Source organism: Emticicia sp. W12TSBA100-4, from assembly GCF_040253585.1.
Taxonomy (GTDB): Bacteria; Bacteroidota; Bacteroidia; order Cytophagales; family Spirosomataceae; genus Emticicia.
Map to the genome: position 1 here is coordinate 1 of NZ_JBELAU010000011.1, position 230,686 is coordinate 230,686.

A 230,686-nucleotide genomic window follows, 5' to 3' on the forward strand; every position below is an offset into this window, starting at 1 on the left:
TCGTTTTTTTTATTCTGGATAAATTATCGTGAAAGTATATAACAGTTCCTTGATATATTCTAATGTCTTTATACTTTTCTGGGTCTGCTCTCAATAAAAAAGAGGTACACAAATTGAATCTTTCATTAGGCTTTAAACCATCATGATTATGACCTGGTATTATAACTCTTCCGTCATTATCAATAAATCCAATACACTGTTCCTTCTGGCAAGTAAAACTATGCAATTCTCCATAATCACCTTTTTCATTGAAATTTTCCTTAATCTCATCATATTTACAAGGCAGAACTTCTTCCAAATTATGGTTCAATAATCCGTATAAACCCATGCGTTTAACTTTTAGTAGGCTTTTTGAAAATTGCTCAATTTTATCATTCATACAAGGCAAGACTTCCTCAAATTTAAAATTTATTAACCCCAATTTTTTATTTAAGCAAACTAAGATAAAATTTTCTGTTAGCTGTTTTATAGTTTCGTATGTGGGTGGTAGAGCCCAAAAAACATTTGTTTCAATTGTATATATTACCCCCCATTTACCATCATGTTGTTTACAATAAAAATCTAAATCATGACCTAAATATGGAGATGGCGTAATTGGATACCCAAAATCGTTTAATAGTATCCACTTTTTACCATCTTGTATAGTTAATTTTTCTCTGTAATTTCGGTTGTTATCTAAAAGATAAGGTATTCGTTTAACGCCATATTTATTAATTGGAATAATCTCATTTCCTTGATTATAAATATGTATCCATTTATCAATTTTGTAAACTCGTGAAGTACCATATCTATTAAACGGTGTTGCCTTTTCAAAAATAAAAGGGATTTTTATTCTCCCAAGCGTATCTATAAATCCATACTTCCCACCTTTTCTCACCAATGCTAATCCTTCGCTAAAACTCGGCAATATTACCTCACAATCTTGCCTCATAGATTTAGTAAAGTCATAAATACAGGGTATTATTTCAAGTCCTGTACTGGCACAGATAAACCCAACCTTTCCTCTTCTAACGACCGAAATTCTCAATTCTTCACAAAGACTTCCCATATCAATATAATCATATTCATAAGGTAGTGGTTTTACAAAAGCTTCATCATTATATTTAAAAAATATTTCATTCTTTCCATTAGTTTCTAAAATCATGTATTTATCTTGAAAATAAAAACATATTGAATCATATTCACATGGAACAAGGCCAGTAAAAGTGTTATCAGAATTATTTACAAGCGTTCCGTATTTCCCATTTAATTCAACAATTGCATATTTTTCCTGCATGTGCCAATTTATTGAATCATAAATAATAGGAATTATCTCAAAATTATCTTCATTTATATATCCAATTTTCTTACCTTTTTTGACTTTAGCCATCCCATTTTTAAAAGTATCAACATAATCAAAAATAAAAGGGATAACAACATTCTTATCAGAGGTACAATAACCCCATTTTTTGCCATTTGTATAGGGAATTAACATTTTTTTGTAGAAAAATTGTTGAAATAAACAGCTTTAGCGGTTTCTAAGGGTCTTCAACTTTTTCGGGGGACAGCGACCACCTTTTAGCAATGAATGCTTGCTTTATTCCAAATAGTTACTAAATTTATTTCTGTTTGGTTGGTTTTCAAAATCAACTTGGGACTGCGTTCCTGCGTTGCTTGCCGTCATTCGTGTGTCCCAACAGCCGCAGTAAGAAAAGGTAAGTAATTGTAAATCAATTAATTAACTCAAAACCCAACCATCTCAATGCTTTTGGTTGGAACGTTTTAAAAAATGGATATTAATGCAATTATTGTACTCGTTTTATTTATAAGCATTTTTACCACATTCCTTGTAAAAGCATATTTCCATTTACAGTTAATTAAAATTTTAAAGCAAATAGATATTCACATTTTAGAGTTACTTTTAAACCCGTTCTCAAATATCTTTATCAAATTTGAAGTCTTCATACCTATTTTTATTCGACAAAATCCTAAAAATATTAAAGCTCAAAAATATTATAATTACTCAAAATGGCTTACAATCCTATTTTGGATATTGGTGTTTTTGACAGCGATTTTTATTGGTTATGTTAATAGAGGTAAAAGTGCTTACGAAATAGTTTAACAGTTTTTTAGGTACTTGCAACAGGACAAAAGCGAAACTCAAAGTGTTCATTCTCCGCAAAATATCAAACGCATAGTCATTTTCGACATTTCCAATGCGTGGTATTTGCTCAAATTTCGTTCCGAAAAATAAATTCTTTTGCTTTTCAACGGGGTCGCCCGTGCGATTCTTTTTTCAGAACTTGGTATGCAGATTTGGTTTGGGGACAATTAGGCAGAGCAGTTTCTACGCTTTTTTCGATCTTAGCTCTCAAATTTGGCTGGGCGACATCAAATTGGAGCGGTTGCAAAGTTGGTTTGTCTCCAACAATCTTAAAGATAGACGAAAGCCTTGAAAATAAAGCCCGATGTAATCGAAGGTATATCGGGCTTTTGTCTATCTTGTGTTGGCCGACAACGGGGCATGCCAAGCAATTTATTAGGGCAAAAAGTAGATGTGTTTATTCTCCCCTTTCAACTATTTTTTGCTTAAAACATGGCTTTCTTTGGTGTTTTGATACAATTGAGCAATAAATACCCCTACCCAGACCTTGGGATTAATTTTTGCCAAATGTCTTTTGATTGACACAGTTTTTTGCCATAACAAATTCCGAAAGAATAAAAAAATGTAGCCCAGTTAATGAGCTACATTCTGTCGTTTATACACAGAGTCTATTGCTAATTAGTTGGTCTCCACCAGAGCAAACTACCTCTTCGACTCGGGCTGGGAACATAATACCTTTTACTAACTTTTCCACCAACTATATTTGAGTACATTACACATAAAAAGGGTTCTTTCTGATTGAGAAAGAACCCTTTTTTATTTCCCTATTTTAAAGATTACTTCTTTCTAACACTCACCGCAATTCTACGGTTTTGTGAGCGACCTTCTTCTGTATCATTGCTTGCAACTGGATGTTGTTCGCCATAACCTTCCGACTCTAAACGAGCATCAGCAATGCCTAATCCAACCAAAGCCGCTTTTACAGCTGCTGCACGCTCGCTTGAAAGTTTCAAGTTTGCTGCATCGTCTCCAGTATTATCGGTATAACCACCTACTTTGATATTCACATTTGAGAATGCTTTCAAGATTTCAGCGATATTTTTTACTTCATTCATTGAAGTTGAGTCAATTACATTACTTCCTGAAGCAAAATTTAAAGCTTTGAAATTGAACCAGTTGTCTTTTCCAGCTTCTGTATCTGACTCAATAAATTTAATTACTTGGTCTTCAATTCCACCTTCCAAGAAATTAAGGTTTGCACCAGTTGATAATACTTTATTGATGCTTACTGGCAAAGTTGCTTCAACCATTAGAGCGGCTTCTTCGCTTGCCGTTTCTGATGAAGTCACAGCAATGTAAGGAGCAATTACCAACGAAACGATTGACATCAACTTAATCAAGATATTCATTGATGGCCCAGAAGTATCTTTGAATGGGTCACCTACTGTGTCTCCCGTTACTGACGCTTTGTGTGGCTCAGATTTTTTGTAATATGTTTGACCATCAATCACAACGCCTTTTTCAAAAGATTTCTTAGCATTATCCCATGCACCACCAGCATTTGATTGGAAAATTCCCATCAAAACACCTGATACTGTTACACCTGCTAACAAACCACCTAAGATTTCTGCCGAAGATGAATCTTCAAATACACCTTTAAATCCGAAACCAACCAATACTGGCGTAATCAAGGCAATTGCACCTGGCAAAATCATTTGTTTGATAGATGCTTCTGTCGAAATGGCAACACATTTTTCGTACTCAGGTTCAGTTTTATATTCCATGATTCCTGGAATTTCACTGAACTGACGACGCACTTCGTTTACCATTTCCATCGCAGCCTTACCAACAGCCGAAATACACAAAGCCGAGAAAATAAATGGAATCATTCCACCCACAAATAAACCTGCTAAAACTGGAGCTTTGTAAATATCAATTGCTTTGATACCAGCAATACCCACAAAAGCGGCAAATAAAGCCAATGAAGTCAAGGCTGCTGAAGCAATCGCAAAACCCTTACCAGTTGCTGCGGTCGTGTTACCTACTGCATCTAAATTATCTGTACGTTCACGAACTTCTGGAGGTAATTGAGACATTTCAGCAATACCACCTGCGTTATCCGCAATCGGACCAAAAGCATCAATTGCCAATTGCATCGCAGTTGTGGCCATCATACCAGCCGCCGCAATCGAAACACCATAAAGACCAGCAAAATAATATGACATGATTATACCAGCTGCCAAAGTCAAGATTGGAAGAACGGTTGATTCCATACCAACTGCCAAACCACCAATGATATTCGTAGCGTGGCCAGTACCTGACTTTTCGATGATTGAAAGTACTGGGCGTTTACCCATCGCTGTGTAATATTCCGTGATGATTGACATCAAAGCACCAACTATTAAACCTACTACGATTGACATAAATACACCATTCGATGTGAATTCATGGCCACGCAATGAAAGTGTTTCTGGTAAAATATTTTTTACTAAAAAATAAGAAGCAATGAAAGTGATGATAATTGAAGCCCAGTTTCCGATATTCAAAGCTGCTTGCACCGAAGAAGTTTCAGATTTGATACGAACAAAGAATGTTGAAATCAAAGAAGCTAATAAACCAACACCTGCAATCAACATCGGAAGTAATACTGGAGAGAAACCTCCGTAATTATCAGTTACATTAATTTCTTGACCAAGCACCATAGTTGCCAAAATTGTAGCTACATAAGAACCAAACAAGTCAGCACCCATACCAGCCACATCGCCCACATTATCACCTACGTTATCAGCAATGGTTGCAGGGTTACGAACGTCGTCTTCTGGAATTCCTGCCTCAACTTTACCAACAAGGTCAGCACCAACGTCGGCCGCTTTTGTGTAAATACCACCACCTACACGAGCAAAAAGGGCAATTGATTCAGCACCCAATGAAAAACCTGCCAACACTTCAATGGCAATTCTCATTTCTTCTGAAGTCAAACTTTTTCCGTCAGCAAAATACTTATAGAAAAATATGAATAGTAAACTTAAACCTAAAACTGCTAAACCAGCAACTCCCATTCCCATTACAGAACCACCAGTAAATGACACTTGAAGTGCTTTTGATAAAGAAGTACGAGCCGCTTGTGCCGTACGAACATTAGCTTTGGTTGCAATTTTCATCCCGATATAACCTGCCACAGCCGAGAACACCGCTCCAATAATAAAGGCAATAGAAATAATCCAAGATGAATTTGGTGAAGACGACCCTAACCATGCCAAAAGAATAGCCGTTGGAATAGCAAAGTACGCCAAAATTTTCCATTCTGCTTTCAAGAATGCAATCGCTCCATCGGCAATATAGCCTGAGAGTTTTTGCATATTGGCATCGCCAGCAGCTTGGTTCGAGACCCAACTGAATCGCCAAGCTGTGTAGAGCAAGCCAATTACGCCGCATAATGGAACAAGGTAAACAATCATAGAATCCATAAGTAATTGTATTTGAGTTTAGTGATAACTGTAGTTTTAATTTTCGCAAATTTAAGGTAATTGAGTTGTTAAAAAAAGCCAAAACACAATTTTAGTATTTTTTTGATAAAAAACATTAATTTATCGGTTTTAATATGACGAAAAGCAGAATATTTATGTCAAATGGTCGAATAATAAAGCTTAATCATAAATGCTATCAAGATTTTCTTTTTGGTTTCGAGGTTTCTTTACTAATTTCGGCAGATTAATAAAGTTTCAACAACCGTAATTCTAAACTATTGACTCATAAATTTTATTCAATGAAAAAAATATCAGTTTTTCTTATTTCCCTGTTTTCATTTTCGGTTTTTGCACAGACGAAACAAATGAATACGGGCGAAATCCTTCAAGCAATCAAACGATTAAATGTTGTTGGTAATGTACTATATGTTGCGGCTCACCCCGACGACGAAAATACCTTATTTATCACTTGGCTTTCCAAGGAAAAAATGGTGCGTGCTGGTTACATTGCCATGACTCGTGGCGATGGTGGCCAAAACTTAGTTGGCTCTGAGCAAGGTGAATACGTTGGTTTATTGCGTACGCACGAACTTCTTGGAGCAAGAAGCATCGATGGTGGCGAACAATATTTCACTCGTGCCAATGACTTCGGTTTTACAAAAACCACTGATGAGGCACTTGCAACTTGGGGTAAAGACCAGATTTTGGCTGATTTAGTTTGGCGAATTCGTAATTTTCAACCAGATGTAATTGTCAATCGATTTCCGCCCGATGCTCGTGCGGGGCATGGGCATCATTCAGCATCAGCGGTTTTATCCGAAGAAGCCTTCAAAGCAGCTGCTGATCCAAATCGTTTTCCTGAACAATTAAAATTTGTAAAGACGTGGCAAGCAAAACGTTTGGTTTGGAATTCATTTTCCCCAAATTTTCAGAATAACCAACCAGAAGGTAGCTTTATTAAAATCCCACTTGGAGATTATAATCCACTACTCGGAAAATCTTACACTGAAATTTCGGCCGAAGCTCGTTCTATGCACAAAAGTCAAGGTTTTGGTTCAGCAAAAACTAAAAATCAACGTTCTGATTATGCTCTTCATAAAGCAGGTGAAGAAGCAAAAAATGATTTATTTGATGGAATAGATATTTCATGGAAAAGAATCAATGGCGGTGAGAAAATAGAAAAAATGGTGAATGATGTTTATAACAATTTCAAAGCACAAAATCCATCTGCATCTGTTCCAGCCTTGATTGAAGTTTATATAGCAATTAGTGGCTTAGAAGATAATGTTTGGACAAGCTATAAAAAGAAAGAAGTTCAAGAATTGATTTTAGCTTGTACTGGACTTTGGTTTGAAGCAAATCCGACCGACTATTCGGTTTCACCGAATGATAAAATCAAAGTAAATGTAAATGTAGTAAGCAGAAGTAACTCAAATATTACACTCGAAAAACTAACTTTCAAAGGTGCTAACAAAGATACGACCATCAATAAAAAACTGGTTTATAATGATGGTTTAAATATCAATACCGAATTACAAATCCCTTCTAATCAGCCTATTACCCAGCCATACTGGTTGGTTGAGCGTAAAGAAAATGGTTTTTATAAAGTAAACGACCAACTTTTACGTGGTTTACCAATGAAACCAGCTGATTTGGTTTGTGAATACAGCTTTAATATCGAAGGGAAAACTTTTACATTCCAAACACCTTTGACTTACAAATTTGTTGAACCATCAGATGGAGAAATTTATCGTTATTTTGAAGTCCGTCCAGAAGTAACAGCTACCATCGCCGAAAAAGTGTATTCATTTGGCGATAATAGTCCAAAAGATGTAGTTGTAACCTTAAAATCAGGCAAAAAAGGTGTAACTGGGTCAGTTAAATTAGATCTCCCAAACACTTGGAAAGTTGAACCAGCTACTATCAATTTTGAATTAAAAGAAAAATACGAAGAGAAAAAAGTAACTTTTAAAGTATTCCCGTCATCAACTGCCTCCGAAATTACGCTTAGAGCAATTGCTCAAACAGCATCTGGTTCGTATGATAGAGGCATTGCCAGTATCGAATACAAACACGTGCCAACGCTTACTCTTTTCCCTTTTGCTGAAGCAAAAGCACTTCGGATTGATTTGAAGAAAAAAGGCAATAAAATTGGCTATATTGCTGGTGCGGGCGATGAAGTGCCAGCAGCTTTACAACAAATCGGTTATCAAGTAACGATGCTAACACCTGTTGAATTAGCGAAAGATTTAAGCCAATTCGATGCCATCATTGTTGGAGTAAGAGCCTACAACACCGAAGAACATTTAAAATATTTCCAAGAGAAACTCATGGAATATGTAAATAATGGCGGAAATATAGTTACCCAATATCAAACAAACGCTTTTTACGGAGTATCAAAAGTAAAAGAAATTGGGCCATATCCAATGGGAATCGGGCGTGGTAGAGTAACTGATGAAATAGCTCCAATGAAAATCTTAAAACCACAACATCCATTATTAAATTCACCAAACAAAATCTCAGCAAAAGACTTTGAAGGCTGGATTCAAGAGCGTGGTTTATACTTTGCCGATAAATGGAGCGATAAATACGAAACAATATTTGCCATGAATGATGCCAACGAAACCGAACTCGAAGGCAGTGTTTTATATGCTAAATACGGTAAAGGGAATTTTGTTTTTACTGGATTGGCATTCTTCCGTCAGCTTCCTGCGGGTGTTCCTGGTGCTTATCGACTATTTGCTAATATGATTTCCGTTGGCAAATAAGACTATTGCAAAGATTTGACAATTTCATGAATTACTTTATCGTAAAACTGTTAAATCTTTGCAATAAAACTATCGTATTAGAGGATTTCGATAATACAAAAAAAGGGCTGAATTGAGATTTCAATTCAGCCCTTAAATATTTCTACGAAAATTATTTCTTAGGTTTGGGAGCAAGGAATACAATCATTCTCTTACCTTCAAGTTTTAATTCGCCTTCTGGTTTACCGTAATCTTCCAAACCAGCAATAAAGCGTTTCAATAACTCTACTCCTTGGTCTTTAAATACAATCTGACGGCCAACAAAGTGAACGTAAGCCTTAACTTTTGCATTTTCTTTCAAGAACCCAATTGCGTGCTTTAATTTGAAATCAAAATCATGGTCATCGGTTTGTGGGCCGAATCTAATCTCTTTGATTACTGTTTTAGCCGCTTTGGCTTTTATTTCCTTTTGCTTCTTCTTTTGGTCATACTTAAACTTAGAATAGTCAATAACTCTACATACTGGCGGATTGGCCGTTGGTACAATTTCAACTAAATCTAAACTTTGAGCTTGTGCCATAGCAAGAGCTTGGGCGGTGTCAAAAATACCCTGCTCTACATTATCACCTACTAAACGAACCTGTGGTACACGAATGCGTTGGTTGATTCGGTGTTCGTCTTCCTTCTGTACTGGTTTTCTGAAATTACGATTGAATGGTTGTTGTGCCATTTAACGATTTTAAGGTTACTAAAAATTGATTTTTACGAAAGTACAAACTAATTTGTATAAAACAAATATTAATACTTCAAATATTGCGAAACCGAGACAATTATGCCTTAAACTGCGGTATATTTTTATATATTTCGGTTTTTGCGTAAGCTGTAAACTCTTCGATTGTCATTGAACCTAAATCTCCTTCGCCTTTTCTTCTGACCGAAACCTTACCTTCTTCGGCTTCTTTTTCACCCACAATTAGCATCAGTGGCAATTTATTTACCTCTGCATCACGGATTTTTCGACCAATTTTCTCATCACGATGATCAACATAACCTCTAATATCTTGTTCTTGCAAAGTCAAGAAAACTTCGTTGGCATAGTCTTCGTATTTTTCTGAAATCGGTAAAATAGCTATTTGGTCAGGCGATAACCACAGTGGGAAGTTTCCAGCCGTTGTTTCAATCAAAATCGCAATGAAACGTTCCATTGAGCCAAATGGGGCTCGGTGAATCATCACTGGGCGATGTTTTTGGTTATCCGAACCTACATATTCGAGTTCAAATCTTTGTGGTAACTGATAATCAACCTGAATGGTTCCAAGTTGCCATTTACGCCCCAATGCATCTTTCACCATAAAGTCAAGTTTCGGGCCATAGAAAGCAGCTTCGCCGAGTTCTTCAACAGTTTTAAGGCCTTTTTCAGCAGCCGCACGACGAATTGCATTTTCGGCTTTATCCCATGCTTCATCCGAACCAAAGTATTTAGTTTTATTTTCGGGGTCACGTAATGAAACTTGGGCAGAAAATTCTTCAAAACCCAGTGATTTGAATACATAAAGCACCAAATCAATTACTTTTTTAAATTCATCTTCAACTTGGTCGTCCGTACAGAAAATATGGGCATCATCTTGCGTAAACCCTCTTACACGAGTTAAACCATGTAACTCACCGCTTTGTTCATAACGATAAACAGTTCCGAACTCAGCCAGTCGCAAAGGCAACTCACGATAACTACGAGGTCTGGCACGGAAAATTTCACAGTGGTGAGGGCAGTTCATTGGTTTTAACAAAAACTCCTCTCCTTCTTCAGGCGTTGTGATTGGTTGGAATGAATCTTTTCCGTATTTCTCCCAGTGACCAGAAGTTTGATATAATTGTTTACTTCCAATATGTGGCGTAACTACTTGTTGATAACCAGCTTTTACTTGTGCTTTACGTAAGAAATTTTCAAGTCTTTCACGCAACATCGCACCTTTTGGCAACCACAATGGTAAACCTTTACCCACTTTTTCAGAGAATGTAAACAAGTCAAGTTCTTGACCTAATTTACGATGGTCACGGCGTTTGGCTTCTTCGAGAAGTGTTAAATAATCTTCTAACTCTTTTTGTTTTGGAAATGTTACTCCATAAATACGAGTCAACATTTTATTGTTTTGGTCGCCCTTGAAGTAAGCACCCGCCACATTCATGATTTTTGCAGCTTTGATAAAGCCAGTATTTGGAATGTGCGGCCCACGACATAAATCAGTGAAATTTCCTTGCTTATAGAAAGTAATCGAACCGTCTTCTAAGCCTGAAAGTAAATCTAATTTATATTCGTCTCCTTTTTCTTCAAAATATTTGATTGCATCGGCTTTTGCCATCGGAATTCTGACATAATCATTTTTCTGACGAGCCAATTCCAACATTTTATCTTCAATTTTCTTGAAATCATCGTTTGAGATGCTTTCTCCATTAGTATCTACATCATAGTAGAAACCATTTTCGAGTGGAGGACCAACCCAAAACTTTACTTTTGGATAAAGGGCTTCCAAGGCCTCAGCCATTAAGTGAGCTGAGGAATGCCAAAATGTTGATTTACCGTCGGTATCATTCCACGTCAAAAGTTGCACGGTTGAGTCGGTTTCGATTGGCAAATTGGCATCTTGTACCGTACCATTTACTTTGGCGGCTAATACATTTCTCGCAAGCCCTTCACTGATTGAAAGAGCAACATCGTAACTCGAACTCCCTTTTGGATATTCTCTTACACTTCCGTCGGGTAAAGTAATTTTAATCATAAAATTTGTCAACTATTAAGTGGCAAGCCACATTTATATTCTACTGATTATTGGTTTTGTTATTTCTTAATTTTGTTTTCAAATAATTAAGATTTTTTGACTAAAGGGATAAATTTATTAGCCGTGCTACGCATATCATGGCTTTTTCAATTACAATTTCAAACGTCTCGAAGAATCGGTTTTGATATTCACTTTTTTCTTTGGTGAAATAATATTTACTCGAACTCTTGAAGTATCTAATAACTTTTTGGGCTCTTCTACTACTGGTTTAGCAACTGGAACTGGTGCTTTTTTTACAGGAATTGGAATTGGTTCTTTGTAAACTCCTAACGCTGAATTTATTTGCCCCGAAACTCGATTAAGGGCAATAATTGCTTGGGTATCATTCGGGTCATTCTCAACTTCTGCTTTTAAAAACTCTTCTGCTTTAGTAAATGAACCAAGTTGTTCGAGCGTTAGAGCAATCGAATAATTGATTTTGGGTGTTTCAGGCTTTGCATCAAGTACTTTTTCGTAAAACTCTAATGCCTTCGTATAATTCTTCCAACGGAAATATATAGATGCCGAATAAAGCATAGCATCTATTCGTTTGCCATCCATTTTGACTGCTCTATCATAATATACAAGAGCCGAATCCAAACGACCAAATTTATTATAAACCAACCCCCTATCGACCAAAAACTCTGAATTTTTAGGAAACTGCAAAATTGCTGAATTATTCACCGCCAATGCAGAATCGTATAATCTTCGGTTTTTTAGAACCTCAGTTAGCGACGAATATGCTATTTTGAATGAAGGTTTCATTTCGATTGCCTTATTCATTTTCAAAATTGCATTTACGGTATCACCCTTCCGAGCAGCCAACGTTCCTTGATAAAAGTAAGTTTCACCGTCATAAGGAGCTATTTGCAAAGATTTTGCCAAATATTGTTCTGCATTTTTTAGGTCATTGCGTTGTTGAGATAGATCACCGAGCAAGGTATATAGTTCGGGCGTATCAACATTCAAGATTTCGGCACTTTGGGCAAAAGCATAAGCTTCTCGATATTGCTTCATATCTCGCAAAATCAAGGCTTTTACGTATAAATATTTACCTGTGTTTTGTTTAAGTCTGTCTGCACGATTGATATCATCTAACGCTTTTTGAGTCTCACCCATTTTATTCAAAACTATCGCACGTTTGTAATAGTTCTCTGCCAAACTGGGGTTACTTCTGATGGCATCAGTCAGGGCTTCAAGCGAAGCAGTATTTTGAATACTTTCAGTTTGAAATGGTGTGGGTGGAATCTTTGAACGCTCACGATTATCCTGTCCGCAAGCATACAAGAATACTGAAAGAGAAATAAATAGGTAAAATTTTTGATTATTAGACATCCGATTTTATTCACAATTGGGTAATAGCAATGTTTAATTGCTTAATCGTGAGATATTTTTTACAAAAATCCGAATTTTTTCTCATAATAAAAATAAAAGTTGAGAGTTCTGAGTTGAGAGTTCTGAGTTCTGAGTTTAAAAAAGCATATTTTAAACATAAAGCACTAATAATCAACAACTTTATTAATCACAACCTCCTTTTTACAAATCAACTCGCCAATTTATAACTGGCGAGTTGATTTGTAAATAATAATTATTATTTTTCTACTGCTTTTTTCATTAAATCTAATCCTTGTTGATTAGTGTTATCCATTTCTTTTACAGCCTTAAACGCCTACATAAAAAAGACATCAACTAAACCCGATTGTAATTTGATTATTGTTTAGCTAATTAATTATTCAAAAATACTTATTGCAAACCTCTTGATTTTAACTCTTTTTTTATCTCTTGAACAGAATTATAGTTTATCAATGCAATCGGCATCAACCCCAACGGAACTGCAAGTACACCCCAATGTTGGTCTCCATTGATAATATTAAAAAGGTTTAGTCCTGTTAATCCTACAAGAAAGCCGATTAACATACCAGTTACTAATTTGGTAGTCTTGCTTTTCTTGAGTAATTCTTCGTTTGATAGTTCGGTTAGTTTTTTGGTTTCCATTTTTTTCTTTGGTTTCTTTGATAAATCTTTTTTCTAAACATGATTGTTTTTTTACAAAGGTAAATTTTATAAATCAGCGTCTTTTCATTTCTTCAATTAAGATTCCGACCAAAATTAAAAGGCCAGCAGCAGTTGCCATTCCTGCAAAATAGGTAAAAAGTGCTTTGAAATAACTGAGAATTTTGGTTTTGTCAAAAAAATGGCTAATTACCCAAACAGTATAAAAAAGGCTGATGATAACCGCAAAAACCATTAACTCTAATTTCATTGCAACCGTTAATATGGTAAAAAACGAAAATATCAGCATTTGAACGCCCAGTACGTAGCACATCAAAATCAGAATTTCAAAGAAATTATACTCATACTTCCTGAATAATAACTTGGCGTAAGCCGCAATAAAAATTCCAAAAAATAGGTTTGCATAACCATAATGCCCTTCTACCCATTTAAAAATTGTTCCAATGGCAGTTGGTTTATCTTCTTTAAAATGAATAAAACCAACCTCTACATGAAAAATAGAATTAACAAAAGAGTAAATCAAGGAGGTTATAATAACAAAAATGATTGGCTTAACCAAACGGTTTCTGTCGTCTGTAATAAAATGCTTGATACTTTGGCTTGGTCTTAAAATTAGTTCTTTAAGTGTGTATAATAACCCTCGCTCAAAATGAATTAAATGCTCAATTTCGTGTAGAATATAGTGTCCATCAATTCGATGAAGTTTGGCGGGATGCCCGCATTGGGGGCAGTAATTTTGGATAATTTCTGTGGTACAGTTTTTACAAGTCATGTTTTTTTGACAAATCACTAAACTAATTTTTGTCAATTTATAAACATCAAATTTATTATCAATACTTTTTGTACGTTTTTTCAAAAAAAACACAAAAAATATTGATAATGAGTTGTTTAATTACTTAAATTGAAGAAAAACGATAAAAAACACCAAGTGGGAGTTTCTTCTGAAAAGAATCTTGCAACACCAATTCACCCATTTCGGGGTTTTGAACATTGGCGTAGTTCTGCTTAATAATCGTTTCGGCAATGACCGCCGAAAATCCCATTGAATAAAGATTTAAGATGAAAAAATGATGATTTTCATCAAGAAGTTCGAGGCAGTTTTTCAATAATTCATTCAAACCTTCTTCCAAAACCCATTTTTCACCATCTGGTCCTCGACCATAAGCGGGTGGATCAAGAATAATTCCGTTGTACTTTTTCCCACGCTTTACTTCACGTTTTACAAACTTCAACGCATCTTCAATTACCCAACGAATATCGGACAAACCGCTGGCTTCCATGTTTTCTCTCGACCACGAAATAACTTGTTTTACCGAATCTACGTGCGTAATATCCGCTCCATTAGCTTTTGAAATCAACGAGGCACCACCAGTATATGCAAAAAGATTCAATACTTTTGGCGTTTGCTGAATAGGCGAATCGCCCGTTTTCATCGCTATAAGTTTTTCTTCAATAAATTTCCAATTGGCGGCTTGCTCAGGAAAAATACCGACGTGCTTGAACGACGAAAGCGAAAGTTTGAATTTGAGTTTTGATTTGCCTTGTACATAATCCATGTACCATTTTTCTGGCATTTTCTTGATATTATGCCACTCGCCACGCTCTTCGGGGCTAAGCTGGTCACGTCCTTTTGTTTTCTTAAAAATTGCTGAAGCTTTTCGCTGCCAAACATCATCTGAAAGCGATTTATCCCAAACGGCTTGTGGCTCAGGGCGAGCCAAAATAAAATCACCGAAGCGTTCGAGTTTTTCAAAGTTTCCTGAGTCAATTAACTCGTAGGAACTAATATTTGGGCTAAGTAAATTATACAAGTCAATGCTGGTTTTACACGTACTAAAAAACTATCTAAAACGAAGAATTTAGTACTTTCGATAGATAAATAATTTTCTTAACGTTAGTTTCTGGAATTTGTCGCTGCCCCTTTTTTCTTCTTGATGGTTTCTCTTTTGAAGCAGACATTTCTTTTATGACCTCAAATTTAACACGACTTCCATCAGCAATGAAATAATTTTCGTACCAATTTCTTACACTACGGTATTTTGCAATGTATTGACTGTTTTTGGGATCGTCGTTTTCAGTCGCAAGTTTATGAATATTGGGAGCAGAAGCACTATTAGGCTTTGATACAAGCAAATTGCCTTTTACACAAATAGCTACGGCATTTTGCTTGTTAATAGCCAAAACATCGTCAAGGTCTGATGAAGTTTGCTTGATTTCCATGCGTTGTTGCTTGAGTAAATTTCCACTTAAATCGAAACTCGCTGCAAAACCATTTGAGTAACTGTAGCCCGACAAAACTTGCTTAGTTTTGGTTCGCTGTATCGAATTGTATGGATTCAAATTATAACCTACATAATCTGGATTATCGACACTGACTACCTGATAAGAAGGCTGATAGAAACTCCCTCCAACTAAAATCTGATTTTCACTAAAAACAGTTTGTGAAGGCAATAACGTATAGGCACTCGAAAGTTTTTTGAGTTGTTCATCACTTAAACTTTCGGTTCCAACCAATAATTTACGGTAATCATAAAATTTGGTCAAGATAGTTTTATCATGCTCTATTTTAGAGAAATAAATACCTTTTACGCCATTATTTGATTGGTAAACACCCGTTACAACATTGGTGAGCGAATCAATGACTGTTAGTTTAGCCGTTAAAGGAAAATTACCAGCGTTTGATTGAATGGCGTTTTTGGAAATGAGTTTTCCAAGTGTATCATATTTGGCAAAAACTACGTAGGCATTTTTTATAAACTCACCTTTTTTCTTTTTCTCGTTTGTATAGCCAGGTTCTTTAATAGACCAGAGTGTTTCGATTAAATTTGTCTTTTGATTATATTTGATGTGTTGTAGCTGTGCTTTTCCAGTAAGTTCGGCAGAAATAAATTGTCCTTCACCGGTCTTGAAATCAAAATCATAGAATGCTCCGCCTTTTTCGTTCGTTCCAGCCACCAAAATTCGTTTTTTGATATTTACATAACTTTGGTCTTGAAAATACTCTCGGAGTTCAAAGCCATTATTTTCCGTTTTACCATCATTCAAATCAAAACTAAATAATTGATAATACATCCCTTGATTTTCAGAGAACAAAAACGTAACTTTTTGACTATCAACAAAATATGCAGTAGGTTTTCGCTCCACATCCAACAAAACTTCGGTTTCCCAAAGTTTTTTTAAGTTAGTATCAAATTTAATAAGTAATGCTTTTGTAACATCTTTCTTGACAAACAATAGCAGTCCATCACTACCTAAGGATATTATTTTTTGCCAAGTCGGATTACCACTCACTTCGATCTCAATCGTTTTCAACACACCAGTTGCAGGGTAATTTTGTGCTTTTAAGGAAGCTGAAGTAAAAACTAAAAAGAGAAAAATGTATTTATTCATCAGGTGATGGTTATTGGGGAACTGGTTATTGGAGAACTGGGAATTGGTTACTGGTTACAAACAGCCAGTAACCAATCAACCAGTATCCCATTCACAAGTAACAAATTGCCAAAATTAGAAAGCGATTTTATTGAGGTAAAATACTCTTCGACTACCTTCATTGCGATTTGCAATACGCTGGTAACCCCAAGCTAAATAGTAGTTTTGGTGCCAATATTCGATATCATCGGTGGCAGTATCTCTTACTTTATCTCCTTCTTTTTGTGTATCAATATCGATGGTTTTTATGCCCTCTACAACCTCACTTCCTCGAACAATTTTGGTGGCAAGTTTGCCTTTATTGCTATAAACTAAAGCAATTTCATCACCTTCGTAACGGATTTTAACTTTTTCTTTCAGCTCCATACTTTTTACATTATCGAAGCTGAAACTATTATCCCAAATCAGTTTCCCGTTTAAATCAAATCCTGCCACAACAGCATGAGTATATTTAAACCCATCGAATTGTTGGTTATTGTTACCATAATTTGAATACATCCACGGATTCCATGCCCAAGAGTTTAAACCATAATAACGAGCAAAACGCATGGCGTTTAATGAACTATAGCCAAATCCAAACGGCGAACCAAATGCACTTCCATAAAAAGGAGAACCAAAATTATTATTATTTCTAAACTCAGGATAAAATACCTCTGCTACCAAAATATATTGATTGTCTTTTTTTATAATATCATGCACCAAAACTCGATAGTTGAGTCTTAGGTCATCCCCTTTTCCTTTTTTCTTTTTAATTTTTTTCTCAATTTTCTCTTGCTGTTTTGGTGGCAAAAATTTAAAAAAGTTCTTAAAGTCAGTAAAACTGTGCATTTTCAGGTATTCTGGTGTTTCACCATCTACTTTACTGATATACAAACCTTGCGACATCGGGCCTCCATTTGACTGATAACCTCTAAAGCCGTAGTTTCCAATCATTAGTTGAGTCCCATCGTTGAGCGAAAATAGCTTTCCTGTTAGTAATCCATAATCTTCTTCGGGTTCAATGGTCAGTTGTTCGACAATTTTTCCATTCGGATTGATTCTTTTTACCGCCATATAACTTGAACGGCCTTTCTTTACTGAATAAGACACAACGAGTAAATCGTTAGCCTCATCGTACTCAAGTGATGAAATACTTGCAGTTCCCTTTAAGCCACCAGCCAAAACCCTTGGCTGTGGTTTATTTAGGCCAACACTCATCAAAACAGGTTCTTCTTTGACCATTCCTGCTAAATAAGCAATGTCATTAAAGACTTTAAACTCTGAGACTTCAAATCGGCGAAGGTTTTCAAAGAAAAATTTCTGCATAATACCAATTCCAGTAGAAACCTTTATGATTTGATAAAGGTCAGAATTGTATTTGCTAAAAAGGAAATAAACATCTCTTCCATTGCGATGAAAATCAACCATAGATTGATTCTCTTCGAGTTCTCCATTGGTGGACCAAGTTTGTTGTAATTGGGCATCCAATTTAGTTATATTGAAGGTAAGTTTACCAGTTTTTGTCAAAAGTAAAACTCCATCTTCGCCCAAAGTAATCACTTGAAAACCTTGGTCTTCGCCACGTGTCGGTAATTCTATTCTTTTAACACTTTGAGCATTAGCTTCAAAAAAACTAACGATTGTTATTATTAGAAAACTCAATAAATACTTTTTTCCTTGTTTAATTTCCATATCCTTTTGAAACAATGATGTCAAACTCTTCTTTTTTTAGTTGTTGGACCGAAAGGCGAGACTGACGAATCAACGAAACATCCTGTAAGCGTTCATCGGCTTTTATAGCTTTAAGCGTTACGCTATTGGGTAGTTTTTCGACTGGAGCTAAATCAACGACCACCCAACGAGCATCATCGGTAGTAGGATCTTGATAGGCCTCTTTTACTATCTTTGCAATACCAACAACCTCAACCCCTTCATTTGAATGATAAAACAAAACCAAATCATTGAGTTTCATGGCGGCGAGGTTATTGCGAGCTTGATAGTTTCTTACGCCATCCCATGTGCCTATGCCTTGATTAACGAAATCGTCCCAAGAATATTTGAAAGGTTCTGATTTTACGAGCCAATAATTCATTGATAATTCTTCAGTTTTAGGTATTATTTAAAGTTTAACTTTTAAAGCCACAAAATTAAGCTAAATTCAATATTTTACTAAGAATAGCTGTACATTGATTTTATGCAATTATCATTGTATCATTCATTTGATCTAATAACTCATTGATTTACCACTAAATAAGTAATTTAGAATAATTCTAAATTATTGAATAAAAAAATGTTATTTTGTTTGAAATTCGTTTATGTGTAAAAATATGGCCAAACTATCCACATTTATTCTTTTTATAATTTCTGTAAATCTTTACGCTCAAGTTCCCCAGATTAATTGGCAAAAAAACTATGGTGGGAGCTTTTATGATAAAGCAGAATCTATAATTGAATTAAATGATGGATATATAGTAGCAGGAAATTCTCAATCAAGCAATATAGACTTATCATTTAATTATGGTTCGTATGATTGGTGGATTATCAGAATTGGAAAAACAGGTAATGTAATTTGGAAGAAAACTTTGGGTGGTACAAACTATGATTATTTAAAACAAGTAATCAAAACACCAGACGGACAGATACTTTGTGTTGGAGAAACCCAATCAAACAATGGTGATATCACAAACTTTGTTGGACAAGCAGATTCTTGGGTAGTAAAACTTGACCTTTCAGGTAATATTTTATGGAAAAAAACATTCGGTGGAACAGGAATTGACAGAGCATTCTCAGCTTGTACAACAGAAGATGGTAATATATTGATAGCGAATACAACTGAATCGGGCATGCCGTACGTGACCAATAGTTATGGAATATCTGATATATGGTTACTAAAAATTGATTTACAAGGAAATATTATTTGGCAAAAAAGCTTTGGTGGTAGCGGTGATGATTTTGTAAAATCAATCAAACGTACTTCTGATAATGGCTACATTATTATTGGAAATAGCCTTTCATCGAATGGAATTCTCAATGAAAATAAAGGAGAACTTGATGTATGGGTTTTTAAAACTGACCTAAATGGGCAACTCATTTGGCAAAAGACTTTTGGAGGTACTAAAAGTGATTATGCTAACGCAATAATTGAAGATAAGAATGGCAATTTTCTGATAGTTGGAGAAACATATTCTTTTGATTTTGATGCCTCCGAAAACCATAGTGATGCAATCTCAAGAGACTACTTTGTTATAAAAATCAATAGTCAAGGTCAAAAAATCTGGTCAAGGTGTTATGGTGGAAGTGGAAACGAATATGCAAGAGGTGTTGTTGAAACTTTTGGCAGAGAATATGTGATTGTAGGAGAGTCTTATTCCAATGATGGACAAGCTCCTAATAGTAAGGGAAGTGCAGATTTTTGGCTTATAAAAATCAATCCAACCAATGGAGACCTAATTTGGCAAAAAAAATATGGTAGCGATGGCCACGATGAGCCAAACTCAATGTTATTGACATTTGATAACGACTTTATGGTTGTTGGTAATACTTTTCCGGTAAGCGATTTGGGCGATGTTGGTCAAAAATACGGAGATGATGATATATGGATTATACGCTTTTCAAACAATGAATGTGCGAAAGACATATCAGTTTCAGAAGACATGTTGTGGGGAAATCGTACCTACAATGCTACTGATGTTATTACCACTAATAAAATAATATTGAATACTGAATCTAACATTATTTATTCTGCAGGAAAAAGCATTTTACTCGAAAAAGGTTTTTCAATACAAAATGGAGCAACTTTTCAAGCAAAAATTGAAGGTTGTAAATAAAAAATGGCGAAGAGTTTTCTTCTTCGCCATTCTAATTCATTCCTCCTCCTTAATTTAGTTTATCTCTTTTTTCTTCACAACATTAATAGCTGGAAGTTGATTTTCGAGAACCATCTTATTGAATGCAGGTACATCTTCGTCAATTACTTTTTTGAGTTTATCGGTGGTTTTTTCCATCTTCTTGCTCAAATCATCAAGGGCTTCATAAGAGCCTTTAGTTGGCTTTGCATCGGCACTCGAAACTACGTTAGCAACACCTGCGATTTTATCGTTTAAGCGAATCGGATAAGCCAATAAATCTTGTGTAGCACGAGCTTTATTCTGAACCAATGATTGTTCTAATTCTTCTAAATTTTTAAGCATTGGTTTAGTCAATTTCTGAAACTTCGCAATCAAAGCAGTATCTTTCACACTCTTCATATACTCACTAACAGCTTTCTTGATTTCACGCATTTGATTAATTGATTTATGATTTTCATCTAATTTCTTGTGAATTTTCATTAATAAATCAAATTGTTCTTTCAATTCTGCATCAGTGGCAGGATTTCTTGGATCTTTCTTGATTTCGGCAATTTCTTCTTTTACGATATTTTTACCCAGAATCAATCTCACTTTATAATTTCCAGGCGTAACTTTCGGGCCTGTCAAATTACCAGCCCACATAGGTGAGCGTTCGCCTTGAATTTCGGTTGCATCAGCATAACGCATATTCCAAACGAAACGATTCAGCCCTTCAGATGTTGAAAGTACGCCAGATCTTTGTTGTTTTGTATCTTCATAAAAATCTTTTGATGTTTTAAGTTCTTCCCCTTTTACATCTTTTTTGCTCGAATACGTAATGATGGTATCATTTGCCATGGTCAAGAACTGCAATTTGAGTTCATCTTTCGGTGTTGTTTTTAGAAAATAATTAACCACAACTCCATTGGCGGCATTTTGTCCTTCGTCTTTTGGAGCTCCACGACGGCCACCATCTCCGCCTTGCATACGGTATGAATGACGTGGTTTGAACAAATGAACATCGCTGGCTACTGTATTATCTTTGATTTCGTGAAGTGGAGTCAAATCATCTAAAATCCAGAATGAGCGACCGTGAGTAGCTACAACTAAATCTTTTTCACGCTTATGCACTTGCAAGTCACGAATTGGTGAGATTGGCAAATTGTTATTTATTTGATTCCAAGTTGCTCCATCATCAAACGAAACATAGATTCCACGCTCAGTACCTGCATAAAGCAACCCTTCTTTGTTTGGGTCTTCACGAACTACACGAGTATATTCATCAGCAGGAATTCCGCTTGCAATACTTGTCCAGGTTTTACCATAATCGTTGGTTTTAAACAAATAGGGTTTTCTGTCACCAAACATATAGCGGGTAGCGGCCACATAAGCTTTACCTTTCACGAAATCTGATGTGTGAATTGTAGAAATTAGAGCAAAATCACCCAATTGAGCAGTTGGAATTGTGATGTTTGACCAGTTTTTACCGTTATCTCTTGTTACATGAATATAACCATCATCCGAACCAGCCCAAATATTTCCTTTTTCTAAGTTAGATTCGGCCAATGCAAAAATGGTAGCATAAATTTCAGCACCTGTTTGGTCAAGTGTAATTGGTCCACCAGTTGCACCTGTTGTTTTTGGGTCATTACGAGTAAGGTCAGGGCTGATTGTTTCCCAAGAATGCCCTTCATCGTGCGTTACATGAACATATTGCGAAGTAGCATACAAACGGGTATTGTCATGCGGTGAAAACATGATCGGGTATGTCCACTGAAAACGATATTTTTTCTCTGCCGACGTGTGTCCCATATTATTTTCTGGATACACCATAATGTTTTGCTCTTGGTTATTCTCAACATTTAATCTTGTCATATAACCATCATACGAGCCACCGTAGGTAATTTTAGAGTTTTTAGGGTCAATAGCAATATAACCCGACTCTCCACCAGCAACCGAATACCAGTCACGAATACCAATCGAAAAGCCATCTGTACGACTTGCAATTCTTACCGTAGAATTATCTTGTTGAGAGCCATAAACATTATAAGGGAAATCATTATCAAGATGTACGTGATAAAACTGAGCCGTTGGAATATCAATATCAGAAAACGTAAATCCATCGTTGAAGGTAACTTCTGCCCCACCATCGTCACCAATAATAAAGTTTGCTGGATTTTTAGGATTTATCCAAATATCATGCGTATCTCCATGATGCACTTCAATATTTCTGATTGTTTTGCCTCCATCTGTCGATTTAAAAGCATTTACATTCAAAATAATCACCCCATTTTCATTCTGTGGGTCAGCTTGGAGATTCATGTAATACCACGGGCGTTGCCAAAGGTTCTTATTGTCATTGACAAGTGTCCAATGTTCGCCAGCGTCATAAGATGTATAGAGCCCACCTTTCGCATTTTCAATCATGGCGTAAAGTCGGTTAGAATTAGCTGGCGAAACAGCAATTCCAATTTTACCCAAAAGTCCTTTTGGCATACCAGGTTTTTCGTTTAATGACTGCCAAGTGTCGCCACCATCAACCGATTTATATAGTCCACAACCGACCCCACCGCTACTCATACTGTGTCCGTTACGGTATGCTTGCCACAAAGTCGCATAAATTACCCTCGGATTATTTGGGTCGATTCTGACATGATATGCACCGGTGCTATCATTTTTTGCCAAAATGTGTTCCCAAGTTTTACCCCCGTCTTTACTTCTAAAAACGCCTCTTTCTTTGTTTGGAGCAAAAGGATTTCCTACGGCAGCCACATAAACTAAGTTTTGGTCAGTCGGATGTACCTCAATTGTTGCAATCGCATCAGCTTTTGGAAGCCCAATATGTTTCCAAGTTTTGCCTGCATCGGTCGATTTATACATTCCGTCACCGTAGCTAATATTACTACGCATATCGGCCTCTCCCATTCCCACATACAAAACGTTGGGGTCAGAAGGTGCAACGGCAATTGCCCCAACCGAACTTGACTTAAAAGTGCTATCACCGACATGACTCCAATTTGCACCGCCATCTGTAGTTTTCCAAACACCGCCACCGACTGCACCAAAATAATAAGTCAGTGGTTGGTCGGCATGGCCAGCAACTGCCAGCGAACGACCAGCACGAAATGGTCCAATGTTACGCCAAGTAAGATCACTATATAATTTTTTGTCAACTTTTGAGATATTTGTAAGTGATTGTTGAGGTGGTGGTGGCGTATTTGTTTTTTTCTTTTGTGAAAAAGCTGAAATAGCCAAACCACAACCCAAAAATAGAAGGGAGATTTTCTTCATGTTGATGATTTGTTAAGGTTTGTCCGTAAAAATACGGCCTATGTGATAACAAAACAAAAAAAATAGCGAAATTTGTAATAAAATCACCTTTCCCATTCTATAAAAAATTAAACAGAAAGAATATGAATCTAATAGTTTTTTCGCCAACAGATGACTTTGCCAAATTTGTAGATCAATGGTCTCAGCTCTATGACCCAAACACCAATTGGGAAGCCAACTACTATAAACATATAAAAATTGGCAAACCATTTACGCACAACGATATCATGGAGTTATTTGAATGGCAAAGCCAAGCAGGACTTGGAAAAATAAGAACAGCAGCAATTAAAGAAAAAATCTATCCGCATCTTGATTATATTAACGATATGAAGTTTGAGGAAACGCTTGATTTGACTGTTTTTAACGAAAAATTTGATGATGTGGCAGCCGTTTCAAGGACTTTAATTTTGCACATGATCAAACCTGAAGTTTACCCGATGTTTGACCAAAATGTGCATGTTGCGTACAATTTTATTCATGGAATAGAAATGGGACCAAACGATTATCCAATCAAGGCCGAACCAAGGTTAAAGTTTTATTTCAGACATTTTGTACCTTTCATCACGAAAGTTAAAGGCGATATTCCGATGAAGAAAATTGATGAAGCACTCGATACTTTTGGGCAATTGATTAAGCGAAATCCAAAAATAAAAATATAATTCGCCTTAATAGTTATGCCAATTCGTGGCTTTTTCTGAAATTTGTGCATAAATTATACTTCATGTTTATGACTAACAACCAACTCGAAAGAATTATTGACAATTTAGATACTGTTTTCAGAGGTGATGCTTGGCATGGGCCATCGGTAATGGAGTTTCTGAATTCGATGCCACTGGATATTGTAGATGCTCAAAAGAATTTTTCAAAACATACCATTTGTCAAATTGTATTTCATTTGACAGCTTGGAGAAAATTTGTTTACGAAAAACTCAATGATAATATTCGCTATGATTTGGTTGATGAAATTGAAAATTATGGCAGTGAAACTGATATTACAAAAGAGAATTGGCCAGTTTTGGTTAAAAACTTAAAGTTATCGCAAGATAATTTGATGGAAAAATTATCAGAATTTGATGATAGTTTACTCAATAGACTTGTGCCAGGACAAGACTATGACTTTTATAAATTGCTCACGGGTCTGATTCAACACGACACTTACCATCTGGGCATGATTTGGGTTTTATGGGACTGATTTCATTGAAAGTATATAATTTTCAAGCAATTATAAGCCTCTACTATAAGCTTTCGAGGCATTCTAATTATCAATTTAAACTTAAATAAAACTTTTCACGTTAGGATATTCACAAAAATATCAAACTCTTTGTCAGAAAAGAGCATTTAATTATGGAAGAATTGCAAACAACAGAACTTGAACGCATCAAGACCCTGCTCAACGCCGCTTTTCATGGAGGTGCTTGGCATGGGCCATCGGTTTTAGAAAACCTAAAAGATATTAGACCTAAAACGGCAGGTACTCGTCAGAAAAACATTCATACGATTGCTGAGTTAGTTTATCATATGACCACCTGGAGAATTTTTACTTTGAAAAAAATTCAAGGAGATTTTGAGTTTGAGATCAAAACAGAAAAACAAAACTGGGGAAATATCATAGAAGTGGATGAATTTGAGTGGGAAACATTACAAATGGAACTTACTTTGAGCCATGATGAGTTGATGAGTGCCTTAGAAGAAAAAGATGACAACTTCCTGCTTGAAATAGTACCTGGTGCTGAATATGACTTTTATACTTTGCTTCATGGTATTATTCACCATGATTTATATCATAACGGACAAATTGCAATTCTGAAAAAATCTGCTCCAAAAACAAGCAAGTTCGATGATGATGACGAATTTAGAACTACCAGCTACTTTGAAGATGAGTATTGATAAGTTCATGCTAATAAATAATAAAAATGCTCGAAACTAAAAAGTCGAGCATTTTTATTATAAGAGCTTCAAATTTCATTTTGCAAAGGGAATGACAATGAAAATATAGTATTTTCGGCTTTATTCGATGTCAATTTGATACTTCCACCATGTAATTTAGCAATTTTCTCAACTAACGAAAGTCCAATTCCATAGCCTTTTATGGTTGCTGTATTATTTGAGCGAAAAAATGGCTGAAAAATCATAGAAGAATCAATCTCACTAATTCCTTGACTAATGTTTGAAAAGTCGATTACGATATTATTTTGTTGGAGTCTAATTTTTACTTTGGTTGTCAAATTCGCTGAAAACTTACATCCATTTTCAAGCAAATTAAACAAAGCAATTCTCAATAAATAAGGATTTCCTAAGATACTGAATTCAGTCTCAGCATCAATTACATTTTCAAAACTAACCAAAACGATATATTCTGGTGTATTTTTCTTCAATAAATCTTTTGTTTCCCAGAGCAATTCATCGAGTCTGAGTGAACTAAACAAAAATGAATGGTTTTCTTCGGTCAACCTTGAAAGTTCTAAAAGCGTATGCGAAAGTTTACTTAAATTTTGAATATCTTCCAAGACCGAGTTTAGTGTCTTCTTGTAATCAACCATTTCCCTATCCTTCAACAAAACAACTTCAATTTGTGAGATAATCTTAGACAAAGGATTTTTTAGTTCGTGACTAACATTTGAAATAAAAAATCGTTGCTGTTTAAATGCTTCTTCATTGCGGTTCAGTAATTGATTGAATGTAATTGTCAGAATTCCAATTTCATCATCTTCATTTGTCACCTTTAGTCGCTTATTAAAATCTTGTGGATAAATATCATTTACTTGACTAATAACATCCGAAATAGGCTGCAAAGCTCTACCTGCAAAAAACCACCCTGTGATACCTACTGCAAAAACCAACATTAAATATAATAACAGCATTACTTGGCGTAAATTACTTAAAGTATCATTTCCGAAGAAATCAACTGCGGCTGCAATAATCAATAGATTTCGTTTCGACGATGAATAATTAATTACAATTATATCAAAATCATTTTCTTTAAATTCCTTATCAACACCATTGCGAACCAGCATTTCGCTTGTTAGAGTAAATTCTAATGAATCTTTGCTGCGATAAATTTCTTGATTAAAATTATTAAAAATTAAAATATTTTCTTTGAATAATAAATCACGATTTGATTCATTTATCTTGCGTAGCAAAGAGGCATCAATTTCGCTATTTTCACTTAAAAGCTCGGCTGTTGTAATTGCTTTTGAGCGAAGTCTTGAAAAAAAACGATTAGTTACATATGACTCATAGATATAATAAATGCCAACAAAAGCAGCTAAGGCAATGGTTGAAACCAGTAAAACAAATTGAATTGTAAGCTTCTGTCTAATTTTCATGTATTTTCGGTTTTTATGACGTAGCCCATTCCGTAAATGTTATGTAAAATTTTTACATCAAAATCTTTATCAATCTTCTTTCTCAATAAAGTGATATAAACTTCTACTACATTCGTATTTGACGAAAAATCTAAATCCCAGACTTTTTCTGAAATTTCACCTTTTGAAACCACCCGCCCTTGATTTCTGAGTAAAAACTCTAATAATAAGAACTCTTTAGCGGTTAATTCAATTATCTTCCCACCTCTTTTTACGCTTTTACTATCTAAATCCATTTCCAAATCAGAAAATCGAATTGTATTTGAACCAATATGTACTTGTTGAAATCTTTTTGTCAAGGCCCTTATTCTTGCTAAAAGTTCTTGAAATGCAAATGGTTTAGGAAGGTAATCGTCTGCACCTGCATCAAAACCGACAAGTTTATCTTGCAATTCTCCCAAAGCAGAGAGTATCAAAACAGGTGTTTGATTCCCTTCTCTACGTAATTCTTTACAAACATCAAAACCATTCATTCCAGGCATAATCACATCTGTAATAATTAGATTATATTCGTTTCGACGGCAAAGATGTAAGCCAATTAATCCATCATAACAAAAATCAACATCAAAACCATTTTCTTCAAGCCCTTGTTTAATAGACTGAATTGTCTTAATTTCATCTTCCATCAATAATATTTTCATAGAAATAAAAGTACATTTTTAAAATACTTGAGCTAAAATTCAAATATTTATTAGTTTTTAATTTTTGCTAAAGTGATAGTTAATAATTGAGGGCTTTTTTTGCTAAAGTTATCTTTCGCATTTTACTTCATCAAGTATATATGCAAAAAAATAACCCATTTTATATTGAGTATCATTTAAATAGATCAACCAAAAAGTATTTTAAAACATTATTATACATCAAAAATACTCAATCACAAAAAGCTTTTCACACAGCCCAATTCATCATATTTCTCAACTTTCAATCGCTTTTGAGATTCCCTATTAAAGAACTTATGCCTAAACTTATTCAATTAGAAACATTTTTGTCGGATAAAGGAAGTTTAACAGTTTTGGAGAAAATTCTGCCTGAAGGAATAAAACGCATCTTTTATATCTATAATGTAGAAAACCAAGTCCGTGGTGGCCACCGACACAAATTGACATACAATGCCTTAGTTTGTGTCAGTGGAAGTTGTAAAGTATATAACCATGATGGAGAAAAAGAAGAAATTTTTGATTTAGATTCTCCAGAAAAGTGTCTTTTGGTTGAGCCGAGAGATTGGCATACAATGTATGATTTCTCAAAAAACACAGTTTTATTGGTACTTTCCAATAGGTTTTACGAGAAAGAAGACTACATCTACGAAAAATATCCCAAAATAGGTGTTTAAAATTCCCACCAAACTTTATTTGGATACACACTATCCAGCACAACTGGCTCACCAATCATCGGAGTAGTAAGTTTTATTTCATCACTTGCAGCAGCTTTTAAACGTTTAATTGGCTCATTCCAAGCGTGGTTTGCCAAAGGGAATTTCGCCCAGTGAACTGGCATCAAAACTTTCGCTTTCAAATCTTTGGCAACCAAAAATGTTTCTTCAGGCAAAGTATGTATTTCGTGCCAAAGAACATTATACTGTCCATTTTCAAGCATAGCAATATCAAACGGGCCATATTTTTCACCAATAGTTTTAAAGTGCGTATCATAGCCCGAATCACCGCCTAAAAAGAGTTTATAGCCATGAATATTTAAAACAAACGACGACCAAAGAGATTTTCCACGAGCAAAACCACGTCCAGAAAAATGTCGAGCTGGTGTTGCAGTAACGTCAATATCACTGGCAACTTTCACATTTTCCCACCAATCAAATTCAACAATTTTCTCTGGGTTAACACCCCAATGTTCCAAATGAGCTCCAACACCTAAAGAAGTATAAAACTTCTTAACTTTAGATTGGATTTTTGTAATTGTCTGATAATCAAGATGATCATAATGATCATGCGATAAAAATAACATATCAATCACAGGAAAATCATCCACCTGATATGCGTCTGCTCCCTTGAAAGCTTTCACCATAAAACTAACTGGTGATGCACTCCCACTAAAAACAGGGTCTATCAATATGGTAGTTTCTTTCGATTTGATAAAGTAAGAAGAATGCCCAAACCAAATAATAGTTGGTTTCTCGGCTACTAAACTTATTAAGTTTGTTTTTAACGTTGGAATGGCTTTTGGTGGCTCAACGTTGTCAGGTTTATTGAAATAATCTTGTAATAATTTCCAATAACTTCCATCTTCTGACATTACTGAAGTAAAATTCAAATTCTGAAACACTCCATCTTTATAGTTTGGAGACTTCTGGATTCTTGCAAGCCTTTCACCTGTTGCATCTTTACCAAAAACTGCTGTTTGCATAAATCCCCAAACAACTATTGCCAAAATGGCTACTATTCCAACTATCCAAATAATCATTTTCTTTAAAATTTTCATCTTTTTTGTTTTGTTAGGTATTAACTCAATTCAGCCTTTGAATAGTTCCAAACTACAAAAAAGTATAAATTTCTATTCAAAAAATGCTTTTTATTACTCGTATTTGGCAAATTGCTAAAAATTTTAGATATTCGGGGGTGCAAATTTTCCTAAAAAATAATATGATAGAATTTAGCTTATGCTCGATTCTTAAAAACGTAAATTCCAATGTCGCTCATCAGTAATAACCTTAAATACTTGCGTCGAATCAACGGTTTGACCCAAGAACAATTTGCTCGCCGAATTGGCACCAAAAGAGCCAATGTGGGTGCTTACGAAGAATCAAGAGCCATTCCGCCAGTCGATACGCTCAAGATTATAGCCAATACTTTTGGCATTACAGTTGATGATTTTGTAAAAAAAGACATTCGTAAATTACGAGAAACACCCGACCTAACTTTTGGTTTTGAAGCAAAACCTTTCTACGCAAACGACAAAGAAGAACCCTCGAAAATTTCAGTTGAAATCGACCCTTTTGATATTCCAATTAATAAATTGCCTAATAATGATGTTTTCAATGAAACAAACTTTAGTAAAGTAAGCCCTAAAGAGGATTTTGAGAATTATTCAGCTCCCTCTATTGGCGATTTAATGAAAAAGTTTTTGGGTGATGAACCACCAGTAAGTTTTGAAAAAAATCAAGAGCCTAAGACCGTCGAAAGAGTAGCTCAAAGTGTCAATTTAAAACCGAGTTTCGAGCGAGAACCTTACGTTGCTCCACAACAAGCCCCTCTGCCGTCAAATTCACAACCAGTTAATAATCAACTGATTACTCAAAACATTCAACTGGTTAGACGTTTTCAGTTTAATGAATATTTGGTAAAACACAGCGACTTTCATTTTTTAAAAACACTCTCACTTTTTAATATTCCGACTCTTTCAAACGGAGACTATCGAGCATTTGAAGCAGGTGAAGATTTTGCTTTTGAAGGTGCATTGCTCGTTGGCACTTTGATAAGAAATTGGCATGAAATTGCCGACGGAAAAAACTATATTTTAGTAACAAAATCTCACGGAATAATTTATAGAAGAGTATATAATCAAGTAAAAATCAAAGGAACTCTCCTACTCAGCACCGATAATAATCGTTTTCCAAGCTCAGAAATTTCATTTACTGATGTGATTGAAACTTGGGAAATCAAAGCCTTTGTAAGCCATACTTTACCCGAACCAACCACTCCTTATAGTAAACTTGGAAATTTGGTCGATGAAATGAAATTTGAATTAGAACGTATTAAAAAATAAATGCAAATTACCTCTAAGCAACCCAATATTGGTACAACGATTTTCACGGTAATGTCACAATTGGCGGCTGAAACTGGTGCTTTAAATCTCTCACAAGGTTTCCCGAACTATAATTGTTCGCCAAAACTTATCGAATTAGTCAATCACCACATGAAGCAAGGAATGAACCAATATGCCCCAATGGCGGGAATTATGCCCTTGCGAGAAGCGATTGCTCAAAAAACATTGGATTTATATGGACTTTCTTACAGCCCAAACGATGAAATTACAATCGTATCTGGCTGTACAGAAGCACTTTATGCAGTTATGACTGCTATTATTCATCAAGACGATGAAGTGATAGTTTTTGAACCTGCTTACGATAGTTATGTGCCTTGTGTAGAATTAAACGGTGGAAAAGCGGTTTATGTAACACTCTCACCTGAAAATGATTTTGCGATTGATTGGCAGGCTGTAAAAGCAAAAATTACGGAGCGAACAAAAGCAATTATGCTTACCACACCGCATAATCCGACTGGTAAATGTCTTACTCAGAATGATATTGATTCGCTGGCGGAGATACTTAAAAATACCAATGTTTTTGTAGTTTCGGACGAAGTTTATGAACATATCATCTTTGATGGGCGAAAACACCTCTCGCCTGCCATGCACTCCGATTTAGAAGAACGTACTTTTGTTTGTGGTTCGTTTGGTAAAACTTTTCATACAACTGGTTGGAAATTAGGCTATTGTCTTGCTCCGAAAGCTTTATCGACAGAATTCCGAAAAGCACATCAATGGATTACTTTTTCTTGTCCAACGCCATTTCAATACGCTTTTGCCGATTTCTTGCAAGAACCAGATAATTATCTGTCGGTAACGCAGTTTTATCAAGAAAAACGAGATAAATTTATCAATTGGATAAAAGATTCGAGGTTTGAGTTGATTCCTGCCGAAGGAAGTTTTTTTCAGATGGTTTCGTATAAAAATATTACCGAAGAGTCTGATTACGATTTGGCAGTCAGATGGACAAAAGAAATTGGTGTCGCATCCATACCGATTTCGGTTTTTTATGCCGATAAAATTGATAACAAAATACTCAGATTTTGTTTTGCGAAAGATGACGAAATGCTCGAACGAGCAGCAGAAAGGCTTTGTAGGTTATAAATATTCGGGCAGTCCGCAGTAATATTATTGACTGTGGACTACCAACTATTGACTATTTACATTTTCATAATCTTCAATATCTTATTAGGCTGAATCAACAAAGATTTTCCGACTTCATACCAAAGTTCATCACCTGCATTCAAAAACAGACCTTTGTGCGATGGTTTCTTGCTGTGAGCAAACTCAGCTTCAAATTCACCAGAAAATGTATTTTTTAAAATATAATTAAGTTCGTCCCAAACTAAAACCTTTGTTTCGCTTGAGCCATCAATGATATTTGTGCGAACTAACTGTAATTTTCGCTCAATAAACGAAGCACTTACAAAAACTTCAATATTTTCGCCCGACTGTTTTTTTAGATATGTTAATTTCAGAGGTGCTTCTCTTCCAGCTTTTTCATAAACTGCTTGTTGGAGTTCTTCAATCAAATATTTGAACGCATCGGTATTTTTCGGGTAAAAACTTTTACCTTCAAAATCTACCTGCCAAAAATCTTGATGTGGCTCTAATGACTTGATGTACAATTCATTAGCAGACTTTAAACTTCCAAAAACCACATCCGACCAAACTTTTGGCAATGTGCCTTTCCAAGTAAAATCATCATTTGAAGTGAAGCCTTCATCAAAAAGTTCATCTTCGGTCAAATCTTCTCGGTCGAGGTAAGTCAATTCAAAACTTAACTCTAAATCTTGGTCAAAACTTCCATTTATCTCAATGGCGTGAGCAAATGGTGCTGGAATATTTTCAGCCGTTTGATATTTGAGGGAGAACGTAGGCATTTATAGTTTTAATTTTATCAATTTTTCCCGTTGGGGTTTCTATCATTTTTTCCACAAAAAATACTTCCTTCGGGACTTCAAATTTAGGCAAAATTTCTTTGAAACCTTGCAGAATATCTATCTTAGTTGCATCGTCTTTACTCGGAAAGACGTGATTTACCTCTTTTTCGAGTACAAAAATTAGTCTTTCTCCAAGTTTTTCATCGGGCAGACTAAACACAAAGTTTCGCCCGCTGAGTTTCTGTTCATCGGTCGAAAGCTTTTTCAAAATTCCTTCGGCGGCTTTTTCAACTTTCTCCAACTGAATTTTCACACCTCCACTATTTATCACATTATCAATTCTTCCGTGCAAAACAAAGCTACTGCCATTGATAATTTCGGCTACGTCATTAGTCGTAATCCATTCATTATCAGTAGTTTTCGATTTTATCATCAAACAACTTTCATCATTGAGTTTTACATCAACGCCATCGAGTGTATTAAAAAAATCTTCTTTTTCCGAACCGTTGATTCGTTTGGTAGCTATGTGAGTAATAGTTTCGGTCATGCCATAAGTTACATACACAGGACGATAAATTGTTTGTACTTTTTCAAGAATAGCATCATTGACTGCCGCTCCGCCTATGATGATTGCTTTGGCTGAATTGAGGATTTCGGAAAAAATTGGTTTACTTTCCAACAAAGTTTGAATTTGTAAAGGCACAAATGCAAAGAAATTTTGTCCTCGATTAGATTTTAGAATATACAAATGCTTCTCAATATCTTCAAATGGATTTGATTTTGGTTCGACAACCAACAAGTCCATACCGATTTCAAAGGCACGAACAAGCATCATCATTCCTGCAATATAGTCGATATTTAAGCAACAAAAAGCAGTATCTCCTTCTTCTAAATTAAAGGCTTTGGCAGTCATTTTTACCGATGCCAATATTTGCTTGCGGTGAAGAAGAATTTTCTTTGGTGTACCAGTTGAGCCAGAAGTCTTAATCTCGAAAGTTTCTTGACCCGACTCCCACAATTCTTTGAATTGAAAAACTTTTTTGTAGTATGGATTATTGGGCTGAGTATTGATACACGAGCCATCTCTTTCTAAAAAAATCATATTATAAAATAAAAATCCCTTCTCAATCTGTCAAATTGAGAAGGGTTGAATAAATATTTTGCTTTACAAAATTAAGCAAAAACTCTTAAAGTATTATTAGTTGCATCAAAAGATGTGTTATAACGAGTAAGCGGCGATGTAGCAGGGCTTTTGGTTACTGCTCCAGTTGATGAAAAAGTAGAACCATGATTTGGGCAAAGAAAATCATTGGTAGCAGCACGATAATTGATAGTTGTCTGCTCGTGTGTACATCTTGAATCGACTGCAATCCAACTTCCATTAGTATCGTTCACACGGGCAATAATTACTCTTTGAGCCGTTACTACCACCGCAGTGCCTTTATTTTTTAAGTTTGCATAAGCGGCGTCGTTGATATTAATGGTAAAATCTACTTTACCGCTGTTTCCTGTTGGATTTGGGTCTGGAATTTCACCACCATCTCCGCAAGATTGTAAACAATTCATGAGCATAATTGCTCCAAAACTTAGCCCAACCTGACGCATAAATTCTTTACGGTCAATCGTATTGCGGTTGGATTCTTCATTTAATACTTCTTTGTTTTCAACTTCATTAGCCATTGTTTCCTGCATAGTCTGTTTTTCTTTTATTAACGATGATAATAGATATATGTTTTCAAAAATATCCAAATAAATAAACAAATACAAACTTTCTCTTGTTGCTATTTGTGAGGGTATATTTCTTGAGAAAGAGTAAAGATTGGATAAAAAATATATAAATATTTATTTTTATAGTTTTTTTATCCATTATATTTGCAATACATAGATTTTTTATCAAAACTAACTTCACCATAAGCATAGTTTCTTTCGATTGAAAAGACATTGGGGCGGTGAAAATATAGAAATTAAAACTAAACTTATGCGATGGAACACAATCCGATAGATAAAATAAAAGTTGCTGAAAATCCAGGTTTGCTCGAATATGCTCATACCTCAGGCGGAGCAGTGATTCGCCCAGAAGACATGGGCAAGGTAAAAGGTAAAGCCCAATTGGCGATGCGTCAGCAAACCCACGAACAGATAAACAAGATTTATCGCCAAATGGAATTGCTTGCCCAACAAGCTAAAGAAGTACAAAATAGGATTGAAGTTTCGGAGCGTATCTACGATGCCGTAATGGGTTTCGAGCCAATTATTGGGCATATTTATTATTTATACGAAAAGAAAGATGGTTCTGATATACTTTCAATGGTTGCTCCAAACGAATGGGGAAGAAAATTTCCATTTAACCAATTTCTGGCAAAAGTATTTCTATTGGCCGACCACACTTGGAAAGTTGAGTTCTTTCAGGAGGATGACCGAACAGATACGATTGATTTGGATTAAAAATGTGGGGCGAACCGAGCGACGACCGCATCTTGTTCTCAGTATTACCTACAAATATCATAAAAAAGGGCGAACTCGGAAGTTCGCCCCACAAATAATTTACACACCTTCTGCTTTTGAGGCAGTCTTAGTATTGTCATCACTATGACGGTCAATGAGTTTGCTTATAGGGTCGATACCAGCCTTTTTAGGTTCTTCTTTTACAATGATTGTAAAAATATTTTCCTTTTTGGCAATTTTTCGTTTCTGCAAATAGAGCAACTTATCTTCGCCTTTAGCATCTTTTCCATACACACCAACATCAATCCAATCGTTAATTGAAATTGGTTTTTCATTTCCCGAACTATCCGCTCTAAATTTCTCGCTGATGGTTTTAATCGTCACTTCATAAGTCTTATCTTTTAATTGTTTGTAGCTTACACTTTCGGTTTTATTCTCGAAAAGTGTAATGGTTTCAAACATATCGGTAATCATATATTGCAACGAATCTGGCGTCTGAGCCTTGATGTATTTCAATAAATCATTGCTCGTCGGATAGCGTTTGAATTTAGAATCTGGTCCTGGATATTGCCAATCAGTCAAGAAATTACGCAGGGCAAGATTCACTTTTTCTTCTCCAATATAATCTTGTAGTGCATACATGACCACCGAACCTTTGCGATAATGAATGTAGCCTTGACTTTCAACCAAATTAAGTGGCTGTTCTTTTTTGCGTTCAGCCGAGCGGCCTCGTAAATAAGTGTTTAACTCATATTTCAAAAACTTCTGCATTAATTCTGGTTTTACGGCGTGTTTCATTACCATCAAAGCTGAATATTGAGCTTGCGTTTCTGATAACATCGCATTTCCTTTTACATTTGCTTCTGCCACTTGGTGTCCCCACCATTGATGACCAAGTTCGTGGGCAGTTACATAAAATGGCATATCTAAATCCTCTTCAGGGTCAGAGATTTTCTGAATAAAACCAATTCCCTCCGAAAAAGGCACTGTATTGGCAAAAGATTGAGCAAATTCTGCATATTTTGGAAACTCCATAATTCGCATTTGGCGATACTGATACGGGCTAAAGTTTTTTGAGAAATAATCAAAAGAAGCCTTCATCGACGACATCATTTTATCCAAATTATATTCGTGACCTTTGTTATAATAAATTTCGAGGTTTACACCATTCCATTTATCTTTCTTAACTTCATATCGTGCCGAAACAATGGAATAAAAATTACACATCGGAACATCCATTTTATAATGGAAATACTTGCGATTATTTTCTTCCCAAGATTTTTGCAAATACCCTGGTGCAATAGCCGTTTGGTCTTTCTCTGTTCCAATCACCATTTCAAAACGAATGTAATCGGCATCATCACCAAATAGGCTTTGCGATAAGCCAATTGGGTTATTTTGCTCCATCATACGTTCTTTTTCAGGTAATTTATTCGACCTACGAGAATCATCATCACCAATTTCGTACTGATTTGAGTAGCCTATAGTCGGGAAATATGTATTATTGAAGAATGTACCGTTATAAACTACATCCGTATTTGAGCCACCAGCCACAAAACCATTTGTTTCAAATTTTGTCTTGAAAGACATTTTTACAGAATCTTGTGGTGCAAGCGGTTTGGCCAAAGTATAAATCGTGTAACCAAACTTTTCATATTGGTTATTGGCTTTTGCTCCGCCATCAAATTTCAAATATTCAAGCTTCATTTTGTGTCTGATGTCATTCTGAATGTGTACATCAGCCATTGGTTTTTCGGTTTTATTTTTCAACCAAAAATATCCCTCGGCGATAAAATCTCGGCTGCTCGGATAAATCTCGACTTTTAGATTTACATCAATTATTTTGGGTTGAGGTAAATTCTCAAATTTCTTTAAAGTCTGTTCGTAGGCAACTTGCTTTTTCTCTTGTTCTTCTCTAGACTCGTATTTGTTAATATTATTTGTATTGTAAAACACATAACACCCCGCCCCAATAAACGCCAAGAAAGCAAAAATACCAAACGTAAGAATTGGGCGAGTAAGGCGAAGCTTACCAACTTTAATGCGAGTTTTCAAAAGAGCTTCTGAACCACGAACCGATAGAACAACGGCAACTATAAATAGAAAGACCACCAACATCAACCAATAGAACTTGAGCCATGAAAACGATGTAATGAAATGACCGTATTTATTCATATCAGAGTAGTCTCGGAGGCTTCCGCTGCCAAACATTATCAATGGATGCTGAATACCCGCTGCCCCTAAGAAAAATGTAGCCAAGAAGAAAACAAACATCATCGCAAAACCAATGAACTTGTTATTGGCCATGACTTGCACAAAAAATGAAAGCAATGTATATAGCACCAAGAAAGCGAGTGTACTTGTAAACAAGGTTTTAAAATACAATCCTATCTCAAAATTGAAATATCCGTGTCCTGCTTGAACTAAAATTCCTGCAACAATCAAAATCAAAAGTAAGCCAACGTAAACTATCAACATTCCAATAAATTTGGCCAGTAAATTGACCCAATCTGGCACTGGAGTGGCATCAACAATAAGGTGCATATTAGTTACACGTTCTTTCCAAATTAATTCACCAGAATAGAAAACTGCAATTATCAGAAAATACATATCAAAACCATTGAGTAGCCCCAGCACATTGGCTGTAATTGGGTACGAACTCGTGCCGTACATTTTTTGAAAGTAAAACGAGCTAACCGTCAAATCTACCAAGCCAACAAAAACAATGGCAATGAATGGTACTTCACGAACAATCATTTTGAGATAGAAAACGGCTTGTTTCCAAAGTTGTGAAAGGTTTGTACTGAGACCACTAAATTGCTGAACAACTGGAATTTTCACCAATTCAGGATTAATTTTTTCTTTGATTTCTTTGATTGCTTTTTTCTTGAAAAGACTATTTCTGACCACATTAAAGCTAAACAGAAAGTAAGTTGCGGCTAAAACCAAAAGCCCAAAACCTCCCCATGCTAATCGATTCCAAATTAAAATTCCTTCGAGCGGCACAATCTGAGAATTCTTTTGGGCGGGAGTCCAATACTCAGTAAAAATACTAAATGCACGGACACCAAACGGGTCGAGCATTGCCGAAAGTGTCTTATTATCAATATCTTGTAGTAAAGTATCGGATACTTGGTAAAGCACAAATAGAATTATACCTTGCGTATAAATAACAATCGTTGAACGACTCAATGCCCCTGCTGCGAAGAAAATTGCACCTTGAATAAAGAGATTTGTTACTCCCCAAACCATGAAAGGTTGCAAATAAGCCCAGGCATCAAAGGCAAGCATTGTTTTTTCTTTCCAAGAGGGGTCCCACGGCAAAAACTTCCCGATGGCAAAACCAAACATAAAGGCCAACCAAATAGAGCAGTAAATCAGCACCATCACCAAGAACGAACCGAAAAAACGCCCAAACAAATAATCGAATTTCGACATAGTTGTACTGAACATCAATGATTCGGTTTTATGTTCAAAATCACGGAGTACAGCCACACCCATTATTGCCGAACAAATAAACGTAAAGAAGAACGTCATGATGATGGTCATGAACGCCAAATTGAAAGGAGAATTTTCTTTGATTTGTCCACCAGCCACTCCACCAATCGTAACATATTTGGAGGTAACTGCCGCAAAACACAAGACAAATAATATAGCAAAATAAATATAAGTAGCAGGTCGATTTTTACGGTACGAAAACTCAAACCTAAGTATTTCATTTAGCATAGTTAGTTTTGGGTTAGGCGTTAGCAAAAATTTTCGAGAAATAAACATCTTCTAAATCACCAGCAATTGCTGTAAAGGTCCCATCAGGATTGGTGTCAGAAAGCACATGAATAATTGGATTTCCGCCAATCAGTTTTTCTGAAATCACCTTAAAATTCTGTTTATAATCAGATAATTCGGCCTTATTGATGCGTTTTTGCCAAATTTTTCCAGTAATCTGACTCAAGGCCTCATCAGGGCTTCCTTTGAATAGGACTTCTCCTTTGTTAAAAATTGCCATATCAGAGCATAATTCTTTCACGTCTTCAACAATATGTGTCGAAAGAATTACGACTGTATTTTCACCTAATTCCGACAAAAGATTTAAAAAACGATTTCGCTCGGCGGGGTCAAGGCCAGCAGTTGGTTCATCAACGATGATTAGTTTCGGATTCGCCAATAACGCTTGTGCAATTCCAAATCGTTGTTTCATTCCACCCGAATATCCGCCTAAATTTTTCTTACGGGCATCCCAAAGATTTGTTTTCTGCAATAAAGTTTCAACGACTGCCTTACGCTCACTCGAATTCGTGATACCTTTTAAAACTGCTAAATGATTGAGCAATGTATAAGCATCAACTTTTGGGTAAACGCCAAACTCTTGTGGTAAATATCCGAGTGTTTTTCGCACATCATCTTTTTGTTTCAAAACATCGATATCACCCAGTGTGATTGAACCATTATCTGGCTCTTGCAAAGTTGCGATAGTTCGCATCAACGAAGATTTCCCAGCACCATTTGGCCCTAAAAGCCCAAACATTCCTTGGTTAATGGTTAGATTGACATCCTTGAGTGCATGGACACCATTCGCATACGTTTTGTTTAGATTGGAGATGACTAATTGCATAGGGTTTGTGTTTAAATAGGTTTTATCTGAACTAATTTATATTCAAATTAAAAATTTCGCCCTGCTTTAGCCAACTAAATGTTATGAAAGGAACGAAGTTGGGTTTAAAGTACACATATTTTGTGACGAATTGAAGTAGAAATCAGCAATTAATTGACTATAAATGAAGAAAATAGCCTAAACAAAAAATGGCGAACTGAATTTCAGTTCGCCATTTCTATTAGCAATAAGTAATCTCGATTGATTATTGACCACGCAATGCACGAGGAATTGAGATAAAGGCAACTGGATTGCTCGCAGCCTCCAAAATTTTCACTCCTTCGATTTCTGCAATTGTACCAACTTTCACTGATTTACCTAAATCTAAATCTTTGATATCAATGTTGATATAATCAGGGATGTTCTTAGCTGGTCCTTGAACACGGATTTTTTGCATTTTCTGAACCAATTTACCCCCTTTCTTTTGACCTTCTGATGGGCCATGTAATTTTACTGGTACTGCAACTTTGATAACTTTATCAGGCGTGATTTCTAAGAAATCGGCGTGGATAATGCTGTCAGTAGTTGGGTGGTACTGAGAATCTTGTAAAATACCAGTGTAAATTTTGCCTTCGATGTTGATTGTTACTTCATAAACATCTGGAGTAAACAACAACGGACGGAATAAATACTGTGGTACATAAAAAGATACTTGCTCAGTTCCTCCGTATAATACACACGGAACCATTCCTTGACCACGTAATTCTTGCGATGCAGTACGACCGAGATTCGCTCTGTTATACCCTACAATCTCTGCTTTTTTCATTTTATTTTTTCTCCTTACTCTCAAATCGGAGTTTTTTTAGTGTATATTATACCTTGAGAGTTCAGTTAAAGGTATAATCTTTAGGAATTAAAGCCCTAAAATTTGTTGATTATTTATAAACAAGGTGCTGATTGAGCCATTATCACGAATTCGTCCGATTGCCTTTCCGAAAAGTTCGGCTACCGAAAGAACTTTGATTTTATCGTTTACTTGGCGTAATGGAATCGTATCAGTCACAATCAATTCTGTAAGAACCGAGTTTGAAATATTATCGTTGGCTTTACCCGATAAAACTGGGTGCGTACAAAACGCTCTCACCGATTTTGCTCCTTTCGATAAAATCAATTCGGCAGCTTTGCAAATCGTTCCGCCCGTATCAATCAAGTCATCGACCAAAATAACATCCGAACCTTCAACATCACCAATCAATTGCATCGAAGCAATTTCGTTGGCTTTTTTGCGGTGTTTGTCACAAATCACGATATCGGCATCGAAAAATGAAGCAAACTTACGACAACGAGAAACACCTCCAACGTCAGGAGAAGCAAATTTAAGGTTTGTGAGATTTTGTGCTTTTAAATAAGGAACAAAAACCGATGTGCCTTCAAGATGGTCAACTGGAATATCAAAGAAACCTTGAATCTGACCAGCGTGTAAATCCATTGTCATAACTCGGTCAGCACCTGCGGCTGTGAGCATATTGGCAATTAATTTGGCAGCAATACCAACTCTTGGTTTGTCTTTACGGTCTTGGCGAGCATATCCGAAATATGGAATAACTGCACAAACGTAGTGAGCCGAAGCTCGACGAGCGGCATCAATGAGCATCAAGAGCTCCATGATATTATCGCTCGGTGGAAAAGTAGATTGAACAATGAATACATCACAGCCACGAACGGACTCATCAAAACTCACTGAAATCTCACTGTCGGCAAAACGGTTGATGCTAACACCCCCTAAATCTTTGCCATAAAAATCTGCAACTCGGCTCGCCAAATAATTAGATGACGTACCAGAAAATATCTTAACTTCTGCCATGTTATTGGTTATGTCTCGAAAAGAAAGTGCAAAGGTACGCTTTTTGCTCAAAAAATCACAGACAGGATTGATTATTTTCTGAAATTTTACATAGATTTGCAATATTCATGGATTAAACTGTTGATGCCCATGACCAATAAAAGATTGAAATTAATGCAGTTGTCGTTAGTGGACGAAGTTCCAGAGTTAAACAAAATTTTCTTTTTAGATGTTTTTGCCGAATCTTATTTTGATTCGGGCAGAAAACGTATGCGTTTGAATACGATTAATGGCCAAAGCGTTCCACGAGATTTGAAGGTGAGTTGTCCGTCTAAATTGGTGGCCCATTATCCCGAAGGCACAATTTTCAAATTAGATGCCCGCCTGATTCGTCGTGGCGATGGTAGTCATCCTTATTTTGTGGCGGTCAATCGGAGTAACTTACAAAGAGCTTTAGAGTTTTTTGATTATAATTTGAAAGTGCAAAACGGTTTCGATTACGAATTTCCTAAAAAGAAAGAAAAGAAAGAAAAAAGTTCTAAGAAATAAACTTACTTTTAGAACAGCAATTAACCTTCATCCGATTGAAACCCAGTCAATCAAATAAGATATCCCTTAAAAACCAATTTCGTCGGCTCTTGGCTGGGGGGCTTTTTATTATATTCTTGGTAAATTCAATTGGCTGTTTTATCTACTTTGAAATCAAAAGAAAAAATATCAGGCACGAAATCAAACATAGCATCCTTCATAAACTCCCTGATAACCAACTCGTTAGAATTATCAATAACGAATATAACGACAAAGAAGAATTTGAAATGAATGGCATTATGTATGATGTCATGCGAAAAGAAGTCCATGACGGTCAAGTAATTCTTTGGTGTTTTAAAGATAAGAAAGAGACTGAACTGAATCGTTCTATCGAATCAATGGTTAAGAAAGATGTAGCCAATAGTCCAATCAAAAAAACGCAAAAAATCCTCCTCAATTTTCTTAAAACCCCTCTTAGTATTTTTGAAAAGCCACTGTTCACTTTTCAGTTTAAAATAAATCTGCACATAAAATTCACCTTTAATGCCAAGCTTTTGACAATTTTCTTGTCGGTAGCTTCTCCTCCACCCGATTACTTTTAGCACATAAAGTTTTTATGAAGCACACTTCGATATTCAATTGAAGTGTTTATTTCTCTATTCACAATTTTGTGCAATAGTTATCTGTGTTAAAAAAAATTGACTAATAATGAAATACATATATATATTAATGCTTCTACCTTTTAGGGTATTAGCACAAATCGACTCGACCGAAAAAAACATTTCGCTAAACGAAGTGGTAGTTGCGGGTAGTAAATTTGAAGCTCAAAGAGGAACCCTTCCGAATCAAATTAGTTTAATTTCAAAAAATCAGATTGCCTTTCAGAATACACCCAACACGGGCGATTTACTAATCAATTCGGGTAATGTTTTCGTGCAAAAAAGCCAAGGCGGCGGCGGAAGTCCAGTCTTGAGAGGATTTGAATCGAGCCGAGTTTTGGTTGTGATTGATGGAATCAGAATGAATAATGCCATTTACAGAGCAGGACACTTACAGAATGTTTTACGTATCGACCAAAGTATGCTTGACCGTGCCGAGATTTTGTTTGGGCCAAGTTCGGTAATATATGGTAGCGATGCACTTGGCGGTGTAATGAGCTTTAAGAGTAGAAATCCGACTTTGGATAAAATCTCAGCATCGGCATACACTCGATACTCTTCTGCTTGGAACGAAAAAACGGTTCATGCTGACGTAAACTTAGGTTTTAAAAAGTTTGGTTCGCTTACAAGCATCACTTATTCTGATTTCGGAGATTTGATTCAAGGCGATAAACGTACAGAAAAGTTTCCTGATTTTGGAAAACGATTATTTTATGCCGAACGAATTGACGGAAAAGACACAAAAGTGACCAATACTGACTACAATAAACAAATTGGAAGTGCCTACACTCAGTATGATATTCTGCAGAAATTTATGTATCAGCAGTCAGAAAAAGTGAAGCATACGATTAACTTACAATATTCAAACAGTTCGGATGTACCTCGTTATGACCGCCTTACAGAAGTTTCTGGTACAAATCCAAGGTTTTCGGAGTGGTATTACGGCCCTGAAAAAAGGTTTCTGGCGGCGTATCATTTAGAGCTTTCAGATGCCAAAATTTACGATAAAGGTATGATTACTGCCGCTTTTCAAGATATTGAAGAAAGTCGAATTTCACGAAACTTCAATAATCTAAACAAGAAAAGTCAAATCGAAAATGTAAAAGTTTTTACCTTAAATGCTGATTTCCAAAAAGTTATCAACGCTAATACAGTGCAATACGGAGCAGAATTGGCCTATAATGATGTAAAATCAACGGCGTCAAACCTCAATATCAGTACAAACGTAATTACGCCCGCAAGCACTCGCTATCCGGATGGTAAAAATACGATGCGTTCGTTGGCAGTTTACTTAACCGACCGACTAAACATTTCGCAAAAATTTTATATCAATGGTGGTTTACGATACAATGCCATTAATTTAAATGCAGAATTTAAGGACAAAACTTTCTTCCCGTTTCCTTATGATAAAGTAACTCAAAATCCCAACGCTCTATCGGGGAATTTAGGAGTTGTTGCACGTCCTGTTAATAAAACAAAATTGAGTGCTTTATTTTCGAGCGGCTTTAGAAGCCCCAATATTGATGATATGACAAAAGTTTTTGACTCAAAGGCAGGAACTTTAGTTGTACCAAATCCAACTATTAAGCCTGAATATACGTATAATTACGAAGCATCAGTCAATCAGCAAATTGGTGAAGTATTGACAATCGAAGCTACGTATTTCTACACCCAATTCAAAAATGCAATCGTTACCGCTCCATTTACATTGAACGGACAAAGTACCGTTGATTTTTTAGGTGCAAAAAGTACCGTCTTAGCGAGTCAAAATGTTCGTGAAGCTCAAATAAATGGCTGGAATGTAGCAGTTTATGCTAAATTAACACCTGATTTGATTTTTTCAAGTACTTTGAATAATACTAAAGGTAAAATCAAGGACGATAAGAATACACCACTTGATCACATTCCGCCAATGTTTGGACGAACGGCGATAAAATTCAACAAAAACAAACTCCAAATCGAAGCATTTAGTCTTTATAATGGCTGGAAAAAAAATGCTGATTACAATCCAGAAGGAGAAGATAATGCACAATATGCAACAGCCGATGGTATGCCTTCGTGGTGGACTTTGAATTTGAGAAGTGCTTTTCAGATTAATAAACATTTACAAATTCAGGCTGCATGTGAGAATATTCTTGACAAAAACTACCGCAATTTTGCCTCAGGAATCAGCAATGCTGGGCGTAATTTTATTGTTACTTTGAGAGGAAATATATAAATTTGACAGCGTTTCTACGGAGAATTTACGTCTTAGATAAAACACCCATCTAAACGTAAATTTTCCGTGATTACAGCAACTACAGAAATTTACTTCAACCCATTAACCCGCAAGCCACTATTGAACTCTAATAGTTTGATGGAAGTAGTAGAAGATTGCCTAAAAGGCAAAGAAAGTGCTATGAAGAAGTTCTACGAGCATTTTCACGGCTTTGCTTTGTCGGTCTGTCTAAGTTACTGCGAAAACCGTGACGACGCTTTGGAAATAATGAATGATGGTTTTTTGAAAGTTTTCAAAAGTTTGGATAGGGTTGAGAATATCGAACGCATCAAACCATGGCTCAGACGGATAATGATAAATGTAGCGATTGACCATTTTAGAAAAAATATTAAAAACCAAACCACCCAATTACCCGAAAATATTGTAGAACCAAACTTTGGCGATACCTCAGTTTATGCTAAACTTTCATCAGAAGATATCATGGTAGCGGTGCAAAGTTTACCGACCAATTATCGCTTAGTTTTTAATCTTTATGCCGTAGAAGGCTATTCGCATAAAGAAATCGGAGAAATGCTCAAAATGGCAGAAAGTACATCTCGGGCAAATCTATCATTGGCCAATGGGTTGCTTCGAGAGAAGCTCCGCAAAATGCTTTAAATCATGCAAGACGAACAACAATTTCATCGGTTTGTCAGGGAAAAACTTGAGGGTTTAAGTCCTGAAAAATCACCCGAAGACTGGAAAAAGATGAGACGTAAGTTGCTTATTAGCAAAACTTTACGCTTCCTTTATCCTACTTTTGGGTTGCTGTTGCTTAGTTTGGTTTATATAGTTGTGAGCGAAACGCCAATTATAGAGTTTTACATGAACAGCAAACCTTTATCGCTCGAACTTAAACCTTCTGAACCAGAAGAACAGACAAATATTGCTACTAAATCTACACCAAATACTGCTATTTCTAAACCAACTGAAGAAACAATAGCAAAGGTAAACGATTCCCCAGTTTTCCCAGAATTATACAACGAAACCCAAGAAATCAGTGAGCAAACAGAAAATGAAGTAAAACTCAGTAAAATAACCAACAAAAGATTAGTTTTCAAGAATGGCCTTGCTGACGATTTAGCCGAAAAAGAAATTAGATTTATTTCGGCAAGTGCGGTTTCGATGAGTGATAAAATTTCGAGAGTACGTGAACTCGGCAAAACTTATGAACTAACTTCGTATGATGCTCTCGATAGAAATATTGATAAATGGAAAAACGTGGTGCTTGTCTGCGATATTACCTCAACGATGTTTCCGTACACCACTCAAGTTTTCGATTGGATGAGCGAAAATACTGATAATCAATCAATTAAAGGAATAGTGTTTTTTACTGACTGTGATAGCCTCGGGCGTCAGACTCGTGGTCGCCTTCCTGGAAAGATGTTTGCAGTCAGAAGTAAGGATGAACTCGTACTTTGGGATACTATGTTTGCTGCTATCAACAATACAGAAAACAATAAAGACAAACCCGAAAACAATATTGAAGCATTGCTTTATGCTCAAAAACATTTTCCCGATGCAGATGAATTTGTGATGATTGCAGATAATAGCACGCAAGTAAAAGACATGAGGCAATTATCAAAAGTAAAGAAAAAAGTACACATTATTCTTTGTGGCGAAACTTACGAAAAGAATGTGGCTTTTCAGAGCGATTATATACAAATAGCAAAGAAAACAAAAGGCACGATTCACACACTTGAAGATGATATTGAAAACATTGAGAAAGTCAAAGAAATGAGCGTTGTTAGGGTTGGAAATATTTATTTCCGTTTCCATAAGGGCAAATTTTATACAACCAAGTTTTTGAAGAGACCAAACACCCCCAACCCCTAAAGGAGAGTTTAGAACAGATTAAGATTGCGTAGAATTAGGTGTTTGGGACTTTATTTCCAAATTACCTCCACAACTTCTTCACGAGTCATAACAGTTGTTTGCTTTACTGATGAATTACGTTTGAGAGGAATAAAATTATATTTTGCTTTAACTGATTCTTGCGTAAGTACATGTCTTGCATTTTTCTTATGAAAAACCACCGCAATTTCTCCTAATGGCATCGGAATTTCAACTTGTTTCTCGTTTTCTGCCACTTCAACAACTCTCGGTTCAGCTTCATTTAGCTGTCTTTTTGCCGCTAATTTCAATGCTTTTTTAGCACTTGGAATACCATATCCAATAAAATTATTGCCGTATGGATAAAGACTAGCTGATTTTTCAAGAATTGAACGAATTTCTTTATTCTTTAAAGTTGGGTGTGCTTGCATCATACACGCCACAAAACCTGTTATCACAGGAGCAGCCAGCGATGTTCCAAAAAGTGAAAAACATGAAACATTGGGCTTCATATAAGTCAAAAACTCTGGTCCAATACTGCTATAACCCATTTTCATACCCAGTTCGTTGGTTGCCCCGATGGCAATTACACCATCAACATCGGCTGGAGTCGAGATAATTCTCCACGAACTATCATCACCTTCATTTCCAGCAGAAACCACCAAAACTATACCTTTTTCATCTACTGCCATTTTGGCCGCCCGAGCAATTACACTCGTTTTTCCGTCCATTTGGTCAGGTGTATAACTTTCCTTCGGATTTGAAAAGCCTTTTGCGTAGCCTAATGAAGTATTTATCAATCGTACACCCAGACTATCCATCCATTCCATTGCAGCCATCCAGTTGTCTTCTTCACCTCTAAATTCTTTGTTACCACTATCGGTTCGAGCTAAATAAAAACTGGCGTTTGTAGCGAGTCCAATTTGAAAGTTTTCTTTATAATTTCTACCAGTAATAGCATTCAAAACTTCGGTTCCGTGAAAATCAGAGGCAGATTCTCGTTCTCCAAAATAGTCTTTTTTCTTAGGGTTTACATAATCTTTTACACCTAAAATCTGCTTTCTTTCAAACAAATGTTTGAGGGTTTGAGTATCGTTAGCACCGAAAAACCCTGCATCAATTACACCTATCGTTACACCTTTGGCGGTAAGGCCCGCCTCTAAAAAATGTTCGATCCCAATTTGCTTCATCGCAAAATCAACACGAAGGTCGTCTTCTTGCTGACGTTTAACATCGGTAAGGTTGTGAACCTTGCCGATGTTTTTATTAGTATGCTTTTGTGAATTCATACTTGCAAGCACAGCCCGACTTTCAATAGGTACGATTTCTTTAACAAAACCAAACCTCTTTACTCTTTCTATTTGAGCCTCAGATAAGTTAACTGATACAGCATTTAACCATTTTGATTTGACAAGTGGCCGAATACCTGACTTTTCTAAATCGGCAATGTATTTTCTCGTGAGTGGTAAATCAGAGAATTGACTTTCGCTTAACCCAAGCATTCGTCTATTTTCTTTGCACTTTTCAGAAATTGCAGGCTCCACACTAATATCTTTATCTATAAAAACTACCCAATATTTTGATTCTTGAGCTTCTACTTTAAAAACAGATGCTAAGAGTAAAATAAAAATTGAGAAAATCTGGTTGAATCGAATCATTCGTGTTTGATAATTTATAATTTCGCAAATATTCTAAAAATTCTACATAAAAAACGAAAATGCGTTACGAAAAGATTGATTCGCAACTTTTTATTTCAAATCGTGAAAGATTAAAGAGCCTTCTCAAGCCAAATTCGATGGTAATTGTTCAATCGAATGATGTATTACCAACCAATGCTGACGGCACTTTTGGGTTTCGCCAGAATAACGATATTTTTTACCTTTCGGGTATCGACCAAGAAGAAACAATTTTGATTTTGTTTCCTGATTTTCCAGATGAAAAATTCAGAGAAATTCTACTGGTGAGAGAAACCAGCGAACACATAAAAGTTTGGGAAGGTGAAAAGCTTTCTAAAAAACAAGCAACCGATATTTCGGGCATTGAAAAAGTAGTTTGGACAAGTAGTTTTGAAACAGTTTTACGAAAAATCATCTTTTTGGCCGACCAAGTTTATTTAAATCTGAACGAACACGATGGTGGCGAATGGAGTTTTGAAACCCGTGAAAGAAGATTTATTACTGAATTTAAACATAAATTTCCACTTCATCGAATCGAACGACTTGCTCCTTTGATGCACCAATTACGAGCGATAAAACAGCCAATAGAGATAGATTTGATAAAAAAAGCCATCGAAATTACAGGAAAAAGCTTTGTAAGAATGGCGAAGTTCTTAAAACCCAATGTACTTGAATTTGAATTAGAAGCCGAACTCACACATGATTTTTTGAGGAATCGCTCTCGTGGACATGCCTTTGCTCCTATTTTAGCTTCGGGAGAAAGTGCCTGTGTACTGCACTACGTCACAAATAATAATCAGTGCAGGGATGGTGAGGTAATTTTAATGGATTTTGGAGCAGAATATGCCAATTATAATGCAGATATTACTCGTTGTTTGCCTGTAAATGGCCGTTTCACAGCTCGACAAAAAGAAGTTTACTTGTCAGTTTTAAATGTAATGAAAGCAGCCAAAAAGATGCTCATTGTAGGAAATACAATGGAAAATCTACGCAAAGAAGTTGGTAAAATTATGGAAATTGAATTGATAAAATTGGGCTTACTGAAACAAACTGAAGTTGATAGGCAGAACGAAGATGCTCCGCTTTATAAAAAATATTTTCCTCACGGAATTTCGCATCACTTGGGGCTTGATGTACATGATGTTGGCAATCGCTATGAAGTTTTCAAGGCTGGAATGATTTTCACTTGCGAACCTGGCATTTATATTCCCGAAGAAAAACTCGGTATCAGGCTCGAAAATGATATTTTAATTACTGAGAATGGCAACGAAGACCTAATGGCTAATATTCCAATTGAAATTAATGAGATTGAGGCTTTAATGCTATAAAAATAGCATTAAAAACTTGGATAATACGACAATTTTCGTTTATTTTACGACAAATGTCATAAATTATGTTTTTATTATTTAATCAATCGGTCAAAAATCAATCAGATTTGATAGAATTGGCCAGAACTGGAATTCCGAAAAACTCTGTCGTGAAAATGGCAAAACAGTTATCGTTTTCTGGAAAAGAGCTGGCTATTATCATTAATCTCTCAGAAAGAACGCTTCAACGCTACCCTGATAACAAAAAATTAGAAAAAACGGCTTCAGAAAAAGCAATCCAACTTGCTAAACTATACGAAAGAGGCACTGAAGTTTGGGGCGATTTAGAGCGTTTCAAAGGTTGGATGCGTCATCCAAATCCATTTCTGGGATCAAAAACACCCGTCGAAATCCTTGATACCAATTTTGGGTTTGATATGGTTTTAGATGAAATTGGTAGAATTGAACATGGAATCTTAGCTTAATGGAAGTTTTTAGATTATCTTCCGCAAAATACGCCAACGATTTATCGGGTACTGGTGCGAAGATTCATGGTGGTCGATGGAATCGAAAAGGGGATGCTGTTTTATATACAGCAGGCACGAGAGCCTTGGCACTCGTAGAAGTCTTGGTACATACCACAAACGCTTTCTTGCCGCTTAATTATCGACTGATTACTATTTACATTCCAGATGATTCTATCTTGACAATTCCTGCAAAATCTTTACCCGACGATTGGAACAATATCGAACCAAGCGATTCAACGACTAAAATAAGTGCTTCGTGGTTGAGTGCTGCCGAATATCTCACTTTGCGAGTGCCATCGGTTGTGGTTGAAGGTGAGTATAATTTTCTAATTAATCCTGCTCACCCTGATTTTTCAAAAGTCAAGGTCTTACGTAGTGAAGATTTTAATTTTGATAATAGGTTGATGAAACAAAAATAGTGATTGAATTACATCAAATATAGCAATCCAATCACTAAATCAATGTTTTTAATTTTTTATAAGGAAAAGTACATAAGTCATCAAAAATATAATAATTCTCAAAACCTATACTAAGCTAAAGTAACGAAAAGTGTACCAATCCAATCTTTTTTCAAAGAATCTTACCAAACGGTAGCATTTAATAATCAAAAAAACAATTTTGCTCTTGAACTTCTAAATAATCGTATTCAAAATCGTTTGAATTCTAATTATTGAAAGCATACCTTTGTCGAATAATCTCAAAATCACTAATCAAATGTTGCTGAAAAGTATTCTTAGCCTCTTTTTCATAGTTTTTTCACTCAATATTACATTAGCTCAAAGTGCTGATGAAACAATATTTATGCAGAAAATGAAATTGGCTAAGGGAGAAACGAAGGCACAAACTGCTATCACAATTGCCAAAAGTTTTATTGGAAAACCCTATAAAGCAGGCACACTTGAAGGCAACTCGAAAGAACAATTAGTATGTAATTTGAGAGATTTCGACTGCTCAACGTTTGTTGAAAACGTAATAGCCATGAGTCTCATCAATCATGCAGGCTCACCTACATTTGAAAAATACAAAAATCAACTTACCGAGCTTCGTTATAGAAATGGGATTGTACAAGGCTATGCCTCAAGGCTACACTACTTTAAAGAGTGGATTATTCAAGCCGAGCAAAATGATGTTTTGCAAGATATTACAAGCAAAATTGGGGGGATTAAACAGAAAAAAAGTCTGAATTTTATGACTTCCAACCGGGAGCTATATCCAAATTTAAAAGACGAAACTTCTTTTTTAGCAATAAAAGAATACCAAAAAAAAATTAATGAATTTGACTTTTATTATATCCCAAAGTGGAAATTGGAAAAAGTAGAAAATCAAATTCAAGACGGTGATATAATAGCCATAACTTCAAACGTTGATGGCTTAGATTTTAATCATGAAGGATTTGCAATTCGACAAAATGGTAGAGTTTATTTACTTCATGCCTCTTATGAGCAAAAAAAGGTAATTATTTCTAAAGAACTATTAGTAGATTACCTAAACAGAATCCATAAACATTCAGGTATATCGGTTTTAAGATTATTTTAAACTTATCAATTTACCATCTTTCATAACCACTTTTACTTTTCTTATATCCGCAATTTGTTTAGTTGGGTTCCCCTCAACCACCACAATATCGGCCATTAAACCACTTTTGATTCGTCCAACTTCATAATTCACATGAAAAGCATCGGCATTCACACTCGTTGCCGACTTTAAAGCCTCTGTTGGTTGCATTCCATAGTCAACCATCATTTCAAGCTCACGAGCGTTATCTCCATGAGCAAAAACACCCACATCACCACCAAAACAAATCTTTACTCCTGCTTCTAAAGCCTGTTTGAACGATACTCGTTTTTTCTTAATTCTATCAGGTTCATCATCAACACCTTTTTTCCAACCTCTATATTGGCTAATCGCATCGCCTGCTGCCAATGTTGCACACAAATACACATTCTTTTCAGCCATCAATTTCCAAATTTCAAGCGTGCCATTATCGCCGTGTTCAATTGTTTCAACGCCACCTAAAATTGCACGTCGCATACCTTCAACGGTCGAAGCATGAGCAACCGTTGGTCGGCCAGCACTTTGAGCGGTTGCTACGATCAATTTTATTTCTTCCAACGAAAAAGTTGGAGCTGCTTCGCCACGCAAGCCCCAACGATAATCAGCATAGATTTTAATTAAATCAGCTCCTTTCCCAATCTGATTTCGTGTTTTCTTTATCAAATCATCCACGCCATCAGCTTCTTCTGCCCCTTGTGGGACTTTTATATCAGCTGAAAAACTACGTGGTGCATAACTACCTGTAGCAATCAAAGCTTTTGTGGCAATCAAAAGTCGGGGGCCAAGAATTACTCCGTCGTCAATGGCTTTTTTCAAACCAACATCATCAAACTCTGCTCCTTCAGTGCCTAAGTCACGGGCAGTGGTAAAACCAGCTTTAAGTGTTTTTTCGGCATGAATTACCGCTCTTGCAGTTCGATACGAACGAGATTCTTTCAATACTTGGTCATCCCACGGCACTTCGTTGTAAGGATGCAAAAAAAGATGCGTGTGCCCTTCAATTAACCCTGGTAAAAGTGTACAATTTTTAAGATCAACAATTTTAGTATCTTTTGGTAAGTTTTTTTCGATATTTACCTGACTATCAACAATTTCTATTTTATTAGCTTTGATAATTACGCCATATTTTTCGAAAACTTTTTCACCATCAAAAACCCTATCTGGACGCAGATAGATTAAACTTTGTGCCGAAACTTTAATAAAAGAAGTAATAATCAATAATAATAACGTTTTTCTGAAATACATTTTATGTTAGGATGAAGTGTTTATACAATTTAAAAATGAAGTAAACATTTATTTTCTCTTATACATTCTCAATCCAGCAATACCAATTCCTATAAATAGAAGCCCCATAACGGTAGTTGTTAATGATTTTTCATTGACATATAGTTTCATCATAAAAAGAAATATTCCGCAGAAAATTGCAACATAACTGGCATAGTAAGAAAGTTTATCTTTATTCATTTTTTAGGGTTTTTGAGATTTTGATTTAAATATAATCAAATTTAATTTTCTTTGTAAAAGAATCTCAAAATCTAACTCAAAAGCGTATTTTCAAATATATAACATGATTATTGGAATTGGAGGCGTGAGCCGTTCGGGAAAAAGTACGTTGGCCAATTTATTGGTCACTTATTTCAGAAAAAATGGAAAGAAAGCAATCATTTTTCACCAAGATGATTTTGTATTTCCTGAAACACAAATTCCAAAAATCAAAAACAAAACCGATTGGGAGTCTCCACAATCAATTGATTTTGAGCAATATCAAGAAGTAATCGAACTTTTCAAAACTCGATTTGATGTAGTTATTGCAGAAGGCCTCTTTGCTTTTTATGATGATAAAATCAATCAACTTTATGATAAAAAATTTCATGTAAAAATTTCAAAAAGAACCTTTCTTATTCGTCGAGCAATGGATATCCGTTGGGGCTACGAACCCACTTGGTTTATTGACCACGTATGGCTGTCGTTCTTAAAATACGGTAAGCCGAGAAAGGATTTGAAAGGTATTGTGAATGTAAGTGGAGAAGACGAGTTTGATATGGAAAAAGTAATTAAAAGCCTCAGCTCTGCTCGGTAATCGTAATTAACTTTATACTGCTGCCATAAAATTCTTAATCACTCGGGCGACCCCGTCTTAATTTTCAATTCTAAATTCATTGCCCTATCTTTGCACTTTAAATAAAAAAATTAGCTCCATGACAATCATTGATGGTAAACTTATTTCTGCTCAAGTAAAGCAAGAACTCAAAATAGAAGTCGAAAAACAAAAAGCCGATGGTGGTAAAATTCCACATTTGGCAGCAATTTTAGTTGGCGATAATGGTGCAAGTGAAACATATGTCGCAAGTAAAATCAGGTCTTGCGAAGAAATTGGTTTTAAATCGACGCTGATTCGCCGTGATTCAAGCACAACAGAAGAAGAAGTTCTCGAAATCATTCAACAACTCAACGAAGATGATGATGTTGATGGTTTTATTGTTCAGCTTCCGCTTCCTGCACATATAAACGTAGATAAAGTTATTGAAGCCATTGAGCCACGCAAAGATGTCGATGGCTTTCATCCGATAAATATTGGCCGAATGGCAAAAGGCTTGCCTGCTTACATTTCGGCAACGCCTTTTGGTGTTTTGGAATTAATCAAACGCTATAACATTGAAACTGCTGGTAAGCATTGTGTGGTTGTTGGTAGAAGTCAAATTGTAGGTTTACCGATGAGTATTCTGATGCAACGCAATACTTACCCAGGTAACTGTACGGTATCGTTGGTGCATAGTAAAACCACAAATTTAGCTGAGATTACTCAACAAGCTGATATTTTGGTCGCAGCCCTTGGCAAACCAGAATTTATTACTGCCGATATGGTAAAAGAAGGTGCCGTTGTGATAGATGTTGGTCTTACAAGAGTTGTCGATACTACAAAGAAAAGTGGATTTGCACTCAAAGGAGATGTAAAATTTGATGAGGTTGCTCCTAAATGTAGTTATATCACACCAGTACCTGGTGGTGTTGGCCTTATGACTGTAGCTGCTCTAATGTACAATACACTACTTTCAGCCAGAAAAGAAATTTATAAGTAAAAAACAAGTGGTATGTTTCGGCATACCACTCTTCTATTCTTAATTATGATTAACTATAAATTGATGGGTTATTGCCTTTCCATGAGGCAGAAGCAACTCAACAAAATACACTCCATCATTTAGCTTATCTACATCAAATTCATTATTCACTTCTTTTTCGAGATCTCTCATTTCAAGAACTCTCCCTTGAGAATCTTTCAAAAATATCTTTGTTTTCATTTCAATCATTGTTTCAATATGGATTAGTATGTGTAAAAAATAATTAGGTTATTGTTAAGACGAAGTTTTGACTGAAATCTGTTGCATTGGTTTAACTAATTTTATAAAAAATTATCTAATGGTAATATAACCTACAAATCACCATCTTTTTATTATTGAAATGTAGCTTCCATAATTATCTTTAATCAAATCACCTTGGTCAACCGAGACATTGACATTCAAATCTGCTTTTAGTCTTCTTAAAGGCACATTCGTATTTATAGAATATGAAATCTGGTCAACTGGCTCGATAATTCTCCCCAGCAAACTCGTATTTCCAAAATTTCTGCTAAAAGAAAGTCGATTTGAAAAACTAATTGTGCCAATCTGATTCAATAAAGCTCCATAAAATGCCCAAATTCGATTATTATTCACAAAAACATTACCATTTCCGAGTTGATTTTCATTTCTAATGTTTTGTTCGGGAGTTAAAAATGGGGTTCCAATAGTTCGTCGGTTATACGACCAACCATCAAAATACTGTTGATGATTAAACAAAAAGCTTTCTTCGTTGGGGTGTCGGTCAGGTAAATTCAATAATCGTCCTATTCCTGCCACATATCTACCTTGGTTTTTTGTAAACAAATATTCAAAAACTACTCTTTTGAAAGATGACTTAGGATTAGGCGTAAAGCTTAAACCATAAAGACCATCATCGGTGTTTGTCAGACCAAATAATTGACCATCTTCAAACAAAAATTGGCGATAAAGCATTAATCTACTTTTCTTAAACTTAAATTCAGCGGCAGCATCAACTGAGCCGAGTTGATTTCCAAAATGATTGGTTGTTTCAAAAGCATTGTAGGTATAATATTTATCAGTCTGACGCCAAAGACTTTTAAGCGGCAAAACTACATTCCCATAAACATACCAATCAGCTGGAAATTTTCCATTTAAAAGTCGGTCATCTCCAATTGGAAAAGTATTCTTGGGAGTACCACCCCAAGTTACATTATGCACTATACCACTATAAATATTCAATAATGCAGATGGTTTTCCGATTCTTAAAAAAAGTGATTTTTGATGTAAATAATGACCTTTGGTAAAAGTCTGGTTTCCATACCACCCATGTGAATAAGTCCCTTTAAAACTTAGCCATTTAAAAAACAACTTAGTATAATTTGGCATTCCGATTTGTACTTTTGGAATTGGCATGGCATTTCCTGACCATGAAACCGATCCAGAGGATAAAAGTGTATCTACAATTCCAAAAATTTCTTTTCTACGCCCTGCATAAACTTCAAACTTACCAAGTTTTGTACACAGAAAGCCTTCAGGAAGTAATAACTGAGGTTTTTTACCAAGAATAGTTACGGCTTCAAAACCATAATCAAATTTAAAAAATCTATTGAGTGTATCTTTTTGGGTTTTAATACTTTGACGGCAAAGAAAAGCTGGTAAGTCGCTCGGAATGCTTCCAAACTGATTTGAACTTTGCCAAAAAGGCAACTTATTATTGATTGAAAAATAGCTTCCTATCTCAAATCTATAATCAAACTTTTTAGGTGGATTCTGTTGAGCATTACACACAACAACAAACCCCAGCAAAAGGGTAAATAACTTTTTCATGTTCGCTCAATTTTGTACAGAAAAATGAGCAAATATAATGCCTAAGAAATGTATTTAGGGACGTACGTCGATTAAGGTACACAAAATAACTAATTTGTAAATAAGATGGACTTTACTGAGTTGAAATCCATTGCATTACAAGTCCAGTAAGATAACCACAATATGTGCCAACGGCATTTCCAAGAATTGCCAATAATACACCTATCGGAGCAAGTGAAGGATTAAAAGCGGCTGCAACGACTGAAGCAGAAGCTACTCCCCCAACATTTGCTTGCGAACCAACAGCTGTAAAGAAAAAAGGAGCTTTAACTATATATGACGCAACAATAGTGAAGATTGCGTGAATCAAAATCCAAATTAAACCAACTAAAAACAACATCGGATTATTAAAAGCTTCAAAAATGTGTAGCTGCATACCAATGGTAGCAATCAGAAAATAAAGAAACAATGTACCAATTTTAGAAGCCCCGAATCGCTCAAGGTTACGAGCTTTTGTATTAGATAGAATAAAACCTGAAAGCGATGCAACTGTCACAATCCAAAATGACTTGGAGGCTAAACTGTAAGCCTTCAAATTAGGATAATTGGTTTCGATAAAAGGAGCAACATTATCGGCAACAATATGAGCAAGACCAGTTATTCCAAACCCGACAGCCAATAATAAAAATAATTCTTGGAAGGTTGGATTCTTTTGCTTGGCACTTTCAATTTCTACTCTGTCTTGTATCACTTTAATGATACTTGCATCTGCTTTCATTTTTTTATCAATAATTGCGGCTTTTGCCACGAAATAAAGCAGCAAGCCCAACCATAATTCTGCAAAAAGCACGTCAATCACACTCGTTTGGGCAAAAACAGCAGGTGATGGTTGAAAGATTTCTTTTAAAGCCAGCTGATTGGCATTTCCGCCTGTCCAACTTCCAGCAATCGTAGCCAAGCCTCGCCAAATTTCTTCACCATCTTTTCCTAAGAAAGTTGGGTCTATCATTTTTCCTACCCAAATTCCGACTGGCCCACCCACCATCACACCTACAGCTCCTGCAAAAAAGACAAACAAAGCTTTGCCTCCCAATTGCTTAATAGCCTCAATATCAATACTCAAAGTAAAAAAGACCAAACAAGTAGGCAAAAAGAAGCGAGAAGCAGTTTCGTCGAGTTGCGAATCAGTCGCAGAAATGATATTAAACGAACTCAATAAACCTGGTATAAAAAAGCAAAGCAGTATCGAAGGAACAATTTTATAGAATTTATCAAACGATTTTAGTGTAGTTGAATAAAAAATAATAGCCAACGAAGCCATTAAAATTCCAAGTACTACGGCATCATTTGTAAAAAAGGCTTTTTCTTGAATCATGGTTTAGGTTTGTTTCAGTCAGAAACACAAAGTAAATGATTCTTGATTGGAAATAAAACATTCGTGTTTTATATACACAAAAAAACACGCAAACCTCAATTCGGGATTGCGTGTCGCAATTACACTTCATCAACAAACTAAAAACCAAATAATATTTTTACTAAGCAAAAATACTCAAAAAAAAAGTATGAAAGAAATTTATCAATTAAAATATTCTTTCACACTTTTAAATTGCTTGCTGTAAGAGGGGGAGTCGAACCGCCCACGGTGTAGTTAGCCACAGTACAAATTTGGTGGTCAATCCCAGTCGACTAAGATAGTCCGGCTTTATGCTGCGTTTGTCCTATATTCACCACCCCCGAGACAGGAGGGCATGGCTGCCAATTTCATCACCTTACAGTATAAATCAAAACTCTAAAACTTTGCTGTAATTGTGGTGCTTTGTCTTATTTTGATGTTACAAAGTTAATACAAAAAAGATATACATTGCAAATATTTTATAAAAAATATTTAAACTTTACATATTTCATATTTTTTTATTAATTTTATTAACAAATTCATAATTCAAGTTTTTAAAAATGGAAAAAAATTTAGAAATTGATAAAACAGATTTAAAGATTTTATCCTTGCTTATGCAAGATGCAAAGATGCCCTATACAACAATTGGCGAAAAAATCTTTGTTTCTGGTGGAACTGTTCACGTAAGAATGAACAAAATGGAGCAAATGGGCATTGTAAAAGGTTCTCAACTAATCGTTGACCCAATAAAACTCGGTTGGGACATCAGTGCGTTCTTAGGTATTTATCTTGATAAAAGTGAATTGTATGATACCGTAGCCGACCAATTAGAAAATATTCCAGAAGTAGTGAGCATTAATTACACGACTGGTCAGTATAGTATTTTCGTAAAAATCGTTTGTCGAGATACCCAGCATTTACGAGAAGTGCTACATGATAAAATTCAGAAAGTTGGTGGAATCAATCGCACTGAAACTTTTATTTCTTTGGAAGAAAGGTTTAATAGGCCAATACCTTTGGTTTGATGAGAATGGTATAAAACTTCATTGCCGTCAGTCGAAACTGTCATCAATGAAATAAGAAATTTTCATTTCAAAATTTCTCTAACATCTACAATTTCAAAATATGGGTGTGACTTTAACATATCTCTTAGAATCTGAACATGCCCTCCGCCGATTATTACGAGCAGTTTTCGGTCGTAAGGGCTGACGCTGGACAAAATATTTTGCATAATTTTAGTATTACGATAATATTCTTTGGCAGTAAATTCCGCTCCGTAGCCATTCGTATTAGTATCCATCCAACCAGTTATATTAAAATAATGTAGCGTTGCGATACTTTTCTCAGAATTTAGATTCATTAAATGTTCTTTAATTGGAAGTTTTTTCCATGTCTCATAATTACTCAAATACTCATTAAATGATCTATTTACACTTGGATTTTGCTTGAAATAGGCATCATAAGTTGGTCTGGCACGTTCGAGTTCATGGGCGTAAAAAGTCTGAAGCGTATCAATCTTATTGCGTGCAGTTCGCATTCCTAAAGCTAAATCTGGTTGAACATAATTAATACAAGTCACACCGACAGGATTATTGATTTTTTTTGCCAGTTTAATGCCAATCTGAAAAATCTCATTGAGTTCGCCACTTTTTTCGGCGGGACGAAAACCATTCAAATAATTTCTATAAACAGTGTTCCAATAAGGTTGTGCATCGGGCGTATTCTCAACAAAAATTTTATCAGGTTTATACCTTGCCAAAGCATCGACCACTTCTTGCACTTGTTTTTGGCGTTCGGCTGAAAGCAAATCATCTATTCCACCTTTTACGTAATCAGGTGTTTCACCCATGTGAAAAACACCCAAGAAGGCTACTTGCACCCTCCCACTCTGGGCATTCAAGAAAGTTGAACCACAAATGAAAAATATGATGAATAGAAGATATTTCATAGATGAAATTGAATAAATTAAGGGCACAATTTACAAAATTGTGTTTCATATCTAAACAAAAAGGCTGCCAAATGACAGCCTTTTCTATAATATAAATTTTATTTTAAAATCAACCTACACTACCTTCTAACGAAATTTCGAGTAATTTTTGTGCCTCCACAGCAAACTCCATCGGTAATTGGTTTAAAACTTCTTTTACATAACCATTCACAATCAATGCTACGGCTTGCTCGGTCGGAATTCCTCTCTGGTTACAATAAAATAATTGATCTTCACCGATTTTTGAAGTAGTAGCCTCGTGTTCTACAGATGCCGAAGAATTTTTTACTTCAATATAGGGGAATGTGTGAGCTCCACATCTATCGCCTAAAAGCAGTGAATCGCATTGCGAGAAATTACGAGCATTTTCAGCACGTTTTGAAATATCAACCAATCCACGGTAAGAATTTTGGCTTCTTCCTGCCGAAATACCTTTCGATACAATACGACTCTTAGTATTTTTTCCTAAGTGAATCATTTTTGTACCAGTATCAGCTTGCTGCATGTTGTTTGTCACCGCAACCGAGTAGAATTCTCCAATTGAGTTATCGCCACGCAATACTACTGATGGGTATTTCCAAGTGATGGCCGAACCAGTTTCTACTTGTGTCCACGAAATTTTTGAGTTTTCACCAAAACACAAACCACGTTTCGTAACGAAGTTATAAATCCCACCTTTTCCGTCTTTATCGCCTGGATACCAGTTCTGAACTGTCGAATATTTCACTTCTGCTCTTTCATGGGCAAAAATCTCAACTACAGCAGCGTGTAATTGGTTTTCGTCACGCATAGGAGCTGTACAACCCTCTAAATAACTCACATAGGAACCTTCGTCGGCCACAATTAATGTACGCTCAAACTGCCCAGTTCCTGCCGCATTGATACGGAAGTAAGTTGATAATTCCATTGGGCAACGAACGCCTTTGGGAATATAACAAAACGAACCATCAGAAAAAACTGCCGCATTTAAAGCTGCATAATAATTATCTTTTACTGGCACTACTGAACCTAAATATTTTTTTATAAGCTCAGGATGTTCGTGAATTGCCTCAGAAATTGAGCAGAAAATAATACCCAATTCGCCGAGCTTAGCTTTGAAAGTTGTTGCTACCGAAACTGAGTCAATTACGGCATCTACCGCAACACCCGATAAACGTTCTTGTTCTTTCAATGAAATACCCAAACGCTCGAAAGTACGGCGTAATTCTGGGTCAATCTCATCAAGGCTATTGATAACTTTTTGTTGTTTTGGAGCAGAATAATATTTGATGCTCTGTAAATCAACTGGTTTGTACGAAACATTAGGCCAAGTTGGCTCGGTCATGGTTTGCCAAACTCTGTATGCACTTAATCGGTATTCAAGCATCCACTCTGGCTCATTTTTCTTTGCAGAAAGGAGTCGGATGACATCTTCATTTAAGCCAGCAGGAATTTCGTCAGCTTCAATATCTGTGTAAAATCCGTATTTGTATTCGGATGTGGTTAGTTCTTCTAATAATTCTAAATCTTTGCTCATGCTATTGTTTTGCTTGATTTACTCTATATGATGCAACAAAAATTATGCAGTAAATGTTCGCAAATTTAGACTTAATATAAATAGGATTTTAAATATTCTTTAAGTTTTTATACAATCACTTACTTAACAGGCTCAAAAGTTGCCGAAAATTCATAATTTACATTATTGAGTGTCAAAGTAGTTTTACCCACAAAAATATTTTCGTTTAACTCAACAATATCAAAACTGATGTTATCGAATTGACGACCTTGAAAACTAATTTTATCAACTGTAAACTTGGTTTCATCTGCGTTGAAACCCCAGTTTGCTTTCAAAACTAAATCTGGGTCAGCAGTATTACATTTTGTTGCACCTTCTCTGATTTCGTAAGTTTTTGTAGCCGAAAAAGTAAGGATGTTATCAACCACACAAGTAGGCTGTGAGTTTACTAAATCAATCGTTAGGCCACCGTTTGCAGCAATTGCTTTTGTATTTTTCCAAGATTTTGAACTTGTACCTGCCAAAAATTCAGTTTTCGTTTTTGGCGTAACAGTTGTTTCGCCTTTTTTGCACGAAAAAAGTGTAACAAATGTAAGTGTTAGAGCAATCGAAATGTTTTTAATAGTCATTTTTGTTGTAATTTAATTTGAGTTTTTTAATATTTCTACAATTCTTCGTCCAGTTTTTTCGGATGCCCCTACTTCACCCAGACTTTCTTTTACCTGCTTATATTCAAGCATTTGTTGATTTCTAAATGATTCATTATTAATGATTTTATCTAATTCATTTGATAAATTCTCAATCGTCAAATCATCTTGAATCAATTCTTTCACTACTTCTTTTTGAGCCACTAAATTTACTAACGAAATAAAAGGCACTTTTATGACCAACTTACCTATTTGATATGAAATATTACTTGTTTTATAGCAAACCACTTGCGGAACACCAAAAAGAGCGGTTTCGAGTGTAGCAGTACCAGATGTAACCAAAGCAGCCGTACTGTGCGATAATAAATCGTAGGTTTGGTCAATTACAAGTTTAATATTTTTGTTCAGAAAAGGTTTATAAAAATCTAAAGACAAATTGCCAACTCCTGCAATAACAAACTGATAATCAGTGAATTTACTTTGAGTTGCTACCATCAAATTGAGCATTTTCTCAACTTCCTGTTTTCTACTTCCTGGCAATAAAGCTATGATTTTTTTGTCAGATAAGTTATGTCTAATCAAAAAATCGGTAGAAGGTTTAAACGTGGCAATGGCATCAAAAAGCGGATTTCCGACAAATTCTACTTCAAAATTATATTTTTGAAAGAATTCAACTTCAAACGGAAAAATTACAAAAAGTCGGTCGAGATTTTTTTTCAGACTCCACGCACGGCTCTGATTCCATGCCCAAACTTTTGGAGAAATATAATAGAAAACCTTGTAACCTTCCTTTTTTGCCCATTTGGCAATTCGCATATTGAAACCTGCGTAATCAATCAGTATAATTGCATCAGGTTTAAACTCTTCGATAGTTTTCTTGCATTCTCCAATGAAACCTAAAATTGTTGGCAAGTTTTTTACTACTTCCAAAAAACCCATAAAGGCCAAATCTCGGTAGTGCTTTGTGATTTCTGCCCCAGCTTCTTGCATGTAATCTCCACCCCAAGCCTTTATTACCGCCTGATAATCGGCATTTTTAATAGCTTTTATTAAATTTGAGCCATGTAAATCGCCCGAGCGTTCGCCTGCAATGATGAAGTATTTCATAATTCAATTAAGAATTAAGAATGTAGAATGAAGAATGAATTTTAATTTTCACATAACCTAACAAAGGTATTATGTTTCAAAAATTCTTAATTCCTAATTCCTAATTCTCAATTTATTTCCCATAATATTCCACAAAATGATTAGCGGTTTCTACCAACTTAACACAGTGCAATTGACCGTGACAATAATTTGGAATGATTGGTTGTAGGATTTTCCAAATTTCTACCGCAAAAACTTCTGTACTTGGCAACTTTCCTTTCAAAAACTCAACATCAGTATTCAAGAAAGTATGGTCAACTTTATTCACAATTTCTTGTTTCATGATTTTGCTGAGGTCTTTCAAATCCATCACAAAGCCCGTTTCTTCGTTAATTTCACCTTTAACTGTTACATAAAGTTCCCAGTTATGTCCATGTATATTGGAGCAAAGTCCGAAAACCTCTAAGTTTTTTTCTTTCGACCAATGCGGATTATATAGTTGATGAGCAGCGTTGAAGGTTTCTCTTCTTGTAATAAAAATCATTATTTGTTTAATTTTTTTGCAAAATTACCAACAAAAAAACTTATTTGTTCAAAATACTCGCATTTCTTAAAAAAGTACAATTTAATCAAAGTTTAGTGTATGGATTTATAAGTTACAATGTTATAATTTTGCAAACTATTTCAAAAAAAATAGGATATACACTATGATAATTGTAACAGGTGCAGCTGGTTTTATCGGAAGTTGCTTGATTCAGCGTTTGAATCAGGATAACTTTAATTTCATAATTGCCGTTGATGATTTTTCAAATGAAGAAAAGATGAAAAATTTGGAAGGCAAGAAAATTCAAGAGTTTGTACATCGAGACAATTTCTTTGAATGGTTAGAAAAAAACCAAGCTGAGGTTGAATTCTGTTTTCATATTGGAGCAAGAACCGATACTACCGAATTCGATACTGAAATCTTTGACCGCTTGAATCTCAATTATTCAAAACGTATTTGGAAAAAATGTCATGAGTTTCAAATTCCTTTGGTATATGCTTCATCAGCAGCTACTTATGGAGCAGGTGAATTGGGTTATGACGATAACGAACTCGTCATTCCACAATTAAAGCCTCTAAATCCATACGGTGATTCGAAAAATGACTTCGATAAATGGGCTTTACTACAAAAAAATGCTCCTTTCTTTTGGGCTGGCTTGAAATTCTTTAATGTATATGGCCCGAACGAATTTCACAAAGGACGTATGGCTTCAGTGATTTTCCATTCCTTTAATAATATCAACAAAAACGGCAATATTAAACTTTTCAAATCGCATCGCCCTGACTTCAAAGATGGTGAACAAATGCGTGATTTTATTTACGTAAAAGATTTGGTTGATGTGTGTATTTTCTTGATGCACTCACGCCGAAATTCGGGTATTTATAATTTAGGGACAGGCCAAGCTCGTACTTTCCTCGACCTCGCTAAAGCTACATTTGCGGCTCTCAATCTTGAGCCAAACATCGATTTTATTGATACTCCGATTGATATTCGAGATAAATATCAATATTATACCCAGGCTAATATGAGCAAACTTCGTATGATTGGTTACAAAAAACCATTTACAAGCCTCGAAGATGCGGTGAAGGATTATGTCACAAATTATTTGGTTGGCAAAAAATATCTTTAAAAATCTGCCTTTTTCTTACTAATTTTGCGGTAGAACAGGTTTTCAACCTGTTTGTTTGAGTTAACGTATGTCAATAAAATAATATCAGAATTACGTTTCGGCTTAATTCTTAACTAATATAACACGAACAAAACAGGTTAGAAACCTGTTCTACATGAATGAAAAATATTCGTAATTTTTGCATCATTGCACACATCGACCACGGTAAAAGTACACTTGCCGACCGATTATTACAATTTACAGGAACAGTTTCGGGTAGAGATATGCAAGCCCAAGTGCTTGACGATATGGATTTAGAGCGTGAGCGTGGTATTACCATCAAGAGTCATGCAATCCAGATGAATTATAAGTTTGAAGGCGAAGAATACGTATTGAACTTGATTGACACCCCTGGCCACGTTGACTTTAGTTATGAAGTTTCTCGTTCGATTGCTGCTTGCGAAGGTGCTTTGTTGGTTGTTGATGCAGCCCAAGGCATTGAAGCACAGACAATTAGTAACTTATTTTTGGCATTAGAGCATGACCTTGAAATTATTCCTGTTTTAAACAAGATTGACTTACCAGGTGCAATGCCCGAAGAGGTAAAAGACCAAATTGTTGATTTGATTGGCTGTGACCGTGACTCAATCATTCCGGCGAGTGCCAAAGAAGGTATTGGTATTAATGAAATTTTGGCAGCAATTATTCACCGAATCAAACCACCAGTTGGCGACCCGAAAGCTGAGCTACAAGCATTGATTTTCGACTCTACTTTCAACTCTTTTAGAGGAATTGAGGTAATTTTCCGAGTAAAGAATGGTAGAATCAATAAGGGTGATAAAGTAAAATTTGTGGCAACTGGCAAAGAATATTTTGCGGATGAAGTCGGAATTTTGCGATTAACCAAAGAACCTCGTGATTATGTTGATTGCGGTGACGTAGGTTATATTATTTCGGGTATTAAAGTGGCCAAAGAAGTAAAAGTTGGTGATACGATTACGAATGCACTTAATCCGACGAAAGAAATGATTAAGGGTTTCCAAGAAGTAAAACCAATGGTCTTTGCGGGTATTTACCCAGTCGATACTTCGGAGTTTGAAGATTTACGTGATGCCATGGAAAAACTTCAACTTAATGATGCAGCCTTGATTTGGGAACCAGAAACTTCGGCCGCTTTGGGCTTTGGTTTCCGTTGTGGATTCTTAGGAATGCTTCACATGGAAATCGTACAAGAGCGTCTCGAACGTGAATTTGATATGACGGTTCTAACAACCGTTCCTTCGGTAAAATTCCACGTTGTTAACAAACGAGATGAGATATTGGAGGTTTCGGCACCATCAGAAATGCCTGACCCGAATGTTATTAACTGGATTGAAGAACCATTTATTAATGCTCAAATCATCACGGCATCTGATTACGTTGGGCCAATTATTGGTTTGTGTATGGACAAACGTGGTTTGCTCAAAAATCAAGTTTACCTCACAGCCACTCGTGTTGAATTAACGTTTGAATTGCCACTTTCAGAAGTTGTTTTCGACTTTTTCGATAAATTAAAAACAATTTCTCGTGGTTATGCTTCACTTGACTATCATTTGATTGGCTATCGCGAATCAAACTTGGTTAAATTAGATATTCTATTAAATGGAGAGCCTGTCGATGCACTTTCGGCAATTGTTCACCGTGACAAAGCATACGAATGGGGTAAAAAATTGTGTGAGAAATTACGTGAATTATTGCCACGTCAGCAATTTGATATTGCGATTCAGGCAGCAATTGGTGCAAAAGTAATTTCGAGAGAAACAGTAAAAGCTTTGAGAAAAGATGTAACGGCTAAATGTTATGGTGGTGATATTTCTCGTAAGCGTAAACTCTTAGAAAAGCAAAAGAAAGGAAAGAAACGTATGCGTCAGATTGGAACAGTAGAAGTTCCGCAAGATGCTTTCATGGCGATTTTGAAGATTAATAATTAATATCACAAGTATATTTTGAAAGCCGTAGAAATTTTCAGTTTCTACGGCTTTTGCTTTTTACAGATAAATTCATGCTAAAAAGACAACTTTTATCCAAAATATTTTACCTTTACGAGCATATTCAACAACAAAAACCAAATAAAAATGATACCGCAAAAACTCTCAGAGTCGCTGTCTTTGCCAGCGATTGCAGCACCAATGTTTCTAATTTCGGGGCCTGATTTAGTAGTAGAATGTTGTAAAAATGGTGTAGTTGGTACTTTCCCAGCACTCAATCAACGCTCAACCGAAGGCTTTGAACAATGGTTAGTAGAAATCGAAAATCGACTTGCTGGTTATACACAACCCAACGGAAAGCCCGCTGCTCCGTATGGCGTTAATCTAATTGTCCATCGTTCAAACCCACGCCTTTATGCCGACGTAGAAATGATTGTGAAACATAAAGTGCCTATCGTTATTACCTCACTCGGTGCCGTTTCTGATGTCGTTGATGCAGTTCATAGTTATGGGGGCTTAGTTTTTCACGATGTGATTAGCAAACGACACGCCGAAAAAGCTGCCGAAGCAGGTGTGGATGGACTCATTTTGGTTTGTGCGGGTGCAGGCGGACACGCAGGAACGCTTCACCCAATGGCCTTTGTGAATGAAATACGTAGTTTTTTCAAGAAAACAATCTTACTTTCGGGTTGTATCAGCACAGGTAGAGATATTGCGTCTGCTCTCCAAATTGGTGCTGATTTGGCGTATATGGGAACTCGTTTCATTAATACTACCGAAAGCAAGGCCGATGCTGAATATAAAGAAATGATTATTGAAAGCCATACGGCTGATATTGTTTATACGGCCGCAGTATCAGGTGTAAATGCAAATTTCTTAAAACCAAGTCTCGAAGCTGCTGGATTAACACCCGAACTTTGGAGCAAAGCAGGAAAAATAGATTTCGGAAAAGAGTTAGATGCCGCACAGGCTGAAGCTAAAGCTTGGAAAACTATTTGGTCGGCAGGGCAAGGCGTAACTTCGATACATGATGTGCAAAGTACCCAGAGCTTGATAGACAATTTAAAACAAGAATTTCGTTCTGCAATTGAAGAACAGTCTCAATTATTACAAAAATATTAACCTTAAAACCTGTAAGGTTTAGATTCACTCACAAATGAAAACAGCCGAAGAATTAGTACAACTTTTGAGTCTTGAAAAAATAGAACAAAATATATTTAGAGGAGAAAACTACCAAGCACCGTGGAAACGAGTTTTTGGCGGACAAGTGCTTGCCCAATCGCTCTACGCTGCTTATCAGACAGTTCCCGAAGACCGAGTGCTACACTCAATGCACGGTTATTTTATTCTAACTGGTGATATTTCGATGCCAATTCTCTATGAAGTTGACCGAATTCGTGATGGTGGAAGTTTCACGACCCGCCGTGTGAACGCCATTCAAAACGGAAAAGCAATTTTTAGTATGATTAGTTCGTACCAGAGTTCGCAAGAAGGTATCAATCATCAGATTACGATGCCAAATGTTCCTCCACCCGATACATTGGTTTCTGATTTGGTACTAATTGAAGCATTTAAAGACAAAGCTCCTGATTTTTACAAGAATTTTTCGCATCCACGCCCGCTTGAATTTCGACCAGTTGAACGAATAAATCCGCTTAAACCTCAGAAGCAACAACCATTTCGCCACGTTTGGATAAAAGCAAATGGAGATTTGCCAAACGACTTGCGTTTACACCAAATCATCTTGGCTTACGCTTCCGACTATAATTTATTGGGAACGGCTACTCTCCCCCATTTAGATGCAGTATCTCTCAATGATTTATTTTTGGCAAGCCTCGACCACGCCATGTGGTTTCACGAAGATTTCAGAATCGACCAATGGCTTCTTTATGCACTTGATAGCCCAAGTGCTTCAAATTCAAGAGGTTTTACTCGCGGTAATTTCTTTACAGAAGATGGTAAATTAGTAGCATCGGTTGTGCAAGAAGGATTGATTAGAGTAAAGAAATAATTGATTGAATTTAAATTTCAAGAAATGCAAAGACGAAGATTTATAAAAAATAGTTTATCTGGAATACCTATTCTGTTAACTGCTCCAACAATTTTAAACTGTTCTTGTCAAAATGATACTATTATTCCTACTGACAAAACTGTTATTGTTGTTGGAGCAGGAATTTCAGGACTTGCTGCTGCGAACAAATTACATGAAAAAGGTTTTAAAGTAACAGTACTGGAATCACAAGATAAAATTGGAGGCAGATTAAAAACTAACCGAACTTTAGGAATTGCTTTTGATGAAGGTGCGAGCTGGATTCACGGAATTGATGGGAATCCAATCACCACATTGGCACAGCAAGCAGGAATGACATCTGCATTTACTGATGATAAAAGTATAAAATCTTATGATATTGGTGGAGCTTTAAGAAACCCAAACGTGTACGCTACTGCCGAAGACGAATTTTACACAATTCTAAATTCCTTAAATAAAAAAGGCAATTCTACTCAGAGCTTTGAAACAGTATTCAATAATTTATACCCTACAAAAGCCAAAGACCGCCTTTGGAAGTTTCTACTTTCAACTTATGTAACTTTTGATACTGGAGATTTGGATAAACTTTCTTCACTACTTTATAACGAAGGTGAAGAATATGGAGGCATAGAAAAAATTGCTACTAATGGTTATGATACAATCGCCCAATTTTTGGCAAAAGGCTTAAATATCTTGCTTAATCAAAGGGTTTCAAAAGTAGATTATACTAACACAAAAACCAAAATCACCCACAATGGAGCAGTAACCGAAGCCGATTATGTTCTCATAACTGTTCCGCTCGGTGTTTTGAAAGCTAATACCATTCAATTTTTACCAGTTCTACCTTCACCTAAACAAACTGCCATTCAAAAAATCGGGATGGGTTGTGTGAATAAATTCCTGCTTACTTGGAATACAGCCTTTTGGGATGATGTACAGTATATTACCTACACACCCGAAATTAAAGACAAGTTCAACTATTTTGTAAATCTTAAAAAAGTAAGTCCTGCGGCAAATGCCCTAATGACTTTCGCCTACGCCAACTATGCTCGACAAACCGAAACAATGACTGATGCCCAGGTGATTGACGAAATAATGTCGCATTTAAAAGATATTTACGGCAATAAGATTCCAAATCCAACGAATATGCTCCGAACTAAATGGCAATCCAACGAAAATTCTTTCGGTGCATATTCATACACAGCAATTGGCACAGAAATGCAACATTTCGATGATTTGGCTGAGGAAATTGATAATAAAGTTTTTTTTGCAGGAGAACACACCGAAATTGATTATTTCTCAACCGCTCACGGAGCATATTTAAGTGGTATTCGTGAAGCCGACAAAATTATAGATTTGCAATGATGAACCCAGTAAAAATAACGAGTCAACCAAAAACCAATCAACCAATAACAATTTAACCAGTAACCAACCTCAACTCATTTCACCACAAATACTCTGCTCCATTCTATATTTTACACGCTCTGGCTCAGTTTCTTGGCCTAACAAAAACATTAATTTTGTTATGGCAGCCTCGGTCGTAATATCTGCCCCGCTTACAATTCCGATAGATTGCAATTTACTACTTGTTTGATAATGCCCTTGCAAAACTCGTCCACCATCACACTGCGAAACATTCACAATCACAATTCCTCGTTTGGTAGCTTGATGCAATTCCTCCAAAAACCATTCGTCCGATGGAGCATTTCCTGCCCCATAAGTTTCTAAAACAACACCACGAAGCCCTTCTGTACTCAATAAATTATGTACCATTGTCTGATTAATTCCCGGGAAGAGTTTCAGAATCATTACATGTTCTTCAAGTTTTTCATGCACAATCAATGGCAAATCTGGGCGAAATGGCATGATAAACGGAAAATTAAAATCAATCGTTACGCCTACTTCGGCCAAAGCAGGGTAATTCTCTGAGCGGAAAGCATTAAACTGGCTACTTTCTTTTTTCTTGGCTCTATTTCCTCTTAACAGATACGAATTAAAATAAACCGCCACTTCTGGCACAACTGGCCTTCCATTGATTTCAGCCGAAGCAATTTCTAAGGCCGTAATCAAATTTTCACGTGCATCTGTCCGAGCAATTCCGATTGGTAATTGAGCTCCAGTCAAAATAACAGGTTTCGATAAATTTTCGAGTAAAAAACTCAAAGCCGAGGCAGTATATGCCATTGTATCAGTTCCGTGCAAAATCACAAAAGCGTCATATTGCTCAAAATTATCGCTTACAATTGCCGCCAACTCTATCCACGTTTCGGGTTTAATATTTGATGAATCAATCGGCTTTGGTAAAGTAAGAATCGTCAACTCAAATTCGAGCCTTTTTAGTTCGGGTACATTTACCAAGATTTGGTCAAAATCAAATGGTACAAGTGATTTCGATTTTGTATCGTAAACCATGCCCAAAGTACCGCCTGTGTAAATCATTAGAACAGATGCCGAACGATTTTTTTTGTCTGATGAAGTTAAAATTTTAGAAGTTTTGTAAGTCATTTTAATTTTTTTTCAATAAAAAATGAAGTGTCATTTTAGGCGTTTTTACGAAAAACTATATTTTTTTTCTAAAAACAAGTAAAATCTAAATTCAATTTTCAATAATTAAGTATTTTTTAAGTACTAATACTCAAAAACGAAACCAAATTTTCTATTTTTTAAATTTCAATAATTATATTATTCCAAGAAATACTTACATTTTATTGAACATTTTTTATATTTTTTCGTTATGTTTGATACAGATACAAAATATTATTCGGAAAAATTAAAATTATAAAAGTTATGAATATCCAGCCAACCTTACGTATAGTTAGTGATGATGTCGCAATAATTGATTGCTTAGTTGACCACGGTGAAATGTTTAAATCATTTGACACCAACAAAACTACAACTTTCTTAGTAGATGAAGACCTCCACATTGCTTTTTACTTTGCTGAATCTCAACTCGAAAACAGATTCATGATGTATATCGTTGATAACTTCACCGAAAATCAAGATTGTATGGCATTGGTTCTCAATCATTTGACAGAACAAATAAAAAATAATAACCATACTTACATCATGAAACAAGCCAAAAGTAAAGTTTTGGATATGCTTCACATGACCAATACTTTCAGAGCATTGTTTGGTAAAAATAAAGAAGAACAAACCAACGAAATGTATTATTAAGTAGTCCACGGTCAAAGGTCAACAGTCCAAAGAATTTTCCTTTACCATCGACAGTTGACAATTGACCATCGACTAATTTTTATTCCATTTCATCAAGAAACATTCGATAAGCCCGTTTAAGCTCATCAAAAGCCTTCATAGATTGCTGTTGATGAGCTTTTTCTATACCCAGCTGATAAGTTTGTTCTGCCTTTGTATAATCTTCTAACTCAACATATACTGCTGCTGCATGATAGTAAGTTGGCACATAATCGGGGTGTTCGGTCAATAACTTTTCGAGGTAAAACTTCGCCTTCTGAATATCCTTATTTATGTATTCCATTGCAATGGCATAAACATTAAAAGGCTCATTTGGTTCTTCCTCTAAATACTGAAATAAAATTTTTAGACGTTCTTCTTGCATTGAATATATCTTTAATTTAGATTTGCATAATGTTATGCACGCATACTATTATTTACTTATTTCAATAAATAATACTATCTTTCTAAGTGCATTGATTATCAGATAGTTTCTTAAAAAATGCTTTTAATTTAACCTCTAAAAGCATTAATCCATCAATAAAAATCCCCCTTTAGGGGTTAGGGGTTTCAAAAATTATGAAAATATTAGTTTGTATTTCGAGCGTACCCGATACAACCTCAAAAATCTCCTTCACCGACGGAGACACAAAACTAAACAAAGCTGGCGTAACTTACATCATCGGCCCTTATGATGATTATGCTTTGGCTCGTGCAGTAGAGTTGAAAGAACAATCGGGAGCGACAATTACGGTATTAAATGTAGGTGGTGCTGATGCCGAACCACAAATTAGAAAAGCTCTGGCAATTGGTGCAGATGATGCCATCAGAGTTGATGTTGAGCCAACAGATTCTTTCTTTGTTGCTGAACAAATTGCAGCGGTTGCTAAAGAAGGAAATTATGATTTGATTTTGATGGGACGTGAAACGAGCGATTATAATTCGGGAGTTGTTCACGGAATTGTAGGTGAAATGCTTGGGATTCCATCATTTTCTCCAGTAATGCAACTCGATGTAAACGGAAATGAAGCAAGTATGACTCGTGAGATTGAAGGAGGAAAAGAAAAACTTACTGCTTCTCTCCCACTCGTTTTGGGTTGTCAAGAGCCAATCGCCGAATGGAAAATCCCAAATATGCGTGGAATCATGACTGCTCGCACAAAACCATTGAAGGTTATTCCAGCGGCAGGTGCAGCTCTCACAATTACAGAAAAATATAGTTTGCCAGCTCCGAAAGGTGCGTGCAAGATGATTCCTGCCGAAGAAGCCGAAAAACTCATCGAATTATTAAAAACAGAAGCGAAAGTGCTTTAATAATTACGATTTACGAATTACGATTTACGAATTTTTAATTTTCGTAAGTTTTAATCGTAAATCAAAAATCTTAAATCGTAAATCAAAATGATACTCATATTCACAGAGATTGCCGATGGTGCAATCAAAAAATCATCTCTCGAAGCTATCTATTATGGCTCAAAAGTAGCCGAAATGATGGGTACCAATGCAACAGCACTTGCCATTGGTAGTGCCGACGCAGCCGAACTGGCAAAAGCAGGTAACTTTGGTGCATCTAAAGTTTTGCACGCTGCTGATGCTAAATTAACTAATCCAAACAGCATGGCTTATGCAAGTGTTTTGGCAGAAACTGTAAAAAGTACAGGAGCGAAAGTTGTTGTAGCTGCAAAATCTTCATTTGCTGATGCCGTAACGGCTCGTGCGGCTGGAGCATTGAAAGCCGCAGTTGTGGGAAATGTAACCGAATTACCAAACCTAAGCAATGGTTTCCAAGTTAAAGTAAGTATTTTCACAGGAAAAGCATTTGCTGATGTAAATGTTAACGGTGATGTAAAAATTCTTGCAATAAAGAAAAATGTAGTTGCTCCAGTAGAAAGCGGAAACAGTGCTACGGTAGAAAATATCACACCTGCTCTGGCTGATAATCTTTTTGCGGCGAAAGTAACCGAAACTATCAAAGCAACTGGTATGATTTCTTTACCAGAAGCTGATTTAGTTGTTTCGGGTGGACGTGGTATGAAAGGCCCAGATAGCTGGCAACCATTGCTCGACTTGGCCGATGCTCTTGGTGCGGCAACTGCTTGCTCAAAACCTGTTTCAGATTTAGATTGGAGACCTCACCACGAACACGTCGGACAAACTGGTGTGAAAGTTTCTCCGAATCTTTATATCGCTTGTGGAATTTCGGGAGCAATTCAGCACTTGGCGGGTGTAAACTCTTCAAAAGTATTGGTTGTAATTAATAAAGACCCCGAAGCACCATTCTTCAAAGCTGCCGATTATGGTATAGTTGGCGATGTATTTGAGGTTTTGCCTAAACTGACAAAAGCGGTTTTGGCAGGGAAATAAACTTTAGAAAACATTCTTGAAACTAATTAGCCCAGATTTGGTTTATAAAACTAAGTCTGGGCTAATTGCTTTAGAGACAGCTAAACGAAAAACACAAATTTTTAGAATGAATAAAACCCAAGTTTTATTTATATTTGCACCGTGGAAAAAATAAAACTCGAAATATTAGGATTATCGCCAAGTCAATCTCAGACTGGCTCTTTTGCATTGGTACTATCGGAAGAAGGTGGAAGCCGCCGTTTGCCGATAATCATTGGTATGTTTGAAGCTCAAGCAATTGCAATTGAGATGGAACACATTACACCCAATCGACCAATGACGCACGACTTGTTCAAGTCTTTTGCTCGTGCATTTGATTTTACGGTCGAAGAAATAATTATCTCTGACCTCAGAGAAGGTATTTTCTTTGCAAAAATTGTATGTACAGATGGTATTCGACAAAAAACAGTTGATGCTCGTCCATCAGATGCTATTGCTATTGGATTACGTTTTCAAGTGCCAATTTATACGACCGAGCAAATTTTGAGTGATGCGGGTATTACTACTCACGAAGCTGAACAAGCCGACGAAACTGAAGAGTTGGTAGAATCAGCGACAACTCGCCCACAAAAATCGCCAAAAGATGCTCTAAAAGATTATAGTTTGGAAGAACTAAACAAAATGCTTTCTCAGGCTTTATCTGAAGAAGAATATGAAAAGGCAGCAAAAATCAGAGACGAAATAAGTAAACGTAACTAAGATTTTACACTTAAAAACATAAATGAGCGTTGGTTTTCAAGTAGAAAACCAACGTTTTTGTTTTAAAAGTGAGTACAAATGAATCTTTTTCGATATTGATTTTTGATAAATATCAATTATTTACTATCTTTCAATTATAAACACCTAAACCTTATATAATTAGAACATAGTTTTGAGAATGATAAGAATAATTAAAAATTTTCTCCCAATTCCCAACAATGACCCAAATCCATTCTTTAGATATGTGTCATACATAGATATATTTGGCATCTTCGAACGTGACCCTTTTGGTAATTGGTTAATACTCAAACGTTTTATCATCTTAGTTGCAGGACTTCCTACCTATTGGCGTTTGGCTGTTGCGAATCAATTAAAGGTAGAAGGAGCAGAATACTTAGAAAAACTACCCAATCAAAACGTCTATTTTATATCAAATCATCAAACTTATTTTGCCGATGTAATTGCATTTTATCATATTTTTTGCTCTGTGAAATGGGGTTTTCGTAATAGAGTTTTACCGATTGCCTTATTTGCCCCTCGTGCCCGAACTTTCTATGTTGCTGCCAGCGAAACCATGAAAGAGGGCTTGATTCCAAAAATTTTCAGTTTGGCAGGTGCAATTTTGGTCGAACGATCATGGAGAGCCAAAGGTGAAAATGTAAAACGAACACTCGACACTTCAGCAGGCGATAATGTTGCCAAAGGCTTAAAATTTGGCTGGGTTGTAAGTTTTCCTCAGGGAACAACCAGCCCCTACGCACCTATCCGTAAAGGTACAGCCCACATCATCAAAGATAACAACCCGATTGTTGTACCTGTTGTGATTGATGGTTTTAGACGTGCTTTCAATAAATCAGGACTCAACTACAAAAAACGTAATACTGAGATAAAAGTAAAGTTTAAGGAGCCTATTTATTTCTCGCCTGATGCTACGGTTGAAGAAATTACGGAAGTCGTAAAAAACATTATCGAACAAAATATGCCCGAAAGAATTGCTCGCTGGAAAAACGAAGCGGTCTAAGATTTACTATTCTTCTGTTAAAAATCATTAAATTCTGCGTATTTTATACAACATCCTTTATCTTTGCAGAGGATTTATCATTGAGCTAAACAAAAATGCAGAAAAAAAACAGAAAATTAGGTAGTTATCCGAGTATGCTCATCATTTTAAGCCTTACTGCAGCTTTATTTTTGGTAGCATTTAGTGGATGGATAGCCCTAACTTCCAAGCAACTGGTTTTATATATTAAGCAAAACATTGAGGTTCAAGTTTATTTAGATAAATCGCTTACACAAATTCAGAAAGACTCGGTTAGAAATCTGATTGCACAAAAAAATTATGTGGCTTATTCAGATAATGTTCCACAAATAAAATTTATCTCAAAAGAAAGTACCGCCGAAAAAGTGCTGAAAGAAACTAACGAAGATTTTCGTTCAATTTTGGGAGAGAACCCTTACCGAGACGCTTTTAGTCTAAAATTAAAAGAGGAGTACTTTAAGGAAGAAGAACTGGCAAAAATTAAAGCCGATTTAGAAAATGTTCCGGGAGTTTTTGAGGCTGACTATGCCAAAGACTTTGTAGATAGCATCAACAAAAACGCAAATAAAGCTTACCTTATCATTGCTTCGATTGTTGTTTTGCTTTTGATAGCCATAGTTTTGCTCATTAATAATACAATTAGATTGGCTCTTTATTCGCAGAGATTTATTATCAGAAGTATGCAATTAGTAGGTGCAACTGATTGGTTTATCCAAAAGCCATTCATTGGAAGAGGGATTTTACAAGGTCTTATCGCTGGTGTAATTGCCTCTGGTTTACTGGTAATCGTTGAGCAAATTGCAATTCGTGAAATTGAAAACTTAGGCATCTTACAAAACTTTACCAAGCTTTCAATTCTTTGCGGATTTGTAATTCTATTGGGAGTCTTGATTGGTGTGTTAAGTACTTTCCAGTCGATGTACCGTTATTTACGCACCGATTTAGAAGATTTATATTAAGCAGTTTACTGTCAATAGTTAGCGTCAACAGCGATTCAAAAGACATTAATCAAAAAAATAAAGAATTATATACAATGAAAAATACAACAGACAACATCGCAAACGAGAAAACTGGCAATCAAAATGCTCTTCCGTTTAGCAAAAGTAACTTTACATTGATGATTATCGGTATAGTACTCATTTTTGCAGGTTTCTTTATCATGACACTCGACAAAGAAGAGTTTGGATTCGGATTTTTAGGAATAACCCTCGGGCCAGCTATCGCATTTATTGGTTTTATTTTTCAGTTTTATACAATTTTCAAGAAAAAATAAACTTTCGTCGAAAATATATCTCATAAAAAAACTGATAGTCAAAAAGTTACATTGTTTCAATAACGATGAACTATTTACTATCAGTTTTCGTATTATTTACCTCTTTAATTTTACAATCCATGAATTTTATCGAAGCAATTATCCTTGCTATCATCGAAGGTATTACTGAGTACTTACCTATCAGTTCAACAGGACACATGATCATTGGCTCATCGTTGATGGGCATCAGTGAACTTGATTTTACAAAGGTTTTTGAAGTAAACATACAATTCGGTGCAATTCTTTCAGTAGTAGTTTTATACTGGAAGCGTTTCTTTCAATCTTTTGAATTTTACAAAAAACTATTGGCCGCTTTTATTCCTGCTGCAATTATTGGTTTTATCTTAAATGATTTTATTGACCAATTGCTTGAAAGTGTAGCCGTAGTGGCAATAATGTTAGTTTTAGGTGGAATTATTTTAGTTTTTATTGATAAATATTTTGAAAAAAAAGCTACAAAAGAAAATATTACTTACATAGATGCAGTAAAAATTGGTCTTTTTCAGTGTATTGCCATGATTCCTGGTGTTTCTCGTTCGGCAGCAAGTATTATTGGTGGAATGTTTCAAGGACTTTCACGCAAAGACTCGGCCGAATTTTCATTTTTCCTGGCAGTTCCTACCATGTTTGCAGCTTCAGGTTATAAACTTTTGAAAGCATTTAAAGCAGGAACTTTGACATTTTCGACCAATGAATTACAGCTATTGGCCATCGGAAATATCGTGGCTTTCATTGTAGCAATGGCCGCTATCAAGTTTTTTATTAGTTATTTACAAAAATATGGTTTTAAAGTTTTTGGCTACTACCGCATTGTGGTTGGCTTAATCATTTTAGGACTTTTGGCCGCTGGCTATGATTTAAAAGTTATTTAGTCTATAGACCACTGAGGGAAGTAATTTCTCGCATTTCTATATTTAATTTTAGTTTCGATGGATGAAAGAAATGAGGTAATTTTGATTGATAAACCTTTGAAATGGACATCTTTTGATGTTGTGAATAAGGTTCGCTGGGCAGGGAAATATAAAAAAGTGGGTCACGCAGGTACGCTCGACCCCTTGGCAACTGGTTTGTTGATTCTTTGTACTGGAAAAATGACCAAGCAAATTGATACTTTTCAAGCACAAGAAAAAGAATATACAGGTACTTTAGAACTGGGTAAAACAACTCCTTCGGTTGATTTAGAGACCGAATTTGATGCTGAATATCCCACCAATCATATTACTCAAGAAGCTATTAATCAAGTGGTTAGTCAGCTTTCTGGTGTAATTGAGCAAATCCCTCCTGCACATTCTGCGATAAAAATCAATGGAAAAAGAGCCTACGAATCAGCTCGAAAAGGAGAAGAAGTTGTCATAAAATCTCGACAAGTAGAAATAAAAGAATTTGACATTGATATGACTAATTTTCCCGAAATTTCGTTCAGAATTGTTTGCTCAAAAGGTACCTACATTAGAAGTTTAGTAAGAGATTTTGGAAAATTACTCGATTCAGGGGCATATATGAGCTCGTTACGTAGGACACGAATTGGAGAATTTAAGATTGAAAACTCGCTTACAATTGAGCAGTTTTTAGAAACTGTACCCGAAAGACTTAGTAAACTTGAAAATTTGAACAATCAGTAGTGAAAGTATATTATAATTTATCAGACTTTGAGGCTCTTAAAAATGCCGTAGTTACGAGCGGTACTTTTGATGGCGTGCATTTGGGGCATCAAAAAATTCTTCAAATTTTAAGAGAAACGGCTCAGAAAACTGGCGGAGAATCGGTTGTGCTAACTTTTTGGCCACATCCGAGAGTTGTGGTTTCCAAAGATAGTCAGGATCTAAAACTCCTTTCTACAATTGACGAGAAAATAGAACTACTCGAGAAGCAAGGAGTTGACCACCTTCTAGTGATTCCGTTTACTCGTGAATTTTCAGAATTAAGTTCAGAAGAATATGTAAAAGATATTCTTTTGAAACAAATCGGAACAAAAAAATTGGTAATTGGCTACGACCACCGATTTGGACGAAACCGTGAAGGTGGCTTTGATTACTTAAAGACAAACTCTGAGTTATTTGGCATCGAGATAGAAGAGATTCCTCGTCAAGAAATTGAAAATCTGACGATTAGTTCTACCAAAATTCGTCAATCGCTAATGATTGGTGAAGTTAGTTCGGCTAATGAATTGTTGGGTAGAAAATACAGTTTTACAGGAATTGTAGTAAAAGGTCGGCAGCTTGGCCGAACGATTGGTTTTCCGACTGCTAATGTTCAAGTTTCTCAGTTCTACAAACTTATACCTGCCAATGGGGTTTATGCGGTTAGAACTTTCTTCCGCAATCAATGGCATAATGGTATGATGAACATCGGCACTCGCCCAACAGTTGATGGCGTTGGACGCACGCAAGAAGTTAATATTTTTGACTTTGATGATGATATTTATGGAGAAACCGTTACGGTCGAAATCGTAGATTATATAAGACCAGAACAAAAATTCAATGGATTAGAGGAGTTAAAGGCACAAATATTAGCCGATAAAAAAAAATCGAAGGAAATTTTAAATATTCTTAAATGAAAGTCCAGATTGGAAGTTCATACGTATAAAAATTAATGACATTATTTATAGAAATCATCGGCTGGATTGGTTCAGTGCTAATTGTGGGTTCATATTTTTTGAATATACAAGGCAAACTCGACTCAAAAGATAGCAAATATATTTGGGCAAATTTATTGGGCGGAATCTGCTTTATTATTAATACTTACGCCCACCACGCCTACCCTTCCGTTGCGGTCAATATAGTTTGGGTAATTATTGCTCTCTTCGCTATTTTCAGAAAGAAATAAAACAAAAAAGCCACCCAAAAGGTGGTTTTTTGTCAAACTGCTTTGTACTTATTTTCCATGAAATAATCTTAAAAATATTTTCAATGTAAATATTAGCTTTCGATTAAATCTTAGAAACAATGGTGCAATGACTGTACCAGCAGAAAACAAAAATTATTGTGAGGTAACAAAGTGGAAATCTTTTTTTGAAATTGTATTAAAACAAGAAAGATGAGCGTTTACCCATCTTTCCACAATAATTGTACCAGTTAAAAGTTCTGACGGGGCCGCCCTTGCGGTTTAGAGTTCTGAATTCTGAGTAATTCACAAAGACAAACAACTCAGAATCGCACGGGCGACCCCGTCTAAACTCAGAATTCAGAACTCATTTAAGCGTTTCTTACATAACTTCCCAACCACTTAATTGAGTTTTTATATTTCTTGAAAACCTTCTCTACGTTTTCGTCTTGAAAGAAACCTTCTAATTCAATAAAAAACCAAAAATTAAAATCTTCGTCGCCTTTATACGGTCGGCTTTCAATTTTGGTTAAATTGATTCCTGCTTTCTTGAAATCTTGTAAGAAATTTGCCAAAATTCCTGGCTTATCGGTATCTGGTAGACGAGCAATGATGGTCGTTTTATCATTTTCGCTCTTGGCGTTTACAAAGTTTTTGGCCAAAATATAAAAGCGAGTACGATTCTGACTATTATCTTCAATATTATTGAACAAAATTGGTAAACTAAATAACTTGGCAGCAATTTCTGAACAAATAGCTGCACTTTCAGGGTCTTCGGCCGCCAATTTTGCTGCTTTTGAAGTTGATTCTACCTGAATTTCTTCGGGGTGCGTTTGTTCAAAATATTTATTCAAAAATCCTCTACACTGACGAAAAGCAATATCTTTCGAGTAAATACGCTTGATTTTTGAAGGATTTTCGGCTTCTGTTGCCAATGCAAAATGCACAGGAATTTTCAATTCTGCCGCAACATTTACATTCATTTCATTCAATAAATCAACAGTTTCGTAAACGATACCCTCTTGATTGTTTTCGATTGGAATAACACCAAATTTAGCTCTGCCAGTATCTACTGCCTCAAAAACCGATTTGATTGTAGGTAAAGTCATGTACTCGCTCATAGCACCGAAGCGGCTCTCAGCAGCTTGGTGCGTAAAACTGCCTTCGGGGCCAAGATACGCAACTCTTTCGGGCAATTCGATATTACGAGCAGCCGCAAAAATCTCCAAATAAATGGCTTCGATGGCTTCTTTGTTTAATGGGCCATCATTTTGGGCATTCATGCGGTCAAGAATTTGCTTTTCACGCTCTGGTCGGTAGATGATTGCTTTTGTCGAACGCTTGATTTCTCCTACTTTATGTACGAGTTTCATTCGTTGATTGAGCAATACGAGCAATTGGTCGTCAATTTTATCAATATCTTTTCTAACTTCTTCGAGAGTCACTTTAATAAGAGGTTGGTTTTACAAAATTTTCATTATGGTGCAATTTAGTCAAAAACACTTAATTTACCTTACCTTCAAGTGAGTAGAAATAAAAATAAGACCCAGAAGGTCTTATTTTATACTATTAATCTTGCAATTGAAATTTTACTTGTGGTAAACCCCATTACAAAAACTGCTATACAATCATTGAAGTTCTTCTAAAAGTTTTGCTTCGGTTGGTTCTTCTTTCATATAAACTACTTTTACTTTATCTCCTTTTTTGTGTCTTTGATAACTTACCTGACTGATACTCAATCGCATTGATTGATAATCGCCCAATTTGGCATTGGCAACAGCTTCTTCTGAAATAGCCGCAATTTTATCAACGATATTATCAGATTTTGGCAAAACTTTCACTTTCTCGGCATTTGTAAAGAAAACAACATCCATATAATACCGATAAGTTTTACTTTTTCTCGTTCCTGATACTTGTTCGTATAGTTCAACTACATTGGCATCAGCTCGTTCGCCTTTTTCGAGCAATTCTTTATCTTTGTCTTTTTGTATATAAAAACCAATAACAAAGACCCCAATCATTAAAGCCAAAAGCGAGTAAACAATAATAGTAAGTTTTGTCTTTTTGCTTAGTTCAGCGTATTTCATGGCTTACATTTTCTTGATGTAATAAAATTCTTTTCCTTGTTCGAGCACCGTTAGCGAGTCTTTGTTTTGATTTCTATCGGCTTTCGGGTGTGATTGAATTTCTCCACCTTTTACGGTAAAGCCATATTTCGCAACGACTGTTTTACCATTTTTAGGATTTTTGATATTCACCTCCATTACATAATTCCCATCCTTCATGTCAGCTTTCTTGAACGTCTCTCTATCATTACTACCCGCTTTGAAGGTCATAAACTGGCAACGTGTCCATTTTCCATTAGAGGGTGTAAAATCACCCGAATTAATTGTTTGACCGTAAGTTGCTACCAATGAGCCGTTACGAGTAATTTTGACAAGTCCTTTCATCGGAACTGTGTCATCCCAATTGCTTGCACTTTTAATATCAAGATTTCGTTCGGTCAAATAAACACTTGGTAGCACTTCTCCACTACGCTCATCAAATTGAATTCTTGCCCAGTCTTCCCAGGGACCCTTCAAAAAATACAAATCTTTTACAGGTGCATAAGAATCGGGATTTGTCTTTTTTTCAACTTGGAAAGGGAAAGTATAAAATGGTGTCTTTCCGAGAAAAAAACGAACTTCATAGCTTCCTTCCTTTATATTTACCCAAAAAGGAAAGAAATCGCCACCGTATTCTTCAACCAAAATCATTTTCTTGAACGGTGGAATGTAATCTTCGACCTTAAAAAACTGCTGTCCTTTTAATTCGCCAGTGGCTGCATCAACAATATCGGCTCTAATGGGCGGCCTCATATTTTCATAGCCTTTGCTCGTTGATAGTGACGGACGATAATTAATGTTTTTACCATCTTTTGTCTTGGTTGGCAAAAACGACACATGCAGTGACATTAGTCGAATCTCACCTTTTGTGATGTCGAATCTAAAACGTTCATTATCCAGTAAATCAAACCAAGCAATAGCAGGTGGAAAATTTGCTGTCGAAAAATCAGGTTCAAAAGTGGCATAAATCCGTTCTTCGTAAGCTTTACGGTCAAACTCTGGGCTATTTAGTTTCGTTTTTCGGTCAAGTTCTCCCGACTTTGCTTTTGCATCATCTTTTTGTTTGTAATGAGCATCAAAACTCTCATTTCGTTGCTTGTCTTTGTCGGTTACGTTGGGTACACCACGAGCATTTGTTTCTTTTGTTGGAGTAGCCCGTTCGTTTGAGGGTAATTCTTTTTTTACTTTTTCTTTCAGTTTATCGAACTGAGCGAAAGCTGGTGAAAAAGCCCAAAAACAAAGTACTATACTTAGATTTCTTATATTCATGATGATATTTTCGATTTTGTGTTTGAAAAAATAAAATCCTTTAAATCAAGTCTTCTTCGGCGAGAAACGTGTAATTCCAAATCATTCTTCAGTTTCACAACAGCGTAGTTTTCGTTGGTTTGAGCTATAAATTTGAAATTAACGATATTGGTTTTGCTAATTCTGAAAAAACCATGCTCCGAAAAAGATTCATGCAAACGTTTGAGAGTTTTAGCTAAAGTAATTTTATGACCATTCTCAAAATGCAACTCTGTATAATTGGCATTACCTTTTAACAAAACTACATCGTTTGCAGGAATGTATTTTTTATGGTAAATTCTGACAGTATTCATAAAATATTCAGTTTGTGTGTTAGATTTTACCTAAACTTGACAGAAAACTCGCCCTCAGTAAGTGCATAAACTTTGGTAGAATTATTGGCTTGTTTTACGGTGCATCTGAAAGTTCCTTTCACAACCTCGGTAGTTTTTTCGGTAATTGTTACTTCACCCGTTGCTCCAGTTCGGTCAGAGCGATGCCCTGTTTCGGTTTCGTCAGCATACAATGCAAAGTTGGGATTTTCAGTAATTTGATGCGTTCCAACTCCCTTATTTTTAGCCAACTGAATATACATTGAACTTTTATTACTGAAAACTCCATAGATATTGTATTCATCATCGTCCTGCACAGCATAGGCATTGATTCCAGTAGCTTCTACGAGTTTTCCATCAACTTTTACTCTGAAAAATAAAGCATCGGCATCGTCCTTTTTTGTACAAGAATTAAGCAACATGAATAAACTTAGAATGGCTAATAGTTTGATTTTCATGGTTTTATGCATTTTTAGTTGTTTAGTGTGTATGAATAACGAATGGCTGCTCCTACCAAAGTTAAATTTGTCGATGCGGGCATTGTTACGACAAGTCTGTAAAAAAAGGTATTATTATCAATAATTTCACTAAGCGGAGAAGTCGTAAAAAATCCCATATTAGGGCTTGCAGGAGTGTTAATAAGGTTTCCACTTCCAGCAAAAACATTGGTATATGAGCCACCATTACCTGTATGATTCAGCTTTTGAAGTGCAAAAGATGTCAAGCCCAGACCTGTTGCTGGTGAAACTCCATCGTTATCAATATAGTAGATGGTAAAATCGCTTAGTGCAGCTCCATTGGGCAACGATACATTCGCATGAAACGAACCAGCAGCAGTTGTCATTGAAACTCCTTGCCCGCCCATTGTAGATTCATTTGTAGAAATATGAGATTGAAAAGCAGCTGCTCCTAATTTTAAAACATCTGTACGTATTAAGCTCTCCCAAACGGCAGTTCCATTAGCATCGCTGCTAACTAACACTTTATCAATTCCAGCACCATTACCTTGAAAGCGAATTTTTCCAAGCGTTTGAAGGCCAATTCCAGAAGCGTTAGTATTTTCAAATGAACCCGCTATTGAATTTGCACTACCAGCAAATCCTTTAACGGCAGTACCAAGGTTTCCTGTAATACTCCCTGCTACACCAATGGCATTGGCATTACCAGTAGAAATTCCAAGCACCCCCTGACCTCCATTTGTCGATGTACCTTCTACTCCCGAACCAGTAGTAGTAACTCCTTCAATTCCATTACCCGAAACAGATTGACCAAAAACACCTACTCCCGAACCATTATGCCGACCATATACGCCAAACCCATTGCCATTGGTTGCTTGATTTAAACCATATACTCCATAATTATTCCCTGAAGGAGTCGTACTTGATGTAGATCCCAATACACCCGAAGCTCCTGCCAAAGCAGAACCAGTAATCCCGTTTATACCTGCTGAATTTGCTCCACCCCCAGAATTTGTTACTGCAAAAGGTGATGTAGTTGAAGAACCACTTCCTGCATAAGGTAATGTTAGTGAGCCTCCTCCACCTCCCCCTGCCGACACTTCAATCCAACCACTACCGCTACACACATTGGCTCGGTTGGTGGTTGTCAAGAATACAATTTTACCGTAATCAGCGGCAGCACAAGCGGGTAATGCAGAAACACTCGGAATCTGCAAATTATTAGGATTTATGCTTACTGATTGAGCAACTGACGATAATACAACGAGCGTAAAAACACTCATAAAAATTAATTTTTTCATGGTTTTTGTACTTTTTTAATTGATTTAGAAAGATTAAAGTTGCTCATAACACCAAAATCGGTGCAAGCACAAATACAAAGAGCAAGAATAAATAAATAGGCTAATCTTCGCTTCATTGGGTATTGGTTTGATGCAGCAAAGTTGAAATGAAAAAAAATAAAAAAATTTTACACTTATCAAACGGTAGAGTCTGGCAGTTGGAATGTAGTAATTATTTATCCGTCGGTTTTGCTATATATAATGATATTTCAAGGCCCAAAAATGAGATTTGGAAATATCAAAAAAAGGTTTCTACTTTCGGAAAAAAGCAGCAATTCAGACCTCAAATGAGCAGATTTTTACTATTTATTTTATTGACAATAAGCAGTTTGGCCAAAGCCCAGCAACTCGAAAACTTGATTGAAAAATGTGAAGATTTTCATTTGTCAGGGCAATCCGATTCTTTGAAAAAATACTCAAAGATTGCATTAGAAATTGCTAATAAAAACAACGATGCACAATCAAAAACTCGCTTACAGTATTTTGGTGCTACTGCTTTACTCCGCACTCAGCCTGATAGTGCAATCAAACTTCTGACGAGTCTCAACAAAGAATTTATCAATCGAAACGACACAAAGTTTTTGCCTTATATCAATGCTAGTTTTGGTGCTTACAATCGAAAAATGGGTGATTTCAAGGAGGCTTTAAAGTATCATAACCGAGCCATTGAATATGCCAAACAGCATTATTTGAATACTGACAATAAAAAATTAAATAGAATTATTGCACTTCAACATAACAGTATCGCTGTAATAAATTTTGAGATGTCGGACTATGAACTTTCTAACCAAAATGCGTTGTATGCTTCAAAACTGGCAAATCAATATAATATTCCACAAATAGAATTGGCTTCGACAATTATCTTGGCCAATATACAAATGCACTTTAAACAGTTAGATTTAGCCGAAAAAAGTTTTCTTGAAGCAAAAAATCTATCGATCCAACTCAAGGACAAATACCGTTTGGGGGTTGCTTTGGCAAATTTAGGAATTATTAATTTTCTGCGAGTTGAGGCATCACAAACTAACTCAAAAGCATATATAGCTTCAAAAAAGTATTTCTTCGAGGCACTCGAAATGGCAAAAGAACAAAATGATTTTACAGCTATTTCGGCTCGATACTCAAATTTAGCGAATGTAGAAAATGTGGTAAAACAATATCAAAGTGCTAATATTTTTCTAAAAGAAGCATTAAAATATGCCGATTCATCAAAATCAAAGTTGCTCACAATGCAGGTGACAACTTCTTTGGCACGCAATTATTTGGCATTGAACGATACAAAAATGGCCATCGAATTGGCCAATAAAGGCTTGAAGATGTCGCAGGAAATGAGTAATGAAAAAGAGTTGCCAAACCTCTACGGTATTTTACAAGAAGCCTATACCAAAGAAAAAGATTTTGTAAAAGCTCTTGAATTTCAGAAAGCACAAATGAGTGCAAAAGATAGCTTGTATATCACCTCAACATCTTCCAAAATCACCGAATTACAAACGAAGTATGAAACCGAAAAAAAGCAAAAAGAAATTGAAGTTTTGACCCTCCAAAACCAAGCAAAAGAAGCCGAAATCAAACAAAAAAATTATTTAATTTTGGCCATTACGCTCGGAATTTTGATGCTTTTGGGCAGTTTTTTCTTTTGGAATCGTCAGCGAAAACTCAAAGAAAAACAACAAGCTGCCGAAATGAAACAACGACTTTTGAGAGCTCAACTCAATCCACATTTTTTGTTTAATTGCCTTAATTCCATTCAACGACTTTACATTGATGGGAAAACCTCACAAGCGAATGATTTTATTGCCGATTTTGCCCAATTAATGCGAGATATTCTCGAAAAAACCAGTCGCACTACCATTCCACTCTATGAGGAAATGGATTTTATTGAAGCCTATCTTTCGCTCGAAAAAAGACGTTTAGGTGACAAATTTGAGTACGAAATAATTATGACCGATGAAGTCAAAAATGCCGACTTTTCTGTACCATCATTCATAGTTCAGCCTTTGGTAGAAAATGCACTTTTGCATGGTGTTTTACCTAAAAACCAGAAAGGGAAAATCGAAATTTTAGTCAATCATCTAAACGATGAAAGCTTTTCTATTACCGTAAAAGATGATGGTGTAGGGTTTTATGAATCCATGAAAAAAGCAGGCAAACATACCTCAAAAGGCATGGAACTGATAAAAACAAGACTCGGAAAGAAAGGTAAAATGCTGATTAAAGAAATAAAAAATTTGAATAACGAAATACTGGGTTCGGAAGTTGAACTCGTTTTGAACACGTAAATGCTAAAGGTTATTATCATTGATGACGAAGAAGATGCAAGGTATCTACTTCGTAAGGCATTGGAAGAAAATTTTGCCGACAAAATCAGTATTGTTGGTGAAGCCGATGGATACAAAAAAGGAATGGCACTACTCCAAAGTGTGCCTTGTGACGTAACTTTTTTAGATATAAAAATGCCTGACGGAACAGGTTTTGATATTCTAAACAGTCTCGAAGATTATGATTTTTCGGTAGTTTTTATTACTGCATTTGACAGATTTGCCATTAAAGCCTTTGAGTTTTCGGCAGTAGGATACTTAGTTAAACCTTTCAAAATCAGCGATTTAACAAAAACCATAGAGAGAATTTTAGAACAGAAAGAAAAATCCAGCAAAGATTCATCTGCACCTTTCAAGATTTTACTTGAAAGCTATTCAGAGCAGAAAATTCGTAAAATAGTAGTGCCAAATACGGATGGTTTCACGGTGGTGATGTTGGAAGAAATATTATATATCAACTCAGTCAGAAACTACTCCGAATTTCATTTGGTCAATGATACAAGAGTGCTTACGAGTAAGCCTTTAATTAATTACGATACGCTACTTTCAGAGCAAGGTTTTTTCAGAATTCACCACTCGTACCTCATTAATCTTAGCCACTTAAAGGCCTTCGTTCGCTCGGAAGGCGGAGCTGTAAAGATGATTAACGGAGATTTATTGCCTGTTTCTCGCCAGAAAAAAAGCGAGTTGATGGATAAGTTTTTGTAAAACCAATCTATCAACTCACAAACAAAAATATTATTTTAGCTCTAATATCTCAGCCAAAACCTCATCAATTTCATCTTTTTCAACACGAAGGTTTTCAATGATGAATTTCTGACGCTCAGGTGTATTCTTGCCCATGTAGTAACTCAAAATCTTAGGAATTGAAGATTCTTTTTCGAGAATTACTGGTTCAAGGCGTATATTTTCTCCAATAAAGTTTTCAAATTCATTCGGTGAAATTTCTCCTAAGCCTTTGAAACGTGTAATTTCTGGTTTAGGCGATAATTTTGAGATAGCTTTTTGGCGTTCTTCGTCCGAATAACAATAAATCGTTTCTTTTTTATTTCTTACCCTAAACAATGGTGTTTCAAGAATATACAAATGCCCTTCACGCACTAAATCAGGGAAGAACTGTAAGAAAAATGTGAGCAATAATAGTCTGATGTGCATTCCGTCAACGTCGGCATCAGTAGCAATAATGATTTTATTGTAGCGTAAATCCTCTAAACCATTTTCGATATTGAGGGCGTGTTGAAGTAGGTTGAATTCTTCGTTTTCATAAACGATTTTCTTCGTAAGTCCGAAACTATTCAATGGTTTTCCACGCAAACTGAATACAGCTTGTAGTTCGGGATTTCGAGCCTTTGTAATCGAACCACTTGCCGAATCTCCTTCTGTGATGAACATTACTGTATCAAAACGCTTTTCATTTTTCTCATCATCTAAGTGAAAACGACAATCTCTTAGCTTTTTATTATGCAAATTGGCCTTTTTGGCTCTTTCATTGGCCAATTTTCTAACACCTGCCAATTCTTTTCTTTCACGCTCCGACTGTTCAATACGTTTCTTGATGGCTTCTTTCACCGCCAAATTCATGTGCAGGTAATTATCCAGCTTCTCTTTCAAGAAATCACTAATAAATGTTCTGACAGTAGTTGCGTTAGGTTCGGGCGAAATCGTAGCCGAACCAAGTTTAGTTTTGGTTTGAGATTCAAACACAGGCTCTTGCACACGAATCGAAATTGCACCGATTACTGACTGGCGAATATCTTCAGGAGCATAATCTTTCCCAAAGTGCTCTCTGATTGTACGAACCAAGGCTTCTTTAAAACCTGAAAGGTGCGTTCCACCCTGTGTGGTATTCTGACCATTTACAAATGAATAATATTCTTCACCATACTGATTACCGTGTGAAAGTGCAACCTCTATATCTTCCCCTTTTAAGTGAATAATTGGATAACGCAACGAATCTTCATCGGTTTTTCTTCTCAATAAGTCTAAAAGTCCATTATGAGAAATATACTTTTGCTTGTTGAAAACAATCGTCATACCTGCATTTAAGTAGCAATAATTCCAAATCATTGCCTCTACGTACTGCGGAATATAATGGTAATTTTTAAAAACGGTATTGTCAGGCTCAAAAATTACGAGAGTACCATTCTTTTGGTCAGAATCCAAAATTTCAGATTCTTTAGTCAGCTCTCCTTTATTAAACTCGGCCCATTTGGTTTTTCCTTCACGAAAAGCCTGTACTTTAAAATACGAAGAAAGAGCATTGACAGCTTTCGTACCAACTCCATTCAGACCAACGGCTTTTTGAAAAGCCTTACTATCATACTTGGCACCAGTATTAATCTTTGATACAACATCGACCACTTTTCCGAGTGGTATTCCACGGCCATAATCCCGTACTTCTACTTTTCCTCCGTCGAGTTTTATTTCGATTGATTTACCGTAGCCCATTGCATACTCGTCAATGCAATTATCCATTACTTCTTTAAGCAAAACATAAACTCCATCATCCGCAGCCGAACCATCGCCCAACTTTCCGATATACATTCCTGGACGTAAACGGATGTGTTCTTTCCAATCAAGCGAGCGAATACTGTCTTCGTTATAAGTTGCTTCTTTAATCTCAGCCATTTTTTCTTAGAATATTTTGTAGTTTGGGGTTTTATTATTTACTTTGTATCTCAAAGTTCTTTTTAATACATACTTTATATGAAACAGCAACAAAATAAAAAATCTTGTGTTACTTTGCATAACTTTTTCGTTTGTAAAGATAATAAAAGAGAAAGTCATTCGACAAATAACGTTATTGATATGAAATTAAGCAAGAACAGTTTTTCACAATTTTTTTTCAAATTTACGCTTTTTATACTGATTTTTAGCAAATCATTCGGACAAAATCCAGTTGCCACTCCTACTGGTCCCGCCGCAACTCCCACAAACATCCCGACTAACATACCAACTGGTACACCAACCAATACAGGCAATGCAAACCAAGCAACGCCCAATATGCCACTTCCTGCAAAAAACAGAGTATTGCCAAATAATGACCCAAATGCGGCGAGAAATGTACAAGCTGCTCCAAACGACCAACGGGCAATAAATAAGGAAGATTCACTTAGGATTATTCGTGAAGAAGAGGCTAATCAAGATGCAGCGAAAGCAACTTTAAGAAGAAGAATTTTTGGTTACAATCTTTTTAATACAGTAAAGTTTGACCCAACTCCTGCAATCAATATTGCAACACCAAGCAATTATGTGTTAGGGCCAAATGACCAACTCATTATTGATATATACGGATATTCACAGACGATGTTTAAGCCAATCATTTCAGCAGATGGCTATATTACAATTGAAAAAGTTGGTCTAATTTATTTGGCAGGTTCTACTATTGAACAAGCTAAAGATAAAATAAAAAGCCGTTTATCAAAAATATACATTGGTTTAAATCCATATTCAGGCTTCCCTGCTAATACATTCCTTAATGTATCGCTTGGGAATATCAGAAGTATTAAAGTAACTGTTACGGGTGAAGTAATCGCCCCAGGTACATATACGCTTTCTTCATTATCAACAGTGCAAAACGCACTTTATGCTTGCGGTGGACCTAATGAAGTAGGTACTTACCGTAAAATTAATGTCATCAGAAATAATAGAATAGTAACAACATTTGATATTTATGAACTGTTGATGACTGGTTTTGCAAAAAATAATATTATTCTACAAGACCAAGATATTATTCAAGTATTGCCTTATACTTCAAGAGTAGCTGTTAAAGGCAATACAAAACGTGAAGGTTTATTTGAACTTTTAGAAGATGAGAAAATAAACAAAGTCATTGAATATGCTGGAGGTTTCGCTCCTTATGCATACCGCCATCGTTTGAAAGTTTATCGCAACACTACACGTGAAAGAAAGCTCTTAGATGTAATGGAAAACGAATTCAATACATTTAAAATGCAATCGGGTGACTCAATTGTAATTGAAAGAGTTTTGGAAAGATTTGAAAATATGGTTTCGGTAAATGGTGCCATTTTCAGAGCAGGTGAGTATTCTTTGGAAAGTAGCCCAACACTTACACAATTAATCAAATCTGCCGAGGGTCTGAAAGGAGAAGCTCTTACTGGTAGAATCTCCATTATTCGTACGCGTGATGATATGATTATTGAAAATATATCAGTAAATTATGACGATATAATTAAAGGAAAAGCAGCCGATATTGCCCTCAAACGTGAAGATGTCATTACAATCCCTTCAATTTTTGATTTAACAGAACCAGCTTATGTCAGAATCCAAGGGGCAATCAATAACCCTGTAGGCGAAGATGGAATCGAGATTCCATTTTTAAGAAACATGACAATCGAAGACGTGTTGGTAAAAGTAGGAGGCTTATCTGAATCTGCTTCATTGGCACGTGTCGAAGTAGTTAGAAGAAAAAGAAACGTTGACCCTACTGCAACAAACGCTCAAATTTCAGACACTTATACTTTCACAGTAAATTCAGACCTAAAGGTTGAACAGACAGGAACAAAATTTGTCTTATATCCTTTTGACGAAATTTTTGTTCGTCGCTCACCTAACTATGTTGAACAGACCTTTGTAGAAATTCAGGGAGAAGTAATTTTTCCTGCTACCTACGGTATTAAAAGTAAAACTGAAAAGATCTCTGATTTGATTGAAAGAGCTGGTGGACTAAGCCCACAAGCCTACCTTGAAGGAGCAACGTTAGTTCGTCAAATTCAACTAAGTGAAATCGAAATCACTCAACGTCGTAAAGCTATTAACGAAATCACCAATAGCGTTAGAGGAAATCAAGCAGTAGAAGTAGAAGATGTAAATGCAACAACTGTCTCATCAATTGGTATTGATTTGACAAAAATCATGCAAAACCCAGGCTCTAACGTAGACATGATCTTGCAAGATGGCGATATCATCAGAATTCCAAAGCGTCTCGAAACAGTTCGTGTACAAGGAGAAGTATTATACCCGACCACTGTAAAGTTTTTGGATGACAAAAGTTTCATCAACTATATTTCAAATGCTGGAGGATTTACCAAAAGATCATTAAAAAGTAAATCGTATATACTTTATGCCAATGGTTCAGTAGATAGAACACGTAGATTTTTATTTGTGAACATTTATCCGAAAGTTGCCCCTGGCTCGGAAATAATTATTCCACAAAAAACTACCACAGCACAACAACAAATTGCTCAAGTCCAAGGCTTATTTGCTACTGTTGCTGGTACTATCACAACACTTATTGGAATTTTCACACTCTTACAAATTTCAAAATAATCTTTCGAGATAAAGAAGTTATAAAAATGGCAGACTATCAAACCATACAAGAAGAACAAATAAACACAAAAGATTTACTAAAGAAAGTAATTGGTGTTTTCAAACTTATTGGGAACGAATGGCGATTACTCTTAATAAGTATTGCTCTTGGCACACTCATTAGTATTCTTCTTGATGTAAAAGAATTAAAAGACACAGATTACACAGGAGAGATACAATTTAACTTAGAAGCTGGTGGTGGCCAGCAAATGGGTTTAGGTGGATTAGGCGGCCTCGCTGGTGCTTTTGGCATTGGTGGAGGTGGCACGGGTTCAAACGATTTGTTTAGTGGCGGAAACTTCGGCTTGGTCATCTCATCAAAAACACTTTACGAAAAAGCGTTGATGAAAGAAGTTCTGATAGGTGGAAAGAAAACACTCTTCATAAATTTCTACAAAGATAGTAGTGATATTGCTAAAAAAGAATGGGGAGGCGATCTGCTTCACGAACCTAATTATAAAGCAATTAAATATCGTTTTACACCCAAGTCACCAAATGATTTTACTAAGGACGAGAACATTATGTTGTCAACCATCTACGAAAAACTTGAAGCCCAAACTGTACTTCAACCACTTGATAAGATGGGGTCAATCATGGTTTTATCTGCTACAACAAATAGCGAATATTTAACAAAAGTTTGGTTAGAAACGCTTTTAGAAACCCTTGAAGAATTTTATGGGGAAGTAAGAACGCAAAAGACCCGAAAAATTTATGACATTCAAATGTCAAGATTACGGGAATTAGAAGGAAAGTTAAGTTCAACTGACCGACAATTGGCTAATGCTCAGTTTCAGAATCAGAATGCTGTTGACCCAACTGCACCGATGCGTACTATGCAGTTGAACCGTAGTAATAACTATGTTTCTACTCAATATTATCAACAATTGGCAGCGGTAGAACAAATAAAGATGCAGTTAATCAATCAAACACCACTCTTTACCGTTTTACAACCTGTTCGCTTACCACTTCTACAACGCACTTACACCGTTGGAGGCAATACCAAAACAGGGGCAGTATTAGGCTTTTTCTTATGTTTGGTGTTTATCATTATACGAAAATCATATCAAGAGCTGATTAGCTAATCAGTGTTAATTATATTAAAAGAATAAGTTTTTCCTTCTCTTTTGAAGGTTATTAATAAATGGAAAGAGACGAAGTAGTAATAAAAGCAGGAAAGTCTGCCCTACATTATTGGAGAGAAGTCTGGCGTCAACGAGAATTATTTTGGATTCTTGGTAAACGTGATGTAATGGTTCGCTACAAACAAAGTGTTTTAGGAATAGCTTGGGCTTTGATTAGAACCTTGTTAACGACACTCGTTATGGCATTTGCTTTTGGGAAAATTGCCAAACTTGATCAAGAAACTTCAATTCCCTACATATTAGTAGTAATTCCGGGGGTGGTTATTTGGCTCTTTTTCTCACAATGTTTATTACAAATTAGCAATAGTATCATCGGAAATGGCAACTTAGTGTCTAAGGTATATTTCCCAAGAATTATTATACCATTTAGCTCACTTTTAGTGGGTCTGTTGGATGCTGTAATTGCAATTGCATTCTTTTTTGTTGTATGCCTTTACTACCAGTTTTTACCAAATTGGCATATTATTTTTGCTCCCATCTTTTTACTATTAGCTTATTTGGGGGCTTTCGGAGCTGGACTTTTTGCAGCAACATTAAATGTGAAGTATCGAGATGTTGGGCAAATCATCCCATTCGTTGTGCAATTTGGCTACTTTATTTCACCAGTTGCTTATTCAGTAGAAGAATACAAAACAATGTGGTGGTATCCTATCTATAACCTCAATCCAGTAGCAGGTACAGTTGATGGAATGCGATGGTGTATGCTCGGCGATTTCGCTGAATTCAACTGGCAAAGCTTTATACCAATGCTCATTTTTGTGACGTTATCAGTAGTTTTTTCAGTTTGGTTCTTCAGAAAAAATGAAAATTCATTCGTTGACCATTTGTAAAAATCAAGTCTGGGAATTATTTTTCAAAACATGATTTTTATTAGTTTTTCAAAAACCAATACATAATAAATTTGTAACAATTATCGCAAAGGTCATTTTCCGAATGGCTATTTTGTAAATAATAGATGAAAGCAATTTCGATTGAAAATATTTCAAAAAAGTATATTCTGAGTCATAAAAAGAAGAAGTACCAAAATCTAAAAGAAAGTGTTTCTGGATTTTTTGGCGAACTTTTCACTTCAAAAGACGAAGAAGAAACAAAAGAAGTTTTCTGGGCTTTACGCAATGTTAGTTTTGATATTGAGCAAGGAGACCGTATCGGAATCGTAGGCTCGAATGGTGCAGGAAAATCTACTTTACTCAAAATTTTAAGCCGAATTACCGAACCTACCAGCGGGCAAGTAAAAGTAAATGGCCGAATGGCAAGTTTATTGGAAGTTGGAACTGGTTTTCACCCCGAACTGACTGGCCGTGAGAATATTTTCTTGAACGGTGCTATTTTGGGTATGAAACAGCAAGAAATCAGAAGTCAATTCGATGAAATTGTGAGTTTTGCAGGCATCGAAAAATTCTTAGACACACCCGTAAAACGCTATTCATCAGGAATGTACGTGCGTTTGGGTTTTGCAATTGCTGCTCACCTCGAACCCGAAATCTTAATTGTTGATGAAGTGTTGGCAGTTGGTGATTCCGAATTTCAAAAGAAATGTCTCGGCAAAATGAAAGACGTTTCGAGCAGCGGACGAACCATTTTATTTGTAAGTCATAACGCAACGGCCATTCAAGGACTTTGCAATAAAGCAGCATTCTTACAAAAAGGCAATTTGGTCAAATATGGTGAAGTTGGTGAAGTATTACATGACTATATGACAAGTATTTCAAAATTCCAACTGCAACAAAATTGGGAAACGCCAGAAGAAGCTCCAGGAACTGATCAGGTAAGAATCAAAAATATTGAGGTTGTACCAGAATTTGTCAATGGTAGTAAAAATATTGATGTTCGCACACCATTAAAGGTAAATATTGAGTTTTGGAATATGCTCGAATCAGCACACTTAAATTTGAGTATATTTTTATACAATATGACAGGTGAATGTGTTTTTAATGTAGGTAGCCAAGCAAAAACATTTACAAAAGGCCTAATTAAAGGAATGCTCGAAATTCCTGCTAATTTCTTAAATGATGGGTCTTACTACATTTCAATCATGATTGTAAAAGATACTGCCGACCCGATTTATTTCATGGAAGATGCAATCAGTTTCGACGTAGCCGATTGGCGAGAAGGCACAAACTGGTACGGGAAATGGCCAGGAGCTGTACGTCCAATCAATATTCCGGTCCAAACTTGGAAAGTTGATGGATTGATTTAAAAATTGATAGTTGATAATTTATAATTAAAAAAGTGGCTATAAACGTAACAAAATCTTTTTTACCTCCGATTGAAGAATACCAAGAAATTATCAAAGGTATTTGGGAAAATACATGGCTGACCAATAATGGACCTTTAGTTAGAAAGTTGGAAGGACAACTAAAAGAGTATTTAAACGTTGAAAATCTACTTTTTGTAGGAAATGGAACAATTGCGATTCAGATTGCTCTCAAGGCACTGAACCTGACTGGTGAAATCATCACTACGCCATTTTCCTATTGTGCTACAACCACTTCTATATTGTGGGAAAATCTGCAACCAGTTTTTGTTGATATAGAACCTAAAACATTCAACATCAATGCCGACTTAATTGAAGCAGCCATTACAGAAAAAACATCAGCAATCATGGCTACGCATGTATATGGTCGCCCATGTGATGTTGAGAAAATTGAAGAAATTGCAAAAAAACATAATCTGAAAGTCATTTACGATGGTGCTCACGGATTTGGAGCAATTTATAAAGGAAAATCTGTGCTTTCTTTTGGTGATATTTCAACCTGTAGTTTTCACGCAACCAAGGTATTTCATAGCATCGAAGGAGGTTGCATTGTAACTAATAATACTGAACTAAATAATAAACTGGAGCTTTATCGCAGTTTTGGCCACAAAAACGATGACTATTACACGATGGGCATCAACGGAAAAAACTCAGAGTTTCATGCAGCAATGGGGCTTTGTAACCTTCCAAAAGTAACCGATATAATAAATAATCGTAGAGTAGTTTCAGAAAAATACGACGCTTTATTGAATTGGAAAAAATTGAGTCGTCCAACCAATGATATTGAAGGTTTTGAATATAATTATGCTTACTACCCTGTCATTTTAGAATCAGAAGCAAAACTTTTAGAACTTACTGAGGCTCTAAAAAAAGAGAATATAACTCCAAGAAGATATTTTTACCCATCTCTCAACCAATTGCCTTACTTAGATTTCTATAATCCTTGCCCTATTTCGGAAAACATTGCCCAAAGAGCGTTATCTTTGCCACTTTATTATGATTTGGCTTTAGAAGATGTCGAACGCATTGCAAGCATCATCAACGAAAATCTTTGAGTTACACCTAAATCTGAGTTTCATTTGGTAACTGTTTCTATCATAATTGTCAATTATCGTACGCCTGAATTAATTGTTGAATGTATCAAAACAATTAAGCAATTTACTAACCAAGTAAGCTACGAAGTAATTGTGGTTGATAATGCCTCAAAAGGTGATGACGAAGGTTATATCAAATCTTTCTTTCCAGAAACTATTTGGTTATCAATGAATTACAATGCAGGGTTTGCTCGTGCTAATAATGCAGGAATGCGAATTGCAAAGGGGAAATATCTCCTACTTTTAAACTCTGATACTAAATTATACGAACCTGTAATTGACATTTGTGCCGCCAAACTCGACGCTCGCCCCGATGCCATTGCTGGTGGAGCTTACCAAGTTTATCCAGATTTAAGTCCTCGCACATTTTATCATACATTTACTTTTCGTCGTGATTTTTGGATAGTACCACCAAAACTACGTAATTTTCTAAATTCATTTATTCATCAAACCCAATACCAAGACCCTGAACAGGTAGATTATATTGCGGCGGCTTTTTTGATGGTAAGGAGAGAAGGTTTTGAAAAAACTGGTGGACTTGACGAGGAGTTTTTCTTGTACGGTGAAGATACCGAATGGGGATATAGACTCGGAAAACTCGGAAAATTATTGGTTTTTAAAGGTTGTAATATCATTCATGAAGAATGGGGAAGCAAACCCGAACGCTATGAGGAAGCTCAAAATTATACTTACTTTAATCGTTTCGACCACCAGATTCAACTTTCAAATTTAGTTTGGATTCGCAAACAATTCGGAGCATTGCATTATTTTCTATTAATGCTTCATTATTGGCTTTGGATACCTACATTTTATTTGATGAAAATCGTCTCAAATTTAATTAGCTTGAAAAATCCGTTTTCAGAGCTCAAAAATCAGAAGAAATTCGCCAAAATGATTGGTGTTTTCTCGAAATATTTTTGGAATATTTTGCTAAAAAAGCCAACGTTTTATAAACTTTGATATTGGTGATTTGGTACTGGTTCATTGGTTATTTGTCAAAAAACATCTACCATTTTCCCAATAGCCAGCAATAAATAACAAATTTCCCAGTAACAAATAACGAATTTCCTAATAACCTGTAAACCAATAACCATTATCAAATGAGTAAAAAATTAGTTCTTTTTATCACACCTACTGGCGGACGTACAGGTTCAGAAATGCTATTATGGTATTTACTAAAACGCCTTTCGGGAAAGATAAAAACGGCCATTTATACTCGTCAAAATGGTGAATTATTTGCAAATCATTCAACGGCTGACCAAACTTTTGTGCATACAACCAGACGTGGATTTGTTTATCAAATTTACGAAGGAATCTATTACAAAATCTTCAAAATCACACCCGAAGAAAAGAAATTAATCAATATTCAAAAGCAAATTAAAGCAGACCGTTGGTATCTGAATACCCTAACGATGCCCCAATTTGCCCGACTGGCATCAAAACTTAACGTTCCTTACGACCTGCATGTACACGAATTAGTAAGTATTTATGACGAAATTCGTTACGAAGATTTTAAGTTTCAGTTCGATAATGCCGATCGAATTATATGTTGTTCCTCGATTGTCGAAAAACGAGTGAAGGAAATGGGTTATAAAAATACACTCCTACTCCACTCATTCATTGATACTCAAACAATTACACTAAAAATTGGTGGCGAAACTATTCGTAAGAAACTCAATATTCCAGCCGATGCTTTTGTTTGGGTAATGTCAGGCTCAATGAATCTTCGGAAAGGTTATGATACCGTTTGTGATTTATTTGAGTTTTTACCTGCAAATACCTATATTGCTTGGCTCGGAAGCGTAAAACAAACAGGAGTTTTACATTATATTCGCCAAAGAACTAAGCTCGAAAAGCTAAATTTCATCGAAATTGGCGAAAAATCAGATGAATACTACGATTATCTAAATATTGCTAATGGATTTGTACTAACTGCTAAAGAAGATCCTTTTCCACTCGTTATGATGGAAGCGGCTTATCTCGAAAAACCAATTGTTGGCTATAATTCGGGCGGTATTTCTGAATTTGTACAGGAAGGAATGGGTAAAAGTATTGATAGCTTTAACCCAAAAGATTTGGCAGAAGCCATGATAGAAATTCAAAACAAAACAATGGTTATTGACAAAGAAAAACTAAAAAATAGAGCTTTAACTTTTGATATTCAAAATCAAATTAGCAAGTGGGATTCAATTTTTGATTAATAATATGGATAATTATAACGAAATTTTAGCGGAGCTACAAGAAGCACAAAAAGTACTAAATGATTTTATTAGCTCTGAAGAAAATATTAAAAATATTGAAAAGGTAGCGGATTTAATGGCGAATGCTATCAAGAATGGCAATAAAATTATTTCTTGTGGCAATGGTGGTTCGCATTGCGATGCCATGCATTTTGCTGAAGAACTTTCTGGACGCTACCGAGATAACCGTAAATCATTGGCGGCAATTGCCATTTCTGATCCAAGCCATATTTCTTGCGTAGGAAATGATTATGGCTTTGATTATATTTTTTCAAGATTTATTGAAGGGTTGGGCAATACTGGAGATGTTCTTCTTGGAATTAGCACCAGTGGCAACTCAAAAAATATCATCAACGCTACCCAAGCGGCTCGTGAAAAAGGAATGAAAGTAGTGATTTTTTCTGGGAAAGATGGTGGAAAACTGGCAGGATTGGCCGATGTAGAAATAAGAGTACCTCACTTTGGCTATGCTGACCGCATTCAAGAAATTCATATTAAGGTCATTCACATATTGATTATGCTTATTGAGAAAAAAGTTTTAACCACTGCCAACTAATGAAAATATTATTTGTTAGCCACGATGCAAACAGAGCTGGAGCTCAACTTTTTTTGCTGAACATAATGAGATTTTTAAAGCAAAAAGGTGTAGAAATGCAACTTTTATTGCTTGGTGGTGGAGTTTTGGAAAATGATTTTTTAGAAATTTGTCCCAACCATTTTTGGCCAAATGCTAATCCTCAACAAAAAGGCATTAAAAAAGCACTTTCGAAGCTCGTAAAAAGTCAAAACGAAAAAGATGTAACGCAACAACTTTTAGAAAGACTCAAAAATGCTAATTTTGATTTTATCTATGCCAATACTATTGCCTCGGCACATGTCTTACCAAAACTTACTGAGTATGTTGACGCACCTTTGTTGGCACATATTCATGAATTAGAGTTTTCAATTCAGCTTTATTCGCAAAAAACAGACAGAGATTTTTTGTTTAAACACGCAACAAAAATCATCGCTTGTTCAAAAGCAGTAGCTGAAAATATCATCGACAATCATGGAGTTTCTGCACAAAAAACTGAAGTTATCCATTCTTTTGTTGATAATGAAAGCATTCTAAACAGGATTGAATCAACAGATAATCAATCAATTAAAGCAAAATATAACCTTCCAAAAACGGGTTTCTTAATTGGTGGTTGCGGTAATGCTGAATGGCGTAAAGGTATTGATGTTTTTTTGCAGGTAATCAATCAAATCCTAAATACAAGCAACGAAAATTGTCACTTTGTTTGGATTGGTGTAAAAAAAGAAGGTGACTATTACGAACAAATTTCGTACGATATTGCAAAAATGGGTATCGGTGATAAAATTACCTTTATCGAACAAACACCTGATGCTATAGAATTGATCAATTGCCTTGATATTTTTACAATTGTGTCAAGAGAAGACCCCTTTCCACTCGTGATGCTTGAAGCTGCTTTAGCTCAAAAAACAATGATTGGCTTTGATAAGACTGGGGGTTGCAGTGAGTTTATTGAAGAAGATGCTGGAATAATTATTCCATACTTGAATACTTTTTCGATGGCTTCGAGTATAGTTAAGCTTTTCCTCAATCAATCTTATGCAAAGCAACTTGGACAAAAAGCCAAAGATAAAGTTTTGAATAAATACAGTTTTGAAAATTCAGTTTTAAAAATTGAAAGTTTGCTTGCGGCTCTCTGAGTTTTTTAATGCCTTTTTCTAAAATTCCTTGATTTTTCAGCGAACTGGAAGCGGTCGCCGCCCGATTCGCACCAAAATATATGACACTTGTTTTTACACTTTGTTCGGTCAACTATTTAGCCCAAGCTCACACACTTGGGGACTCTTTGCGTGAGCAAAATCCTGGCTTTGAATATATTATTGGTTTGGTCGATAAACTCGAAACCAAAGATATTGACAAATCAAAACTACCTGATTATCAATTACTTGAAGTTAACAAAATCAATATTCCTGACTTTGAGGGAATGTGCGACCGTTACGATATTACCGAACTAAACACCGCAGTAAAACCCTATTATTTTGATTATTTTCTAAAGAATCGACCAGAAATTACAAATATTGTTTATTTCGACCCCGATATTATTGTTTTTGATAAACTCACACATTTAGAAAATAACTTAGAAAAATATAATATTGTTGTTACTCCACACATCACGACTCCATATTATGACGATAAGTGGCAAAACGAAGAAGATGTTGTAAATACTGGTGTTTTCAACTTTGGTTTTGTGGCAATCAGACGTTCGGAAAGTGCAGAAAAAATGATAAATTGGTGGTGTGCAAAACTTTATAAAGAATGTGTTATCGATCTTTGCAATGGGCTTTTCGTTGACCAACATTGGGCAGAATTCTTCCCTGTTTTCTTCGATAAAGTACTGATTGACAAACATTTAGGCAATAATGTAGCCTATTGGAATTTACACGAAAGAGTTTGTTCAATAATTGAAGGGAAATGGTTTATTAACGAAAAAATCCCTTTACAGTTTTTCCATTATAGCGGATATTTGATCGCTAAACCAAATGAAGTATCCAAGTATCAAAACAGGATTGATTTTGAACATCGCACTGATATTGTTCCGCTCTTTGAATTATACAAAAATCAACTTTTGAATAATAATGAACTTTACTGGAAAAATTTCAAATGTGATTATGTAAAACCCAAAAGGATAAAACGGTATTTACGAGTCAGAAAATACTTAAAAATGCCTCTTGAAAAATTAGCACAAGTATTTGAATCTTGATTATATATGCAAAATTTCATAGCACTTTGGCTGCACAGATTTAAAAAATACACCCATATATTTAAGGTTTACATTCATTTTTTTAGTGATTATTGCAAAATTTTTATCCTAAAAAAACGCTCATCCAAAAATATCACTGCCATTATTCTGACACAGCAGTTTGGCGATATTGTGGCAAGCGAACCACTTCTCCGACAAATCAGAGAAGCTCATCCAAACGATATACTACTTTGGATTATTAAGCCAGTTTTCAAAGAACTATTGGCCTATAATCCCAATATTGATATGATAATTGATGATTTTTGTCCAAATCATCGTCTCTTATTGATAAATTCGGGCATTTTTGATAAAATATATAACCTACAATTTAGAAATAATAGCCATTGTGAAATATGCAATGTTTACGTTGAAAATCCAGTAGCTGACTCAAAAGACATCACGATTCATAATTACTATTTTCAGGGTAATTTATTAAATGTTCAACAAAAAATTGCAGGTTTTCCTGTCACTGACCAACAACCGCAACTTTTTATTTCAAACAAAGAAATCAACAAAATTGAGACCTTATCATTACCACCCAAATTTATCATAGTACATTGTCAGTCAGCACAAAATAGTCGAAATTGGGACAACAAAAAATGGGAAAAATTTATCAATTATTTCATCGAAAATACAGACCTAAATATTATTGAAATTGGATTAACGAGTGACCTAAAAATCGATTCGAAAAAATATATCAATTTATGCGGAAAACTTAGTTTACTCGAAACAGCCGAGGTTATTCGCCGAGCAAAATTGTTTGTTGGAATTGATAGTGGTCCCGCTCATTTAGCGAATGCAGTTGGTACTTTTGGCGTAATTATGATTGGTAAACTCGCAAATTTTATTAATCACATTCCTTACTCGGGAACTTACAAGTCAGGAAAAAATGCAATTATCATTAGAAATGAGACAGGTCCAAGTGCCGATATTACTGTTGAAGAGGTAATCGAGCAAATAAAAACTAATCGTTTATTGTTAAAAGTTTAAATCAAAGATGCTAATATTTACTGTCTGTTCGATTAATCAACTTCCTAATGCGATAGTTTTGGGAGATTCTTTGAAAACTCATAATCCGAACTATGATTTTCAAATTGGTTTGGTGGATAATCAATCTAATATTCCGACAGATTTTCAATCACCCTACCCTATTATTGATGTTAATTTATTGAATATCAAAGGTTTTGAAAAAATGTCTGAGTGCTATACGCACGATGAACTCTTGGCAGATTGCAAGCCTTTTTTTGCCGAATATTTCTTACAAAAAACTGAGAAATTAGTTTTTATTGATTGTACTTCGGTTATTTTTCAATCTATTTCATTTATTTCTGACATTCTTGGGCATTCAAGTATTATACTGACTCCACAATTACTATTTGCCAATGTTCACCCCGATGAAAAGCAAACCTTAAATTCGGGAATCTATCATTCGGGTTTTATAGGTTTCAAGAAAACCAAGGAGACGGTTAAGTTTCTGAAATGGTGGGGCGAAAATACCAGAACTAAAGGCTTTAAGAATATGTGTAAAGGCTTAAATGCTGACCAACTTTGGCTCGAACATGTGCCTGCCATCTATGATGGGGTTCATATTCTGAAAGAGGCGGGCATCAATGTGGGTGATTGGAATTTACCAGAACGCAATATTTCGCAACTAAAATCAGCCTCAAAACTTTACACAATTAATTATCGAGATAGAAATTTCCCGGCTGATTATAAAGAAAAATTGAGTAAATACTCTTATAAAAAACTATCTAAAATTATACCCTCTTATGGTCTGGAAGCTCCCAATAAACAAACTATCGGGAAAACAATTGCCCAAAGAATTCGTTCTGTAAATAATTTGGTGGATCTGATTATTGATAAATTTACTGCATAAATACTTCATTCTGCCAAAAATTAACGAAATAAAGCTTGATTCAACCGTTAAAAATAAATTTTTGACTTAAATTTGCAAAAATTAAAAGCTATCATCACTTATGAGTTATTCAATTGAGAAAACCGAACACTACGCTCTTATCCAATTAAATGAGAGCAAATTCGATAAATCAATTACTGCCGAAATTGAAAAACAGATTGTCGTTTTATATCGTGAAGGATTGACAAATATGATTGTTGACTTCTCGAAAGTTTTAGAAATAGACGAATCGGGTCTTTCACTCCTAAGAAAAGCCACTCGTGTATGTCGTACCGAACAAGGTTTGTTTATTGTTTGCACGAAAGATGACGATATTCTTGACCTAATTGATGGCGAAAAAATACCTGAAATTGTATTGCTCCCAACCACTGATGAAGGAATCGACGCCGTATTTATGAACGATCTGGAAAACGATTTCCGTGAAGAAAACGACGATGAATTCGATTTAGGTGAAGACAATGGTTTTACGGAAGGCAAATTCTAAATATTTTAAGTCCACAGTCAACTGTCAACAGACGACAGAGGCAAGTTTTATTCTAACACTATCGTCCGTTGTCTGTGGACTATCGACCAATATATGAATTTTGATTTTTTAGTTTTAGGTACTGGCTCGGCGACTCCTGTTGTAAATAGACATCCCTCAGCTTTTTTGTTATCAATCGAAAATGAATCTTTTTTGATTGATTGTGGGGAAGGTACACAGTATCGTTTGCTTGAACAAAAAGTCAAATCTTCCAGAATTCGACATATTTTTATCAGTCACCTCCACGGCGACCACTATTTTGGTTTGGTTGGTTTACTTTCAAGCTGGAGTATGAACCAACGCAAAGAAGACCTAACGATTTTTGCCCCACGTGGGCTCGATGAAATTCTAACCACTCAGTTCAAACATTCAGATACACGCCTACACTATAAAATCAATTTCGTAGAAACCGATACAGAAAATGCGTTTCATTTACTCGAAACTAATTTAGTAACAGTTGAAACAATTCCTCTTCATCACCGTATTCCGTGTTGTGGTTTTTTGTTTCGCTCAAAAGCCTGTAAACGAAAGATTGTTGCCGAAAACCTTCCTGCAAACTTCCCTATTCCGTACCTGAAAATGCTCAAAGATGGACTTGATATTTACGATGAATTAAGCGGAATTAGTTATAAAAACGAAGACTATACAATTGCAGGAGGTACATCCAAATCATTTGCTTATTGCTCAGACACTGCCTATAATGAATTAAAAATCAATCAGTTACAAAATATTGATGGTATTTATCACGAAGCAACATTTACTGATTCTGAACTAAAAAGAGCCGAACAAACCAATCATTCTACGGCTCGTCAAGCAGCCATGATTGCTCAAAAAACCAATGCTAAACAATTAATCATTGGGCATTATTCGTCTCGTTATAAATCTCTTGATACGCATATCTCGGAAGCTCAAGAAGTTTTTGAAAATACCTTTTTAGCTGAAGAAGGAAAAACCTACAAAATTTAAAATTGTAGAGCAAGTTTCCAACTTGCTTACTCACCCGACGAACAAGTTAGAAACTTGTTCCACCTCTATTTTTAGACAAATTTTCGATAAAATTGTACTAATACAATAATATTTAAAAATAAATACCCATTAAGTCTATGATTATCATAGACTTAATATATATTTGTAAATTAAAACATATATATAGAATATGCAAAGCTTTCGTACTGAGTTAGAGAATCCTTTAGTCGAGAAAGACATTATAGATTTAGAGCGTAAAATTAGAATGTTTCGTGAAGGTAAAATTCATGAAGAAAAATTTCGCAGCCTAAGACTTGCTCGTGGTGTCTATGGTCAACGCCAACAAGGCGTACAGATGATTAGAATCAAATTACCTTATGGTAAAATGACCCTCAATCAATGGAAAAAAATAGCGGATGTTTCAGATGAATATTCTACTGGAAATCTTCACTTTACAACTCGTCAAGATGTACAAATTCACTTTGTAAGCCTTGACAGAACTCCCGAACTTTGGTCTAAACTTGAAGAAGATAATATCACATTACGTGAGGCTTGCGGAAATACTGTAAGAAATATAACTGGCTCTCCTACTGCGGGCATCGACCCAAATGAGCCTTTTGACATAACCCCTTACGTTCACGCTACTTTTGAATACTTCCTACGCAACCCAGTTTGTCAAGAAATGGGACGTAAATTCAAAATGTCATTCTCAAACACAGATGATGATACTGCTCTCAGCTACATGCACGATTTAGGGTTTATTCCGAAAGTTGTAGATGGCGTTCGTGGCTTTAAAGTAATGCTCGGTGGTGGCTTAGGAGCTCAACCACAATTAGCACATTTGGCTTATGAATTCATCGAAGAAGATGCAATAATTCCTTTTATTGAAGCAGTTTTAAGAGTATTCGACCGTCATGGAGAAAGAAATTCTCGTCATAAAGCACGTTTAAAATTCTTAATTGCAAAAATTGGTTTCGAGGCTTTCATGCAATTAGTGGAAGAAGAGAAACTTTCGCTGAAAGTAAAAACTTTTAAAATCAATACCGAAAAATCTGAATCTGAAGCTGGAATTGACTCAGAACTCAGAACTCAAAACTCAGAACTCTTCAAGAATTGGTTCAAAACCAATGCTTTTGCACAAAAACAAGCTGGTTATTACGGTGTTTTTGTGAGAGTTCCTTTGGGAAATATCTCAAGCACAGTTTCACGTAGCTTAATCGAAAAACTTGCTGGTTTAGTAGCGGATGATGTTCGTGTAACTGTAAATCAAGGTTTATTGCTTCGTTTCGTTAAAGCTGAAAACCTTACCACAGTATTTGAGATTTTGAGTGAACATAACTTAGCTGCACCTGGTGCAAATAGTATAGTAAACATAACGGCCTGCCCTGGTACTGATACCTGCAACTTAGCTATTTCTGATAGCACCAGTATTTCTCTTGAATTAGAAAAGGTAATGAAAGAAGATTTTCCTGAATTAATTGAGGAAAATAACATGCAAATCAAGATTTCGGGCTGTATGAATGCTTGTGGTCAGCACAGCATGGCTCACATTGGTTTTCATGGAAGTTCGTTGAAATCAGCAGGAAAAGTCTTACCAGCCCTACAAGTTTTATTGGGTGGTGGAACAACTGGTAACGGTGGTGGACGTATTGCCGACAAAGTAATCAAAGTACCGAGCAAAAGAGGTCCACAATTGCTACGTACAGTATTAAACGACTACGAAACTAACGGACAAGAAGGCGAATATTTCAATGATTATTATGACCGTCAAGGAGAAAAATATTTTTATACTTTATTGAAACCATTGGCAGATTTGACAACATTGGTTGATACCGATTTTGTTGACTGGGGACGTGACGAAATTTTCCAAACTGAAATCGGAGTTGGCGAGTGTGCAAGTGTAATCATTGACTTAGTTGCGACGCTTTTCTACGAATCAGAAGAAAAAATTGAGTGGGCAAAAGAGGCTTTCAACGAAAATCGTTTTGCAGATGCTATCTATTATGCGTACCAATCACAAGTAAATACAGCCAAAGCTTTATTGCTTGATAAAAATGTAAGTTGCAGCTCGCAACACGCAATTATCAGCGAATTTGACAAACATTTTGCAGACGAATTTGGCGGAAATATTAAAGAGCAAATCTTACAAATCAATAAAAATGAGCCAAGTAAAGATTTTGCGGTCGATTTCATTTCGACTTCGGAAGAATTCTTAAAACAAGCAATCCTTGTTCGTGAAACGCTCAAATCAACACTTGAAATTGCGTAATTTTTAAAATTTATGAAACGAATTGCAATCGCATTAAGCGAAAACATTCAAATGAAATTCATTGCTTATGCCATGATTTTCATGAAGATTTCGCTTCTCGGTATTCTGATTTACAGAATTTCGACTGGAATAAGTGGAATTTCTTTCAATTTTGACACCGTATTATTATACTATATAGGCATAGGATTTTTGGCACAATTAGTTGATGGTGCTTTAGGAATGGCGTACGGTGCTTCGTGTACCTCAATGCTCTTGGGTCTTGGAGTTCCACCTGCGTATGCTACTGCGAGTGTTCACACCGCCGAAGTTTTTACAACTGGGGTTTCGGGCTTGTCGCATATTTATTTTGGAAACATTGATAAAAAACTATTTTTTAGAATCGTTTTGACGGGTGTCGTTGGAGCAATGCTTGGAGCATATCTAATTTCTGATGTTTTTGATGGGAAAATGATAAAACCCTATATTTCTATCTACATGATTGTATTGGGAAGTATCATTATTTCTAAAGCGTTCAAAACTCGCCCTACCGAGCCACAAAACAAAAATTTAGGTTTACTCGGTCTTTTTGGTGGTTTTCTTGATTCAGTTGGCGGTGGTGGCTGGGGGCCTTTGGTTACGTCAAACCTAATCAGCAAAGGAAATGCCCCAAAAGAAGCAATCGGAACTGTAAATACAGCAGAGTTTTTTGTGTCATTTTTTAGTACAGGTGTTTTCATGCTATTCATTGATATTCAGGCATGGCAAGCAATCGCTGGTTTAATTATTGGTGGTGTTTTTGCAGCTCCATTGGGTGCATTTTTGGTAAAATTATTTAAACCAAAAACCATTATGATTTCGGTTGGAGTTTTGGTTGTACTCTTAAATATCTGGAATTTAGCGAAAGCTTGGTTTTAAGTAGCATTAATTATGATAGAAATTTTAGAAAAATATTCTTTAGCAGAAAGTCTTACTTTTTTAGCCGAAAAATACCCTTCAAAAGTAGTTTTCTCAACCTCACTCGGTCAAGAAGACCAAGTGATTACCGATGCTATTTTCAAGAATAACCTCGATATAAAAGTTTTCTCGTTGGATACTGGTCGTCTTTTTCAAGAAACATACGAGTTAATTGACCGAACTCGCTCTCGTTACAAGAAAAATATCGAAGTATATTATCCAAATACCGAAAAAGTTCAGCAACTTGTTACGCAAAAAGGAGCAAACAGTTTTTATGAATCGGTTGAAAATCGTAAAGAATGCTGCTTTATTCGTAAAATTGAGCCATTGAAAAGAGCGTTGGCGGGTGCAGAAGTTTGGATAACAGGTTTACGTGCTGAACAATCGGAAAACCGCAATGATATGAAGATTTGGGAATGGGACGAAGGAAATAAAGTTTGGAAATTCAACCCATTGATTCATTGGACTTACGAAGATGTATTGAAATACATTGCCGAAAACAAAGTACCTGATAATCCACTTCACCGCAAAGGTTTTATCAGTATTGGTTGTCAGCCTTGCACAAGAGCCATCGGCCCTGACGAACACCCAAGAGCTGGCCGTTGGTGGTGGGAAGAATCAAAAAAAGAGTGCGGATTGCATGCTTCCTAAATAATAGCTAAAAAAACTGTATCTTTGTGATCTTAAATGATATACTCATGGGATATAGCAATTTCAAGAAAATAAAAACGGTAGTCAAGAAGTTCAATCTTGACTTGCAAATGGTTCGTCTTTTTAACAATGTACAAGAAACTGAACCATCAGCATGGCTTCTCGAAACTCTTTCAATGGTTGAGTTTATTCCATTAACCAACGAAAAATCAAAAGCTGAACGAATTATTTCTCCAGTTTTAGCCGAAATTGCTAAGAAATACCCCAAACAATTATCATTTTTTTCGGGAGAAAGCATTGATGTAGATTCATCGCAAGATTTGGCTGGAGAATGTGATTTTTTCTTTGCACTCCAACCTCCCAAGCCATACATTGAAGCTCCGATTATTTCGTTAGCTGAAGCTAAAGATGAGGATATGGAATGGGGACTTGCTCAATGTGCGGCACAAATGTATGGAGCAAAACTTTTTAATGAAATAGAAGGCAAAGACATTCCCTTTATTTATGGTTGTGCTACCACAGGAACTGACTGGCAATTTATTCGTTTAGAAAACAATATGTTCTACTTGGATAATAAAATATATACCAATTTAAAAGAAATTTTAGGCGTTTGGCATCATATTATTAATTTATATCTTTAATAAAAGCCAAATTTACAATTAACAAATACTTATTGAATGAGTTCGCTTTCAGAAAAAACAACGGTTTATCAAGCAAATGATAGTTCATTTCCGAGAGAATTGGAAGATGAAGCTATCTATATTTTGCGTGAAGTAGCCTCTCAGTTTGAGAAACCAGCTATTTTATTTTCGGGTGGAAAAGATTCGATTACGGTGGTAAGACTTGCCCAAAAGGCCTTTTACCCAGGAAAAATTCCTTTTGCCCTTCTCCACGTTGATACGGGACATAATTTCCCAGAAACGATTGAATACCGTGACTGGTTGGTAAATAAACTTGGATTAGAACTTCACGTGCGTTACGTGGCAGATTCAATCAAACAAGGAAAAGTGAAAGAAGAAACAGGTAAATATGCCAGCCGAAATGCTTTGCAAACCGTAACGCTTTTAGATGCAATCGAAGAATTTAAGTTTGATGCATGTATTGGTGGTGCAAGACGTGACGAAGAAAAAGCCCGTGCAAAAGAGCGTATTTTTTCTGTTCGTGACGATTTCGGTCAGTGGAATGCAAAAAAACAACGTCCAGAATTGTTCGATATGCTCAATGGCAAAATTGAATTGGGCGAAAACGTGAGAGTTTTCCCAATTTCAAACTGGACTGAGTTGGATGTGTGGAATTATATTAAAGAAGAAGAATTAAGAATTCCATCAATCTATTTTACACACGAGCGTGATGTATTTGAGCGAGATGGTATGATTTGGGCGGATTCTGAATTTATCAACAAGTCAGAAGACGAAGTTCCTTACAAAACTCAAGTACGTTTCCGCACGGTTGGTGATATGACTTGTACGGCTGCGGTTTTATCAACGGCAGACAATTTAGATGATGTAATCGGTGAGATTCTTTCGGCACAAATTTCGGAGCGTGGAGCCAGAATTGACGACAAACGCTCAGAAGCAGCCATGGAAAAACGTAAACAAGCGGGATATTTTTGATAGTTCTGAGTTAGTTTTTCTCAGAAACCTCAACTCAGAACTCAAAACTCTACACTCAGAACTCAATAAAATGGACATACTTAGAATTGCAACAGCAGGCTCAGTTGATGATGGTAAAAGTACACTTATCGGACGCTTGCTTTACGAAACAAACTCAATTACACAAGATAAAATAGAAGCTCTTGAGTCAGCTTCAAAGCGTAAAGGCCTTGATTTTCTCGATTTATCGCTCTTGACTGATGGCTTAATTGCCGAGCGTGAACAAGGAATTACGATTGATGTCGCTCATATTTATTTCAGCACGCCGCATCGCAAATACATCATTGCCGATACGCCTGGTCACTTTGAATATACTCGAAATATGGTTACGGGTGCATCAAACACTTCGGTTTCGATTATCTTGATTGATGCTCGTAATGGCGTAGTTGAGCAAACAAAACGTCACTTTTATATTTCTTCGATGCTTCGCATTAAGAATATTATTGTGGCGGTTAACAAAATGGATTTGGTTGCGTATAGCCAAGAAAAATTTGAAGCCATCAAAGCTGAATTGTTGGGCATTGCAGAGCAAGTAAGTTTTAAAGGTCAGACACTTCAATTTATTCCAATTTCTTCACTTTACGGCGAAAATTTGGTGCGTAAATCGGAAGAAACACCGTGGTACGATGGAGCAACTTTACTTGATAGTTTAGAAAAATTCAGCACTCAAAACTCAGAACTCAGCACTATTCAAGCTCGTTTCCCAGTGCAACACGTTGTGAGACCAAAAACTGAAGAATATCACGATTATAGAGGTTATGCAGGAAAAATTGCCAGCGGAACATTCTTAGTCGGAGATTTGGTTGAGGCACTTCCAAGCGGACAAATTAGTAAAATCAAAACTATCGAGAAGTTTGGAACTCAATTAGAATCGGGTAATGCCAAAGAATCTGTTGTGATTACGCTCGAAGATAATATTGATGTAAGTCGTGGAAATATGCTCGTAAAAGTAGGTGAGCAACCAGAATCTCGCAAAGAACTTAGTGCGAAGATTTGCTGGCTCGATAGCCAAATGCTTACAGTTGGCAAAACTTATTTGCTTCAACACGGCATCAACCGAGTAAAAGCAAAGATTACAAATATCAGTTCGGTTATCGACATCAAAAATATGTCGTTGAGCAATGAAGCTCCCGTAGATGGAGGTTTGAAATTGAACGAAATCGGTTGGATTTCACTGAAAACAGCCAGTCCGGTTTTTGCAGATAAATACGAAGAGAATCCTGCTAACGGTTCATTTATTTTAATAGATGAAAGTAGCAATGGCACCGTAGGTGTTGGATTTGTAGAATAAAATATTTAGTTTTAAAAAAATATTCATCAACCAAACTATCAGTTCTATTAGTTTAGGTTAGATAAAAAATAGGCGGCTTCTTGGCTGTCTTTTTTTTTGCCTAAAAAGTTGTTTTTTCAGTAAACCCCTACTCATCTATTCTTATTTTGCAATAAATATTAGGAAACGAGGAAATAAATACTCTAAATTAGTCCATCTTTATAGATTAGCTGAATGGACTTACAACAAAAAAACTACATCGGATATTTCTTCAATAATAAATCTGAACTTTGGAAGGAGGTAAAAAATACACTTTAAAAAATTCCAAAACTCCATTTATGTTGTTGATGAACATAGCATTTCGGAAGCAAAATCGAAGTTAAATCTTGAAGAGAATCTTACTAATTCAATTGAAATACTCAGTACGCATGATTTTTTTCTTAGAGAGCAAGTAGTTCGAGCCAAACCTGTCATTGAAGCGTTGTCATACAAAATCAAGGTGTTTCCAACCCATGATTTAGTGATTTTTCTCGAAATGACTTGGGCAGTACGGACACCTTCAGGTGATATTTATTTGCGAGAATTACACGAAGCATTTCAGCTATTTCTCGAAAAAACACCTATAACTATTATTTGCTTGTATAACGAATCAATATTGCTTGACGAGCAATTAATGCTTTGCTTAAATTCTCATCCGTTTATTTACACACCCGATGGAAAAGTAGCAAACCCATACTATTTGCCGCCTACAATTATTCGAAAAAACCAAGTAAAACTAAGATTTAATCATTGGCTTGGCAATATTTACCCCGCTTGGCACGAACAACTCAATACAAAAAAAGAAGAAAATCAAGACGAGAACAATCAATATCCACTCGAAAAAACGATTCAGACACAAGTAGCACAAACCTCCGAAGGACGCTGGAAAATACGTTTCTTGGGAGAATTACGCATCCATCGTGAAAACGGCGAACTTATCGACTGGAATACCAAAGCTGGCTCTACTCGAAAACTCAAAACAATCTTTGCCTTCTTACTCATAAGAGGTGAAAAAGGAGCAAGTGGCGAAGAATTGGCCGATTTACTTTGGCCAGATTCGGATAGTACTGAGCAAAGGCTTAACCGACTTTATCACGCTATTCGCTATTTAAGAATTGTTTTGGAAGGACCACAAAAGCAAAAATCTTCGTTTATTGTGCATCAAGGTTCAAATTATTTCTTGCGTTTACCTTATGATAGTTGGGTCGATTTACCCATGTTTCAAGAGCTTTGTGCCAAAGGAAACGAACACCTCAAAGAGAATAATTTGGAACAAGTAAAAATCTGCTATGAGTCGGCAGAAAGACTTTATAGTGGAGATTTATTCAGTGATATTCCACAAAAATACATTGATAATAACGAAAATGATTGGCTTTGGAGCAAGCGTTATTGGTACAAAGAAATGTATCACAAATTACTTTATAGCCTTGCCAATATCAATCGCCAACTCGGAAATTTATCTTTAGCAATTAAGTATTGCGACAAAGTCTTAGCTGAAGACCCGAGCCTCGAACCTGTTCACCGTGAAAAACTTATAGCATTAGCCGAATCTCAGCGATTCGATGCCCTTCATCGTCAATACCGCATTTATTGCGAATCACTCAAGAAATTCAACTTGGGGCAGCCTTCCGAAGACATGAGAAAATTATATTTGAATCTTTCAAGAAAAAATTAAAATACTCCTAAAAAAACCAAAGAAAAACCAAAGATTTGTTTTTCAGATTTGCTTCACAATCAAATTAAACCAATAAAATCTACGAAGATGAATGCTGCGGTTGGATGCCCATTTCATAAAGCAAGTGAAGCCTATAAACCTTTTGACCTCACGAATCCTTTTCCTGTTTACAAACAAGCTCGAGAAGAAGAACCGATTTTCTTTAATGAAGAACTGGGCTACTATGTTGTCACTCGCTTTCAAGATATTAAAGATATTTTTGGTAATTGGAAAGTGTTTACTTCCGAAAATGCCCAATCTCCCTTCAAAACGATTGCTCCAAAAGCAAAAGCGTTGATGGATGAAGGTGGATTAGTTGGTCTTTCGGGGCTATCGGGCCGTATCCCGCCTGACCATACTCGCATTCGCCGCATCGTGAGTATTGCTTTTAACATGAGCCGCTTTAAAAAATTGGAGCCTCGTATCAGAGATTTGGCGGTATCTATGATTGAAGATTTTTCGCACAAAGGCAAAACCAATATCATCAAAGATTTGGCTTATGATTTACCAGCCTACGTAATTTTTATGCTTTTAGGCGTTCCGAACGAAGATGTGCAACAAGTAAAAAGTTGGGCAGAAAGTCGCCTTTTGCTCACTTGGGGCGATTTATCGGAAGATGAACAATTGACTCATGCCCAAAATTTAGTAAAATACTGGAATTATTGCCAAGCATTGGTAGCTCAAAGAAAAGAAAATCCAACCGATGACTTGCCAGGCGATTTGGTACGTTATCAAGCAGAAGGTTACGAAATAACTGACCGTGAAATTGCGGCAATGTGTTATAGTGCCTTATTTGCAGGCCATGAAACAACCACTTCCTTGATTGGAAATGGCATTAGAGAATTACTTATTCATCGCAAAAGTTGGGAAACTTTGTGCCAAAATCCAGAAATGATTCCGAATGCCGTTGAAGAGATTTTACGATACAGTCCTTCAATCGTTTCGTGGCGAAGACGCTCTACCGAAGAGGCAACAATCGGTGGTATAACAATTCCCGCAGGTTCAAATATTTTGTTGATAATGGGTTCGGGAAATAGAGATGAAGCTCAGTTTGAAAATGGCGAAAGTTTTGATATTGAACGCAAAAATGCCAATCAACACCTTTCGATGGGCAGCGGAATCCATTTTTGTTTAGGAGCTCCACTCGCAAAACTCGAATCGAAAGTTGTGTTGGAAGAACTCACCAAACGCTTACCAAACCTAAAACTTACACCCGACCAAACTTTTGAATTCGCTCACAATACTTCGTTTAGAGCTCCAGTAGCACTGGAAGTTAAGTGGTAAATAGATAAGTCTGCACAAAAAAAGAACCATCATTCGAACTTTATATAACGTACTTCAAAATGAAATATACCCTGTTTTTTAATAAATCTGAGCCATCCGATTATCAATTTTTAGGTGGTAAAGGAGCGAGTTTAGCAAGTATGAGTGTAGCAAATATGCCAGTTCCAGTAGGTTTTTGCATCACTACTCACGCTTACGAACATTTTTTATCGGAATCTGGTTAAAAAAACGAAATTTTAGAATTAGTTGGTTCTATTGATTTTAACCAAGTGGATGATTTAGATAAAACTTCTACAAAAATCAGGGAAATGTTTATGAAAATGGACATTCCAGCAGAAGTACAGAACCAAATAAAGCAATCGTATGATGAGCTATGCTTGCTTTGTAATCATCAAAATAATCTACCAGTTGCGGTGCGTTCGAGTGCAACCGCCGAAGACCTTCCCGATGCCAGTTTTGCGGGTCAACAAGATACTTACCTTTGGATTGTTGGTGAAAAGGGGTTTTAGAACACGTCCGTAAATGTTGGGCAAGTTTGTTCACATCAAGAGCCATCAACTACCGCAAAGACCAAAATATTGCCGAAGATGAACTTTCGATGTGCGTAGTTATTCAAAAAATGGTCAATACACGCACCGCAGGCGTTGCCATGACACTCAATCGCCAGCTATTGTTTGCCAAGATGCCAATCTTGAAATAGCAGCAGCAGCCATTGTGCGTCATGGTTTTGCCAACAGCGGACAATTCTGTTACAGAGTAAATCGGGTTTATATCCACGAGTCAATCTATGCTCAATTTACTGATAGAATGGTCGAAATAGCTCAAAAACTTAAAATTGGTGAACCATTTTCGGGCTGTGATATGGGGCCTTTGGTGAATCAAAAAATCTATCAAAATAGCGAAATTCAAGTAGCCGATGCACTCGAAAAAGGAGCAGCTGTAAAAACTGGCGGTGCAAGATTAACTGGCGAACACTATGATAAAGGCTGGTTCTTCCCTCCTACCATCATTGCTGACACCAATCATACAATGAAAATTATGACAGAAGAAACATTCGGACCCGTGATTGGCGTGATGCCGTTCAAAACAAATGAAGAAGCCACCGCCCTTGCCAATAACTCCGAATATGGTTTGGCAGCTTATGTTTTTTCCGAAAATTTAAGTGTCGCTCTTCGCATGGCAGAATCTTTAGAAGCTGGTTCTGTTTGGATAAATAACATTCATCGTTCTTATCACGATGTGCCATTTGGAGGTGTTAAACAAAGTGGAATCGGCCGAGAAAAAGGTAGATACGGTATTGAAGCCTACACCGAATTGAAAACAATTTATTTGAATTATTGACATGAGAAGCCAAGACCAATCCATTTGGAAAATTGCCAAAAAGCACCTCAATGTCAGAAATAATGACGAACATACGCTGTTTTCGTACATGTTGGCTCAAAAACTATTGGAGAACTACCCAGAAGCCAATGCTGATATTGTTTTGCCAGCCATTTTATTACACGATACAGGTTGGTCGAAAATTCCCAAAGATAAAATTTTACACGCTTTTGGGCCAAACAATAAATACCCAGAATTAACCCGACAACATGAACTCGAAAGTGTTGCAATTGCAAAAAAAGAATTACCTAATTTGGGGTTCGATAATCAACAAATAGAAAAAATCGTTGCCTTAATCGACGGGCATGATACCACCAAAAATGCCCGTTCACTCGAAGATTCGATACACAAAGATGCTGATAAACTTTGGCGTTATACACCACACGGTAATCGAATAATTGGCGAATGGTTTGAAATCGAACAAAATGAAGTATTGGATATTCTTGAAAACTTTGTTTTGCCCACTTTTTTAACTGATTTTGGTCAAAAACAAGCAGAAATATTTCTCGAAACGGCAAAGTTGAACCTTAATCTACGAACGTTTTTATGATGGATTTAACAGATAAAGTAGTAATCATCACAGGTGCTGCGGGTGGACTCGGAAAAGCGTTTGCCCTTGCTTTTGCCAAAGAAGGTGCCAAAATAGCTATTTGCGATAAAAATTTCTATGGAGCAACCGAAACTGCCAACGAAATCGGAGAAAATGCCATAGCCATCGAGGTTGATGTTGCCAACGAAACCTCAACTCAAGCAATGGCGACCAAAGTCCTTGAGCAATTTGGAAAAATTGACATTTTAATAAATAATGCCGCCATTTACGCCACCATTCAACGAAAACCATTTTATGAAATCAGTGAATCGGAATGGGATTTGGTCATGAATGTCAATCTCAAAGGAGTTTGGATGGTTTCAAAAGCAGTTTTTCCGTACATGAAAGCCGCCAGTTTTGGTAAAATAATCAATATTTCGTCGGCAACCGTGATGAGTGGTTCGCCACAATGGTCACACTATGTGGCATCCAAGGGCGGTGTCATTGGTTTTACTCGCTCAATGGCCAAAGAAGTTGGCGATTTTAATATCAATGTTAACACCATTGCTCCAGGTTTTACATTGACCGATGCCAGCCTTTCGTTAATGGAAAATGCACAAAAATATGGCGTTGACCGAGGAGCAATCAAACGCCCATCTTCTGCCGAAGACATTGTTGGCACGGCTCTATATTTAGCTTCATCGGCCTCCGATTTCGTCACGGGACAAACAATTGTAGTCGATGGCGGAAAACAATTTATATAACAAAACCCTCATTTTTAAATCAAAATCATGCCTAAAATAACGTATATCGAAAATAACGGAACTGAACACCAAGTTGATTTACCAATGGGTGCAACCATCATGGAAGGTGCAATTCAGAATGATGTAAAGGGAATCATTGCCGAATGTGGTGGCTCGTGTATGTGTGCAACTTGCCATATTTATGTCGATGAACAATTTCTTGATTTATTGCCCGAAATGGAAGAAGAAGAAAACGAAATGCTCGAAGCTGCCAATGCTCCACGCCAAAGCAATAGTCGTTTGGGTTGCTAAGTTCGAGTATCGAAAGCAATGGATGGTATTATTGTAAGAGTTCCTGAAAAGCAATAAATTCTTAGACCATGAAAGTAGTCATCATCGGTGCGGGACACGCAGGCGTTCAAGCTGCGGTTTCTTTGCGTGAAGAAGGTTTTGAAGGAGAAATTACACTAATCTCCGAAGAAAATGACTTACCTTATCAAAAACCACCACTCTCAAAAGGATATTTGCAAGGCAAGCAATCGGCCGAAGCTATTATTTTTCGCTCGGAAAACTATTATTCAAGCAATCAAATCGACTTGAAACTGGGGGTAAAAATTTCAGAAATCAACCCCAATAACAATTCGATTCAAACCATTGATGGTCAGACGATTGAATATTCGCATCTAATCTTGGCAACTGGTGCAAATAATAGAAAACTTAACATCGAAGATGCTGAAATATTGTATTTACGCACACTTTCCGATGCTAAATTGATTGAACAAAAACTCAAAACTGCCGAAAAAGTAGCCATCATAGGAGGAGGTTTTATTGGACTCGAATTGGCCGCTTTGGCACAAGAAAAAGGCAAAAAAGTAAGTGTCATAGAAGCCCAAAGTCGTTTAATGGAAAGGGTTCTACCTGCTATTATTTCGGAAGTTTTCCAAGAAACAAGAAACACACCAACAAAATGGTGTAGAAATATTACTCAATACTTTTATAGAGTCCATTCAAGGAAAAAGTATCAGGACTAAATGTGGCAAAAGTATAAAAGCTGATTTGATTTTGGCAGGTATTGGCGTAATTCCAGCAATTAGTTTAGCTGCTGAAGCAGGCATTAAATGTGAAAATGGAATTTTGGTGAATGAATTTCAACAAACTTCCCTCTCAAATATTTATGCCATCGGCGACTGTGCGAATCATTTTAATATTTTTGCCCAGAAAAATATTCGCCTCGAATCCGTTCAAAATGCAGTTGACCAAGCAAAAGTGGCAGTCAACCATATTTTGGGTAAATCAGAGCCATATATTACTGTTCCGTGGTTTTGGACTTTTCAATACCATCTAAAATTACAAATGGCAGGCATTTCAACTGGATTTGATAGATATATCCTACGTGGCGATGTGAATTCGGGGAAGTTTTCGGTCTATTATTTTAAAAATGAGCAATTGATAGCAGTAGATTCGCTCAACAAAGCCGCCGAACATTTGAATGCTCGTAAATTATTGACAGCTAAAATTTCACCTAACAATGAACAACTTGTAGGTACAGATTTCAATCTAAACGAAATCGTGTAAGTTTAAACCCTCTTCAACCCTTCACTTTTTTCAAAGAGAAGGGTTTTGAATTTTCACTCACGAGGCATTTCTATGGAAGAGTTTATCGGGTAAGAGTTTCGTGTATTATTTTATATCTTCAACAATATTGTGCGGTTGATTTTTCGGCACTACAATATAATCTTCTACAATATTATCTTCTTCTTCTCTTTCAGATTCTTTCATATAAAACGATTTGGCTCTTTTAAACCAACCTTTGTTTACTTTTGCATCTTTTCTTGAGCGATAATAACGCAAACGGTATTCCACATAAGGATTTACAATATCTTCAGGGTACTCAAAATCATTGGCTGCTTTTACATCGCTCATTGTCAAAACACCATTTTGTGGCACACCAATTACCTTTTCAAAAGCCTTAATATTTCGGTTTTCCTTTCCTTCACCCGCATTAATGAGGTGGTCAATCAATACTTCGGCAACTTCTTGGCTTTTAAAATGATTTCCCAAAAAACGATTCCAATAATGATGACGATGAATATAAAGAGCTTCTTCTTTAGTGAAGATTTTATCGCCCCAAATCGGTTTATGGATGCCGTAGCCTTCTCCTTCAAATCTCAATAACTTTGGAGCATATTTATTAAATGAGGCAGCTTGATTGACATAAACTACACAAATAGCAGACAACAAGCTGATTACCAGCAAGGTGAGCGTAATTTTTCTAAGGTTCATCGTAATGTATTTTTTCCAGACAGTATATTCAATAGCAAAAATTATACCGCTTAATAATAAAATTGGGACTAAAAAAGGTAGAGTTTAATAATAGGCTTATTATCAGTAGTTTATTGAAATATTTATTTAACGGTAGTATTTAAGCAACAAATGAGATTTCATGGTGGCAAAATTTTTGCTGTAAACAAAAAATACTATCAGTCAATAGAACGATAGTTTTATGACTGATAGTATTTTCACGTACTCGGATTTTATTCATTGGTAACTAAAATCTCTTCGGTTTCGTATTCAGCAATAACTGACTCTTCTTCTTTCATCAACATTTTTGGTAAAATCAGATAGTTGGCCAATAAATTGCCATCTTTTGTTTTGCGATAAAAACTTTTTGCACGAGTTATCCAACCTCTATATTTTTTTACATTAGCTCGACTGTTATAATAATGTAGGCGATAATTAACAAATGGGTTGATAATTTCCTCTGGAGATTTAAAACTATTTGCTTTTTTAATATCACTGAGCGACAGATAACCATCTTGTTTAACGCCAATAATAGCCTCGAAAGCTTTGATATTGACACATTCTTTACCCACGCCTGCATTGATTAGCTGGTCAATTAGCACTTCGGCTACGCCCTGACTTTTAAACATCGAAGCGTTGTATTTGTCCCAATAATGCTTTTTATAAATTGAATATGCTTCGTTTTTTGTGAAAGGTTTCTTCCCCCAAATTGGCTGGTGAATTCCGTACCCAAGGCCTTCAAACTTAATTAGTTTCGGGAAGTATTTGTCGAATGAAGCGGCAGATAATAATTGAAAAGAAAAGATTAAAAGAAGTGTTGTGAATAATTTACTTTTTTGAATAATCATAACTGATTTTGATGGTGAAGCACAAAAATAAACATAAATTATTGATTATCAGCAATTTAGTAGTAAAACACACCAAATCTCTTCTAATAGTTATATAAATTCTTCCACAAGTAAAATTCTTGATTCTAAAAAATATCCAATATTACTCTGCTTGCCTAACATCTTAATTACCAATATTTTGCCAAAAACAGCACCTTGTTACATCCGATAATATTTAGTGACAAATACCTATTTTCATGTCATTTATTGTACTATCCGTTGTATTTTTCTCATAATATTTGTTGTTAAAACAAGTATTTTTTATTGAAGAAAGAAAATTTGGTTTAAATGTTGTTATGCCAAATATATTTGGTATTATATTGCAATGTATTTATCATAAATCTACGTTCTTCATATACGTTACAAAAGATTATATAGGTCTATGATTTATACATTTAATACAACAAAATCACACTCGGAATCATGTTCCGTGTTGGTACAATTTCCAATCACTATTATATTAGTACGATGACTGAAACTGAACAGGTTACAGAGCAACAACAAGGCCTATATCGCTCAGAATTTGAGCATGATGCTTGTGGAATTGGCTTTAGGGCTCATTTGAAAGGACGCAAGTCGCACGGAATTGTAGCCGATGCGATTAAAATGCTCGAACGCATGGACCACCGTGGTGCATGTGGTTGCGACCCTAATACTGGTGACGGTGCGGGTATTTTACTCCAAATCCCTCACGAGTTTTTCTTAGATGAATGTAATAAACTTAACTTTCATCTGCCTGCTGTTGGTGAGTATGGCGTAGGTATGATTTTCTTCCCGATGGATAAAACCGAACGTGAAGAATGTCGTGATATTCTAAACCGTAAAATTGAAAAATTAGGTTTAGAACTACTCGGCTATCGTGTTGTAGAAACTAAAGGTGATATTTTGGGTGAAGGTTCGGCATCTGTTGAGCCAAATGTTGAGCAAGTTTTCATCAAACGCCCAGTTGATATCACGAATGAACTTGATTTTGAACGTAAATTATATATTCTCCGCCAATATGCTTCTCGTGTCATTCGTGAAGCAGTAGTAGGAGCAAAAGAACACTTTTACTTCTCTTCGCTTTCGTGTAGAACAATCTCCTACAAAGGGCAATTGACTACCGAGCAACTAAAATATTACTTCCCTGATTTGCATAATGAGGCAGTAACTTCAGCATTTGCAGTTATTCACTCTCGTTTCTCAACCAATACTTTCCCTTCTTGGAAATTGGCACAACCATTCCGCTTTATTGCCCACAATGGAGAAATCAATACTGTAAAAGGAAACGTAAACTGGATTCGTGCAGGAGAAAAATCTTTCGTTTCTGAATTCTTCACAAAAGAAGAAATGGACTTGATTTTACCAATCTGTGATGCAGGAAATTCAGATTCAGCTCAATTGGATAATGTAATCGAATTACTTTATCTATCAGGTCGCTCATTACCCCACGTAATGATGATGCTTGTTCCAGAAGCATGGGACGGCAACGATGCGATGGACGAGCAAAGAAAAGCATTTTACGAATATCATGCTGCCATCATGGAGCCATGGGATGGCCCAGCTTCAATCTCATTTACTGATGGTAAAATGGTGGGTGCAACACTTGATAGAAATGGTCTTCGTCCGTCTCGCTACTGGGTTTTGAATGATGATACTGTTATCATGGCCTCGGAAGCGGGTGTTCTCGACATCGACCAAGAAAAAGTGGTTTCAAAGGGTCGTTTACAACCAGGAAAAATGTTTGTGGTTGATATGGAGCAAGGCCGTATCATTCCAGACGAAGAAGTAAAAGCAGATATTTGTTCACGTCAACCGTACCAAGAATGGTTGGATGAAAATAAAATCAAAACCGAAGAACTACCAAAGTCGATTCGTCCGTATCAACAATACAGCGAAGAAACTTTGTTGAAACGCCAAATCACTTTTGGATTTACATCAGAAGATTTACGTATGATTTTGGCCCCGATGGCACAATCGGGTATGGAAGCAATTGGTTCGATGGGAGTTGATACACCACTGGCAATACTTTCTGACCAAAGTCAGCATTTATCATATTATTTCAAACAATTATTTGCTCAAGTAACCAACCCACCGATTGACTCAATCCGTGAGCGTTCTATCATGTCATTGATTTCTTTTGTAGGAGCCAATGAAAATATATTGAATGAATCGCCAGCACACTGTCGATTAGTTCAACTTGACCAACCCGTTTTAACAATCGAAGAATTTGATAAACTTCGCTTTGTTGATTACAAAGGTTTCCAAGCAAAAACTATCAATACTTACTTTAATTCAAGAGCCGAAGATATTGGCAAAGCTTTAGAGTTTGGTTTGGAAAGAATCTGCCGCTACGCCGAAGATGCCATTGAAGATGGTTTTGAAATCTTAATTCTTTCTGACCGTGCAATCGACTCTGACCATGCTCCTATCCCATCGCTTTTGGCAACTGCGGCTATTCACCATCACCTCATCAGAAAAGGTATTCGTGGAAAGGCGGGAATCTTGGTGGAAGCAGGCGATATTTGGGAAACGCATCATTTTGCTACGTTAATCGGTTACGGTGCGTCGGGAATTTGCCCTTACATGGCATTCGAGACTCTTTCTTGGATGAATAAAAAAGGCTTAATCGAAGGCGAATTTGACGATTATACACTTAACAAAAATTACATCAAAGCAGTAGATAAAGAATTGTTGAAGATTTTCTCAAAAATGGGAATTTCTACTTTACAATCTTATCAAGGAGCTCAAATTTTTGAATGTATCGGTCTAAATAAGCAGGTTATTGATAAATATTTTACTGGAACAATCTCACGTATCAGTGGCATGGGCTTGGCAGAAATTGCTAAAGAGGCCTTCGTTAGACACCGTGTAGCATTCCCAGAAATCCCACAAGAATCGGTAAAAAGACTTGAGGTTGGAGGCGTTTATCAATGGAAACAACGTGGCGAACGTCACATGTTTAACCCTCAATCAATTCACCTTTTACAACAATCAGGGCGTGTTGGTGAAAAAGATTTAGACAAAGGCTATCAGATTTTCAAGCAATATTCAAAACTTATCAACGACCAAACCAAAGATGCTCTGACGCTTCGTGGATTACTTCGTTTCAAAAAAGGAAATTCAATTCCTTTGGAAGAAGTAGAGCCAATCGAAAGCATTTTCAAGCGTTTTGCCACGGGTGCAATGTCGTTTGGTTCAATTTCGTGGGAAGCTCATACCACCTTAGCCATTGCGATGAACCGTATTGGTGGTCGCTCAAACTCAGGTGAAGGTGGCGAAGATGAAATTCGTTATGAGTTAGACAAAAACGGCGATAATCTGAGTTCATCAATCAAACAAGTAGCTTCTGGACGTTTCGGGGTAACAAGTCATTACTTAACCAATGCAAAAGAACTACAAATCAAAATGGCTCAAGGTGCAAAACCTGGTGAAGGTGGACAGCTTCCAGGCCACAAAGTGGATGATTGGATTGGTCGTGTGCGTCATAGTACGCCGGGTGTTGGTTTAATTTCACCACCACCTCACCACGATATTTATTCAATTGAAGATTTAGCACAATTGATTTATGACTTGAAAAACTCAAACCGTGATGCTCGTATCTCAGTAAAATTAGTATCTGAAGCAGGTGTTGGGACAGTAGCAGCAGGTGTTGCAAAAGCACACGCAGACGTTGTATTGATTGCAGGACATGATGGAGGAACAGGAGCATCTCCGTTATCATCAATCCGTCACGCTGGTTTACCGTGGGAGTTAGGTTTAGCTGAAGCACACCAAACTTTGGTTAAAAATAAATTGCGTGGTAGAATTACGGTACAAGCTGATGGACAACTTCGTACAGGTCGTGATATTGCGATTGCAGCTCTTTTGGGTGCTGAAGAATTCGGTGTTGCTACGGCTGCGTTAGTAGCAGTAGGATGTATCATGATGCGTAAGTGTCACTTAAATACTTGTCCAGTTGGTGTAGCTACTCAAAACAAGGAACTCCGTGCGATGTTCAGCGGAAAACCAGAGCATGTTGTAAATATGTTTACATACTTGGCAATGGAATTGCGTGAAATCATGGCAGAATTGGGCTTCCGTACTATCAACGAAATGGTTGGTCAGTCGCAAATGCTTGAAAAACGTGATGACGTAGCTCACTGGAAATACAAAAAAATTGACCTTTCTGGCATACTTTTCAAAGAACCAACTACATTGGATGTTGCTCAATACAAACAAGAGGAGCAAGACCACGGTATTTCGCAAGTACTTGATTGGAAAATGATGGAAGATGCTCAACCAGCTATTAAAAACAGAGCAGAAGTTGAAGCAGAATATGTAGTCAATAACTTGAACCGTTCGATTGGAGCAATGACTTCCAACGAAATCTCGAAAGTTTATGCAGGGGAAGGTTTACCTTACAGCACAATCCATTATAAATACAGAGGTACGGCTGGACAATCGTTTGGAGCATTCTCAACAAAAGGTTTGAAACTCGAACTTGAAGGAGATTCTAATGACTACTTCGGAAAAGGCCTTTGCGGTGCTGAATTAGTTGTTTATCCAGATAGAAAAGCGACTTTCAAAGCCGAAGAAAACATGATTATCGGAAACGTTGCGTTTTATGGTGCAACATCGGGAGAAGCCTACATTAACGGTATGGCTGGAGAGCGTTTCTGCGTAAGAAATTCGGGAGCAAAAGTAGTTGTTGAAGGAATTGGCGACCATGGTTTAGAGTACATGACTGGTGGTTTAGCTATTATTCTGGGCGAAACAGGACGTAACTTTGCTGCAGGTATGAGTGGTGGTATCGCATTTGTTTATAATCCAAACAAAACTTTTGAAGCAAAATGCAACAAGGAAATGGTTGGTTTAGAAACAGTTGATGCCGAAGATGCCGAAATGTTGAAATCATTCATCGAAAAACACTTGAAGGAGACTAAGAGTGAAGTAGCAGGACGTATCTTGGCTAATTTCAATAATGAAATCTCAAACTTTGTAAAAGTATTCCCAACTGACTACAAACGAGTTTTGTTGGAAAGAAAGAAAAAAGCAGAAGCTGAGAAAGTTATGGCGTAAGACCAATCTCCGTAATTGTGTTTTAATTTAATTATTAACAGAGCATTTAGTATTAGGTTATTGACAAAACAACCATTGCCAGTAACCTACAAACTATATAACAAAATCACTATAAAACAATGGGAAAACCTACTGGTTTCTTAGAATTTCAAAGAGAATTGGCCAATAAGCGAGCTGTTGAAGAACGTAGATTGGATTATAATGAAGTTGAAATGCCAGCCGAAGATGAGAATTCTCGTAAACAGGCTGCACGTTGCATGGACTGTGGTGTACCATTTTGTCATAATGGTTGTCCACTTGGAAATATTATTCCTGAATTTAATGATGCAGTTTATGAAGAAAACTGGGAATATGCTTATCAAATTTTAAGTTCGACCAATAATTTCCCTGAATTTACGGGTCGTATTTGTCCAGCTCCTTGCGAAGCATCTTGTGTTTTAGGTATAAATAAGCCACCTGTGGCTATCGAATACATCGAAAAATCAATTATCGAACGTGCTTACGCCAATGGTTGGGTTAAACCTAACATTCCAAAAAAACGCACGGGTAAGAAAGTTGCCGTAGTAGGCTCTGGCCCTGCGGGTTTGGCGGCTGCCTCTCAACTAAACAAAGCAGGACATTTAGTAACAGTTTTTGAACGTGCCGACGAAATCGGAGGTTTAGTACGATATGGAATTCCTGATTTTAAACTCGATAAATCAGTTGTCCGCCGTCGTGTTGAAGTGATGAAAGAAGAAGGAATCACTTTCATTACGAATGCAAACGTTGGTTTTAATGTAAAATCAAGCGATATTCTCAGAGATTTTGATGCAATTGTACTTTCAGGAGGTTCAACAGTACCACGTATGATTGATATCAAAGGCAAAGAATTGAAAGGTATTTATCCTGCAATGGAGTTTTTGAGCCAACAAAATAAACGTGTGGCTGGTATTGAAAGAGTAAATGACCATAAAGGAGAGGCTTATCAAAACGGTGAAATTTTTGCAACTGACAAAAATGTAGTGGTAATTGGTGGTGGTGATACGGGTTCTGACTGCGTTGGAACATCGAACCGCCATAAAGCAAAAACTATCACGCAAGTGGAAGTAATGCCTGAGCCGAGCATTGATGATAAAAAACAACCATTTTATCAAGTTCGTGCAGAAGCGACTCCTTGGCCAAACTGGCCTTTAACAAAACGTACGTCAACGTCTCACGAAGAAGGTTGCGAGCGTTTGTTTAGCATCAACGTAAAAGAATTTATTGGTGATGAAAACGGTAATTTGAAAGGAATCTTGATTTCAGAATCGGCTTTTTTCAACGGAACAAAAGTTGAAATGAATGAACGTGAAATTCCTTGTGAGTTAGCTTTAATTGCCGCGGGTTTCTTGAATCCTCAACAAGATTTACTTGAGCAGTTGGAAGTTGAAGTTGACGAGCGTAAAAACGTGAAAGCACCAAATTATCAAACTTCAAATGCGAAAGTATTTGCCGCTGGTGATATGCGTCGTGGACAATCATTGGTTGTTTGGGCAATTTCAGAAGGACGTGAATGTGCAAGAAAAGTGGATGAATTCTTGATGGGCGAAACGCTTCTTGAAGCAAAAGCAGTATCAATGATTTCACCAGCTTATTCAGGAGCATAAGTTCAAATTACGATTTACGAATTTGCACGAATCTTCAAATCAATAGTTAAATCTTAGTTTTTAGATATAAAAAGCCATTCTTGAGTTTCAAGGATGGCTTTTTTGATGGAAAATTGTTTAACTTTGAGTAAAATAACCCTCCTATTCAACCTCAATCTCAACTATGAAAAAGATTCTTTTTCTCCTCTTTTGGAGTACAATTTTATTTGCTCAAAAAAACACTTCACTACCTCGTAGCACTCCCGAAGCCGAAGGTGTTTCGTCAGAAGGAATCCTAAATTTTCTTGATGCGGCCTCAAAAAGCAAGCATGAATTTCATAGTTTTATGTTGATTCGCCACGGAAAAGTAGTTGCCGAAAGTTGGTGGAACCCATACCGAAGTGATTTAAAACACACAATGTATTCGGTAAGTAAAAGTTTCACAGCCACGGCAGTTGGATTTGCTGTTTCTGAGAAAAAGTTGTCGGTCGAAGATAATGTCATTTCCTTTTTTCCAAATGATTTACCTATAAATATTAGCCCATATTTGGCAGAATTGAAAGTAAAAGATTTACTAAGCATGAGTGTTGGTCATGCCAAAGAAAATCAAGGTATTATTGTTTCTGACAATTGGGTGAAAGAGTTTTTAAGCACTCCGATTGTCAATCAACCTGGTAGTAAGTTTTTGTATAATTCGGGGGCTACGTATATGCTTTCTGCCATTGTGCAGAAAGTAACTGGGCAAAAAATCATTGATTACTTGCAACCAAGACTCTTTGCTCCTCTCGGAATCGAAAATATTGACTGGGAAATTAGTCCAAATAACATAAATACTGGCGGTTGGGGTTTACGAGTAAAAACCGAAGATATGGCCAAATTTGGACAACTATTCTTACAAAAAGGTACTTGGAAAGGAAAACAGATTCTACCTGCTTCGTGGGTTGAAGAAGCTACGAGTATGAAAATCATGCAAAATCCAACCGCCACACAAGCTCAAAAAGATTCAAGTGATTGGATACAGGGTTATTGTTATCAAATGTGGCGTTGCAGAAATAATGGCTATCGTGCTGATGGAGCAAACGGACAGTTTATCATCGTTTTACCGGAAAAAGATGCCGTAATTATCACAACCGCTGAAGCTCCCGATATGCAATCAGAAATAAATCTAATTTGGAAGCATATCCTGCCTGCCCTCAACGACAAAAAACTTCCTACAAATGCAAAAAAACAAGCCGAACTTAAACAAAGAATTGCCTCATTAGCTCTACTATTTGAAACAAAAGCAAGTGCGAGCGAAAGTAAGTTTTCTGGCAAAACCTTCGGTCTGATTTCAAAATCTAAATCGCTTCAAACAATCAGTTTTGATTTCAAGAATGAGGTTTTGAATGTTACGTTGAAAACGGATTCGGTAGCACATACGATTCCATTTGGCTTTGGGAAGTGGGTAAATAGTGAAACTACCAAGTTTGGTCCTTATCTTGTGGCGGCAGGTAAATTTAATCGTGTTGGTTTATCGCCTTTTAAAGTTGCTGGTAGTTATACTTGGCAAGATGACAAAACCCTTGAACTGACACTCAGATACATCGAAAGTCCACACACCGAAACCATTCTTTGCAGCTTCGATGATGACCGAATTATTGTTGATATCAAAAATATTTTCAATAAAAATAACCGAAAAAGAGAGTTTTTTAAAGGTGTAATGGTCAATAATGTAGCAAACCCAGCTAAGTTAATTGTTAGAGGTGATGATATGGGTTATTCACATTCGGGTAACGAAGCCTTGATAAAATGTTTCAAAGAAGGAATTCAGACTTCTATTGAGGTGATTGTGCCATCGCCGTGGTTTCCAGAAGCGGTGAAAATGTTAGCCGAAAACCCAAAAGCTGATGTCGGACTTCATTTTGCAATAACCAGTGAATGGGATAATGTAAAATGGCGACCATTGACCGACTGTCCAAGCATCAGAAATGCCGATGGGTATTTTTATCCGATGCTTTATCACAATAATAATTATCCGAATCAGGCAATTTTGGATAATGCTTGGAAAATTGAAGATCTTGAAAAAGAATTAGTAGCCCAAATAAAAATGGCTTTGAAATATATTCCAAGATTGAGTCATATTTCTGGTCACATGGGAAGTACAGGTTTTACGCCTGAGGTAAAAGAAATGGCAAAAAGAGTAGCCAAAGAATTTAATCTAAAAATGGTTGATGTAGAATCAGTCAAAGATTTTGGAATCAATTATATCGGTTTTGATTTCAACAAAAAAACTACCGAGCAGCGAATTGATGGTTTTATTGCGATGCTTGATAAGTTGGAAGAAGGCAAAACTTATGTTTTTGTAGAACATCCAGGAATTGATAATGATGAATTAAGAGCCATTCATCACATTGGTTATGAAGATGTTGCACAAGGCCGACAAGATGTAACCTTTATTTTTACAAGCGATAAAGTAAAGGAAGCAATTATCAAAAACGGTATACAGTTGGTGAGTTATAAAGATGTTTTGAAGTAGTAGCTGGCAAGTAAATTGGTTTAAGTCTCAGAAAATCACATAAATAAAGCCCTTCGCAAAATTAGAAAAGGGCTTTGTTTTTTATCTATTCAAGAAATACTCTTTAAATAGGGCTATTTCTTGCAACTCAATTTCTACATATTTTTCATAAATTTTATTTCCAACTTGTCTTTTTAAGGCAGAGATTCCAACATCAATTAAGCGTAAACCTGTTTCGGTTAATAGGATATTATCGAATGCTAAGCCACCAATATTTGATGGTCGTTTGAGGTCACGATGTACGAAACCAGCTTTGTGTAATTCAGTTAGTTCAGACTCAAAAACTTCAAACCATAATTCACGAATTTCAACCTCGAAAGCTCGATAATCAATAGGTTTAATTCGTTCCATGACCAACATTTCTGCCTGTAAATCTTCTTGAAAATCTAATCGGATGAATTTTGCAACCAAATCGTTGACCGAATTGGCAAATTTCATTTTTTCAGCCTCCGAACCAATATCCGAGCGAGTATCATCCGTAAACAGTTTAGCAACCTCCGTATCCGATAAAACGATTACGGTATTGTTTGCACCTGACGATAATCTTCTTGGATATTTCATGTATTGGTCATTGGACTATAGACCACAAGTCCATAGAATTATTAATTTATACCAAAATAGTTTTTAATATTTCCTTCTATTCGTCCAATTACATCTTCGCCTGATTGAGCAACGAATTTTTCTCCCGAAACATTTTCGTATAGCTCAATGTAACGATTTGAAATTTCAAGCACTTTTTCATCTGTCATTTCTGGAACAGTTTGTCCTTCTTTTCCTTGAAAATTATTAGCAATGAGCCATTCACGCACAAATTCTTTTGATAATTGTTTTTGTGGAAGATTGGCAGCTAAATTTTCTTCATACCCTTCAATGAAAAAATATCTTGAAGAATCTGGTGTATGAACTTCATCAATTAAATATATTACACCATCTTTTTCACCAAATTCATATTTTGTATCAACCAAAATTAATCCTCTTTCGGCAGCCATTTCTGTTCCCCTTTCAAATAATGCCAATGCATATTTTTCGAGTTGATTATATTTTTCTTCCGAAACTAAGCCTTTTGCGATAATATCTTCACGAGAAATATCTTCGTCGTGTCCTTCATGGGCTTTAGTTGTAGGTGTAATGATTGGTGTTGGAAATTTATCGTTTTCCTTCAATCCTTCTGGCAAAGTCACGCCGCAAAGTGTACGTAAACCACTTTTATAAGTTCGCCAAGCATGACCAACTAAATAGCAACGTACAACCATTTCAACAGGGAAAGTTTCACAACGAACTCCGATAGAAACATTTGGGTCAGGTGATGCCAAAAGCCAATTAGGAACAATATCTTTGGTTGCCGTAAGAAATTTAGCTGCGATCTGGTTTAAAACTTGCCCTTTAAAAGGAATTGGTCGAGGTAAAACCACATCAAAAGCCGAAATTCTATCTGATGCTACCATTACTACTTTATCGCCAAAATCATATACATCACGCACTTTTCCACGATAGAAAGCGGTTTGTCCTTCAAAATTAAAATTTGTTTCTTTTACTGCGGCATTCAAAACACCGCCATCTGAAATTTGAGTCATTCTGTTGTAAAATTTATTTGCTTGATGGCAATCTTTTTTTATTTAATATACTAATCTAAAAACTTGCACTGCTTCTACCAATCTTTCTCTATTTTCTTACTTTTCTCTGATTTCTGTTTATGCTGTTGAGCATATTGAAGCTCTGTTGCTTTCATGCTTTCCAAAATCTGTAAGGCCTTCTCTTTACTCATTTTCTCAGGAGTTGTCGAGTTCAACTCATCTCTTTTCTCTTCCGATTTTTCAGTTTCTCCGCCATTGTTAGATTGGCGATCGCTATCTGATGTCTGTTCTTGATTGTTTTTCGGTGGCGATTGTGGGAGTTTTTTTCTCAATAACTCATAATTATATCTTGCAATTTTATTATCATTATCATTCTGCAATGCAACTCTGAACAAATTCATTGCCCCACTACTATCACCTAACATGGTTTCAATCACACCAACCTGAATCATTGCAGATGTCGAAATACCTACATCATTCAATCGAACTAACTTTTTGTATTCTTCTAAAGCCCGTGTGGTATCATTAATATTGAAGTAGGCATGAGCCAAATTTAAGCGAGCCTCTGGCTCTAAATTATATGAAATATTGGCCAATGCTTCATACTTTTTTGTAGCCAACGAATAATCTTTTTTATAGAATGCCTTACCTGCTTCTAATTTTAGAGCGTTTCTTTGAGAAACATTCGTCAAAGAACGCAGATTTAGAAAAAGAAGGATTATATAAAAAAACCAAATATTCATACTTAAATTTTAATTGTCCGAACGGTAAATAAAATATCAATTATCATCAGAATTAAAGCCAAAATCACAAAATAATAGTATTTATTGTTGGCTACTGTCATTTTGCGAGTATCAACCCAATTACTTTCAACTTTATCGGCTTCTTTTAATAAATCCGAAACACCATTTACTTGGTTAGTCAACTGAAAATACTTGCCATTCAACGATTTGGTGAGATTAATAAGATAAGCTGTATTGAGTTTTGATATAACCTCTTTCCCTTCTTTATCTTTTTTGAACTCAAGTCCATCTCGAATAAGCCCTCCTTGTGGTGTTCCTACACCAAGTGTTAGCAGATTTATCTTATTTTTCTTCAATTCAAAAATCACCGTCGGGTCAATCTTACCAAAATCTTCACCATCAGAAATCAAAACGATTACTTTAGTTTTTCGGCTATTTAGTGTATGACTCGATTGAAACTTTTTCAAAATAAGAGAAAATGCGGCATTCAAATCTGTCCCATTCTGTAAAAAAAGATTTGTATTCAGTTTTTGTATAAATAATTTGATTGCGTCTCGGTCAAATGTTAGAGGTGTATGTGTGTAAGCATCAGAAGAAAAAACAATTAGTCCGACCCTATCTGATTTAAGCAAATCTAAGTTTTTGGTAATCTCAAATTTAGTTTTTTCCAATCTCGAAGGTTCAATATCAATAGCGTCCATTGAGCGAGATAAATCAAAAACCAGAAAAATATCTTTACCCGTTGCCTGTGCTTCAATTTCATTCACTCCAAAACTTGGTCCAAGCAAACCAAGTATGCACAAACCCAAGTAAATACCTCTGATAATAAATTTAATGATAACCGAACGAGCAGTTGTGCCAAGACGACGAGCCACCAAATATAAGCGTATAAAGTAGGTGGCATAAACCAACAAAAAAATGCCAATGAAGACAAATTCGACTATCGTAAGTGGCTTTATCCAATTCATGCTTAAAATTATCATTGTTTGGCGAGAACCCCAAGCAAAAATCGGCTAATTTTGAATTTAAGGTAAGAAAATCATTTTTTATTGCTTTTCTGAATATCCGTCAATTTAGTCAGAAAGCACCATTTAGTTTTTTTGATTAAACACAGAGCAAGATTAAGTATCAGATTTAAGGTTTAGAATCCCAATGATTTTTGCTATTTTTGCAGTAAAGGTTGTTAATCAATCTTGATTTAATACAATATTTGACCACAAAGTTGCCACTAAATAATTGCAGTCTATCAAAACAACAAACAAAAATACATTGCTACATTTGGGCGTATTATTTCTTATTACGCCTGTTTTTGGTCTTTTTTCTTATAATTCTGGCTTTGGTTACGATGCTTTAGAATATCTGGTAATTGGCCGTTCACTCAATGATGGCTATCAGATGTATGATTTTATCCCTTCCAAATCATGGTTTTGGTATGTTTTTGTACAAAAAAGCATAAATCTACTGGGTGGAAATTTTACACATTTTACTGTTACTATTTTAATTGTCCTTGAGTTTATCGGGATTGGTCTTTCGAGCTATGTTGTTACCAATAAACTAACCAAACACACCCAAACAGCTTTTATTAGTGCATTGCTATCATTGCTTTGTTGCTTTTTCATGGAAATCAATTTCCTCGAACCAGAAGCTCCGATTGCGATATTGGCAATATGGTCACTATATTTTTTAGCAAAAAACAAAAATTCAGATTGGTTTATTGGAGGAGTAATATTAGGAATTGCTATGACTTTCAAAAGCATTGCAATGTTTTATATAGCAGGAGCAGGTATCTATTTGTTTTATGAGTGTTTTTTTATTAAAAAAACTACTTTTTGGCAAATAACTCAAAAAGGCACTTTGATATTGGCAGGTTTTGCAGTACCACTGCTTTTATCTATCCTATACTTCTATCAGCTAAATCGCCTCGACCAACACATTTATTGGTCTTATATTTATCCATTTGGTTCATATCCTGCTCACACTATTTTTCTTAAAAAACTTCTAATTAAGACTTTCTGGTTTATTTTACTAACTATTGTGAGTATTGTTTTAGCACTTAGCGTTAAAGATAAATCGAAATACTGGAACAATACGACTTTTATGATATCGTTGTTTTTTGGGATATTCTCTTTGGTTTCACTAATGAAAAGTCAAGCATCCCATTATTTTTACCCTGCAGCTCCTTTCTTTTCGGTCGTAATTGCAATGGTTTATACTCATTTTAGCAAAATTTATGAACAAAAACTTAATCGAGTTTATTTGGCAATAGGTGGACTATCGATCTTAGTTTTGACTATTACTTTTGTAACTCGACGAGAAGTAGTGCAACGCTTGGCTAAAATTGATGACTTTGCCATTGAAAAAACGTATGAAAGTACCGTTAATAGAAATTTAAAAACTGGCGATAAAGCATTATTAATTGATTTCGGTTCGTTATTTTATTTTCATTCACATCGCTATCCAAATGTTCCTTTTATCAATACCGAAATGCAAACGAGTGATTATATCAAAACACACACTGATGTGTATGAAAAATCGTTGCAAGATACAACCTTAAAATTAGTAATCTTTGGGTTTCGCTCTACAGTAATTGATGATAGTTCAAAAGTAAATACTCCAGAAAATAAGATTGCTCTTGACAAATTACGTCAGGAATTAAATAAAAATTTCACGGTTGAAACCGATTCAGTACTTTTTATCAAACTTTGGCATAGAAAATCTACAAAATAATAGATATATCAAGTACCGAATACTTAGTTAGTTTTGAATAATCCCATAAAAATATGCTCCTTTCTGTATTAATACCAGCTTATAACGAAATAAACAATATACAAAATATATTAAACAAGATTGGAGAAGTAGATATTCCGATGGAAATCATTGTGGTAGATGATGGCTCAACAGATGGCACACGTGAACTCTTGAACACCTTGAAAAGTGATAAAATAAAAGTGGTTTTCCATGAGAAAAACCAAGGCAAAGGTGGAGCAATTCGAACAGCGATTGCTCACTCAAAGGGTGATATTATCATTATTCAGGATGCCGATTTAGAGTATGACCCGCAAGATTATTTTAAACTAATTCCTGTCATTGAAAGCGGAAAAGAAAAGGTAGTTTATGGCTCAAGATTCTTGAATAAACAAAACAAACACTCCTATTTCTCTTTCTTTTTGGGCGGGCAAGTCGTCACCTGGATTACGAATATTTTATATTTCCAAAACTTGACTGATGAACCAACTTGCTATAAGGTGTTTGATGCCAAACTATTGAAATCGATTAAACTCAATTGTACAGGTTTTGAGTTTTGCCCAGAAGTTACTGCAAAAATCGCTAAACTTGGTTACAAAATTCCAGAAGTACCAATCAGTTATTACCCACGATCAATCAGCGAAGGAAAAAAAATAAATTGGAAAGATGGGGTTGAGGCCATCTGGGTCTTATTAAAATATAGATTTGTGAATTAAATTTGAGTAACATCTCAATTCGCCATAATAAACTGATATTCAGAAGGTTAATAAAAATTTCTTCAAAATGACAATCAAAAGCCTGAAATTACTTACTGTTTCATATTTATTGATTCCTAATCTGATTTTTATTCTAACGTGGTTGAACCCGCTTTGGGCAACGCTCGGATTTGTAGTTTCAGTCTATTCTTTTTATAGTTTTATAATCGAGACAAATAAAAGTAATGAAGACTTTTCTGCGTTGAGAGTTAATAGAATCGAGCCAAGTACATTGCTCTATTTAGCTTTATTTACTTTAATTTTAGGTATAGTTTTTAGTTTAGGAAACTTCGGGTTGGGGCAATCTTATGATTACTACAAACATAATACAATTGTAAAAGAACTCATTGAAAAACCATTTCCTGTGGTTTATGAAAACGAAACTCGCTACGGAATACTAAAAGAACCAGCAATCTTAGGGTATTATATGGCCTATTATCTCCCAACGGCCATAATTTGTAAATTTGTTGGTTTTGGAGCAAGTAACATTCTTTTATATTTGTGGGGAGCAATCGGTATTTTTATTTCTTTTAGTTGGTTGTATTTTCTTAGCCCAAAAAACATTAATATCGTCCTAATTTTTATTTTGTTTTTATTGGGAGCTACACTCTTCAAACCGTATTTATATGCTCATTATTTGCTTAAAAATATTGTTTCTTTACCCATGATTCAATATTTTATTTGGCCATCGGGCATTTCTTTCAATTTAATTAACGTTCATTATTCTCCTCAACATCATATAGTTACAACTGTGGGTGTTTTCTTTGTTTACTACGAAAGTTTTATACGGAAAGATAATCGTTTTGTATTATTCTTTGTTTCTCTGCTATTGATGTGGTCATTTTTGGGTGCCTTCAGTGTTGGAATAATCGCTGGCTTTTTAGTGCTTTTTCGTAAATTTTCAAAGTTTTTTAGCATTACGAATATATTAGGTGGAGGAATTATCACTTTTATCATGGCAAGCTATTTTTTAGCACATTTTCAAGATAATCGTTTTTCGGGTTTTATCTGGACATTTGCAGATATTTCGGGTTATTTGTACCAAAAACCATTAGTTTCAATTCTGGCCCTGATTGGCTATTGTATTTTTGAGATTGGCATCTATCTATTTTTCATGTTTAAACTTTTCTCTTCGAGAAGTTCTTACCAAAATAAACTTATTTTATTACTCTTTTGTGCGGCTTACTTCATCATTTCACCCTTATATAGAATCGGATTCAATAACGATTTGGCAATGAGACTTATCAGTACAATAAAAATATTGATATTTATCTTGCTTATAGGAGCCTATTCAGAAATGCTTAAATCAAAAATGTCAGTTAAGTTTTTGAAAATTTATATGGCATTTACAATACTTTTGGGAATTTTCAGTAGCATGACAACACTGAAATGGGAAAAAGTACCTTCGATTGCAGAGAGTCCGAATATCAATAAGGCAGATATTCCCGAAGAAATTTTCTTACAATATTTTGCCAAGAAAAATTCTTTTTTCGGGAATTATTTGATGAGAGAAGTTAAAACAGAAGATTAAATGCTTATAAATTATTGAAGGATTTATCTTTCATAATTTTAGTGATAGTAAACTTTAGTGCGTAAGCCAGTTTATTTTCATTTAACTCAAACTTACTTAGGCCTATTTATCTATGCCTATGATTACCTTTTTGAACCCATCGTACATCTCTTGTGCTACTTGTTCAGGAGAAAAACGTTTAATTATCTCTCTTGACTTGAGCCCAAAAGTCTTAATTTTTTGAGGATCATCAACAAATTTCTTGAAAATTAAAGTCAATTCTTCTACATTATAAGGGTTAAAAGTATAACCATTAACATCTTCCAAGACAGCATCAAATGCCGAACCACATTTATTTGAAACAATTACAGGCAAACCACTGGCCATAGCTTCATTTACAACTAATCCCCAAGGTTCTGAGTAACTTGGTAGGACAAACACATCTGCCAATGCTAAGATTTTTGGAACATCGTACCAAGGTTGCCCTTCGATGAAACAAATACCATCAAGATTATTATCTACCGCATACTTTTTCAATTTAGCGTCCTCACTTCCATCTCCCAAAATTATCAATCCCCAGTCAGAATCCGCTAAAGGTTTATACGCAGCCAATAGATTATCTAAATTTTTAACTTCTATTAAACGCCCTATATAGATAAAATTATACTTTCTGAGATTATATAATTTCTTAACTTCATCTCTTGTTTTTAAAGCCTCACTGTGAACATTAGCAACTCTATCATTATCAACCGAATTATTGGCGACCAAAATATGTTCTGGTTTCATTCCAAGCTTATAAATATACTCTGCTGATTTTGAACCATAACAGAAAAAGCCCTGAGCCTTCGTAACAATAAAACTTTTTAAAGCTTCTCTCCACCATACATTTGGATTATCTCCTTCAGTTGAATCAGCCGAGATTACAACTTTAATCCCTTTTAAACGACAATAAAAAAGTACAATATTCATCGCTGGTTCATAATAACCTGGTAAATTTATTACATCAGGCTTAAATTTATTTACCCAAAAAATCGACGCTTGTACACGCTGCCATATTGTGGTATTCTCGTAAAAATCTTCAAATAAAACTTTTACGTTATATTGATGAATGCTATAATCGATACTACCAATTTTAGCACGTGTAAATTCATTCAGAGCTGTCTGAAGCACTAAAAGTTCATCTTCGGGGTGTTTGTCAACAACTTTTTGAAGTTCGGTATAAATTTTTGCTTTATAATGAGCCCAGAAAAACTGGTGAATGATGAGCATTTTCATCTATTAATATGTTGTGGTCTATATTATTTTTTAAATGAGAGCATAACTTTTCGTTCAACCATTTTCCATGAAATAATTGCCAGCAAAATAGTAAAACACATCATACCCAACAAATAGATAAAACTATCTTTCATATTTAAAGACAACATTAAATTAACAATAGGCATGTGATATATATATATTCCGTATGAAATATCATTATGATTCAATAATTTACCACTCAAATCTTGATATGAAAATGCGAAAGAAAGTGAAAGGAATGATAACAAAGTATTTGCTATTATACCAAAAATATTAATAGAATACGGGCTTTCGTAAAAGCCAAGCCAAACTTTAAATATCAACAAATACAAAATATAGCCAATAAACCAGTAAATAACCTTTCCAGAAATTAGATTTTGTATAAAATTATAATTCTTGTATAAAAGTATTCCTGTGAGAAAAAAATGGAGATAGTATAAAACAAAATTGCCTGAAAGTTTTACTAAAATTGGGTAATTATGAAGCATATCCTCAGAATCAACTATATATCTAAATAGTATTGACATAAAAAACAATACTACTAAAAAAAGATTAACGACTATTTTTTTCTTAATTCTACCAGCAATAAGGAGAATAATTGGTAAAACCAGATAGAATTGTAGCTCAACTGCAATACTCCACAAACTTCCATTTGGATGGCCAACTCCCCAACTTTTAAATGATTCGGGAGCATAGAATTGTAAAAAAGTAAATTGAGCTAATAACCAAAGTAATAAATCTTTCAGACTTGTCACTTTACCAAACCCAAACAGTAAAAGAGCTGTTAGGATTGTACAAAGCCATAACGCGGGAAAAATACGTATGCTACGATTTTTAAAATATGTTTTAAGATCAAATTTACTTCTTTCGAGCGAATGAGTGATTAAAAAGCCACTAATTGTAAAAAAAATTGGGACTCCTGGAAAATGATACAAACATGCTAAAAGAGAATACATTTCGTTAAACACTCCCAGATGCTCTGCACCATGCCATATCATTACGCTCGTTGCTGCAAACAATCTTAGCAGGTCAAAATTATTGTTTCTTTCTAATTGCATTATTCAGAATATCACTTTTTAGGTATCAAAAAGACTATGCTTTTTCAATTACAGTTTTAGGGGCTTCTTTTTTGAATGTAATTGGCAAAAATCGGCAAACAAATGCAAAAAATCCCCAACGAATATAATCTATAATCAGCCCTCCTGAAAACGTATAAAGGAAAAAGTATAAGTAAGCGTATGCTATATATTCTGTTGCTAATGAATGGGGATTTTTCATTTCTCGCAAAACTTGCCATCCCATATATGTAAAAAAGGTCATAAAAAGTAAGAATCCGACTATACCAAATGAGTGTAAGGCCTCAAGTATGGGCACATCTACATAAAGTTTATGATAGCCATTCCCAAATAATATTGGCAAAATCTTACCTTCTGACAAATTTTTGGTAAATGTCGTTGTCAAGGTTGTATAGTTATCAATGCGAGCGGAAGCAGACCCATCAACTCTTTGCTTATAGATACCCCGAGAATCTTTGCTTTTGTATAAGAAAGGAAAAAAAGTTTCGCCTAAAACATCAACCCTTCTTGAAATTGTGAGGGCAATATTAGTAATGGGTCCTGCATTCTTCTGATAATATTCATTGGCTTTAAAAATGAATACTGTAAGAAAAATCCAAAAAACTGGACTTAGTAAAATCTTTTTTAATTTTACATATACTTTACCTAAGGTAAGATTAAAATATGAATACAAACACAGAAATAGAACAAATGTAGCGTTTGTGGTCATCGAAAGAGTTAAACCCAAAATGATGATATGTATAAAAATACATCCAAAATTCATTATTTGAAGCACTAAGCTTTTGGGCTTACTTAAATATAGTATTGAAGCCACTATGCCCAAATACGAAGCTTTTGCATAAATATGCGGATTTCCAAAACCTTCTGCTTCACTATTTCCAAAGGTGATACTTGCTCTTTGACCAATTACAAAATAAGGATTCCGAAGTAAATAAATCAAGAATAGTACTCCACCAACACTTGTTATCACTATGGCAAGTTCTACAAAATATTTATTCAAGTCGTTTATGCTTACAGTTGATAAGAAGAAATACAAATAAGCTATAACAATCATTACTCCTAATTCGTAGTAAGTATTCGTAAACCAACCTCTATTCGGAGCATAAGCCATTAGATAAATTAGTCCTAATAAAATAAAATAGGCTGATAATTTATAAGCAATTTTATCCGGAGTATAAACTTTTTTTAGATTTACGAAAGGAAAACAGAGTATCATAGGCCCCATCATCATTGCAACAGTAAAAATGCTACTTCCTTTGGCCAGACCAACTGCATCTCTTAGATAATAAATGAGAGGCCCCGAAAACAAAAACATCCCTAATGCAAAAACCTGTAAAAATGGGCGGCATTTATTAAAAAAATAGTCGAGTATCACAAACATATTACACTTGCTTTAAAGAACACAAAGATAATAATATTCCATCATTTAATTTAGAAATTGATTTATTCTAAAAAAAACATTATTTTTATGTTTTTACATATTTAGTACTTAATAATGAAAATTGCCTACGTTTCTGAAAATGATTCTTCTGATTTACAAAATTGGTCAGGACTGGATTACTTTATCAAATACTCACTTTCGATTCAAGAGGATGTCGAAATAATCACTATCGACAAACTAACTAATAACTTCCGCAACTGGTTAAGAATAAAAAAATTATTCTATAATATTACAGGTAGAAGGTATCAAGCGATTCGAGAACCTCGTTTATTGAAAGATTATGCTCGACAAATTTTAGAAAGGCTACCTCAAGATATTGATTGTATATTTGCTCCATCAAGCATGCCAATCGCTTACTTAGAATGCAAAGTTCCTGTGTTTTTCTACACAGATTCTGTCTTTGATGAAATGATCGACTACTACCCTTCCTATGTCAATCTTTGTAATGAAACTCTTAAAAATGGTTTTTTAGCTGAGAAAAAAGCTTTAGAAAATGCTAAAATTACTTTCTATGCATCAGATTGGGCTAAAGAATCGGCGATTAAACATTATCATGTAAATCCTGATAAAGTTAAGACAATACCATTTGGTGCAAATATTTTTAAAGAATTATCTGAAACTAAAATTCAAGAAAATATATCTAACAGAAGTAAAACTGAGTGTAACCTTTTATTTATTGGAGTTGATTTTAAGAGAAAAGGTGGAAATCTTGCATTTGAAGTTGCACAAAAATTAAATCAAAATGGCATAAAAACTAAGCTTCATATTGTTGGTATACCTAATTTGCCAGCCAAGTACTCGAAAGATTTTGTAAAAAACTATGGATATATAAATAAAGGCCAAAGTGAAGGAAAAGCAATATTTGATAAACTTTTTAGCGAATCTCATTTCCTAATTGTTCCATCAGAAGCGGAGGCCTATGGATTGGTTTATTGTGAAGCTAATGCCCACGGCATACCAGCCATTGGTACAAATACTGGTGGTATTTCAACTATCATAAAGAATGATATTAATGGATGGATTTTTGATAAAGAAGAATTTATTGAAAATACTTATAACAAAATAAAGAGTGCTATCGAGACACCCGAAATGTATAAAAAATTAGCACTAACTTCATTTGAAGAATATAAAAACAGGTTAAGTTGGAGCGTTTCAGGCAAGGAAATTCTTGACTTTATTAAATCTGCAATGTAGTTTTTTACTATACAATAGTCGAGTCGTCCATCTTTGGTAATATAACTTGAGCAAAAGTGTAACCAATATTGGACGACTCAAGTTAATTTTCTCTATTGAAGTTTTTTAGCCCAAATACTAATTTTACTCAAAAAAAATTAGCTCCCGCCAAAGGCAGAAGCTAATCTGAGCTATTGAGTGAATCTATACTATTTACTATCTTTTAACTTTTAGAACCGTACCTTCATACACAATGGTACTTGTCAAATTATTCCAAACCCACAATTCTGATACTGCTACATTATAATTGACTGAAATTCTAAAAAGTGTTTCTCCTTTTTTAACTGTATGTTTCAAAAAGGTTTTATTTTCTTCTCTATCGGCAACTTCAACCGAATAAGGTTTATTCTTAGTTGAGTTTTGTTTATTCCACGTAACAGTTTGCCCTTCATCTTGTGCTACAATTCCTTCTGTAACTTGCTTTCTATCAATACTTTTGGACAAATTTACACCATTTGTATTACCTTTCCTAATATCTTTCGTCAAAGGTTCAATTTCTTTTGGCATTTCATTCTTACTTGTCACCTTAGATTGTTGATTTCCTTTTCCAATTTCTTTAGTTAAAGGAAGAATTGACAAATCTATCTCTTTTGGTAATTCTTGTTTCGTTGAAGCCAAATCATTTTTATTCATGATTTGCGACTGTTGCTCTTTACTTTTTTCTTGACTTAAAGGCAAACTCGATAAATCAACGTCTTTGATAGATGACTTAACTTCAACAGTTTGAACAGCATCATCTAATATAAACTCTTTTTCTAAGTTTTTATTTTGCCCAGCAACCATCATTTCTTCTACTTCGGTCATTTCGTCGGGCATTTCTATATATTCAATAGGTTTGTTTTTTGGACGAGTAGTTTGTAACCAAACAACCCTACCTCTTTGCAACCGCTGAACTGTTTCGAAACGATTAAAATTGAGTAAACTTGAAAGTTTTACACCATACATTTGAGAAATATCCCAAAGAGTCTCTCCGTCACGCACTACATGAAATGGTACACTCGCCTTGTTCGTTTTTGATTGTATATAATAGACTTGCCCTATTTTCAACAAATCATTTTCTTTTATATCATTGTATTCTGCAAAACGCTCTACCGAAATTCCAGCTTTGTATGCCATCGTAACGGGTATATCGCACATATCAGCTTGTAAGCCTTCCAAATCATTTATCAGATAAAATACCCCACCCTTAGATTTTGTCTTTGATAACTTATCTTCTCTCTTCAAAATCGGAAAACCTAAATCTTTGGCTGGTAAACCTATTTTTCTTGAAAGTTCTGCGAAAGTTCGAACTTCACTGTATCTATTTGCTGGAACAATCACTAAAACATTACAATCTGAATCTGGAACTTTAACAGAATTTAACCATTTATTATATTCAAAAAGCGTCTCTGGTTCAACTTTTAAGTCAAGAGCTATTTTATTGAGTGTTTTTCCTTTACTGTATGGATATTCATAGACAATTTTCTGCTCAATTGGTTTATATGTAGGAAATTCCCTTTCAATCGCAATTTTGTAAGCCAAAAACTGTAATATCGCCGAATAAGCAGGGCTATCCAGTAAAATATAAGGATTCTCTGCCCATTTTTTATTTACTTCAAGCAAAGTTAGAATCTTTTTGTCAGCAATGTGCGAGAATAATGTTGATGCCCAATTTCTGTACAACACTTGATTTCTTTTAAAACAAATAGCTGCTCCCTTGGTCGCAGCAATTAAATGTTTTCGCTCATCAAGTTGGTCGTTAACAATCAAATCTACATTGTCAGCTTTTTCTCTATCAAGACACCAATAAATACCATTTTCAAGAAAAGTTGAGGTTTCAATAGAAGATTGATACTTATTATAAATCATCAAAAACTTGAAATCATCTGGCACTACCTTTTCCTTCAAAACAGGCTCTACAACCGGCAGAAATAGATTAAATTTATCAAGTTGTTGACGAAGACTAATTTTATCTGCTTGAATATTTTTAAGTTCAGTTTGAACTAAATATCGTGTAACATCAGTGAGTTGAAAGGTTACATCCGCAAATTTGATTTCGTAAGGCACAAGTGGAGAATCATTATCAACTGCTGCACGACTATCTAAGCTCCCCAAGACGATGAAAAGGAACACCAAAAATTGGGTATGTAAAAAAGCACGTAAGTCCATTATGTCAGATTCACTTGAACTACTGAGAGGGAGGTGTTAAACTGCTTAATGAAAAACACCTCTCTCAATAGCTGGTTACCTTTACTTTTTTTTGGGTTCGAGAATTTACTCTCGTTTGGGTACTTGTTATAGTTAATTTGGAAAGCTTTTTTGCTTGGTGTTTCAAAGTTATTATACGTATTTGTAATTTCCAAATGTAAACAACATTATTTTTTTATATTTTCCGTATTTTTTATTTTTTCAAAAATAAATGAAAATAAATCTCTAATTCTTAACACTGATAATCAGCAAGTTACACACATACTTTTCTATTTCTAATTTTCAAAATAAATATTAGACGTTTTTCTGATTATATAATATTAGAATATGAAAAATCATAATACTACATTTGTAACAAAATATCTTGCTCAATTGAGAAGTTTATTTAAACAAAAAGGCTACTCAGATGAGTAACCTTTTATTTAAATAAAAATATTCAGGAAATTACTTTCTCCACTTTTTATATTGATTAATCAACGCATTTGTCGAACTATCATGGCTTTCAATGACATCATTATCTGTCAATTCTGGATAAATTTTATTGGCTAATTGCTTACCAAGTTCTACACCCCATTGGTCGAAACTGAAAACATTCCAAATGATACCTTGCACATAGATTTTGTGTTCGTACATAGCAATTAAACTTCCAAGTACCTTCGGAGTAACTTTCTTGACCAAAATTGAGTTTGTCGGACGGTTTCCTTCAAAAACTTTGAAGGGTGCAATTTTGGCTTTTTCCTCTTCAGATTTTCCAGTCAATTCAGCATCAACTTCTGCACGAGTTTTTCCGTTCATCAAAGCCTCAGTTTGGGCAAAGAAGTTTGATAAAAGCATTTTATGATGCTCACCAAGCGGATTATGAGAAATGGCTGGAGCGATAAAATCAGCAGGAATTAGCTTTGTCCCTTGATGAATCAATTGATAAAAAGCGTGTTGACCATTTGTACCGGGTTCTCCCCAAATAATTGGGCCAGTTTGATAATCAACTTTGTTTCCGTTACGGTCGATGTATTTTCCGTTTGATTCCATATCACCTTGTTGGAAGTAGGCCGCAAAACGGTGCAAATACTGGTCATAAGGTAAAATAGCTTGCGATTCTGCACCATAAAAATTATTGTACCAAATGCCCAAAAGTGCTAAAATAACAGGAATGTTTTTCTCAAACGGAGTTGAACGGAAATGATTATCCATCTCGTGAGCCCCAAGCAATAACTGCTCAAAATTTTCGTAGCCAATCGTACAAGCGATTGATAAACCTATGGCTGACCAAAGCGAGTAACGCCCTCCTACCCAATCCCAAAAGCCAAACATATTGGCCGGGTCGATACCAAATTTTTCAACTAAACTCTGACTTGTAGAAATTGCAACGAAATGCTTCTTCACAAACTCCTCATCGACAGCACTTTGCAAAAACCAATCACGAGCCGAAAGAGCATTTGTCATTGTTTCTTGCGTTGTAAATGTTTTTGAGGCAATCATAAATAAGGTTGTCTCAGGATTCACTTTTTTCAAAGTTTCAGCAATGTGCGTGCCGTCAACGTTTGATACAAAATGAATATTGATGTTTTTCTTTTTATATGGTTTCAAAGCCTCAGTAACCATTACTGGCCCTAAATCAGAGCCACCGATTCCGATATTTACGATATCAGTAATTGACTTATTGGTATAGCCTTTCCAAGTTCCTGAAATTACTTTTCCTGAAAAAACCTTCATTTTCTCGAGAACTTCATTTACATCGGGCATCACATCTTTACCATCAACTAAAATCGGAGTATTTGAGCGATTACGCAATGCTACGTGAAGCACCGAACGATTTTCTGTTTGGTTGATTTTTTCGCCTGAAAACATTTGCTCAATCGCACCTGACAAATCGCATTCTTTGGCCAAATCAGTCAAATAAGCTATTGTTCGGCGGTTAATGTTATTTTTTGAATAATCAAGCAAAATATCATTGAACTTGATTGAGAATTTCTTAAATCGGTTTTTGTCTTCAGTAAATAACTCTTTTAAGTGCTTTTTGCTGATGGTACGGTGGTGAGCTTTAAGTTTTTTGAAAGCAGGCGTTTGAGTAAAATTAGTTGAGTTAAGCATATTTTTTTACCCCCAGCCCCTAAAGGGGAGTTTTTTCTTTGGTAAGTGAGTATAAATTCTCTTGAGGCTTTCAGAGAAATTATTTGATACAAATATCATCTAAATGGCTTTTTGAAGCAACAAAAACATTGAAATCTACATCACCTTCGATGCCATCGACTTTACCTGTGGTGCTATGTTGCCAAATCATCAGACGAGCATCTTCATAACCTTCTAATTTCTGACTATCGTAATTAGAAATCCATAATGGGTATTTGTCTAAGTTTCCTTTTATATACTGTTTGTAGATGTGTCCATTGGTGTAAATAATTGGTTTTACGCCGTAATGGTTTTCTATGATGTTAATGAAGGTTTTAACGTTCTCAAGAAGATTGGCTCTCACCCGCTTGTTTGTTCCTTGAATTTCAAAATCAAGAACTGGCACAAAATCACCATCTTCCAGGACTACTGATTCTATAAAATTTTGAGCTTGCTCAACTGGATTAGCTCTTGGTACATAAAAATGATACGCTCCTCTGATTAACCCTGTTTTCTTTGCCTCCTGCCAATTATTACTAAAATCTTGGTCTTTTAAATCTTCCCCTTCAGTGGCTTTGATAAAGCAAAAACTTATATCTACTTTATCCTCAATGCTATTTTTTACCTTATGCCAATCAATTTTGTTATTGTGATGCGAAACATCAATTCCGTGGATGTTATATCTGAGTGGAAGTTTTATGCCAAAGTTTTCAATATAAGTCCACCGCTGACCATCACTTACATACACAGGGTATAAAGTGATGAGTGCAATAACAATCAAAACGTAGAGTCCACGTAAGGAAAAAAGTTGATTCAGAAATCTTTCCCAAAGACTCAATTTTTTTTTCTTTCTCATTAACTCAGGTGCAATCTAAAATCTAACTAATGTAGATTATATTGCAAATATTGTGCAAAAGTAAATAAAATGTGGAATGATTAAAACGATTTGACCGTATAGTGGCTAAAACTTTGGATTTTGATACATTTTAGTCAAAAAGAAGTGTAGCACACCTTTGAGGTGTACTAGACTTCTTTTTACAACCCAATTTTACTTATTTGGTTGTGGAGTGTAGCGTAAGTAAGGTTTTACTACTTTTACTCCTTTCGGAAACTTCGCAATTGCATCTTCGGTCGAAACCGCTGGAACTACAATTGTATCTTCACCTTCTTTCCAATCGGCTGGAGTGGCTACTTGGTAATTTGATGTTAATTGCAAAGAGTCAATTACTCTCAACAATTCCGTAAAATTACGACCAGTTGAAGCTGGATATGTTAGAGTCAATTTAATTTTCTTATCTGGTCCAATGATAAATACCGAACGCACCGTTGCTTTTTCGGAAGCATTAGGGTGAATCATATCATATAATGTAGCTACATTGCGGTCACCGTCAGCAATAATTGGGAAGTTTACGGTTACGCCATTCACTTCTTCAATATCTGGCACCCATTTGTTGTGCGAAGCCAAATCATCTACCGAAACGGCTATTACTTTTACTCCTCTTTTGGCAAAATCATCTTTTAGAAGTGCAGTTTTTCCTAATTCTGTTGTACAAACTGGCGTAAAATCGGCTGGGTGCGAAAATAACATTCCCCAAGAATCGCCGAGCCATTCGTGAAAATCAATTGTTCCCTGCGTGGTTTCAGCAGTAAAATTTGGTGCAATATCTCCTAATCTAAGTGACATATTTAGTTTAATTTAAGTTTTGTACAAATAATCTACTAACTTTATAGAGAATCTTTTTTATCCAAAAATAGTTCACAAATCTACATAAAAATAATTGTGTTTGAATATGTTTAAAATCATAAGAAGAAGATTATTTTTTAATAAAGCATTGAAAATATTGTTGTACTAAATAGTGGTTATGTAGTATCTTTGAAACACTGAATCAAAAAATCAATACAATGCTGGCTTGCTCCGAACTAAGTTTTTCATACGATACCAAAAAGATATTCAACTTTCCATCTTTTAGCTGCGAAAAAGGTGAAACTTTACTCATTTTGGGAAATTCGGGAACTGGAAAAACGACGCTTTTACACCTTTTAGCATTGCTTCTTACCCCAAAAGGTGGGTCGATACAAATAAACGGACAAGAATTGGCAACTCTGACAGCTAAAGAAGCAAGTCAAATGAGAGCCAATCATTTGGGCATTATTTATCAAAAGCCCCATTTTGTAAGTTCTTTAAATGTACTTGATAATCTACTACTGGCCAATTATTTAGCCGACCAAAAACAATCGAAAGAACAAGCTCAAAAACTGGCTCAGAATTTAGGTATCAGTGAATTATTAAATAAAAAAACAGCAATGCTAAGTGGTGGTGAACAGCAAAGAGTGAGCATTGCACGAGCATTAATGAATAATCCTGATGTGATTTTGGCCGATGAACCAACGTCTAATTTAGATGACGAGAATTGCGAAAAAGTAATTCAATTACTTGAAAATCAATCAAAAAATATAGGTGCTGCCTTAATAATAGTCACCCACGACCAAAGATTGAAAGATAATTTTAAAAATATTATTACACTTTAACAAATTACGATTGACGAATTACGATTTACGAATTTTTACAATCGTAAATCATAAATCGTCAATCGTAAATCAAAAACATGTTATTTAAAATAAGTTGGAAAAATATACTCGACAAAAAACTCAATAGTTTTTTGTGTATTCTGTTGATGACCCTCGGCATTGCGATGATTTCGTTGTTGATGCTTTTGGGAAAGCAATTACAAGATAAATTTGCCAAAAATATCAGCGGAATTGATTTGGTGGTTGGTGCAAAAGGCAGTCCGCTACAATTAATCTTATCGTCGGTCTATCAAATTGATAATCCAACAGGCAATGTTTATTTAGATGATGTTGCGGCAATTGCACAAAATCCGTTGGTAAAAGAAATGATTCCCCTTTCCATGGGCGATAATTATCAAGGGTTTAGAATTGTTGGCACGAACAAAAAGTATTTTGAGCATTTCAAGACAAAAATTGCAACTGGGAAAATGTTTAAAGGCAATTTGGAAGTAGTTTTAGGAGCTTTAACGGCACAAAATACCAATTTGAAAGTGGGTGATACATTTGCAAGTTCACACGGGCTTGATTCGGAAGGAGAAAAACACGCCGAAAGTAATTATAAAGTTGTTGGAATTTTAGAATACAATAATTCGGTAGTCGATAACTTGATTTTAACAAGTTTAAATAGTGTTTGGAGTATTCACGAACATAAAGATGAGCACCACGAAGAAGGCGAAGAACACCATGAGGAGGAAGCAGCTGATAGTACGGTTAAAAGAGAAATCACAAGTGCCATCATCAAATTTCGCTCACCGATGGGCATGATGACAATGCCACGAAACATTAACCAGAATTCAAAATTACAAGCGGCAGTTCCTGCTATTGAGGTCAATCGTTTGTTTGAGCTTTTAGGCATTGGCATAGAAGGTTTACAATTTTTGGCGGCCGTTATTATGCTCATTTCAGGAATCAGTGTTTTTGTTTCACTCTATAATTCCTTAAAAGAACGCAAATACGAAATGGCATTGATGCTTTCGATGGGTGCCAGTCGAACTCGTTTGTTTTTGATGTTGTTATTAGAAGGTATTATTTTATCTTTGCTGGGTTTTATAGCAGGAATCTTTTTGAGTAGAATTGGTATCTATCTGATTTCAAATGCTTTAAGCAAAAAATTCCATTTCGATGTAAGTCAATTTAGTTTACAAACTGGCGAAATATATTTGTTTAGTGGTGCGTTATTAGTCGGAATTTTGGCTGCCGCCCTTCCATCAATTGGTATTTACAGAATCAATATTTCAAAAACATTGGCAACCGAATAACTGTTTTATTTTAAGAACTTTACACTTTCAAAATCAATAAAATGAAAAATTTAACAAGAAGATTCATACTTGGCTTTTTTGCTTTATCATTGCTTTCTTTCACGTATGCCGATGAGCCAACCAAAATAACTTGGGAAACACTCCGTGATGTAACTTTCAAGAAAAAATGGAGTGCCGAAGAATCAATGTTTATCCTCTACCCTACTTTCGGGCAGAAAGTTGCTAATTTAAAAGACAAAGAAATCATTCTAACGGGTTACATGATTCCAGTTGATGTTGATGCCAATGTTTATGTACTTTCTGCAAACCCATATAGCTCATGTTTCTTTTGTGGAGGTGCAGGGCCGGAATCGGTTGTACAAATCAAATTCAAAAAATCAACTAAACGTTTCAATACTGACGACCGTGTGACGGTAAAAGGTACGTTGAAACTCAACGCCGACGATATTAATGAGCTAAATTATATTTTGGTAAATACTGATTTGGTTTTGTAAAATAGTCGATAAACAACGGTGGATAGTCCAAAACTTTCCACTCAAAAATAAAGGTTTAATTACTTTGTTTGCATAAATCCTTATAAACGAAGAGCGTCGGATGTGAATTCAGACGCTCTTTTATTTAATAAATTTACGCAAGATTTCGTTTGATAAACAGTATTTTATACTTTTGGCAAATTCTTGCAATTATTGAATCAGATAAAAACAATGAAAAAACTACTTTTCGCTTTCACAACAATTTTAATTTTAAGCATAAGCTCAGAAACTTTTGCACAGTATGATTATAACTGGGCTGCTGGTTTCAGAGTTGGTGAACCACTCGGTTTTAACCTCAGAAAATACTTCCAAAATGGCGATAAAGCATTTGATATAAATGTTGGCACTTATGGCTTTATTTATAATAGAAAACGGAGTTACAATGGTGGAGAATATCGAACTTCTGGCTTAATGATTCAAGGCATTTATTTGTGGCAACACGAAGTTTTCAGAAGAGATTGGGCTCACGTATATTACGGTGGCGGTTTGCAAATAAATAATAGAAATCACTACTTTTTCTCAAGAAATGTGACCCCTCCGCAAGAAATTCGTTCTAAAAAAATTGCACTGGGACCAACAGGTACAGCAGGCTTTGAATTAAAATTGCCGAATCAACCATTAGCATTTTTCTTGGATGCAGGATTGTATCTTGAAGCATTACCTTCACCATTTTTTATCAATCCACAAGTAAGTGGAGGATTGAGATTGAACATTATTAAATAAAATTCTGAGTTCTGAATTTTGAGCGACCGACGCCCGGTTCTTAGTTAAAAACTTTAACTATACTCTCTGGAAGAAAACAATTAAAGTTGTGAGTAAAAAAACTCAGAACTCAGAACTCATAATTCATAACTCTTATGATTGCATATCTCGACGGAAAACTTGCCTATAAAGACCCATCTTACGTTATTATTGACGTTGGTGGTGTGGGCTATCAAGTAAAAATTTCCTTACAAACTTACGCCGCACTTCACAACACTGGCGAACGATGTAAACTTCATACTTTGTTGATTATAAGAGAAGATTCTCACACATTATTTGGTTTCTATGATGCCGAAGAGAAAGTTTTGTTTGAAGACCTAACCAGCGTTTCAGGCATCGGGCCAAGCACTGCGTTGGTAATGCTTTCGTCTTTATCTTCTCCGGAAATTAAACAGGCTTTGGTGAGTGAAGATGTCAAAACAATTCAAAGTATCAAAGGAATTGGTCTCAAAACTGCTCAAAGAGCTATTATTGAGCTGAAAGATAAATTAAAGAAAGACAACTTAATTAGTGGAGTTACACCAAATATCTTTAATACAGAAAATGCAAAAGTACGTAATGAGTCACTTGCTGCATTAGTAATGCTAGGAATTCCGAGAGCAACCGCTGAAAAGAGTATAGATACGATTCTTAAACGTGAAGGTAACGATATTACAGTCGAACAACTCATCAAACTTGCTCTTCGCTAAACCATTAAATAAAATAACGCTAAATAGTAAATTGAAAAAATATTATTCAGCGTTATGATTTTACACTAAACTAAAAAAAACACGCTAAAAAAGAAGTCAACATAGACTATTGGCAAGGTTTTAGTCGTTTAGTTCTTGATACTCCTATTGAATTTTCCTAAAAACTGTATGTTCAGACAGCTATTAAAATCAAATCGTGTTACTTTATACTTAATTTTTTGTTTTTTTGGACTGATAAGCATCAACAACTTACAAGCCCAAATACGCAAAAAAAGTGCAACTACTGTTGAAAAGACCAAGATAGATTCGCTCTTAATTCCAGAGAAAGATACTGTTATTTCTCGAACTGGAAGCCGCCCGAGCTATCGTTGGCAAGACCGTTATTTAAACCGTTATGCAGCAAAAGTTCCTCAATCACCTTTTTATCTCAAAGATTCAAAAAGTATTGTAACCGATTTCAAACTTTCGCCCGACGCAAAGGAAATCTCAATCACAGAAAAAGCAGGTAAACGCATAGATTATAAAGTTCCGCAAGCCCTTACTTTTAATGAATACTCAAGCATTCAAAATGCAAGTGTTCGCCGAAGCATTCTAAGAGATTACGAAAACCTACAAGATGGTAAAAGTGCAGTTAGTGGTCGTGGTTTGAAACCACTTTTGGAGAAAAACCCAATTGTTGACAGAATTTTTGGTGGAAGCGTTCCAGATTTAAAACCTAATGGCTTTGTTACCCTTGACTTTCAATTAATTCGACAATTTATTGATAATCCGTTCTTGCCGCTCATTCAAAGAAAACAAACACTTTTCAATTTCAATGAGCAAATCAATATCAACTTTAACGGCAAAATTGGCGATAAGCTTGGAGTTTTGACCAATCTTGATACAAAAGCTGCCTTTAATTTTGAGAATCAATTAAAGTTAAACTTCAAAAATCAACCCGAAGATATTCTCCAAAAAGTAGAAGGTGGAAATATCAGTATGCCTGTAAAAAGTCAGTTGATTCCAGGTGTTCAAAACTTAATGGGTGTAAAAGCTGCATTTAGATTTGGAAAGTTGGATGTAACTGCCGTTGTTGCCCAACAACGTTCACGAACCGAATCTATCGTGCTTAATGGAGGTTCACAAAACCGAACTTTTGAGGTACGTTGCGATAATTATGACGAAAACCGACATTTCTTTCTGGCTCAATTTTTTAGAGATAATTACGAAAAATCGCTTCGTAATCTGCCTTTGGTGCTTTCTAATGTCAGAATTACACGTTTGGAGGTTTATGTAACCAACCGCACCAATAGTATCGAATCTATGCGAAACCTAACCGCATTTACGGATTTAGGAGAACTTCCAGGAGCAAATGGCAAATACAATGTGGTTGATAATAAAGCAACGCCACTTTTCGACAATCTAAATAATAACCCAAATTTCAGAAGAGTTGATGATAGTACTGGAACACTGGCAAGACTTGGTTTGAAGAAAGGAATTGACTATGAAGTATTGAGAGGCTCTAAACGATTAACCGACAGAGAATTCAAATACAATCAAGAACTCGGCTATATTTCATTGGTCACTCCCCTGCGTAACGACGAAATTTTGGCCGTTGCCTATGAATATACTTACAACGGACGCACTTATAAAGTCGGAGAATTGACCGAAGATTACTCTTCTCGCCGTGAAGACGAAGTAATTATGTTAAAACTCATCAAATCTTCAACAATCCGTAATCGCACGAATAGTCCGATGTGGAATTTGATGATGAAAAATATTTATTCACTCGGTACACCAGGCGTTGGCAGACAAGGCTTTCAGCTACGAATCATATATAAAGATGACCGTACAGGAATGGATACACCCAATTTGCAAGATGGTAGAAAATTGCAAAATATTCCGCTCATCCGAATTATGAATCTAGACCGTTTGAATCCAAACAATGACCCTCAATTACCAGATGGCGATGGTAATTTTGACTTTGTGGAAGATATTACCATTGATACAAAGATGGGCAAACTCATTTTCCCTGTTCTTGAGCCTTTTGGTAGTACGCTTGAAAGTAAATTTGACCTTGACGAACAAATCTTGAAAGAGAAATACGTTTTCAATGAGTTGTATCGCACCACTATGGCTGATGCTCAGCAAGTTACGACCAAAAATAAGTTTTTTATCAGAGGTAGTTTACAAGCCAGTAATGCGTCAGAAATCTCACTTCCATTGGGAGCTTCGGGACAATCGGTTAGAATTTTTGCGGGTGGTGTTCAATTGCAAGAAGGTGCAGATTATATCATCGAGCCACAACTTGGAAAAATTAAGATCACAAATCAGAGTATTTTAAATTCGGCACGTCAGATTCGTATCGAGTGGGAAAAACCCGATTTATTCAATACACAACGTAGAATAATGCTCGGTACACGACTTGACTATAACCTCAGTAAAGATATTCATATTGGAGCAACTGCTATGTCGCTTCGTGAAAGTACACCTGGATTTTTGACAAGGGTTGCAATTGGCCAAGAACCTGTAAACAATACCATTCTGGGTGTCGATGTCAATCTAAGAAAAGACTCTCGCTTCTTGACTCGAATGCTTGATGCCCTCCCTTTGATTCAAACCAAAGAGATGTCATCAATTCAGTTGACTGCTGAATATGCCAAATTAATTCCTGCCGTCAACGACAAAAGAATTGGTGGTAACGCTATGATCGATGATTTTGAATCGACTCGAAACATCAATGACCTTACTCGCCAACCAACTCGTTGGAGACCTGGTTCTACTCCCGAATCGTTTCAAGGCAGTGCTGTAAATTATGATTACAATTATCGTAGAGGAAAAATTTCGGTTTATACAGTTGACCAAACTACCTACTTTAGTGGTGGATTCGGTGCGGGCGTACTTCCCGATAATGTAACCGCCGAAGCAAACAATAACCTTTACGAAAAAGCATTTACGCCCAATCAAATTTTCACTGGTCGTTCACTACCTGCTTTCAACTCATCAATTCCACTCAATATCCTTGATATTAGTTATTTTCCAGCAGAAAGAGGCCTGTATAACTTCAGTCCAAATTTAGATAGTGATGGTTTTTTACCAAATCCAAAAGATAATTTTGGTGCGGTCATGCGTGGAATTACGGCTGATAATGATTTTGAAAATGCTAATACTGAATATTTAACTTTCTGGATGCTCAATCCATTTGTTGATATTGTGCGTGATGGCTCGCCTAATGGCAATAAACGAAATACGAAAGGCGGAAAACTCTTATTTCATTTGGGTGATGTTTCAGAAGATTTTATTCCTGACAGTAGAAATAACTTTGAAAATGGGCTTTTGCCAAGCGGCGGTTCATCTTCTCAACCAGTGACAACTCGTTGGGGAAAAGCACCAAGCGTGCAATTTCTCACCGATGCATTTGATAATCAAACAGGTTCGAGAGAAAAACAAGATGTTGGTTTAGATGGACTCTCAAACACTGAAGAAAAAGATTTTCCACACATTAAACGTTATTTGGAAGATATTAGAGGCAAAGTTAAACCAGAGGTTTATGAAGAAATTGCAAAAGATCCTTCGGGCGATGATTTCAAGTTTTTCATAGATGCCGATTATGATGCTCAAAACAAGAATCTTTTACAACGTTTCAAAAATTATTTGGGAGTAGAAAATAACTCACCTCAAAGCAATACGCAATCAAGTAATATTGCTACACCCGCCAACTCAGTAACACCTGACAAAGAAGATATTAATGCCGATAATACCATCAACGATGTAGAAAATTTCTACGAATATGAGATTGACCTACGCCCTAATAAAATGGATGTTGGACAAGGCTTTATTGTTGATAAAGTGACAGTTCCAGGCACAGAAGCAACTTGGTATCTTTTCAGAGTTCCAGTCAAACAATTTACTCGCAAATACGGCGACATCAACGGCTTCAAATCTATCCGTTTCATGCGTACAGTTTTAACTGATTTTGAAGAGCCAGTTGTTTTACGTTTTGCATCATTACAACTTGAATCGAACAGTTATCGTGTTTATGACAAAAATCTAAGCAATGCTGGATTAACCGAAGTTCCTGAACCTTATGATGCTAAATTTAAAGTTGGTGTAGTAAGTATCGAAGAAAATGGCTGTTCTGATGATGGGCAAAATTGTAATGTAAAAGATGGAAAAACACCCTATGTTGTGCCGCCAGGTTTTATTCGTGACCAAGACGTAACGCAACAACAGTTTAATATCAAATTTAATGAACAATCAATCTCACTTGGTGTAACTAACCTCCGTGATGGCGATTCAAGAGCGGTTTTCAAAAATACTCGTGTTGATATGCTCAATTATAAGCGTTTACGCTTATTTATTCACGCCGAAAATGATAATGATGCCGAAAAAGAAGTTGGCGGAGCTTACATAAGAATTGGAACCGATTTAACTGAAAACTACTACGAAATCGAAATTCCACAATTAAAAATGACCCGAAAGGGAGCTATCAACGAAACCGATATTTGGCCTGATGAAAATGCAATTGATGTTGCTCTGCAAGAACTCGTTGCCTTGAAAGGAGAAAGAAATCGTGTTGCCAAAAATCTTTCTGTCCTTTATTCAAAACCAACCGAAGACAATAAATTTAAGATTTCGGTTTTAGGAAATCCAGATTTAAGCACAGTGCTGACTATTATGTTGGGAGTAAGAAATCCTAAATCTGAAGATGAATCTGCTAATACATTTCTCGTTTGGATGAATGAACTCCGTGCTTTTGGTTTCGACCAATCTTCAGGAGATGCGGCTTTACTTGCTGCCAATATCAAACTGGCAGACTTAGCGACCGTAACCGTTAATGGTAATTACAAAGGGTTTGGTTTTGGTGGAGTTCAAGATAAAATATCTGAAAGAGCCAGAGATAACGGAACAGGCATTGGTATTGCCTCAAATATCGAACTGGATAAATTATTGCCAGAAAAATGGGGTTTAAAAATACCTTTCTTTATCAATTTCGATAAACAAACTGTAAAACCACACTTCAATCCACTCGACCCTGATATGCCTCTGGAGATTGCTTTGGCCAATATTTCAGACCAAACCGAGCGTGAAAGATACCGCAGACTTGTGGTCGATGATAATACTCGTCGAGGCTTTAACTTTTCAAATGTTCGTAAGATAAAAACCAAAGAAGGAGCAAAATCACATTTCTACGACATTGAAAACTTCACATTTACGTACGCACAAAATAATGTGAGCAGAAGTAATATTCTGATTGATGAATATGCTCTGAATCAATATAAAGGCGGTTTTACGTATCAATTTCAGCCAAAACAAATCAATTGGGAGCCATTTAAAAGTAAGAAATCCCTTGAACGTCCGTTGCTATATTGGTTAAAAGACCTCAATTTCTCGCCATTGCCAACAGTAGTGGCTTTCAGAACTGATTTTGATAGAAGTTTTGCTAAAACCCAATTAAGAAATTCAGATTTGACGACAAACGGCATAATTCCGATGTTTGAAAAATATTTCTTGATGAATAGAATGTATGATTTACAGTGGAATTTGACCAAAAGTATTTTATTGAACTATTCGGCTTCAATGAATGCTTTGATTGACGAGCCACAAGGAGATTTGAATACCAAACAAAAAACAGACTCTCTTCTAACGAATTTGAAAAAGCTCGGTCGTGCTAAAAATTTCAGTCAAGAAATGCGTTTTACGTATCGTTTACCGCTTGATAAATTTTTCTTACTCGATTGGATGACGGCCGACGCTAAATACAATAATCAATTTAATTATCAGGCCGTTTCTTTAAACATCCTTGACGAATTTAATATTCCATTCGGAAATACTATTCGTAACGGCCGAGATAGAGGTGTAAGAGGCAAAATTGACTTTGTTAAACTTTATAACAAAGCCAAATATCTTCGATTTGCCAATAGTCCAAATCCAGTAAAGAAACGCTTTACTCGTAACCCTGGTGATGATGAAAACATTGAAGTTTCAACCAGCAATTTGGCAAAGACTTTTACTCGTTTGCTGATGAGTGTTCGAGGAATTGACTATGATTATTCAATCACTGAAACTTCGATTTTACCAGGTTTTATGCCTGTTCCGAGATTTTTTGGACTAAGTAGCAATGAATCTGCTCCAGGCTTAGGATTTGTAATGGGTCAACAAGACCCGTTTTTCCAAGTAAAAGCGGCCCAAAAAGGATGGCTGTCTCAAACTACTGTGCAAACCCAGCCATTTACTCAAACTCGACAAATTAAATTTAGTTATCGAACAACCATTGAGCCAAGCAAGGATTTAAGAATCCAAATTAGTGGAAATATGAGCCGTGGCGATACTTACCAAGAATATTACACGGCCGATGATGGTGGTGGTTACAGTGCCAAAAGCCCCGTAAGAAATGGAAATTATGGTATGTCGTTTTGGGGATTCCGCACTGCCTTCCAACGCATGAGTACGGATAGCGGTAGTAATTATCAATACAAAGTTTTTGATAATATGATAAAATATCGTGACCAAATTATTGAAAATCAATTGGCTACTGGTAATGAATATTATAATAAAAACTCACAGGATATTCTGATTCCTGCCTTTTTTGCAGCATATAGTGGCAAAGCAGAACGTGCCAGAATCGGTTTTAATCCTTTTAATCCAAACAATAGAAGAATCAACTTACCACTTCCAAACTGGCGAATTGATTATAGTGGATTGGCAAATTTAGAGCCATTCAAGCGTATTTTTAGTTCGATTACAATCAATCATAGTTATACTTCAAACTTTAATGTTGGCAACTTCACTTCATCGCTTGAGTATAATAAAACCGATATTGCTATCAATTTAGCACAAAAGGGATACCCACTACCTTCGACTGATGTATTAAATTCGTTGGGGCAGTTTATTCCAGTATTTGTGATGAGTACGATAACAATTGATGAAAAATTTGCTCCATTTATTGGTGTACAGTTCGTTACGAAAAGTAAAATTTCTGGTAAATTTGAATACAACAAAGAGCGTAGAGCTTCGCTGAATCTTTCAAACTCACAAATTGCTGAGTATTCGAGCGATGATTTTGTATTTAATTTTGGTTTCAAGAAAAGTGGTGTTAAACTCCCTTTTAGAAGTCGTGATGGTGGGGTTATTACCCTAAAAAATGATTTAAACTTGCAATTTAATCTTACGCTAAGAGATATTAAGGGAATCCAGAGAAGACTTGATGGCGACCCACAACCAACACAAGGAAATTATAATTTCCAGTTGGGACCACGCATTTCGTACCAAATCAATAAAAGAATCTTAATGAATTTCTATATTGACCACTTGGTAAATCGTCCGTTTGTAACCAATTTTTCATTTCCACGTACAACCACAACTGGTGGCTTGAACGTAAGATTTAGTCTTTCGGAATAGATAAAATATTAATTCTGCTCAAAACGCTGGCAGGGTTTTGAACCTTGCCAGCGTTGGTTTAATGTAGGTTTATCTAAAAACCAAAACTTTTTAAGCTACATTTTTTCAGTTTTCCAACATTTGCTGTAACTTGCAGCCATAATTTAAAACTTTCATCAATAATGAATTTCCCTGCTGACTTACGCTACACAAGCGAACACGAATGGTTGAGAATTACCGAAGGAAATATTGCGGTAATCGGAGTTACGGATTTTGCTCAAAGCGAATTGGGTGACATCGTATTTGTAGAAATCGAAACGGTTGGACAGACTCTCGCAACCAACGAAATTTTCGGTACAGTAGAAGCAGTAAAAACTGTTTCTGACTTATTTTTACCAGTAGCAGGAAAAATCCTTGAGGTAAATCCAACACTTGCCAACAATCCAGAACTCGTAAACTCAGACCCTTATGGCGAAGGTTGGATGGTGAAAGTTGAAGTTGCTGACCTTGCCGAAGTAGAAGCATTGATGGATTCGGCGGCTTATCAAAATATTATCTAAGCCATGGATCACAAAATCATATAATACAGAATTAAATGCCCTCATTAGGGCATTTTTTTTGATTTTTGAAGCAAGATTATATAATTTATTCATACGTAAATGAAAGTTTAACGCTGGCAGGGTTTTGAACCCTGCCAGCGTTAGTCAATTTACCTTACAGACTAATGAGAATTTTATTAAAATCAGTAAAAATCGTTGATAGTTCGTCCGAATTTAATGGTCAAACAAAAGATATGCTCATAGAAAATGGCATTATTCAGCAAATTACCAATAGCATTGAAAGTACAGCAGACCAAACTATTAGCGGTGAAAACCTCTACGTTTCAGCGGGCTGGATTGATATGAGGGTTTCGCCAAAAGACCCAGGGTATGAATCAAAAGAAGATTTAAACTCACTTTCGGCAGCGGCTATGACAGGTGGTTTTACTGAGATAGTGACTTTACCTAATACAAAACCAGTTGTTCAGACCAAAGAAGCAATTGCTTATGTAAAAAACTTTGCTCTTTCTCAACTTATCAATATCTACCCAACTGGGGCAGTTACGAGAAATTGCGAAGGAAAAGATTTTACCGAAATGCTCGATTTGCACCAAGCAGGTGCAGTGGCTTTTACAGATGGCGACCATACACTTTGGAATGCGGATATTTTACTGAAAACTTTACAGTACCTCGCTCCTATTGATTCGTTGTTAATGAACCGCCCCGAAGAGCCATCAATGACAATTTTTGGACAAATGCATGAAGGAATCGAAAGTACGCTTCTTGGTATGAAAGGTATTCCATCAACGGCGGAAGAATTGATGTTGATGCGTGATTTGAAATTATTAGAATATTATTTGGGCAAAGACTTTAGTCCGAAAGAAAAAAGCTCTCTGCATTTTTCAACAATTTCGACTAAAGTTGGTGTTGAATTAATTCGACAAGCGAAGTCAAAAGGATTACCAGTAAGTTGCGATATTGCTGCCCATCAACTGGCTTTTACGGATGCTGATTTAAAAGATTTTGATACAAATTTCAAAGTAAATCCGCCTTTCAGAAGTCAAGAAGATATTGAGGCTTTGCAACAAGGATTGGCCGATGGAACAATAGATGTGGTAGTTTCTGACCATAATCCACAAGATGAAGAGTCAAAAAATCTTGAATTCGATATGGCAGATTTTGGAGTAATTGGCCTTGAAACTGCATTTTCGGTAGCAAATACTTACAGTAACCTTTCGATTGATAAAATTATCGAAAAATTAACCACCAGTCCACGTAAGTTATTACGCTTAGAAAACGTTTCGATTAAAGAGGGGAATCACGCAAATTTAAGTATTTTCGACCCAAGCCAAGAATGGATTTATGAGTCAAAAAATATTCAATCAAAATCGAAAAATTCACCTTTTATTGATAAAAAACTAACAGGTAAAGTAAAAGCAGTTGTCAATAAGGGCAAAATTTTCATCAACAAATAACAAAAATGCTTAAAAATAAAATTCTCAGATATGCGTTTATTTATGGGTCTATTGCTGCATTTATTTGCATTACAGTAGCACTCATTCAATATTATGGTTTAGAAAAAAGTCCATTTGGCAGATACAAACTACCCGCTTTTGGGATCAATATTATTTTTGTGATCGTGGCAACTTGGGTTTATCGAGCCAATAATTTAGGCGTTTTGACTTTTACGGAGGGTTTTTCGGTAGGTTTTATGACTAATTTAGTCGCGGCAGTAATTACGGGCTTGGTATTTTTTATTTTTGTACAATTTATTGATAAACCTTACGGAAATAATCACGCAATTATGCTTTGGGTGCAGGAAAATATTAAAGGCATTGAAAAAATTAAGGATACACACATCAGAGATTTCGGAATCAAAGAATATGAAGTTCTTTTGAGCCAAGCTCAAGAAATTCCTTCAGCAGCTTATGTATTTCTCGATGAAATTGTAAAAAAACAATTGTGTATTGTAGGAATAACGATTGTTTCGGTAATATTTCGCCGTCATACATTCACTATTTCATAGATTTTTCGTTAAATTTACTCATCAATTACCTAACTCTAAACTGAAATGGAAAAACCATCAACCGCTCGCATTGCACTTAAATGGGGAATCATTAGTGCAATCATGATTATTATTTACACTGTTGCTCTTTACATAACTGGATATTTCAAAACACCATCACTTTCTTGGATTCCTTTTATTCTATTGTTAATCGGAATCGTGATGTCATTGAGAGAATTTAAGTTGATGAATAATAATTTTTTAGGGTTCAGTGAAGGATTAGGTTTAGGCACACTCACGAGTGCTGTTTGTGGTCTTGCTGCTTCGATTTTCAACTATATTTATATCACATTTATTGATACTACCATTATTCAACAAATGCGTGAAATGCAGATTGAGCAATTAGAACAACAAGGACTTTCTTCCGAACAAATCGACCAAGCAATGGAAATTGCAAGTCGTTTTGCAACTCCTGGACTCACATTTTTGTTTTCAATCATTGGCTATATACTCTTTGGCTTTGTTTTTTCGTTGATTGTATCAGCAATAATTAAAAATTCTAAACCTGAAATAGAGTTTTAAACTCCGTTTCAACAATAATTTTCTCTTAAATTTAAGATTCTAAAATGCTTTCAATATTCCGTAAAGAACTTAACAGTTTTCTAAATTCATTGGTTGCCTACATTGTAATTGGTGTATTTTTGGTAATTGTTGGCTTGTTTACTTGGTTTTTCGACTCGAATGTGCTTGATTATGGCTATGCCGATCTCAGTAATTTCTTTCAACTTTCGCCTTTTATTTTTGTTTTTCTGATTCCAGCCATTACGATGCGTTCGCTCTCTGAGGAATATAAAAGTGGAACGATTGAATTATTATTTACCAAACCTTTGAGCGAATGGCAGATAATTATTGGTAAATTTCTGGCAACATTTTTACTGATTTTTATTGCAGTTTTACCTACTTTACTATATTATTACTCGGTTTATCAACTGGGCAGCCCTAAAGGAAATATTGATTCGGCAGCAGTGGTTGGCTCTTACTTAGGTTTACTTTTACTCGGAGCTACATTTGCAAGCCTTGGTTTATGGGCATCTTCAATGACTGATAATCAAATAGTTGCGTTTATTGTCGGAGCAGTTCTATGCTATATTTTATACGATGGGATTCAACAATTGGCCAATATTTTCAACGGAACTACTCAATTTTATATCAGTTTTTTAAGTTTGGGCTATCACTACGAAGCACTTGGTCGAGGTCTAATTGATTCTCGAAACATCATTTATCTATTTAGTGTTATCTTTTTAATGCTTTTTCTAACGAAGCAGAATTTGATTGCTAAGAAAAACTAATTTTACAGAACTTCACCATCAAATATGCAATTACCTATCTATCAAGTAGATGCCTTTACGGATAAACTATTCGGAGGAAATCCAGCGGCAGTTGTTCCATTAAAAACTTGGTTATCTGACGAATTAATGCAAAAAATTGCTTTTGAAAATAATCTTTCAGAAACCGCTTTTTTTGTTCCTAACGAAACAGGTTTTGATATTCGTTGGTTTACGCCAACAGTCGAAGTCAATCTTTGTGGTCATGCTACTTTGGCAACTTCATTTGTTATCTTTAATGTTCTGAAATATGATAAAGACATTATCTTATTTAGTTCAAAAAGCGGAATTCTGAAAGTACGAAAAGAAGATAAGTGGCTTGAACTTGATTTTCCGATGCAAGAATCGTCTATTGCGGAAGCTCCAGACGGACTTATTGAGAGTATTGGTAAAAAACCTAAAGAAATTTACCGAGCTTCTGATGACTATATGTTAGTATATGGTTCTCAAAAAGAAATTGAAGATTTAAAACCAAATTTCGGAGCGTTAAAGCATATCAAAGCACGTGGAATAATCGTGACTGCTAAAGCAAAATCTAAAAAACTTGATTTTGTTTCACGTTTTTTTGGTCCAGGTTCAGGTATTGATGAAGACCCAGTTACGGGTTCGGCACATACTAAATTAGTACCTTATTGGGCTAAAATTTTAAGTAAAACTGAATTAACGGCCGAACAGATTTCGAGCAGAAAAGGGTTTCTCAAATGCAAACTCGCTGGCGACAGAGTTTTAATGGCAGGAAAAGGGAAATTATTTCTCAAAGGGAAAATTAGTGTTTAAACCAAGCATATTTCTTTAAAATGAGGCATAAAAGTTGTGTCTCATTTTTTTTTTTTAATATTTTGATAATTATCATAAAACATTTATATTAAAACACTTGACACCCCCTATTCCGATTTCGTACCTTTGCAGCCTTATTACTTAGGTTAAGCAATTTTTCTTCGCCTAAATTTCTTCATGTCAGATAACAATCACCCCAATACATGAACGAAATCTAACAATGTCTCTGTAAAAATCAGAGTTGGGAATAAAATAACAATGAAACTTTCAGAATTTAAACTTGACCTTCCGCATAGTCTTATCGCCATGCACCCATACGACCAACGTGATAGTAGCCGTATGATTGTGGTGAATCGTAAAACCAAGAAAATCGAACACAAAATGTTTAAAGACATTGTTGATTATTTTGGCGAAAACGATACGATGGTTGTCAACAACACAAAAGTATTTCCTGCCCGTTTATATGGTTCAAAAGAAAAAACAGGTGCAAAAATTGAAGTTTTTTTGCTTCGTGAATTGAACCGTGAAATGCGTTTGTGGGATGTATTGGTTGATCCTGCTCGTAAGATTCGTGTTGGGAATAAACTTTATTTTGGCGATAGCGATTTAGTAGCCGAAGTAATTGATAATACAACTTCACGTGGCCGTACTATCAGATTTTTGTTTGATGGCTCACACGAAGAAATGATGAAAACTATCCATGAATTAGGCGAAACTCCATTACCGATTGACATCATCAAACGTCCAGTAACTGAAGAAGATAGAGAACGTTATCAGACAATTTTTGCTGAAAATGAAGGTGCAGTGGCAGCTCCAACCGCAGGTATGCACTTTACTCGTAATGTTCAACGCCGTATGGAATTGAAAGGGACAAATTTCTGTCCAATCACATTGCATATTGGTATCGGTACTTTCCGTCAAGTTGATGTGGAAGATTTGACTAAGCACAAAACTGACTCTGAAAATTTCTTTATTCCAGAAGAAACTTGTGACATTGTCAATAATTCAATTGACAAAGAAGGACGTATTTGTGCAATTGGCACTACTGCCATGAAAGCTATCGAATCTTCGGTTTCGGCAAGTAATCATTTGAAACCTGTAAACAATGGTTGGACGGATAAATTTATCTTCCCTCCTTTCGACTTCAAGATTACAAATGCTCTTCTTACTAACTTGCACTTGCCAGAATCAATCTTATTAATGACTGCTTGTGCATTTGGAGGACACGAATTAATTATGCAAGCATATCAAGAAGCCATCAAGGAAAAATACAAATTCTTTACTTATGGTGATGTTATGTTGATTATCTAACCCACTGCCGACCCATCGGACTGCCCTAAAGGGGAGCTAAAATAAAAAAATGACTAATAATGAAATAAGCTCCCCTTCAGGGGCGGACATGGTTGTGGGAATCTACGCTATAATTGTTGCTGGTGGAAGCGGTAGTCGGATGAAAAGTGAGATTCCGAAGCAGTTCCTTCCGCTCAATGGCAAGCCAATTCTGATTCATACAGTTGAAAAATTCCTACAAATACCTGATATTCAAGTAATTGTTGTTTTACCAAAAAATGATATTGAATATTGGAATGAGATTACGGTATCTAACGCAACCATACAATCTTTCAAAAACTCAATTACCATTGCAGTTGGTGGGGCATCTCGCTTTCAATCTGTTAAAAATGGTTTAGCCACCATCAAAACTCATGGACTGGTAGCCGTTCATGATGGTGTCAGGCCTCTCATTAATCTTGATATAATACAAAACTCCTACAAAGTTGCAGCAGAAAAAGGCTCAGCCGTGACGAGCGTTTGGGTGAAAGATTCGGTCAGAGAAGTTGAAGCAAGTGGCGAAAGTATTGCTCTCGACCGTACAAAACTCAAGTTGGTTCAAACTCCACAAACATTTCAAGTAAATCTAATGAAACGAGCTTTTGAGGTTGAAGAACAAGCTTTTTTCACTGATTGTGCCAGTGTATTAGAATTTGCAGGCGAAAAAATAACACTCATTGATGGAGCTTACGAAAACATAAAAATTACCACGCCTGAAGATATGCTCGTAGCTGAGGCTTTTCTACAAACTCAGCAGTAAGCTATTCACAACTATATTCAAATTTAGACATACTGCTAATCGTTTTTCCTTGATTTTCCAAGATGATATTCATCGAAGTTGGAAATCCATTGGCATTATATGTTGTCTCTCTGATAGTCCGAATGTCTGGTACTTCTTTAAATTCTAAATTTTGAATCGTAAAAAATTTTGTACCGATTATATTATTACTCCCAAATGGCAGAAAATTATAGAGTGGACGCAATAACCAATACAAACCAATTTCCGGAATTCCTTCAAAAAAATTGCGTTTATCATCAAAAGTATGTTCATTAATGGTAGCTGGATTACCAAAATCGGCCCTTGTAATTCTAAACGGATTTCCTTTGGCATCATACTCAATCGTACGATTTAGCCCTACTAAATTTAAACTAATCGCTCCAGTTGCTCTATTTTTACTATCAAATTCTAATATTATTTCATTATTCTGCAAGTTATTTACTTTCTGAATCACTTTTTCGGGATTTTCTTTTGTACCATAAACAAAATCGAACAGAATAATCCTCGTCAAATTTGTCTCGTCACGAATTCTGCTTACTTTACCAAGAGCATTGTATTCAAAAATAACTTTTTGGCGGGCAGTAGTGTCAGTTCCATTTCTGAGGTCGTAGCTGTACATTTGTTCGATGCGATTATCTTTCAATGTAATCAAATCGTGGTGAATCAACTTGGTGGCAGGATATTCAGTGACAAACTTTGTAAGACGACACAAGGGCGTAGTTTCATTTTTCTGACACGACCAAAAACACAAGCAAATAACAATAATGTAAATATTTGTCTTCATTTTTTGTAAAATTAATTTTATCATTAAACTACATTCGCCTGTAAATGTTAGAAAAGTCAAATAGTATTAATCAAAAATTAAAAAAGTTTTGCAATGAGCCATTCGGGCAATATTTTTAATAAAATTGCTATGATTTGATATCGTTTTGTGATGTAGGCTACTTTCTTACGAGCGGCAATTGCTACCGCAATCTGTTGGGCGGCTTTTTCGGGAGTTGCAACCCAAAACATCCCTTTATTTTGTTTGGTCATGGGAGTATCAACAAAACCAGGGCGAATATCTGTCACATAAACATTTGGATAATATTTGGCCGAACGCATTCGCAGACCAGACATATAATTGGCCATAAACGCCTTTGTAGCATGGTATTCGGGCGAATAGGCACTACCTGTTTGAGAAGCCAATGACGACACGCCTACTAAATGCCCACTCCCCTTCTGTGCAAAATATTTATATGACCATTGAGCCAAAGCCGTAAATCCACGGGCATTTATATCAATGGTATCCATTTCTTGCTCATAAGTAGCTTTCTGGAAACCTACGCCTGCATTAATAATTACCAAATCAATGCCATTCATCAGTTTTTCGGCTTCATCCATTTTAGCACGAGCTTCGTCGGTTTTCACTACATCCATTTCTAAAACATTAATTTTAGTATTGGGAAATGCATTTTTAACTTCTTCCAACAATGCTGTTCTTCTGCCTGTAATCACCATTTCGTTGCCTTGTGAAGCATAAAACTCAGCCAATGAGCGACCAATTCCCGTTGTAGCACCAATGAGTACGATTTTCATTATTTTTAATAGGTTATTTTTAAAATTTGGCTTGAATAAAAGGTCAAGGAATTCTCTTTTGTTTAATATCTTTGTTTCTCAAATGTAATAAAAATCATTTCAAAAAAATATTATTTATGCAAAAACGTCTAACTGCGGAAGAATATATCAAAGGAATTTTAGCTGGGAATCGAATTATTTTGAGTCGAGCTATTACCTTGATAGAAAGCCAGTTAGAAAACGACAGACTAATTGCACAAAAAGTACTGGAAGGAGTTCTGCCACAAACTGGCAAGGCAATCCGAATAGGAATTACGGGGGTGCCAGGCGTTGGTAAAAGTACTTTTATTGAGGCTTTTGGCAAGCACATTACTTCACTCAACAAAAAAATTGCAGTTTTAGCCATTGACCCAACCAGCCAACGCACCAAAGGCAGTATTATGGGCGATAAAACTCGCATGGAAGAATTAGCACACGATTCACTCGCATATATTCGCCCTTCACCATCTGGAAATACACTCGGTGGTGTAGCCAATAAAACCCGTGAAACCATGCTTTTGTGCGAAGCAGCAGGTTTTGAACTTATAATTGTAGAAACCGTTGGGGTCGGTCAGTCAGAAACAGTGGTAAAAGGCATGGTTGACTTCTTTTTGCTTTTGATGCTTTCGGGAGCAGGCGATGAGTTACAGGGAATTAAAAGAGGAATTATGGAAATGGCCGATGCAATTGCCATCACAAAAGCCGATGGTGATAATAATCAAAAAGCTAAAAACGCCCGCATGGAATACGTACATGCTCTGCATCTTTTTCCGCCGACTGCTAATAATTGGTATCCGCCTGTGCTTACTTGTTCAGCTTTAGAAAAAACAGGTTTATCTGAAATTTGGCAAGTGATTCTCGATTTTGAAAACCAAATGCAAGAAAATGGTTTTTGGAAAAAAAATCGCCAAGAACAAAGTCTCAATTGGATGAACGATTATATTAAACAATACCTTGAAACACAGTTTTTTTCGGATAAATATGTCAAAGAAAACTTAGAAATAATATCAAATCAGGTACTTTCTGAAGCAATTTTGCCAATTCAAGGAGCAAACATACTTTTAGAAAAACATTTTACTGGTCTTCGTTCATCTAAAATTTAAAGTTCGGTTTATTTACTCACTTAGAATTCCAGCTAAATTACTTAGACAATACTTAAAAAAAGAGTAATTTTGCAGTTTATAGCCTACATTTAAAGTTTCCTTGAAAATTTCTGACTACTGAAAAACCTTATTTATGTTCTGGTATAATCTTTCTAAAATTATTTTAAAAAACCGCAAGACTTGGCTTTTTGTATTGCTCATTACAACCATTTTTATGGGTTTCATGGCATCCAAAATCACAATGTCTTACGAATTAGCCCGAATTCTTCCCCAAAGTGACGAAAACTTCAAAATTTACGAGGACTTCAAGCAACGTTTCGGTGAGGATGGAAACGTGATGGTTATCGCCATCGAAAGCGACAAAGTTTATCAACTCGAAACTTTCCAACAATGGTATGATTTAAGCAAAAAAATCAAAAATATCGAAGGGATTAAAAATGTTCTGTCAAATGCCAACTTATTTGGCATTGAAAAAGATAGCATTGAGAAAAAATTTAATTTCCCTCCGTTAATTGCCAAACGCCCAACAACGCAGGCTGAAATTGATACTTTAAAAGCTAAAATAGATAAACTACCCTTCTATAAAGGGGTTATTTATAGCCAAGAAGGTAATGCTCACTTAATGGCCGTAACTTTCGACCAGTCGAAGTTAAATAGTAAAGGACGAATTACAATTTCGAGAGAAATTGAAGCCGCCGCAAAATCATTTGGCGAAAAAAACAATATTGAAGTACATTTCTCAGGAATGCCGTTTATTCGTACCAATTTTATTTCAAAGGTATCAGCCGAATTAACCAGATTTCTCGGCTTAGCTTTTTTAGTAACTATCGGCATTCTTTACATTTTTTTCCGCTCAATTCGTACCGTCGTTTATACCTCATTACTTGTTATAATTTCGGTGATTTGGTCAGTTGGCTATATTGTTTTATTCGGTTATAAAATCACGATTCTAACAGGTCTTATTCCTCCTCTAATTATTGTCATTGGTATTCCGAATACCATATTTTTAGTCAATAAATATCAAGAAGAATTTCTGAAACACAGCGACAAAATGCGTGCTTTAGCAGTTTCAATCGAAAAAATTGGAAAAGCGACCTTCTTGGCAAATGTGACTACTTTCATCGGCTTTTTTGTATTTTATTTCACTGGAAGCCCTCTTTTATTAGAATTTGGTTTAGTAGCCGCCATTGCAGTTATGTCAACTTGGGCAATATCATTAATCTTGATTCCGATATTATTCAGTTATTCTGCCCCACCAAGTGCCAAGAACGTTCGACATCTTGATAATAAGAATCTTACAGCATTCTTGAGTTTTGTGAATCGAATCGTACACACAAAACGTACTTATCTCTATTGGTTTATTGCATTTTTGGTAATTGTGTTCACATTTGGCATGACTCGTTTAAAGGCAATTGGATATATCGTAGATGATTTGCCTCAAAAAGACCCTATTTATGCTGATTTGAAATTTATCGAAAAACACTTTCATGGAATTGTACCTTTTGAGGTTGTAATAGACACTAAGAAAGAAAATGGTGTATTAAATCCACAAGTTTTGAATAAAATCAAAGTCATGCAAAGAGAATTTGCCAAATACGATGATTTTACGAACCCGATTTCATTGGTAGAAGCCATTAAATTGGTTTATCAAGGCTATCGTGGAGGAGACCCTAAATATTTTCAATTGCCTGGAACATTTGAACTTCAAAAATTAGCAGAGTACGTTGGCACTGTAAAAGGTAAAGAAAATTTGGCAACGCCTTTTATCGATAGCACCAAACAATTTACTCGCGTGAGTTTTCAATGTGGTGATGCAGGAACTGTCAGAATTAGAGAATTAGTCGAAACACTTCAACCAAAAATTGACACAATCTTCAATTATGACCGTGAAGCCCAACAATGGCTGCCAAAAGAAGAACAAATAAATGCAAAAATCACTGGAAATGGCGTGGTATTCATGAAAGGGAATGACTATTTACTCCAAAATTTGATTGAAAGTACACTTTGGGCGATTGGTTTGATTTGTATTGTAATGGCTACACAGTTTTTTGATGCCCGTATGATTCTCATCTCTACGATTCCGAGTATTTTGCCATTAATTATCACGGCTGGCGTGATGGGATACTTCGGCATTCCACTCAAACCAACAACAATTTTGGTATTCAGTATAGCTTTTGGTATTTCCTCCGATGGAACAATTTATTTTTTGACAAAATATAAGGATGAACTTAAAAACCACAATAAAACTGTTTCGGAAGCCATCACTGAAACAATTATGTATACTGGCATAAGTATGTTTTATACCGCAATCATCTTATTTTTTGGATTTGGTATATTTGCAGTTTCAAATTTTAAAGGTACTGTTTATCTGGGAAGTTTGATTTCAATTACGCTTTTAATGGGGATGATTGCCAATCTGATTCTATTACCAGCCCTCTTAATGACTCTTGATAAGAAAAGAAAGAAAGTAGCATGATAAATTTTCATTCGGAATCCATCGACTTTAAGGTTGTAAATCCAATAAAAACCAAGCGATGGTTGAAGTCGGTCATTGAAGCTGAAGGCTTTAAGTTGAGCGAAATCAACTATATTTTTTGTGATGATGCGTATCTACACAAGATAAATGTAGAATACCTCGACCATGACACATTGACGGATATTATCACATTTGATAATTCGGAAGATGAAATGCTGATTGAAGGTGATATCTTCGTAAGCATTGAGAGAATTACTGACAATGCTAAAGATTTCAAGACAAGTTTTGAACATGAATTCAGAAGAGTGATTGTCCATGGAGTTTTACACCTTTGCGGCTATTATGACAAAACTGACGAAGATGAAAAACAAATGAGAGGCAAAGAAGACCATTACATTAATATTTGGTAGAACTCAACGATACATAAGAAAAAAGGGCAGAATCTTCTGCCCTTTTTTACTTTTGTTGCTATTGAGTGAAATAAAATCTTTATAAATATATACTATATCTGATTGCGATTTCGAAATGAGTGTTTTGAATCACACTTATGATTTACTAACAGAAATAACCATGCCAAAACACTAATAACCAAGTAATTAAGCAGAAATTACAAATAAACAATGCCTTAAATATTTGCGTTTTTCAAATAAATACATTCAATAAAATACTTTTTTATTAACTAAAATACTTAATATATCCGTTCAATAACTTTATTTTAAATATTAAAAAAAACAAAATTCTATAGAATCAACACAACAGACTTCTCAATTCTAATAAACAAGTTTATGCTTATTTAAAAATTACCACTCAATAAGTTTATTTCATTTTTTGTTGGTTAACAATTAATTTGGTGCTTTGAAAAATCAATCACTAAACTTCGTACCCATGAAAAAATCAATGCTTATTTTATCAATTTTAGTATTCAGTTGCTCCGTAATTTCTTCTTTTACTTACCCGCAAAACGAGACTTCTGAAGTTTCAAACAATTACACGCCTAAACAAGTTGAAAAAGGCAAATATTTGGTTGAAATTATGGGATGTAGAGATTGCCATTCACCAAAAGTAATGACAGCTCAAGGCCCAGCTTCTGATATGTCAAAAGACCTTTCAGGGCATCCAGCTTCAATGCCTGTTGGTAAAATTAACAAAGAATCACTCAAAGAATGGGTTCTTTTCAATATGATGAATACAGCAGCAGTCGGACCTTGGGGAGTTTCGTTTTCGGCAAATCTTACCTCCGACGCAACAGGTATTGGTACTTGGAGTGAAGAACAATTTATTATTGCTCTTACCGAAGGGAAAAGTAAAGGTATTCGTTCGGCAAGACCACTTTTACCACCGATGCCTTGGCAAAATTACGTCAACATTAAAAAAGAAGATGCAGTGGCAATGTTTGCTTACCTAAAAAGCACAAAACCTGTTAATAATGTAGTACCACAACCTATTTCTCCTGATAAATTATAGAGCAAACATTAATCCATTCGCTTTGGAGATATTATATCTTCACAATATAGTATCTCCAACAACCATTTATAAAATATCAGCATAAATTACTCCTCACTACAATATTTTCTGCCCTAAATCTAATCCTATTGCTATACATTTTTGCCTTAAAACCTTTGCTCCCATAAACTTTGTATAACTTTTGTGTTTAAAGTATCAGAATTTCATATTTTTGAAGAAATATTAGTACCTAATCACCTAAAACTATCCATTTAGTCATGGCAAACCGTATTGGCGGCTATCTTGCAGGAGCAATTCCTGCGAATGTAAAGAAAAAAGAAGCTGGAAAACTCGACAAACTACCATCCAAAGTTGATTTAAGAGAACACCTCACCGAAGTAGAAATGCAAGTAGGCAATAGCTGCGTAGCGAATGCATTTGCTGGTGCTTATGAATATTTGGCCAAGCGAAACAATGGAGAATCGGCCGATGTAAGTCGCTTATATATTTATTATAATGCCCGTTGGCTTGGAGATTCGGCCGATAAAGACTGTGGTTCGGTGATGTACAATGCCATCGAAGGATTAAAAGAATACGGAGCTTGTGCGGAAGAATTATGGCCAAACGACGATACTATGATTCTTGATGAACCTGACCAAACAGCCTACGACCACGGTTCAAATTTCAAAATAGTAGATGCCGAATATATAGAAACTGACCTTGAAATTTGGAAACATACACTGGCTGAAGGCTACCCGATTTCATTTTGTATCAATACTTTTGAGTCGTTTGATAGTGCTTGCAAAAATAGAGGACGAGTACCAATGCCAAAACCATCAGATAATGTTCGTACAACTCATGGTTGGCATGCAATGCTTTGTGTAGGATACTCAGACCCTGACAAAGTTTTTATCGTACGCAATTCTTGGGGGAAAGATTGGGGCGATAGAGGTTATTGCTATATTCCTTATGACTACGTAATAAATCAAGATTATAATGGACACGACTCATGGATTATAAAATCGGTCGAAAATCTTGATTTTAGTGAGGGTGTCTGGGATGATTCTGAAGAATCAAGTTTTGCCGTTGATGGTATGGTTTATGTTACTGATTTTTGGATAGAAACCGAAGATACTGAAGATTTTGCAACTCAGTTAGAGGAACTTTGCATGGAGTATGTAGAAAATGAAGAAGACTTTTATTTTGACTATGAAGCCCAAGAAGAAGATGGCATAGAATATACTTACATCAAAAACTTTGAAATTCTTACCGAATATCCTGATGATTTTATCGCTGATTTAGAAACACTCTGTGTAGATAATGCGATTGATGAAAACTTTGGTTTCAATTATGCTGGAAGTGAGGAAGAGGAGGAATAAATAGCTCTCAATATAAGTCTATTAAAGCTGAGTATCAATTAGAGCTTAATTGATACTCAGCTTTTTTTATGGTTTAACATACTTTTTAGCAACATCATCTAAAACCAAAACCCAATCTTGACCATAGCCAGAAGTTGGAGGAGTAAATTGTTTTGTACCTTTATTTTCAATGATACCGATTTCTTTTATCTGCCCATTTTTGGGAGAAAACCAATAGCCAACTAACTGATTACCAGATACTTTTCCTAAATTAACAGTAAAAGATTTTCCTGCTGCCGAATAAATAAAAATATAATCATTACCTCGTGTTGCTTGTATTCGCTCATAAGCAGAATTGGCATTTTCAAGAATTAACGACTGATCAGGAACTCTATCTAAAATTGGCCTTGACTCTATCAATCTCTTCAAATATTTAACTTGATTGGCAGCAGGTAATTCAAGAGCAGTCTTCCAATAAAAATGTGGACCATTAACTGGGGTAGCTTTTGGGCGATACATTTGCCAAACATCATGACATCCATACGTGAAGCCAAATGCTCCAGCAAAAACATCTAAATAAAGTGCTTTTCTTACATCATAAGCATTAGTTGTACCCAAATCATTGGCATTGAAACACACAGGATGGTCTTCGTAAATTGGTTCACCATCAATCACAGGTTTTACTAATTGACGGTTATATGAACCTTGAATTCGGTTATAAACATCATTATCTCGGCAATGACCAGTCTGAAACATATTAAAATCAAACCAATCATCGTTATGAAACCACTCGCTTGCACCTTCTTTGTTTGGTTGCGGGTGAAATGTAATCAATGCGTTTTCATTTCCACCATGAGCATCCACAATTCCTGCTGCCATTGCTCGCCAGAGAGCAACATCTTGCGATCCAGCACGAGGATTACGATCACCACCCAAAATCCAAATGATATTCTTACGATTTTTGTATCTATTTCCTATCCATTTGGCAAAAACTTTTGCATTTTCTGCATTAAAAATTTCAGGGCCAGTTCCCCAACGGTCTTTAAAAACTTTATCGCCCCAAGTTGGTAAAAGTCCGATATTGAGGCCAAGTTCATTGGCTTTATCAACTATAAAATCAACGTGACGGAAATAAGCTTCGTTGGGTTTTGTTGGGTCATTATTCAGAAATGGTTTTTCTCCATAAGCATTAGGAGAATTCAAACCATCTAATTCTGCCAAAGCTACCGCTTGAATAATAGTAAAACCTTGCGAAGCTCTTTTTGTCAGATAATAAGTTGCAGAGTCTCGATCAAGAGCATGAAATAACTCCCATGCAGTATCTCCAACCCAAACAAAGGGCTTGTTTTCTTTCAGAATATAACGCTTGTTGACACTAACCGTAAATGTTTGAGCTAATGAAACACAATTTACAAAACCCAGAAATAAGATTGGAATGAAAAACTTTTTCATAGTTAATTGTCGAATAGAGGATATAAGAATCACGCCCAAATTACTATTAAAACTTTATTTATCAAGCATTTATCGACTAAATATCAACCTAAACTCGAAATTTTCTCAATCAAAACCTCATTGATTTTTACATACGATTCAAAAGTCCAACCAGCAATATGTGGCGTAAAAATCACTCGTTCTGAAGTTGTTAATTTTTCAAAAACTACTTTTTGCTCATCAGTAAGTTTTTGTAGTTTTTCATTTTCTAAAACATCCAAACATGCTCCTCTGACTTTACCATTTTCGATGCTTTCAGCCAAATCTTTCAAAGGAACAATTTCGCCACGTGCAGCATTGATTAAAAGGATATTTTTTGAAAATTTCGATAGAAACTCAGCATTTACCCATTTGTTTGAGTCACTCGTAAGAGGAATGTGTAAAGACAAAATATCAGCTTCTTCAAAGATTCTTTCCATTGCACTTTCTTCCACAATTTCATCAGAAAAATCTTTTTTAAACTTATCAAAAGCTAAAATTTTGCAACCAAATGCCTTAAAACGTTTCGCAGTTTCAGAACCATTATTTCCATAGCCAATAATTCCAACAGTTTTTCCCATCAACTCATAACCTCTATTTTTTTCTCGTTGCCAAACACCATTTCTAACCTCACGATCAGCAATCAGTATATTATTCATTAAACACAAAGTCATACCGAGTACATGTTCGGCCACGGCTACTCGATTCCCTTCATTTGCCGCAAAAAGGGCAATACTTTTCGACTCAACATATTCGATATCTATCAAATCAAGTCCAGCTCCTGCTCTACCAATAAATTTTAATTGATGAGCATTTTGCAATAATTCTGCATCTACAAAAGTTTTACTTCTGATAATCAGGCCAACATAATAATTTAACTTTTCAATGATTTCAGCTCTTGCAATTTTGGGTTGATAGTCAGGCTCGTAACCCAAGTTTTCGAGCATTGGCATTAAACTTAGGTGCATTTCATCAGCAATTAACACCAAACCCTTATTAGTAGCATTGTTTGTATTCACAGTACTTTTTTTATAATATGATTGTCAGTAACTTGCAACAAAATTACAGTTCAGTATTTGGATACGCATTGTTTTATGTTATTTTTTGTTAAAAATAATATTGTTTATCCTAAAATCTTTAAAATCCTGTCGAAAAGTGAGCGAAATTCAAAAACCAATTATTGGTATAAGCATCGGAGACTTTAATGGTATCGGCCCTGAAGTTATCCTAAAAGCAGTCGGTGGCAATCGACTAAACAAAATCTGTACTCCCGTTATTTATGGTTCTGGAAAAGTAATTAACCGTTATCGGCAATTACTCGAATTTAAAGATTGGCAGTTTTTCACGATTCATAAAATAGAGCAACTCAACCACAAACAAGTAAATGTTATCAACTGCATGAGCGACCAATCGTTGGAAGTTCAGCCAGGGGTAGTAAAGCCCGAAGCAGGTAAATTGGCTTTTGAATCATTGAAACGTGCCGTTGAAGATTTAAAAGCGGGTAAAATTGATGCCTTGGTAACAGCTCCTATCAACAAGCACAACATTCAGAACGATGATTTTAAGTTTCCTGGGCATACTGAATTTTTGGCAGATGCTTTTGGCGTAAAAAATAAAGAGTTGATGTTTATGGTTAGCGATGAATTAAAAATCGGTGTTGCCACTGCCCACGTTCCGTTAGAACAAGTGAAGAAAAACATCAATAAAGAACTCATTATCAGTAAATTGGAGCAAATTAAAACTTCTTTAATACGTGATTTTGGGAAGCAAAAGCCAAGAATTGCAGTCTTAGGATTAAACCCTCATGCAGGCGAAAATGGATTGTTGGGAATGGAAGAGCAGGAAATTATTCAACCTGCCTTAGTAGAATTCAAGAAAAAAGGGAATTTAGTTTTTGGCCCGTTTCCTGCCGATGGCTTTTTCGGAACAGTGGCTTGGAAGAGTTATGATGCAGTTTTGGCCATGTACCACGACCAAGGTTTGATGCCTTTCAAAATGATTGCTTTTGAAAATGGTGTGAATTTTACGGCTGGTTTGCCAAAAGTTCGTACTTCACCTGACCACGGAACGGCTTATGATATTGCTGGAAAAAACATTGCCGACGAATCGTCAATGTTGAACGCTATCTATATGGCCATTGATATTGCCAAAAATCGTCAAGAATTGGAAGAATTGGAAGCAGGTTCGATGAAAAAGAAAACCATCGTACTGAAAGAAGCAAGCATGGAAGACTGAGATAATGTTAAATGCTTAATGATGAATGTTTAGTTACACTAAATAATTAAACATTCATCATTTAATATTAAGCATTAAATATCAAGGTCTTCAAATGGACTTCGGATATTTACGAGTTGTACTTGTGCAATCTGATTATAGATGGCAGTAGTTTGTAAATATTTATGCCCCAAAATTTCTTGTAATAAGTGAATATCCATACCACGTTCCAAGCAATGCACCGCATAACTGTGTCGAAGCGTATGCACTGAGGCGTCTTTTTCAATTTTAGCTTTTGCCATTGCTTGCTGAAAAACTAACTGCACACTTCTTGGACTATACGTTTTTCCATTTTCTCCACCAAAAAGTAGTTCTTCTGGCTTGTATTTTTCCAGATAAGCTTTCAGAATCGGCAATAATTTCTTTGGCAACATTAAAGTTCTACCTTTTTCAGATTTTGATGGAGAAACTACAATTTCTCTTTTCTCAAAATCAAGATCCGAAACTTTCATGTTCAGCACATCGCTTAATTTCAGCCCAGCGGCATATATGATTGACATTAAAGCTTTGTGCTTCAAATTATCTAAAACTCCAATAATTTTAGTTACTTCCTTTTCTGTCAAAATATCTGGCAAACTATCACTTTTCGACTCACCATTTGCTTTAATACCTAATTTTCTATTAAAAATTACTTCGTAAAATAATTTAATAGCTTTTCCAGCTTGAAGAGCAGCATCAACCGCACTTCCTTTTTTTTCTCCAAGCTCAACTAAATAAGCCGCAATTAGTTCTTCGGTAATCTTGCTTTGGGGTAAATCTCGAAAGTGATTATAAAATACAAAGATAGCATTTCGATAAGCGGCTATCGTCTGAGAATTATACTTTCCTTTTCTTAATATCTCGGTAAATCGTTCAATTAGGTGGGTCACAGCTGCGTAAAAAATTAAAATTCAGGTTTCTATTGCGAAAAATATAAATAATGACTGGAAAATAAAAGCAAAGTCACATTCAATTAGCTTTTTTTTGTGATTTTTGCGTAAAATTGAGCCAAATTAATTAATACTGGTCAAAACAATGCTTATTTCTTTCATTTTACTGTATTTACTCCTAACAATTTTTGTCGGTTGGTATGCTTCAAAGTTTGTAAAAACTGCCAGTGATTTTGCTATTGCAGGCCGACGAATGCCAACGTACGTAGTGGCTTCTGGACTGTTTGCCACTTGGTTTGGTTCAGAAACAGTCATGGGAGCTTCTTCAGAATTTGTCGAGCATGGTCTTTTGGGCGTAATCGAAGACCCATTTGGTGCGGCACTTTGTCTGTTACTATTAGGCTTATTTTTTGCTCGACCACTTTATAAACTAAATATTCTAACTTTCAGTGATTATTTTAATATCCGATACAGCAAAAAAGTAGAATGGGTTTCTGCAATTTTTATGATACCTTCATATTTTGGTTGGATTGCAGCTCAATTAGTAGCTTTAGCTATTATCCTTCAAGCAATTGCCAATATTCCTTTTGTTTGGGGAATCATTATTTGTGCTTCTGTTGTCCTATTTTATACATATATTGGAGGAATGTGGTCAGTCGCAATCACCGATACAATACAAACGGCGGTCATCATCGTCGGAATGTTAATATTGATGATTGAACTTGTAAGTCAGATTGGCGGTTGGCAACAAATGATTTCCAAAACACCTGAAGATTTCTTCAGGTTTACACCTAAAGAAAACACAATTCCGAGTTGGGTGGCTTATTTTGGGGCTTGGATAACAATTGGCTGGGGGTCTATTCCGCAACAAGATGTTTTTCAACGTACACTTTCTGCAAAATCCGAAAAAGTGGCTGTCAATAGTGCCTATTGGTCGGCGTTAATGTATCTCTCCATCGCTTCAATGCCCTTGGTTATTGCCCTTTGTGGCACACTTTTATATCCTGACATTAAGCACGGTGATACCCAAATGACAATTCCCATTTTGGTATTGAAACATACTTCTGTTGGAATGCAAATCATATTTTTTGGTGCATTGCTTTCAGCTATTTTAAGTACGTGTAGCGGCTCAATATTAGCTCCAGCAACGGTTTTAGGCGAAAATATCATCAAACCGCTTTATGGAGATAAAATTTCTGACAAAAAACTATTGCAACTCATGCGGCTTTCTACCATCGCAATTACTATAATTGGTGTTGCTTTATCATTATTTAAGGCAGATATTTACGAATTAGTTGGCGAATCTTCAGCTTTAAGTTTGGTTGCATTATTTGTGCCCTTAGTAGCTGGGCTTTACTGGAAAAAAGCTAATGCACTTGGAGCAATTTTTTCTATGACTTTAGGAACGCTTATTTGGACATTTTTTGAGTTTTATGAAACCGAAACTCCATCCATGATTTGGGGTTTAGTGGCAAGTATCGGAGGTATGATTTTTGGTTCAATTATTCACAAAACAGAAATTTCGAATAATGAATAAATATATTTCAATCGAAGATTTTATTGAAAGTCAAGAGCTTGCAATTTCAGCTTTGCTTTATCAACTTAGAGAAACAATCTTACATGCTCATCCGAAAATGACTGAGCGTTTTATGTTTAATACTGCCATGTTTGGGGTAAAAAATGAACTTTGCTATTTTGTAGTTTTAAATAAAAACAAGGGTGTTGAGATAGGATTTCATCGAGGTTTTCAGATGTCCAACGAACAAGGTTTATTGGAGTCAAAAAAACGAAAATTTATTCACGGAATAACTCTTAAAGACTTAGATGACTTCAAAAATAAAGAGGCTCCTTTCAAGGAAATCTTGCAAGAAGCCATCATTTTGGATGAAATAAATGAAAAGTCTATTTTTTCGGAGATTTTACAAGCAGGACGAAAGAAAAAGTCATAAGTTTTGTGCAGCAATCCAACCTCCCGTCCAAGCAGCTTGAAAATTAAATCCGCCAGTGATGGCATCAATATTTAGCACTTCGCCTGCCATAAAAAGGCTCGGATATTGTTTCAAACTATAAGTTTCAAAATCAAGTTCCGATAAATCAACACCGCCCGCAGTCACAAATTCTTCTTTGAACGTGCTTTTGCCATTTACTTCAAAACTACACGCTGTTAATTGTTCGGTTAATCGTTGAATATGTTTTTTGCCTGTTTCTGCCCATTTCTGAAACTCACCGATTTGTGCGGCATTACACAAACTTTTCCAAAGACGAATTGGCAAACCAAACTCGGCATTTGCTACCACGTTTTTCTTGGGTTGAGCATTAATCTGATTGTGCAAATGTGTTCTTACAGCCTCTGTATCTTTATTGGCCAGCCAATTTACTTTTATTTTAAATTGATAATTGGCCGCATTCAATTCACGAGCCGCCCACGCAGAAAGCTTCAAAATTCCAGGCCCTGATAGCCCCCAATGCGTAATTAAAGTTGGGCCATTGCTCTCAAAATTCGTCTTTTGGATAGTAATAATGGCATTTGGCACCGACAAACCCATTAAATCTGCAAGGCGAGTATCTTTGATATTGAATGTAAATAACGAAGGCACAGGTTCAATGATTTTGACTTTTAATCGTTCGAGCAAAGCCCAAACGGCAGTGTCGCTGCCAGTGGCAATCATCAATTTTTTAGAATATAAAACTCTATCACCCGCTACTTGAAGTTTCCAATTAGATTTTTCAGTAGGTAAGTAATCAAAATGTTCAACTCTCGAATTGGTCAAAATCTCAATTCTATTTCGTTGAGCAGCCCCCAACAAACAATCAATAATCGACTGCGAAGAATCACTCACAGGAAACATTCGTCCGTCAGCTTCTTTCTTAATTTTTACACCTCGGCTTTCAAACCACTCAATCGTATTGGTTGGGTTAAATCTTTTGAAAGGGTCTAAAAGTTCATTTTCACCCCTCGGATAAAATTTCACTAACTTTTCTGGCTCAAAACAAGCGTGGGTTACGTTACAACGCCCACCACCCGAAACTTTTACCTTTTGTAAAACGTCTCTCCCACGCTCCAAAATTGCTATTTTTAATCCTTTATTTTTTTCGGCAGCGTTGATAGCTGCAAAAAAACCAGCTGCCCCGCCACCTACTACAAGAATATCATACATTTACTTCAAATATTTTTCTTCAAAGTAAACCTTTTTTTCTCGTAAAACTGTCACTAAACTTTCAATTTCTTTCGGTGCTTTTCCAAATTCAAAAGTCACTTTGTGCTTCGAATCGCCTTTCATAATTTCTACCCATTCAGCACCACCATCGGCACAATCAGGACACCCCACAATATCGTTTAACTTCTTAAACGACTCATAATCAATACCTTTGACTACTGAATTTTGTAAACTTGTATCAAGCGATTCTTTAAATGTTTTTGGTGTTCCACCTGTTGCTCCCCTACCTTCGGTATAGAAAACCGTAAAATTGACTTCACCATTTACCAAATTCATTTCTTTGCGACAAGGACCAACACACATTCCGAAACTGGTACCATATTTGACTACATAATCGCTCATAGTTGCCTGACTATCAACTAAATTACTCTCTTTTTCACAATTTGTAAGGAATAATGTGGAAAGAATCATCACTAAAACAAGTTGCATTTTCATAATTTAATCGGATTTTTGTAAATGAATAATTAATCAAGAAAGATATTTTGAACGTTTTATAATTTCCCCTCCTTAAAAAAGGAGGGGTGGCAAAATTCTGACAAAGTCGAATTTTGACGGGGTGGTTAATGGACTATAAATATCTTTTGAAACAAATTCTACGCCATCAACCACCCCGCCGACTTCGTCAGGCACCCCTCCTTGAAAATAAGGAGGGGAAGTTTATTTATGTAGATTCAAATTTCTAAAAAAAGGTTGGAACAATGACCCAAAAACAAATACAATTAATTGCCCAAACAATTGGAGTACCCGAAAAAAGTATTCAAAATACCATTGCATTACTTGATGAAGGTGCTACTGTGCCATTTATTTCTCGTTATCGCAAAGAAATGACGGGCAGCATGGACGAAGTTCAAGTAGCCGATACAAAAGACCTTTACAACAAATTTCTTGAAGCTGATAAACGCCGAGAAGCAATCATCAAATCGATTGAGGAGCAAGGAAAAATGACACCCGAGTTATTGACAAAAATCAATAACGCACTTTATATCAATGAGTTAGAAGATTTATATTTGCCGTATAAACAAAAACGTAAAACTCGTGCAAGTATCGCCATCGAAAAAGGGCTTGAGCCATTGGCTAAGATTATTTTTGCTCAGAAAGACAGAAATATTGAAGCAATTGCCGAAAAATACCTCAATGATAAAGTTGAAAATATTGCTGATGCCCTACAAGGTGCGAGAGATATTATGGCTGAATGGATAAATGAAGATATTCAGGCAAGAAATACCGTCAGAAGATTGTTTGAGCGAGAATCGATCATAACTTCTAAGGTTAAGAAAGGAAAAAAAGAAGAAGGAATCAAGTACCAAGATTATTACGAATTTTCTGAGCCACTTTCAAAAATTCCTTCGCATCGACTTTTGGCACTTCGTCGTGGTGAAGAAGAAGGATTTTTATCGATTGATATTTCAATTGAAACCGAACGTGGAGTGGATGCTCTCGACCGAATTTATTTGCGAGGCTTACCTGAAGCCAAAGAACAAGTGGAACAAGCCATCAGTGATTCGTATGACCGACTTTTAAAACCAAGTATCGAAACTGAATTTAGCAATATTTCAAAACAAAAAGCTGATAGTGAGGCCATTAAAATTTTTGTAACGAATCTGCGTCAGCTTTTGTTGGCATCGCCACTCGGACAAAAACGAGTTTTGGGCATCGACCCAGGATTTCGCACGGGCTGTAAAGTGGTTTGTCTGAACGAACAAGGCGATTTGATTTATGATACGGTCGTTTATCCATTAACGAAACAAATGGAGGCCGAAGCGGTTATCAAAAAATTAATTTTGGAATCCAAAATTGATGCCGTTGCCATCGGTAACGGAACGGCAAGCCGTGAAACCGAAACTCTCGTAAAATCGGTCATAAAAAATGGAAATTTGAAGGCTGCCGTTCACATGGTTTCGGAGCAAGGTGCTTCAATTTATTCTGCTTCCCCCATTGCCCGTGAAGAATTTCCTGATAAAGATGTAACCGTCAGAGGAGCTGTTTCGATTGGACGAAGATTGATGGACCCACTGGCAGAACTCGTAAAAATTGATGCAAAATCTATCGGAGTTGGGCAATACCAGCACGATGTCGAGCAGAAAATGCTTAAAGAAAGCCTTGATTCGGTGGTTGAAAGTTGCGTAAACTTGGTGGGAGTTGAACTCAATACAGCAAGTAAGCATCTTTTAAGTTATGTTTCGGGATTGGGACCTGCTTTGGCACAAAACATTGTTGATTATCGTGCAAAAAATGGGGCTTTTAGTTCGAGAGAGGAATTAAAAAAAGTGCCACGATTGGGTGCAAAGGCTTTCGAGCAAAGTGCAGGATTCTTGCGTATTCGTGGAGCAGAAAATCCATTGGATAATTCAGCAGTTCACCCAGAAACCTATCCAATCGTTCAGAAAATGGCGAAAGATTTGGGTGTAAAAGTGGCCGAACTCATTGGTAATGAACAACTTAAATCGAAAAATATTCTCAAAAATTATGTAACTGATAAAGTTGGCTTGCCAACGCTAAACGATATTCTTTCCGAACTTCAAAAACCTGGCCGTGACCCTCGTGAGACGCTCGAAGCCTTTGAGTTTGCCTCCGACGTTCATGCGATAGAAGATTTGAAAGAAGGCATGATTTTACCAGGAATCGTAACAAATATTACTGCTTTTGGCTGTTTTGTTGATGTAGGCGTGCATCAAGATGGCTTGGTTCACGTTTCTCAAATGGCCAATCGTTTTATCAAAGACCCGAATGAAGTTGTAAAAGTGCACCAAAAAGTACAAGTAAAAGTAATGGAAATTGATATTCCACGAAAACGAATTGGGCTTTCGATGAAGTTTTAATAGCTTAAAATTAAAAAAGGCTTTCGAGAATTCCCGAAAGCCAGTTTCATTTGTTATCTAATATTCCCTCCAACTGCCAATCTACTCGGCACGCTTGCGGGTATAGTTTTATCGAAATTATCATCCGATAAGGCATTGATAAAAGCCACAATCGCTGCCTGATTATTTCCAATTCTTATGTTTCTAATGCGTGGGTCAATTTGTCGAACCGTCACGTTTCTATTCTGCGAATTACCGCCCGCAATTCTGCCATAAAACCGAACCACATCATCCAAGGTTTGAAAAACTCCACTGTGCATGTAAGGTGCTGTCACTCGTAAATTTCGCAAACTTGGTGTGCGAAACGCATACGTATTGTTTGCACCTGCATCAGATTGGGCATTTTTTGTATTATCTGGAACCGAAAGGACGTGGAGTTGAAAATCGGAAAACATATTCCCAGAATGGCAACTGGCACAACCAACCGTCTGAAAAGCATTCATACCTCTTATTTCCAAAGCCGAAAGAGCTGAAGTTTCGCCAGCCTTATATCGGTCAACTCTCGAATTATTCGCCACCAACGTTCGCTCAAATGCAGCAATCGCAATTCCAATATTTGTTGCCGTGATTGATTGAGCATTTCCAAAAGCAGTCTGAAATAATTGTTGGTACTGTGGAATACGTTTAAGGCGAGCCACTACACTATCGAGTGCGGCAGCTTCCGAGTAAGCATTTCCACGCATTTCTTCCAGTGCTTTAATTGGTTCTAATGATTGTGCTTCTAAACTCCGAACTCTTGAATCCCAAAACATGGGGGCGGTTGCGGTATTTACATTTCCGTTGGCATCCATCCCATTAAAAGCAGTATTGAGAATAGTTTGTGCATTGCGTTTGACGAAAGCAAAAGTGTTTGGATTCAAAAAATGTCGGTTTGTACCTAAACCAACGGCATTTACGCCAATGGATAAATCAAGGTTATCGGCATAGCCATTCGCTGGATGATGACAAGTGGCACAAGCGACATCTCGCTTACCCGATAAAATAGGGTCCCAAAATAAAGCTTTGCCGAGAGCAATAGTTTCGGTGGAAGCACTTGCATTATCTGTTCTTAATGAAGTTTCGATACTGATTGGGGTAGTAGAAGTGTTGATAGAAGGAGCTAATTCTTCGTGTTTTTGACAAGCCACTATAAAAGCTGCTAAAAAACACAAAAAGGCAAATAAAATTCTTGATTTTACATTCATATTTTGATTAGATTTAAGAGTGTTTGGTACTAAATTTCAATTAAACGTAAATTTTCATCAAAATATAAAGGCAGTTTAGCGTACGTAAATAATAGGAATAACGGTCAAAAAATTAAGATTTTGCTAAGTTTCTATTACTTAGACGAAATAATTAAAAAAAACTTGCGGCCTGTATCATTTTTTTTGAAAAAAGTTTAATTGGCAAAAATGAACTAAAAAGTGTACTTTTGCATTTCTAAAAAACAACTGGGGACGACCGGTTTTGACGGCGTGAGTGGTTGCGAGTAAAAGCATGTCGGGAGTTGGTAGAACCTCCTGTTAAAAATTCTTCCAAACAATAACTGGCAATACTTCGTATGCCATGGCTGCTTAATTCCGGAGTGAATTAACCATTTAGCCACATCCCGCCTTGGCCAACCTCTGCCGCTGGGGAGTTCGGGGTGTCGAACCTGCAGAGGCGATTATTTGCGGGGAACTTGTTGGTAATTAGTATTTAGGTTTCTAAGGAGTAGATTTGGTATGTCGGACACCGACCTACTCTCGAATAAATAAGACCGAATAAACATGTAGAAGGCTCGTCGATTGCCAAGTTCGGACCAGGGTTCGAGTCCCTGCGTCTCCACAATCACTAAAAATCTGATAATCAATGAGTTAACACACTCTTGCTTATCAGATTTTTTGTTTTTAATAACAATTCTTCCCCACAGACAGTTTCAAATTTATAGCATCTTGTCTCTGAAACTTACTTGGCCTTTAATGAAAGAAACACTCTTAGAAAATAATTTACAAGAAATTGAAAAACAAATTTGGCTTTTACTCCAAGAATCTGTCAAAACTGCAAAATCAGCTTTTCATCAAGGTATTATTGCCACAATCAATAATTATTTCCCCGAACAACGTACGGTAGTTTTGAGAAATATCAATTTAGAAGAAAAAACACTTCGCTTTCATACCGATATTCGCTCCGAAAAAATAAATCATTTACGCCAAAACGATGCTCTCAGTTGGCTTTTTTATGATGCTGAATTAAAACTTCAACTCAGAATTTACACAAAAGCTACGATACATCATACGAATGATATTGCTGATAGAGCTTGGGAAAACTCCAGATTAGCCAGCAAAATGTGCTATACAACTCAAGCAAAATCAGGTAGTATTTTATCGGAACCCGAAATGATTGATGTAAACAAGAAAGATGTTGAACAAGAATTGCTTGATTTTGCCTACAACAATTTTTGTGTCATTGAAACAAAGGCATTTGCGATGGACTTCGTTTTTCTGAATGCAAAAGGCAACAAAAGAGGCTTTTTTGATTACAAAGCCAATGAGTTTTACTGGCGACAGATTTAGAAAAGATATTTTTTGAATGAATAAACATAAAATGCTAACTTACATCTTCATTCTAATTTTCTATCCAATCTTAAACTCAATCTTACATTATGAAAGTAAAAGTTCTTGGTATTTTGTTAGGTAGTGCCATTTTATTCCAAAATTGTACTTCAAAAAAAGAAGAAAATACTACAAGTGATTCAACAACCGCAGTCAACAAAATCGAAAAAACAAGTTATGGAAAGCTACCAACGGGCGAAGCTGCCGACCTCTACACACTAAAAAATAGTGCAGGAATGGTAGTAAAAATAACGAACTATGGTGGAATTATAACCTATTGGTCAACACCTGATAAAAATGGTAAATATACAGATGTAGCTTTGGGTTGCGATTCGTTGGGAGGCTATTTAAAAGGAGTACCCTATTTTGGTGCATTGATTGGCCGATACGGTAATAGAATTGCAAAAGGGAAATTTACATTGGATGGCAAACAATATGCGTTAGCACAAAATAATGGCGTAAATGCACTTCACGGCGGTAAAAAAGGATTTGATAAAGTTCTTTGGTCTGCAACGCCAGTTGACGGTGAAGAACCTCAATTGAAACTCACTTATACTTCTGCCGATGGAGAAGAAGGTTATCCTGGAAAACTGGATGTTGAAGTAGTTTATACTTTACAAAAAGACAATTCTTTAAAGATTGATTATAAAGCAACTACTGATAAACCAACGGTTGTAAACTTAACAAATCATGCTTATTTCAATCTTTCGGGTGATTTTAGCAAAGAAATCCTTGACCATGAAGTGATGCTCAATGCAGATAAGTTTTTACCAGTTGATGAAACCCTAATTCCAACGGGCGAATTGAAAGGAGTAGCGGGTACACCTTTTGATTTCACAAAATCATTTAAAATCGGTGCGAGAATCAATGATGCGAAAGATATTCAGATTAAATACGGGAAAGGCTATGACCACTGTTGGGTAGCAACTGATTCGAGTAAAACTTTGAAAACGATTGCGAGCGTTTACGAACCAACTTCTGGTCGTGTAATGGAAGTTTTAACAACTGAACCAGCAGTGCAATTTTATACAGGAAATTTCTTAGATGGCGTGCCAGCAGGAAAAGGTGTGAATTACAAATTTCGTACAGGATTTTGTTTAGAAACTCAACACTATCCAGATTCGCCAAATCAAGCAAAGTTTCCAACGACTGTTTTGAAACCAAATGAAACTTATCAAACAACGACTGTTTATAAGTTTTCTGCTAAGTAAGTTTTAAAGGAAGGCTTCCCTTTGAGGGAAGCCTTCCTTTATATATTCTAATTCAACAAACTCTCCATTCTCAAAGTAACGGCTCGTTTGTGAGCTTCTAATGATTCAGCTTCGGCCATTAGTTCAACCGTTCGACCGATATTCAAAATCCCTTGTTTAGTAATTTCTTGGAAAGTAATTTTCTTTACAAAACTATCAAGCGAAACTCCACTGTATGCTCGTGCATAACCGTTAGTTGGTAATGTATGATTTGTACCCGAAGCATAATCTCCGCAAGATTCGGGGGTGTAATTACCTAAAAATATCGACCCAGCGTTGATGATCTTTTCGCCAACTTCATTATAATTTTCAACTGCTAAAATCAAATGCTCAGGAGCATATTCGTTGAGCATATCAATACAATCTTGCTGACTTTCAAGCAAGATAATTTTAGAATTTTCGATTGCTTTAGTAGCCAAATCTTTTCTTGGCAAACGATTCAATTGCCCAGAAACAGCCAAATTTACAGCCGAAACAAATTTCTTACTCGTAGAAACCAACAAAACTTGGCTATCAGCACCGTGTTCGGCTTGCGAAAGTAAATCAGAGGCGACAAAAGATGGCACTGCCGAATCATCGGCCATAACAGCTACTTCTGATGGGCCAGCTGGCATATCAATTGCTACACCTTCTTTGCTCATTAATTGTTTGGCAGCAGTCACATACTGGTTGCCTGGCCCGAAGATTTTATAAACTTGTGGAATTGTTTCGGTTCCGTACGCCATTGCGGCAATTGCCTGAGCCCCCCCTATTCGGAAAACTTTGGTGATTCCGACCAATTTCGCTGCATAATAAATGGCTGGGTGATTGCTTGGCGAACACAAAATTCGTTCTTGACATTCAGCAATTTGGGCAGGAATTCCCAACATCAAAACTGTTGAAAAAAGTGGAGCAGTACCGCCTGGAATATAAAATCCAACTTTTTGAATACCTACGCTTTTTCTCCAACATCTTACACCCGCCATTGTTTCTATAACTTCGGGGGTTTGTTTTTGAGCTTCGTGAAAAGTATAAATATTCTTGTATGCTTGCCAAATAGCTTCCTTCAACTCTTCCGATAGTTGGCTTTCAGCAGCATCAATTTCTTCTTGTGAAACTTGAAAATTATTGAGTTCAATTTTATCAAATTTCTGAGCATACTCCCTGAGGGCAGCATCGCCTTCGAGTTTTACTTTTTGTAAAATGGGTAATACTTTCTGCTCAATTTCGGCCATTTCTTGCACTGGTCGAGCAAGCAATTGCTTCCATTCGGAGCGTTGTGGAAATGATATAATATTCATTTAGTTTTTTCTAAAAATTCCTTACTCAACGATTGTATCAAAAATCGTATCTAAATCTACTTCAAAACCTTGCAAAACTTCACTTTTTATCGTTTTCTCAGCAATTGGTAATCCTTGAAACTTCTCTCCTTCTAAAATATATTAATGAATCACTTGTTCATAAGGATACACAACCCAATATTCTCTTACCCCAGCTTGCTCGTAAATCTGAAACTTTTGAGTCATTTCTTTACGTGAGTTGCCGAGTGAAAGAATTTCAATCACAAAGTCTGGAGTACCAACACAACCTTGTTTTTTGATTTTAGTGGTGTCACATATTACACACAAATTTGGTTGAACAACAGTTTCACCTTCACCTTTGATTGATGGAAGATATACATCAAATGGGGCAGCTATGACCTTGCAAGGCTTCTTTCGCAGGAAGTATGCCAGATTAAAATGCAGATTACCACTAATTATTTGATGGGTACTCGTCGGTGCAGGTGACATTTTAGCAATATAACCACGCAGTAATTCCACTCTTTGCGGAACGCCGCCCGCTTCAAATCTCCAAGAAAGATAATCTTTGAATGTATAAGCCTTTGTGAGGTCTAATTGTTCGAGACTTGTTATCATGTTGATTAAAATTTATTCAACAATCTGCTCAATAAATCATTTTTTCGATCGGAATTACCAAAATACCCTCTGCTCCTGCTGAGCGAATGGCTTCAATATTTTCCCAAAACTGATTTTCTTCAAGCACAGAATGAATCGAACTCCAACCTTCCATTGCCAATGGCACGATGGTCGGGCTTTTCATTCCTGGAATCATGTTGATAATATCCTGCAATTTTTCATTCGGTGCATTCAACAAAATGTACTTATAATTCTGAGCCGTTTGTACAGCTTTTATTCTGAATAACAATTTGTTGAGAGTATCATGTTTTGCTTTTGGTAACTTTTTATTTGAAATCAAAACTGCTTCTGAGCGGAAAATTGTTTCAACTTCTTTCAAGCCATTGCTCAAAAGTGTGCTTCCTGAACTTACAATATCGCAAACACCTTCAGCTAAACCAATACTTGGAGCAATTTCAACCGAACCACTAATTTCGTGTATTTCGGCTTTTACACCTTGTTCTTTCAGATAATTACCCAAAAGTCGAGGATACGAAGTAGCAATACTTTTACCTTGAAAATCATCAATTCCTTTGTAATCAACGCCACGTGGAACGGCAATTGATAGGCGACACTTTGAAAAACCTAAACGATAAGTAATTTCAGCCTTGCGATTTGATTCGATGAATACATTTTCGCCAACAATTCCAATATCTGCAACACCATCTTCTACATAGCCTGCAATATCATCATCTCGTAAAAAAAGAAACTCAGCAGGGAAATTTGATGAGGATGTTTTTAGCTTACCTGTACCGCTTTCAAACTTTATTCCGCACTCTTTAAATAATCTAAACGAATCCTCACTTAATCTACCCGATTTTTGGAGGGCAATTCTCAAAATTGAATCTGTATTTGGCATCTGAATCGAAAAATTTCTTTGGTCAAAGCACAAAATTAACTTAATCGCTTGTCAATGACAAAATAATATTCGGTTATCAGTAAAACATTTGTTTTTATTGTAAAAAAAAAACTTTCAAAATATTTTGAAAATTAAATTTAAAACTTATAAATTTACAAAAGTAAACAATAAATGCTTTCCTTATAATCTCTAACGTAACCCTAAAATGAAAAATTCTATCTCGCTCGGTTCGTCAAAACCACGTGGTGTATTCTCGACAAAAACAAAAAAAATCATTTCTTTCCTCATTTTAGCTTGCATCTGCCTTATGGCGATTTTCAATTAAACCTTTGACACTATTCAAAGAATAGTGATTCAAGCTCTCATTCAAATTTATCAAATAAATCCATTACTATGATTTATTCTTGATATTTATCCAACCAAATAAAATTTCAAGTACCGTTATTGTGACAATACCAATACTTGAATAACTTATTATTCTATCTAAAATATTATCTGATGACATACCGCATTCAGATTATAAAAGCACACAACATTAATCAAGCCATTGCCTGTTTAGTGTTCAGCAAAAGTCATTCATAAAATCATAACACAGAACTTAACAATTACTTGCAAAACTGGAAATTACATTCCTTCCTTTTTTGTAAAGAATAACCACTAAAAACGTATAAAATAAATTTTTACTTATTTCATACTACCGTTTGATAATTTTTTGGCACAAAATTTGGACTCCATTAATCAATATCAAACACATGGTTAATCTTACACAGTGAACCCAAAATGACGAAAAAAATGAAAAAGGTTGTGCTTTTTGCGGCTGCAATCGCTTACTTAGGTAGCAATGAAGCCATCGCCCAGAGTAACTTAAAATCAATTGGTACTCCAATCAATACAAGAGAGTATCGTGAACACGCATTTTCGATTAGTGGAGACGGAAAAACATTCGTATTTGTACAAGACCGTCCGGATGGTACAAAAGTATTCATGAGTACACGTGCTGACAAATCAGCCGCTTGGGAAACACCTCAACTCATTAAAACAATCACAGATAAAGTTCAGAAAGGAAAAGTAATGGGTACAAGTCTTACCTTTGATGGTAGGGAATTGTATTTCGATGCTATATTACCAAGTGGGTTTGGCGATAGAGATATTTTTTATGCAAAACGCATGGGTAACGAATGGAGTGATACACAAAATGTTGGAGAACCTTTAAATACAGCCATGTATGAAGGAAGTCCAAGTGTTTCGCAGGATGGTAAAATGCTGTTTTTCGTTCGTGAGAAGTTTGAAAAATACCGTAATACAGAATCATGTTATACGATTTGGGTAGCTAATAAAACTGACGATGGGAATTGGATCAACTTTGAGAAGCTGGGAGAGCCAATCAATTCAGAATGCGAACGAAACGTAACACTTATGCCCGATAGTCGCTCTTTAATTTTTAGCTCAATTCGTGGTGGTGGTGCTGGAGGATTTGACCTCTACCAAACAGAATTACAAGAAGATGGCAGTTGGACTTTCCCTAAGGATGTAGATTTCTTGAATACACCAAACCATGAAGAATACACAGCCATTACTGGAAATACTGAGGAAATTTATGTAGAGATAAAAGGTGATATCTATTATGCTGCTTTACCAAATAAATTTAGAGGTGCGAGACAAATCCCTGTAAACGTAATGGTTGTAGATGCTATGACAAAAAAACCAATCGATGCTTCGGTTTTTGTGGCCATGAATAGCCGAAATTCAGCCTCATTCTCAGCTAAAAATGGAGTTTCGTTGATGCAGCTAAAAGCAGGCAACAATTATACGCTGGCTTGCGAAGCACCAGGATACTTACCAGCAAATCAGATAAAAGTAAGTCTTGAAGATGTAAATGGAACCGAAACAATTAATAATACTATTGAGATGATGCCAAAAAACATTGGCTATACAATCAAAGTATTAGGGCCTGATAATAATGTTATTAACAATGCAAAAATCAGAGTATTTGATTTAAATACTAACCAAATTGTTCCAATTGACATTAATAATAATGCTCGTGTAGTGTTTGGAAACTTATACGGTCTGTCGGTTTCAGGTGGTGGAAATGCTGACTACACAGGCAACTGGATTCCTGAAACAAGTGATGCTGACGAAAAATTTGTAAAAACAATTATACTCGAAGCTAAAACTACTATCTCTCCTATTGTAGCAGCTTCAAAAGTAGATAAAAAAGAAAATCCTTATGTGAATGCTCCAGAGGTTGATATGAATAAACCTACGGAAACATTCAAATTGAAAAGTGATCCGAATATTTCGTTTGAAACGAAAAAGGTCTACACACTTAATGATGTGTATTTCGACCGAAATTCAATCATCGTAAAATCGGAATACTATATTGACATCAATCGCTTGATTGAGTTGATGACATTAAATCCAAAATTGAATGTACAGTTGGCTGGTTATTCGGATAGTGTTGGTGATGCTGCTGTCAATCAAAGAATCTCGTTACGCCGTGCCAAATCTTGTGCAGACTATCTGAGAAGAGCAGGAATTGACCCTAACCGTATGTTGGTTAAAGGTCTGGGCGAGCAAGAAGTTATAAGAGACTCTAAAGGCAAAGAAGATACTTCAAAAAGTCGAAGGGTAAGATTCATCGTGTATTAAGACCTTTTAAAAATCGCTGCACATTGTGGCGATTTTTTTTGTATTTTCAAAAAATAGGTTATTTCTATATTCTCTTCTATTTTTGAAGAAAAAAAGGATAATCGACAATGAAAAAAATATTCTCACTACTTTTACTCTTATTACCGCTCGCTAACACGTTTGCACAAAAACTTACCGATAAACAAATAGCAGATTATCTTGATACTCTCCAAAAGCGAGAAATAATCACTGAATTTGGTAAAGATTCTTTCTTGAAAATTATCAATAAAGAAGATAAAGTTCTCAACCAACGAATGTCAGGCAGTGCGTTTGGGCAATTTGGCAAAAATCAAGTTCCTGATTCACTTGTAAAATCTCGTACAGCAATTTTAGGTTTTATTGGCGTATTTGAATTAATGCGAAATGTGGGTTCTGCTGCTGATGAACTTATTCGTTTGAGAGAATTATCAGAAAAAATGCTGGGTGAGAAAATGCTTTTCAAAACCGAAGTCGAAGGTGATGTAAAAGTTAATAATCCCCTTACATTTCTTGCTATCGAACAAAATCTTCGTCCATCAAAGACTAACTACCTTGAACTTGCTGCACAATTAAAAGCAAGTAACCTTATCGACGAAAAAGTTTATAACGAATTGGTCGTTTGGTTAGAAAAAGGCCAAATCAAGCTAATTAAAGACTTTGGCTTTTTTATTTACGCAGCCAGACAAACCTATTTTTATGATAATTATTCTTCACTTAAAGCAACACAATTTAGACTAATTGATAGTTTACAACAAAAAAATCTCTTATCAACTACTGATGCCAATTCGCTCAAAAACTCCTACAAAGACTATGAACTGAAAAGCAAAGTTGAAATTTTATCTTTCTGCAAAAACGCCATCATTATTCCTTCTGAGCAAAAAAACCTTACTCGAAGCGAAATCTATGAAACCTACTGGAAAGAAATCAAGCAAAAGTTACTGCCAAATTTCGATTTTAATGAAATAAAACTCACAGAATTGAGCAAAAATGAAGAAGAAAAGGCACAAAGTCTGATTAATATTCCAATAAAAAACCCGTTTGCCAATCAAAATAAATATAAAATTAGTTATCAAGTTGGCGGAAAAACATACAGTCAAAAAGCTGATACTGATTTTTCTTTCATCAAAACTATCAAAAAAAGTATTCCGCCGGATATTGACATTGATTCATCCATCATTACATCTTATGCCAGTGCATTTTCATTTTTGACTGGTTTTTCAAACAAGGATTTTCAGTCAATTAACGATTTTTTGACCGACCAACATTCTAATAAACGTATCATAGTTGTCAGCAATGATTATAATCCTTTCTTGTCGGTCAGAGATTCACGTAAAGTTATTCTTTTGGTCGATAGTACACAAAATGTGCTTTTTATTGATAAAAACAAAACAAATCCTCTTTTTGAAAACGTTTTTGGCAGTAAAATCAGCTTTTCAGATAAAAACAGTCGTGATAGCCTTAATGTAATTATTAAAGAATTTCAACAAATTGGACTTATTCAATCATTGGATACAGCAATGACCGACAAAGCCATTGTTGATTTGCGTTTTGAGCCTAAAAATAATACCAACATTAAACGTAGCTTGTTGTCACAATTTCCAGAAGTAATTGCCAAAGTCAGTCCGTTACCATTGAGAGAAGCAGAGCAAGTTTTGATGTTCAAAAACTTTATTGGAAGCCTCGAAAAAATTTCAAGAGGTGCTTTTAAACCCGAAAAAGTTACCGACAATTTTGAAACAGAAATCAAGAAAGGGAATAAAAAAGACCGTGAATTAGTGGTAAGTTTTAGGCTAAACAACAAAAAATATGAGTCAAAAAATAAAATCGCTCATGTAGATACTGAGAATGAAGTCAAAGAAAATCAATTTTCTCTCAATTTTAATGGTCTATTTTTCAATACACAAGATTGGCTTGAAGAAATAAATCGTGCCTTAGACGAGAATAGGGTTAATGGAAATTTCATTAAAATAAATACACAAAATTCATACGCTTTTAGTGGCGAAGAAAGCTATATTTTCTTAACAAAAGAGCAAAAAACATATTTAAAAACTAAACACCCTGAAATTTTAAATGACCCCGAGAAAGCTAATATTTATGGTAATTATCAGCAGCAAGTAGCGGCATTTAGTACAGAAAACTTTGCAAAAGCCCTAAAAAGAGAAAAAATGTTGGCTGAAGACGCGGCAACAGACACCAAAAATGCTAAAGAACCATCTGATATTTTGAAGGAAAGCAAACAAGTTGCTGTGATTGATCTGAACGAACTTTCGGGTAAATCAAATACCGAACTTTACGCTTATATTCTAAATAAAGTCAACGAAAAACTTCTGCCAAAAGCTAAAATCAGTGAGGTAAAGTATTTCAGAGAAAGCACTGACAGTACCGAAACAGACTTTGACCAACAAAATATTTCGGCTTTGATAGATGGCAAAGTTTATAAACAAACACTATTTATTTCATTACAAAAAACAATTAAAAACAATTTAGATTCACTCAAAAAACCTAATTCAAATTATTTTCCATCAATTGGCGAGAATCAGTTTAAGATTATCAATGATTATTTGACTGATATTGCTTCGCCCTATCGTTTGGTGATTGTCTGTGATTATCGAAGTCCGAAACTCTCTTATGTGCTTTTTGATAGTACTCAAGCCACAATTGTAGAAGAAACATTGCCCAATAATTACGTCGATTTTACGATGTATGAAAGAACTTTCAGCCGAGATAGTATCAATGCTTTGCTTGATGATTTTGCTCAATTTGAATTTATAGAGAAGATGTCAAGTATCGAAAAAGATGATTTTATTATTAATCTTCGTAAATTTCAAACAAATGGACTTTCGATTCTCGAAAACCTCAAAAATGTTATTATTAAATGCAATATTTGGGATGTCGAGTCTTACAAAAATGTTTATAAATCTGCTATTGATTCATTGACTAAGATTTCAAGAAATCAGTTTAAACCTACTCAATTGACCGACAACTTCACTAAAAACTTAAAAAAAGGTAATTACTCCGACCGCACATTTACTTACAGTTTTGTGATGCCAAATGGCAAAAAGTACGAAGAAAAACAATTTGTAAAATCCCTATTAAAGCCCAAAAACAAAAAAGACAAAATTGAGTATGAGGTTTTTGATTTTGACACAGGAAAACTCTCGGACTTAATCAATAAGGCACTTAATGAAAATAATGCTGAGGGTATGTTTTATCAAATTTTTTCGGAAGCTGACGAGGAAGAATCAGTCGGTCCAAGATTTATATTCTTAAATTCAAAACAATACCGTTGGCTCAAAAACAAATATCCTGAAATCTTTGAATCATACAACAACGACCCCGAATCAGATATTGATGAGCGAAAAGAGGAAAAATAAGGGTTTAATTGATAATTAAAAATGAAGAATTGAGAATATTTTTAATTCTCGCACAATAAATTCTTCAAACGAATTCCACTTTATCCATGCCATGCAACAGCATGGCTGACACGAGAAATATAATATATGCTTTGGCACACTTTGTATGGCATGCATAACTAAAAAATAAGTACCAATAAATTCTATACTCAACCTTTACCTATATGAAATCAAAAGTATTTTTTGGATCTTTGGCAATACTATTTTTTATTGTTGCCTCTGCCCTACAAACCAATTCTTGCGATGTTGATTGGGCAGAATATTTAGGTGGGCCCGACCGAAACCATTATTCAAAATTGACACAAATAAACCCCGAAAATGTTAATAAATTACAAATTGTTTGGTCGTATTCAACTCCTGATTCGGGACAAATACAGGTAAATCCAATCATTGTCGGAGGAGTTTTATATGGTGTCACCTCTTCAGTTCAAGCATTTGCACTTGATGCTGCAACAGGTAAAGAAATTTGGCGTTTCGGTGACCCGCTCAAAAACTGGGCAAGTACCAGTAGAGGCGTAACTTACTGGCAAGAAGGCAACGATAAAAGAATCTTATATACGGTAGGGCCAAATTTGTGGGCTTTAGATGCCAAAACTGGAAAACCAATCGAAACATTTGGCGATAACGGAAAAACTGATTTACACACAGGTTTACCTGAAATTGCTCAAAATAAGTTTGTCATTTCAAATACCCCAGGAACACTTTTTGAAGATTTAATCGTAATGCCACTTCGCCTTTCAGAAGGGGCTGATGCCGCCCCAGGCGATATTCGAGCATTTAATGTTAAAACTGGAAAACTGGCTTGGACTTTCCACACAATTCCTTACCCAGGAGAATTTGGTTATGAAACTTTTCCGAAAGATGCTTACAAAAATACGTACACTGGTGCAGCAAACAACTGGGCAGGAATGTCAGTTGACCGTAAAAGAGGCATCATTTACGTGCCAACTGGCTCGGCTGGTTATGATTTTTACGGTGGAAATCGCAAAGGACAGAACCTTTTTGCCAACTGTTTATTAGCTTTGGATGCACGAACAGGTAAACGTTTATGGCATTTTCAAACAACGCACCACGATATTTGGGACAGAGATATGCCTGCTCCGCCAAATTTAATGACGATAAAACAAAATGGGAAAAGAATTGATGTTGTGGCACAGGTGACTAAGCAAGGATACGTATTTGTCTTTGATAGAGTTACAGGAAAACCAATTTTTCCAATAAAAGAAATGCCTGTTCCGAAATCAGACTTGGAAGGAGAATCAGCTTGGCCAACGCAACCGATTCCGACTAAGCCCGCTCCATTTGCTCGACAATCAAATACTTTGACCGAAAAGGACATTAGTCCTTATGCTGAAAATCGTCAAGAATTACTTCAGAATTTCAAGAAGTATAAAACTTCACTCTATCACCCAGGAACTAAAGAGGGAACTGTAATTTTTCCGGGTTATGATGGGGGTGCTGAATGGGGCGGTGCAGCTGCTGACCCCGAAGGAGTTTTATACGTAAATGCCAACGAAATGGCTTGGATACAAACAATGGTTGAGACACCAAAAGAAGATAAACTAAACAATTTGAGTGCGGGCGAAAAACTATATGTTTCTTACTGTACAGCTTGCCACGGAAACGACAGAAAAGGAAACCCAAAATCAAATTATCCATCTTTAATTGATATTCACAAAAAAAGAGATAAATCTTTCTTAACAAATATTATCAGTAATGGGAAAGGAATGATGCCTGGTTTTACGGCACTTTCAGCGACCGAAAAGCAAGCGATTGTATCATTTTTATTTGGAGATGAGAAAAAAGAGGTCGGATCAGCCATAAATATTTCAAAACCTGTATATTTACCTTATAAGAGCACTGGTTATAATAAATTTTTAGATAGTAAAGGTTTGCCTGCAATATCACCACCTTGGGGAACAATGAGTGCGATTGATTTGAATACTGGTGAATTTTTATGGAAAATACCTTTCGGATATGAAGAAAGTTTGAAGAACAAAGGTATTGAAAATACAGGCGTAGAAAATTATGGTGGTCCAGTAATAACAGCAAGTGGATTACTTTTCATAGCTGCAACAAAAGACGGAATGTTTAGAGCTTTTGACAAAAAAACTGGGAAATTATTATGGGAAACTAAATTGCCAGCGGCAGGCTTTGCAACTCCATCAACCTATCAAGTTAATGGAAAACAGTATATCGTAATAGCTTGCGGAGGCACAAAACTCGGTACTAAAAAAGGCAATCAATATGTAGCATTTGCTTTGCCATAAATCCTTTTTTTTCATCATAGGTTAAGTCAACAAACCCTTCATGTGCTTACGTGAGGGGTTTTTCATTTGGTTTTAAGCAAAACAATTATGAGTTATCTCAGTTTTTTTTAAAAACCCAATATTAACTTAATAACAATAATACAATTATAAATTATTATTATACCAGATATGGTACCGTATAATAAAAACCTAAAAAAAGACACATTATTTATATCAAATAATCTTATCTTTAAGATGTAAATACTCTACACATTAAGCAAATAGTCTACACCTTATACGTTTTTTAGGTTCACCGTCTTTTATAAATTGATTTTCTAAACCAAAAAAAAGAGTATCCTGCTATGAAAAAAACTTTCCTATTTCTCTTGCTTTGCTCAGGAGTAGTTTTTGCACAAGATGTAGAAACCAAGCCAAGTAAGCCCATTCGTACTCCGAAGAAAATTGCAATTATTTTAAAAGTTGGTACTACTGGAATCTCACCAGAGGTATCTTATAACTTCAAGCCAAAGATCAATTTCAGAGGAATTGTCTCGTTTTATAGTTATCAAAGAAAGGACGTTATCACGTTTGATCAAGGCACTGACGTTGAAGAAGGCAAGGCACAGTATGATGCCAAATTGAATCTGGGTAATGTAGGAGCAGTAATTGATTATTATCCTTTTAAAAAGTTTTTGGCACTCAATGCTGGCGTCTTTTATAACCTAACTGCGATAGATTTAGGTGTTCTTCCTAAAAGTAATATCAAATTCAATGACCGTATCTTCACTCCCGAAGAAACAGGCTCGCTTGGATTGAAAGTAAAATACAATAAAGTAGCTCCTTATTTTGGAATATCTTTGGGAAATCCTAACAATGGTAAATTTAGGGTTTTATTTGATTTAGGAGTATTATACTCTGGTTCGCCAAAAATTGAGATGACTGGTACTGGTTCAATCGAACCAACGGCTGCTCAAGCTCCGCAATTACAGGCAAATCTTAAACCTCTCTATCTTTATCCTGTCATGAAATTCGGGTTTTCGTATGCCCTTAAATAAATTTAAATAAAATTTAAAAAAATATTCATAACCATGAATCCAATGAAGACTAACCTTATTTTACCTCGTTTCATTCAGTTTTGCTTATTGATTGGCGTAACTTTTCTTTTCGATTCTTGCAAAGACTTAAAGAATTTAGACCCTGGTAAAGACATAAAATTAATCATGAACTACAAACCAGCTGATTCGTTTGTAGAGGCACAGGTAAAAGATGCCAAAACTGGAAATTTAATTTTAGATAAAATCAACATCGAAATTATTGGTAAGGAATCTGCTAATATTATCAACTTTGAAGGTGAAGCCAAAACAACTTATACTAAAAAGGGACCCTCAATCTATTTAGGTTTGAGAAATGTTACCCCGACTGCAACCCAACCTGTAGATTTTAAGATTATTATAAGCGTAGATGGCTATCTCACTTCAAGCCGAGATGTTTCGTTGAAAGGCGTAAATAACCCTCCTGTTGAAATTCTATTAGTGAAAGCATCGACCCCACCAGTTGGATCTGCTGTGCAACAAGGGACTATCACAAACTCAGCTACAACTGGTTCAAGTCAAGACAACTCAATTGTAGCGGTTAATGGTCAAAATTCAACTATCGTTGAAGTGGACAAAGGAACTGTCATGAAAGACAAAAATGGAGCAACACTTTCAGGGGCATTACAAACTACCGTTGCCACATTTTCAGGCCAATCAAGTGAATCTGCCAAAGCTTTTCCTGCCTCAAATACTACAGTTTTATCCAAAGGGCCAAATGGAGAAGCGAATGTTAAGGGGACATTAGTTCCTTCGGTATTTGCAGCAGTTGAAATGAAAGCTACAAATGGAAGTAAAGTTTCCACTTTTTCCCAGCCAGTAGATATTTCTTTTGAAATTTCACCAAATAGAATCAATCCTAAAACGAAGCAAAAAGTAAAGGTGGGTGATGAATTCCCTATCTATAGTTACAGTGAATCAACTGGTGTTTGGACTTATGAAAAAGAAGGCGTTGTTGTGAGCAGAGGAAATGAATTATTTGTTACATTCCCAACAAGCCACTTATCATGGTTTACTTTAGCTGACTTTATCATCTCTAATAGTTCATCAACTTTCAATGTCAAAGTAACATTTAACTCTGATGGAAGTGTAAGTGCCGCATCTTATCCTTGTAGTATCGAGGCATTTTATGCACCAACCGAGGAGGGAGGTGAACCATCTATTCAAAATATCTCAACTGAAATTAAAAAGAATAGTGGTGGTAGTGGTTACACTTTAGATCTTGAAAACATTGGTTTGAATGTCACTAAACTTGTTCTAAAAGTAAACTTTGGAGTTGGAACTCAAGTTTTTGAGGTTACTCGGTCAAATGGAACAATGAGTAGTACTAATTTTACTTTTAAAACAAGTACAAACAAAAACAAAACTATTTTTATCAATGTTACTTGCGAGAACGATAAACCATTAGAAATCAAACCATATAATGTAGGTATCGAAGGTACTTTATTATCGCCTGTTAACTGGTCATTCTTAGGCAATGTAAGTTATGATAGTGGTGATAATAAAATTAAACTAATAACCTCTCTGCCTGATGGTGTCGACATGAATTTCAGATCAGTTGCCTACCCTGATTATACGAAAATAATCAATACAGGTACAACTGAGACCTTTACAGTGCCGATTCAACTTACCAAAGATCATCCTTTGTGTAAATGACGAATCCTGAACATAAAAAATGATCTATACTGGTGCTGGCTTTACTGTTCCACTTTACTAATCAAAGACCATCCACTTTGCAAATGTGGAAAGCAATGCCTGGCAAATATTGAAATTAATGACTTAGAGATTTTTTTATATTATAGTTTATAAAAAAGTAGCCAAATGAAAGCTTTTATAGCAATCATTTAGCTACTTTTTTACATTCATTATAGCTCAAGAATAGGATTATAAAAAAAGCCAATTTGACTAAAGTCAAATTGGCTTTTATATTAAATATCAGACGGGGTCTCCCAGACCTTAATTAACCATTTTACTGATAAAATTAGGGAAGACTCAAGTAATATATTTTATGAAGTTTATAAACTTCTGCGTTTTACTTTAATTACATCTTGGTAAACATTACCATCAGATACAATCTTTACAAAGTATTTTCCTTTAGGTAATTGACTGATATTGTATATTTTTTCAAAATTACTAACATTATAATATCTTGTACCATATACCAAATTATCGTGTACATCTCTGATTTCAACTTCTAAAGTCTTAACTTTTTTCTCAGGTACTTTTACTTCAAATCTTTTATTAGAATATTTAATTTCTGGACGGTCAGCATCACGTGCGAAAGTGGGTTGGCCAAACATGGCTATAAGTATCAGGGCAGGTAAAAGATTTTTCAATTGCATAATCGTGTTGGTTTATTAAGATGATATTGTTTTAGTTAAAAATTAAGCCAATATCATGCCAACGAAAACTACAAAAGCAAATTTATTTTTAGTCAAGAATTAGTCAATTTTTGGACAATTTTTGCCGAACTTAGGTTAATATCTCTCAAAATTCCAGTTAATGGCAAATTAAATCCTAAAAAATATAATCCTTTGTATGGTTCGGTTTCGTGCCACATTTCTTTTGGGTATGCTCTTTCATTGAGCAGAGGAGCGATATTTTTAATTATTTTCTCCAGATGAGCATGATAACCTGTAGCTAACAAAACCACATCAATCTTAATATGTTGACCATCTTTAAAAATCACCGAATCATGCGTAAATTCCTGAATATCAAGCAAAACAAGTATATTTTTTTCTTTGATTTGTTGTAAAGTTCCAACATCAATCACAGGAACTTTTCCTTGCTTGCGAAGTTGCTCAGAAGGTGCAAGCGGTGAAATCGGAATACCTGTATCTTTCATCGAGCCAGTTGATAGTCGCTTGAAAATTTTTGATATTAAATCATAAAAAGAATTACCAAATTTTGATAAAAATATGGCCAATCCTTGAGTTGAACGCCCCAAAAACTCTCGGTTTACGATATTTACAGGATTACGGATCGAAACAAAAGTTTTTGCTCCATTTTCGTATAAATCCAACGCAATTTCAGCACCCGAATTACCATAACCAACTACCAAAACGTTCTTTCCAGCATAACACTTTCCATTTTTGTATTGATTAGAATGAATGATTTCGCCACCAAACAAAGAGTCATTGATAAAATGTGGGATTTTTGGCACACGATTATAACCAGTCGAAACAATGACATTTTCAGTCAAAAACTCATCGGTTTGAGTTTTAACGTGCCAAATTTTATCTCTTTTTACAATATCAATAACTTCTTGTTTGTAGATTGGTTGAATTTTGAAATGCTCTATATAAGATTCAAGATACTGAATATATTGGTCTTTCGGCACAAAAGTTGGGTAATCGGCAGGAAATGGCAAGTGTGGCAATTCTGAATGAACTTTATCAGTGTGCAAACGAAGTCGGTCATAATGGTTTCGCCATTCGTTTCCTACATTTTCCGATTTTTCTAAAAGAATAAAAGGAATTTTCAGCTTGCTTAAACGCCCAGCAATCGAAAGCCCCGACGGCCCTGCACCGATGATTATATTTTTATGAATTGTCATTTTATCGAAATAATATTATTGTTCACTTCAAATTCATAACTCAAATCTAAATCTCGCATCGCATTAATGAAAGAAATTCGTTTGAACTTTATCAAATCTTTAACCGAAATTTCCACTTCCGTAAGCAATTGATTATCAAGCAAATATTCTCTTTTAGTTCCAAGAAGCAAATACGTATTTGGTGTAAACCATTTTGTTCCATCAAAAAAAGCTAAATTTGCATAGGTTGTGTCGGTAAGTAAACCATTTTGAGTGATAATTACATCATCAGCTTTCGGATAAAGTTTTAGTAAATGCTGAAATCGGCTTCTATCTTCGTACTTAAAATCATACTTTAAAGACTGATATTCATCTATTTGTATAATTTTTGGATGCTTAAATTCGTATTCAAAAAATTCAACTCTGCTGATTTCTTTACCATAACTTACTCGACAACGATAAATCCCCTCGCCTACCCAATCAGGAATTTCGATGCTATTCTGAAAATCAAAATCGCCAATTATACCAAATAAGTTTTCGAGCGACCACCGCACCCGAAAATTATGATAATATAAATTATGTAGCTGCCGATTTTGGCACTTGATTGTCTCAAACAATAGGGACATATATTTTCTGAATCATTTCTTGGTATTCATTTTCAGCAATGCTTCGGGCAGTAATTCCACCACCACTTTTATAAACTAAGCCATTTTGGGTCTTTTCAATAAAACGAATCATTACTCCCGAATCAAAGGTTTTTCCATCAAAAAGTCCACAAATTCCTGTGTAAAATTTTCTCTGGATACAGGTATTTTTATATTGTGCTTGATAAGTGTATTTTTCAGCCTCAGCAATAATCTCCAAGGTTTTATCTTTTGGAGCTCCTGAAATCGAGCCAGCAGGCAAAAGTGAGAAAATAATATCGCCCAAACTTTCTCTCCAATTACCTGATAATAAACCACTTACTTGCGAACTCACTTGCAACAACTTTTTGTTATCACTGGTCTGAATCTTATCGATATACCTAAATTTTTCAACCCAAACTTTATTGGCAACTTTACTAATATCATTTCTGATTAAATCAACGATTGTCGTATGTTCATAAAGCTCTTTTTTGTCGGTCAGAATAATCTCTTCAGCATTTTCTAAGCTCGCATCAATCGTGCCTTTCATCGGAAAGGAAGAAATTTTGCCCAGTTCATCAATTTTCACAAAAATTTCGGGCGAAAAACACACAAATTGGTCTTGTAAATAAATTTTATAACGGGCATCACTTTGTTCAAAAACATCCAATAAACTGATATTCAAATCAATGGGCGTTTCGCATGTGAGATTTGTCAAAAAACTATTTCCGAGTAAGATATTTTTCTGAACTAAATCAAAAGCTATTTTATAGTTTTCATACGAAATGGGCTGTTTATCCAGTTGAATATTTTTTAAATCTCTGTCTAACTTTTTATGATTTGTCTGGCCATTTATCCAAAATTTTAGCGATTCTTGCTGAAGGTTTTCGAGCGGCGATATTATCGCATTTTGTCCCTCAAAATCACTTACAAGTAAAAATGGGACATCTTTAGCGGCCAATTCATTAATTTTTTTTATACTCTCTGCTCTATTTAATTTCGCTTTCATACACTTGTTTTACCTCTACCCTACACCTCTAACCAAATCTTGATTTATTTCATTCAAAATTAAACATCTTTCAAAATCTCATTCAAACTTTTGTCGATTAAAACTCACTTTTTGGAATTGTATTTAGTTAGTTCAGCTATTCTTTTCACAAAAATATCAATAGTTTTGTTTATTGAGTAAAATTTGTCAATTTCGCAATATCATTCATTCATCAAACATCTTAAACCTACTCCATGAGAAAACTTCTTACTTTACTCATTGTTTCATTTATATCTGGCTCAGTTTTTTCGCAAGTCACCTTTCAGCGAAATGGTGTTTACGATGAGCGTCCTGCTCAATATGCCTTCAAAAATGCTACAATCGTAGTAGATGCCCAAACTGTACTTGACAATGCCATGATTTATATCAAAAATGGCTATATCGAATCAGTTGGTAAAGACCTACAAGTTCCCAACGGAACAGTTGTATATGACTTGAAAGGTAAAAGAATTTACCCATCTTTAATTGATATTTATTCTGACTACGGTATGCCCGAAATTCAGCGTCCAGCAGGCGGAAGAGGTTTTGGTGGTTCTCCTCAACTCGAAAGTAATAAAAAAGGGGCTTTCGATTGGAACCAAGCGGTGAAACCTGAAGTTGATGCCACAGTCGAATTTAAAGTAAATGCTGTTAAAGCAGAAGAAATGCGTAAAATTGGGTTTGGTAGTGCTGCTGTTCACATTGCTGACGGTATCGTACGTGGAACATCTGCATTTGTATCATTCTCATCTGAAAAAGAAAACGAAGTTTTGTTAAAAGCTAAAGCTTCAGCTCATTATTCCCTCAATAAAGGTTCTTCGACTCAAACTTATCCAGTTTCTTTGATGGGTTCGGTTGCTTTGCTTCGCCAAACTTACTACGATGCTGAGTGGTATAAAAAAGGTGGAAAATCTCAAGAGAGAAATCTTTCTTTAGATGCTTTCAACGAAATGCAATCACTTCCACAAATTTATGAAGCGACAGATAAATTGGCTGTTTTGAGAGCTGATAAAATTGGAAAAGAATTCGGTGTACAGTATATTATCAAAGGAGCAGGCGATGAATACCAAAGAATTGATGAAATAAAAGCAATTAATAGTTCATTGATTCTTCCTTTGAGTTTCCCAACAGCTTATGATGTGGAAGACCCTTTTGATGCTTCCATGGTTGGACTTAATGAAATGAAACATTGGGAAATGGCACCAGCCAATGCAGGACTTTTATCAAAAGCTGGAATCAATTTCGCACTCACTACATCTGGTTTAAGAAACAAAACTGAATTTTGGGCAAATCTCCGCAAAGCCATAGAATATGGTTTACCTGAAAATAAAGCACTTGAGGCACTTACTTCGACACCCGCTAAATTATTGAAAGTTGATAACATGGTTGGAAGCTTGAAAAAAGGAATGTTGGCTAATTTCATTATTACTTCTGAAAATCTTTTTAGTAAGGATAATGTAATTTACGAGAACTGGATTCAAGGCAAACGTTACATTCTAAATGATATGAATGTAACTGACATCAGAGGAAACTATGATTTGAAAATTGATGATAAATCGAATTATAAATTAAATATTACAGGAAAAATTGACAAACCTGAATACCAGTTTATCTCAAACGATACAGTAAAAACAACACCAAAAGTTAGTCGTATCAGTGATTTATTGACGATTACGACCAAACTTGACAAAAAAGATGCAAATGAGTCTCGTTTAAGTGGGTATTACGATGGAAAAAATATCAAAGGCGAAGCCATTTTAGGTGATGGTAAACAAGTGAAATGGGAAGCTATCTACAAGGATGCACCAAAAGCAGAAGTTGCTAAAAAAGATACATCTAAAGCAAAAGTACCACAAATTGGAAAAGTACTATTTCCTTTCACAGCTTATGGTAGTGAACAAAAACCTCAGCAAGAAACAATGTTGATTAAAAACGCTACTGTTTGGACAAATGAAAAAGATGGAATTGTAGCAAATACTGACGTTTTATTACAAAATGGAAAAATTGCACAGGTGGGCAAAAACTTAACTGCTCCAGCAGGTGCAAAAACAATTGATGGAACGGGTAAACACTTAACAAACGGAATTTTTGATGAGCACTCGCACATTGCTTTATTTTCAATCAATGAAGTACAAACAGTTTCATCGGAAGTACGTCAAGAAGATGCTTTGAATTCGGAAGATATAAATATTTATCGCCAATTGGCTGGTGGTGTAACTTCATCACAATTATTACACGGTTCGGCTGACTGTATTGGCGGTCAATCGGCTTTGATTAAGTTGAAATGGGGCGAAAACCCTAATAATTTACTAATCAAAGGTGCTGATGGTTTTATTAAATTCGCCTTGGGAGAAAACGTAAAAAATGGCAATAATCCTTCGCCATCTGGCCGTTTCCCTCAAACACGTATGGGTGTTGAGCAAGTTTATACCGATGCATTCCAGCGTGCAAAAGAATACGAAAAAGCTTGGAAAGATTATAATGCCCTTAGCAACAAAACAGGCATAACTCCTCCTCGCCGTGATATAGAATTAGATGCTTTGGTAGAAATTCTCAACAAAAAGCGTTTCATTACTTGCCACTCTTACGTACAGTCTGAAATCAATATGTTAATGAAAGTTGCCGAATCTTTCAATTTCAATATTAACACTTACACACACATTCTTGAAGGCTACAAAGTAGCTGATAAAATGAAAACACACGGTGTAAATGCCTCTACTTTCTCGGACTGGTGGGCATACAAAATGGAAGTTAAAGAAGCGATTCCTCACAATGCGGCAATCTTAACTAAAGTTGGCGTAACTACGGCAATCAATTCTGATGACGCCGAAATGGCTCGTCGCCTAAATCAAGAAGCAGCAAAAACTGTACTTTACGGAGGAATGTCAGAAGAAGAAGCTTGGAAAATGGTAACGTTAAATCCTGCAAAAATGCTTCACTTAGATAACCGTCTCGGAAGTATCAAAGTAGGGAAAGATGCCGATGTTGTATTATGGAATAACAATCCTCTTTCGATTTATGCTCGTCCAGAAAAGACAATCATTGATGGAACAGTTTATTTTGATATTGAAAAAGATGAACAAATGCGTGAAAGCGTAGCCAAAGAGCGTAACAGAATTATGCTAAAAATGCTCGCAGAGAAAGCAACAGGTAATCCGACCCAAAGAGCCATGCCAAGAAGAAATCAGCACATTCACTGCGATACAATTCTTGAAATGGGCGATGCTGAAGATTGTAGCCGTTGTGCTTCAGGTGGTCGTATTTTTGGAGCCAACTTGTTTCACGGGACTGAGTAATTTTATCTATTTAGTCATTAAAAGCCTTGATAACCTCAAGGCTTTTTTTATTTATAAGTGTATAAAATACAATTGTAAATTATAATAATTATATTTTAAAATGAAAATGGTTATAATTGCTTATTATTAATTTATTTTAATAATAAGCAATTGTAATTAAAGTAAAATATCAATATTATGCTTTTTTATTTGGCATTTCACATAAAACATAAAATTTTATTCCGAAAATTTGCATTTTAAAAAACATTGAGAGTAACTTCGCAGTTGATAATCTAAACAAAAACCAAATAAACACTTATTATTTATGATGAAACGATTCACCTTCTCGGTGTTGGTGAGCTTGCTTTTCCTAAGCACCACACTATTCGCACAAACCCGTTCTGTATCAGGAACAGTAAAAGATGCCACTGGCTCAGGAATCCCTGGTGCAGGCGTAAAAATCAAAGGCACAATTAAAGGAACCTCTACTGATGGCAACGGTGCTTTCAAACTTGATGTTGCTGTGGATGCAACTTTAGAAATTACTGCCATTGGCTACGAAACACAAAGTGTTGCAGTACCTGCTTCGGGAGATGTTAACGTAATTTTAAAAGATGCTGCAACTTCACTTGATGAAGTGGTCATTTCGGTTGGTAGCCGTAACTCAAAACGTACTTTGACTGATACGCCCCTACCGATTGACATTGTTTCGAGCAATGACCTCAGAACCACAGGACAAACTACTTTCGACAAGGCTCTTCAATACCGTGTTCCTTCATTCAACACTGTTCAAACACCTGTAAATGATGCAACTTCATTGCTCGACCCGTATGAAATTCGTAATATGGGGCCAAGTCGTACATTGATTTTGATTAATGGTAAGCGTAAAAACTCAAGTGCCTTAACCTACATTCAGACTTCACCAGGACGTGGCGAAAGTGGTGCTGATATTTCAGCAATTCCAACTGAAGCTATCAAGCGTGTTGAAATCTTACGTGATGGTGCATCAGCTCAATATGGCTCAGATGCGATTGCGGGTGTAATGAATATTATCTTGAAAGATAAATTTGAATACGGTTCTGTAACATTAAACACTGGCGTAACGCACAAAGGTGACGGCGGAATTGTTGGCTTTACGTTAAACAATGGTGCTAATTTTGGTAAAAGCAGCTACATCAACTACACAGTTGCACTCTCTCACGTTGGTCAAGCAAATCGCCCGGGCGTCGTGAGTGCCGAAGCTGAAGCCGATGGAAATTTAGGATTTGGAGCTCCACTTTCGGAAGTTCAAGCCTTCTTAAAATTAAAACCAGATGCTGGTAATATCAACGGTGCTCCTGAAACTGCCGCTGCAAAATTTGCAGTTAATGGTGGTTTTGGATTGACCGAAAACACTGAATTATACTACACGGGTGCTTATGTCTTCAAAAAAGTAAATAGCTTTGCTAATTATCGTACCCCATATTGGCGACCAACTGACTATGGTTTATTGACTCCAGCAGGAAGTCCGTATTTAGGATATGTACCAACTTTTGAAGGAGATTTGAATGACTATAATGCAACAATAGGTGTTCGCTCAGAAAAAAACGGCTGGAAATCTGATGTAAGCTTTACAACTGGTGGCAACAAGCAAGTCTATACTGTAAGTAACTCAGTAAACCGTGGATTAGGTAAAAATAGCCCGATTCAATTCAAGCCAGGTGGATATGCTTTTAGCCATAATGTAGGAAACATTGACCTTTCTAAATCATTGACCGAAAAAGTTAATCTTTCTATGGGTTCAGAATTTAGAGCTGAAACTTTCACAATCATCGCTGGTGATACAGCATCTTATGCAACTGCTCCAGGAGCAGATTCATTCCCAGGCACAAGTGCTGTAAATGCAAAAACTTCTACTCGATATAACTTTGGTGGATATGTTGGCTTAGGTTTTGACATTACAAAAGATTTCTTGATTGACGGAACGGCTCGTGTAGAAAAGTATAGCGACTTTGGAAATGCTTTCGTTTGGAAGATCAGCACACGCTACAAATTTGCTGACGATAAAGTAACACTCCGTGCGTCAATTTCAACTGGTTTTAGAGCTCCTTCGATGGCCCAAAGCAACTTACAATTGGCACAAGCAAGTTTTGTTCCAGGTCAAGGTATCCAAACAAAAGGTATCGTAAACAATTACAGCCCTCAAGCATTCTTGTTAGGTGTACCAAAATTGAAAGCTGAAAATTCAGTAAACTTTACTGCTGGTTTAGGTCTCAACCCTAATAAGAATTTTAGTGCAACGCTCGATTTTTACAGTATCAAAGTAGATAATCGTATTATTTTAAGTTCTGAAATTGCCGCAGGAAGTGGGGCTCAAGCAGCAGCTTTAAATAAAATCTTGTCTGATAATGGTATTGTAGCAGTTAGTTTCTTCGTAAACGGCATGAACACAATGACTCAAGGTTTAGACTTCGTAGCAAACTATAAAAATGTAGTTTTGGGTAAAGGAAAATTAGCCTTCAGCTTAGCGGGTAACTATACAATTAAAAATGAAAAAGTTGGAGAAGCTTTGACACCATCACTTATCAAGTCGGCTGGACAATCAATCATTGATGCAACACAAGAAGCATTATTGCTTACATCACGTCCTAAATACAAAGCTATCTTAGGAGTTGATTACGTAGTTGGCAAAATGAACTTTAACTTAAATAACACGCTATTTGGCCCAACAACATTCCGTCAAAATGGTTTGAACTCAAACTTGAAGACTGTTTTTGAACCAAAAGTTGTAACAGATTTAGGTGCAAATTTCCAATTAGGTAAAAGTGTAACTTTAGGCTTGAATATTAATAATATTTTTAACATCATGCCTAAATGGAATTTAGTGGCGTTGAATTCGGCTGGTGAGGCAGTTTTGAAAGATGCAGCACAAGTTTTCAATAATGTTAATTTGATTACATTCAACGGTCGCTATTCAAATGTTACTTATGATGGCTCACATTTCAGCCAACTCGGTACAACATTCGCAGCAAATTTGAATTTCAGGTTCTAATTCGTCTAATAAAGCAATCATATAAAAAACTCCAAGAGTATCTTCTTGGAGTTTTTTATATCTAATACTTATTCTATCTTTCAAAATCAATCATTCGATGATAGCCATTGATACATCACAAACGCATCTACCAAACCCAATTTTTGGTGTTGAAAGGCTTTCGGAATTCGACCAATAATCTCAAAACCACATTTTTGCCAAAGTCTGACAGCTACTTCGTTTGTGCTTATAACGATATTAAATTGCATTGCTTTGAATCCCAAATTCCGTGCTTCTTGTAACGAAAATTTACACATTGTTTCGGCAATTCCTTTTCCTCTTTGAATAGGATGAACCAAATACCCTGCATTGGCAACGTGTGAACCTAAGTCTGGTTGATTGGCTTTTAAATAAAATGTACCAACAATCTGGTCATCAATTTCGCAGACGTAAGCAAATTTATCATCTGAACCCCAATAAGTTAGCATTTTTTCTTTTGGCGAATCTGGAGCAAAAACCAATGTATCACCACCGGCAATAACCAAATCTAAAATTTCCCAGACAGCTTCTGCATCTTTTACATTATCAAATCTTCTAATATTCATTTTATGAAACCTTTCTTGCTATAAAAAAATTATCATCCCAAGCGTAGGATTTTTTGGGTAAAACCTCAATTAATTGAAACCTCCGAAGCTTTAAAAACAAGGCCAACTCTTCCTTCAAAAATGCTCTTAAAGTTGAAAAGTCTTCCCCAATTTTCTTGTAAGCACCATTAGAATCCATCTTAAAATATTCTGACTCCCAATCCCAAGTCCAACCAGAACTCAGATTTTTTCTACTTTTACTCTTTCTTTGATAATCGTTGACTCCGTATTTAACCTTTAATTCATCAACTTTTTCATTTTCAAAATTTTCAAACATCTTTTCGGCATCAATGGCATCAAACATCAGCATTCCACCTACCTTTAAACTACGTTTAATACAATTAAGGGCATCCAACAAGCCGTCATTCTCTATCAAATAACTTATACTTCGACCAGTAATTATTGTACAGTCAAATTGGTTATTCAAGTCAAAATTCCTCACGTCAGCTTGGCTAAACTTCGCATTTGGTGCAGTTTGTTTAGCAATTTCAAGCATTTCATCAAACAAATCAATTCCCCAATAATCATACTTTGCATCAAGAAGCCTTTTAGCCAAATTGCCAGTGCCACAACCAACTTCCAAAACCTTTGCGACGCCATTTTTTCTTAAATGCTCATCGTAAAACTTAAACTCTTCGTCGTAATCAAATAGGGTTTGATATATTTCATGATAGACATTTGCCAAATTTGTGTATAATTTACTCATAATTTCAATTTTTAGTCTTTTTTACACTCACAAAATTAAAAATAGAGATTATTTTTTTGATTCTAAATCTATATCGAATTTTGTTTTATTAATCTATCATTTTTTAGAAATCTGATTTGGAATTACCCGTATTTTTCACAAAATTTGTTCATCAAACTAAAACCTACCGAATGAAAAAACAATTATCACTTCTCAGCCTTTTATTGATAAATCTTTGTGTTTTTGCCCAAAATCCAGCCCCCGCTCCTGCACAGTCAAAACCAATTGCGTTAGTTGGTGGAACGATTCACGTAGGTGATGGAAAAATTATTCAAAATGGAACAATTGTATTCGACAAAGGAATCATAACTGCGATTGGCGATGTTAACACAAGTTTTGATAAAAATACTACTGAAGTTATCAGCATCACAGGAAAATCTGTTTATCCAGGTATAATTGCCCCTGCGGCTTTACTTGGCCTGATAGAAATTGGCTCTGTTCGTTCAACATTCGACCAAGCCGAAACTGGTCAATTTAATCCAAATATTCGTTCATTAATTGCACATAACACCGACTCAGAAGTTATTCCAACAGTACGTGGAAACGGTGTTTTGATTGGACAAACAACTCCCGAAGGCGGAATTATCTCTGGTACTTCATCGGTGATGGAATACGATGGATGGAACTGGGAAGATGCTGCACTGAAAAAAGATGATGGTGTGTGGTTAAATTATCCTGCCTTAATTGCTCGTCAGTTTAGTTTTGAAGAAATGAAATTTGCAGTTAAGAAAAACGAAAAGTATATCGAGCAAAAAAACGAACTTCAAAGTTTTATTGCTGATGCACTTGCATATAGCGAAATTAGTAACCCAAACCCTAAAAATGCTAAACTTGAAGCAATGAAAGGTTTGTTTGATGGCTCTAAAAAACTTTATATTCGCACAAACTACGGAAAAGAAATCATTGAGGCCTGCCAAATGGCACAGAAATTTAAGATCAAGAATATTGTAATTGTTGGTGGTGAAGAAGCAGAATTAGCTCTCGATTTCTTGAAAACAAATAATATTCCAGTGATTGTTTCACCCACTCACCGATTGCCTAATACACCTGATGAAGATGTCTGGAATCCGTACAAATTGCCTAATCGCTTGATGAAAGCAGGGATCTTGACTGGAATGTTCTACACTGAAGAATTTTACAAAACTCGCAATTTACCTTTTGTGGCTGGAACAAGTGCAGCATTTGGCATGGACAAAGAAGATGCTTTAAAAATGATTACGCTTAATAACGCTAAAATTCTTGGCATCGAAAAACAAGTTGGGACGCTCGAGGTAGGTAAACATGCAACAATTGCCGTATCAGATGGTGATATTTTAGATATGCGTACGAATAAAGTAAGTTATGCTTTTATTAGAGGTAAAAAAATAGATCTTGACGACAAGCAAAAGCGTCTTTACAAAAAGTACGCTGAAAAATATGGTATCAGTGAAAAATAAGAAATCTTAAAAAACTTAGAGGATTGCAGCAATGTAATCCTTTTTTTTATGAAATTTCATTTCTTGAAAACTACCCAAACAGCCAAAAAAATTAAACCAAAACCTACCAAATAATTCCATTTCAAAGGTTCTTTTAGATATAAAACTGCAAAAACAACAAACACTACAAGAGTAATTGCTTCCTGAATGGTTTTGAGTTGAAAAGCATTAAATTGCCCATAACCGAGCCGATTGGCAGGTACCATGAAAACATATTCAAAAAACGCAATGCCCCAGCTTATCAAAATAGCTTTCCAAATTGGCAAGTCTGGTCTTTTCAAGTGTCCATACCAAGCAAAAGTCATAAATGTGTTTGAAATTATCAATAATAAAATGGTTCGCATAAAATAATTTTGAATGAGTGAATGAGCGAATGAGTGATTTTTTGTTATTTTGTATTAGAATTCAAACACAAAAATAGTTTTATGTAGTGAGAAAATGATTGGAAATATGATTTTTTTCGAATTTTGCTTTGAAAAATTTACAAGTTCACTCATACGCTCATTCACTCAATAAGTATGAAGATAGGTATTATCGGTTTAGGGGATATGGGCAAGACGTTTGCTCGAATTTGGGCAAAAGCTGGCTATGAAGTATATGGTTGTGACCTTCCCAAAAACCGTGAAATATTAGAAAAAGAGCTAAGTGACTTTGGCATTAATGTACTTCAAGATGGTATCGCCATTTCTCGTCTGTGCGATTTTATCCTTTATTCTGTCGAAGCTGAGAATATAGAAAATGTAGTAGCTCAATGTGGTCCATCAACTAAATACGGAGCAATTGTGGCAGGGCAAACATCCGTAAAAACGCCAGAAATTGCCGCTTTTGAAAAACATTTACCTAAAGATGCACAAATCATCACCTGTCATGCTCTTTATGGCCCAGCAGTGAGCCCAGTTGGGCAGACATTAGTTGTGGTGAATCATCGGGCAAGCCAATCTGCTTTTGAGCAAGCCGAAATCATACTGAGTGCTATTGGTTCAACCATTCATCAACTCGAAGACTTTCATGCCCACGACCGAATGATGGCTGATATTCAGGCTGTTACACACATTGGCTTTGAAAGTATCGGAACGGCCTTCATGCACCGCAAAGTGTATCCATGGGAAAATACATTACATCCAAACGGCCTTGATAATGTAAAACTCTTAATGACTCTAAGAATTTATAGTTACAAATTTCACGTTTATTCGGGTTTGGCTCTCCAAAACCCTTATGCAAAGCGTGATGTGAGAAGCTATGCCAGAGCAGAAAGTGAGCTATTTGAATTAATGATTGAAGAAAACGAAAAGAAATTTAGGAAAAGAATTTATGCTGCTCGTGATACAGTTTTTAAAGATAAAGGAAGTGTTTTAATGCTTGATGATAAAATTATGAGCGAATTTAGTTTGAATCAAGATTTTGAACATAAACCCAATTCACACCTAAGTTTGTTGGCAATGGTAGATACTTGGCACAAACTTGGTACAAATCCTTATAAAAGTCTGATTTGTCAAACCCCGCCCTTTAAATTAAGAGTTGGCATGGCTGAATATTTGTTTCTAAATGAAAATCTACTGGAAGAAACTATCAAAGCTGCACTTTTTGATAAAAGTATTCGTGGTGAGGATCTGGCGTTTCATACGGCTGTGCACGAGTGGGCTAATATCGTAGAAATGGGAGATAAAGAAAGCTATCGAAAACACTTTGAAGCCACAAAAACCTATCTCTCAGACCGTTTGGAAGAAGGCCGTACTAAAAGTGGGCTTTTGATTGCTAAACTTCAAAAAAGTAAATCATAAAAATCAGCACGATATTTGTAACCAAACAAAAGAATTCAAGTCATAAATGCAGAAAACGGATTTAACAAAATATAATAATGATTGGTATAAACAATCTGATCTAACAAGAAATTTCTTTGTTTCAGTGATTTGGTATATCACAAATGCGATTTTTATCAATTCTTATTTAATAATTCCAACATCGATTAAAATTACAATTTTAAAACTTTTCGGGGCAAAAATTGGAAAAAATGTAACAATGAAACCAAATATCAATATTAAAGCTCCGTGGAATCTGGAGATTGGTGACAATGTTTGGCTCGGTGAAGCTCTCTGGATTGATAATTTAGGAAAAATAAAAATTGGTAATAATTCTTGTTTATCGCAAGGCTCAATGTTGTTGTCTGGAAATCATGATTATCGAAAAGAGACTTTTGACTTAATTATAAAAGATATTATCATTGAAGATGGAGTTTGGATTGGAGCTAAGTCAGTAGTTTGTGGAGGTGTAACCTGCCATTCACACGCTGTATTATCGGTTAATTCGGTTGCAACCAAATCTTTAACCTCCTATGGAATTTATCAAGGTAATCCAGCTCAACTTGTCAGACAACGATAAATCGCCATTAGATAAATAAATCTACAAAAAGATTTATCTTTTTTACTTTTCCCATTGAAAAAAGTATTTATTTTGTACATTAATTACTAACAAGTAAAGATAAAATTAAACATAGTTCTGATGTTTCCAACATTTGAATCACTTATCCCTGATAAGCAAATACAAATCTTAATCTCAGCTATAATCGCAATGGTTATCAACCTGCGTTCTATTCCTGTTATTATCAACATAAGTGGACTCCGTGGATTAATGGATAATCCGGTAAAACGTAGTTCTCACAAAACTCCAACACCAACTTTTGGCGGTGTTGCTATCTTTGCAGGAGTCTTAATCGGTTACATGATATGGAATTTTGGTGATGAGGGCATTCTCATTCACAAAGTCTTTGCCGGTACTGTAATATTGTTTTTTTTAGGTGTGAAAGATGACCTTTATGCACTCTCTCCTACAAAAAAAATGATTGTACAGGTATTAGCTTCTGCAATAGTAGTAATTGGAAGTGACCTTCGTATTTCTGATTTATTTGGCATTTTTGGTATCGGCCATATACCTTATATCATAAGTATTTTGCTTACCATCTTCATATTTGTGGCCATGATAAACGCCTTTAATTTGATAGATGGTATTGATGGGTTAGCTGGAGGAATAGCCATGATTGCCAGTAGTGGATTTGGGCTTTGGTTTTTAGTAAATCATCATTATTCATTGGCCTGTTTGGCTTTGTGTTTGGCGGGTTCTTTAGTTGGTTTCCTCCGATTCAACTTCTCACAAAGCCAGAAAATATTTATGGGCGATACTGGCTCACTTATCATTGGCTACATTATTACGGTTTTGGCCGTGAAGTTTATTCACCTCAATGTAATGCACGCTTGGGAAGCTGATATTTCGTTTGTAAGTGCCCCCATTATTGCTATCGTTATTCTAATTATTCCAATTTTTGATACAATAAGAGTTTTTTCAATCAGAATCCTACGTGGTAAATCTCCTTTTAAAGCAGATAGATTACATATGCACCATTTACTGATTGACAATAATCTTTCACACATGCAAGCTTCATTTGCATTGTATTCAACGACTATTTTCTTCACGGTCGTCACTTATTTTGCAAGAAGTTATTTTAGTAATACCGAACTCTGTTTCTTTATATTATTTCTACTTATTTGTTATTTTGTCACAGGTAATCTTTTAGAAATCAGACGTTTGAAATTGAAAAAAGAAGAACTTTCTGTAAATGATAAAGTAGCAACCACAACACAACCAAAAGAAAAATTAAGACTCAGTGAGGTTAGCAATTAATCAAAATATAAGACGATAAAGAAAAGCCCAGTTTTGAAGGTCAAAACTGGGCTTTTCTTTATCGTTTAGAATAACTTTATGATAGCTGAATAATAATTTATATCAATTTGTTCTTAAAATTCTACCTTCAAAAACTTAAATTGTAAATCTTAAACGCCTCTACCTATAAACATATTCTTATTCCCACTCAATTGTTGCTGGTGGCTTAGAACTGATATCATACACTACACGATTCACACCTTTTACCTTATTGATTATTTCATTTGAAACATCGGCCAAAAACTCATAAGGTAAGTGAGCCCAGTCGGCAGTCATACCATCAATACTCGTAACGGCACGTAAGGCAACAACTCTTTCATAAGTACGTTCGTCGCCCATCACACCAACACTTTGAACTGGTAAAAGCATTGTCCCTGCTTGCCAAACTTTATCGTATAAACCGCTATTTTTCAAGCCATTAATAAAAATTGCATCAACTTCTTGTAAGATTTGCACTTTTTCTGGCGTTACATCACCTAAAATTCTGATACCTAAACCTGGTCCAGGAAAAGGATGACGTCCCAAAATATTTTGTGGAATATTAAGAGCCTTACCAACTTCTCGAACACCATCCTTAAATAATAAACGAAGTGGCTCAACAACCTGCAATTTCATAAAGTCGGGCAAACCCCCAACATTATGGTGTGATTTGATAGTTACAGAAGGGCCTTTTACAGAAACAGACTCAATAACATCGGGGTAGATCGTACCTTGCCCAAGCCATTTTGCACCTTCTACTTTATGAGATTCTGCATCGAAAACATCAATAAATGTCTTACCAATAGCTTTACGCTTTGCTTCGGGGTCTGTTAAACCTTTCAATGCTGTATAAAATTGTTCTTTGGCATCAACGCCTATAACATTAAGACCAAGACCTTTATACGATTCTAAAACTTCTTCAAATTCTCCTTTACGAAGCAGACCATTATCAACAAAAATGCAATAAAGATTCTTTCCGATAGCATGATGAATCAAAGTAGCAGCTACCGAAGAATCTACACCACCCGATAAACCCATAATTACTTTATCGTCACCCAATTTTTCTTTCAATTCCTGAATTGTTACCTCAGCAAATGAATCAGGAGTCCAGCTTTGCGAACACTCACAAATATCAACTACAAAGTTTTTGATAATTGTTTTTCCCAAAACGGTATGTGTTACTTCTGGGTGAAACTGAATACCATAAACTGGTTTTTCTTTGATTTTGAAAGCAGCCACTTTTACCGTATCGGTCGAAGCAATAATATCTGCATTGGCTGGTGGAGCAGCAATCGTATCGCTGTGTGACATCCAAACTTGTGTATCATCAGCAACATCTTTGAAAAGTGCATAACGATTATCAACTTTGTTGAGTATCGTGCGACCGTATTCTCTGATTGATGATGGTGCAACTTCTCCGCCACCAGTTTGAGCCATCATTTGAGCACCGTAACAAACTCCGAGCACAGGCACTGTCTTGGCAAATTCTTGCCAGTCAACAATTGGTGCATCTTCATCTCTTACTGAGCATGGGCTTCCTGAAAGAATTATGCCTTTAATATCGGCAGTAATCGGCGGAATTTTATTGAAAGGGTGTATTTCGCAATACACATTTAGTTCTCGTACTCGGCGTGCTATCAGTTGCGTAAACTGAGAGCCAAAATCAAGAATAAGGATTTGTTCGGTCATGGTAACATTTCTAAAATGCAAAGTTAGAAGAAAATGACATTGAGTGCAAATAAGTTGTAGTCAACGGTTACCAGTTCGCAGTCAACAGTCAAAATAAGTAACTGATTATCAATACATTAATAATAAAACACCAAGTTTTAATCTTTACATTTTTTTCTATTTCTTCTTAAAACTGAAAATAAATAAACTGAGCTGGTTGGTCAAAAATTCCTAAAATTAGAAATGCCATTACAAAAAGGTAATAAAGTATCCAACGCACGGCAGTTGGGTAAGTTGACACAATTTGGCGAATACTTTTATCTCGTTGAATATAATGTATGATTTCCATAAAAATAATTAATCCTATAGCAGTCAAAAATTCAACAATAGTAAAATTCAGAAATACATTTTGTGAAATATAATTGAAAGTCAAAAACTCCTTTAAATTTGGAAGATTTGAAAACAAATGTGTCACTAAATGAAATAATTGACTTTGTTCGAGGTAATTTCCTCTAAAAAATATCCATGCAAAAGCGACCAAACAGAATGTGACGAAAGCCTGCAAAGCTTTTAGCAAAAATGGAGCTTTTTCTAAGCCCGTAATTTTATTAAAAGCCGTTCTTGGCTTTTGAGTGATTCGAGCAAAAACCAAATAAAAACCGTGCAAAGCTCCCCAGATGATAAAATTCCAATTGGCTCCGTGCCACAATCCGCTGACCGCAAAAACAAAGAATTGATTGAAATATTGTCGAGTTTTCCCTACCCTATTTCCACCCAACGGAATATATAAATAATCTCTAAACCACGTAGAAAGCGAAATATGCCAACGACGCCAAAATTCCGAAATACTTTTCGAGAAATACGGTCGGTCGAAATTTTTCATTAATTTAAAACCCATCACTTCGGCTGTACCAAGTGCAATATCGGAGTAACCTGAAAAATCGCAATAAATTTGAAAAGTAAAGAAAATTGTCGCTACAATTATCGGAACTCCTTCATATTCCATCGGGCTATTATAAACTTTATCAGCAAATAAAGCCAATCGGTCAGCAATTACAACTTTCTTGAAAAGCCCCCATGCCATCAGTTTTAAACCACTCGTAACTCGCTGATAATCAAAACTTTTCTTTTCATAAAACTGATATAAGACATTCTGTGGACGTTCGATTGGCCCAGCCACAAGTTGGGGGTAAAACATGACATAAAGTGCATATAAACCAAAATGTCTTTCGGATTTCTGATTCCCACGATACACTTCAATGGTATAACTCATCGCTTGAAACGTATGAAACGATAAGCCAATTGGGAGAATAAAATCTAATAACTTGAAATGAGCTATATTGGCTTGAGCTAAAGCAAAAATGGCAAAATTCGTATATTTAAAGAAGGCTAAAACACCAATATTTGCGAACAAACTTATGATTAAAAACCATTTTCGTTGCTTCCCAACAGCATTTTCTATCCAAATTCCTGCAAAATAATCAATGACAATCGTGAAACCCAAAATCAATAAATATTCGGGTTTGAAGACCATATAAAACACACAACTTGCAGCCAAAAGCCACCACCATCTATCTTTATGGCCAAGCAAAAAGTAGATAATCGTAACGATTGGAAAAAACAACAAAAACTCTATTGAATTGAAAAGCATAAATTAATTTTTGTAGGACAAGTTTAAATCCTGTCGAATACGTTTTGTGACAAGTTACAAACCTGTTTTTCTTACTAACTGAATAATTTTTTGAGTACGAATTTCGCCACCTTTTTGAGTCAAGTGGTACGCCATATCGTGATATAATGAATCAGCAAACACAAAATCAGTCGGTTTGCCCAAAATCGAAAACTGAGCATATTTCTTATACTCTTTCTGAAACTTATCAATGATTGGCTTATCAAGGTCATAGTTGGCTTTTGAATAGGTTGGATAAACAAAAAAGACTTTTACGCCCCTTTTTTGCATCTCCTGATGGAATGCATTCATATCAGCAATGGCATCTTTCAAACTTACTTTATCGCTCAAAATTGCTCTTGGAATAACTTTCATACGTGGATTATTGAAATGACTTACTAAATCACCGTATTCGTTTGAAGCTCCACGAAAAAATACACTTGTTGTGTCTGATACTTTGAAAGTTATAGTTTTATTTTTCAATAATCTTTCTAATACAGTTTTGAAAGATTTGATTCTCAATTGGCTATTTTCTCGAATTTCTTCAAAAATATCTTCAAATTCCATCCATTCTTTGGCTTTAGGAAAATACCTTGCCATCAACAATTGTTCACTCTTGTTGCCTTCACTTTCAATAATGTATTCAAAACCCATAATTACTGTATCACCTTTATGTAATTCAGGTGAAATCTGTTTGAACATAAATTTTGTACCATAATCATAATGAATAGCCATATTGACTACTGGTTTCTGGAGCGAGTCGGCAATAAGTTTGCTATTGATACCGTAAGCGAAATTTGAGCCTGCTATCAAAACAATTTTGGGAGATGGTGTTTCTTGTAATCGTTTGTACTTATCAATAATAATAGCGTTATACGAAGTTTCTAAATCGTGTTTATTGTATGGATTGAAATGAAAAACGGCTTCGACGGTTCCCAAAGTGAGAATAGAAAGTAGTAAAGCTTTAAATAAAAACTGTTTTATATTCATATATCTTTTAAAATCAAATTGGGCTATCAGATTTTTAAATCTTTTTAATCTTAGTATAAATTGATAGTTTTGTAAAAAAACAGCATCAGATAATAATGAATTTACCTCGATTTATTGCTCAACGAATTCAGAAAACCAATACGACAACTTTTACTTCAACAGTCACAAAAATTGGCATTTCGAGTATCGCTATTGGTTTAGCAGTTATGATTATTTCGTTTAGTATTCTGATTGGATTCAAACAAACTATTCGAGAAAAACTCTTTAGTCTTAGCTCGCATATTCAAGTCAGCAAAATTACGCTGAATCAATCGTTTGAAGAAACACCGATTACAATAAATACAAAATTTTATCAAAATTACAGAAAAAACATCGAAATCAGGCATGTTCAGGCAGTGGCAAATAAGGCAGGACTATTAAAATCTTCGGAAGAACACGCTGGAATTGTCATAAAGGGTGTCGGACGTGATTATGATTGGGTAAATTTCAAAGAAAATTTGATTGAAGGGCGAGAAATTAACTTTCAAGATACAACATATTCCAACGAAATAATCATCAGCAAACAAATTGCCAAGCAATTAAAAATTAAACTCTCGGATGAAGTTAGAATTTTTTTTATTCAAAATCCACCAAGAATAAGAAAAGTCAAAGTCGTAGGAATTTATGATACTGGTTTAGAAGAATTCGATAAAAACTTCATTTTAGGTGATTTAGCCTTGGTACAACGAATGAACGATTGGGATAATGGAACAGTGGGGCATTATGAAATTTTCTTGAAAAACTTTGATAAACTTGATGTTGTCGCAAAACAAATTTTTGATGAAATCGACCAAGATACGCAGCTATTGAAAGTAACCGAAATGTTTCCTGCAATTTTCGACTGGCTGGGCTTAATGGATAGGAATATCATTGTAATCATAGCTCTGATTTTACTCGTTGCCAGTTTTAATATGATTTCGGTGCTTTTAGTGATGATGATGGAACGCACGCCAATGATTGGTTTGCTAAAAGCATTGGGAACTGATAATACAAAAATTAGAAAGGTTTTCATTTATAATGGATTGACAATCATCATTAAAGGAATGATTTATGGCAATCTCATCGGAATTGGGTTTTGTTTTTTGCAGAAAACATTTAAAATAATTCCTCTCGATTCGGAAAGTTATTATATGAGTTATGTACCTATTTCGTTCGATTGGCTCACGATTTTGATTCTTAATGTAGTTACTGTTTTGTTGGTTTTGGCAGTTATTACAATTCCGACCTTGGTTGTTTCACGCATGAAATTGATAGAATCTTTGAAATTTAAGAGTTAATTGCAATGATTGTTTACAAAAAAGACTCCATAAAATATCTATGGAGTCTTTTTTGTTTATGAACGAAGCAGAGACATCCTCCGACTCGGATCGCTCCACAAAAACTATGCTTTTGCTCTTGTGTTATCTTTAAAAACTACAATAAAAATTAATAAAACAACAGCAGAAATAGCAGCAGGAACCATCCAAACGGCTGTCCAGTCGTGGGTGCTTACTTCACCTACTTTGGTTGTATATTTATCTAAAACTTTTCCAGAAAGAATTGAGCCAATTCCCATTCCGATTCCGTAAGTTGCCAAAGTGATTAAACCTTGAGCTGAATTTTTGATTTTCTCTCCCGCCTTATTATCAGTGTAAATTTGTCCAGTAACGAAAAAGAAATCGTAGCAAACACCGTGTAGAATAATTGCTAAATAAAGCATCCATTCTGATGAAATACCATCGCCGTAACCAAAACATACAAATCTGATTATCCAAGCAACCAAGCCAACGATTAACATCTTCTTAATGCCAAATTTACTCAACGCAAAAGGAATCAAAAGCATAAATAGTACCTCAGAAACTTGGCCCAAAGACATTTTATTTTCAACATTTGTCATGTTAGATTCTGTCAATGATAAATTGGCGTGGGCGTAATAAAACGACAACGGAATACAAACCAAAATTGAACAAATAAAGAAAACCAAGAATGAACGGTCTTTGAAAAGTACAAAAGCATCAGTTCCAAGAATCTGACCGAATGAAGTAGCTTTTGTGGCCTTTGGTGGTGTATTCGGCAATGTAAACGCAAAAATAGCCCAAGCAACTGATGTAAACATAGCTATTTGGAAAATTGTAACTTTATCGCCTACACCATAAAAACCTATAATATTTGTAATTACAATCCAAGCAATTGTACCCATAACACGAATAGAAGGAAATTCTTTTTCTGGGTTTTCCATCTGATTCATAGCTATCGAACTTGATAAAGCCAAGTTTGGAGCAAATGTGAGTGTATAAGCTAAAATATACCAGAAAAATGTATCAGGGTCTTGGTTTTGAATCAAGAAATACAAAATAACTGCACCTAAAAGATTCAAAACGCCCATTACTTTTTGTGCTGAAAAAAAACGGTCGGCTACCATTCCCATAAAAAATGGTGCTACAATCGAAGCTATTGAAAATGTGGCATAAGCACTACCGATTTGGTCGCCTGTTGCGTGAAGTGTTGTGAAAAGGTACTTACCCATTTGTCCGTACCAAGCTCCCCATGTAGAAAACATGAGAAACATCATCACCATTAATTTAATTCTGGTTGTTAGAGTCATAGTTTTAGTTTTGTTATAGCTTTGAGCAAAATTCGCTCAATTTTAGGGTTAATAATTAGAAAATATTTGTTGGTTAAATTTTACTTGTTAATCAAACCCATTACCGCTCCTCCTTCATCCCAAAATCTTCGTTCATTCGGTGCAGTTTTGCACATTTTGATTTCTGCACGAGCATTTGTGAGTAATTTTCTGAATTCTTGATCAGGTTTAATTTGCCAAACTTCCTTGGTAGTTTTATTTTTCAAATCACCCATTAGGTATTCAACGTCTTTATCAAAGCAACACGGAAGAACCAATCCATCCCAGGTAATTATGCAGGTTGTTGGCTCAATTAAGATTGTAATATCCCCCAACGAGCAATAGTGAGTGAGCATTGATAGTGGACTTTTAAATATCACGAAATTGCTTATATATTTTTTGTAAACGCTCGTCTTTTTCCTCTTCAATAATTTCCTTCATCAAAGCCTTTACTTCTTTAATATCGTTAATCAGACTTAGTGTTTGCATCCCGGCAAATCTGACATACCATTGTGTATCATTTTTTGCAATTTGTTTAAGCAAAGGCAAACTTTTCAGCTGTATTTCGGTCGTTGATTTCACTAAGTAAGTACCAAATATACCTAAAACTTGGTATAAATCGTTGCCTTTCATTTGGTTTAGATGATTCTGAAACCAATCGTAACGAAGTGGTGAGGCTTCCTCTGCAAAATAATTGGCAACTGCCGCAAAAATACTCGGATTGGTTGAAGTATCGAATTTCAAAACTATTTCAATTGCATCCGAAGGTTTGCTTGCCAAAAGAGCCTCGATTGCAGCAGCTTGAACTGTATAAGATGAGTCAGCCAGTGCATCACGGAAAAGTTTATCATTTTGAGAATTTTGAAAACCTTTCATCGCCAAAATAGCATCGGCACGCACATATGCACGTTCATCATGAAGAACTCTATATTGTAAAGCCTTTTCAACGCCTAAAAAATCTTCACCATCATAATCGAAAAACTTTTGAACTGCAAATTGCCTTACTCGCCAGAATTTATCTTTTGTGGCATCTATCAAAAGCTGTCTGATTTTCTTTTCGGCTGGCGGATAATAAAAAGTTGTATCGTCTTCTGGAATAAAGGTAAGCGTTTCTAAGACATTCAATCTTGTAGCGATATTTTCGGCATTATAAAATTGATAGATGAGCTCATCTTGAGATTTTTGATGCTCAATTTTACCAACCAAAACATTTTCGGGGTCGAGTAAAACCATCTTTGGGGCTGATTTAGCAGCAAATTCAAAAGTTTGTTGTTTTTTATCTACAAGTATTTCGTACGTAGTTTGCTCATTATCAGACTTTACCAATACTTTCAGCGGCAAACGATAAACAGATGAGTAAAGTGTGTCTTGCGTTTGTTTGACATTCAATTTCAGTTTTCCATCTGCAAAATCATGAGAAACTTCCAGCACAGGATGCCCAGGTTTCATGAACCATTGGTCGAAAAACCAGTGTAAATCTTGTCCAGTAACACGCTCAAAAACCAATCTTAAATCTTCAATTTCGGCAGTTTTATAGGCATTTTGAGTAAGATACTGTTTGAGAGCTTCAAAAAATGCTTCATCTCCTACTGTATTTCTGAGTAAATGTAAAATCCGACCACCTTTGGCATAAGAGTGCGAATCGAACATATCTTCTTTATCAAGATACCTAAATCTGATTAATGGTTCTTGCTTTTCTTTGGCTTCATCGAAATATTGATTCAAGGCAATATACGAAACCAAATCAGCTTCATCTTTCCCATATTTATGATTTGCCCATAAATATTCCGAATAATTGGCAAATGCTTCATTCAAGGGCAAATTCGACCAAGATTCGCAGGTTACTAAATCGCCAAACCAATGATGAAAAAGCTCATGTGCAATTACGCCATCGTCATTATCATCCACTAATTGATGATTATCTTTTTGAATATAATCGCCATGAACGGTTGCCGTTGTGTTTTCCATTGCTCCCGAGACATAGTCACGAACGGCAATTTGAGCATATTTTTCCCACTGATATTTTACCCCTAAAATTTTCTCGAAATAACGAATCATTTCGGGCGTTCGGCCATAAATATTAAAAGCGTATTTCTCAAATTTAGGCTCAATATAATAACTCACTTCAAAATCTTTGAAATTCGGGTCAACTACTTTTTTAAAGTCTCCAACCGCAATCATCGTCAAGTAGGGTGCTGCTGGTTTTGTTTGTTTCCAATAATCAGTGCGAGTACCGTCTGAGTTTTGCTTAGAAGTAATAAGTTTACCGTTGGAAAGTGTAATGAATTTGGCATCAATGGTCAGAAAAATCTCTTGGGTCATTTTCTGATTGGGCGAGTCAATCGTTGGAAACCAAGCAGAGTTTGATTCGGTTTCGCCTTGTGTCCAAATTTGCTGAGGTTTATCAGGTTCTGTTCCCGATGGATTAATAAAATATAAACCTTTATCACCGGCAATCGCATCACTCCCACCCGCAATGCGTTCGTTTGGTTTGGCAGTGTAATTGATTTGAATATTTATGGTATCTTTTCGAGTAAAAGTCTGACCTAAATCTATTTTCAAAATACTTTTATCATAGTCGTACTTCAAAGGCTTTCCTTTCAACATAACTTCTTGAATATCAAAACTTTTTGCATCAAGAGTAATTGATTTTTGAGGATAAAAATGCGGTTTAAAAGTCAAAGTCGCTTTACCATAAAGATATTGCTTTTTCCAGTCGGGTTTGATTTCGAGTTTTGTGTGAATCAAATCATGTTCGATTGTTCTTGAAGCATTATATGGGCCTTGAGCGGGAACTATGGCACTATTTTCTTGAGCAAAAACACAAAGATTGAAAAAGAAA

The 230,686-nt window shown here is 35.7% G+C and carries 192 protein-coding genes, 1 other RNA gene and 1 pseudogene (1 of these 194 cut by a window edge); 115 read left to right on the forward strand and 79 right to left on the reverse strand.

All coding sequences use genetic code 11. The features are described from left to right. Positions 1 to 1,474 (reverse strand): WG repeat-containing protein (locus ABR854_RS16895; RefSeq protein ID WP_350266754.1); only part of this gene is annotated, 1,474 nt, incomplete at its 3' end. Positions 1,475 to 1,768: 294 nt separating this feature from the next. Between ABR854_RS16895 and ABR854_RS16900 the strand changes: the two genes are divergently transcribed. After that, positions 1,769 to 2,101 carry a hypothetical protein gene (locus ABR854_RS16900; RefSeq protein ID WP_350266756.1) on the forward strand — a complete coding sequence of 111 codons (333 nt, stop codon included), beginning with the start codon at positions 1,769 to 1,771 and terminating at the stop codon, positions 2,099 to 2,101. Positions 2,102 to 2,919: 818 nt separating this feature from the next. Here the strand turns inward: ABR854_RS16900 and ABR854_RS16905 are convergent. Continuing rightward, a complete protein-coding gene (locus ABR854_RS16905) occupies positions 2,920 to 5,541 on the reverse strand; it encodes a sodium-translocating pyrophosphatase (RefSeq protein WP_502881210.1) in 2,622 nt (873 codons plus the stop codon). A 308-nt stretch (positions 5,542 to 5,849) separates the two neighbouring features. Here ABR854_RS16905 and ABR854_RS16910 point away from each other — a divergent pair, with 308 nt between their 5' ends. Beyond that, entirely contained in the window at positions 5,850 to 8,318 is a 2,469-nt protein-coding gene (locus ABR854_RS16910) for a PIG-L family deacetylase (RefSeq protein ID WP_350266759.1), read from the forward strand. 151 nt (positions 8,319 to 8,469) lie between these two features. Here the strand turns inward: ABR854_RS16910 and infC are convergent, their stop codons facing one another. From infC to ABR854_RS16955, 9 genes are all read right to left on the reverse strand, one after another. Beyond that, the gene (gene infC, locus ABR854_RS16915) at positions 8,470 to 9,027 is read right to left on the reverse strand and encodes a translation initiation factor IF-3 (RefSeq protein WP_350266760.1); all 558 of its coding nucleotides are present in this window, start codon (positions 9,025 to 9,027) and stop codon (positions 8,470 to 8,472) included. 100 nt (positions 9,028 to 9,127) lie between these two features. After that, the gene (gene thrS, locus ABR854_RS16920) at positions 9,128 to 11,074 is read right to left on the reverse strand and encodes a threonine--tRNA ligase (RefSeq protein ID WP_350266761.1); all 1,947 of its coding nucleotides are present in this window, start codon (positions 11,072 to 11,074) and stop codon (positions 9,128 to 9,130) included. A 150-nt stretch (positions 11,075 to 11,224) separates the two neighbouring features. Beyond that, on the reverse strand, positions 11,225 to 12,448 hold the full coding sequence (locus tag ABR854_RS16925; protein ID WP_350266763.1) for a tetratricopeptide repeat protein: 1,224 nt from the start codon (positions 12,446 to 12,448) through the stop codon (positions 11,225 to 11,227). A gap of 408 nt (positions 12,449 to 12,856) precedes the next feature. Next, positions 12,857 to 13,108: a redox-active disulfide protein 2 gene (locus ABR854_RS16930; RefSeq protein ID WP_350266764.1), complete on the reverse strand. Its 252-nt coding sequence runs from the start codon at positions 13,106 to 13,108 to the stop codon at positions 12,857 to 12,859. 73 nt (positions 13,109 to 13,181) lie between these two features. Continuing rightward, positions 13,182 to 13,898: a DUF3667 domain-containing protein gene (locus tag ABR854_RS16935; RefSeq protein ID WP_350266766.1), complete on the reverse strand. Its 717-nt coding sequence runs from the start codon at positions 13,896 to 13,898 to the stop codon at positions 13,182 to 13,184. A gap of 124 nt (positions 13,899 to 14,022) precedes the next feature. Continuing rightward, on the reverse strand, positions 14,023 to 14,937 hold the full coding sequence (locus ABR854_RS16940) for a class I SAM-dependent rRNA methyltransferase (RefSeq protein ID WP_350266768.1): 915 nt from the start codon (positions 14,935 to 14,937) through the stop codon (positions 14,023 to 14,025). Between the two features lie 34 nt (positions 14,938 to 14,971). After that, entirely contained in the window at positions 14,972 to 16,516 is a 1,545-nt protein-coding gene (locus ABR854_RS16945) for a hypothetical protein (protein ID WP_350266769.1), read from the reverse strand. A gap of 114 nt (positions 16,517 to 16,630) precedes the next feature. Further along, positions 16,631 to 18,226 (reverse strand): hypothetical protein, encoded by a 1,596-nt coding sequence (locus ABR854_RS16950; RefSeq protein ID WP_350266771.1) that lies wholly within the window; start codon positions 18,224 to 18,226, stop codon positions 16,631 to 16,633. Further along, a complete protein-coding gene (locus ABR854_RS16955) occupies positions 18,216 to 18,626 on the reverse strand; it encodes an EVE domain-containing protein (RefSeq protein ID WP_305952358.1) in 411 nt (136 codons plus the stop codon). The genes ABR854_RS16950 and ABR854_RS16955 overlap by 11 nt, the downstream gene beginning before the upstream one ends. Positions 18,627 to 18,861: 235 nt before the next feature. Here ABR854_RS16955 and ABR854_RS16960 point away from each other — a divergent pair, with 235 nt between their 5' ends. Then, the gene (locus ABR854_RS16960) at positions 18,862 to 20,361 is read left to right on the forward strand and encodes a 3-coathanger stack domain-containing protein (RefSeq protein WP_350266774.1); all 1,500 of its coding nucleotides are present in this window, start codon (positions 18,862 to 18,864) and stop codon (positions 20,359 to 20,361) included. Between the two features lie 54 nt (positions 20,362 to 20,415). Here the strand turns inward: ABR854_RS16960 and ABR854_RS16965 are convergent, their stop codons facing one another. After that, positions 20,416 to 23,652: a VPS10 domain-containing protein gene (locus tag ABR854_RS16965; protein WP_350266775.1), complete on the reverse strand. Its 3,237-nt coding sequence runs from the start codon at positions 23,650 to 23,652 to the stop codon at positions 20,416 to 20,418. A 122-nt stretch (positions 23,653 to 23,774) separates the two neighbouring features. Between ABR854_RS16965 and ABR854_RS16970 the strand changes: the two genes are divergently transcribed. The 3 genes from ABR854_RS16970 (at position 23,775) to ABR854_RS16980 (ending at position 25,578) form a co-directional block, all read left to right on the forward strand. Continuing rightward, positions 23,775 to 24,350: a hypothetical protein gene (locus ABR854_RS16970; RefSeq protein WP_350266777.1), complete on the forward strand. Its 576-nt coding sequence runs from the start codon at positions 23,775 to 23,777 to the stop codon at positions 24,348 to 24,350. Between the two features lie 68 nt (positions 24,351 to 24,418). Continuing rightward, positions 24,419 to 24,883: a DinB family protein gene (locus ABR854_RS16975; protein WP_350266779.1), complete on the forward strand. Its 465-nt coding sequence runs from the start codon at positions 24,419 to 24,421 to the stop codon at positions 24,881 to 24,883. Positions 24,884 to 25,035: 152 nt separating this feature from the next. After that, a complete protein-coding gene (locus ABR854_RS16980; protein WP_350266781.1) occupies positions 25,036 to 25,578 on the forward strand; it encodes a DinB family protein in 543 nt (180 codons plus the stop codon). Between the two features lie 68 nt (positions 25,579 to 25,646). Here the strand turns inward: ABR854_RS16980 and ABR854_RS16985 are convergent, their stop codons facing one another. Both ABR854_RS16985 and ABR854_RS16990 read right to left on the reverse strand, forming a co-directional pair. After that, a complete protein-coding gene (locus ABR854_RS16985) occupies positions 25,647 to 27,017 on the reverse strand; it encodes a HAMP domain-containing sensor histidine kinase (protein ID WP_350266783.1) in 1,371 nt (456 codons plus the stop codon). Beyond that, the gene (locus ABR854_RS16990) at positions 27,014 to 27,697 is read right to left on the reverse strand and encodes a response regulator transcription factor (RefSeq protein ID WP_305952365.1); all 684 of its coding nucleotides are present in this window, start codon (positions 27,695 to 27,697) and stop codon (positions 27,014 to 27,016) included. Before ABR854_RS16990 ends, ABR854_RS16985 begins: the two co-directional genes overlap by 4 nt. A 314-nt stretch (positions 27,698 to 28,011) precedes the next feature. On the opposite strand from ABR854_RS16990, the gene ABR854_RS16995 reads away from it, so the two are divergent. Beyond that, positions 28,012 to 28,389, forward strand: coding sequence for a sugar 3,4-ketoisomerase (locus tag ABR854_RS16995; protein ID WP_350266785.1), 378 nt, complete (start codon positions 28,012 to 28,014; stop codon positions 28,387 to 28,389). Here ABR854_RS16995 and ABR854_RS17000 read toward each other — a convergent pair. Continuing rightward, positions 28,386 to 29,489 carry an MBL fold metallo-hydrolase gene (locus ABR854_RS17000; RefSeq protein ID WP_350266787.1) on the reverse strand — a complete coding sequence of 368 codons (1,104 nt, stop codon included), beginning with the start codon at positions 29,487 to 29,489 and terminating at the stop codon, positions 28,386 to 28,388. The two genes, ABR854_RS16995 and ABR854_RS17000, sit on opposite strands and share 4 nt — an antisense overlap. Positions 29,490 to 29,696: 207 nt before the next feature. Between ABR854_RS17000 and ABR854_RS17005 the strand changes: the two genes are divergently transcribed. Together ABR854_RS17005 and ABR854_RS17010 are read left to right on the forward strand one after the other, a co-directional pair. Beyond that, complete coding sequence (locus ABR854_RS17005) at positions 29,697 to 30,773, forward strand: helix-turn-helix domain-containing protein (protein WP_350266789.1); 1,077 nt, start codon at positions 29,697 to 29,699, stop codon at positions 30,771 to 30,773. Beyond that, a complete protein-coding gene (locus ABR854_RS17010; protein WP_350266791.1) occupies positions 30,774 to 31,919 on the forward strand; it encodes a methionine aminotransferase in 1,146 nt (381 codons plus the stop codon). A 56-nt stretch (positions 31,920 to 31,975) separates the two neighbouring features. Here the strand turns inward: ABR854_RS17010 and ABR854_RS17015 are convergent, their stop codons facing one another. The 3 genes from ABR854_RS17015 to ABR854_RS17025 all read right to left on the reverse strand — a co-directional run bounded on the left by ABR854_RS17015 (position 31,976) and on the right by ABR854_RS17025 (position 34,390). Continuing rightward, positions 31,976 to 32,698: a hypothetical protein gene (locus ABR854_RS17015; protein ID WP_350266794.1), complete on the reverse strand. Its 723-nt coding sequence runs from the start codon at positions 32,696 to 32,698 to the stop codon at positions 31,976 to 31,978. Continuing rightward, a complete protein-coding gene (locus tag ABR854_RS17020) occupies positions 32,664 to 33,800 on the reverse strand; it encodes an AMP-binding protein (protein ID WP_350266796.1) in 1,137 nt (378 codons plus the stop codon). The genes ABR854_RS17015 and ABR854_RS17020 overlap by 35 nt, the downstream gene beginning before the upstream one ends. Before the next feature lie 71 nt (positions 33,801 to 33,871). Continuing rightward, positions 33,872 to 34,390: a QcrA and Rieske domain-containing protein gene (locus ABR854_RS17025; protein WP_350266798.1), complete on the reverse strand. Its 519-nt coding sequence runs from the start codon at positions 34,388 to 34,390 to the stop codon at positions 33,872 to 33,874. A 291-nt stretch (positions 34,391 to 34,681) separates the two neighbouring features. Between ABR854_RS17025 and ABR854_RS17030 the strand changes: the two genes are divergently transcribed. Then, positions 34,682 to 35,143 (forward strand): DUF2452 domain-containing protein, encoded by a 462-nt coding sequence (locus ABR854_RS17030; RefSeq protein WP_350266800.1) that lies wholly within the window; start codon positions 34,682 to 34,684, stop codon positions 35,141 to 35,143. A 99-nt stretch (positions 35,144 to 35,242) separates the two neighbouring features. Here the strand turns inward: ABR854_RS17030 and ABR854_RS17035 are convergent, their stop codons facing one another. The 4 genes from ABR854_RS17035 to ABR854_RS17050 all read right to left on the reverse strand — a co-directional run bounded on the left by ABR854_RS17035 (position 35,243) and on the right by ABR854_RS17050 (position 41,598). Then, positions 35,243 to 38,869, reverse strand: a complete 3,627-nt coding sequence (locus tag ABR854_RS17035; RefSeq protein WP_350266802.1) for a M1 family aminopeptidase — start codon at positions 38,867 to 38,869, stop codon at positions 35,243 to 35,245. A gap of 13 nt (positions 38,870 to 38,882) precedes the next feature. After that, a complete protein-coding gene (locus ABR854_RS17040; protein ID WP_350266804.1) occupies positions 38,883 to 39,755 on the reverse strand; it encodes an ABC transporter ATP-binding protein in 873 nt (290 codons plus the stop codon). A 244-nt stretch (positions 39,756 to 39,999) separates the two neighbouring features. Next, the gene (locus ABR854_RS17045; RefSeq protein ID WP_350266806.1) at positions 40,000 to 40,560 is read right to left on the reverse strand and encodes a 50S ribosomal protein L25/general stress protein Ctc; all 561 of its coding nucleotides are present in this window, start codon (positions 40,558 to 40,560) and stop codon (positions 40,000 to 40,002) included. 87 nt (positions 40,561 to 40,647) lie between these two features. Continuing rightward, entirely contained in the window at positions 40,648 to 41,598 is a 951-nt protein-coding gene (locus ABR854_RS17050; RefSeq protein ID WP_350266808.1) for a ribose-phosphate pyrophosphokinase, read from the reverse strand. Between the two features lie 129 nt (positions 41,599 to 41,727). On the opposite strand from ABR854_RS17050, the gene ABR854_RS17055 reads away from it, so the two are divergent. The 5 genes from ABR854_RS17055 (at position 41,728) to ABR854_RS17075 (ending at position 46,857) form a co-directional block, all read left to right on the forward strand. Then, positions 41,728 to 42,126 carry a hypothetical protein gene (locus ABR854_RS17055; protein WP_350266810.1) on the forward strand — a complete coding sequence of 133 codons (399 nt, stop codon included), beginning with the start codon at positions 41,728 to 41,730 and terminating at the stop codon, positions 42,124 to 42,126. A gap of 116 nt (positions 42,127 to 42,242) precedes the next feature. Beyond that, on the forward strand, positions 42,243 to 42,707 hold the full coding sequence (locus ABR854_RS17060; protein WP_350266813.1) for a hypothetical protein: 465 nt from the start codon (positions 42,243 to 42,245) through the stop codon (positions 42,705 to 42,707). A 106-nt stretch (positions 42,708 to 42,813) separates the two neighbouring features. After that, positions 42,814 to 44,982: a TonB-dependent receptor plug domain-containing protein gene (locus ABR854_RS17065; protein ID WP_350266815.1), complete on the forward strand. Its 2,169-nt coding sequence runs from the start codon at positions 42,814 to 42,816 to the stop codon at positions 44,980 to 44,982. A gap of 66 nt (positions 44,983 to 45,048) precedes the next feature. Beyond that, a complete protein-coding gene (locus ABR854_RS17070) occupies positions 45,049 to 45,639 on the forward strand; it encodes an RNA polymerase sigma factor (protein WP_350266817.1) in 591 nt (196 codons plus the stop codon). A 3-nt stretch (positions 45,640 to 45,642) separates the two neighbouring features. Next, complete coding sequence (locus ABR854_RS17075; protein WP_350266819.1) at positions 45,643 to 46,857, forward strand: hypothetical protein; 1,215 nt, start codon at positions 45,643 to 45,645, stop codon at positions 46,855 to 46,857. A 50-nt stretch (positions 46,858 to 46,907) separates the two neighbouring features. Here ABR854_RS17075 and ABR854_RS17080 read toward each other — a convergent pair whose 3' ends face one another. Beyond that, positions 46,908 to 48,512: a S8 family serine peptidase gene (locus tag ABR854_RS17080; protein WP_350266821.1), complete on the reverse strand. Its 1,605-nt coding sequence runs from the start codon at positions 48,510 to 48,512 to the stop codon at positions 46,908 to 46,910. A gap of 59 nt (positions 48,513 to 48,571) precedes the next feature. Between ABR854_RS17080 and ABR854_RS17085 the strand changes: the two genes are divergently transcribed. The 4 genes from ABR854_RS17085 to ABR854_RS17100 all read left to right on the forward strand — a co-directional run bounded on the left by ABR854_RS17085 (position 48,572) and on the right by ABR854_RS17100 (position 51,900). After that, positions 48,572 to 49,858, forward strand: coding sequence for an aminopeptidase P N-terminal domain-containing protein (locus ABR854_RS17085; RefSeq protein WP_350266823.1), 1,287 nt, complete (start codon positions 48,572 to 48,574; stop codon positions 49,856 to 49,858). Positions 49,859 to 49,923: 65 nt separating this feature from the next. Then, positions 49,924 to 50,322 (forward strand): Xre family toxin-antitoxin system antitoxin, encoded by a 399-nt coding sequence (locus ABR854_RS17090; protein ID WP_305952385.1) that lies wholly within the window; start codon positions 49,924 to 49,926, stop codon positions 50,320 to 50,322. Further along, entirely contained in the window at positions 50,322 to 50,783 is a 462-nt protein-coding gene (locus ABR854_RS17095) for an RES family NAD+ phosphorylase (RefSeq protein ID WP_350266825.1), read from the forward strand. Before ABR854_RS17090 ends, ABR854_RS17095 begins: the two co-directional genes overlap by 1 nt. Positions 50,784 to 51,078: 295 nt before the next feature. Continuing rightward, positions 51,079 to 51,900: an N-acetylmuramoyl-L-alanine amidase-like domain-containing protein gene (locus ABR854_RS17100; protein WP_350266827.1), complete on the forward strand. Its 822-nt coding sequence runs from the start codon at positions 51,079 to 51,081 to the stop codon at positions 51,898 to 51,900. Here the strand turns inward: ABR854_RS17100 and ABR854_RS17105 are convergent. After that, positions 51,892 to 53,163, reverse strand: coding sequence for a metal-dependent hydrolase family protein (locus ABR854_RS17105; RefSeq protein ID WP_350266829.1), 1,272 nt, complete (start codon positions 53,161 to 53,163; stop codon positions 51,892 to 51,894). The genes ABR854_RS17100 and ABR854_RS17105 overlap by 9 nt on opposite strands. Before the next feature lie 48 nt (positions 53,164 to 53,211). Continuing rightward, positions 53,212 to 53,382 carry a hypothetical protein gene (locus ABR854_RS17110; RefSeq protein ID WP_305952389.1) on the reverse strand — a complete coding sequence of 57 codons (171 nt, stop codon included), beginning with the start codon at positions 53,380 to 53,382 and terminating at the stop codon, positions 53,212 to 53,214. 103 nt (positions 53,383 to 53,485) lie between these two features. Here ABR854_RS17110 and ABR854_RS17115 point away from each other — a divergent pair, with 103 nt between their 5' ends. Beyond that, positions 53,486 to 53,998 carry a nucleoside/nucleotide kinase family protein gene (locus ABR854_RS17115; RefSeq protein WP_305952390.1) on the forward strand — a complete coding sequence of 171 codons (513 nt, stop codon included), beginning with the start codon at positions 53,486 to 53,488 and terminating at the stop codon, positions 53,996 to 53,998. Positions 53,999 to 54,116: 118 nt separating this feature from the next. Next, positions 54,117 to 54,998, forward strand: a complete 882-nt coding sequence (locus ABR854_RS17120; RefSeq protein WP_350266832.1) for a bifunctional 5,10-methylenetetrahydrofolate dehydrogenase/5,10-methenyltetrahydrofolate cyclohydrolase — start codon at positions 54,117 to 54,119, stop codon at positions 54,996 to 54,998. Between the two features lie 39 nt (positions 54,999 to 55,037). Here ABR854_RS17120 and ABR854_RS17125 read toward each other — a convergent pair whose 3' ends face one another. From ABR854_RS17125 to ABR854_RS17135, 3 genes are all read right to left on the reverse strand, one after another. Continuing rightward, positions 55,038 to 55,247, reverse strand: coding sequence for a T9SS type A sorting domain-containing protein (locus ABR854_RS17125; protein WP_350267192.1), 210 nt, complete (start codon positions 55,245 to 55,247; stop codon positions 55,038 to 55,040). Between the two features lie 108 nt (positions 55,248 to 55,355). Beyond that, positions 55,356 to 56,825 (reverse strand): capsule assembly Wzi family protein, encoded by a 1,470-nt coding sequence (locus ABR854_RS17130; protein WP_350266834.1) that lies wholly within the window; start codon positions 56,823 to 56,825, stop codon positions 55,356 to 55,358. Positions 56,826 to 56,937: 112 nt separating this feature from the next. Then, a complete protein-coding gene (locus ABR854_RS17135; protein WP_350266836.1) occupies positions 56,938 to 58,179 on the reverse strand; it encodes a DUF819 family protein in 1,242 nt (413 codons plus the stop codon). A gap of 578 nt (positions 58,180 to 58,757) precedes the next feature. Here ABR854_RS17135 and ABR854_RS17140 point away from each other — a divergent pair. After that, positions 58,758 to 59,222, forward strand: a complete 465-nt coding sequence (locus ABR854_RS17140) for an Lrp/AsnC ligand binding domain-containing protein (RefSeq protein WP_188765342.1) — start codon at positions 58,758 to 58,760, stop codon at positions 59,220 to 59,222. A 62-nt stretch (positions 59,223 to 59,284) separates the two neighbouring features. Here ABR854_RS17140 and ABR854_RS17145 read toward each other — a convergent pair whose 3' ends face one another. The 5 genes from ABR854_RS17145 to ABR854_RS17165 all read right to left on the reverse strand — a co-directional run bounded on the left by ABR854_RS17145 (position 59,285) and on the right by ABR854_RS17165 (position 63,956). Further along, complete coding sequence (locus tag ABR854_RS17145) at positions 59,285 to 60,145, reverse strand: DUF5694 domain-containing protein (protein ID WP_350266839.1); 861 nt, start codon at positions 60,143 to 60,145, stop codon at positions 59,285 to 59,287. Between the two features lie 109 nt (positions 60,146 to 60,254). Beyond that, complete coding sequence (gene sufB, locus ABR854_RS17150; protein WP_305952395.1) at positions 60,255 to 61,700, reverse strand: Fe-S cluster assembly protein SufB; 1,446 nt, start codon at positions 61,698 to 61,700, stop codon at positions 60,255 to 60,257. 119 nt (positions 61,701 to 61,819) lie between these two features. Beyond that, positions 61,820 to 62,308 carry a hypothetical protein gene (locus ABR854_RS17155; RefSeq protein WP_350266841.1) on the reverse strand — a complete coding sequence of 163 codons (489 nt, stop codon included), beginning with the start codon at positions 62,306 to 62,308 and terminating at the stop codon, positions 61,820 to 61,822. 12 nt (positions 62,309 to 62,320) lie between these two features. Next, positions 62,321 to 63,433 carry a lipid-A-disaccharide synthase gene (lpxB, locus tag ABR854_RS17160; RefSeq protein ID WP_350266843.1) on the reverse strand — a complete coding sequence of 371 codons (1,113 nt, stop codon included), beginning with the start codon at positions 63,431 to 63,433 and terminating at the stop codon, positions 62,321 to 62,323. Positions 63,434 to 63,545: 112 nt separating this feature from the next. Continuing rightward, the gene (locus ABR854_RS17165) at positions 63,546 to 63,956 is read right to left on the reverse strand and encodes a 6-pyruvoyl trahydropterin synthase family protein (protein ID WP_350266845.1); all 411 of its coding nucleotides are present in this window, start codon (positions 63,954 to 63,956) and stop codon (positions 63,546 to 63,548) included. Between the two features lie 163 nt (positions 63,957 to 64,119). Here ABR854_RS17165 and rfaD point away from each other — a divergent pair, with 163 nt between their 5' ends. From rfaD to ABR854_RS17190, 5 genes are all read left to right on the forward strand, one after another. Beyond that, positions 64,120 to 65,085, forward strand: coding sequence for an ADP-glyceromanno-heptose 6-epimerase (gene rfaD, locus ABR854_RS17170; protein ID WP_350266846.1), 966 nt, complete (start codon positions 64,120 to 64,122; stop codon positions 65,083 to 65,085). A 158-nt stretch (positions 65,086 to 65,243) separates the two neighbouring features. Further along, positions 65,244 to 67,034 carry a translation elongation factor 4 gene (gene lepA / locus ABR854_RS17175; protein WP_350266848.1) on the forward strand — a complete coding sequence of 597 codons (1,791 nt, stop codon included), beginning with the start codon at positions 65,244 to 65,246 and terminating at the stop codon, positions 67,032 to 67,034. 144 nt (positions 67,035 to 67,178) lie between these two features. Next, entirely contained in the window at positions 67,179 to 68,153 is a 975-nt protein-coding gene (locus ABR854_RS17180; protein WP_350266850.1) for an NAD(P)H-dependent flavin oxidoreductase, read from the forward strand. 34 nt (positions 68,154 to 68,187) lie between these two features. Continuing rightward, complete coding sequence (gene tesB, locus ABR854_RS17185; RefSeq protein ID WP_350266852.1) at positions 68,188 to 69,042, forward strand: acyl-CoA thioesterase II; 855 nt, start codon at positions 68,188 to 68,190, stop codon at positions 69,040 to 69,042. Positions 69,043 to 69,066: 24 nt separating this feature from the next. Next, complete coding sequence (locus tag ABR854_RS17190; protein ID WP_350266854.1) at positions 69,067 to 70,425, forward strand: flavin monoamine oxidase family protein; 1,359 nt, start codon at positions 69,067 to 69,069, stop codon at positions 70,423 to 70,425. A gap of 69 nt (positions 70,426 to 70,494) precedes the next feature. Here ABR854_RS17190 and ABR854_RS17195 read toward each other — a convergent pair whose 3' ends face one another. Further along, entirely contained in the window at positions 70,495 to 71,565 is a 1,071-nt protein-coding gene (locus ABR854_RS17195; RefSeq protein ID WP_350266855.1) for an asparaginase, read from the reverse strand. A 282-nt stretch (positions 71,566 to 71,847) separates the two neighbouring features. Here ABR854_RS17195 and ABR854_RS17200 point away from each other — a divergent pair, with 282 nt between their 5' ends. Continuing rightward, a complete protein-coding gene (locus ABR854_RS17200) occupies positions 71,848 to 72,234 on the forward strand; it encodes a hypothetical protein (RefSeq protein ID WP_305952405.1) in 387 nt (128 codons plus the stop codon). Between the two features lie 79 nt (positions 72,235 to 72,313). On the opposite strand, the gene ABR854_RS17205 is transcribed toward ABR854_RS17200, so the two are convergent. After that, positions 72,314 to 72,637, reverse strand: a complete 324-nt coding sequence (locus ABR854_RS17205) for a tetratricopeptide repeat protein (protein ID WP_350266857.1) — start codon at positions 72,635 to 72,637, stop codon at positions 72,314 to 72,316. 194 nt (positions 72,638 to 72,831) lie between these two features. Here ABR854_RS17205 and ABR854_RS17210 point away from each other — a divergent pair, with 194 nt between their 5' ends. The 10 genes from ABR854_RS17210 (at position 72,832) to ABR854_RS17255 (ending at position 80,531) form a co-directional block, all read left to right on the forward strand. Continuing rightward, positions 72,832 to 73,566 carry an electron transfer flavoprotein subunit beta/FixA family protein gene (locus ABR854_RS17210; protein WP_350266859.1) on the forward strand — a complete coding sequence of 245 codons (735 nt, stop codon included), beginning with the start codon at positions 72,832 to 72,834 and terminating at the stop codon, positions 73,564 to 73,566. Between the two features lie 87 nt (positions 73,567 to 73,653). After that, positions 73,654 to 74,616, forward strand: coding sequence for an electron transfer flavoprotein subunit alpha/FixB family protein (locus ABR854_RS17215; RefSeq protein ID WP_350266861.1), 963 nt, complete (start codon positions 73,654 to 73,656; stop codon positions 74,614 to 74,616). 141 nt (positions 74,617 to 74,757) lie between these two features. Beyond that, the gene (locus ABR854_RS17220; protein WP_350266862.1) at positions 74,758 to 75,354 is read left to right on the forward strand and encodes a bifunctional nuclease domain-containing protein; all 597 of its coding nucleotides are present in this window, start codon (positions 74,758 to 74,760) and stop codon (positions 75,352 to 75,354) included. Between the two features lie 178 nt (positions 75,355 to 75,532). After that, complete coding sequence (locus tag ABR854_RS17225) at positions 75,533 to 76,375, forward strand: lysophospholipid acyltransferase family protein (RefSeq protein ID WP_350266864.1); 843 nt, start codon at positions 75,533 to 75,535, stop codon at positions 76,373 to 76,375. Positions 76,376 to 76,470: 95 nt separating this feature from the next. Then, positions 76,471 to 77,352, forward strand: coding sequence for a cell division protein FtsX (locus ABR854_RS17230; RefSeq protein WP_350266866.1), 882 nt, complete (start codon positions 76,471 to 76,473; stop codon positions 77,350 to 77,352). A gap of 74 nt (positions 77,353 to 77,426) precedes the next feature. Beyond that, entirely contained in the window at positions 77,427 to 77,666 is a 240-nt protein-coding gene (locus ABR854_RS17235; protein ID WP_350266868.1) for a DUF3098 domain-containing protein, read from the forward strand. Between the two features lie 119 nt (positions 77,667 to 77,785). Continuing rightward, the gene (locus tag ABR854_RS17240; RefSeq protein WP_350266870.1) at positions 77,786 to 78,577 is read left to right on the forward strand and encodes an undecaprenyl-diphosphate phosphatase; all 792 of its coding nucleotides are present in this window, start codon (positions 77,786 to 77,788) and stop codon (positions 78,575 to 78,577) included. 57 nt (positions 78,578 to 78,634) lie between these two features. Continuing rightward, complete coding sequence (truB, locus tag ABR854_RS17245; RefSeq protein WP_350266872.1) at positions 78,635 to 79,327, forward strand: tRNA pseudouridine(55) synthase TruB; 693 nt, start codon at positions 78,635 to 78,637, stop codon at positions 79,325 to 79,327. After that, positions 79,327 to 80,262 carry a bifunctional riboflavin kinase/FAD synthetase gene (locus ABR854_RS17250; protein ID WP_350266874.1) on the forward strand — a complete coding sequence of 312 codons (936 nt, stop codon included), beginning with the start codon at positions 79,327 to 79,329 and terminating at the stop codon, positions 80,260 to 80,262. The genes truB and ABR854_RS17250 overlap by 1 nt, the downstream gene beginning before the upstream one ends. 35 nt (positions 80,263 to 80,297) lie before the next feature. Further along, positions 80,298 to 80,531 (forward strand): CBU_0592 family membrane protein, encoded by a 234-nt coding sequence (locus ABR854_RS17255; protein ID WP_350266876.1) that lies wholly within the window; start codon positions 80,298 to 80,300, stop codon positions 80,529 to 80,531. Between the two features lie 368 nt (positions 80,532 to 80,899). Here ABR854_RS17255 and pheA read toward each other — a convergent pair whose 3' ends face one another. From pheA to ABR854_RS17285, 6 genes are all read right to left on the reverse strand, one after another. Next, positions 80,900 to 81,973: a prephenate dehydratase gene (gene pheA / locus ABR854_RS17260; RefSeq protein WP_350266878.1), complete on the reverse strand. Its 1,074-nt coding sequence runs from the start codon at positions 81,971 to 81,973 to the stop codon at positions 80,900 to 80,902. Between the two features lie 183 nt (positions 81,974 to 82,156). Then, positions 82,157 to 82,615, reverse strand: a complete 459-nt coding sequence (locus tag ABR854_RS17265) for a hypothetical protein (protein WP_350266880.1) — start codon at positions 82,613 to 82,615, stop codon at positions 82,157 to 82,159. Positions 82,616 to 82,618: 3 nt separating this feature from the next. After that, the gene (locus tag ABR854_RS17270; protein WP_350266882.1) at positions 82,619 to 83,902 is read right to left on the reverse strand and encodes a hypothetical protein; all 1,284 of its coding nucleotides are present in this window, start codon (positions 83,900 to 83,902) and stop codon (positions 82,619 to 82,621) included. Further along, positions 83,899 to 84,234 (reverse strand): LytTR family transcriptional regulator DNA-binding domain-containing protein, encoded by a 336-nt coding sequence (locus ABR854_RS17275; protein ID WP_350266884.1) that lies wholly within the window; start codon positions 84,232 to 84,234, stop codon positions 83,899 to 83,901. Before ABR854_RS17275 ends, ABR854_RS17270 begins: the two co-directional genes overlap by 4 nt. Before the next feature lie 26 nt (positions 84,235 to 84,260). Beyond that, the gene (locus tag ABR854_RS17280) at positions 84,261 to 84,710 is read right to left on the reverse strand and encodes a DUF6252 domain-containing protein (RefSeq protein WP_350266886.1); all 450 of its coding nucleotides are present in this window, start codon (positions 84,708 to 84,710) and stop codon (positions 84,261 to 84,263) included. 14 nt (positions 84,711 to 84,724) lie between these two features. Further along, on the reverse strand, positions 84,725 to 86,011 hold the full coding sequence (locus ABR854_RS17285) for a hypothetical protein (protein WP_350266888.1): 1,287 nt from the start codon (positions 86,009 to 86,011) through the stop codon (positions 84,725 to 84,727). A gap of 326 nt (positions 86,012 to 86,337) precedes the next feature. Between ABR854_RS17285 and ABR854_RS17290 the strand changes: the two genes are divergently transcribed. Continuing rightward, on the forward strand, positions 86,338 to 88,329 hold the full coding sequence (locus tag ABR854_RS17290; protein ID WP_350266890.1) for a histidine kinase: 1,992 nt from the start codon (positions 86,338 to 86,340) through the stop codon (positions 88,327 to 88,329). Continuing rightward, positions 88,330 to 89,076, forward strand: coding sequence for a LytR/AlgR family response regulator transcription factor (locus ABR854_RS17295; RefSeq protein ID WP_350266892.1), 747 nt, complete (start codon positions 88,330 to 88,332; stop codon positions 89,074 to 89,076). A gap of 30 nt (positions 89,077 to 89,106) precedes the next feature. Here ABR854_RS17295 and ABR854_RS17300 read toward each other — a convergent pair whose 3' ends face one another. Continuing rightward, complete coding sequence (locus tag ABR854_RS17300) at positions 89,107 to 90,996, reverse strand: DNA topoisomerase IV subunit B (protein ID WP_350266894.1); 1,890 nt, start codon at positions 90,994 to 90,996, stop codon at positions 89,107 to 89,109. Positions 90,997 to 91,176: 180 nt separating this feature from the next. Here ABR854_RS17300 and ABR854_RS17305 point away from each other — a divergent pair, with 180 nt between their 5' ends. The 30 genes and pseudogenes from ABR854_RS17305 to ABR854_RS17450 all read left to right on the forward strand — a co-directional run bounded on the left by ABR854_RS17305 (position 91,177) and on the right by ABR854_RS17450 (position 120,685). Beyond that, positions 91,177 to 93,657 carry an SLBB domain-containing protein gene (locus tag ABR854_RS17305; RefSeq protein WP_350266896.1) on the forward strand — a complete coding sequence of 827 codons (2,481 nt, stop codon included), beginning with the start codon at positions 91,177 to 91,179 and terminating at the stop codon, positions 93,655 to 93,657. Between the two features lie 26 nt (positions 93,658 to 93,683). Then, positions 93,684 to 94,778, forward strand: a complete 1,095-nt coding sequence (locus tag ABR854_RS17310; RefSeq protein WP_350266898.1) for a hypothetical protein — start codon at positions 93,684 to 93,686, stop codon at positions 94,776 to 94,778. Between the two features lie 59 nt (positions 94,779 to 94,837). Then, on the forward strand, positions 94,838 to 95,668 hold the full coding sequence (locus tag ABR854_RS17315) for an ABC transporter permease (protein ID WP_350266900.1): 831 nt from the start codon (positions 94,838 to 94,840) through the stop codon (positions 95,666 to 95,668). A 125-nt stretch (positions 95,669 to 95,793) separates the two neighbouring features. Beyond that, positions 95,794 to 97,038 (forward strand): ABC transporter ATP-binding protein, encoded by a 1,245-nt coding sequence (locus ABR854_RS17320; protein ID WP_350266902.1) that lies wholly within the window; start codon positions 95,794 to 95,796, stop codon positions 97,036 to 97,038. A gap of 32 nt (positions 97,039 to 97,070) precedes the next feature. After that, positions 97,071 to 98,150, forward strand: a complete 1,080-nt coding sequence (locus ABR854_RS17325) for a DegT/DnrJ/EryC1/StrS family aminotransferase (RefSeq protein WP_350266904.1) — start codon at positions 97,071 to 97,073, stop codon at positions 98,148 to 98,150. Between the two features lie 24 nt (positions 98,151 to 98,174). Continuing rightward, positions 98,175 to 99,149 carry a glycosyltransferase family 2 protein gene (locus ABR854_RS17330; protein ID WP_350266906.1) on the forward strand — a complete coding sequence of 325 codons (975 nt, stop codon included), beginning with the start codon at positions 98,175 to 98,177 and terminating at the stop codon, positions 99,147 to 99,149. 140 nt (positions 99,150 to 99,289) lie between these two features. Next, entirely contained in the window at positions 99,290 to 100,390 is a 1,101-nt protein-coding gene (locus ABR854_RS17335; protein ID WP_350266908.1) for a glycosyltransferase family 4 protein, read from the forward strand. A 4-nt stretch (positions 100,391 to 100,394) separates the two neighbouring features. Further along, the gene (gene lpcA / locus ABR854_RS17340) at positions 100,395 to 100,985 is read left to right on the forward strand and encodes a D-sedoheptulose 7-phosphate isomerase (protein WP_350266910.1); all 591 of its coding nucleotides are present in this window, start codon (positions 100,395 to 100,397) and stop codon (positions 100,983 to 100,985) included. Then, on the forward strand, positions 100,985 to 102,142 hold the full coding sequence (locus ABR854_RS17345; RefSeq protein ID WP_350266912.1) for a glycosyltransferase family 4 protein: 1,158 nt from the start codon (positions 100,985 to 100,987) through the stop codon (positions 102,140 to 102,142). Before lpcA ends, ABR854_RS17345 begins: the two co-directional genes overlap by 1 nt. Before the next feature lie 80 nt (positions 102,143 to 102,222). Further along, the gene (locus ABR854_RS17350) at positions 102,223 to 103,203 is read left to right on the forward strand and encodes a glycosyltransferase (protein WP_350266914.1); all 981 of its coding nucleotides are present in this window, start codon (positions 102,223 to 102,225) and stop codon (positions 103,201 to 103,203) included. A gap of 6 nt (positions 103,204 to 103,209) precedes the next feature. Further along, positions 103,210 to 104,232: a glycosyltransferase family 9 protein gene (locus ABR854_RS17355; RefSeq protein WP_350266916.1), complete on the forward strand. Its 1,023-nt coding sequence runs from the start codon at positions 103,210 to 103,212 to the stop codon at positions 104,230 to 104,232. 7 nt (positions 104,233 to 104,239) lie between these two features. Further along, positions 104,240 to 105,118, forward strand: coding sequence for a hypothetical protein (locus ABR854_RS17360; protein WP_350266918.1), 879 nt, complete (start codon positions 104,240 to 104,242; stop codon positions 105,116 to 105,118). A 100-nt stretch (positions 105,119 to 105,218) separates the two neighbouring features. Then, positions 105,219 to 105,641 carry an STAS domain-containing protein gene (locus ABR854_RS17365; protein ID WP_350266920.1) on the forward strand — a complete coding sequence of 141 codons (423 nt, stop codon included), beginning with the start codon at positions 105,219 to 105,221 and terminating at the stop codon, positions 105,639 to 105,641. Positions 105,642 to 105,734: 93 nt separating this feature from the next. Further along, a complete protein-coding gene (locus ABR854_RS17370) occupies positions 105,735 to 106,646 on the forward strand; it encodes a ribonuclease Z (protein ID WP_350266921.1) in 912 nt (303 codons plus the stop codon). A gap of 190 nt (positions 106,647 to 106,836) precedes the next feature. Then, the gene (locus tag ABR854_RS17375) at positions 106,837 to 108,915 is read left to right on the forward strand and encodes a ferredoxin-like domain-containing protein (protein WP_350266922.1); all 2,079 of its coding nucleotides are present in this window, start codon (positions 106,837 to 106,839) and stop codon (positions 108,913 to 108,915) included. 12 nt (positions 108,916 to 108,927) lie between these two features. Continuing rightward, complete coding sequence (locus ABR854_RS17380) at positions 108,928 to 109,809, forward strand: sulfite exporter TauE/SafE family protein (protein WP_350266923.1); 882 nt, start codon at positions 108,928 to 108,930, stop codon at positions 109,807 to 109,809. A 12-nt stretch (positions 109,810 to 109,821) separates the two neighbouring features. After that, positions 109,822 to 110,499 carry a phosphoadenylyl-sulfate reductase gene (locus tag ABR854_RS17385; RefSeq protein ID WP_350266925.1) on the forward strand — a complete coding sequence of 226 codons (678 nt, stop codon included), beginning with the start codon at positions 109,822 to 109,824 and terminating at the stop codon, positions 110,497 to 110,499. 47 nt (positions 110,500 to 110,546) lie between these two features. Next, positions 110,547 to 111,140, forward strand: a complete 594-nt coding sequence (locus ABR854_RS17390) for a hypothetical protein (RefSeq protein WP_350266926.1) — start codon at positions 110,547 to 110,549, stop codon at positions 111,138 to 111,140. Between the two features lie 36 nt (positions 111,141 to 111,176). Beyond that, on the forward strand, positions 111,177 to 112,112 hold the full coding sequence (gene cysD / locus ABR854_RS17395; protein ID WP_350266928.1) for a sulfate adenylyltransferase subunit CysD: 936 nt from the start codon (positions 111,177 to 111,179) through the stop codon (positions 112,110 to 112,112). Next, a complete protein-coding gene (locus ABR854_RS17400) occupies positions 112,042 to 113,442 on the forward strand; it encodes a sulfate adenylyltransferase subunit 1 (RefSeq protein WP_350266930.1) in 1,401 nt (466 codons plus the stop codon). The genes cysD and ABR854_RS17400 overlap by 71 nt, the downstream gene beginning before the upstream one ends. 337 nt (positions 113,443 to 113,779) lie before the next feature. Beyond that, positions 113,780 to 115,135: an AfsR/SARP family transcriptional regulator gene (locus tag ABR854_RS17405; RefSeq protein WP_350267194.1), complete on the forward strand. Its 1,356-nt coding sequence runs from the start codon at positions 113,780 to 113,782 to the stop codon at positions 115,133 to 115,135. 87 nt (positions 115,136 to 115,222) lie between these two features. Continuing rightward, positions 115,223 to 116,458, forward strand: a complete 1,236-nt coding sequence (locus ABR854_RS17410) for a cytochrome P450 (protein WP_350266931.1) — start codon at positions 115,223 to 115,225, stop codon at positions 116,456 to 116,458. 155 nt (positions 116,459 to 116,613) lie between these two features. Next, positions 116,614 to 116,967, forward strand: a pseudogene (locus ABR854_RS17415) (PEP/pyruvate-binding domain-containing protein). Between the two features lie 26 nt (positions 116,968 to 116,993). Beyond that, a complete protein-coding gene (locus ABR854_RS17420; protein ID WP_350266932.1) occupies positions 116,994 to 117,158 on the forward strand; it encodes a PEP/pyruvate-binding domain-containing protein in 165 nt (54 codons plus the stop codon). 14 nt (positions 117,159 to 117,172) lie between these two features. Continuing rightward, on the forward strand, positions 117,173 to 117,799 hold the full coding sequence (locus ABR854_RS17425) for an aldehyde dehydrogenase family protein (RefSeq protein WP_350267195.1): 627 nt from the start codon (positions 117,173 to 117,175) through the stop codon (positions 117,797 to 117,799). 1 nt (position 117,800) lies between these two features. Then, on the forward strand, positions 117,801 to 118,388 hold the full coding sequence (locus tag ABR854_RS17430; RefSeq protein ID WP_350266934.1) for an HD domain-containing protein: 588 nt from the start codon (positions 117,801 to 117,803) through the stop codon (positions 118,386 to 118,388). Next, complete coding sequence (locus ABR854_RS17435; RefSeq protein WP_350266936.1) at positions 118,385 to 119,131, forward strand: SDR family NAD(P)-dependent oxidoreductase; 747 nt, start codon at positions 118,385 to 118,387, stop codon at positions 119,129 to 119,131. The genes ABR854_RS17430 and ABR854_RS17435 overlap by 4 nt, the downstream gene beginning before the upstream one ends. A gap of 27 nt (positions 119,132 to 119,158) precedes the next feature. Continuing rightward, positions 119,159 to 119,422: a 2Fe-2S iron-sulfur cluster-binding protein gene (locus ABR854_RS17440; protein ID WP_350266938.1), complete on the forward strand. Its 264-nt coding sequence runs from the start codon at positions 119,159 to 119,161 to the stop codon at positions 119,420 to 119,422. 68 nt (positions 119,423 to 119,490) lie between these two features. Beyond that, a complete protein-coding gene (locus tag ABR854_RS17445) occupies positions 119,491 to 120,141 on the forward strand; it encodes an NAD(P)/FAD-dependent oxidoreductase (RefSeq protein WP_350266940.1) in 651 nt (216 codons plus the stop codon). Beyond that, positions 120,116 to 120,685, forward strand: coding sequence for an oxidoreductase C-terminal domain-containing protein (locus tag ABR854_RS17450; protein ID WP_350267197.1), 570 nt, complete (start codon positions 120,116 to 120,118; stop codon positions 120,683 to 120,685). The genes ABR854_RS17445 and ABR854_RS17450 overlap by 26 nt, the downstream gene beginning before the upstream one ends. Before the next feature lie 105 nt (positions 120,686 to 120,790). Here ABR854_RS17450 and ABR854_RS17455 read toward each other — a convergent pair whose 3' ends face one another. Continuing rightward, the gene (locus ABR854_RS17455; RefSeq protein ID WP_350266942.1) at positions 120,791 to 121,393 is read right to left on the reverse strand and encodes a lysozyme family protein; all 603 of its coding nucleotides are present in this window, start codon (positions 121,391 to 121,393) and stop codon (positions 120,791 to 120,793) included. A gap of 251 nt (positions 121,394 to 121,644) precedes the next feature. Further along, a complete protein-coding gene (locus ABR854_RS17460; protein WP_350266943.1) occupies positions 121,645 to 122,259 on the reverse strand; it encodes a glycosyl hydrolase 108 family protein in 615 nt (204 codons plus the stop codon). Positions 122,260 to 122,766: 507 nt separating this feature from the next. Between ABR854_RS17460 and gltB the strand changes: the two genes are divergently transcribed. The 3 genes from gltB to ABR854_RS17475 all read left to right on the forward strand — a co-directional run bounded on the left by gltB (position 122,767) and on the right by ABR854_RS17475 (position 131,457). Continuing rightward, positions 122,767 to 127,338, forward strand: a complete 4,572-nt coding sequence (gene gltB / locus ABR854_RS17465) for a glutamate synthase large subunit (RefSeq protein ID WP_350266945.1) — start codon at positions 122,767 to 122,769, stop codon at positions 127,336 to 127,338. Positions 127,339 to 127,457: 119 nt separating this feature from the next. Then, positions 127,458 to 128,963, forward strand: a complete 1,506-nt coding sequence (locus ABR854_RS17470; RefSeq protein ID WP_350266947.1) for a glutamate synthase subunit beta — start codon at positions 127,458 to 127,460, stop codon at positions 128,961 to 128,963. Between the two features lie 163 nt (positions 128,964 to 129,126). Beyond that, complete coding sequence (locus tag ABR854_RS17475) at positions 129,127 to 131,457, forward strand: ChbG/HpnK family deacetylase (protein WP_350266949.1); 2,331 nt, start codon at positions 129,127 to 129,129, stop codon at positions 131,455 to 131,457. A gap of 81 nt (positions 131,458 to 131,538) precedes the next feature. Here ABR854_RS17475 and ABR854_RS17480 read toward each other — a convergent pair whose 3' ends face one another. From ABR854_RS17480 to ABR854_RS17495, 4 genes are all read right to left on the reverse strand, one after another. After that, complete coding sequence (locus tag ABR854_RS17480; protein WP_350266951.1) at positions 131,539 to 132,057, reverse strand: protein kinase family protein; 519 nt, start codon at positions 132,055 to 132,057, stop codon at positions 131,539 to 131,541. A gap of 41 nt (positions 132,058 to 132,098) precedes the next feature. Continuing rightward, positions 132,099 to 133,070 carry a phosphoribosylaminoimidazolesuccinocarboxamide synthase gene (locus ABR854_RS17485; protein WP_350266953.1) on the reverse strand — a complete coding sequence of 324 codons (972 nt, stop codon included), beginning with the start codon at positions 133,068 to 133,070 and terminating at the stop codon, positions 132,099 to 132,101. A 74-nt stretch (positions 133,071 to 133,144) separates the two neighbouring features. Then, the gene (locus ABR854_RS17490) at positions 133,145 to 133,813 is read right to left on the reverse strand and encodes a tetratricopeptide repeat protein (RefSeq protein ID WP_350266954.1); all 669 of its coding nucleotides are present in this window, start codon (positions 133,811 to 133,813) and stop codon (positions 133,145 to 133,147) included. Positions 133,814 to 133,815: 2 nt separating this feature from the next. Beyond that, complete coding sequence (locus ABR854_RS17495; RefSeq protein WP_350266956.1) at positions 133,816 to 134,796, reverse strand: VWA domain-containing protein; 981 nt, start codon at positions 134,794 to 134,796, stop codon at positions 133,816 to 133,818. Positions 134,797 to 135,049: 253 nt separating this feature from the next. On the opposite strand from ABR854_RS17495, the gene ABR854_RS17500 reads away from it, so the two are divergent. The 3 genes from ABR854_RS17500 (at position 135,050) to ABR854_RS17510 (ending at position 138,844) form a co-directional block, all read left to right on the forward strand. Further along, entirely contained in the window at positions 135,050 to 136,540 is a 1,491-nt protein-coding gene (locus tag ABR854_RS17500; RefSeq protein WP_350266957.1) for a glycosyltransferase family 39 protein, read from the forward strand. A gap of 53 nt (positions 136,541 to 136,593) precedes the next feature. Beyond that, entirely contained in the window at positions 136,594 to 137,274 is a 681-nt protein-coding gene (locus tag ABR854_RS17505) for a glycosyltransferase family 2 protein (RefSeq protein WP_350266959.1), read from the forward strand. 67 nt (positions 137,275 to 137,341) lie between these two features. Then, complete coding sequence (locus ABR854_RS17510) at positions 137,342 to 138,844, forward strand: hypothetical protein (RefSeq protein WP_350266961.1); 1,503 nt, start codon at positions 137,342 to 137,344, stop codon at positions 138,842 to 138,844. A 102-nt stretch (positions 138,845 to 138,946) separates the two neighbouring features. Here the strand turns inward: ABR854_RS17510 and ABR854_RS17515 are convergent, their stop codons facing one another. Genes ABR854_RS17515 through ABR854_RS17525 form a run of 3 tightly spaced genes read right to left on the reverse strand, consistent with a single transcriptional unit; the run spans position 138,947 to position 142,576 of the window. Beyond that, positions 138,947 to 140,098, reverse strand: a complete 1,152-nt coding sequence (locus ABR854_RS17515) for a glycosyltransferase family 4 protein (protein ID WP_350266963.1) — start codon at positions 140,096 to 140,098, stop codon at positions 138,947 to 138,949. A gap of 23 nt (positions 140,099 to 140,121) precedes the next feature. Continuing rightward, positions 140,122 to 141,177, reverse strand: coding sequence for an acyltransferase family protein (locus tag ABR854_RS17520; protein WP_350266965.1), 1,056 nt, complete (start codon positions 141,175 to 141,177; stop codon positions 140,122 to 140,124). A gap of 34 nt (positions 141,178 to 141,211) precedes the next feature. Continuing rightward, positions 141,212 to 142,576, reverse strand: coding sequence for a hypothetical protein (locus ABR854_RS17525; protein ID WP_350266967.1), 1,365 nt, complete (start codon positions 142,574 to 142,576; stop codon positions 141,212 to 141,214). A 114-nt stretch (positions 142,577 to 142,690) separates the two neighbouring features. Here ABR854_RS17525 and ABR854_RS17530 point away from each other — a divergent pair, with 114 nt between their 5' ends. Further along, positions 142,691 to 143,830, forward strand: a complete 1,140-nt coding sequence (locus ABR854_RS17530) for a glycosyltransferase family 4 protein (protein ID WP_350266969.1) — start codon at positions 142,691 to 142,693, stop codon at positions 143,828 to 143,830. A 195-nt stretch (positions 143,831 to 144,025) separates the two neighbouring features. On the opposite strand, the gene ABR854_RS17535 is transcribed toward ABR854_RS17530, so the two are convergent. The 4 genes from ABR854_RS17535 to ABR854_RS17550 form a co-directional block, all read right to left on the reverse strand. Continuing rightward, a complete protein-coding gene (locus ABR854_RS17535; protein WP_350266971.1) occupies positions 144,026 to 145,981 on the reverse strand; it encodes a LysM peptidoglycan-binding domain-containing protein in 1,956 nt (651 codons plus the stop codon). Positions 145,982 to 146,500: 519 nt separating this feature from the next. Beyond that, positions 146,501 to 148,147 (reverse strand): glucose-6-phosphate isomerase, encoded by a 1,647-nt coding sequence (gene pgi / locus ABR854_RS17540; protein ID WP_350266973.1) that lies wholly within the window; start codon positions 148,145 to 148,147, stop codon positions 146,501 to 146,503. 79 nt (positions 148,148 to 148,226) lie between these two features. Next, positions 148,227 to 149,021: a glycoside hydrolase family 25 protein gene (locus tag ABR854_RS17545; protein ID WP_350266975.1), complete on the reverse strand. Its 795-nt coding sequence runs from the start codon at positions 149,019 to 149,021 to the stop codon at positions 148,227 to 148,229. A 192-nt stretch (positions 149,022 to 149,213) separates the two neighbouring features. Further along, a complete protein-coding gene (locus ABR854_RS17550) occupies positions 149,214 to 149,849 on the reverse strand; it encodes a peroxiredoxin (RefSeq protein WP_305952469.1) in 636 nt (211 codons plus the stop codon). Positions 149,850 to 150,067: 218 nt separating this feature from the next. Between ABR854_RS17550 and ABR854_RS17555 the strand changes: the two genes are divergently transcribed. The 14 genes from ABR854_RS17555 (at position 150,068) to ABR854_RS17620 (ending at position 168,130) form a co-directional block, all read left to right on the forward strand. Continuing rightward, positions 150,068 to 150,694, forward strand: a complete 627-nt coding sequence (locus tag ABR854_RS17555; RefSeq protein ID WP_350266978.1) for an ABC transporter ATP-binding protein — start codon at positions 150,068 to 150,070, stop codon at positions 150,692 to 150,694. Positions 150,695 to 150,771: 77 nt separating this feature from the next. Then, positions 150,772 to 151,992 (forward strand): ABC transporter permease, encoded by a 1,221-nt coding sequence (locus ABR854_RS17560; protein WP_350266980.1) that lies wholly within the window; start codon positions 150,772 to 150,774, stop codon positions 151,990 to 151,992. Between the two features lie 41 nt (positions 151,993 to 152,033). After that, the gene (locus tag ABR854_RS17565; RefSeq protein ID WP_305952472.1) at positions 152,034 to 152,486 is read left to right on the forward strand and encodes a DUF3299 domain-containing protein; all 453 of its coding nucleotides are present in this window, start codon (positions 152,034 to 152,036) and stop codon (positions 152,484 to 152,486) included. A gap of 210 nt (positions 152,487 to 152,696) precedes the next feature. Next, positions 152,697 to 153,248, forward strand: coding sequence for a hypothetical protein (locus ABR854_RS17570; RefSeq protein WP_350266982.1), 552 nt, complete (start codon positions 152,697 to 152,699; stop codon positions 153,246 to 153,248). Between the two features lie 134 nt (positions 153,249 to 153,382). After that, positions 153,383 to 153,976 carry a Holliday junction branch migration protein RuvA gene (gene ruvA, locus ABR854_RS17575; protein WP_350266984.1) on the forward strand — a complete coding sequence of 198 codons (594 nt, stop codon included), beginning with the start codon at positions 153,383 to 153,385 and terminating at the stop codon, positions 153,974 to 153,976. A gap of 168 nt (positions 153,977 to 154,144) precedes the next feature. Further along, positions 154,145 to 161,356 (forward strand): T9SS outer membrane translocon Sov/SprA, encoded by a 7,212-nt coding sequence (gene sov / locus ABR854_RS17580; protein WP_350266986.1) that lies wholly within the window; start codon positions 154,145 to 154,147, stop codon positions 161,354 to 161,356. Between the two features lie 161 nt (positions 161,357 to 161,517). Beyond that, complete coding sequence (gcvH, locus tag ABR854_RS17585; protein ID WP_350266989.1) at positions 161,518 to 161,895, forward strand: glycine cleavage system protein GcvH; 378 nt, start codon at positions 161,518 to 161,520, stop codon at positions 161,893 to 161,895. 164 nt (positions 161,896 to 162,059) lie between these two features. Then, positions 162,060 to 163,349 carry a dihydroorotase gene (locus tag ABR854_RS17590; RefSeq protein WP_350266991.1) on the forward strand — a complete coding sequence of 430 codons (1,290 nt, stop codon included), beginning with the start codon at positions 162,060 to 162,062 and terminating at the stop codon, positions 163,347 to 163,349. 5 nt (positions 163,350 to 163,354) lie between these two features. Further along, entirely contained in the window at positions 163,355 to 163,900 is a 546-nt protein-coding gene (locus ABR854_RS17595; RefSeq protein WP_350266993.1) for a DUF4199 domain-containing protein, read from the forward strand. 45 nt (positions 163,901 to 163,945) lie between these two features. Continuing rightward, positions 163,946 to 164,461: a DUF4199 domain-containing protein gene (locus tag ABR854_RS17600; RefSeq protein WP_350266995.1), complete on the forward strand. Its 516-nt coding sequence runs from the start codon at positions 163,946 to 163,948 to the stop codon at positions 164,459 to 164,461. A gap of 44 nt (positions 164,462 to 164,505) precedes the next feature. Then, positions 164,506 to 165,228, forward strand: coding sequence for a gliding motility-associated ABC transporter permease subunit GldF (gene gldF, locus ABR854_RS17605; protein ID WP_350266996.1), 723 nt, complete (start codon positions 164,506 to 164,508; stop codon positions 165,226 to 165,228). Positions 165,229 to 165,252: 24 nt separating this feature from the next. Beyond that, positions 165,253 to 166,041: a PhzF family phenazine biosynthesis protein gene (locus ABR854_RS17610; RefSeq protein WP_350266998.1), complete on the forward strand. Its 789-nt coding sequence runs from the start codon at positions 165,253 to 165,255 to the stop codon at positions 166,039 to 166,041. Positions 166,042 to 166,299: 258 nt separating this feature from the next. Further along, positions 166,300 to 167,352, forward strand: coding sequence for a tRNA preQ1(34) S-adenosylmethionine ribosyltransferase-isomerase QueA (gene queA / locus ABR854_RS17615; RefSeq protein ID WP_305952483.1), 1,053 nt, complete (start codon positions 166,300 to 166,302; stop codon positions 167,350 to 167,352). A gap of 49 nt (positions 167,353 to 167,401) precedes the next feature. Next, a complete protein-coding gene (locus tag ABR854_RS17620; RefSeq protein WP_350267001.1) occupies positions 167,402 to 168,130 on the forward strand; it encodes a 2-C-methyl-D-erythritol 4-phosphate cytidylyltransferase in 729 nt (242 codons plus the stop codon). A 1-nt stretch (position 168,131) separates the two neighbouring features. On the opposite strand, the gene ABR854_RS17625 is transcribed toward ABR854_RS17620, so the two are convergent. Together ABR854_RS17625 and ABR854_RS17630 are read right to left on the reverse strand one after the other, a co-directional pair. Continuing rightward, on the reverse strand, positions 168,132 to 168,932 hold the full coding sequence (locus tag ABR854_RS17625; RefSeq protein WP_350267003.1) for a hypothetical protein: 801 nt from the start codon (positions 168,930 to 168,932) through the stop codon (positions 168,132 to 168,134). A gap of 77 nt (positions 168,933 to 169,009) precedes the next feature. Next, a complete protein-coding gene (locus ABR854_RS17630; RefSeq protein WP_350267005.1) occupies positions 169,010 to 169,726 on the reverse strand; it encodes an SDR family NAD(P)-dependent oxidoreductase in 717 nt (238 codons plus the stop codon). A 116-nt stretch (positions 169,727 to 169,842) separates the two neighbouring features. Between ABR854_RS17630 and meaB the strand changes: the two genes are divergently transcribed. From meaB to ABR854_RS17655, 5 genes are all read left to right on the forward strand, one after another. Then, entirely contained in the window at positions 169,843 to 170,847 is a 1,005-nt protein-coding gene (gene meaB / locus ABR854_RS17635) for a methylmalonyl Co-A mutase-associated GTPase MeaB (RefSeq protein WP_350267007.1), read from the forward strand. Between the two features lie 223 nt (positions 170,848 to 171,070). Then, positions 171,071 to 173,323: an efflux RND transporter permease subunit gene (locus ABR854_RS17640; protein WP_350267009.1), complete on the forward strand. Its 2,253-nt coding sequence runs from the start codon at positions 171,071 to 171,073 to the stop codon at positions 173,321 to 173,323. Further along, entirely contained in the window at positions 173,320 to 173,733 is a 414-nt protein-coding gene (ybeY, locus tag ABR854_RS17645) for an rRNA maturation RNase YbeY (protein ID WP_350267011.1), read from the forward strand. The genes ABR854_RS17640 and ybeY overlap by 4 nt, the downstream gene beginning before the upstream one ends. Positions 173,734 to 174,208: 475 nt before the next feature. Then, positions 174,209 to 174,787 carry a diheme cytochrome c-553 gene (locus tag ABR854_RS17650; RefSeq protein ID WP_350267013.1) on the forward strand — a complete coding sequence of 193 codons (579 nt, stop codon included), beginning with the start codon at positions 174,209 to 174,211 and terminating at the stop codon, positions 174,785 to 174,787. A gap of 257 nt (positions 174,788 to 175,044) precedes the next feature. Continuing rightward, positions 175,045 to 176,145, forward strand: a complete 1,101-nt coding sequence (locus ABR854_RS17655; protein ID WP_350267015.1) for a C1 family peptidase — start codon at positions 175,045 to 175,047, stop codon at positions 176,143 to 176,145. Positions 176,146 to 176,211: 66 nt separating this feature from the next. On the opposite strand, the gene ABR854_RS17660 is transcribed toward ABR854_RS17655, so the two are convergent. Together ABR854_RS17660 and ABR854_RS17665 are read right to left on the reverse strand one after the other, a co-directional pair. Beyond that, positions 176,212 to 177,576 (reverse strand): glycoside hydrolase family 140 protein, encoded by a 1,365-nt coding sequence (locus tag ABR854_RS17660; protein WP_350267017.1) that lies wholly within the window; start codon positions 177,574 to 177,576, stop codon positions 176,212 to 176,214. Between the two features lie 83 nt (positions 177,577 to 177,659). Then, positions 177,660 to 178,613, reverse strand: a complete 954-nt coding sequence (locus tag ABR854_RS17665; protein ID WP_350267019.1) for an NAD(P)-dependent oxidoreductase — start codon at positions 178,611 to 178,613, stop codon at positions 177,660 to 177,662. Positions 178,614 to 178,749: 136 nt separating this feature from the next. Here ABR854_RS17665 and pdxA point away from each other — a divergent pair, with 136 nt between their 5' ends. After that, positions 178,750 to 179,829: a 4-hydroxythreonine-4-phosphate dehydrogenase PdxA gene (gene pdxA / locus ABR854_RS17670; protein WP_350267021.1), complete on the forward strand. Its 1,080-nt coding sequence runs from the start codon at positions 178,750 to 178,752 to the stop codon at positions 179,827 to 179,829. 74 nt (positions 179,830 to 179,903) lie between these two features. Here the strand turns inward: pdxA and ABR854_RS17675 are convergent, their stop codons facing one another. Next, entirely contained in the window at positions 179,904 to 180,737 is an 834-nt protein-coding gene (locus ABR854_RS17675; RefSeq protein ID WP_350267023.1) for a tyrosine-type recombinase/integrase, read from the reverse strand. A 145-nt stretch (positions 180,738 to 180,882) separates the two neighbouring features. On the opposite strand from ABR854_RS17675, the gene ABR854_RS17680 reads away from it, so the two are divergent. Both ABR854_RS17680 and ABR854_RS17685 read left to right on the forward strand, forming a co-directional pair. Continuing rightward, a complete protein-coding gene (locus ABR854_RS17680; protein WP_350267024.1) occupies positions 180,883 to 182,274 on the forward strand; it encodes a high affinity choline transporter 1 in 1,392 nt (463 codons plus the stop codon). Next, entirely contained in the window at positions 182,267 to 182,686 is a 420-nt protein-coding gene (locus ABR854_RS17685) for a DUF1801 domain-containing protein (protein WP_350267026.1), read from the forward strand. The genes ABR854_RS17680 and ABR854_RS17685 overlap by 8 nt, the downstream gene beginning before the upstream one ends. On the opposite strand, the gene ABR854_RS17690 is transcribed toward ABR854_RS17685, so the two are convergent. Beyond that, the gene (locus ABR854_RS17690) at positions 182,681 to 183,895 is read right to left on the reverse strand and encodes a BaiN/RdsA family NAD(P)/FAD-dependent oxidoreductase (RefSeq protein WP_350267028.1); all 1,215 of its coding nucleotides are present in this window, start codon (positions 183,893 to 183,895) and stop codon (positions 182,681 to 182,683) included. The genes ABR854_RS17685 and ABR854_RS17690 overlap by 6 nt on opposite strands. Then, entirely contained in the window at positions 183,896 to 184,390 is a 495-nt protein-coding gene (locus ABR854_RS17695; protein ID WP_350267030.1) for a hypothetical protein, read from the reverse strand. It lies immediately after the preceding gene. 263 nt (positions 184,391 to 184,653) lie between these two features. On the opposite strand from ABR854_RS17695, the gene ABR854_RS17700 reads away from it, so the two are divergent. Next, positions 184,654 to 186,774 (forward strand): Tex family protein, encoded by a 2,121-nt coding sequence (locus ABR854_RS17700; protein WP_350267032.1) that lies wholly within the window; start codon positions 184,654 to 184,656, stop codon positions 186,772 to 186,774. A 53-nt stretch (positions 186,775 to 186,827) separates the two neighbouring features. Here the strand turns inward: ABR854_RS17700 and ABR854_RS17705 are convergent, their stop codons facing one another. Continuing rightward, on the reverse strand, positions 186,828 to 187,997 hold the full coding sequence (locus tag ABR854_RS17705) for a cytochrome-c peroxidase (protein ID WP_350267034.1): 1,170 nt from the start codon (positions 187,995 to 187,997) through the stop codon (positions 186,828 to 186,830). Positions 187,998 to 188,245: 248 nt separating this feature from the next. Between ABR854_RS17705 and ssrA the strand changes: the two genes are divergently transcribed. The 3 genes from ssrA (at position 188,246) to ABR854_RS17720 (ending at position 190,597) form a co-directional block, all read left to right on the forward strand. Next, positions 188,246 to 188,622, forward strand: a transfer-messenger RNA (tmRNA) gene (ssrA, locus tag ABR854_RS17710). A 131-nt stretch (positions 188,623 to 188,753) separates the two neighbouring features. Then, a complete protein-coding gene (locus ABR854_RS17715; protein WP_350267035.1) occupies positions 188,754 to 189,347 on the forward strand; it encodes a pyridoxamine 5'-phosphate oxidase family protein in 594 nt (197 codons plus the stop codon). Between the two features lie 89 nt (positions 189,348 to 189,436). After that, positions 189,437 to 190,597, forward strand: coding sequence for an aldose epimerase family protein (locus tag ABR854_RS17720; protein ID WP_350267037.1), 1,161 nt, complete (start codon positions 189,437 to 189,439; stop codon positions 190,595 to 190,597). A 47-nt stretch (positions 190,598 to 190,644) separates the two neighbouring features. On the opposite strand, the gene hisD is transcribed toward ABR854_RS17720, so the two are convergent. The 3 genes from hisD to hisG all read right to left on the reverse strand — a co-directional run bounded on the left by hisD (position 190,645) and on the right by hisG (position 193,429). Beyond that, positions 190,645 to 191,916 carry a histidinol dehydrogenase gene (hisD, locus tag ABR854_RS17725; RefSeq protein WP_350267038.1) on the reverse strand — a complete coding sequence of 424 codons (1,272 nt, stop codon included), beginning with the start codon at positions 191,914 to 191,916 and terminating at the stop codon, positions 190,645 to 190,647. Between the two features lie 141 nt (positions 191,917 to 192,057). Further along, complete coding sequence (locus ABR854_RS17730; RefSeq protein ID WP_350267040.1) at positions 192,058 to 192,531, reverse strand: Uma2 family endonuclease; 474 nt, start codon at positions 192,529 to 192,531, stop codon at positions 192,058 to 192,060. Between the two features lie 28 nt (positions 192,532 to 192,559). Beyond that, positions 192,560 to 193,429, reverse strand: a complete 870-nt coding sequence (gene hisG, locus ABR854_RS17735; RefSeq protein ID WP_305952505.1) for an ATP phosphoribosyltransferase — start codon at positions 193,427 to 193,429, stop codon at positions 192,560 to 192,562. 792 nt (positions 193,430 to 194,221) lie between these two features. Here hisG and ABR854_RS17740 point away from each other — a divergent pair. The 5 genes from ABR854_RS17740 to ABR854_RS17760 all read left to right on the forward strand — a co-directional run bounded on the left by ABR854_RS17740 (position 194,222) and on the right by ABR854_RS17760 (position 204,505). After that, a complete protein-coding gene (locus ABR854_RS17740; protein WP_350267042.1) occupies positions 194,222 to 196,078 on the forward strand; it encodes an OmpA family protein in 1,857 nt (618 codons plus the stop codon). Between the two features lie 107 nt (positions 196,079 to 196,185). Further along, the gene (locus ABR854_RS17745; RefSeq protein ID WP_350267044.1) at positions 196,186 to 199,470 is read left to right on the forward strand and encodes a hypothetical protein; all 3,285 of its coding nucleotides are present in this window, start codon (positions 196,186 to 196,188) and stop codon (positions 199,468 to 199,470) included. A 203-nt stretch (positions 199,471 to 199,673) separates the two neighbouring features. After that, positions 199,674 to 201,779, forward strand: a complete 2,106-nt coding sequence (locus ABR854_RS17750; protein WP_350267046.1) for an outer membrane protein assembly factor BamB family protein — start codon at positions 199,674 to 199,676, stop codon at positions 201,777 to 201,779. A gap of 341 nt (positions 201,780 to 202,120) precedes the next feature. After that, positions 202,121 to 202,813 carry a hypothetical protein gene (locus tag ABR854_RS17755; protein ID WP_350267048.1) on the forward strand — a complete coding sequence of 231 codons (693 nt, stop codon included), beginning with the start codon at positions 202,121 to 202,123 and terminating at the stop codon, positions 202,811 to 202,813. 42 nt (positions 202,814 to 202,855) lie between these two features. Then, positions 202,856 to 204,505, forward strand: coding sequence for a hypothetical protein (locus ABR854_RS17760; protein WP_350267050.1), 1,650 nt, complete (start codon positions 202,856 to 202,858; stop codon positions 204,503 to 204,505). A gap of 359 nt (positions 204,506 to 204,864) precedes the next feature. Here the strand turns inward: ABR854_RS17760 and ABR854_RS17765 are convergent, their stop codons facing one another. The 4 genes from ABR854_RS17765 to ABR854_RS17780 form a co-directional block, all read right to left on the reverse strand. Further along, positions 204,865 to 205,191, reverse strand: a complete 327-nt coding sequence (locus ABR854_RS17765; protein ID WP_350267052.1) for a T9SS type A sorting domain-containing protein — start codon at positions 205,189 to 205,191, stop codon at positions 204,865 to 204,867. Positions 205,192 to 205,283: 92 nt separating this feature from the next. Beyond that, on the reverse strand, positions 205,284 to 206,405 hold the full coding sequence (locus ABR854_RS17770) for a flavin-containing monooxygenase (protein WP_350267054.1): 1,122 nt from the start codon (positions 206,403 to 206,405) through the stop codon (positions 205,284 to 205,286). Then, positions 206,402 to 206,938: an aminotransferase class IV gene (locus tag ABR854_RS17775; RefSeq protein WP_350267056.1), complete on the reverse strand. Its 537-nt coding sequence runs from the start codon at positions 206,936 to 206,938 to the stop codon at positions 206,402 to 206,404. Before ABR854_RS17775 ends, ABR854_RS17770 begins: the two co-directional genes overlap by 4 nt. A gap of 55 nt (positions 206,939 to 206,993) precedes the next feature. Continuing rightward, a complete protein-coding gene (locus ABR854_RS17780; protein WP_350267058.1) occupies positions 206,994 to 208,016 on the reverse strand; it encodes an aminodeoxychorismate synthase component I in 1,023 nt (340 codons plus the stop codon). Between the two features lie 233 nt (positions 208,017 to 208,249). Between ABR854_RS17780 and ABR854_RS17785 the strand changes: the two genes are divergently transcribed. Then, on the forward strand, positions 208,250 to 211,330 hold the full coding sequence (locus ABR854_RS17785; protein WP_350267060.1) for an amidohydrolase family protein: 3,081 nt from the start codon (positions 208,250 to 208,252) through the stop codon (positions 211,328 to 211,330). A gap of 304 nt (positions 211,331 to 211,634) precedes the next feature. Beyond that, complete coding sequence (locus ABR854_RS17790; RefSeq protein WP_350267062.1) at positions 211,635 to 214,340, forward strand: TonB-dependent receptor; 2,706 nt, start codon at positions 211,635 to 211,637, stop codon at positions 214,338 to 214,340. 86 nt (positions 214,341 to 214,426) lie between these two features. Here ABR854_RS17790 and ABR854_RS17795 read toward each other — a convergent pair whose 3' ends face one another. After that, positions 214,427 to 214,924 carry a GNAT family N-acetyltransferase gene (locus ABR854_RS17795; protein WP_350267064.1) on the reverse strand — a complete coding sequence of 166 codons (498 nt, stop codon included), beginning with the start codon at positions 214,922 to 214,924 and terminating at the stop codon, positions 214,427 to 214,429. A 1-nt stretch (position 214,925) separates the two neighbouring features. Next, the gene (locus tag ABR854_RS17800; RefSeq protein ID WP_350267066.1) at positions 214,926 to 215,669 is read right to left on the reverse strand and encodes a class I SAM-dependent methyltransferase; all 744 of its coding nucleotides are present in this window, start codon (positions 215,667 to 215,669) and stop codon (positions 214,926 to 214,928) included. Between the two features lie 170 nt (positions 215,670 to 215,839). Here ABR854_RS17800 and ABR854_RS17805 point away from each other — a divergent pair, with 170 nt between their 5' ends. Further along, a complete protein-coding gene (locus tag ABR854_RS17805; RefSeq protein ID WP_350267067.1) occupies positions 215,840 to 217,144 on the forward strand; it encodes an amidohydrolase family protein in 1,305 nt (434 codons plus the stop codon). Between the two features lie 56 nt (positions 217,145 to 217,200). Here the strand turns inward: ABR854_RS17805 and ABR854_RS17810 are convergent, their stop codons facing one another. Then, the gene (locus ABR854_RS17810) at positions 217,201 to 217,527 is read right to left on the reverse strand and encodes a DMT family protein (protein ID WP_350267069.1); all 327 of its coding nucleotides are present in this window, start codon (positions 217,525 to 217,527) and stop codon (positions 217,201 to 217,203) included. 174 nt (positions 217,528 to 217,701) lie between these two features. Between ABR854_RS17810 and ABR854_RS17815 the strand changes: the two genes are divergently transcribed. From ABR854_RS17815 to ABR854_RS17825, 3 genes are all read left to right on the forward strand, one after another. Beyond that, a complete protein-coding gene (locus ABR854_RS17815; RefSeq protein WP_350267071.1) occupies positions 217,702 to 218,964 on the forward strand; it encodes a prephenate dehydrogenase/arogenate dehydrogenase family protein in 1,263 nt (420 codons plus the stop codon). A 46-nt stretch (positions 218,965 to 219,010) separates the two neighbouring features. Continuing rightward, on the forward strand, positions 219,011 to 219,562 hold the full coding sequence (locus ABR854_RS17820; protein WP_350267073.1) for a WcaF family extracellular polysaccharide biosynthesis acetyltransferase: 552 nt from the start codon (positions 219,011 to 219,013) through the stop codon (positions 219,560 to 219,562). 120 nt (positions 219,563 to 219,682) lie between these two features. Continuing rightward, positions 219,683 to 220,858, forward strand: coding sequence for a glycosyltransferase family 4 protein (locus ABR854_RS17825; RefSeq protein ID WP_305952522.1), 1,176 nt, complete (start codon positions 219,683 to 219,685; stop codon positions 220,856 to 220,858). A 177-nt stretch (positions 220,859 to 221,035) separates the two neighbouring features. Here ABR854_RS17825 and guaA read toward each other — a convergent pair whose 3' ends face one another. The 3 genes from guaA to ABR854_RS17840 all read right to left on the reverse strand — a co-directional run bounded on the left by guaA (position 221,036) and on the right by ABR854_RS17840 (position 225,203). Continuing rightward, positions 221,036 to 222,565, reverse strand: coding sequence for a glutamine-hydrolyzing GMP synthase (gene guaA, locus ABR854_RS17830; RefSeq protein WP_305952523.1), 1,530 nt, complete (start codon positions 222,563 to 222,565; stop codon positions 221,036 to 221,038). Positions 222,566 to 222,731: 166 nt separating this feature from the next. Next, positions 222,732 to 224,195, reverse strand: a complete 1,464-nt coding sequence (locus ABR854_RS17835; RefSeq protein WP_350267076.1) for an MBOAT family O-acyltransferase — start codon at positions 224,193 to 224,195, stop codon at positions 222,732 to 222,734. A gap of 54 nt (positions 224,196 to 224,249) precedes the next feature. Then, complete coding sequence (locus tag ABR854_RS17840; protein ID WP_350267078.1) at positions 224,250 to 225,203, reverse strand: hypothetical protein; 954 nt, start codon at positions 225,201 to 225,203, stop codon at positions 224,250 to 224,252. A gap of 95 nt (positions 225,204 to 225,298) precedes the next feature. On the opposite strand from ABR854_RS17840, the gene ABR854_RS17845 reads away from it, so the two are divergent. Further along, entirely contained in the window at positions 225,299 to 226,519 is a 1,221-nt protein-coding gene (locus ABR854_RS17845) for an ABC transporter permease (protein ID WP_350267080.1), read from the forward strand. 104 nt (positions 226,520 to 226,623) lie between these two features. Here ABR854_RS17845 and ABR854_RS17850 read toward each other — a convergent pair whose 3' ends face one another. The 3 genes from ABR854_RS17850 to ABR854_RS17860 all read right to left on the reverse strand — a co-directional run. Continuing rightward, the gene (locus ABR854_RS17850; RefSeq protein WP_305952527.1) at positions 226,624 to 227,826 is read right to left on the reverse strand and encodes a nucleoside permease; all 1,203 of its coding nucleotides are present in this window, start codon (positions 227,824 to 227,826) and stop codon (positions 226,624 to 226,626) included. 80 nt (positions 227,827 to 227,906) lie between these two features. Then, positions 227,907 to 228,200: an SPASM domain-containing protein gene (locus ABR854_RS17855; RefSeq protein WP_350267083.1), complete on the reverse strand. Its 294-nt coding sequence runs from the start codon at positions 228,198 to 228,200 to the stop codon at positions 227,907 to 227,909. Between the two features lie 13 nt (positions 228,201 to 228,213). After that, positions 228,214 to 230,686, reverse strand: partial view of a M1 family aminopeptidase gene (locus ABR854_RS17860; protein ID WP_350267085.1) — the 3' portion only. The gene runs 26 nt beyond the window's last position; only the last 2,473 of its 2,499 coding nucleotides appear in the window; its start codon lies off the right edge, out of view; its stop codon occupies positions 228,214 to 228,216.

Coding starts and splice junctions, on each gene's coding strand:
- ABR854_RS17155 (WP_350266841.1), bottom strand. CDS start 62,308: ATGACTATTAAAAACATTTCGATTGCTCTAACACTTACATTTGTTACA.
- ABR854_RS17090 (WP_305952385.1), top strand. CDS start 49,924: ATGTTTTTATTATTTAATCAATCGGTCAAAAATCAATCAGATTTGATA.
- ABR854_RS17010 (WP_350266791.1), top strand. CDS start 30,774: ATGCAAATTACCTCTAAGCAACCCAATATTGGTACAACGATTTTCACG.
- ABR854_RS17430 (WP_350266934.1), top strand. CDS start 117,801: ATGAGAAGCCAAGACCAATCCATTTGGAAAATTGCCAAAAAGCACCTC.
- ABR854_RS17275 (WP_350266884.1), bottom strand. CDS start 84,234: ATGAATACTGTCAGAATTTACCATAAAAAATACATTCCTGCAAACGAT.
- ABR854_RS17020 (WP_350266796.1), bottom strand. CDS start 33,800: ATGATTTTTTTAGAAAGAGATGGCTCGTGTATCAATACTCAGCCCAAT.
- ABR854_RS17470 (WP_350266947.1), top strand. CDS start 127,458: ATGGGAAAACCTACTGGTTTCTTAGAATTTCAAAGAGAATTGGCCAAT.
- ABR854_RS17435 (WP_350266936.1), top strand. CDS start 118,385: ATGATGGATTTAACAGATAAAGTAGTAATCATCACAGGTGCTGCGGGT.
- ABR854_RS17225 (WP_350266864.1), top strand. CDS start 75,533: ATGATAAGAATAATTAAAAATTTTCTCCCAATTCCCAACAATGACCCA.
- ABR854_RS17680 (WP_350267024.1), top strand. CDS start 180,883: ATGCTTATTTCTTTCATTTTACTGTATTTACTCCTAACAATTTTTGTC.
- ABR854_RS17825 (WP_305952522.1), top strand. CDS start 219,683: ATGTTTCCAACATTTGAATCACTTATCCCTGATAAGCAAATACAAATC.
- ABR854_RS17355 (WP_350266916.1), top strand. CDS start 103,210: ATGCAAAATTTCATAGCACTTTGGCTGCACAGATTTAAAAAATACACC.
- ABR854_RS17145 (WP_350266839.1), bottom strand. CDS start 60,145: ATGAAATATCTTCTATTCATCATATTTTTCATTTGTGGTTCAACTTTC.
- ABR854_RS16965 (WP_350266775.1), bottom strand. CDS start 23,652: ATGAAGAAAATCTCCCTTCTATTTTTGGGTTGTGGTTTGGCTATTTCA.
- ABR854_RS17345 (WP_350266912.1), top strand. CDS start 100,985: ATGAAAATATTATTTGTTAGCCACGATGCAAACAGAGCTGGAGCTCAA.
- ABR854_RS17630 (WP_350267005.1), bottom strand. CDS start 169,726: ATGAAAATCGTACTCATTGGTGCTACAACGGGAATTGGTCGCTCATTG.
- guaA (WP_305952523.1), bottom strand. CDS start 222,565: ATGACCGAACAAATCCTTATTCTTGATTTTGGCTCTCAGTTTACGCAA.
- ABR854_RS17780 (WP_350267058.1), bottom strand. CDS start 208,016: ATGAAAGCGAAATTAAATAGAGCAGAGAGTATAAAAAAAATTAATGAA.
- ABR854_RS17045 (WP_350266806.1), bottom strand. CDS start 40,560: ATGAAAAAAGCAGAGATTGTAGGGTATAACAGAGCGAATCTCGGTCGT.
- ABR854_RS16955 (WP_305952358.1), bottom strand. CDS start 18,626: ATGAATTATTGGCTCGTAAAATCAGAACCTTTCAAATATTCTTGGGAC.
- ABR854_RS17845 (WP_350267080.1), top strand. CDS start 225,299: ATGAATTTACCTCGATTTATTGCTCAACGAATTCAGAAAACCAATACG.
- ABR854_RS17230 (WP_350266866.1), top strand. CDS start 76,471: ATGCAGAAAAAAAACAGAAAATTAGGTAGTTATCCGAGTATGCTCATC.
- ABR854_RS17765 (WP_350267052.1), bottom strand. CDS start 205,191: ATGCAATTGAAAAATCTTTTACCTGCCCTGATACTTATAGCCATGTTT.
- ABR854_RS17380 (WP_350266923.1), top strand. CDS start 108,928: ATGAAACGAATTGCAATCGCATTAAGCGAAAACATTCAAATGAAATTC.
- ABR854_RS16995 (WP_350266785.1), top strand. CDS start 28,012: ATGCCTAAACTTATTCAATTAGAAACATTTTTGTCGGATAAAGGAAGT.
- ABR854_RS17120 (WP_350266832.1), top strand. CDS start 54,117: ATGACAATCATTGATGGTAAACTTATTTCTGCTCAAGTAAAGCAAGAA.
- ABR854_RS17075 (WP_350266819.1), top strand. CDS start 45,643: ATGCAAGACGAACAACAATTTCATCGGTTTGTCAGGGAAAAACTTGAG.
- ABR854_RS17320 (WP_350266902.1), top strand. CDS start 95,794: ATGAAAGCAATTTCGATTGAAAATATTTCAAAAAAGTATATTCTGAGT.
- ABR854_RS16910 (WP_350266759.1), top strand. CDS start 5,850: ATGAAAAAAATATCAGTTTTTCTTATTTCCCTGTTTTCATTTTCGGTT.
- ABR854_RS17190 (WP_350266854.1), top strand. CDS start 69,067: ATGCAAAGACGAAGATTTATAAAAAATAGTTTATCTGGAATACCTATT.
- ABR854_RS17505 (WP_350266959.1), top strand. CDS start 136,594: ATGCTCCTTTCTGTATTAATACCAGCTTATAACGAAATAAACAATATA.
- hisG (WP_305952505.1), bottom strand. CDS start 193,429: ATGCCAAATACAGATTCAATTTTGAGAATTGCCCTCCAAAAATCGGGT.
- ABR854_RS17310 (WP_350266898.1), top strand. CDS start 93,684: ATGGCAGACTATCAAACCATACAAGAAGAACAAATAAACACAAAAGAT.
- ABR854_RS17815 (WP_350267071.1), top strand. CDS start 217,702: ATGAAGATAGGTATTATCGGTTTAGGGGATATGGGCAAGACGTTTGCT.
- ABR854_RS17755 (WP_350267048.1), top strand. CDS start 202,121: ATGAAAAAAACTTTCCTATTTCTCTTGCTTTGCTCAGGAGTAGTTTTT.
- ABR854_RS17695 (WP_350267030.1), bottom strand. CDS start 184,390: ATGAAAATGCAACTTGTTTTAGTGATGATTCTTTCCACATTATTCCTT.
- ABR854_RS17545 (WP_350266975.1), bottom strand. CDS start 149,021: ATGAGAAAGAAAAAAAAATTGAGTCTTTGGGAAAGATTTCTGAATCAA.
- sufB (WP_305952395.1), bottom strand. CDS start 61,700: ATGAGCAAAGATTTAGAATTATTAGAAGAACTAACCACATCCGAATAC.
- ABR854_RS16975 (WP_350266779.1), top strand. CDS start 24,419: ATGACTAACAACCAACTCGAAAGAATTATTGACAATTTAGATACTGTT.
- ABR854_RS17475 (WP_350266949.1), top strand. CDS start 129,127: ATGAAAAAGATTCTTTTTCTCCTCTTTTGGAGTACAATTTTATTTGCT.
- ABR854_RS17235 (WP_350266868.1), top strand. CDS start 77,427: ATGAAAAATACAACAGACAACATCGCAAACGAGAAAACTGGCAATCAA.
- ABR854_RS17700 (WP_350267032.1), top strand. CDS start 184,654: ATGACCCAAAAACAAATACAATTAATTGCCCAAACAATTGGAGTACCC.
- lepA (WP_350266848.1), top strand. CDS start 65,244: ATGAAAAATATTCGTAATTTTTGCATCATTGCACACATCGACCACGGT.
- ABR854_RS17445 (WP_350266940.1), top strand. CDS start 119,491: ATGAAAGTAGTCATCATCGGTGCGGGACACGCAGGCGTTCAAGCTGCG.
- ABR854_RS17035 (WP_350266802.1), bottom strand. CDS start 38,869: ATGCTAAATGAAATACTTAGGTTTGAGTTTTCGTACCGTAAAAATCGA.
- ABR854_RS17625 (WP_350267003.1), bottom strand. CDS start 168,932: ATGAAGACAAATATTTACATTATTGTTATTTGCTTGTGTTTTTGGTCG.
- ABR854_RS17040 (WP_350266804.1), bottom strand. CDS start 39,755: ATGCAATTAGTCATCTCCAATCTAAACAAAACGTATGCGAATGGTGTC.
- cysD (WP_350266928.1), top strand. CDS start 111,177: ATGAGTTCGCTTTCAGAAAAAACAACGGTTTATCAAGCAAATGATAGT.
- ABR854_RS17280 (WP_350266886.1), bottom strand. CDS start 84,710: ATGAAAATCAAACTATTAGCCATTCTAAGTTTATTCATGTTGCTTAAT.
- ABR854_RS17165 (WP_350266845.1), bottom strand. CDS start 63,956: ATGATTTTTATTACAAGAAGAGAAACCTTCAACGCTGCTCATCAACTA.
- ABR854_RS17110 (WP_305952389.1), bottom strand. CDS start 53,382: ATGAATAAAGATAAACTTTCTTACTATGCCAGTTATGTTGCAATTTTC.
- ABR854_RS17100 (WP_350266827.1), top strand. CDS start 51,079: ATGTTGCTGAAAAGTATTCTTAGCCTCTTTTTCATAGTTTTTTCACTC.
- ABR854_RS17410 (WP_350266931.1), top strand. CDS start 115,223: ATGAATGCTGCGGTTGGATGCCCATTTCATAAAGCAAGTGAAGCCTAT.
- ABR854_RS17705 (WP_350267034.1), bottom strand. CDS start 187,997: ATGAATGTAAAATCAAGAATTTTATTTGCCTTTTTGTGTTTTTTAGCA.
- ABR854_RS17030 (WP_350266800.1), top strand. CDS start 34,682: ATGGAACACAATCCGATAGATAAAATAAAAGTTGCTGAAAATCCAGGT.
- ABR854_RS17600 (WP_350266995.1), top strand. CDS start 163,946: ATGGAAAAACCATCAACCGCTCGCATTGCACTTAAATGGGGAATCATT.
- ABR854_RS17660 (WP_350267017.1), bottom strand. CDS start 177,576: ATGAAAAAGTTTTTCATTCCAATCTTATTTCTGGGTTTTGTAAATTGT.
- ABR854_RS16980 (WP_350266781.1), top strand. CDS start 25,036: ATGGAAGAATTGCAAACAACAGAACTTGAACGCATCAAGACCCTGCTC.
- ABR854_RS16925 (WP_350266763.1), bottom strand. CDS start 12,448: ATGTCTAATAATCAAAAATTTTACCTATTTATTTCTCTTTCAGTATTC.
- ABR854_RS17105 (WP_350266829.1), bottom strand. CDS start 53,163: ATGTATTTCAGAAAAACGTTATTATTATTGATTATTACTTCTTTTATT.
- ABR854_RS17215 (WP_350266861.1), top strand. CDS start 73,654: ATGATACTCATATTCACAGAGATTGCCGATGGTGCAATCAAAAAATCA.
- ABR854_RS17520 (WP_350266965.1), bottom strand. CDS start 141,177: ATGCAATTAGAAAGAAACAATAATTTTGACCTGCTAAGATTGTTTGCA.
- ABR854_RS16985 (WP_350266783.1), bottom strand. CDS start 27,017: ATGAAAATTAGACAGAAGCTTACAATTCAATTTGTTTTACTGGTTTCA.
- ruvA (WP_350266984.1), top strand. CDS start 153,383: ATGATTGCATATCTCGACGGAAAACTTGCCTATAAAGACCCATCTTAC.
- ABR854_RS17850 (WP_305952527.1), bottom strand. CDS start 227,826: ATGACTCTAACAACCAGAATTAAATTAATGGTGATGATGTTTCTCATG.
- ABR854_RS17855 (WP_350267083.1), bottom strand. CDS start 228,200: ATGCTCACTCACTATTGCTCGTTGGGGGATATTACAATCTTAATTGAG.
- ABR854_RS17370 (WP_350266921.1), top strand. CDS start 105,735: ATGAATTTTGATTTTTTAGTTTTAGGTACTGGCTCGGCGACTCCTGTT.
- gltB (WP_350266945.1), top strand. CDS start 122,767: ATGACTGAAACTGAACAGGTTACAGAGCAACAACAAGGCCTATATCGC.
- ABR854_RS17490 (WP_350266954.1), bottom strand. CDS start 133,813: ATGAATATTTGGTTTTTTTATATAATCCTTCTTTTTCTAAATCTGCGT.
- ABR854_RS17835 (WP_350267076.1), bottom strand. CDS start 224,195: ATGCTTTTCAATTCAATAGAGTTTTTGTTGTTTTTTCCAATCGTTACG.
- thrS (WP_350266761.1), bottom strand. CDS start 11,074: ATGATTAAAATTACTTTACCCGACGGAAGTGTAAGAGAATATCCAAAA.
- ABR854_RS17565 (WP_305952472.1), top strand. CDS start 152,034: ATGAAAAATTTAACAAGAAGATTCATACTTGGCTTTTTTGCTTTATCA.
- ABR854_RS17720 (WP_350267037.1), top strand. CDS start 189,437: ATGAAAGTAAAAGTTCTTGGTATTTTGTTAGGTAGTGCCATTTTATTC.
- ABR854_RS17790 (WP_350267062.1), top strand. CDS start 211,635: ATGATGAAACGATTCACCTTCTCGGTGTTGGTGAGCTTGCTTTTCCTA.
- ABR854_RS17750 (WP_350267046.1), top strand. CDS start 199,674: ATGAAATCAAAAGTATTTTTTGGATCTTTGGCAATACTATTTTTTATT.
- ABR854_RS17295 (WP_350266892.1), top strand. CDS start 88,330: ATGCTAAAGGTTATTATCATTGATGACGAAGAAGATGCAAGGTATCTA.
- ABR854_RS17770 (WP_350267054.1), bottom strand. CDS start 206,405: ATGACAATTCATAAAAATATAATCATCGGTGCAGGGCCGTCGGGGCTT.
- ABR854_RS17620 (WP_350267001.1), top strand. CDS start 167,402: ATGACTAATAATGAAATAAGCTCCCCTTCAGGGGCGGACATGGTTGTG.
- ABR854_RS17205 (WP_350266857.1), bottom strand. CDS start 72,637: ATGCAAGAAGAACGTCTAAAAATTTTATTTCAGTATTTAGAGGAAGAA.
- ABR854_RS17655 (WP_350267015.1), top strand. CDS start 175,045: ATGGCAAACCGTATTGGCGGCTATCTTGCAGGAGCAATTCCTGCGAAT.
- ABR854_RS17650 (WP_350267013.1), top strand. CDS start 174,209: ATGAAAAAATCAATGCTTATTTTATCAATTTTAGTATTCAGTTGCTCC.
- ABR854_RS17740 (WP_350267042.1), top strand. CDS start 194,222: ATGAAAAAGGTTGTGCTTTTTGCGGCTGCAATCGCTTACTTAGGTAGC.
- ABR854_RS17375 (WP_350266922.1), top strand. CDS start 106,837: ATGCAAAGCTTTCGTACTGAGTTAGAGAATCCTTTAGTCGAGAAAGAC.
- ABR854_RS17200 (WP_305952405.1), top strand. CDS start 71,848: ATGAATATCCAGCCAACCTTACGTATAGTTAGTGATGATGTCGCAATA.
- lpcA (WP_350266910.1), top strand. CDS start 100,395: ATGGATAATTATAACGAAATTTTAGCGGAGCTACAAGAAGCACAAAAA.
- infC (WP_350266760.1), bottom strand. CDS start 9,027: ATGGCACAACAACCATTCAATCGTAATTTCAGAAAACCAGTACAGAAG.
- ABR854_RS17460 (WP_350266943.1), bottom strand. CDS start 122,259: ATGATTATTCAAAAAAGTAAATTATTCACAACACTTCTTTTAATCTTT.
- ABR854_RS17240 (WP_350266870.1), top strand. CDS start 77,786: ATGAATTTTATCGAAGCAATTATCCTTGCTATCATCGAAGGTATTACT.
- ABR854_RS17515 (WP_350266963.1), bottom strand. CDS start 140,098: ATGAAAATGCTCATCATTCACCAGTTTTTCTGGGCTCATTATAAAGCA.
- ABR854_RS17335 (WP_350266908.1), top strand. CDS start 99,290: ATGAGTAAAAAATTAGTTCTTTTTATCACACCTACTGGCGGACGTACA.
- ABR854_RS17730 (WP_350267040.1), bottom strand. CDS start 192,531: ATGATAACAAGTCTCGAACAATTAGACCTCACAAAGGCTTATACATTC.
- lpxB (WP_350266843.1), bottom strand. CDS start 63,433: ATGAAATACTTCATCATTGCAGGCGAACGCTCGGGCGATTTACATGGC.
- ABR854_RS17590 (WP_350266991.1), top strand. CDS start 162,060: ATGAGAATTTTATTAAAATCAGTAAAAATCGTTGATAGTTCGTCCGAA.
- ABR854_RS17560 (WP_350266980.1), top strand. CDS start 150,772: ATGTTATTTAAAATAAGTTGGAAAAATATACTCGACAAAAAACTCAAT.
- truB (WP_350266872.1), top strand. CDS start 78,635: ATGGATGAAAGAAATGAGGTAATTTTGATTGATAAACCTTTGAAATGG.
- ABR854_RS16930 (WP_350266764.1), bottom strand. CDS start 13,108: ATGGAAACCAAAAAACTAACCGAACTATCAAACGAAGAATTACTCAAG.
- ABR854_RS17135 (WP_350266836.1), bottom strand. CDS start 58,179: ATGATTCAAGAAAAAGCCTTTTTTACAAATGATGCCGTAGTACTTGGA.
- ABR854_RS16960 (WP_350266774.1), top strand. CDS start 18,862: ATGGCCAAACTATCCACATTTATTCTTTTTATAATTTCTGTAAATCTT.
- ABR854_RS16990 (WP_305952365.1), bottom strand. CDS start 27,697: ATGAAAATATTATTGATGGAAGATGAAATTAAGACAATTCAGTCTATT.
- ABR854_RS17530 (WP_350266969.1), top strand. CDS start 142,691: ATGAAAATTGCCTACGTTTCTGAAAATGATTCTTCTGATTTACAAAAT.
- ABR854_RS17005 (WP_350266789.1), top strand. CDS start 29,697: ATGTCGCTCATCAGTAATAACCTTAAATACTTGCGTCGAATCAACGGT.
- ABR854_RS17195 (WP_350266855.1), bottom strand. CDS start 71,565: ATGACTTACAAAACTTCTAAAATTTTAACTTCATCAGACAAAAAAAAT.
- ABR854_RS17115 (WP_305952390.1), top strand. CDS start 53,486: ATGATTATTGGAATTGGAGGCGTGAGCCGTTCGGGAAAAAGTACGTTG.
- ABR854_RS17640 (WP_350267009.1), top strand. CDS start 171,071: ATGGCATCCAAAATCACAATGTCTTACGAATTAGCCCGAATTCTTCCC.
- ABR854_RS16950 (WP_350266771.1), bottom strand. CDS start 18,226: ATGGAAATTAAACAAGGAAAAAAGTATTTATTGAGTTTTCTAATAATA.
- ABR854_RS17440 (WP_350266938.1), top strand. CDS start 119,159: ATGCCTAAAATAACGTATATCGAAAATAACGGAACTGAACACCAAGTT.
- ABR854_RS17800 (WP_350267066.1), bottom strand. CDS start 215,669: ATGAGTAAATTATACACAAATTTGGCAAATGTCTATCATGAAATATAT.
- ABR854_RS17305 (WP_350266896.1), top strand. CDS start 91,177: ATGAAATTAAGCAAGAACAGTTTTTCACAATTTTTTTTCAAATTTACG.
- ABR854_RS17805 (WP_350267067.1), top strand. CDS start 215,840: ATGAAAAAACAATTATCACTTCTCAGCCTTTTATTGATAAATCTTTGT.
- hisD (WP_350267038.1), bottom strand. CDS start 191,916: ATGAATATTATATCATTTCCACAACGCTCCGAATGGAAGCAATTGCTT.
- ABR854_RS17015 (WP_350266794.1), bottom strand. CDS start 32,698: ATGCCTACGTTCTCCCTCAAATATCAAACGGCTGAAAATATTCCAGCA.
- ABR854_RS17290 (WP_350266890.1), top strand. CDS start 86,338: ATGAGCAGATTTTTACTATTTATTTTATTGACAATAAGCAGTTTGGCC.
- ABR854_RS17000 (WP_350266787.1), bottom strand. CDS start 29,489: ATGAAAATTTTAAAGAAAATGATTATTTGGATAGTTGGAATAGTAGCC.
- ABR854_RS17595 (WP_350266993.1), top strand. CDS start 163,355: ATGCTTAAAAATAAAATTCTCAGATATGCGTTTATTTATGGGTCTATT.
- tesB (WP_350266852.1), top strand. CDS start 68,188: ATGAAAACAGCCGAAGAATTAGTACAACTTTTGAGTCTTGAAAAAATA.
- ABR854_RS17610 (WP_350266998.1), top strand. CDS start 165,253: ATGCAATTACCTATCTATCAAGTAGATGCCTTTACGGATAAACTATTC.
- ABR854_RS17300 (WP_350266894.1), bottom strand. CDS start 90,996: ATGGCTGAGATTAAAGAAGCAACTTATAACGAAGACAGTATTCGCTCG.
- pgi (WP_350266973.1), bottom strand. CDS start 148,147: ATGCTTAACTCAACTAATTTTACTCAAACGCCTGCTTTCAAAAAACTT.
- queA (WP_305952483.1), top strand. CDS start 166,300: ATGAAACTTTCAGAATTTAAACTTGACCTTCCGCATAGTCTTATCGCC.
- ABR854_RS17265 (WP_350266880.1), bottom strand. CDS start 82,615: ATGAAATACGCTGAACTAAGCAAAAAGACAAAACTTACTATTATTGTT.
- ABR854_RS17795 (WP_350267064.1), bottom strand. CDS start 214,924: ATGAATATTAGAAGATTTGATAATGTAAAAGATGCAGAAGCTGTCTGG.
- ABR854_RS17315 (WP_350266900.1), top strand. CDS start 94,838: ATGGAAAGAGACGAAGTAGTAATAAAAGCAGGAAAGTCTGCCCTACAT.
- ABR854_RS17360 (WP_350266918.1), top strand. CDS start 104,240: ATGCTAATATTTACTGTCTGTTCGATTAATCAACTTCCTAATGCGATA.
- ABR854_RS17285 (WP_350266888.1), bottom strand. CDS start 86,011: ATGAAAAAATTAATTTTTATGAGTGTTTTTACGCTCGTTGTATTATCG.
- ABR854_RS17080 (WP_350266821.1), bottom strand. CDS start 48,512: ATGATTCGATTCAACCAGATTTTCTCAATTTTTATTTTACTCTTAGCA.
- ABR854_RS17555 (WP_350266978.1), top strand. CDS start 150,068: ATGCTGGCTTGCTCCGAACTAAGTTTTTCATACGATACCAAAAAGATA.
- ABR854_RS17685 (WP_350267026.1), top strand. CDS start 182,267: ATGAATAAATATATTTCAATCGAAGATTTTATTGAAAGTCAAGAGCTT.
- ABR854_RS17510 (WP_350266961.1), top strand. CDS start 137,342: ATGACAATCAAAAGCCTGAAATTACTTACTGTTTCATATTTATTGATT.
- ABR854_RS17485 (WP_350266953.1), bottom strand. CDS start 133,070: ATGACTCAAATTTCAGATGGCGGTGTTTTGAATGCCGCAGTAAAAGAA.
- ABR854_RS17210 (WP_350266859.1), top strand. CDS start 72,832: ATGAAAATATTAGTTTGTATTTCGAGCGTACCCGATACAACCTCAAAA.
- ABR854_RS16900 (WP_350266756.1), top strand. CDS start 1,769: ATGGATATTAATGCAATTATTGTACTCGTTTTATTTATAAGCATTTTT.
- ABR854_RS17390 (WP_350266926.1), top strand. CDS start 110,547: ATGGGATATAGCAATTTCAAGAAAATAAAAACGGTAGTCAAGAAGTTC.
- ABR854_RS16945 (WP_350266769.1), bottom strand. CDS start 16,516: ATGAATAAATACATTTTTCTCTTTTTAGTTTTTACTTCAGCTTCCTTA.
- ABR854_RS16935 (WP_350266766.1), bottom strand. CDS start 13,898: ATGACTTGTAAAAACTGTACCACAGAAATTATCCAAAATTACTGCCCC.
- ABR854_RS16970 (WP_350266777.1), top strand. CDS start 23,775: ATGAATCTAATAGTTTTTTCGCCAACAGATGACTTTGCCAAATTTGTA.
- ABR854_RS17810 (WP_350267069.1), bottom strand. CDS start 217,527: ATGCGAACCATTTTATTATTGATAATTTCAAACACATTTATGACTTTT.
- ABR854_RS17140 (WP_188765342.1), top strand. CDS start 58,758: ATGGAAAAAAATTTAGAAATTGATAAAACAGATTTAAAGATTTTATCC.
- ABR854_RS17055 (WP_350266810.1), top strand. CDS start 41,728: ATGACCAATAAAAGATTGAAATTAATGCAGTTGTCGTTAGTGGACGAA.
- ABR854_RS17350 (WP_350266914.1), top strand. CDS start 102,223: ATGACACTTGTTTTTACACTTTGTTCGGTCAACTATTTAGCCCAAGCT.
- ybeY (WP_350267011.1), top strand. CDS start 173,320: ATGATAAATTTTCATTCGGAATCCATCGACTTTAAGGTTGTAAATCCA.
- gcvH (WP_350266989.1), top strand. CDS start 161,518: ATGAATTTCCCTGCTGACTTACGCTACACAAGCGAACACGAATGGTTG.
- ABR854_RS17570 (WP_350266982.1), top strand. CDS start 152,697: ATGAAAAAACTACTTTTCGCTTTCACAACAATTTTAATTTTAAGCATA.
- ABR854_RS17180 (WP_350266850.1), top strand. CDS start 67,179: ATGATACCGCAAAAACTCTCAGAGTCGCTGTCTTTGCCAGCGATTGCA.
- ABR854_RS17495 (WP_350266956.1), bottom strand. CDS start 134,796: ATGATAATTTTAAGCATGAATTGGATAAAGCCACTTACGATAGTCGAA.
- ABR854_RS17085 (WP_350266823.1), top strand. CDS start 48,572: ATGCGTTACGAAAAGATTGATTCGCAACTTTTTATTTCAAATCGTGAA.
- ABR854_RS17270 (WP_350266882.1), bottom strand. CDS start 83,902: ATGAATATAAGAAATCTAAGTATAGTACTTTGTTTTTGGGCTTTTTCA.
- ABR854_RS17065 (WP_350266815.1), top strand. CDS start 42,814: ATGAAATACATATATATATTAATGCTTCTACCTTTTAGGGTATTAGCA.
- ABR854_RS17025 (WP_350266798.1), bottom strand. CDS start 34,390: ATGCAGGAAACAATGGCTAATGAAGTTGAAAACAAAGAAGTATTAAAT.
- ABR854_RS17785 (WP_350267060.1), top strand. CDS start 208,250: ATGAGAAAACTTCTTACTTTACTCATTGTTTCATTTATATCTGGCTCA.
- meaB (WP_350267007.1), top strand. CDS start 169,843: ATGCAAAAACGTCTAACTGCGGAAGAATATATCAAAGGAATTTTAGCT.
- gldF (WP_350266996.1), top strand. CDS start 164,506: ATGCTTTCAATATTCCGTAAAGAACTTAACAGTTTTCTAAATTCATTG.
- ABR854_RS17745 (WP_350267044.1), top strand. CDS start 196,186: ATGAAAAAAATATTCTCACTACTTTTACTCTTATTACCGCTCGCTAAC.
- ABR854_RS17130 (WP_350266834.1), bottom strand. CDS start 56,825: ATGAAAAAGTTATTTACCCTTTTGCTGGGGTTTGTTGTTGTGTGTAAT.
- rfaD (WP_350266846.1), top strand. CDS start 64,120: ATGATAATTGTAACAGGTGCAGCTGGTTTTATCGGAAGTTGCTTGATT.
- ABR854_RS17690 (WP_350267028.1), bottom strand. CDS start 183,895: ATGTATGATATTCTTGTAGTAGGTGGCGGGGCAGCTGGTTTTTTTGCA.
- ABR854_RS17455 (WP_350266942.1), bottom strand. CDS start 121,393: ATGAACCTTAGAAAAATTACGCTCACCTTGCTGGTAATCAGCTTGTTG.
- ABR854_RS17760 (WP_350267050.1), top strand. CDS start 202,856: ATGAAGACTAACCTTATTTTACCTCGTTTCATTCAGTTTTGCTTATTG.
- ABR854_RS17840 (WP_350267078.1), bottom strand. CDS start 225,203: ATGAATATAAAACAGTTTTTATTTAAAGCTTTACTACTTTCTATTCTC.
- ABR854_RS16905 (WP_502881210.1), bottom strand. CDS start 5,541: ATGATTGTTTACCTTGTTCCATTATGCGGCGTAATTGGCTTGCTCTAC.
- ABR854_RS17820 (WP_350267073.1), top strand. CDS start 219,011: ATGCAGAAAACGGATTTAACAAAATATAATAATGATTGGTATAAACAA.
- ABR854_RS17050 (WP_350266808.1), bottom strand. CDS start 41,598: ATGGCAGAAGTTAAGATATTTTCTGGTACGTCATCTAATTATTTGGCG.
- ABR854_RS17715 (WP_350267035.1), top strand. CDS start 188,754: ATGAAAGAAACACTCTTAGAAAATAATTTACAAGAAATTGAAAAACAA.
- ABR854_RS17480 (WP_350266951.1), bottom strand. CDS start 132,057: ATGAAATATCCAAGAAGATTATCGTCAGGTGCAAACAATACCGTAATC.
- ABR854_RS17550 (WP_305952469.1), bottom strand. CDS start 149,849: ATGTCACTTAGATTAGGAGATATTGCACCAAATTTTACTGCTGAAACC.
- ABR854_RS17095 (WP_350266825.1), top strand. CDS start 50,322: ATGGAAGTTTTTAGATTATCTTCCGCAAAATACGCCAACGATTTATCG.
- ABR854_RS17255 (WP_350266876.1), top strand. CDS start 80,298: ATGACATTATTTATAGAAATCATCGGCTGGATTGGTTCAGTGCTAATT.
- sov (WP_350266986.1), top strand. CDS start 154,145: ATGTTCAGACAGCTATTAAAATCAAATCGTGTTACTTTATACTTAATT.
- ABR854_RS17365 (WP_350266920.1), top strand. CDS start 105,219: ATGAGTTATTCAATTGAGAAAACCGAACACTACGCTCTTATCCAATTA.
- ABR854_RS17525 (WP_350266967.1), bottom strand. CDS start 142,576: ATGTTTGTGATACTCGACTATTTTTTTAATAAATGCCGCCCATTTTTA.
- ABR854_RS17385 (WP_350266925.1), top strand. CDS start 109,822: ATGATAGAAATTTTAGAAAAATATTCTTTAGCAGAAAGTCTTACTTTT.